Raw genomic sequence first — 224168 nt, 5'->3', positions numbered from 1 at the left:
GGTGGCGAAGCCCGGTACGTCCATCGACATAGGGGAAGTGACGTTCGAAGGCGTCGAGGAAAAAGGCGGCGGCTACTATGCCGAAACCGTCTCCTTCCCGGATATCGCTGTCAGCGACAAGGATGCAAGCTTCTCGGTCAAGGACATCTCGATCGGCGGCCTGTCCATTCCGGGCAGTGCGAGCGGTACCACGATCGATGACATCCTGCTTTATGAAACGGCCGGCACCGGCCCCATGACCGTAAACGTCAAAGGCAAGGACGTCTTCACCGCCGAGAGTACGGAAACCAATCTTACGCGGCAGGAAAACGATGCGGGCTTCGATTTTGACGCGACGCTTGCCGGGATCAAGGCGGATCTGTCGCAGATCGAGGATGCCAAGGCCAAGGAGGCGGTCGAGAAGCTTGGGCTGACGACGCTCGATGGCGGGGTCACGATGAAGGGCAGCTGGGAATTGCAAACCGGCAACCTTGCTCTCGACGAATACGCGCTGGACTTCAAGAATGTCGGCCGGCTGAATATCGCGATGGACCTATCCGGCTATACGCTGCAATTCATGAAGTCGCTGCAGGAGGCAGCCAAAGCGGCTGAGGCCAACCCGAACAAGAAGGAAGCCGACCAGGCGATGGCGCTGGCGATGCTCGGCCTCATGCAGCAGCTTACCTTCAACAGCGCCTCGATCCGCTTCGACGATGCATCGATCACGAAAAAGGCGCTCGACTACGCCGGCCGCCAGCAGGGCGTCACCGGCGAACAGCTGGCGCAATCGCTGAAGGGGCTCGTGCCGATCATGATGGCGCAGCTCAATCTCCCGGAACTGCAGAGCCAGGTCTCCAGCGCCGTCAACGCCTTTCTCGGCAATCCGAAGAGCCTGACGATCAGCGCTGAGCCGGAAAAGCCCGTGCCGTTCCCGACCATCATGGGTGCTGCGCTGGGGGCTCCCAACACCGTCCCGTCCGTGCTGGGCGTCAAGGTGACCGCGAACGACTGATTGCGCTCATGGCGCGGCCACATGCTGAACCCCGGCGGCTTTGTCGCCGGGGTTTTTTTCATCCGCCCGATCGATGATATGATGCGATGCTTGATGCTCGCACCCGATCGCCTATCTATTTTTGCGTGCCGACAGTTTGCGCATTCCCGACCGACCAAGCGGAAGGAGGACGCCATGGGACTGAAGCATTCGGATATCACCGCCATCCTCGGCCCTGTCGACGAAACGCTGATGGCTGAACTTCTCGCGACGGGCGCGACCGCGAGTGAACTTGCCGAAGCAATAGCATGGGTCAACAACGACGAGGCGCTGATCGGCGAAGGCCGCCATCTTCCGGCCGGCCGCGTTGCGGCGCTGATCGATATCCTGACGCCCGACGACGACGAGGAGTGAATGACATGAGCAGCGACGGGGGAGCACGGCATACCCTGCTCCCCGTCAACCCGCGGCGCTGCAGGAGGAGCATGCAGGCGACGCGAAAGAAGCACGAACAAATTCGGGAATTCCGTGTGGAGGGAGGCATAAATGGCTGCCAAGGAAGTCAAATTCACCAGCGATGCCCGCGATCGGATGCTGCGCGGCGTGGACATCATGGCCAACGCGGTCCGCGTGACTTTGGGACCGAAGGGGCGGAACGTCGTCATCGACAAGTCCTTCGGTGCGCCGCGGATCACCAAGGACGGGGTTTCGGTCGCCAAGGAAATCGAGCTCGAGGACAAGTTCGAGAATATGGGCGCGCAGATGCTGCGCGAAGTGGCGTCGCGCACCAGCGACATTGCCGGTGACGGCACCACCACTGCCACCGTACTCGCGCAGGCTATCGTCAGGGAGGGCGCCAAGGCCGTCGCATCGGGAATGAACCCGATGGATCTGAAGCGCGGCATCGATCTTGCCGTCGAGGCGATCGTCAAGGAACTCAGGAACAATGCCCGCAAGGTCTCCAAAAATGCCGAAATCGCCCAGGTGGCGACGATTTCGGCCAATGGCGATGCCGAGATCGGCCGTTACCTGGCCGAAGCGATGGAAAAGGTCGGCAATGAGGGCGTGATCACCGTCGAGGAGGCCAAGACCGCCGAGATCGAACTCGAAGTCGTCGAGGGAATGGAATTCGATCGGGGATATCTGTCCCCCTATTTCATCACAAATCAGGAAAAGATGAGGGTGGAGCTGGAAGACGCCTACATCCTGCTTCACGAGAAGAAGCTCTCCAACCTGCAGGCGATGATCCCGATTCTCGAATCGGTCATCCAGTCCGGCAAGCCGCTCCTGATCATTGCCGAAGATGTCGAGGGAGAGGCGCTCGCCACCCTCGTCGTCAACAAGCTTCGCGGCGGCCTGAAGATCGCTGCGGTCAAGGCCCCGGGCTTCGGCGACCGTCGCAAGTCCATGCTGGAAGATATCGCGATCCTGACCGGCGGCACCGTCATTTCCGAGGAACTCGGGATCAAGCTCGAAAACACCACGATGGATACCCTCGGCCGTGCGAAGCGCATCATGGTGGACAAGGAGACGACGACGATCGTCGACGGCGCCGGGTCGAAGGAGGATATCGGCGGCCGCGTCGCACAGATCAAGGCACAGATCGAGGACACGACCTCGGACTATGATCGAGAGAAGTTGCAGGAGCGGCTCGCCAAGCTCGCGGGCGGCGTCGCGGTCATCCGCGTCGGCGGCTCGACCGAGGTCGAAGTCAAGGAGAAGAAGGACCGTGTCGACGATGCGCTGCATGCAACGCGCGCGGCGGTCGAGGAAGGCATTCTGCCCGGCGGCGGCGTGGCGCTGCTGCGGGTCGTGAGCGCGCTCAACGGTCTTGCCACCGCCAATGACGACCAGCGCGTGGGCATCGAGATCGTCCGCCGCGCAATCGAGGCACCCGTGCGTCAAATCGCCGAGAATGCCGGCGCCGAGGGATCGATCATCGTCGGGAAGCTGCGCGAGAAACAGGATTTCGCCTTTGGCTGGAACGCACAGACCGGAGAATTCGGCGATCTCTTCCAAATGGGCGTCATCGATCCCGCGAAGGTCGTGCGCGCCGCGCTTCAGGACGCTGCCTCCATCGCCGGTCTTCTCGTGACGACGGAAGCGATGATCGCCGAGAAACCGAAGAAGGACGGGCAGCCGCAGATGCCGCCTGGCGGCGGAATGGACTTCTGAGAAGCGCGCTCGAGCGACGCACGCCCGCGAAGGCCGCCCCTCATCCCGCTGCCGCGACCTTCTCCCCGTACGACGCAGGGCTGTCCGGGGAAAATTCATGCATAGCGGAAGACCATTTGGTTTGGGATGGTCCGGGGTTTTGGTCGGCTTGGATTGACCTGCGGCGGCTTGTGGATTTCGGCGATGCTTTTGCGCTGGAACAGGCACTGGGTGACGAGGTCGGTGAAGCGCAGGATCGGTAGAGGGACGCGGGCGAGGCGGGCGGCGATGCGCAACAGTGCATAGGCGATCATCGCCGCGAAGATCTGCAGGCGGATGGCGTTGTCGTTGTTGCCGAGGAACTTGCGGATCTTGAGGTGCTGTTTGATCCAGCGGAACAGAAGCTCGATCTGCCAGCGATCCTTATAGAGCTGGCCGATCTCGACGGCGGAGCGCTCGAGGTCGTTGGTCAGAAGCGTGATCGTATCGCCGTCCTGGCGCTTGACGATTACCCGGCGCAAGCCGATCGGCAGCTTGGAATCGCCCTTGCTGGCGAGGCTGACCTGGCTGTCTTCGAGGACCAGGAAGCCATCGCCTTGAGGTTGCTCAACGGGGCGTTCAGCGACCAGAGCCAGTCCCATGTTGGTCTTCGGCCGGGTGACGAAACTGGCGCCGGCTTCGGCGATCGCCGTCCACCAGCCGTAATGGCAGTAGCCCTTGTCGAAGACATAGGTTGCGCCCTTTTCGATGGTGATCGTGCGGCCGATCTGGGCGTCGTTGACGTTGGCGTCGGTGATGTCGAGGATGCCTGGACAATCGGCCTTGGGATCATAGACGACATGCAGCTTCATGCCGCGGATGCGGCCGTTCGACTTGGCCCAATCGTACAGCTTACCCAGCGGGATCGGGGTCGAATCGATCAGCCGCAGCATCTTGGTGCCCTCCCGGCGCGTCTGCCGGTCGAGCTGACCGGCCAGAAGCGCGAAGGTCTCGGCGAAGACGGCGACCGGGCGGCGGCGGTTGGCGTCCGACAGCGTCGAGCGCATCAGCCGGCCACTGCCGAGATGGTAATGATGCTGACTGTTGGCGTTGAAGCTCGCCTCCAACCCGCGCAGGCTGGTCGTGGCGCTCAACTGGGCATAGATCAGTGCCACCAGATGATCCCAGCTGGTAAAGCACTTGTCGTAGGCATCCCCGGCATGACGATCCACAATCGCCTGAAAGCTGCGGCGATCAATCGCTTTCAGCAGCTGGGCGAAAATGCTAGGGGTGAACCGCATGCTCCGTCTCCTTTTCTGAGTCTCGACAACCAGAAAATAGACGGAAAAACGCCGTCTGACGGGGCATGCGCCTGCGACATTTCGATTCACCCGGAACTTTCCCCGGACAGCCCTGCCGTACGACGGGGAGAAGGGACAAGCGGCGAGCCCCCCGCGAGTCTCATTCGCCCCGCATAGCGACGCGCGGTTCGCCGCACACGGCTCTTCATCCCGCTGCGCGACCTTCTCTCCGTTCACGGGAGAAGGGACAAGCGGCGCGCCCCGCGAGTCTCCTTCGCCCCGCTTGCGGGGAGAAGGTGCCGGCAGGCGGATGAGGGGCGGAGTTCCGTTCGACGTGCGGGCTCAAGCCGGTTCTGTTTCGATACCGCCTTCCGCCAGATCCTTGAAGCCGCCGATGTTGTAGACGGCCGAGTATCCCATATCCTGCAGGGTCTTGCCCGCAAGAGCGGAACGGCCGCCGGAGGCACAATGCAGAAGGATGGTCTTGTCCTTCTGAAAGACTGGATTGTGATATTGGCTTTCCGGGTCTGCCCGAAACTCCAGCATGCCCCGCGAGACGTTTACCGCCCCCTTGATCCTGCCGGTTTGCTGGACTTCTGTCGGATCACGGACGTCCACGATCAACACATCACCGGAGCGCATCTTCTCGGCGGCCTCGGCGGGAGACAATTTCGGGACTGAGCCGTTTGCTTCCGCCAGCAGATCCTTGACGCTCTTGACCATTGTTCCCTCCAACCGATGAGTTGCACGGAAAGGAAACGCCTCGAAACACCCGCTGTCAAGGCGGGCGTCACGTACCGCATTCGGGGACACTCTCCTCCTGCGCTTCGAACAAGGAACCGGACCAAAGAAAAACCCGGCGAGATCGTCGCCGGGTTCGTTCGGTCTCGAAGAAGATCAATCCTTCTTCTGCGGGATCGGTCGGATCGAGAGTTCCCGGAGTTGCGCAGGCGTCGCCTGAGAAGGCGCGCCCATCAGCAGATCCTGGGCCTGCTGGTTCATGGGGAACAGCGAAATCTCGCGCAGGTTCTTGGCGCCGACCAGCAGCATGACGATGCGATCGATTCCGAAGGCCATGCCGCCATGCGGCGGGGCACCGTACTGGAACGCACGGTAGAGACCGCCGAACCGCTCTTCGACGTCGGCCTGGCTCAGGCCGACATTCTCGAAAGCCTTGACCATCAGTTCCGGCGACTGGTTACGGATCGAGCCCGAGGCGATCTCGAAGCCGTTGCAGACCATGTCGTACTGGAACGCCTTGATCGACAGGAGATCGTCGCTCGAAAGCGCGCTCAGACCGCCCTGCGGCATCGAGAAGGGGTTGTGGGCGAAGTCGACACGCTTTTCCTCCTCGTTCCATTCATAGAACGGGAAGTCCACGATCCAGCAAAGCTCATAGCGGTCCCGGTCGACGAGGTTCAGTTCCTCGCCGGCCCTGGTGCGGGCCTCGCCGGCGAACTTGTAGAACTTCGCCGGCTCGCCAGCCACGAAGAAGCAGGCGTCGCCATCTTCGAGGCCGAGCTGCGTGCGGATCGCATCGGTCCGTTCCTCGCCGATATTCTTGGCCAGCGGACCGGCGCCTTCGAGCTTCTCGCCCTCCTTGCGCCAGAAGATGTAGCCGAGGCCCGGCTGCCCCTGGCTCTGGGCCCAGGCATTCATGCGATCGCAGAATGCGCGGGAGCCGCCGGTCTTGGCGGGAATGGCCCAGATCTCCACCTTCGGGTTGGAGGCGATCATGTTGGCGAAGACCTTGAAGCCGGATCCGGCGAAATGCTCCGTGACTTCCTGCATCTCGATGGGGTTGCGCAGATCCGGCTTGTCGGAACCGTATTTGCGGATCGCCGTGTCGTAGGGGATACGCGGGAACTTGTCGGTCACCGGCTTGCCGCCGGCGAAATCCGAGAAGATTGCCCGGATCATCGGCTCCATGGCGTCCCAGACGTCTTCCTGCTCGACGAAGCTCATTTCGAGGTCGAGCTGGTAGAACTCGCCGGGCAGCCGGTCGGCGCGCGGATCCTCGTCGCGGAAGCAGGGCGCGATCTGGAAGTAGCGGTCGAAGCCGGCGACCATCAGAAGCTGCTTGTACTGCTGCGGCGCCTGCGGCAGCGCATAGAAGTTGCCCGGGTGGATGCGGCTCGGCACCAGGAAGTCACGCGCACCTTCCGGCGAGGAGGCCGTCAGAATCGGCGTCGTATATTCGGTAAAGCCGATGTCGCCCATCCGCCGGCGCATTGCGGCGATGATCTCGGTGCGCCTGACGATGTTCTTGTGCAGCGTCTCGCGGCGGAGATCCAGGAAGCGGTATTTCAGGCGCACGTCTTCCGGATAGTCCGGCTCGCCGAAGACCGGCAGCGGCAGCTCCTTTGCGGCCGAGAGAACCTCGATCTCGCGGGCATAGAGTTCGACCTCGCCGGTGGGCATGTTCTTGTTGACCGTATCGTCGGTGCGCGCCTTGACGGCGCCATCGACGCGAATGACCCATTCGCCGCGCACGGTCTCGGCGGTCTTGAAGGCCGGCGAATCCGGATCGGCGACGACCTGGGTCATGCCATAATGGTCGCGCAGGTCGATGAAGAGCACGCCGCCGTGATCGCGGACGCGGTGAACCCAGCCGGAAAGGCGAACGGTGGAGCCGACATCCGACTTGCGGAGGGCGGCACAGGTGTGGCTGCGGTAACGGTGCATCGTATAGTCCCGGAATTGCTTAAAGGCCGCGCAGCTCGCAGAACGGCGCAGGGCGGCATGGTCAAAGTCGGGCGGAAAAGCGCATGATGCGCCGGTTTTGTCAAGGCCGCGGCGGCGCCGGCGGCAAGAGCGCTGCCCCGGTCGCACAACTTGCCCGCTTCGACCACAGCCGCAAGCGGTACGGCGCAAATTTGGACACGAGTGGTCACAAATTGCTACTGTTCCCGCGCGTCAGCCACGGTTAAACAGGGGCAAGGGTCGCGTATCGCGCGAGTCGCGGCCGCAATCGGATGCCTTCTGTTCCATGTCCCAGATTCGCCCGCTCATCCCGCTGCTCGTCACCGCAGGCATTCTGATCGGCGGCAACGGGTTGCAGGGCACGTTCATTTCCTTGAGAGCGCTCGAAGAAGGATTCTCGACCTCGCTGATCGGCGTGATCGGCGCCGGCTACAATGTCGGCTTTGCAATCGGCTGCGTCTACGTCACCCGCATTCTGAGGGCGATCGGCCATATCCGCACCTTTTCGGCGATGGCAGCCATCGCTTCCGCCGCTGCCATCGCCATGGTGCTCGTCATCGATCCGTGGTTCTGGTTCCTGATGCGGCTCGTCGCCGGCATCTGCTTCGCGAGCCTCTTCGCCACGGTCGAGAGCTGGTTGAATGCCAGCGTCACCAACGGCAACCGCGCGCGTACCCTTTCGATCTATCGCCTCGTCGATCTCGGCTCGGTGACGGCTGCACAATATGCAATTCCCGGCATCGGGATCGGCGGCTTCGAGCTTTTCGCCATCATCTCGATGGCGCTGACGCTTTCGCTCGTGCCGATCTCCTTTGCCGACCGGTCGAGCCCGGTCGCACCGGAAGCGATACGCTTCGACGTGAAGGCGCTCTGGAATATCTCGCCGCTGGCCACCATCGGCTGCATCGTCGTCGGCCTCACCAATGCCGCGTTCCGCTCGCTCGGCCCTATCTATGCGCAGGAGATCGGCCTTTCGGTGACGGCGATCGCGACCTTCATGAGCGCCGGCATCATCGGCGGCGTCGTGCTTCAATATCCGCTGGGATACTACTCCGACCGGATCGACCGCAGGCTGATCATCCTGATCGCCACCTTCGGCTCCCTTCTCGCGGGGCTCTTCCTCGCCTTCGTCGCCGGGAGCGACGAGTGGTTGAACTTCGCCGGCATCTTCGCCTTCGGCGCATTCGCGATGCCGCTCTTCTCGCTCTGCTCCGCGCATGCCAACGACCATGCGGCCGAAGGCCAGCATGCGCTCGTGTCCGCCGGCATGCTCTTTTTCTGGTCGCTCGGAGCCATCATCGGGCCGCTCCTCGCATCCTTCCTGCTCGAGATCTTCGACCCGCCTGTGCTCTTCATCTATACGGCAGCAATCCTGGCGCTCTTCATGGCCTACACGATCCGGCGCATGACTGCGCGCAAACCCGTTCCAACCGAGGAACGGTCGATGCGGTTTCGCAGCCTTCTGCGCACATCGTCCTTCTTCAACAAGCTTGCGGGCGGCCAGACGCGGAAAGAGCCTTGATCCGATAGGGCTGCAGCTAGAGCGGGATGAGGAAAAGTGCGTGCGGTTTTCGGCCCGCATCCCGCGTCTCAACTTCTCGGAATCGATCACGATGTTTTAGGTCGACCCGGCCCAAAAACATCGTGATCTACGCGCCGCTGCCGAATTGCTGAAAGTGAAAATCAGGTTTAATAACGGACCGGACCGTTTTTCGGGGGCGAAGCGTGCTTTGCCGCGCCGCTCCCCTCCCTCCGGAAATAGACACGCAAAGATACCGATGCTCAATCGCCGAATGTTTCTCCAGGGTTCAGCCGCGCTTGGCGGCGCCTTCACGCTTGGCGCCGGTCTCGCCGCGAGGGCGGGCGCAGCCCCCGATCCGCAGATCCTGACGGCGCGGTTCGCCGAGGCGGAGATCGCGGCCGGCGGCGTCACCCCCCGGGTCATGACCTATGATCCCGGGGTCATCTCCTATGATCCCCGGGTCATGACCGATGATCCGGGCGATCCGGCAAGCGCCGCCATGCCGCCCGTTCTGAGGATGCGCAAGGGCGAGCCCTTCGCGGCGAGGCTGGTCAACCGTCTGGACGAGCCGACGACCGTCCACTGGCATGGACTGAGGATCGCCAATGCGATGGACGGCGTGCCGGAAATGACGCAGCCCTATGTCTATCCCGGCGACGGCTTCGACTATCTCTTCACACCGCCGGACGCCGGCACCTTCTGGTACCACCCGCACTGCAATACGCTGATGCAGATGGGGAGCGGCCTGACTGGCGTGATCGTCGTCGAGAACCCGGAGGATCCGAGCTTCGATTCCGAGATCGTTCTCAACCTCAGGGACTGGCGGCTCGGCGCGAGCGGCGAGTTCATCGCCCCTTTCAAACCGCGGGATGCGGCGCGCGGCGGGACCTATGGAACGGTGAGAACCGCGAACTGGCAGCGCGAGCCGGTCTACGAAGCTCCCGCCGGCGGGCTCGCCCGCGTGAGAATCGCCGCAACCGACGTTACGCGCATCTACACGATCGGGCTCGAAGGCGCAGAGGCCAGGGTGATCGCCCTCGACGGCAACCCGGTCGAAATCCCCTTCGCGCTCGACCGGCTCGACCTCGGCCCCGGCCAGCGCGTCGATCTTGCCCTCCGCATGCCGCAGAGCGAGGGCCAGCACGCACGGCTTGGCAATTTCCGCGGCTCCAGCCCCTGGACGATCGCAGCCTTCCGGGCAGTCGGCACTTCGCTGAAGCGGGAGCTCGGGGATATCGCACCTCTGCCCCCGAACCCCGTTGCCGAAGCCGACATTTCCACGGCCAAGCGTATTCCGATCGACCTGACCGCTACTGCCGAGCACGAGCCGGCCGCTTCGATCTGCGGCTCGCTCGGTTATACGTTCTGGGCGATCAACAAGGTTCCGTGGCCAGGTGACACGCCCGATCCGGTCGCCCCCATCGAGGAACTCAAATTCGGGAAAAGCTATGTGCTGGAGATCGCCAACCGTACGCCGCATGCCCATCCGATCCATCTGCATGGGCTGAGCTTCCGCATCCTCGCCTCTAACAGGCGGAGCCTGCTGCCGCCGCCGACCGACACGATCCTGCTCTTGCCGGACGAACAGGCGCAGCTCGCACTGGTCGCGGACAATCCCGGCGACTGGGTCTTCCATTGCCATATCATCGAACATCAAAAGACCGGGATGTCGGCTTATTTCCGGGTCGCCTGACAATTTCGATTGTGACAGGTGCCGTGAAACGGTACACGGGAAAACTCAAAGCCGCATTTTTGCCACAGTGATTAAAGCCCGATGATTCAAACGACAGCAGATCTTGAGGCCGCCTGCCGAGAGCTGGCCCGTTCAAGCTATATTACGATCGATACGGAGTTCCTGCGCGAAACCACGTTCTGGCCGGTGCTGTGCCTCATTCAGATGGCAAGCCCGGAAATGGCAGTGATCGTCGATCCGATGGCACCCGGGATCGACCTCGCCCCGTTCTTCGCGCTGATGAGCAACCCGGATGTCGTGAAGGTGTTCCACGCCGCCAGGCAGGACATCGAGATCATCCACCATCTCGGAAATCTCATTCCTCATCCGATCTTCGATACGCAGGTGGCCGCGATGGTTTGCGGCTTCGGTGACAGCGTGTCCTATGACCAGCTCGTCAACCGCATCAAGAACGAGCAGATCGACAAGTCGTCCCGCTTCACCGATTGGAGCCGCAGACCGCTCACCGACAAGCAGCTCGACTATGCGCTGGCGGACGTGACGCATCTGAGGGATATCTACCAGTACCTCACCAAGGAACTGGATCGCGAGGGACGCTCCTCATGGCTTGCGGAGGAAATGGCGATCCTCGAAAGCCGGGAGACCTACGATCTCCACCCGGACAATGCCTGGCAGCGGCTGAAGATGCGGGTGAAGAAACCCATCGAGCTCGCCGTCCTGCAAAAGGTGGCGGCGTGGCGCGAACGCGAGGCGCGGGCGCGCAACGTGCCGCGCGGGCGAATTATCAAGGATGATGCGATCTATGAGATCGCGCAGCAGCAGCCGAAGGATGCCGAGGCGCTCGGACGCCTCAGGACCATTCCCAAGGGTTGGGAGCGCTCCAGCGCGGGGACGGCCCTCATCGAGGCCGTCGGCGAAGCCCTTGCGATCCCGAGGGGCGAGCTGCCGCGCCTGCCGCGCCAGAATCACGCACCCGAGGGCGCTGCGGCGGCGAGCGAGCTGCTCAAGGTGCTGCTGAAACTCATCTCCGAAAAGGAGGGAGTCGCGGCCAAGATCATCGCCAACAGCGACGATCTCGACAGGATCGCAGCCGAGGGCGAAGGTGCGGACGTCGCCGCGCTCAAGGGCTGGCGGCGTGAGCTCTTCGGCATGACGGCGCTGAAACTCATCAACGGCGAGGTGGCATTGCGCTTCGTCGACAAAAAGGTCGAGGCGATGGAAATCGACGGTTGAAAACCGCCGCTCGACGACAACTTTCCGCCCGAATCTGAGCTTAGCCGAGACATTTCGAGGGCTGATCGCCGCCGCCCGGCCCCGCGGGCTTCAACTGCATGTGTCCTTTCAGGACAACATGTAGCAATTCAAATTGCTCCGGCGACCTTTGCGTGCCTGATAAGACGCGCGGCGCTGTAAATTCTCGATTTCGAGGCTGTCACATGCGCTGGAGATTTTCCACGCTCGAGATCATCCTGTTGCTGCTCGTCGTCGCCGGCAGCGGCATGGCCTATGCGTGGGTCGTCTACGGAGGCGGCGGCCTGATCGGCGCAACCTATGCGCTCTTCATGTGCATGCCGATTCTCGCCTTTGAACGGCACATAATCTTCCGGCGCCTTTACCGGAGAATCCACGGATCGCCGACGCCGGCGTTTCTTCTCTCGTCCCTCGCCGTCTACTTCATATTCGTCAACGTCGGATATGCAGCCGCCGGGCTGCTTTTGCACGTCGCCGGCGTCATGCGTGAAAGCAGGACGGACGCGATGCTGCCATCGCTCAACGTGCTGGTGTACGCACTTGCGACCTCCGGTCCGATCATCTTCGTGCTCAGGGTGCGCGAATTGCTCGGCCGCGACGTTTTCCTGAGTCTCCTGACCGGACGATACCGCAAGCCGGTGCAGGAGGAACGCGTGTTTCTTTTCATCGATCTCGCCGGATCGACATCGCTTGCCGAGCGCTTCGGCGACCTGCGCATGCAGGAATATTTGGGCAAGCTGTTTGCAGCCATGGCTGATCCCGTGCTGCGCTATGGCGGGTCCATCGACGACTATGTCGGCGATGCTGCCGTGATCACCTGGCCTTACGATCGCGCTGTCGCGGATGCAGCCTGCATCCGCTGCGTGTTCGACATTCTGGAGCAGATCGAAGCGGACGCCCATCGCTGGCGAAAAGACTACGGCGAGGTGCCGCGCCTGCGTGCCGCTCTGCATGGCGGCACGATCGTTGCCGCGGAGATCGGCGTCGACAAGCACAAGATCACCTATTTCGGCGACACCGTGAACACGACGGCACGCCTCGAGGGCCTGTGCCGAACGCTAAACCGTCAGGTCTTGATCTCAGCCGATCTGCTGCGGCGCTTGCGCCCGCCCGTCTTCGTGCGCGCCGAGGATCTCGGCGAGCACGAGGTCAAAGGTCGTGGCCAGAAGCTCGCGGTTCTGTCGCTCACAGCCGGTTCGCTCAGCGGCGACGGCGCCACGGAACCAGCCGGGGAGCCCGTTGGCAGTCCGGCCGCCGAGGCTTTCACCTCGCTGTAAGACAAACATCAAACAGTTGTCATCGAAGCCGCCTATCGGGTTCACCTGCACTCCAACCCGAGGTGAACTTATGACTAAATCCATCCTTGCCGCCATGGCGCTGACCCTGCTGGCGTCGAGCGCCGCGCTTGCCGAGGAAAAGGCCTTCCCTGCAAGGCTCGAGGCGCATGCGATCCTTCCCGCAAACACCATCGTCGCCGCGCCGGCGGATGCCGCGGACTACCTCAAGACCTCGGGCAAGTTCTCGACCGCCGACCGCAAGCGCGCCGCCGAACTGGGCAGCGTCGCCGGCAAGGATGGCGTTCGCCCGACCGGTTTGTCGCTTCCCTTCAACGGCCAGCCGATGCAGGGCTTCTCCGGCATCAAGGCGATGGAGGACGGCACTTTCTGGAGCCTTTCGGACAACGGCTTCGGCAACAAGCTCAACTCGACCGACGCCATGCTGATGCTCCACCATCTCAAGATCGACTGGGACGCCGGCAGGGTCGAGGCGTTGAAGACCCTGTTCCTGTCCGACCCCGAGCGCAAGGCCCCCTTCCCCATCGTCATGGAAGGCTCGGCCACCCGCTATCTCACGGGCGGCGACTTCGACGTCGAATCCATCCAGCCGGTCGCCGACGGCTTCTGGGTCGGTGAGGAATTTGGCCCCTACATCCTGAAGTTCGACCTTGACGGCAAGCTCACCGACGTCATCGCGACTGTTGTCGGCGGCAAGCCCGTGCTCTCGCCCGACAATCCGGCACTGACGCTGCAGGCAGACCCCTCCAAGAAGGCACCGGACTTCAACCTGAAGCGCTCCGGCGGTTACGAAGGTCTGGCACTTTCGAAGGACGGCTCGAAGCTCTACGGACTGCTCGAAGGGCCGATCTGGGCAGACAGCGAGTCGGTGGAAGAGGCGGAGGGCCGGCCGGCGCTGCGGATCGTCGAGCTCGACGCCGGCAGCAAGGCCTGGACCGGGCGCAGCTGGCTGTATCCGCTGGCCGAAGGCGGTGAAGCGATCGGCGATTTCAACATGCTCGACGAGAAGACTGCGCTGGTGATCGAGCGCGACAACGGCGCCGGCACCGTCGACAAGGCCTGCGCGGACCCCAAGAACCCGCAGCCGGATTGCTTCGCCGTCGGGTCGAAGCTGAAGCGTGTCTACAAGATTGCCATGGACGATGAAAACGTCGGCAAGGCCGTGCGCAAGATCGGCTATGTCGACCTGCTGAAAATCGCCGATCCGGACAACCGCAAGCGCCAGGGCGGCGGCGAGGGCTATTACGACATGCCCTTCGTCACCATCGAGAATGTCGACCGCGTGGACGAGACGCATATCATCGTCGGCAACGACAACAACCTGCCTTTCTCCGCCGGGCGTTCCCTCGACAAGGCGGACGACAATGAATTCGTGTTGCTCGAAGTGGGCGAATTCCTGAAGGCCGAATAGACCCACTCCTCCTGCCCTCATCCCTGTGACAAGGCAAGCACAGGGATGTGGGCACAGGGATGTGGGCACAGGGTTGAGGGCGCACGGTTGTGCCGCACGTCCTTGGCGCGTCGAGCGCGAACGTTCGAAAGAGCAATTAGCGCTCGAAGGAGAAGGCGAGCTTCTTGCCGGTAAGCTTGCCGAGCTGCTGGAGCCGGCCGTCGAGGCGTTCGCCCTCGAAGTCGGCATAGGCTGCCGGGACGACGAATTCGAGATCGATGTCGGGCTTCGAAGATCGCCGGAGCGTGAGGTGGCGCGCCACACCCGGCATGGAGGCCGAAAAGAGATAGGCGACGCGCAACAGCCCGCCCAGGAGCTTGGCCAGTTCGTGCAGGCGCGGCGTCGTGATGCCGGCGAGCGGGCTCGTGGCGCCGTCGTCGTTGAGCCCTTCGAAGCGATAGTAATTCGCGAGCGCGATATAGGCCCGCCCCGCATGGGTGATACCCGTGAAGGCCGAGTGCGCAATGATGTTCAGCGCCTGCAGACCGCGATAGTCGGGATGCGCCCGCCAGCTGATATCCGCCAACAAACAGGCGGCCTGACGGTAGCGCCTCTCCTCTTCCGTCTCCTCGACGCCGAAGAACGGCACCAGGCGGCCGGTCCATTCGGCGAGCTCGCGCGCATGCTCGGGCGAGCGGGCGCGAAGGATGGCGAGTTCGTTGGCAGCGGTCAGCAGCGGGTCCTGCCGGCGCTCCTCCTCGGAAAGCAGCGAAAAGAGATAGCCCTCGCGGACGCCCAGCGCGGAAAAGGAGATTCGCTCGGGTTGCATGATGGAGATTGCCTCCTGCATCGTCACCGCCCCGTAGGGCAGCAGGCTCCGGCGGCTCTTGGAAATCGTCGCATAGGCGGAGGGCTTGATATTCTTCGGCTCGATCACTTCGGCGAGGATCGCCAGCGCTTCGTCATAGGAGATTTCGTAACCCTGCATCATGTGCAGCGGGTAATTGTGCATCTCCATGTGCAGCTTGGCGATCGCTCGCCAGGTTCCGCCCACGGCGTAGAACGTGCGTCCGGTCCCCTTCTTCAGGACCTCGGCATTTTTCATGAACTTGCGTACCCAGGTCCGCGCCTTGCTGAGCGAGCCGCTCGAATGTTCGAAGAGGCGAATGCCGCCCAGCGGCAGCGTTATGCCTTTGCCGATCCGCTTGCCGTTTACATCGACAAGCTCGAGCGAGCCGCCGCCGAGATCGCCGACGACGCCATCCGGCTCGTGGTAGCTGCTGACGATGCCCATCGCCGAATAATAGGCTTCCTCCTCACCGCTCAGGATCTTCACCCTTTGCCCGAGGATGGCTTCCGCCCTTTCGATGAAGGCCGCTCCGTTAGTGGCCTCCCGCGCCGCAGCGGTCGCGAGCACATACATCTCGGTCGCGCGCGCTTGGTCGGAGAGCGCACGAAAGCGGTGCAGCGCCCTCAGCGCCCTCGCCACGCTTTCCTCCTCCATTCGGCCGGTCGCATCGATGCCCTTGCCGAGGCCGCACATCACCTTCTCGTTGAAAAGCATCGCCGGCGAACGGCTCAGCCCTTCATAGACGACGAGACGAATGGAGTTGGAGCCGATATCCACAACGGAGACCGGGCGGATACCGGGCAGACGTCCCTGCGCTTCAGATTCGACCATGCAATTCCAGTTTACTTGTGCCAGCCGCTCTTCCAGCCGGCGATCAGCTTCGGTGCACTGGATTTCAGAGCCTCACCCCGGCCCGAAAGGCTCGGATTGGTCATGAAATAATGCTGAGCGTTGAACGGCTCGGCGTCCTTGCCGACTTCCATGCGGCGCGAGGTGCCGTCCGGAAGAATCTCGTAGCTCTGCTGGTTGTCGATGAGATTGCCCAGCATGATCTGCGAAAGAACCTGTTCGTGCACAGTGCGGTTGATGAGAGGAACGAGCGTCTCCACCCGCCTATCCAGATTGCGCGGCATCATATCTGCCGAGCCGATATAGACAAGCGCATTCTCCGATGGAAGTCCATGTCCGTTGCCGAAGCAGAAAATTCTTGAATGCTCCAGGAAGCGGCCGACGATGGATTTGACGCGGATGTTGTCGGAGAGCCCGGGCACCTGCGGCCTGAGACAGCAGATGCCGCGCACGACGAGATCGATCACGACGCCCGCGCAGCTTGCCTTGTAGAGCGCATCGATGATTTCCGGATCCACCAGGGAGTTCATCTTCATCCAGATCGACGCCGGACGCCCGGCTTGCGCATGGACGATCTCCTCCTCGATGTGCTTGAGGATGCGCGGACGCAGCGTATGCGGTGAGACCGCGAGTTTCATGCCCCCTTCCGGCTCGCCGTAGCCGGTGATGAAGTTGAAGATGTTCGCCATGTCGTGGGCGATCACCGGGTTGCAGGTGAAGAACGACAGGTCGGTGTAGATTTTCGCCGTGACCGGGTGGTAGTTGCCGGTACCGAGATGGCAATAGGTCCTGAGCTTGCCCTCCTCCCGGCGCACCACCATCGACATCTTTGCGTGGGTCTTCAATTCGATGAAGCCGAAAACCACCTGCACGCCGGCGCGCTCGAGGTCGCGCGCCCAGCGGATATTTGCCTCCTCGTCGAAGCGCGCCTTCAGCTCGACAAGCGCGGTCACCGACTTGCCGGCCTCGGCGGCATCGATCAGCGCGCGCACGATCGGGCTGTCGTTCGAGGTCCGGTAGAGCGTCTGCTTGATCGCCAGTACGTCCGGATCGCGCGCAGCCTGCAGCAGGAACTGCACGACGACGTCGAAAGATTCGTAGGGGTGGTGGACCACCATGTCCTTTTCGCGGATGGCCGCAAGACAGTCGCCCGCGTGTTCGCGTACGCGTTCCGGGAAGCGCGGGTTGTAGGGCTCGAAGCGCAGATCCTCGCGCGGCGCCTTGGTGATTTCCGAAAGCGTATTCAGCGCCAGCAGGCCAGGCAGTACCGCGACGCGATTTTCGGGAACGCCGAGTTCCTGCACGACGAACTGACGCAGCGAAGCCGGCATTTCGGAATCGGTCTCGATACGGATCACCGACCCGCGACGGCGGCGCTTGAGGGCCGTCTCGAAAAGGCGCACGAGGTCTTCGGCTTCCTCCTCGACTTCGATGTCGCTGTCTCGAATGATGCGGAACGTGCCCGACCCCTTCACCTCGTAGCCGGGGAAAAGCCGGTCGATGAACTGGCTGACGACGTCTTCGAGGGTGATGTAGCGGATGACGTTCTTGACGTCCGGCAGGCGAACGAAGCGATCGAGCGCCACGGGCAGGCGCAGCAGTGCCGTCATCGGGTCGCGCCCGGTCTTGCTGACGAGCTGCAGGCCGATCGAGAAGCCGAGATTGGGAATGAACGGGAACGGATGTGCCGGGTCGATCGAGAGCGGCGTCAGCACGGGGAAGATCGCCTGGTCGAATTCATTCGCGAGCCAGCTGCGATCCTGCGCGGAAAGCGAAGCCGGACGGACGATGAGGATATCTTCCTTGGCGAGATATTGCTGCAGGACGGCAAGCGATGCCTGCTGCTCCATCTGCAGATTGTCGACCTCCGTCAGAATGCTCTCGAGCGTTTCCGCCGGCGTCAGGCCGTCCGGGCTGCGCAGCGAAAGCCCGGAACGGACCTGGCCCTCCAGACCCGCGACGCGGACCATGAAGAATTCATCGAGATTGGCGGCGGAGATCGATAGAAAACGGACGCGCTCCAGAAGGGGATGCGCCGTGTTCAGCGTCTCCTCGAGGACCCGGCGGTTGAACTGAAGCCAGGAGAACTCGCGGTTGACGAAGCGCTCGGGGCTCTTGAGAAGGTCCAGCGCCTCGGCCGGCGCCTCACGCTTCTGCTCGGCAGATGCCTCGTGTTCCGTGATTGCAGACGTTGCGCTGTCCATGCCTGTAAAGCCCCATTACTCCGAACGAACGAGCTAACCCAGTTTGACGACGGAACTGTGACAGTCAATCGGAGAGGCTTGTATTTGCAAGCTCTTCCAGGACTTCCGCCGCCAGGGCGCGGGTCGGCCGCGTTCCGCGCGCAAGCGCCAGATGATCTATCCGCTCGACGATGGTCTGTGCCGCCTCCAGCGAGCGTTCCATCCGCGCGACGACGTAGCCGACCAGGCGCTCGTCGACCAGGAGCTGGCGGTCGGCAAAAAGCTTGGTGAGCACCTGCACGAGCAATTCGTCGTCGGGCTCGCCGATTTCGACCACGGTGGCAGCCTTGAGGCGCGACTTGAGGTCAGGAAGCCCCACCGGCCATGACATCGGCCATAGCCGTGACGTCATCAAAAGCGCCGTGCCGTTCTGGCGCACGCTGTTGATGACATGGAAGAGAGCCGCATCGTCGAAGCCCTGCCGGTCGGCATCCTCGAAGAGGACCGGCTTTTCCGCGGCGATATCGGCGGCGTTCGAGCCGGCAAAGGGATGTATCGGCTCCGCTCTGGCCTTTTCGCGCCAGATGCCCGCAAGGTGCGATTTGCCGGAACCGACCGGCCCGCAGATGATGACCACCGGCGACGGCCAGGCGGGCCAGTGATCGACGATGGAAATGGCCGCGCTCAACCGGTCCGAGACGAGCAGGTCGTCGCGACCGGTTGCGGGCGCATGGCCAAAGACCAAAGGCAATTGTTCGGACAGATGTCTCTTCATGCATTACCCGTGAGCATTCACATTTTGAAGCTACGCACTTCCGCACCGAAAAGCTCTAGCCGTGGCTCTCCGGCTCCTTGTGAACGGCTGTTCTATGCCCGTGATAGAGATCGCTATCAAGGTACCGCTGGATGCCGAAGCGGACAAGCACACCGATCGCGGCCGCCGCGGGCACCGCCACGAGCAGGCCGACGAAGCCGAAGAGCGCGCCGAACGCAAGCAGGGCGAACATCAGCCAGACCGGGTGCAGCCCGACGCTTTTGCCGACCAGTTTCGGCTGCAGAATATTGCCTTCGAGAAACTGGCCGCTGAAGAAAACGGCGAGAACCAAAAGGATCCAGACATAGTCCGGCCAGAACTGAACGAGCGCGACGCCGAGCGCAAGCACGAGGCCGACCAGCGATCCCACATAGGGAATGAAACTGATCATGCCGGCGAAGAGGCCGATCAGGAGGCCGAAATTGAGCCCCACCATCGTCAGCCCGATCCCGTAATAGAGGCCGAGGATCAGGCAGAGCGAGCCCTGGCCGCGGACAAATCCGGCGATGGTCGTATTCATGTCGCGAGCGATCTGCCGCACGACCTCGACGTAATCGCGCGGTATCCAGCTGTCGACCCTGTCGACCATACGGTCCCAGTCGAGCAGCAGATAGAAGGCGACGACAGGGGTGATGACGAACAGGGACAGGATATTGAGAAGTGCCAAGCCGGAGTTCCAGATCTGCTGGAACAGCGTGCCGAGGAAGCTAGCGCCTTGCTCCAAAAGCTTGGCCGAGTTCTGCTTGATGGTCGTCATCTGGCCGGCGAGCCAGTCCGGCAACAGCGTCGACTGGCTGTCGGTCAGGAATTCCTGAAGCCTGGTGATGTAACCCGGCATTTTCTGAATGAATTCGGCAGCCTGCGTGACGACCAGCGGAACGATGATCATCAGCGACAGCGCCAGCACGACGACGAAGGCGACCAGGATGGCGATCGTCGCCATCAGCCGGCTCAGACCGAGCCGCTCCAGGCGATCGGCTACAGGATCGAGAAAATAGGCGAGCGCCATGCCGGCGAGGAAGGGCAGAAGAATGGAACTGAACACCAGCAGGAAGGCAATGAAGCCGACAAGCACCAGCAGCCAGAAAAAGATCTGGCGCTGAAGTCCCATACTGCTGACCCGATCGCCCATGACGGCCCCCGTTGCGCGCGGCACACCGCACCTTCCGCGTCTTTCGTTCGGACGAGATAGGGCTTGGGGCGCGCCAAGGTCAAGTCCGGCAGCGCTCACGGGGCAAACGGCCTGTGGCCGGCAGAAGGTGCTGACCACAGTCGAATTCACGAAAAATGCAGGATCGGGCGCGCCTCTGCGCTTGCACTCCTCGCTTCTCCGTGCCAATCGCATCCGCAATCAGCGACGAGCCTTGGAGAGCGAGCATGAGCCAGTCGGGAAAGAACGGCCTCACCTACAGCGACGCAGGTGTGGATATCGATGCCGGCAACCTGATGGTCGAGAAGATCAAGCCGCATGTCCGCTCGACCCGGCGTCCCGGCGCCGATGGCGAGATCGGCGGGTTCGGCGGCCTCTTCGACCTGAAGGCCGCCGGTTTCAGCGATCCGGTCCTCGTCGCAGCCAATGACGGCGTCGGCACGAAGCTCAAGATCGCTATCGACGCCGACAAGCACGACACGGTCGGCATCGACCTCGTCGCCATGTGCGTGAACGATCTCGTGGTGCAGGGCGCAGAACCGCTGTTCTTCCTCGACTACTTCGCGACCGGCAAGCTCGATCCCGACCAGGGCGCCGCGATCGTCGCGGGAATCGCCGCCGGCTGCCGCGAGGCAGGCTGCGCGCTGATCGGCGGCGAGACGGCCGAGATGCCGGGCATGTATTCCGGCGGCGACTACGATCTTGCCGGCTTTGCAGTCGGCGCGGCCGAGCGCGGGCAGCTTCTGCCGGCGGGCGACATTGCCGAAGGAGACGTCATCCTCGGACTTGCCTCCTCGGGCGTCCACTCGAACGGCTATTCGCTGGTGCGCAAGATCGTTTCGCTCTCGGGCCTCGCCTGGGATGCTCCGGCACCTTTCGGCCAAGGCACGCTCGCCGACCTCCTGATGACGCCGACGCGCATCTATGTGAAACCGCTTTTGAAGGCGATCCGCGAGACGGGTGCGATCAAGGCACTGGCCCACATCACCGGCGGCGGCTTCCCCGAGAATATTCCGCGGGTGCTGCCGAAGCATCTTGCCGCCGAGATCGACCTCGGCGCCATCAAGCCGCCGGCCGTCTTCTCCTGGCTCGCAAAGACCGGCGGCGTTGCCGCCAACGAGATGCTGCGCACCTTCAATTGCGGCGTCGGCATGATCGCCGTGGTTCCGGCGAGTGAAGCGGAAAAAGTTGCAGCAGTGCTTGCCGGCGAAGGCGAAACGGTCTTCACGCTCGGCCGCATGGTCGCACGCGCCGAGGGCGCGCCCGGCACGATCTACAAGGGCAATCTCGCCATATGAGCATGGTGGCCGGCAAGAAGAAGGTCGTCGTGTTCATTTCCGGCGGCGGCTCCAACATGATCGCACTGGCGAAGGCTGCCGCCGCGCCGGATTTTCCGGCCGAGATCATTGCGGTGATCGCCGACAAGGCGGATGCGGGTGGCCTCGACAAGGCGGCCGGGCTCGGCATTCCGACCTTCTCCTTCGTTCGCAAGGATTTTGCGGGCAAGGAAGCGCACGAGCAAGCAATCCTCGCCGAGCTCGACCGGCTCCAGCCGGACGTGATCTGTCTCGCGGGCTATATGCGCCTTCTTTCTGCGGCCTTCATCCAGCGCTACGAGGGCCGGATCCTCAACATCCACCCGTCGCTGCTTCCGCTCTTCCCCGGGCTTCACACGCACCAGCGGGCAATCGACGCCGGGATGAGGATCGCAGGCTGCACCGTGCATTTCGTGACGGAGGCTATGGACGACGGGCCGATCGTCGCCCAGGCGGCCGTACCGGTCGTTTCCGGCGACACGGCGGATACGCTCGCCGCCCGCGTCCTTACCGTCGAGCACAGAACCTATCCGATGGCGCTTCGGCTCGTGGCTGAAGGCAAGGTGCGGATGGAAGCCGGCCGGGTGGTAAGCCATGCCGTCGGCGAGGCAACGGGTACGCTCATTTCCCCCGCCATCTGAGGCAGCGGGTCACCTTCCCATCGCCAGCCGGCGGTCGAGCGCATCGAGCACGCGTCGTGTCAGAGCGGCGTAGTCGCCATCGAAATGATGGCCTCCCTCGATGGAAACCACGTCGATGCCGGAGGATTTCAGATCCGGGCAGGCATCGTCCTCCTCGTCGGTGCCGTAGATGCACTGCACTAGCGCCGGCTCGATCGCCTTGATGTCGTCGACCGGGTCGCCGGCATTCCCCTCTCCGTCGGCGCCGAGCCAGCCGAGGACGGAGATCTTGTAGTCGGCGCGATGCGACAGCGCCATGAGCGTTACCTGCCGTACGCGCGCGCGGGTCGCTGACGGAAGCAGGTTGTAGGTGCGCGGCAGGATGTCGGCGCCGAAGGAATAGCCGATCAACAGTACATTGCGGACGTTCCACCGCCTGCCGTAATAGGTGATGACACGGGCGAGATCGTCCGCCGTCGCCTGCGGCTGGCGCTCCGACCAGAAATAGCGAAGCGAATCCACCCCGACGACGGGCACGCCCTGCTGCTGCAGGGCATTGCCGACCTCCTTGTCGATGTCGCGCCAGCCGCCGTCGCCGGAATAGATCACCGCCATGGTATCGCGCGCAGGCTTCGCATCGAGAACGGTCAGGGGGAGTCCGAACGGGTTGTCCCCTTCGTCCTCCTGCTGGATGTACCCCGCAAGCGTGGAGGAAAGTGCGGCATAGACGTCTTCGTCGCTCTCCTGGACTTCGACGTCCGGATGCTTGGCTGCGAGAGCGGCAACGTGCTCGCGTCCGGCAGCCGACGCGGACGGCGAAGAGACGACGGTTACCGGGTCGGGCAAGGCGCCATCGGTCAGGCCATAAACCATGCGGTCGCCTTTCCGTGTCTTTTCGGCAGGAGTGCAGAGCTGCTTCGTCAGGGCGATACCCTCTTCGGGATCGACCGCGAGCGTCCGGCCGATGGTCGCTGCGGGAGATTGTGCGGCGATCGCCAGCGCCATGGCCCCGCCGGCCCCGACGCCGGCGACGGTAGGCGGCCGATAGGCGCCGCTGCCGGCCGCGCGCTGCACCTGCTGACTCAAGGATTCGATGTCCGAGACCGTGTAGACGCAGTCCCCGTCATCCCTGCCGAGGGCTGCCAGATAGGCCTTGAGGTCGATGCCGATGACGAGCGCTTTCTCGCTCGAAAGCTTTCGGGCAACGGCATCCTCCCTCTCTGTCCAGCCGCCGGCGTCCGAAAGCAGCACCACGGCGCCGGAAGCCGCCTCTTTCGGGAACAGGATGTGCGGTGCGGGGATCATGCCGGTGTCGAACTTTGCCGCGTCTTCGGCAAAAGACGGAAGGGATGCAGCGCCGGCAATCAGTGCCGCCAGGGCTGCACGCTTCAAGATCCTTTTAATGGGGGTCATTTCCTGATCACTCCCTTCAGGCCGCCGCCGATCAGGAATGTCGCATCCATCAGCGCCAGGATCGGGTTGAAGCCTCCGCTCGCCACCAGGTAGCGCGGCTGCCACTGCGGGTGAAACTTGGACTTGAAGGCGCGCAGTCCCTTGAAGTTGTAGAAGCGCTCGCCGTGCTCGTAGAATGCCCGGCCGGCGCGGTCCCATACGGGCGCCAGCCGGCGCTCCGACATGCCCGACAGCGGCGCCATTCCGAGATTGAAACGCCGATAGCCCTCGTTCTTCAGATATTCCATCAGTTGCGCGAACAGGAAATCCATCGCCCCTTTCGGCGCCTCGGGCGAGAAACGCATGAGGTCGACCGAGCCCTCCTCCCTGGTGCCGGTGATCAGAATATTGGCGAAGGCCACGATGCGACCCTGCCGTTTGAGGATCGCGACAGGCTGCGCCGTCAGGTATCGCGGATCGAAGGCGCCGAGGGAAAAGCCCTTCTCCCTCGCATTGTGGTGGGCGAGCCAAGCATCGGAAACGGCCCCGAGCTCCGGAAGGATCGCCGGTATTTCCGCAGGCGCGACGACCGAGAACTCCAGCCCGTCGCGAATGCCACGGCTCACCTGCTGGCGCAGGTTTGCCCACTTGCCGCCCTTCATCTCGAGGCGCTGGAGATCGACCTCGGCAAGTTCGCCGAGGCGGAAGGCTCTCAAGCCCGCATCCGCGTAATGCGAAAGCCCGCGCGCCGAGACCTGGTAGAAGACGGCCCGGCAACCATTGGAGCGCGCCGCCTCGATGAACTGCCAGATGAGATCCGGCCAGGCATCCACGGGTCCGACCGGATCGAACAACGCAATCCAGGAACGCGCCCAGCGGCCATACATGATGAAGGCCCGGCCGTCGGCGGAGAACATGATGCTCTTGTCACCCATGCGCACGAGGTTGGCGTCGGACATGTCCTGCGCGTCGACGATGGCGACCGCCCGCTCCATCTCCTGTCCGCAGGCGGGGGCAACGGCCGCAGCGGCCGGGCGCATCAGGCTCCAGATCGCTACAGCACTTGCGCCGATCGTCACTCCCAGGAAGGCGCGGAGCCCGCGCGGCGCTTCCGCCGAGAATTCGAACTGCCACCAGAGCTCATGGCTGTATGCGACGTCGCGATAGACAAAGAGCAGGACGACGAATGCGCCGAAACAGATGACGCCGAGCGCGGTAAGCCACGGCAGCGTCAGCGCCTGTCCGAAAAGCGAGGCGGGACGATTGAAGAGCCGCCGACTTGCGAGAAGCCCGACAAGAAGGAAGGCGAGCATGCCGGCTTCCCCGAGCGCCACCGCCTTCACCAACGAAAGCAGGATTGCGGCCAACGCGATCGCGACCGATGCCCACCAGGCGCCATCGAGGCGCAGCGCCAGCCCCCGCGCGACGATGAACAGCGCCAGACCCAAAAGGCTCGCAAGGAAATGCGCGCCTTCGATGATCGGTAGGGGCACGTAATTCGCAAGAAAGGCCAGGTTCTCGTCCGGCGTCGGCGTCACGCCCGAGAGAACCAGCATCAGGGCGAGGACGAGCGCCAGCGTGGCAAGCAATAGCGGCGTCATCCGGCCGCCGGCGCGGCGAAGGCTGGAGGCTGCCGGGTGGCCCGCCAGCTGGCGGAGTTCGATGCCGATCATCACGACGATGGCGATGAGCAAGGGCAACAGGTGGTAGATGACGCGGTAGAGGACGAGTACACCGAGCACCGCATCGACGCCGGCTGCGCGGCCCAGGCTCGCAACGATCACCGCTTCGAAAACGCCGAGCCCCGCCGGCACATGGCTGAGCACGCCGAGGCCGACCGCCACGGCATAGATCGCCAGGAAGGCCGGCCAGCCCACCGTTCCGGCGGGCAAAAGGACATAGAGGACGGTCGCCGACGCCGCGAGATCGAGCGCCGTGACGAGGAACTGGCGCGAACATGTTTGTGAGTCCGGCAGACGCAAGACGAGGCGGCCGATGCGGACCTCGCGACCGCTGCGAGCGGCGATCAGCACCACCAGCAAACCGGCAAGGACGAAGACGGCGATTGCCCGCAGCCATGCCGCATCGATCCCGGTCAGCGGCGCCACGTATTCGCCAACGGCAAGCAGGCTCAAGCAGGTGACCACCGCGAGACCCAACCCGAAGGCGAGTGTGACGAAGGCAATGAGACGGGCGATCTCCTCCGGCTTCAGCCCGAGGCGCGAATAGGACCGATAGCGGATTGCACCGCCGCTCAGCGGACCGAAGCCCGCCGTGTTGCCGACGGCATAGGCGCAGGCGGCCGTGAGCGCGACGGCGGGATAGGGAAGCTTGCGTTCGATGTAATCGAGCGCGCTGACGTCGTAGAAGGTGAGTGCGAGGAAGCTCAGGCCCGTGAACAGGATCGCCGTTGCCACCGATCGCCGGCTCGTATCCGCCAGCGCCGACACGACGTCGTCATATCGCACCTCGGCCGTCAGGTGAAAGATCGCCGCGCCGAAGAGCGCGATCACGAGGAGTGTGCCTATCGCGGAGAGGTAACGCTGGTTGCGTCTCAGAAAGAGCCGCCATGCACCGCGGTCCTGTTGGTCTTCCGCTTCAAACTCTTCCGTGGAGGACGCCATTGGTTCGCCCGTGCGTTGAAGGAGACGACAATGGCTTACCGCAGTGCAGCGCGATCAAACAGTGAAATATCGGTAATGTAGAATATTATAGAATATCAGGCGATTACTTGGCGAGCGAGGCACGGTTGAGCATAGCCCACTGCAGAAGCATGATGGTTTTCGCATCGCAGATCTCGCCGGTGCCTATCCTCGCGACGGCTTCGTCGAAGGAAATTTCCAACACCTCGATGTCCTCGCCCTCATGCGCAAGTCCGCCGCCCGCCGCGACCTTCTTTGATATATCGATGAGACCGAGGAAGAAGCTCGTGCGCTCCGTAATGGAGCCGGGGCTCATATAGGCATCGAAGAGATGCATGGCCGTCTCGATGCGGTAGCCGGTTTCCTCCATCGCCTCGCGGCAGATCGCGACTTCCGGGGCCTCGCCGTCGAGGAGGCCCGCCGGCGCTTCGAGGAGATATCCCGTTTCCCCCTGCAGGAAAACCGGCAGGCGCAGCTGGCGGACGAGAACCACCACCTGCCGCTCCGGATCGAAGAGGAGGATCGTTGCGGCTCGGCCGTGGTCGTGCACTTCACGCACGAGGCGCGCGGTGCTGCCGTCGGACATTTCCTGCTCGATCGTGATCTGCTCGAGATTGATGAAGCCATCCCAGACCGTCTTGCGATCGATGATCCGGAAGCGCGCGTCTGCGTTTTTGGTCATGGGAAGTCCTTTAGGCCTGTTGAAATTCGGGATGCTCGCCGGGACTTGTTTCCCCCCTCATCCCTGTGCTTGTCACAGGAATGAGGGGGCGGAGAGATTGCCGTCCTCCGACACGTTTCCTATGCCGCGCCTGAATTTATTAGAATCGTTCACGATGGTTTTAGGTCGACCCGACCTAAAATCATCGTCAACTCGAGAGCGGGCGCGGTCAGGCCCGGCGCATCCAGACGCGGTTGTCGTGGAATGCGGCTCCGCCATAGGGTGCCACGGCATCGGCACCGGTCAAAACGTTGATCCCCTCCCCGTCCAGGTGGGCCCCATTGGGCCAAAGCCCTTCGGCGATGACGACGCCGCGACGGGTGCCCCCTCCGATCTTCGCGTGCAGGCGGATTTCACCACGCCCGTTGCCGAGCCTGACGACGTCGCCCTCGGCGATACCGAGTTCGGCCGCATCCTCCGCATGGATCATGACTTCCGGCCGGCCCTCCTTCTGGATCGAGGACGGGGTTTCGGCAAAGGTGGAATTGAGGAAGGAACGCGCCGGCGACGTGGCCAGCCGGAACGGATGCCGCTCGTCGGCCACCTCGATGAGGTCGACGTGATCGGGAAACTCGGGAAGCTGACCGTGCGGCCCCTGAGCCCCCATCGCCTTCGGTGGCCGGTTCGGCGCGGGCGTACCCGTCCAATCCGCCTTGAACCGGAACCTGCCGTCCGGATGCCCGAAACCGTTGAGGAAATGCGCCTCGTCGAAAGCCGGCTGGCAATCGAGCCATTTCCGCTTTTTCATCTCGTCGTAGCCGATGCCGTAATTGGCGAGCAATCGGTCGATATGCTGCCGTTCCGTCAGGCGGAAGCCGGGACAGTCTGCAACGCCGAGACGCTTTGCCAGCTCTTCGATGACGAAAAGATTGGTGCGCACGGTCGGCGGCGGCTCGACGACCTTCGGCCCGAGCAGGATATGCTGGTGGCCGCCACCGCGATAAAGATCGTCGTGCTCGAGGAACATGGTGGCCGGCAGGACGATATCCGCGAGCTGCGCGGTGTCCGTCATGAATTGCTCGTGCACGGCGACGAAGACGTCGTCGCGCAGGAAGCCGCGCTTCACCAGCCGCTGCTCCGGTGCGACATTGACCGGATTGGTGTTCTGGATGAGCAGTGCCGTCACGGGGCCGCGATGGCGAAGCGCTTCGGCATCTCCGGTCAGAACGCGGCCGATCTGCGACTGGTCGAGCATGCGCACATCCGGATCGTGAAAGGCGCTGCCGACGAGTTCGCGCTTGTCCAGCCGGAAAATGTCGTTGTTCGAATGGAAGGCGCCGCCGCCCTCATGTTTCCAGGAGCCGAGCACCGTGGCAACGGAGGCTGCGGCATGGATCGCGACGGAACCGTTGCGCTGGCGGGTGAAGCCGTAGCCGAGACGGAAATAGGTCCGCGGCGTCGTTCCGACGAGTCTCGCGAAGGCTTCGATCTCCTCCACCGAAAGCCCGGTGATCGCGGAGGCCCATTCCGGTCCGCGCGTCTTCAGATGCGCTTCGAGTCCCGCGGGATCGTCGGCGAATTCAGCCATGTAGGCGCGGTCCGCATGACCGTCGCGGAAGGCGACGTGCATGACGGCGCAGGCGAGCGCCGCGTCGGTGCCGGGCTTCAGGACCAGCCCCATATCGGCCTGCTTGATCGTCGGATTGTCGTAGACGTCGATGACGACGATCTTGGCGCCGCGCTCCTTTCGCGCCTTGACCGCGTGGGTCATGACGTTGACCTGCGTCGCCACCGCATTGGTGCCCCAGATCACCACGCAATCGGACTTGGCCATCTCCCTTGGGTCCGGTCCGCGCAGGGTACCGGTCGCCATGGTGTAGCCGGTCCAGGCCATGTTGGTGCAGATCGACCCGAAGAAGCCGGAATAACGCTTGGCGTGGCGCAGCCGCTCGATGGAGTCGCGCTGCACCTGCCCCATGGTCCCGGCATAGAAATAGGGCCAGACCGCCTCCGAGCCGTGTCTCTGTTCGGCCTTGACGAACTGGTCGGCGATCTCGTCGAGGGCCGTCTCCCAGGAAATCTCCTGCCAACGCCCCTCGCCCTTCGCACCGACCCGGCGTTGCGGCACCATCAAGCGGCCGGGATGATAGATACGCTCCGCATAGCGGGCGACTTTGGCGCAGATGACCCCGGCGGTGTAGGTGTTTTCCGCCGCGCCGCGTACGCGCCCGATCCGGCCCTCGGCGGTGAGGTCGACCTCCAGCGCACAAGCCGAGGGACAGTCATGCGGACAGACCGAATGGCCGATGGTCTTTTCTTGTCTGATAGGGGTCGCAACGTTCATGGCTTTTCTATATGGCATGGCCAGGGACGCTCAAAGCCCCATTCGCCATTCATCGAAACAATTGATCGCGGCCATCGGCAACGCTTATGAACTACCGGCACATCTACCACGCGGGCAACTTCGCCGATGTCCTGAAGCACGCGGTGCTGGCGCGGCTCGTCACCTATCTGAAGCAGAAGGACAAGGCCTTCCGCGTGCTGGACACCCATGCGGGGATCGGCGTTTACGACCTTTCGAGCGAGGAAGCGCAGAAGACCGGCGAATGGCGCGAGGGCATCGGAAGGCTGATCGAGGCCGAGCTTCCCGCCCCGGTCGCCGCCATTCTCGAACCATATCTTTCCGCCGTTCGCGACCTCAATCCCGAAGGCGGCCTCATGCATTATCCGGGGTCGCCGAAGCTCGCCCGCATGTTGTTTCGTCCGCAGGACCGGCTGTCGGCCATGGAACTTCATCCGGAGGATCACGAGGCGCTGCACCGGCTCTTCGAAGGCGATTTCCAGAGCCGCATCACCCGGCTCGACGGCTGGCTGGCGCTGGGCGCACACCTGCCGCCGAAGGAAAAGCGAGGGCTCGTTCTCGTCGATCCTCCGTTCGAAGCCGAAGGCGAGTATGAGCGGCTGGTGGATGGGCTTGCCAAGGCATACCGCCGGTTCACCGGCGGCATCTACTGCCTCTGGTATCCGCTGAAGAAGGGCGCGCCGATCAGGGATTTTCACGAGTCGCTCAAGGCTTTGGAAATCCCGAAGATGCTTTGCGCCGAACTGTCGGTGCGCAGCGATCGCGTTACCACGGGGCTCGCGGGATCGGGCCTCGTCATCGTCAACCCGCCCTTCACGTTGAAAGGCGAACTCGACATCCTCCTACCCTACCTGAAGACACAACTCGCCCAGGATCGTTTCGCTTCGGGACGTTGCTTCTGGCTGCGCGGCGAGGCGCCGCTCAATCGAGGGCCTTGACGGATAAGGTTCTGTGGCTTCAATCTCTTACGACGACTCAGGGAGGTAGCCATGACTTGCAAGCTTGCCGCAATGCTTCTCACCTCGCTTTCCCTCGTTGCCGGCATGGCCAGCAGCGTGGCCGCCGCAGACTTTGCGGAAGTTCCCGTCGCCCGGCACACCTACGACGTCGGCGTTTGCGGCAACCCCTCCGTCCTCGGCTTCATCACCCGACGCTTCGACTACAAGGCGGCGAACTACCTGCGCGCCAACATCGCCATCGCCGAGATCCGCGAAATGGGTCAGAGCCGCTTCGAACCGCGCGATTACACCCATCTGGTGGAACGCGAATATTGCTACGCGACCGCGGTGACGACGGACGGCGTTCGGCGCCCGATGTGGTATCTGATCGAGAGACCATGGGGCTTTGCCGGCGTCGGGTCCAATATCGAGTTCTGCGTCGGCGGCCTCGACCCATGGTATGTCTACGGCGCCAACTGCGCTTCGCTTCGGTGATCAGCACCTGACGCATGTCGCCCAAAAGTGCGCAGCGGTTTTGGGACAACGACATGCATGAGTACAAAAAGCTGAAGCGCATCTCACGAATTCGATCGAACGCGACGCGTTTCTGGCTGCTGCCGGCAATCGTCGTCCTTGGTACTCTTGTCGGCTGTGGCGGTGAAGACGGCAGCCAGACTGCCCCGAACCCCTCGAAAGATTTGGCGAGAAGTGCGTCAATCGCGCCTGTGCCCGTCGGCACGGGCTTCGACTTCTACGTGCTTTCCCTCTCCTGGTCGCCGACATGGTGCGACGCCAACGATCCCAAAGGCAAGTCCGATCAGTGCGAAACCGGCAGCGGACATGGCCTGATCGTACACGGACTCTGGCCGCAGAACGAAAACGGCTATCCGGAATATTGCCGGACGCGGCACTCGGACCGCGTGCCCGAATCGCTCGGACGGCAATATTTCGACCTCATCCCCTCTATGGGCCTTATCGGCCACCAGTGGCGCAAGCACGGCACCTGTTCTGGCCTCAGCCAGAGGGATTATTTCGCGGTCACGCGCGCCGCGCATGAGAGGCTCACCATTCCTCCGGAATTGACGACTGCGGACGGCGCGGAGAGCCTCTCCGTCCAGGCGATCGAAGCGGCCTTCGAGAAGAAAAATTCCGGGATGACGAGCGAGTCGATCGCTGTTACCTGCGAAGGCAGGCTACTCGAAGAAATCAGGATCTGCTTCGACAAGGAACTGAAATTCAGGGCTTGTCCTCAAGTCGACCGACAGGCCTGCAGACGAGACACCGTCTCGCTGCCTCCAGCACCATGATGGAAAGACATCGGATGAAGATACTCTACTCGCCCGCCTCCCCCTATTCGAACAAGGTCCGCATGGCGGCTCATCATGCCGGAATCGCGGCGGAAAGCGTTCTCACGGAAACCAATTCCAATCCGCCGCAGCTGATCGACAACAACCCGCTGGGCAAGATTCCGACGCTGATAACCGCGGACGGCCTGGCAATCTACGACAGCCGGGCGATCATGCATTTCATCGATCGTGAAACCGGGGGCAAGCTCTATCCGAAGAATCACGAAAAGCGTACCCGGATCGAGATCTTCGAGGCGCTTTGCGACGGCATTTGCGACAGCCTGCTCGCTATCGTCTACGAGAAACGCTTCCATCCGCCTGAAAAGGTGCACCAGCCCTGGATCGACCGGCAATGGGACAAGGTGGAACGGGGGCTCGACCACCTCGAAGCGAACCTGCCCAAGACCGGCAGCAAGCTCAATGCCGGTCACTTCGCGCTCGCCGCCACGCTGCGCTACATCGAACTGCGCTTCGCCGGCGAATGGCAGAAGGGCCGGCCCAAGCTCAAGAACTGGCCTGCCAAATTCGAAAAGCACTTCCCGGATTATTCGAAGTTCAAGGCTTGAGCTTTTGCGCGTGCCCCTCATCCCGCTGCCGCGACCTTCTCCCCGCAGGCGGGGAGAAGGGACACGCAGCCCCGCCTTGCCCCGAATTCAACGGCGAAAGAGGCCTGGCGCTTGCCGCTTATCCCCTTCGCCCCGCTTGCGGGGAGAAGGTGCCGGCAGGCGGATGAGGGGCACGTAAAGCAGCCCACAATACAAAAAGGCCGGGTCGCCCCGGCCTTTTTTTCGATCGTGTTGGACGGATCAGAACTTGACGCCCATACCGAGTTTGACGCTGTGCTCGTCGTAACCGGACGAGATCGTCGAACCGCCGGCGCGGAAGTCCTTGGAGCCGTAATCCGTGTAGCGGTATTCGGCACGCGCAGTGATGTTGTCGGTGACGAAGGTTTCGGCGCCGACGCCTGCGGTCCAACCGACAAGGGTCTTGTCGTCGGAGCCTGCCGGAGTCGAAAGCTTGGCATTGCCGAGTGCGACACCGGCCGTGCCGTAGACGAGGACCGGGTTCAGGTCGACACCGACGCGACCGCGGACCGAGCCGTTGACACCCTGCTTGACGCGGCGGCCGCTGGAGCGGGAGTCGTTGCCGGTGTAGTTTACGTCGGCTTCACCGCCATAAACCATCTGGCCGTCCTGGACATTGTAACCGCCATAGAGACCGCCACCGAAACCGACCGACTTATTGTTGCCGGTCGCATCGGCCTCGCCATGGTGCCAGTCGATGGTGCCGCCGACATAGGCGCCGGACCAGTTGCGCACTGCCGGTTCGGTATATTCGGCAGCCGGAGCAGCCGGAACTTCGTCGACCACGTCAGCGGCGTGGGCGGCCTGGAAGGCAACGAGGGCCATGGCCGAGGCCATGAGGGTGGTGGTGAGCGTACGCATACTATTCTCCTTTCGAACCGGCGTTCCGTTTTAGTTGTTTCTCAGCGGAACACCGGACATCTACAATTAACCCGCCCGGTTGACCCGAAATTGATCAGGAAATGAGGAATCTCAAGAGCCAAAATGTGAAATTTTAGTGGCGGCAACGCGACTGAAATGCGATGTTGCAGCGCAGACACAGGTACTTTATTAACCACGATTCAAGATTAACGAAAGATATACTATAGCAATACAAACTGATGCAAATTACGGCTTCCGCGTTAATTTTTCAGAAATGAATCGTCCGGCGAGAGTTTCGGCGAGCGTTTCCAGCCTATATCTTCTGCCACTCGGCATCAGGATTCGAAGAACGGGACGAAACGTTGAAAAGGACACTCAAGGCGGCGCTCGTTACCGGCGGCGCCCGACGCATCGGCAGGGCAATAGTCGAGGATCTGGCGGCGCACGGTTTCGCGCTCGCCATTCACGCGAACGGATCGTTCGCAGAAGCGGAGGCGCTCGCCGGGAAGCTTGGAAAGACCGGCGCGAGGGCGGTCGCGCTCAGGGCCGATCTTACCGAGGTCGGCGCCGCCTCCGGGCTCGTCGCGGAGGCAACAGCCTTGCTCGGTCCGCTGGATCTCCTCGTCAACAATGCCTCGGTATTCAACAAGGACAGCCTCGCCGAGTTCGACGAAGCGGTCTGGGAGCGGCACTTCGCGCTGCATGTCAAAGCCCCCTCCCTGCTCGCCCGCGATTTTGCGCTGCAGCGGCCGGCCGACGTCTCCGGTCTGATCGTCAATGTCATCGATCAGCGCGTCTGGTCTCCAAATCCGCGCTTTTATTCCTATATGTTGTCCAAATCGGCGCTGTGGACGGCAACCCAGACGATGGCCCAGGCGCTCGCCCCCGACATTCGCGTCAACGGCATCGGACCCGGGCCGACGCTGCCCAACGAGCGACAGGATCCGCGTGATTTCGAGGCCCAGGTCGAGGCGCTCATCCTCAGGCGCGGTCCGGCGCTCGAGGAATTCGGACGTGCGATCCGCTTCCTTTTCGACACGCCGTCGGTTACCGGACAGATGATTGCACTCGACGGCGGCCAGCACCTTGCCTGGGAGACGCCTGATATTCGGGAGATAGTGGAATGAACGGGCAGACGCCCACCGATGGCGGCATCCTTTACGACGCCACGGAGACCGACGACGAAGACGATCTGGTCGAAGTGACCGAGGCCGAACGGCCGGCGCCGGCAATAGGATGGGCGGAGAGCCTGCCGGAAGCGGCGGGCCTCAAGGGAGCCGAACTCATCCAGGCCTTCGTCAAGCGCCTGCCGAACGGGCCCGGCGTCTACCGGATGCTCAACGAGGCCGGCGACGTGCTCTATGTCGGCAAGGCCCGCAGCCTGAAGAAGCGGGTGAGCAACTATGCGCAGGGGCGAGGCCACTCGAACCGCATCGCGCGCATGGTTCGCGAGACTGCGCATATGGAATTCGTGACGACGCGGACGGAGATCGAGGCGCTGCTGCTCGAAGCAAACCTCATCAAGCGCCTGCGCCCGCGCTTCAACGTGCTTCTGCGCGACGACAAGTCCTTCCCCTATATCGTCGTCACCGGCGATACGCGTGCGCCGGCGCTCTACAAGCATCGCGGCGCGCGCAGCCGCAAGGGCGACTATTTCGGCCCCTTCGCCTCGGCCGGAGCAGTCGGACGCACGATCAACTCGCTGCAGCGCGCCTTTCTTCTCAGAACCTGCACCGACAGTGTCTTCGAAACACGCACGCGCCCCTGTCTGCTCTATCAGATCAAGCGTTGTTCCGCGCCGTGCACGAACGAGGTCAGCGATGCGGATTACGCGGAACTGGTCAGCGAAGCCAAGGATTTTCTCTCCGGCAAGAGCCAGGCGGTGAAGGCGACCATTGCCTCCGCCATGGCCGAGGCTTCGGAGAACCTCGATTTCGAGCGGGCCGCGCTTTACCGCGACCGGCTGGCCGCGCTGAGCCACGTCCAGAGCCACCAGGGCATCAACCCGGCCGGCGTCGAGGAAGCGGACGTCTTCGCCATCCATCACGAAGGCGGCATCTCCTGCATCCAGGTGTTCTTCTTCCGGACGGGGCAGAACTGGGGCAATCGCGCCTATTTTCCGAAAGCCGATCCTTCGATTCCCCCTGCCGAGGTGCTCAGCGCGTTTCTTGCGCAGTTCTATGACGACAAGCCCTGTCCGCGGCAGGTCCTGCTCTGCGCCCCCGTCGAGGAACAGGAACTGCTTGCACAGGCGCTCAGCGAGAAATCCGGCTACAAGGTCTCGATCCTCGTGCCGCAGCGCGGAGAGAAGAAGGATCTCGTCGAGCATGCGCTCGCAAACGCCCGCGAGGCGCATGGCCGCAAGCTCGCCGAAACGGCTTCGCAGGGGCGCCTGCTCGAAGGCTTTGCCGCAACCTTCCAACTCCCTTACGTGCCGCGCCGCATCGAGATCTACGACAACTCGCATATCATGGGCACCAATGCGGTGGGCGGCATGGTCGTCGCCGGCCCGGAGGGCTTCGTCAAAGGCCAGTACCGAAAGTTCAACATAAAATCGACCGACATCACGCCGGGCGACGATTTCGGCATGATGCGCGAGGTCATGACGCGGCGCTTCTCCCGCCTCCTGAAAGAAGAGGGCAAGCCGGATCGGTCCGCAGAGCCGGGTGAGGATGCCGGTTTCCCCGCGTGGCCCGACGTCATCCTGATCGATGGCGGCCAGGGCCAGATGACGGCAGTTCGTACGATTCTCAAGGACCTCGGCGTAGAGGACTGCGTGACGGCGATCGGCGTCGCCAAGGGCGTCGACCGCGACGCCGGGCGCGAGCGTTTCTTCGCCGAAGGCCGGGAAAGCTTCACTCTGCCGCCGCGCGACCCCGTCCTCTACTTCATCCAGCGTCTGCGCGACGAAGCGCACCGTTTCGCGATCGGCTCGCACCGGGCTCGCCGGAAAAAGGAAATGGTCAAGAATCCGCTCGACGAGATCGCCGGAATCGGCCCGACGCGCAAACGCGCGCTCCTCACCCATTTCGGAACCGCCAAAGCCGTGTCCCGCGCCGGCATCAACGACCTGATGTCGGTAAACGGCATTTCCGAAACGGTCGCCCGTATCGTCTACGAGCATTTCCACGAGGACGCCGCCAAATGACGGGGCGGCGCGGTTCAGCCTGCGTTCAGGCGAAATCCGCCAAATATGACAGGCGTCACGCAATGATCTGTTGACCTTATGGTCGCAAAGTCATTCTGTACAGCTGAACCCGGAGGGGATGAGGAAAGGCGTTCGGCGTTTCCGCCCGCATCCCGCTTCGACCACTAGAATCGATCGCGCCGAGACCCCAGATGGCGGGAAATGAGGACTGTCGTGTCCAGAGAAACCGAATCCATGCCAACGCCCATAGCCTATAGCATCCCAAATCTGCTGACCTATTTCCGCATCCTCATCGTGCCGCTGATCGTCTTCTGCTTCTTCATCGAAGGCCGGCTTCACAGCTCGGATTTTGCGCGCTGGACCGCGCTCATCCTCTTTGTCGCGGCTTCGATCACGGATTTCTTCGACGGCTATCTCGCCCGCATATGGAAGCAGACCTCGAATATCGGCCGCATGCTCGATCCGATCGCGGACAAGCTGCTGGTCGCCTCGATCCTGCTGCTCGTGGCCGCCGACGGAACGATCGCCGGCTGGTCGATCTGGGCTGCCATCATCATCCTCTGCCGCGAGATACTGGTTTCCGGCCTCCGCGAATATCTTGCAGCCCTCAAGGTCAGCGTTCCGGTGACGCGGGTTGCCAAATGGAAGACGACGATCCAGATGGTCGCGATCGCCTTCCTGCTCGCCGGTCCCGCCGGCGACAAGATCGTGCCCTATGTCACGGAAGCCGGTATCCTGCTGCTGTGGATCGCCGCGGCCATCACACTCTATACCGGCTACGACTATTTCCGCGCCGGCCTGAAACATGTGGTCAACGAATGAGCACGGTAAACCTCGTCTATTTCTCCTGGGTTCGCGAGCGCATCGGCAGGCCTGAAGAAACACTGGACCTGCCGGAGAATGTCGTCACGATCGCCGACCTGCTGGGCCATCTGAAGACCCGCGGTGAGGAATATGCCGCGGTTTTCGAGCACGCGAACGTCATCCGCGCGGCGATCAACCAGGAACATGTGGAGCACGGCGAGCCGATCGCCGGCGCCCGAGAGATCGCCCTCTTCCCGCCGATGACGGGCGGCTGAAGCCATGGCCGCCCCCGTCACCGTGCGCGTCCAGCGCGACGACTTCGACATCGCCGCCGAAGTCTCGGCGCTTTGCCGTGCGCGGACTGACGTCGGTGCGGTGGTCACGTTTTCGGGGCTGTGCCGGGACGAGGCCGGAGCCCTCAGTGCGCTCGAGCTCGAGCATTATCCCGGCATGGCAGAGGCGGAGATCGAACGGATATGCCACGAAGCGGTCGAGCGCTTCGGCCTGCAGGCTGCAACCGCCATCCATCGCTTCGGCCGCATGGAGCCGGGAGCGAATATCGTCCTGGTGGTAACCGCCTCGCCGCACCGGCAGGCGGCATTCGATGGCGCGAATTTCATCATGGATTTCCTGAAGACCTCGGCCCCCTTCTGGAAGAAGGAACATCACGCCGACGGCAGCGCAGGCGATTGGGTCAGCGCGAAGGATGCGGACGACGCGGCACGCGATCGCTGGACGCGCCGCTGATCTCTCACGCCGCCTGAATCACGATGTTTTTAGGTCGGGTCGACCTAAAAACATGAGCGTGATCGATTCCAAGAAGTTGAGACGCGGGATGCGGGCGGAAAACCGCACACACTTTTCCTCATCCCGCTCTGATCAGGGAATGATCCTTTCCCGGCGCGTGACCACGAGCACGATCACCAGAAAGCCGAATATGGCGAAGTCCCGCCAGAGGATGGGTCCATAGGCGCTCCACAGCGTCTCCATGAGGCCGATGCCGGCCGCGCCCAGTGCCGCGAATAACGGCGAAGTCTGCCCGCCGATGGCGGCGATGAACAGGACCTTGACCCCGAAGGTCAGCCCGGTGCCGAAATCCATGTTGCCGTAATAGGAAGCAGCGAGAATCCCGCAGAACGCAGCGATCAGCGACGCCACGCCATAGGCGGCGATATAGACCGCTCCCGGATCGATGCCGCAAAGCGCGGCGGCCTCGCGGTCCTCGGAAACGGCGCGCCAGTAGCGGCCGGCATAGGAACGGGTCAACAGCCAATGGCCGCCGGCGACAAGGGCCATCATGAGCGCGGTGTTGACGAGCTGCACGACCGTCAGCGCGACCGGAAAGGCAGGGTTCGGCCAGAACACCACCACGTCGTGCAAGAAGGGCGGCAGCCAGAGGCTTCTGGTGTCGGAGGCGAGCCGGGCCGTTTCCATCAGCACCAGCAGGCTTCCGAGCGAGGCGACGACCACGGCATTGGCGGAGGAAAAAGCCAGGGGCCGCATGACGTAGCGGCCGGCAATAAGACCGGCACCGAGCCCGAATGCGAGCGCCGCTGCCGCCCCGAGCCCGAGCGCCGCCGGCAGTACCAGCCACAGCCGGTTCCAGCCGACATCCGCGAAGAGCACGAAGATTTGCCCGGCAAAGGCGAAGAGCGCGCCATAGGTCAGGTCCGCCCGCCGCGTGACAGCAAAGGCGATCGCGTATCCAAAGGCGAGCGCCGCATAAAGCGCGGCCACGGGTACGGCATTGGCGATCTGCTGCAGAAAATAGGCCATGGCACATCCGCGTGATGACAAGCGTACTATAACTGGTAAACTGGCTTTTACCAGTTAGGATTTTCGCATGAGCTTCACCTGGACCGCACATCGATTCTCCGGCGGCGCGCTCGCACTGGACGTCGCCAATTCCGTGGTCATGCGCTTCGATGCGGAGCGCAGGACCGATCGCTTCGACGACCCGGCCGCGATCGACACCTTCGCCGAGGCCGCAAATCTCTACGGCGCCGAACGGAACCGTTTCGGCACGCTCGTCCCGGCAAAATCAGAGCGCCGAAATGCATTCATCGGATTGCGCGAGGCGACGGACCGCCATTTCCGCGCCCTGGTGAGGACTGAGGACCGGCCGGATCTCCTGGCCGACCTGCTCGAGGCGATCGCCACCGTCCTGCGTCAACCCGCAGACACGCGCAAAGGCACGCCGCTCGATGTGGCCACGGCGCATTCGGCACTTGGCCTCATTGCCGGACCGGAGAGGGAACGCCTGAAAATCTGCCCCAACTGCGCGTGGCTGTTTCTCGACCGCAGCCGCAACCGGAGCAGGACGTGGTGCGACATGGCGGTTTGCGGCAACCGGACGAAGGCCAGGCGCCATTATCGCCGCAGCAGGGAGGAACCGAAGCCATGAAGAGCGCCATGATATCCGCTCTGCTCGCCGCAGCGGTCGCTGCCGGCTGTCAACGCGAAAGCGGCAGGGATCCGCTCGAACTGACCGGCAAGATGTTCGTGTTCAACTATCGGCTGGCCTATGCGACCTATATGGTCACACTCAACAAGACGGAGCCGGTTCCGGATGGAAGCACTGTCGTCGCAACCTTCGAAAACCCTGCCGGCGGCAATCCGCTGACGCTTGAACGGAAGCTTTTCCCGAAGCTGAACAAGGTGGTGCTGGAAAGTCCGGACATCACCTGCGTGAAGAAGCAGAGACCCTATGCCGTGACCATCGAGGTCAAAGGACCGGACGGGACATCGCTTCAGAGGCTGGAGACGACTGTCGTTTCGGACATCGATCAGGACGTGATGCCGGCGAAGCCCCTTGTCGAAGGTCCGGCCTACGACAAGAACCCGGAGGTCTTCAAGGACGGCAAGGCGCCGGCGCGCTTCGAGACCGCCACCTGTCCGACGTAAAAAGCCGGAGCGTCGCCGCCCCGGCTTGAAAATCACTTTGCTGGTTTACCGATTAGCCGACGATCTCGGTGCCGGAGAACCAGTAGGCGATTTCCTCGGCAGCCGTTTCCGGGGCATCGGAACCGTGAACCGAGTTTTCGCCGATCGAAAGAGCGTGGACCTTGCGGATCGTGCCCTCGGCAGCGTTGGCCGGGTTGGTAGCGCCCATGACTTCACGGTTCTTGGCAATGGCGTTTTCGCCTTCGAGAACCTGAACCACGGTCGGACCCGAGGACATGAATTCGACGAGCTCGCCGAAGAACGGGCGCTCCTTGTGCACGGCATAGAAGCCTTCGGCTTCGCGGCGGCTCATCCAGACGCGCTTCGAGGCGACGACGCGAAGCCCGGCATCCTCCAGCATCTTGGTGATGGCGCCGGTCAGATTGCGCTTCGTCGCATCCGGCTTGATCATCGAAAAGGTACGTTCAATCGCCATTGGCTCAATTTCCCTTGCTCTTGAGAAGTGGCGGTTCATTAGCCGCCAATTCCGCGCAAAACAAGGGGGCGCGGCGATGATTCGCCCCCTCGTGCCGTAGTTTCACGCTGCTGTCACGCTGCGGCCCAGGCCATCGTGAAGGTCAAGGCAACGCTCGAACCAGTCGGTGACGACGTCGCCTGCGGCAAGCAGGCGATGTGGCGAAACGATGCGTGCCCATTGCAGCGCGCCGAAGACGATATAATCGGCAAAGAGCGGCCTGTCGCCGCCGAGGAACGGCTGAAACTTCAGCATGTGGCGGATCGGTTCGAGCTTCGCCGAGAAGGTTTCGAGGTCTCCTCGCCCGGCCTCGGCGACCGCCTCCAGCGGCCTTCCGAAGCGCTCCTCGCGGCTCGCCCGGAAATAAGCCCGGTCGATCGGGTCGAGGCTGTCATGAATGTCCATGATCGCGATACGCCCGATCGCCGGATGCAATGTCGTTTGCGACCAGCCCTCGACGAAGCGCGCCATGGCCTTGCCGCCTTCGCCGGAAAACAGGGGCGGACGATCGGGATAGGCCTCTTCGAGATAGAGAGCGATATCGAAGCTGTCGCTGACGAGCTTCTCTCCGTCGCGCAGCAGCGGAACGATCTTGGTCGCCCCCTGCTCCAGCCTCGGAATCTCGGTGAAGCCGACCGGCGCGATGTCGAAGGCTAGGCCCTTGTGGGCGAGCGACAGCTTCGTCTTCCACACATGCGGCGAAAAGGGGCGGCTCGTGTCGGTTCCGGAGAGTGCGTAGAGTTTGCGGGTCATTCAGGCTCCTGTACTTCGCTACCGGGCGACATAAGGGGAGCATCGCTTGCGGATCAATCATTAAATTTCATGAGTGGCATTTGCCACCGGAATACGAAATCGCGATAGGTTGCCGACCACACGAGGAGATTGCCGATGCTCGACCATTACCGGATGTTTGCTGATTACAATCGCTGGGCGAACCGGCGTGTCTACGCCGCCGTCTCGGAACTATCGGATTCGGAATACCGGGAAGACAAGGGAGCGTTCTTCGGCTCGCTGCACGGGACGCTGAACCATATCCTCGTGGCGGACCGGATCTGGATGAAGCGGTTTACGAAAGAGGGCGAGGCGCCGTCGCGGCTCGACGCCATCCTGCACGAAGATCTCAACGGTCTGACGGCGGCGCGGGTGGCCGAGGACGAGCGAATCATCGCCTGGATCGACAGCCTCGACGAGGAGCGTCTTGCGGGGCACTTCACCTATTCTCCGCTCACCAATCCGGTCGAGGTCACGGAACGGCTCGCACGGACGCTCGCTCACTTCTTCAACCATCAGACCCATCATCGTGGCCAGGCGCATGCGACCTTGACCGCGCTTAAGCACCCCTCACTGACGCTGGATCTGGTTTCCTTCCTGCGGACCGAGGGCAAGAAGTGGGCCGACTGAGGCGAGTCCAGGCTCGAGCCGGCCCACCGGGGCAAGCGAGATGCGCCTGTCTCGGGTCCCGGCGAGCCACGCGATGAGGCGACGCTGTCCGAGCCAGGCGGCAATCCCGAGCGCGATGCCGCCCAGGATGGAGCAGAGGGCAAAGGCGAACGGCGAGAGCAACGGCCGGATCGGCAGCAACAGCAACTCCGGCACGAAACGGTGCAGGATGTAGATGTGGAAGCCCGCTGCGGAAAGCGGCAGGATCAGCCGCCTACCCCATTGCGGCATGCGAATGCGCGGCAGGAAGAGCAGCGCGGCCAGAACGGCGATCTGCAGCAGATATTTGACTTTCGTCCCGATCCAGACGCCCTCATAGAGCCCGAGGAACAGGAATACGCCTGTCCCTGCCAGCATCACCATCGAGCGCTCTTTCCACGTTTCGGCAATTGCCGCACACCAGCCGAGCACCGCCATGTAGAAGATCCATGGAAGGGTGAATATCTGGCGGTTGCCGATATCGATGAGAAGCGGAAACGCCATCCGCGCGGCGAAGGCCGCAGCGAACAGCGCCATGCCCACGGCAAGGGGTCTCTTGGCCGCGGCGCGCCGGACGAACGGAACGGCAAACAGAGCGCCAAACACCAGCAGCATCTGACAATAGGCTTCGATGAACCAGTAGAGATAGGGCACCATGCCGTGGAGCCCGGGATCTGCGATGCCGAAATTCCCGACGAGAAAGACCGAAGCCCAGGGCACGTCGCCCCAGGCGAGCGCGTAGCCCGCCACGATCAGATAGTAGGGGACGAGTATCTGGGCGAGCGGCCGCAGCAGCTTGTCTATCGCGCCGGAGAGCAGTGCTCCGCTCTGGAATCGCGCAAGACCGAAGCCGGCGAGAATGACCATGGCGGCCGATCCCCCCGGAATCGGCCAAAGCGTCTCGTGGTGGACAACGACCAGCAGGATCGCCAGCGCCCGGATCAGGAAATCCGCGCCGATCCGGCGGCTCTTGCGCTCGCGGCCGTTATGGGCGGCGAGTGCGCCGACCGGCATTTTTTCCCAGCCCTCCGGCAGTTCTCCGAGCCTCTTCTCAAGGCCGATCGAAAGCTGGACGAAACGGAGCGAATCGCCACCAAGCGATAGAAAGCTGTCCTCCGGTCGAACCTTCTTCGGATAGAAGAGCTGGGCAAAAAGCGCCTCGATGTCCCCCTCTTCCGAACTGCCGCACGTCGCCGCGGCCGGCCGCATGCGAAGGGCCGGGTAATCGATCTTGCCGGATGTCAATCGGGGCAACTTGTCCAGGCGGGAAGCCCCTACATGCATCAAGGTCAAGCCACTCGCCTCGACGAGCAGGCGGCGAACTTCATCCGGATCGCCGCTTCCCACATAGTAGGCGTGGATTTCGGTGTCGTTGCCGACGACGGCGGCGGCGACGCCGTGCTGCTCCAGTGCCGCCTCCAGAGCGTCGTGACCGATTCGCAGGCCGGCAATCTTCGATATCCGCTTTGTTCGTCCGACGATCCGGAAGACGCCGTCCGCGTCTCTTACGGCCAGATCGCCGGTCCGCAATTCCGACAACTCGGCCCCCCGCGCGAGATCGGCGCGTGACGACGCGTAGCCCATCATCACATTCGGCCCGCGATAGACAAGCTCGCCGGGCTGATCGGCGCTGGAGATTATCCTTCCATCGTTGTCCTCGATCGTCAGGCTCCCGCCCGGGATCGCAATGCCGATCCGGTCTTCCCTGCCCCGGAGACGGTCCGGCGGCATATAGGCCATGCGAGCCGTTGCCTCTGTCTGGCCGTACATCACGAAAAGGCGCGCATTGCGCGCGGAGAGATGCTCATTGTAGCGGCGCACGAGTTCCGGCGCCAAACGTCCGCCGGCAACAGTCATGAAGCGCAGCGCCGGAAAATCCCGCGCCCGGAACCCAGCCTTTTCCAGAAGGTCGTAGGAATAAGGGACGCCGGCGAAATTGGAGCTGGCGCTTTGCGCAAGTTCATCGAGGAAGCCCTCGTCGAGGATGGAACAGCCCGGCATATAGACGCTCGCGCCCACGGCGAGGTGGGCGTTAAGGACGGAAAGCCCGTAGGAATAGTGGAGCGGCAGGATGAGGCAGCCTCGGTCCGCTGCCGTCAAGCCGAGATATTCCGCGATCGATCGTGCATTGGACTGGATATTCATGTGCGACAGCCGCACCCATTTTCCATGCCCGGTGCTGCCGGACGTCGAGAGCAGGACGGCAAGTTCGGGATGCGGCGCGATCGCGTCTCCCTCCAGCCGCTCCATGCGCCAACGGCCGTCAAAGCGGCGGTAGCAATATTCCGGTCTGAAGACCTCGCGGTCCCGGAGCATGGAAGCGGTGCCGCACAGGGCGACCGCGTGGCCCGCCTCGAGTGCCGCGAGATAAGCGACGACAGCGTGTTCGGAAAGGTCGGCCTCGATTGTGACCAGTCCGCGATCGCCGCGCCACCGAGAAGCGAGCCGGTCGATGCGCTCGGCAAGTTCGCGGTAACTCACGATCCGCCCGCCGCGCAAAAGCAGCGCCGGCCGGTCGCCCCGCGCAGCCAGACTTGCAACACCGAACGGAGAGACCGAAAGTTCGCCTGAGCCGCCCAAAACCACCTCCATTTTAGCAAGGCGGCATATTATTGCTGACTTTGATCGTCAAGTATAAAGGCGAAGCGAATACAGGACTTTGTGCGAAACCGATTTCCGCGCGGGAGTACGCCGTTTCAAAAGGCCATCCGGGGCACGAAAGGCCCGGTTCGGGGAAACCGGGCCTTTCGTTCGGGCGGAGCAAAGAGGCGCGTGGGAGGCCGCGCCTGCTCCGTGACTCGTCAGCTGCGGCTTAGCGGCTGAGGCCCTGGTAGTATTCGCCTTCACCGCCGGAAACGACCTTCGGCTGCGGAGCATAGCCGACGGAGCCGGTGGACGTACGGTCGAGGGAGCCGTCAGCACGGCGAACGGCCGTCTGGTCACCGGCTCGCGCTGCGCGTTCGGTGTAGAGCGGCTTGTCGCTGACACCCTGATAATAGCTGCCGCCGGCAAAGGCTGCGGATGCACCGCCGAGAACGGCTGTGGCAACGAGGGTGGCGGCGAGAGCAGTATGGATTGCGTTCCTCATGATCATCACTCCTGATCGGTCGTTCGCTTGAACGAAGGTTTCGTCGCGACCGTTTTGATCGGCACCATTCCGGACGCGGTGGCCTCGCCGATGGCGCCCGGTCCGATCAAAGGGTCAGAAGAGCATTCTCGTGCTCTCCGTCCGAAGATGTGGGGCCTCATCATGAGGATGGGAAGTATTGATTATCGGAACACGTTGTCCATGAATCCATAACAATCCTCACTTGAAAATGCCCTCGGCATCCTTATTCGAGCGATCGCGGCAGCAGTGGCGCGAGCCTCTTGCCTTCCCGAAAAAGTCCGGGCAAAAGGCCCGGATGATCCAGATATCCGGCCTCTCCGCCCGCATTGCGGGCCGTTTGCTCATCGATAACGCTTCCGTGACGCTTCCGGCGGGCACGAAGGCCGGGCTCGTCGGACGCAACGGCGCCGGCAAGTCGACTCTGTTCCGGGTCATCACCGGCGAGTTTGCGGCGGAAGCCGGCAGTGTTTCCTTGCCGAAGAACGCGCGGATCGGACAGGTCGCACAGGAAGCGCCGGGGACGGAAGAACCTCTGATCGAAATCGTGCTCAAGGCCGACAGGGAACGCACGGCGCTCATCGCGGAGTCGGAAACGGCGGTCGATCCGCACAGGATCGCCGAGATCCAGACGCGGCTCGCCGACATCGGCGCCCATTCGGCGGAAGCGCGCGCGGCAAGCATTCTCGCCGGTCTCGGCTTCGACCACGAGGCGCAGAAACGCCCCGCCTCCTCCTTTTCCGGTGGCTGGCGCATGCGCGTGGCGCTTGCCTCGGTCCTTTTTTCCGAGCCCGATCTGCTGCTCCTGGACGAGCCGACCAACTATCTCGATCTCGAAGGAACGCTGTGGCTCGAGGACTATATCCGCCGTTATCCGCACACCGTGATCATCATCAGCCACGATCGCGACCTCCTGAACACCGCGGTGAACGCGATCGTTCACCTCGATCAGAAGAAGCTCACCTTCTACCGCGGCTCCTACGATCAGTTCGAGCGGCAGAAGGCGGAAGCGGACGAACTGCAGATGAAGGCGAAGGCCAAGAACGAGGCGGCCCGCAAGCATCTGCAGAGCTTCATCGATCGCTTCAAGGCCAAGGCTTCCAAGGCCCGTCAGGCCCAGAGCCGCATCAAGGCATTGGAGCGGATGGGCACCGTGGCAGCCGTCATCGAAGACCACGTCCAGGGCTTCACCTTCCCGGATCCGGAGAAGCAGGTGGCCTCACCGATCGTCGCCATCCAGGGAGGCGCGGTCGGCTACGAACCGGGCAAGCCTATCCTGAAGAGGCTCAATCTGCGCATCGATGCGGACGACAGGATCGCGCTGCTCGGGTCCAACGGTAACGGCAAATCCACCTTTGCGAAGTTCATCGCCGGACGCCTCCGCGCGGAAAGCGGCGAGGTGCGGATCGCCCCGGGACTGAAGGTGGGCTTCTTCGCCCAGCACCAGCTCGACGATCTCGTGCCGACGCAGAGCGCCGTGGAGCACGTCCGCCGCCGCATGCCGGAAGCGCCGGAAGCGAAGGTGCGCTCCCGCGTGGCGCAGATGGGGCTTGCGACCGAGAAGATGGACACCGCGGCCAAGGATCTCTCCGGTGGCGAAAAGGCGCGGCTTCTCATGGGCCTTGCCGCCTTCGAGGCTCCAAGTCTGCTTATCCTGGACGAGCCCACCAACCATCTGGACATCGACAGCCGCAACGCACTGATCGCCGCCCTCAACGATTTCTCCGGCGCGGTCATCCTCATCTCCCACGATCGCCACCTGATCGAAGCGACGGCCGACCGGCTGTGGCTGGTGCGCGACGGAACCGTCGCGAACTACGACGGTGACCTCGAGGACTATCGCGGGCTGATCGTCGGCGGGCCGAAGCCGAAGGACGACAAGCCCAGGGTGAACGGATCTGATGAGGCGCTTTCCAAGGCAGACCAGCGAAAGGCCAATGCGGACAGGCGAGCCTCACTGGCACCGCTCAGGAAAAAGATCAATGAGATCGAGTCCTTGACGGGCAAACTGGAGAAAGTGATTCAGGCACTTGATGCCGAGCTTGCAGACCCGGCCCTTTACGAGAAGGCCCCGGCAAAAGCGGCTCAACGCGCCAAGGAGCGCGCCGATGCCGTCGAAAAGCTTGCGGCTGCGGAAGAGCAATGGCTGGAACTGTCGGCGGAATACGAGGAAGCGATGGCGGGCTAGCCGACCGGCGAACCTGTTTTCAGCCGAGTTCGAAGGTCGTAATCCCGTAAATGCGCGCAAGCGGCAGATCGGGCGCCGGTCCGCGATACATGCGGGCGGTCTCGAAAACCGGCTTCATGTTGTAGCGCGTGCAAAGTGCCCGTGCCGACGCATTCGGCTCGGGGACATCCAAATAGGTCCGTTCCCCGCCGGTGCCGGTTGCGAGCTTGCGAAACAGGAGATCGGCACCGGTCTCGCTGTCGGCGAGCAGCGGACCGATCTTGTAGCCTTCGCGGCACTTGCGGATCGTTCCGTAACCGGCGATTGCCCCGTCACGCAGCAGGACCACGCTTCTGCGCGTCTGCAACTGCTTGGTCCATTCGCGCAGAAATGCCTCGCGCCGCGTTGGATTGAACCTCATGTCATAATCGATCAGTGACGCCGCATGCACCGGCGCCACGTCGACAAGCTCGGTGCCGGGCGGCTCGGTCACGTTCACCACGCCGCCGTAGCGGATGTTCGCATGCGACCAGCCGAAACCCGACTTCCGATAGTTTTCCTGCTGGCCCACGACCCCGTCGAGGCCGATGGTCCGCCCCTCGGCCCTTGCAATTGCCCACTTCCAGAGATCGAGGCCGATGCCCCTGCCCCGATACTCCTCATCGGCGATGAAAAAGCCGAGAAATGCGTAACCGCTGCCATAGCGCACGAGCGAAATGGCAGCGGCAAGTCGCTCTTCCTCGACCGCGACCCAGTAGCCTTCGGGATCGGCGGCCCAGAAAGCGTTGCCGTCGTCAATACCGGGATTCCATCCCTCCCTGGCGGCCCAGTCGATGATCGTGTCGAGCTCGGCCCGTGTCGCAAGACGAATATGTGGCATTCTGAAATCCTGACTTCGCTCCGAAGAACCCCCCTCGAGAGGCAAGAAGACGGACAAGATAGATTTGCGTTCCATCTTGTCCACCCAAGCGGCTAGGCTAATTTTTGCAACGGGAAGCCGGCTTGTCGGTATTTCCCAATCTGCTAAAAGGGTCCGGAATAAATCATACTAATCAGGGCGGAAGACACCATGTCCCCAATCAACATTGCCATCGTTGGCGTCGGCAAGATCGTGCGCGACCAACATCTGCCGGCGCTTGCGAAGAACGCGGACTACCGCCTGATCGCAGCCGCAAGCCGCCACGGAACGGTGGACGGCATCGACAATTTCAAGTCGATAGAGGCCATGATCGACGCCGTGCCGGCGGTCGAGGCGGTTTCGCTCTGCATGCCGCCGCAATACCGCTACGAGGCGGCGCGTACCGCGCTTGCCGCGGGCAAGCATGTCTTCCTCGAAAAGCCGCCGGGCGCGACCCTGAGCGAGGTCGCGGACCTGGAGGCGCTGGCGGAGGAGAAAGGCGTTTCGCTTTTCGCGAGCTGGCACTCGCGCTATGCGCCGGCAGTCGAAGCCGCAAAGGCGTTTCTGGCGTCGGCCGCGATTCGCAACGTCCGGATCATCTGGAAGGAAGATGTCCGCCACTGGCATCCGAACCAGGAGTGGATCTGGGCAGCCGGGGGGCTCGGCGTCTTCGACCCGGGCATCAATGCACTCTCGATCATGACCCACATCCTGCCCCGGCCGGTCTTCATCACCTCCGCGACGCTGGAATTTCCCGAGAACCGGGACGCGCCGATCGCTGCCACGATCGCCTTCAGCGATGCCGAAAAGCTCGATGTCGCTGCCGAGTTCGATTGGCGCCAGACGGGCAAGCAGAGCTGGGACATCGTCGCTGAAACCGACGCGGGCGGAATGGTCCTCTCCGAAGGCGGCGCCAAACTCGCGATCGACGGCAAGATCGTCCACGAGGAGCCCGAGCAGGAGTACCCCATGCTCTATCGGCGTTTCGCCGAGATCATCAAGGCCGGCAGATCGGACGTCGACCTGGCGCCGCTCCGGCACGTGGCCGACGCCTTCATGCTCGGCCGACGCAAATTCGTCGAGGCGTTTCACGACTGATGGAAAGGGGCTTTGACCCCTCCCCAACCCCTCCCCACAAGGGGGAGGGGCCAGGCGCTTGCGACAATCTCGTGACTAAAGCAGCCTAGAATTCTCGGATCACGACTACGGAAAAAGGGGGCGCGGCATCCAAGCCCCTCCCCCTTGTGGGGAGGGGTTGGGGAGGGGTCTGTCACAGGCCATCGATACTCGACCGATCACGCCTTCTTTTCCCACCTTCCGTCACGGTTCTGCTGCCAATAGGTGAGATTGTGCCCCTCGCCCTTGAGCCGCTTCCACTGATCGCGCGCCGCCTCGAGCTGTTGCTGGTCGTAGCCGTCGAACATGAAAACAACCCGCTCATATTCGGAAACCGGCGGCGGCTCGGCGCCGTCGACGACAAAGCGCACAGTCGCGGCATTCCGGTTGCCGTCATCGGCAACGACGAGAATCGGTTGCTCCGCCGCGAACTCGCCGGCGTCCGTACCGTGCGGCAGGAAGCTGTCGTCCCGATAGACCCATAGATGCGTATCCAGTGCATCGCGCCTTTCGGCGTCTATCGTCTGCACGACCACCCGCCAGCCGCGCTCTATGCTCTTGTCGAGCAGCGGCGGCAGGGCGTCTTCGAGCTTCGATTCCGTCAGGTGGTAAAAAAGGATCTCGGTCATTCCGATCTCGGGCGAACGGTCACGATTCGTAGTTCGCGCGCACCAGCTGGTCGAGGAGACGAACGCCGAAGCCGGAGCCCCAGGACTGGTTGATCTCGTCGGTCGGCGAACCCATGGCGGTGCCGGCGATGTCGAGATGCGCCCAGGGCGTGTCCTTGACGAAGCGCTTCAGGAACTGAGCCGCGGTGACCGAGCCGCCGTGCCGGCCGCCGGTGTTCTTCATGTCGGCGAACTTGCTGTCGATCATCTTGTCGTATTCCTTGCCGAGCGGCATCCGCCACAGTCGCTCCTGCGTCGCCAAACCGGCGGCGAGCAACTGCTCGGCCAGCCGGTCGTCGTTCGAGAACAGCCCGGCGTAATGATTGCTGAGCGCCACCATGATCGCGCCGGTCAGCGTTGCGAGATCGATCATCAGCTGCGGCTTGAAGCGGTCATTGCAGTACCAGAGGGCATCGCCGAGGACGAGCCTGCCTTCGGCGTCGGTGTTGATCACCTCGATCGTCTGTCCGGACATGGACGTCACGATGTCGCCAGGCCGCTGGGCACTTCCGTCCGGCATGTTCTCCACGAGCCCGATGATCCCAATGGCATTGACGGCCGCCTTGCGCGCGGCAAGGACATGCATCAGGCCGGTCACTGCCGCCGCCCCGCCCATATCGCCCTTCATTTCCTCCATGCCGGAAGCGGGCTTGATCGAAATGCCGCCGGTGTCGAAGACGACCCCCTTGCCGATGAAGGCGACCGGCTTTTCCTTGGCCTTTCCGCCCTTCCATTGCATGACGACCAGCCGCGGCGGACGAGACGAGCCTTGCGCTACGCCGAGGAGTGCGCCCATGCCGAGCTTCTTCATCTCCCGCTCGGTCAGGATCTCGACGTCGACGCCGAGTCTTTCCAGTTCCTTCGCGCGCGCCGCGAACTCCACGGGGCCCAGCACGTTGGCGGGCTCGTTGACGAGATCGCGCGCCAGAAACACGCCTTCACCGACCGCCTGGGCCGTCATAAAGGCCTTTTTCGCTGCGATCACCGTGCCGGTGACGATGGTGACCTTCACCGGTTTCTGCGCCGCCTTCGGTTCGTCATCCGATTTCCGGGTCTTGTAGCTCTCGAAGCCGTAGGCGTTCATTTCCATGCCAAGGGCGAAATCCGCGGCTGCCTTGCCGGTGACTTCGAGCCCCGGCGCATCCAGGAAAACCGTAATCTTTTCGGCAGACCGCAATTTCGCCGCCGCGGCGCCACCGGCCTTCAGCCAGTCGTGATCGCCGACGCCGCCCGCGTCCCCGAGGCCGAGCAGGACAATCCGATCGGCCGGCGAGCCGTGCGGCGCAATGACGTCGAGGGTCGAGAGCGCCTTGCCCGTGAACTTCCCGATCTTCGCCGCCTTCGCCAGGACGCCCTCCGGATCGACGACAGCCGCCCCGGCTGCCTCCTTGGCTCCTGCAACCTGCAGGAGAACCGCGGCGCCGCCGGCCGGGCGGTGGGATTTGCTGAAAGAAAATTCGAATTTCATCGGCATGCAGGACTCCAGGCACTTTCTGACGGTGGCGCCCGGCCTGTTACCGGACGGCTACAGTGACCGACATTCGCGACGTCGGCGGTGATCGAAGCTGTGGGGCGCACCCTTCTCGCTTTTCAGGCGCTTGGCAAGATGCTCGCACATGTTTACATGCGGTTAACCGAAGTTCTTCGGCTTATATTTTCCCTGTTGTCGCAGATTCCGATTCGCGGCACGGGGACGAAGACGGTTACATCGGCCGGCAAGAAATTGCACACTCGTCCGCAACCGAACGGCATACGAATTTGAGCAGGACCTTGGACCGGATACGGCTATGAAGCTCATCGAACGCTACATATTCCGGCGCGCCACGATCATGTTCCTGGCGACGCTCCTGCCGTTGATGGGCATCGTGTGGACCACGCAGGCGCTCACCAATGTGAACCTCGTTACCGACAGCGGTCAGTCGATCATCGCCTTCCTGAAGCTCGCGACGCTGATTCTCCCGTCGGTCGTGCCGATCATTCTGCCTTTTGCCCTCGTGATCGGCGTGACGCAGACGCTGAGCGCGATGAACACCGATTCGGAGCTTACGGTGCTCAGTGCCGCCGGCAGTTCGCGCATGTCCATCATCCGGCCAGTGATGTTCCTCGCGGCAGGACTGAGCGTCCTCTCCTTCGCCATCGACAATTTCGTCGAGCCTTATTCGCGCGTTGCCGTACGCAAGATGATCGCGACGGCCCATGCGGACCTGCTCGCCTCCGTCGTCCAGGAGAACGCATTCCGCAAGATTACCGACGGGCTTTACGTGCAGGTCGGCGCCCGCCGAAGCGGCGGCGTACTGCAAGGCATCTTCGTCGCCGATGCGCGTGATCCGAATTTCGAGCTCGTCTATTATGCGCGCGAGGGGGCCGTCGACGAGGAACGCTCCGCGCTGGTGATGAAGGATGGGGAGGTCCACCGCAAACTGCCGGACGGCGACGTTTCCATCATCAAGTTCGACTCCTATGCCTTCGATCTGACGGACCTGACCAGGATGGCGGGGGAGGCCAATATCCGCGCCAAGGATCGCGATCTCTTCTATCTGCTTGATCCCGATCCCGACGACGAAGCCTACAAGCGAGCTCCGCTCGCCTTTACGGCGGAGCTGCACCGGCGCTTCACCGAATGGACCTTTCCGTTGCTCTTCGGCCTCATTGCACTTGTGGTCAGCAGCGATGCCCGGTCGCACCGCGAAGCACGGGTGCACCCGATGGTCAGCGCCCTTGGAGCGGCTCTGGTCATCCGGTGGATGACGTTCTACGCGGCCAACAGCGCCGAAGATTCGGTATGGTTCGTGCCGCTCATGTATCTGGTCCCGCTGGTGACGGGAGCGCTTGCCATACAGCAGCTTGCCAGCAACCGGCGCCTCGACATCCCCATGACCTGGCAGGAAAAGCTCACGGACCTCATGGTCAGGCTTCGGCTCGTGCGGCCGGCCGGTGCCGACGGGGAGCAGCCCTCATGATTTTCAACACGCTCGGACGCTATTTCTTCAAGCGCTATGCACGCACTACGTTTTGGTTCCTCGTCGGAATTTTCGCGCTGATCTTCATCATCGACTTCAGCGAACTGACCAGCCGCATGTCGAACCTGCCACATTACACGGTGTCGGGCGCGCTACTGATGACCACGTTCCGCATTCCGACGATCCTGCAGCAAACGGTTCCCTTCGTTGCGCTCTTCGCGGCGATGGCTGCATTGATCTCCCTTAACCGGCGCTATGAACTCGTCGTAACCCGGGCGGCGGGCATTTCCGTCTGGCAATTCCTGCGTCCGTTCGTCGTCGGCGCCCTGCTCTTCGGCGTGCTTGCCGTGGTCGTGATCAACCCGCTTGCCGCCTGGGGAACCAAGAAGGCGGAAGCGCTCGAAGCGGAGTGGGGCTCCACCCGTTCGGCTGCCGCGAACTCGATTCCCTGGCTCCGGCAGATCTACGACGGCACCGACACGATCATCGGCGCACGCTCCGTCCAGAACGGCGGCACCGAGCTGATCAACGTGACCGTTATCCACTTCGATCCACAGGGCGCAATCACGCTCCGGCAGGATGCGAAGTCGGCGAAACTCGAAGATGGTTACTGGCTTCTTAACGGCGTCGTCGAGACGGAAGTCGGGCGCCTGCCCCGTCGTATGGAAACGGCACAGCTTCGCACCAATCTGAAGCCGGATTTCGTCCAGGAACGTCTGGCAAAGGCTGATTCCATTCAGTTTTTCGACCTTCCGCGGAAAATCGAAGTGGCGCGGTCCTTCGGCTTTTCCACCAACGGCCTGGAAACGCAATTTCACTCTCTCATGTCGCTGCCGCTGCTCCTCGTCGCGATGACGCTGATCGCCGCCTGCGTCTCGTTAAAATTTAGCCGGTTCAATCAATCTCGGTCAGTGATTCTCGGTGGAATCCTGTCGGGCTTCGTGCTTTATGTCGTCACCGTGCTTGTCAAAGCATTCGGGAGCAGCGGCATTGTGCCTCCGTTCGTTGCAGCCTGGCTGCCGGTCGTTGTAGCAATGGCGCTGGGCTCGACGATTCTACTGCATCAGGAGGATGGCTAGTGGCGGCAGGCAACCGCAAACGCATGAAGCTTACCAACGCTGCCCTGCTTGCAGGCGTGGCGCTGCATATGCTTGCCATCGGAATGAATCCGCCAGCCAAGGCGCAGGATGCAGCGGCGCGAATCGACGATCTGCAGCCGAATATCCCTGCCGACGCCAAGCTGCTGCTGACCGCCAATGAGCTTGTCTATAATCGCGACACGGAAAAGGTGACCGTGCGCGGCAATGTCCAGATCGAATACGGCGGCTACAAGATGGTCGCCCGGCAGGTAGATTACGACCAGAAATCCGGTCGTATCCTCGCGACCGGCGACATCCAGCTCATCGAGCCGGGCGGCAACATCGTCTATGCCGACAGGATGGACGTCACCGACGACTTCGGCAACGGCTTCGTCCAGGCCCTCAGGATCGAAACGACCGATCTGACGCGCCTGGCGGCGGAGACCGGCGAAAGGCGCAATGGCGAGGAATTCATCCTCAACAAGGCCGTCTACACCGCATGCACTCCGTGCAACACCAAGCCGGAACATCGCTCTCTGTGGCACATCAAGGCCCAGCGCATCATTCAGAACGGACGCACCCGTACCATTCGGCTCGAGCACGCCTATTTCGAACTCTTCGGCAAGCCGATCGCCTACATTCCGGTGATGGAAATCCCGGACCATACGGTCAAGCGCAAGAGCGGTTTCCTTTTCCCGCAGTTCCGCTACACGCAAAAGCTCGGCGCCGGCGTGGGGGTACCCTATTACTGGGCGATCTCGCCTCATATGGACGCGACGATCACCGGCACCGGACTGACCCGCCAGGGCTTCCTCCTCGAGGGTGAGTTCCGGCAGCAGTTCCACAACGGCCTGCATACGCTGAACGTCGCCGGCATCAGCCAGTTGGACAGGGAGCAGTTCACGCCGGGCACCGTCGACGCGCTGGAAACCAATCGCGGCATGATCGCCTCGCGGGGCAAATTCGAGATCAATCCCCGCTGGAGTTTCGGCTGGAACGTCCTCGTCCAGTCGGACAACAACTTCGCCAAGACCTACGATCTGTCGACCTTCGACGGCACGACCTATGTGAACCAGGCCTATCTGACCGGCCTCGGCAAACGCAATTATTTCGACCTGCGGGCCTTCTATTTCGACATTCAGGATGCCGACCCGGACAGCATCGACGAAAACAAGCAGCCGGTCGCGCAAGTCCTCGACTATTCCTACACTGCACCGGAGCCGATCCTGGGCGGCGAACTCAACGCCGATTTCAACCTGACCAACATCAAGCGCAACCGCCTCGACAGGGTGAATGTGCTGGGGGTCGAGCGCTTCCGTGGGCTCGAGGGTACCTCGCACAGGCTCACCGGCGAACTCGAATGGAAGCGGACATTCATTGCGCCCGGCGGACTTGTGCTGACACCGCTGCTCGCGGCACGGGGCGATGCCCTCGGCATGAATGTGGATGACCCGGTCGGTTATACCGGCAACTTCACCAGCAGCGATGCCCAGACGCGCAGAATGTTGACCGCCGGACTCGAGGCGCGTTACCCGATCCTCTTCGCTGGAGAGACGAGCACCCATGTTCTCGAACCGATCGGCCAGCTATATGCGCGCCCGGACGAGCAATATGCGGGCGGACTGCCGAACGAAGACGCGCAGAGTTTCGTCTTCGATGCGACCAACCTCTTCGATCGCGACAAATTCTCCGGTTACGACCGCATCGAGGGCGGTACACGCGCGAATATCGGTCTGCGGTATACCGGAAGCTTCGACAGCGGCTACGGCCTGCGCGCCATTGCCGGCCAGTCGTTTCAGCTTGGCGGCCTGAACTCCTTCGCGACGGACGATCTCGTCAAGGCCGGGGCGGATTCGGGCCTCGAAACCGACAGTTCCGACTATGTCGCCATGCTGGGTATCGACGCCCCGTCCGGTCTGATGGCGAGCCTCTCCGGACGGCTGGACGAAAGCGACTTCTCGCTGCGCCGGGCCGATGCCACGGTCGGCTATCTCGGGCTGAACTGGCAGGCCGCTCTCACCTATACGCGGATCGAAGCGCAGCCGACCTATGGCTCGCCGTTCGATCAGGACGAAATCCAGACCGCTGCCGCCTACCGGTTCCACGAATATTGGTCGGTATTCGGCGCGGTGACCTACGACATCGACGCGGGCGTCGTCTCCCGCAACGGCCTCGGCATCACCTATGACGACCAGGACACGCTGTTCTCGATCGTCTACAAGCAGGAGCGGGATACCGACAGTTCGCTTGCGAACGACTGGTCGATCGGCGCCCGCATCAGCTTCCGCACGCTCGGTGACGTCTATGTCGGCGACACGAAATTTGACGAGCTGGACTACTTCTAAAGTGGCCCTGACCCGCCCTTACCGCATCGATCATGCGGTCTTGTCATTGTTTGGCCGCATGTATTATGCATTTGCCTCACATTGACACCTACGGCGCCGCGCGTCTTGCGGGACGCGCAGAGCTCGCCGTAGCGAAGTCGGCAGTGTGGCAACTGAAGCCGCCGGCAACGGGAGGCAGAACGAGCAGGGGAATGATGATGGGCGGGAAAAACGCGATCGTGAGGTTGCTTTCGGCGGTTGCACTGGCGGGTGCGCTGAGTGTCGCAGCGGGTACGGTTACCACGGCAATGGCGGCGAGCACGGTCGAGGTGGTCGTCAACAGCACCGTGATCACCTCCGGCGACGTCGCCAAGCGGGTCGCATTCCTGAAGCTTCAGCGGCAAAGCGGCGGCGCCGCCGAAGCCAAGCAGCAGCTCGTCGACGAGGTACTGAAGCGCGCCGAGATCGCGCGCGTTCAGCAATCCGTCAGCACGGACGAGGTCGATGCCGCCTTTGCGCGTTTCGCCGCCGGTAACAAGCTTTCGCCGGAGCAGCTCGGCAAGATCCTTGACCAGGCCGGCGTCGGGGTCGACCATTTCAAGCAGTATATCGCAGTCCAGATGAGCTGGCCGCGCGTCGTCAACTTCCGCTACGGCAGCGCCAGCCGCCTTTCCGGCGGCGACCTCGTCAAGCGCATGATGCAGGGCGGCGGCAACAAGCCGGTCACGACGGAATATTTCCTGCAGCAGGTCATCTTCGTCATTCCCGAATCGAAGCGCGGCGCCATCACGGCGAAGCGGCAGGCCGAAGCCAATGCCTCGCGCTCGCAGTTTCCAGGCTGCGATACCTCAAAGGCCTTCGCGGCGAACTATCGCGACGTCTCGATCCGCAGCCTCGGCCGAATTCTTGCACAGCAACTGCCCGAAGACTGGAAGCCGCTCGTCGAAAAAGCCGGCGACGGCATGACCACGGGTACGCGGGTTACCGAGAAAGGCGTCGAATATCTGGCAATCTGCAAGAAGCGTCAGGTCAACGACGACGCCGCCGCCGAGATCGTCTTCCGTGCCGAGGACCTCGGCAAGAAGAAGTCCGAGGGGGAAGACCCGAACAGCGCCAAATATCTTGAAGAACTGCGCTCGAAGGCGCAGATCGTCAACAAATAACGAGCCAGCATGAGCGAGACGAGCATCGGGCCGGTCGCCCTGACCATGGGCGATCCGGCCGGGATCGGTCCGGATATCACCCTTTCCGTATGGGCGAAGCGGGCCGATCGGCCGACGCCGCCGTTTCTCTATGTAGGCGATCCGGCGGTGCTTGCCGCCCGCGCCAAGCTCCTGGGCCAGACCGTGCCGATATGCGAGACCGATTGTCCCGGGGCCGTCGCCGCTTTCCGGCAGGCGCTGCCCGTTTGGCCGGTCCGCTCCCCTGCCCCCGTGATTCCCGGTAATCCCGATGCGGCAAATGCTTCCGCCGTGACCGATGCGATCGACACCGCCGTCCGGCTCGTGCTGGCGGGAGAAGCGTCCGCCCTCGCCACCAATCCGATTGCCAAGGCAGTGCTCTACGAGGCGGGGTTCCGCTTTCCGGGCCACACCGAATATCTCGCGGACCTCGCTGCGCGCGCAACGGGGGTTGCCGCCCTGCCGGTGATGATGCTGGCAGGACCGAAGCTGCGCGCGGTTCCGGTCACGATCCATATCCCGCTCAAGGACGTTCCAGCCGCGCTGACGCCGGATCTGATCTACGAGACCTGCACGATCACCGCGGCCGACCTCAGGAGCCGCTTCGGCCTGCCGGCGCCGCGCCTGGCGATTGCCGGTCTCAATCCGCATGCGGGCGAAGGCGGCGCGCTCGGCCGCGAGGACGATGCCGTCATCCGACCGGTCATCGATCGCCTGCGCGCCGAGGGGCTGGACGTCGTCGGACCCTTGCCGGCGGACACCATGTTCCACGATCGCGCGAGAGAGACCTACGACGTCGCCATCTGCATGTATCACGATCAGGCATTGATACCGGCCAAGGCGCTCGGTTTCGATGACAGCGTCAATGTCACGCTGGGCCTGCCCTTCATCAGAACCTCGCCGGATCACGGGACCGCCTTCAGCCTGGCCGGGAAAGGGATCGCGCGCGAGGAAAGCCTTCTTGCGGCCTTGCGGCTTGCAGCAGAACTTGCCCGCAATGTCGGCGGGACGAAGCGCTGATGGCGGCTCTCGACGGTCTGCCGCCGCTACGCGACGTCATCCAGCGGCACGGTCTCGACGCGAAGAAGGCGCTCGGCCAGAATTTCCTCCTCGATCTCAACCTTACCCAAAAGATCGCGCGCACCGCCGGTCCGCTGGAGGACGTGACAGTGATCGAAGTCGGTCCGGGTCCCGGCGGCCTTACACGGGCGATCCTCGCTCTTGGGGCAAAGAAGGTCGTCGCGATCGAGCGCGATTCGCGCTGCCTGCCGGCACTCGCCGAGATCGGCGCCCACTATCCGGGGCGGCTCGACATCATCGAGGGCGACGCACTGAAGGTGGACTTCGAAGCGCTTGCCGGCGGACCGGTGCGCATCATCGCCAATCTTCCCTACAATGTCGGCACACAGCTTCTCGTCAACTGGCTGCTGCCGGGGCACTGGCCGCCCTTCTGGCAATCGATGACGCTGATGTTCCAGCGCGAGGTCGGCCTCAGGATCGTCGCCGGCGCCGATGACGATCACTATGGCAGGCTCGGCGTCCTCTGCGGCTGGCGGACAAAGGCGCGTCTGGCATTCGACGTGCCGCCTCAGGCCTTCACACCGCCGCCCAAGGTGACATCGACGGTCGTCCATCTCGAGCCTGTCGAGGCTCCAATTCCCTGCTCGCCCGCGGTCCTCGAGAAGGTCACCCAGGCAGCCTTCGGCCAACGGCGCAAGATGCTCCGCCAGAGCCTGAAACCCCTCGGTGGCGAGGCGCTGCTTGCAAAGGCGGGCATCGATCCGCAACGCCGCGCGGAAACCTTGACCGTCGAAGAATTTTGCCGATTGGCCAATTGTCTGTAGAGCCGGACGCTTAACCCACCCTCGCCCTCATCTCTGTGCTTGTCACAGAGATCCAGCAGCGCCGCGTCTGCGGTGCGGAAAAGCCTTTCCAGCCCAAGGACTTGGGCTGGCTGGATTCCTGTGACAGGCACAGGAATGAGGGTAGGAGGAGCGGGCGTTACACCCATGTCTGCTGCGGGAAAGCAAGCCCGGCTTATAGGACGTTTCGAGGGGACCGCGCTCTATTCGGCCTTCAGGAATTCGCCGACTTCGAGCAACACGAATTCATTGTCGTCCGCCTTGTCGAGCGAACGCCCGGCGGAGAAGGTCGCGGCAGCGGGATGAGGGGCCGCACCTCGGCGCACATCCAAGGCCTCTCCATCCGCCTGCCGGCACCTTCTCCCCGCGAGGGGCGAAGGGATAAGCGGCGCGCTCAGAGAGGATTTTCCGTCAGCAGCCCGTTGACGAATTCGAAGAGGCCGGGGCGTCGGTCGCGGCGAAGGCGCTCGGCTTCGACGATCGCCCTGACGGAGGAGAAGGCCCGGTCGAGATCGTCGTTGACCACGATGTAATCGTATTCGCGCCAGTGCTCGATTTCGGCGCGCGAATTGGCGAGCCGCGTCGCGATGACCTCTTCACTATCCTCGGCGCGCCGGTGGAGCCGCGACTGCAGCTCCGCCATGGACGGCGGCAGGATGAAGATCGATACCACGTCGCCCGCCATTTTTTCCTGCAGCTGCTGGGCGCCCTGCCAATCGATGTCGAAGAGCATGTCCCGCCCTTCGCCCATCGCCTTTTCGACGGCGTCACGCGGCGTGCCGTAGTAATTGCCGTGCACTTCGGCCCATTCCAGCAGCGAGTCCGTTGCCCTCAGCGCCTCGAACTCTCGGATCGACTTGAAAAAATAGTGCCGCCCCTCGATCTCGCTCGGCCGCCGCGAACGCGTCGTCACGCTCACTGAAATGCTCAAGTCCGGATCGGCTTCGAGCAGGTTGCGCGCGATCGTAGACTTCCCCGCACCCGAGGGCGATGAAATGACGAGCATCAGCCCGCGGCGAGCGATCTTGATGGGCGAAACGGTCGCCGGTTTCATATCCTACTCCAGATTCTGAACCTGTTCGCGGAACTGGTCGATCACGACCTTCAATTCGATACCGGCGGCAGACACGGCGGCGGCATTCGATTTCGAACAGATGGTATTCGATTCGCGGTTAAATTCCTGTGCAAGGAAATCGAGCTTGCGTCCGACCGGCCCGCCCTTTGTCAGGAGGTCGCGGGCAGCCGCAATATGCGAGCCCAGCCGGTCGAGTTCCTCCCGAAGATCGGCCTTCGTCGCAAGCAGCGCGACCTCTGCATGCAGCCTTTCGCGATCGATGCCGGACGCGTTGGCCATGATCACCGAAACCTGCTGCGCCAGCCTGTCGGCGATCGCCTGCGGGCTGCGGGACGGATCGTTTTCGACTACCGCGGTCAGTTTCTCGATGCGATCCACCTGGGCTAGCAACACCTGCCCGAGCGCCTTGCCCTCTTCTTCCCGCATCGTCCGCAGATCGGCGAGCGCGCCTTCCAGGCCGGCGAGTATCTCCGCGTCGCGTTCCGCGCGCTCGTTCTCGCTCTCCTCCGGCTCGCGGAAGTCGACAATGCCGCGAATGGAAAGCAACGTATCGAGTTTGAGCGGCGCCCGATCGATGACATCGCCCAACCGTTCGCGAAGCTTCAGGACGGCGGCGAGCGCTTCCTCGTTGAGAACTGCCTCCGTCGAAGCTTCAGTACCGCTCAGCGAAAGGCCGACCTGCAAGTTCCCCCGCGAGAAATACTGCGAGGCGAGGCGTCGGCAGTCGGGCTCGATACGTTCCAGTCCCGGCGGCAGGCGAAGCCGCATGTCGAGACCTTTGCCGTTGACCGAACGGAGTTCCCAAGCCCAGCGATAGCGTCCGCTGCTCCCCTCTTTCCTGGCAAAGCCGGTCATCGATTGGAGCGGCATCGTTTCCTCCGTTGGCAGTGATTCGATAAAGCACAACGATCTCTGCACCTCCGAGCGGAGGCACGACATTGTCATTGAGGGAAGCACTATGGCGACAGCGCCGAACTCCGCAAGGAATATCCGCGCGGCGGCGAGTCCGTCCACATGAGGCTGAAGCGCGCCGCATCAATGTATGCGACGCGCCTCAGGTTTTGCTTTCGTGCATGTCGTCCCAAACCGCTGCGCGGTTTTTGGCGACATGTATTATTGCTGGGTCCCGGTCTGCGTGACGGCATCCTGTGCAGCCTCGGTGGCCTTGGCCGCCTCCGCCGCCCTCTCCGCCTCGAGCTTGCGCCAGCGCCGCACATTGGCATTGTGCTCGTCGAGCGTCTCCGCGAAGACATGCCCGCCGGTGCCGTCGGCGACGAAGTAGAGCTCGGGCGTGCGCGACGGATTGGCGACGGCTTCGAGCGCTGCCCGGCCCGGATTTGCGATCGGCGTCGGCGGCAGGCCTTTGATGAGATAGGTGTTGTACGGCGTCTGCTTGTCGAGGTCGGACCTCAGGATTGCCCGGTCGGCGGGTTTGCCGTCGCCGCCGAAGATACCGTAGATGATCGTCGGATCCGACTGCAGCCTCATGCCCTTTTCCAGGCGATTGATGAACACGGAAGCGACCCGCGGTCGCTCGTCGGCGCGGCCGGTCTCCTTCTCAACGATCGAGGCAAGAGTTACGAACTCCTCTATGGTCGACACGGGAAGATCCGGATCCCGCTTCTCCCAGATCTGCTGCACCAGCGCCTTCTGGGCAGCGGTCATCTGCTTGACGATCTCGTTACGGTCGGTTCCCCGGGTGAACTTGTAGGTGTCCGGCTTGAGGGAGCCTTCGGGCGGCAGCTCCGCCGGCAGATCGCCGACAAGAACCGGGTCGTCGGCAAGCCTGTGGAACATCTGCTTCACGGTCAAACCCTCCGGCAGCGAAACGGAGTAGAGGATCGACTTGCCGGACTTCAGAAGCTCCATGATCTCCTGCATCGATGCATGCGCCTTGATTTCATACTCGCCGGCCTTGAGCGTGTCATTGCTCAGATAGGCTTCCGAAACGAACCGGAATACGCGGCTGTCGGTAATGATCTCGTTGCGCTCCAGGTTGCTGGCGATTTCGCTGATGCCCGCGCCGCTGCGAACGATGAAATTCTTGTTCGCCTCCAGCGGCCCCGGCTTTTCATATTCGTGCATCGCGTAATAGACGGCCCCGGCGGCCGCGAGCGCCACGAAGACGACCACGGTCATGACGAAGTTGAGAAAGATGACGACCTGGCTGCGGGCCTTGCGCGAACGCTTCGGCGGATGGGGAACTCTTTCGGGACGCAGCGCTTCGTTGGCCGACTTCGGAATGATCGGCCCGTTGCTCCCGGTTTCATTGCGGCCGAATTGCACCGCGCTGTTATCGTTTGAGTCGCTCACGATTGTCCCGATTCCGAAATTCGCAACCTTATCAAACCGCCGCCGGTGCGAATTTCGGATTAGACCGGCGACCAGTGAATGTTACGGCGGCCTCTGCGGCTCCGGTGAAGGAGCGGCCTGCCCAGCGATGAATATCCTACAATTACCAGATGTGGCTTGCGCGAACATGCCCCTTGGCGGCGTCCCCGAGTCGTCGCCACTCCAGCGACAGCTTGTAGTGAGCATTGCGGCAAAAAGCGGGATCGCGGGTCGATGCAGATCGGAAGATGTGCCCGAATTCCGCTTACCTTGGCAACCCGTTTCGCAACACGCCCGCCCGAGGGATCAATGGCCGGTGTAACGGCGCAGAATCAACGACGCGTTGGTGCCGCCGAAACCGAACGAGTTCGACAGGGCCACATTGATCTCGCGCTTGCGCGCGACATGCGGCACGAGATCGATCTTCGTCTCGACGGAAGGGTTGTCCAGGTTGAGCGTCGGCGGGGCTATATTGTCGCGAATTGCGAGCGCCGAGAAGATGGCTTCGACCGCGCCGGCTGCGCCGAGCAAATGCCCGATGGCCGACTTCGTCGAGGACATGGAGATCCTCGACGCGCTGTCGCCGACCAGCCGTTCGACCGCGCCGAGCTCGATCGTGTCGGCCATCGTCGATGTTCCGTGAGCGTTGATATAGTCGATGTCCGCAGCCGTGACACCCGCGCGCTTCAGCGCCATCTGCATGCAGCGGTAAGCGCCTTCGCCGTCTTCGGACGGAGCAGTGATGTGGAAGGCGTCGCCGGACAGGCCGTAACCGATCACTTCTGCGTAGATCTTGGCACCGCGCGCCTTTGCGTGCTCCAGTTCTTCCAGAACGACGATGCCCGCACCCTCGCCCATGACGAAGCCGTCACGATCGGCGTCATAGGGCCGCGAGGCCTTCTCGGGATTGTCGTTGTGCTGTGTCGAGAGCGCCTTGCAGGCGGCGAATCCTGCGAGCGATATCCGACAGATCGGAGATTCCGTACCACCGGCCACCATCACGTCCGCATCCCCGAGCGCGATCAGCCGGCTGGCGTCGCCGATCGCATGCGCGCCGGTCGAGCAGGCCGTCACGACGGAATGGTTGGGACCCCGCAGCTTGTGGCGGATGGAAACCTGACCGGCTGCGAGATTGATCAGCCGGCCGGGAATGAAGAACGGGGAAATACGCCGCGGGCCCTTGTCGCGCAGGGTGTAACCCGCATCGACGATACCTTCCAGCCCGCCGATGCCGGAGCCGATCAGGACGCCGGTCGAAATCTGGTCTTCGTCGCTTTCGGGTTTCCAGCCGGCATCCGCCAGCGCCATGTCGGCAGCGGCCATCGCATAGACGATGAAAGGATCGACCTTGCGCTGTTCCTTGGGCTCCATCCAGTCGTCGGCATTGAACGTGCCGTCGCTGCCATCGCCGAAGGGAATGCGGCAGGCAATCTTGGCGGGAAGGTCCTCGACCTCGAACTCGGTGACCTTGCGGGCCGCGTTGTCGCCGGCCAGAAGACGCGCCCAGCTGACTTCGGTTCCGCAACCCAGAGGAGATACCATGCCGGTACCGGTGATAACGACACGTCTCATACCCGTGACCCACCCTGACTGTTCAATTCAACCGCCGGACCGGACCACGCGACGATCGCGACCCGCGCATGCATTGCAAATCTCATTACAGCGTCGTGAAGACGCGCAAAGGTCGCTGTGACCTTATGGTTCCTTGCATGTTCTTGTCCCTGGACGGACTCCTATCAGGATACATGCAGTAGTGACGACCAGAGGGAAAGGCGGGACGCTTTGCCGATCGCAACCCGCAGTGCATGCGGGCCAGCCCACTGCCCCAGGGCTGAACGGGCCGCGAGTGCGGCCCGCCAATGACTCAAGCCAAAAGGTCAGGCCTGGGCTTTCTCGATGAACTTGACGGCGTCGCCAACGGTGAGGATCGAATCTGCTGCGTCGTCCGGGATTTCGACACCGAATTCTTCTTCGAATGCCATGACCAGTTCGACGGTGTCGAGCGAGTCCGCGCCGAGGTCATCGATGAAGCTTGCGCCTTCGCTGACCTTTTCGGCGTCGACGCCAAGATGATCAATAACAATTTTCTTCACGCGTTCTGCGATATCGCTCATGTCGGAGTTCCTCGACCTTATGTTTCTCTACGGCGCTGTTACCGGCACCGGCACTCTATCACGCCTGATAGACCAAGTTGGTCCAACGGGCAATCCATCCAACCGAAACCGCGGAAACCCAGGGCAGCAAGAGCTGCCGGACACCTGGCCGGAACGGTCGACTGCGCGCAGTCATGGCCCGATTAACACGGTTTATGCCTGCCGCAAAGGGCGAAAATGCCCGTTATTCCCTTGGTCAACATTGAATTTCAGGCATTTGGCACAAACAAACGAAGAGGCTGATCGGAGGTCGCGGCACAGGCCGAAGCCCAAGGAGCCGCACACTCCATCGCCTCGTCAGATCATCGCCATGCCGCCGTTGACGTGGATCGTCTGACCGGTGACATATCCCGCTTCGTTAGAAGCGAGATAGGCCACGGCGGAGGCGACTTCGGCTCCGCTTCCCATCCGCCGCATCGGGATCGCAGACATGATCCCTTCCTTCTGCTTGTCGTTCAGCTTGCCCGTCATTGCGCTTTCGATGAAGCCCGGGGCGACGCAGTTGACCGTGACGTTGCGGGTGGCGATTTCCTGTGCAAGCGACTTGGAGAAGCCGATCATGCCCGCCTTCGAGGCGCAGTAATTCGCCTGCCCCGGATTGCCGGTGACACCGACGACCGAGGTTATGTTGACGATGCGGCCGAAGCGACGGCGCATCATCGGATGCGTGAGCTCGCGCGTCAGCCGGAAGACGGCCGTGAGATTGACTTCGATGACGTTGTCCCAGTCCTCGTCGCTCATGCGGACGAAGAGCCCGTCCTTGGTAATGCCGGCATTGTTGACGAGGATATCGACGCCGCCGAGATCGGCTTCCGCCTTCTCTCCGAGCGCCTTGACTTCCGCGCGGTCGGAGAGATTTGCCGGGAATATCTGAACCCGCTCGCCGAGGGTGTTGGCAAGCGTTTCGAGCTTCTCGACGCGGGTACCATGGAGTCCGACGACGGCGCCCTGGGCATGCAGCATGCGGGCGATTTCCTCGCCGATACCACCGGAAGCGCCGGTAACGAGAGCCTTGCGGCCTGAAAGATCGAACATGGATTTCTCCTTATAGTAGGGCGCTCAGGCCAAGAGGACGGCAAGCGCCGCATCGATATCGGTGGCCGAATTGACGGCGATGCCCGTGACGGTCTTGTCGATCCTCCGGGCAAGTCCCGTCAGGACCTTGCCCGAGCCGATCTCGTAAAGCGTCGTCACTTCATGGGCCGCAAACCACTCGACCGTCTCGCGCCAGCGCACCTGCCCGGTCACCTGCTCGACAAGCAGGCGCGCGATCTCGCCCGCATCGCTTACCGGCGCAGCAAGCACGTTCGCGACGACCGGAACCACGGGATCGCGCTTCTCGACCGTTGCGAGCGCCTTGCGCATGGCCTCGGCCGCCGGCGTCATCAAGGCGGAATGGAAGGGGGCGGACACGGGCAGCATAAGCGCGCGCTTGGCACCCTTTTCGGAAGCGAGGGCCGCGGCCTTCTCCACAGCAGGCTTCTCGCCCGAGATCACCAGCTGACCGCCGCCGTTGTCGTTGGCGATCTGGCACGAGCCGAGCGATGATGCGTCACGGCAGACCGCTTCGACATCGTCATGCTCCAGACCGATGATCGCCGCCATCGCGCCCTTGCCGACGGGGACGGCCGCCTGCATCGCATTGCCGCGAATGCGCAGAAGACGCGCCGTGTCGGCGAGCGAGAACGTACCGGCGGCACAGAGCGCCGAATACTCCCCGAGCGAGTGGCCCGCGACGAAGGAAACCTTGCTCTTGAGGTCGAGGCCCTTGGCTTCGAGCACGCGGATTACCGCCATGGACACTGCCATCAGCGCCGGTTGCGCATTCGCCGTCAGCGTCAGCGTCTCCTCAGGCCCGTTCCACATGATGTCGGAAAGCTTTTCGCCGAGCGCGTCGTCGACCTCGGCAAAGACAGCCGCGGCCTCCGGAAAGGCTTCGGCCAGATCCTTGCCCATGCCCACGGCCTGGCTGCCCTGGCCGGGGAACGTGAATGCGATGCTCATCAAGAGTGCCCCTTCCCTGGATCGCGGCTGGCTCGGAGCAACCAAATAGCCGTGATCGTTTCAATTGCGCGAGCAGGTGCAGATGAACCGCCCGGACCCTGCTGCCGCCGCGTATTTTCCTCTCCATTCACATTCCTGAACAGCAAGTCAAGCGCGGAAGCCGCGCTTGACCGGCTGCTTGCGGTCTTTTGCCCTTGATCTTCGCCAATCAAGGCTTAAGTTTGCCCCGCTTTGCCGCCGCGTCGTTCCGGAACTTCCCGGGCTGCGGCCAACCGTCATTTCCAAGGCGGAGCGCCTTCCTCCCATGGCGCGAACCCGCTCCACAAGGAACGTCATGCGCTACAACAAACTCGGCCGCACCGGCATCAAGGTTTCGTCCATCTGCCTCGGAACGATGACGTGGGGCTCGCAGAACACGCCGGCCGAAGCCCACGAACAGCTTGATTATGCTTTCGACCGCGGCGTCAACTTCATCGATACCGCCGAACTCTATCCGACCACGCCGCTTTCAGCGGAGACCTACGGCAACACCGAACGCATCATCGGCGATTGGCTGGCCGCGCGCGGCCGACGCGACGACGTGGTGGTTGCAACCAAGGTCGCCGGCTCCGGCCGTGCCTACATCCGCAATGGCGGCCCGGTCACCCCGGAAGGAATTGGCGAGGCGGTCGATGCGAGCCTCGCGCGGCTCAGGACCGACTATATCGACCTTTATCAGCTGCACTGGCCCAATCGCGGTCATTACCACTTCAGAAACGCCTGGTCCTATGACCCCTCCCACCAGAACAAGGAGGAGGTTGCGGCTGATCTCAAGGCCATTCTGGACAAGCTCGGCGAACTCGTCAAAGCGGGCAAAATCCGCGCTGTCGGCCTTTCGAACGATACGGCCTGGGGCGCGATGAAGATGATCGACCTCGCCAACAGATACGGCTTCCCGCGCGTCGCGACGATCCAGAACGAGTACAATCTGCTCTACCGCAGCTACGATCTCGACCTCGCGGAAGTGTCGCACCACGAAGATATCGGCCTGCTCGCCTATTCGCCGCTGGCGGCCGGGCTCTTGAGCGGAAAATATCTGGACGGTGCCAGGCCGGCCGGATCGCGCCTGTCGATCAACGGCGACCTCGGCGGCCGCTACACGCCGCATCAGGAGCCCGCCGTGGCCGCCTATGCCGCACTCGCCCGCGAACACGGTCTTGACCCGGCCCAGATGGCAATCGCCTTCTGTCTCACGCGCCCCTTCATGGCCTCGGCCATCATCGGCGCCACGTCGATGGAGCAGCTGAAGAACGACCTCGGCGCCGCCGACGTCACTCTTTCCCAGGACGTGATGAACGGCATCCGGCGCCTGCATCGGCTCTATCCGGCGCCGATCTGAAACACTCTCGCGCCGGAGCGGCGGCTTCATGCCGCCATCTGGCGGCAGCTCTCGGCACACCGCCTGCAGGCGTCGACGCAATCGCCCATGTCGCCGATGCGTTCGCAATCGTCCGCGCACTCCGCGCAGATCTCGGCGCACTCGCCGCACAGGTGCTTGTGGTGCGGCGTGCCAAGCAGCATGAAATGCGCCGCGTCCCTGCAAATCTCCGCGCAGGCCATCATCAGCCGGAAGTGCGGCGGCTTGGTATGCTCGCCGCCGGCTTCGAGGCAATGAGTCATCGCCGTCGAAAGGCAGACGCGATAACAGGCAAGACAATTCTCTATGCATTCCTGCATCTTCGGATCGAAGTGGGCCATTTTCTTCTCCCGGATGGGTGGAAGCCCACTCAACAGCGCAAGGGCGCTTTTGTTCCGGCTGAGCGCAGCCCGGACACCAATCCGACGAGGCGGCTTGCATTTCGGCAGAAAACCCGTATAAGCGCGCTGTTCGAAACGCCCGGTCTTCTGGCTGGTGGCTGAACGGAGGGCCGGTTTCCATTCGGAAGCCGCGAGGAATGTAAAGGCATTCCGGCCTCCCGTGTCTCCGCTCTCGACCGTCTCGATGCAACACTTTCTTGCCGGCTCTCATAGCCTTTAAGAACAGTCGTTGAGGCTTAGCCGCCGAGGTCCGGGCTGATTAACGCAAGAAAGGCAAGCCACAATGGCTCTTTATGAACACGTATTCCTCGCTCGGCAGGACATCACGCCGCAGCAGGTCGACGCTCTCGTCGAGCAGTACAAGGGTGTAATCGAAGCGAACGGCGGCAAGGTCGGTCGGGTCGAAAACTGGGGCCTGAAGTCCCTCACCTACCGCATCAAGAAGAACCGCAAGGCTCACTACGTCCTCATGGACATCGATGCCCCGGCACCGGCCGTGCACGAAGTCGAGCGTCAGATGCGCATCAACGAAGACGTCCTGCGCTACATGACGATCGCCGTCGGCAAGCACGAGGAAGGCCCGTCCGCGATGATGCAGAAGCGCGACCGCGACGATCGCCCGCGCCGCGACGGCGACCGTCCGGACCGTGGTGGGTTTGGCGACCGTGGTCCGCGTCCGGACCGTGGCGACCGCGATGACCGTCCGCGCCGCCCGCGCGAAGACCGCGCTTAACAAGAAGCTTTAGGAGATAAAGACAATGGCTGAAGTTTCTTCCGCTCCGGTACGCCGTCCGTTCCACCGTCGCCGCAAGACCTGCCCCTTCTCGGGTGCAAACGCTCCGCGGATCGACTACAAGGACGTCCGTCTCCTGCAGCGCTACATTTCCGAGCGCGGCAAGATCGTGCCCTCGCGCATCACGGCCGTTTCCCAGAAGAAGCAGCGCGAACTCGCCCAGGCGATCAAGCGCGCCCGCTTCCTCGGCCTGCTGCCCTACATCGTATCGTAAGGCGGCCGGCGCTCCGTCGATCGGCTGACTCGACGGAAACCAGCTTCGATCGAGGCGCTCTCTCAAGGGTGCCTCGATTCCTCCCTTCCGCGGTGGGCGCGGATCGGAAACGCGCCGGAACGGCGCACAAATCCCATGTTGGGGCAATGGCCGGATGGCCGCCCCTAACTGCCTCTCAAGCAGGACAGCGAACGTGAAGAACTGGAACAGGACATCGCTGCTGACCGGCGTTCTCGCCGGCATTACCGCCGCCCTCTTGTCGATGGGCGCGAATACGCAGTCGTCTCTTGCGATCGTTCTCTACGCCGCCTCCGCGCTGCCGATCCTGATTGCGGGTCTCGGTTGGGGAAACGCCGCCGCCATCGCTGCCATCGTGGTCGCGGGCGGGGCAGCAGTGGCGCTCGTGTCACCCTATTTCGCACTGCTGATCGTCGTCGTGACGCTCGTCCCGGCCGGCTGGCTCAGCCACCTCTCCAATCTTGCGCGCCCGGCTTCTGAACTCGGCGGTCCCGAGGGTTCACTCGCCTGGTATCCGCTCTCCGACATCCTCGTGCATCTTGCCGGACTGGTGACGGTCGGCATGGTCATCGTCGGCTACATTGTCGGGTACGACTCGAGCGTCTCCGACATCATGGTCGACATGGTGATCGAGGCCGTGAAGGCGCAGGAACCGCTCTACAATCCGGATGCCGCGGCGATCGCTCAGCTCAAGTCGATATTCACGCTGGCGCTGCCGCTCGTGCAGGGTGCGATCTGGGTATTGATGCTGTTCGCCGCCTACTACCTCGCGACCCGCATCGTACAGCTATCCGGCAAGGCGCTTCGGCCGCGGGAGGACGTTCCCTCGTCGCTCAGGATGCACCGCAACGCCATCTTCGTTTTTCTCGGCGGCCTGGCCCTCACCTTCTTCGGCGGTGCGCCGGCTGTGATAGGTGCGCTCGTCTGCGGCACCTTTGGCGCCGGCTTCCTGCTCTCGGGCTTCGCCTCCTTCCATTTTCGCACGCGCGGCAAGTCCTGGCGGCTTCCCGTGCTGTGGATCGCATACCTGTCGGTATTCGTCTTCACGATTCCGGCTTTCTTCTTCCTCCTGTCCGGCCTGATCGATACGCGCCGCGCCATCGCACTCACGCCCACGGGAAAAAACTGACCAACGAAACAAAACAAAACTGAAAGGAAATCAAAATGGAAGTCATTCTCCTCGAACGCATCGCCAAGCTCGGTCAGATGGGCGAAACCGTAAAGGTTCGCGACGGCTTCGCGCGTAACTACCTGCTGCCGCTCGGCAAGGCGCTCCGCGCCAATGCCGCCAACAAGGCGCGTTTCGAATCCGAGCGCTCGACGCTCGAAGCCCGCAACCTCGAGCGCAAGTCGGAAGCCCAGAAGGTCGCCGATTCGCTTGACGGCAAGTCCTTCATCATCGTCCGTTCCGCTGGCGAAACCGGCCAGCTTTACGGCTCGGTTGCCGCCCGCGACATCGTCGAGACGCTGGCTGCCGAAGGCTTCAACATCAACCGGAACCAGGTCGACCTCAACCAGCCGATCAAGGCTATCGGCCTGCACAAGGTCACGCTGCACCTGCACGGGGAAGTCGACGTGGCGATTGAAATCAACGTTGCCCGTTCGGCCGAAGAAGCCGAGCGCCAGGCCAAGGGCGAAAGCCTGACCTCGGCCGACGCCATCTACGGCGTGGACGAAGACGCGCTGAAGCCGGAAGACTTCTTCAACCCGGAAGCCGAGCTCGAGTCCGAAGAAGAATAAGACCCAAGCGGACCTTAGAGCACTTCCAGGAAGAGTGTGTGACGGGTTTCCGTCCGGAAGTGCGTAGCTTCAAACGCTCTAAAGAAAGAAGCCCGGATCCGACCGGATCCGGGCTTTTTGTTTGCGGGCGGAGCTTTGCGGATCCTGGATCTGCTCTCTACTCGGCGGATGCGATTGCCGCCTGCGGTTCGGCCGCCTTGTCGACCCTCACCACGACCGAAAGCCCGGGAGCAAGGCGATCGGCCATCGGCTGTTCGGGGTCGACGGCGATGCGCACGCCGAGACGTTGCGCAACCTTGGTGAAATTGCCGGTGGCGTTATCGGGCCGGATTATGCTGAATTCCGATCCGGCAGCAGGAGAGAAGCGCTCGATGTGGCCGCTCAGCACCTGCCGGTTCAGAGCGTCTACCGAAATGGTGACGGGCTGCCCTACCCTCATTCCGTCAAGCTGCGTCTCCTTGAAGTTGGCGACGATCCAGACCTCGTGCGGCACGACCGAAAGCAGCTGCGTGCCGGCGGTGACATATTGTCCGACACGGGCGCCGATCTCGCCGAGCCTGCCGGCACGCGGCGCAACGATCCTGGTGTTGTCGAGGTCGATCTCGGCGAGCTCCACGGCCGCCTCGGCGCCGGCTACCGAACCCTCGAGGCCGGCGCGGGCGCCGAGCGTCGTCGCAAGCGACTGGCGCGAAACCTCGAGATTGGCGATCGCCTGCTTGACGCCCGCGTCCGCCTGCTCGAAGGCCGCCCGGGCCTGGTCGGCGTCGCTCCGCGTCGCGACACCTTTGTCGGCGAGCGGACGAATGCGGTCCCAGGTGGCTCTCGCCGTTGCCAGAGCCGCTTTGGCCCCGTCGAGCTGGGCCTCGCTCGCGGCGATTCCGGCCTTTGCCGACAGCTCCTGTTCGAACGAGTTCGCCAACGCCGACCTTTGTGTCGCGAGCGTCGCTTTTGCCTGCGCAAGCTTCTGGACGTAAATCCGGTCATCGATCCTGACGAGGAGCTGACCAGCCTTCACCTCCTCGTAGTCGCGCACCGGCACCTCCGCGACATAGCCGGAAAGCTGCGGGCTGATGGTCGTGACATAGCCGCGGACATAGGCGTTCTCCGTGGTTTCGACGGAGCTCGCGAAGGGCGGCAGACGCCAGGCGTAGAGGACGAGCGAAAGACCGGCGAGGCCGGCAAGAAGAACGATAAGCGTGGTGGGAGAGCGGAAATTTTTCAGCATGATAACGACTTCATTGTTCAAGATGTGGCCGCCGGTACGATGTCGGGATCGTGCCTGGCGAGCCGTTTGACTGCGATTTGGACGAGCAGCACCGCGAGCGCGAAAAGCGCTATGATCGCCGCCAACAGGAAGGCATCGTTGTAGGCGAGGATGTTGGCCTCGCGGGTGATCGTCTGTCCGAGCAGGGCCACGCCCTCCCCGTTCAGCAACGCCCTGTCGCCGATCGCCTTGGCGTAGGCGCCCGACAATTGGCCGATGCGCTGGGCGACGAGAGGATTGGTGAGAACGATCTGCTCGGCCAGAATGTTGGCGTGGAACTTTTCCCGCAGTGTCACGAAGGTTCCGAAGGCGGCCGAGCCCATCAGGCCGCCGATGCTTTGGGTGAAGAGAAAGACGACGATGAAGCTCAGGATGTAGCTGGGGCCTTTCGCGAGTGCCGCCGTGAAACCGCGGGCCATGGCCGGCGGCAGGAAAAGTGCCGTGCCGGCGGCGACCAGCGCCTGGCTCGCATACATCTGCTCCGGACGCGTGAGGCTCGTCGCATGGCTGTCCATATAGGCGCCGGCGGCGAGCATGCCGAGGGCGAGCACGTGGACGGCGTCCGCGTGCCCCGGCTTCATCAGCGCCGCACAGAGCAGACCGCCCCCCAGCGATGCGGCCAGAATGATCCAGTAAAGCGTCGCGAGCTGATCGTACTGCAGCCCGAGCAATTGATAGAAATTGGTGGCGATCGCCGACTGTTCCGAGGCGACGAGGCGGAAGATCAACAGCACGGCCGCAAAATGCACGATCTCGCGCGAGGCCAACCAGCGTATGTCGATCAAGGGCTGCTCGCGATTGAGTTCGATCAGTACGACGGCCGTGAGGGTCACGACCGACAGGGCGAGCAGCATGCCGAGCCAGGGTGCCTCGAACCACCAATAGAGCCTGCCCATCACGAGGACGACGGCAACGCAGCCGAAGCCGACGGCGAGCAGCAGGTAGCTGAGGATGTCGGCACGCTGAATGACCTTGGCATGAGGCACCGGCGTCAGGGGCAGCAGATAGATGATCGGCAACGCGATCAGCGCGAGCGCCATCTCGAGCGTGTACAGCCCGTGCCATTGTCCGATCTCGATGAGCTCAGGCGAGATCAGCCGCGTGATCGGTGCGGCCAAGGTCGTGCATGTCAGGGCGAGTGCGAGGCCCACCGTCAGCTTTCGCGCCGGCGGAAAGGCTTCCAGCATATAGAGAAAGCCAAGGGTCGACATCGGCGCGGCCGCAATGCCGCTGATGAAGCGGACGACGACCGCCGAATGAAGGTCCGAGACGAAGACGTTCATCAGTGAAGCGATGACGAATCCGACGATGCCGATCTCTGCGAAGCGGCGAAGACCATACTGGGCGCGGATCTTCACGAGAGCGGCCGAAAGGCTGACATTCGGCGCCATATAGGCAGCGGCAAGCCAGGCAGCCTCCACCGACGTGGCCGAAAGCGACCCCTGGACCTGCGCAAGATTGGCCGACGCGAGATTCATACCCAGCCCCTGCGTCAGAAAGAGGAGAGCGGAGCCGCCGATATAGAGAGCCGATTTGCCGATACGCATCGAGCCGGGAGCGGCAACGGCATTCATCGGTCGCCACTCCGACCGATCGACTGGATGTTCGTCGCGATCTTGCAGACGACCTTCAGCGCGACGGCGATTTCCTGCAGCTGCAGCCCGCCCAGAACCTCTTCGCGGATGTCGCTCGCGAGCTTCTGGATCTCATCCGCCATGGAGCGGCCGACATCCGTCATATGGATCTGCTTCGCACGCCGGTCGGAAAGCTCGACCCGGCGCTCGATGAAGCCCTGCTTTTCCATGCCGTCGAGAAGCCGAACGATCGTCGGCGTCTCGATATCGAGCTCTTCGGCCAACTCGCGCTGATTGAGACCTTCTTTCCTGGCGAGCGCGAACAGCATCCGCGCACGCGGCAGCGTCAGGCCGCGCTCCTTCACCCGCGCGTCGAACACCGACCGCAGTTTGCGATTGACGGTCGCAAGCGCGTCGAACAGTTCACGATTGTCGTTTGGCTTCGGCATTTAGTATCTTTTCCATATTACTAGCATGCTAACTATCTGGACACTATTTAATCCGGCCATGGGCATTTTTCAAGATGCCGATCGAGGACGCGGGGATGCGAATCAGGTAGTTTTACCCATGGCCGCGGCGTCAACCAGCATCGCGTGAGAATGTAGTTTTTTACAACTTCTCCCTTGTCCCCCTGTGGATCAGTCGAACAACGGGCAAAGGCGACAGGCGGGGTTGTATGGCACGCCACTGTTGCGTGCCTGCACTAGACGCGGCGCGCAACAGTCAGCAAACCGGGTGCCTCACGGGATCATAAGCGGAAACGGAAAAAGATGAACGACGCAGCGCGAAAGCTCGCCCCTTTGGCCAAGGATCAGGCGGAACAGCACTATCGCGAGGCGCCGAACAATCTGGAAGCGGAGCAGGCCCTGCTCGGCGCCATTCTCGTCAATAACGACGCCTTCTATCGCGTCTCGGACTTCCTGAAACCCGTACACCTTTATGAGCCGTTGCATCGCAGGATCTTCGAGATCGCCGGCGAAATCATCCGCATGGGCAAGACCGCCAACCCGGTGACGGTCAAGACCTTCCTCAAGGCCGACGAGAAGGTCGGCGACCTGACGGTTGCACAATATCTCGCGCGCCTTGCCGCCGAAGCCGTGTCCATCATCAATGCGGAGGACTACGGCCGCGCGATCTACGACCTGGCGCTCCGCCGATCGCTGATCACCATCGGTGAAGACATGGTGAACATCGCCTATGACGCACCGCTCGACATGCCGCCGCAGAGCCAGATCGAGGACGCCGAACGGCGGCTGTTCGAACTCGCCGAAACAGGGCGCTACGATGGCGGCTTCCAATCGTTCAATGACGCGGTAGCGCTCGCGATCGACATGGCCGGACAGGCGTTCGAGCGGGACGGTCATCTCTCCGGCATTTCCACCGGCATCCATTCCCTCGACGGGAAGATGGGCGGACTCCAGCGATCGGACCTGATCATCCTCGCCGGCCGTCCGGGCATGGGCAAGACCTCGCTCGCGACGAACATCGCCTACAACATCGCCGCCGCCTACGAGCCGGAAGTACAGCCCGACGGCTCCTTCAAGGCCAAGAACGGCGGCGTGGTCGGCTTCTATTCGCTCGAAATGTCGTCCGAACAGCTCGCCACCCGTATCATCTCGGAGCAGACCGAGGTCTCCTCCTCGAAGATCCGCCGCGGTGACATTTCGGAGGCGGATTTCGAGAAGCTCGTCGCCTGCTCCCAGATGATGCAGAAAGTGCCGCTTTATATCGACCAGACCGGCGGTATCTCGATCGCCCAGCTTGCCGCGCGCGCTCGCCGATTGAAGCGGCAGCGCGGCCTCGACGTGCTCGTGGTCGACTACATCCAGCTCATGACCGGTTCGAAGAAGTCCGGCGAAAATCGCGTACAGGAAATCACCGAGATCACCACCGGCCTCAAGGCGCTCGGCAAGGAGCTGAACGTGCCGATCATCGCGCTTTCGCAGCTCTCGCGCGCGGTGGAAAGCCGCGAGGACAAGCGGCCGCAGCTCTCCGACCTGCGTGAATCGGGCTCGATCGAACAGGACGCCGACGTCGTCCTCTTCGTGTTCCGCGAGGAATATTACGTGAAGAACATGGAACCGCGCGACGAATTCGATCCGAAATACGAAGAGTGGAAGATGCAGATGGAGAAGGTGAAGGGCACGGCCGACGTGATCATCGCCAAGCAGCGCCACGGACCGACCGGCACCGTCAAGCTCGCCTTCCAGTCGGAATTCACGCGCTTCTCGGATCTCGCCGATCCGTCGTTCACGCAGTACGAGCATTGACAGGCTGATTGCGGCCCCTCATCCCGCTGCCGCGACAAGGATTGAGACGGAGCCGCGAGTCCCCTTCTCCCCGCCTGCGGGGAGAAGGTGGCCGGCAGGCCGGATGAGGGGCGGATTTGGCCTCTCTACCCCACGAACACCCTCGCAACCGCCACGACAATCACGCCGGCCGCCACGGCCGCGAGCAGCGGCAGCCTCGTGGCGACAAGCGCTGTCGCGAGGGCCGCGAGCGTTTCGGCCGGCCCGGTGACCAACGCCGTCGGCGCGATGACGGCCATCAATACGGCCGGCGGGATCGCCTCCAGCGCCCGCTTCTGCTTCGGACCTATCGTCACGAAACGGATGAGGACAAGACCGCCGAGCCGGGTCAGCACCGTCGCAACGGCCATCGCGGCGATCGCAAGAAACGTGTGCGGATCGAGCGTCATGCGCGGGCTTCCTGACGTTCACCGGTGAAAAGCGCCGCAACGACGCCAGCCGCCGCACCGGCTGCGATGTACCAGACGCCGGGGAGGAACTGGTGTGCGAGGACCGCGGCCGCGGCGCTCGCAGCGAGAATCGCGCCGGTTTCACGTCCCTTCCAGAAGCCCATGACCAGGACGATGAAGACCGCGGGAAACGCAAAATCGAGACCGAGCGCTTTCGGGTCTCCGAGGAATGCGCCGGCGAGCGAGCCGGCAAGACCGGCAAGCACCCAGACCAGATAGAACGGCACCGCAAGGCCCGCATACCAGGCAGGCGTGAGACGCGACTCACCTGCCCGGACCTCGGCCATGGCCCAGATCTCGTCGGCAAGGAGAAGCATCGCGGCATATCTCGCCGGCCCCGAGAAGGCCGGCATCTTCGTGCCGATCGATGCGCTCATCAGAAGATGACGGATATTGACGAGCAGCGCCGAAAATCCGAGAGCGGCCCAGGAGGCGGGATGAGTCCAGATGTCGAGCGCAACGAATTGCGAACCGCCGGCGAAGACCAGCGCGCTCATCATCATGACTTCGAGGCTCGACAGGCCCTTGGTCGCGGCAACGGCCCCGAAAACGAGCCCGATCGGCATCACCGCCACGATGAGCGGTGCCATCGCCCTGAAACCTCCCCAGAATTCCTCGACTGCCCGCGACTTCTTCACGCCTGGGATCTCCCGTACCTGCAACACTACCTTCTGAAACTACGCGCTTCCGGACGGAAAACCGTCACACGCTTTTCCTGGAAGTGCCCAGGAAGTAACCAGGCAGAAGACCGCCGTCTTGAACGAAAGTGATCAGGCTGAGCGATAGGCACCCGGCGTGACGCCGGTTCGAGCCTTGAAATGGCGGCTGAAATGCGCCTGATCGGCGAAACCGCAATGATAGGCGGTGTCCGCCGCAGACCAACCTCTGCGCAGGAGCGCCTTTGCTTCCCGCACCCGCTTGTCGGTGAGAAAAGCATGCGGGGTGATGTGGAATTCCTTTCGGAAGGCGCGGATCAGATGGGCGCGGCTGAGGCCTGCCAGCTTCGCAAGCTCCTCCAGCCCGATATCGTGCGTGTAGTTTTCAACAAGATAGTCGCGTGCCCGGTGCACGGCTGAGCTCTCGCGCGTCTGCAGGGGGACGATGATAGCGTTGCCGTGGCGCTCGAAGAGCCTGGCCAGGAACCCGAACATGCTCTCGTCCGCTTCCAGGGTACCGACCTTGCCTTCCAATGCGCGGTGCGCACGTTGAAAGCCGAGCGCAAGCTCTCTATCGGTGAGAAGCAGCCGCGAGAAGGACGGCGTTCCCCTGAAGGAGCGGCCGGTCACATCCTCGAGGATCTCGACCAGCAGGTCCGTGGATGGATAGATCATCCGGTAGCGGTAGCCTTCGTGACCCGGATGCCCGTCGTGGATTTCATCCGGATTGATGAGATAGAGATCTCCCGGGCCCGTCTGCGATCGTTCCCCCTTGATCGTGCTGATCTGGGAACCCGCTTCGATCGCACCTATGCTGAAGGTGTCGTGCGCGTGCGGCGCGAATTCATGCGTGATGAAGGTCGCGCTCAGGCACTCCATGCCCTTGAAGCGCGGGTCGCGCCAGAAACGGGTCCGCTCGGCTCCCTCGAGCGGCATGGCCTCGATGGCCTTTTCCTGTGAGATCGTTTCCATCGGACGATCTTATCGGGCGAGGAGAGCCTCGTCTTGCATGAAAGTGCTTTCAGCCAGAGCATTGCGTCGGCCGTTTGCGGCGCGGGGCACTTGGATGTATTGCTGCCGATATCGCCCACGCAGAGTTTTCGGTATGCAAAGCCCCGAGTTTCTTTCCGCCTCCAGCAGGCTCACCGTCGACCTCACCGCGCTCGCCGACAATTGGCGGGCGATGAACGAGCGGTCCGGAAAAGCCCGCGCCGCCGCCGTTCTGAAGGCCGATGCCTACGGTCTCGGCGTCGTGCATGCCGCTCCGGCTCTCTATGCCGCCGGCGCGCGCGATTTCTTCGTGGCCAGTGTCGAAGAAGGGGCCGATCTTCGCCCGCTTGTTCCGGATGGGCGAATCTACATTCTCGCGGGAATGTGGCCCGGCAACGAGGAGCTCTTCTTCGAGAACGATCTCGTGCCGATCATCAACTCGGAAGAGCAGCTGGCGGTCTTCATGGCAGCGCTTTCCGAACGGGGCGACCACCCCTGCGTTCTCCACGTCGACACGGGCATGAACCGGCTCGGCCTGTCGCCGGAGGAGGCCGTTGCCCTCGCCCACGACCCTGCGCGGCCTGCGAGTTTCTCGCCGGTCCTCGTCATGAGCCATCTGGCCTGCGCCGACGATCCCGGACACCCGATGAACCGCTATCAGCTTCAGCGTTTCCGCGAGGTGACCGCCGCCTTCGAGGGCGTGCCGGCGAGCCTTGCAAATTCCGGCGGCGTGTTCCTCGGCGCGGACTACCACTTCGATCTCACCCGGCCCGGCATCGCGGTCTATGGCGGCGAGGCGGTAAATGGCGCCGTCAATCCGATGAAAGCGGTCGTCACCGCCGAAGCGCGCATCGTGCAGGTCAGGACGGTTCCATCCGGCGAAACGGCAAGCTACGGCGCCTCGGTCCGCTTCGGCCGCGACAGCCGCATTGCGACGGTCGCGATCGGCTATGCCGACGGCTACCACCGTTCGGTTTCGGGCGGCGGCGTCACCCTCAGACAGGCGATGCCCTCGGGCGCCTTCGGTTTCCTGCATGGTATGAAGGTGCCGCATGTCGGTCGGGTGACTATGGATCTGAGCCTGTTCGATGTCACGGACCTGCCGGAAGCGGCCGTACGTGCCGGCGACTATATCGAGGTCTTCGGGCGCAATGTCGCCATCGACGACGTCGCGCGCGCCGGCGGTACCATCGGCTACGAGCTGCTGACGAGCCTCGGCCGGCGCTATCATCGGACCTATGTCGGAGGCGCTTGAACAAGGCGCAAAGGAATATCGTCCTTTCAAACAGGATTTCGCGGCATTATGTGACCGCCAAGAGTGATTCTCGGGCGGCGGCAATTCCGCCATCTGCCCGCAAACATCCGAAAGCCGACATCTATGGCGAAAGCCCGCACCCAGTTCGTCTGCCAGAATTGCGGCACAGTCCATTCCCGCTGGGTGGGCAAGTGCGACGGCTGCGGCGAGTGGAACACGATCATCGAGGATAATCCCACGGCGGGGATCGGCGGCGGTCCCATGCGCACGCCGAAGAAGGGGCGTCCCGTCGCACTTACGACGCTGTCCGGAGAGATCGAGGACGCGCCGCGCATCCAGACCGGCATTTCGGAACTCGATCGCGTGACCGGCGGCGGCTTCGTTCGCGGATCCGCACTGCTCGTCGGCGGAGATCCGGGCATCGGCAAGTCGACCGTGCTGATGCAGGCGGCCGCGGCGCTTGCACGCCGGAAGCACCGGGTGATCTATGTCTCGGGCGAAGAAGCGATCGCCCAGGTCCGCCTGCGTGCTCAGCGGCTCGGCGCCGCCGACAGCGACGTGCTCCTTGCCGCCGAGACGAATGTCGAAGATATTCTCGCGACGCTTTCCGAGGGCAAGCGCCCGGACCTCGTCATCATCGATTCCATCCAGACGCTTTGGAGCGACATCGTCGACTCCGCACCCGGCACGGTGACGCAGGTGCGCACCGGTGTGCAGGCGATGATCCGCTTCGCCAAGCAGACGGGCACGGCGGTCGTGCTGGTCGGCCACGTGACGAAGGAGGGCCAGATCGCCGGCCCCCGCGTCGTCGAGCACATGGTCGATGCCGTCCTTTATTTCGAGGGCGACCGCGGCCATCATTACCGCATCCTCAGGACGGTGAAGAACCGTTTCGGACCGACCGACGAGATCGGCGTTTTCGAAATGTCCGACAAGGGCCTGCGCGAGGTCGCCAACCCGTCGGAGCTGTTTCTCGGCGAACGCAATGCGAAATCGCCGGGTGCAGCGGTTTTCGCCGGCATGGAAGGCACGCGGCCCGTGCTTGTCGAGGTACAGGCGCTGGTCGCGCCGACATCGCTCGGAACGCCGCGCCGCGCCGTGGTCGGCTGGGACTCGGCCCGCCTTTCGATGATCCTCGCCGTGCTGGAAGCCCATTGCGGCATTCGCCTCGGCCAGCACGACGTCTACCTCAATGTCGCGGGTGGCTATCGCATTTCCGAACCGGCGGCCGATCTCGCTGTGGCTTCCGCACTGGTTTCGTCGCTTGCCGGGCTTGCCCTGCCGCCCGATTGCGTCTATTTCGGCGAAGTCAGCTTGTCGGGTGCAGTCCGGCCGGTTGCGCATACCGCCCAACGTCTCAAGGAAGCCGAGAAACTCGGTTTCTCCCAGGCAGTCCTGCCATCTGCATCGACCGAGTTGCCGAAGAACGGCAACGGCCGCTGGAGCGAGATGGAAAGCCTGCCGGATCTGGTGGCGCGTATCGCGGGATCGCGGCGTGCCCTGCAACAGACGAATGACGAGGACTGACGGAATAGCCGCGCCCTGGAGCATCAACGGGATGTGCCGCCTGGCGGTGGAGTCGGAGTAAGGACAACATGCCCATCACAATTCTCGACGGTATCGTTCTCGGCGTCGCGCTGTTTTCAGCCGTCCTCGCGATGGTTCGCGGCTTCTCGCGCGAGGTTCTGTCGGTGGCGAGCTGGGTCGGCGCAGCCGCCGCGGCCTATTTCCTCTATCCGCATCTTCTGCCCTACGCCAGCCAGTACACGACCAGCGGAACGGTCGCGATGATCGGCTCGGCGGCCGTGATCTTCCTGATCGCGCTGATCATCATCTCCTTCATCACGATGCGGGTGGCCGACTTCATCATCGACAGCCGCATCGGCGCGCTCGACCGCACGCTCGGCTTCCTGTTCGGGGCCGCTCGCGGCATTCTGCTCGTCGTCGTCGCCATGCTGTTCTTCAACTGGCTCGTGGCGCCGCAGCAGCAGCCCGTCTGGGTGACCCACGCGAAGTCGAAACCGCTGCTCGACAATCTCGGCAATCAGTTGGTAGCGCTCCTGCCGGAAGAGGCCGACGCCACCATTCTCGACCGCTTGCGCGGCAAGGATACGACCGGCGAAGGCGAAAGCGAGACGCCGCCGGCTCAGACGGAACAGGCGCCCGGCGAGGAAGCACCGGCGACGAACGGCTGAGATCGACAGGAAAGTTTGCAATAAAGCCCGCTGTGCGGGCTTTATCCATTTGGAATGACGCTTGTCAGTGTTTTCGGGTAAGATCGCTTGAAGACTGGCGGCCCGATCACGATATGCGCACCGGCACGTAGCAAAGGCGAATTGCGATGACCGATCTCAGATCCAGCGAAATCCATGACGAACTCGACGGCGACACCCTCCATGAGGAGTGCGGCGTTTTCGGCATTCTCGGCCATCCGGACGCCGCCGCGCTGACGGCGCTCGGCCTGCACGCTCTCCAGCATCGAGGGCAGGAAGCCGCCGGTATCGTCACCTTCGACGGGCGGCAGTTCTATTCGGAGCGCCGGATGGGTCTCGTCGGCGACCACTATACCGATCCCACGACGCTCGCGAAGCTGCCCGGTTCGATGTCGATCGGCCATGTACGCTATTCCACCACCGGTGAGACGGTCCTGCGCAACGTCCAGCCGCTGTTTGCCGAGCTGCAGGAAGGCGGAATCGCAATCGCGCACAACGGCAACTTCACGAACGGCCTGACGCTGCGGCGCCAGATCATCTCAGACGGTGCCATCTGTCAGTCGACATCCGACACCGAAGTCGTGCTGCACCTGATCGCGCGGTCGAAACACGTCTCTTCCAGCGATCGCTTCGCCGACGCTATCGCCCAGGTCGAAGGCGGCTATTCGATGCTGGCTCTGACCCGCACCAAGCTGATCGCCGCCCGCGACCCGAACGGCATTCGCCCGCTCGTCATGGGCGAACTCGACGGCAAGCCGATCTTCTGCTCGGAGACCTGCGCGCTGGATATCATCGGCGCCAAATTCGTTCGCGATATCGAGAACGGTGAAATCGTCATCTGCGAAATTCAGCCGGACGGGTCGATCACCATCGATGCCCGCAAGCCGCAGAATCCGCTGCCGGAACGCCTTTGCCTTTTCGAGTACGTCTATTTCGCCCGGCCGGATTCGGTCGTCGGCGGCCGCAACGTCTACGTCGCCCGCAAGAACATGGGCAAGAACCTCGCCATCGAGGCCCCCGTCGAGGCGGATGTCGTGGTGCCCGTTCCGGACGGCGGTACGCCGGCTGCAATCGGCTATGCGCAGGAAAGCGGCATCCCCTTCGAGCTCGGCATCATCCGCAATCACTATGTCGGGCGGACCTTCATCGAGCCGACGCAGCAGATCCGCGCCTTCGGCGTCAAGCTCAAGCATTCTGCGAACCGGGCGATGATCGCCGGCAAGCGCGTCGTGCTCGTCGACGATTCCATCGTCCGCGGCACCACTTCGGTCAAGATCGTCCAGATGATGCGCGAGGCGGGCGCCCGCGAGGTGCATGTGCGCGTCGCGAGCCCGATGATCTTCCACCCGGATTTCTACGGCATCGACACGCCCGACCGTGACAAGCTGCTCGCCAACCAGCATGCCGACCTCGCCTCGATGTGTCGCTTCATCGGCGCCGATTCTCTCGAATTCCTCTCGATCGACGGGCTTTATCGTGCCGTCGGCGGCGAGAAGCGCGACCCGCAGGCGCCGCAGTTCACCGATCACTATTTCACCGGGGACTACCCGACCCGCCTTCTCGACCAGGGGGCAGCGAGCAACGTTCGCAAACTCTCGGTTCTCGCCAGCAACGGATAACGAACAACAACATGACGCCCAATCTGAAAGACCGGATCGCCGTCGTCACCGGCGCATCGCGCGGGATCGGCTACTTCACTGCTCTTGAACTCGCCAAGGCCGGCGCCCACGTCGTCGCCTGCGCCCGCACCCTCGGCGGTCTCGAAGAACTGGACGACGCGATCAAGGCTTTCGGCGGTTCGGCAACGCTCGTCCCCTTCGATCTCTCGGACATGGCCGCCATCGACAAGCTCGGCGGCGCCATAAACGAGCGCTGGGGCAAGCTCGACATCATGGTCGCCAATGCGGGCGTCCTCGGCACGATCTCGCCGATCGGCCATGTGGAAGCCAAGGTCTTCGAAAAGGTGATGGCGATCAATGTCACCGCGACCTGGCGCCTGATCCGGTCGCTCGAGCCGTTGCTCGTCCGTTCGGATGCCGGCCGCGCCCTCATCCTCTCCTCGAGCGCTGCGCACAAGTGCAAGCCCTTCTGGGGCCCCTACTCCGCCTCCAAGGCTGCGGTCGAGGCGCTGGCACGCACCTGGGCCTACGAGACACAGCGCCTGCCGCTTCGCATCCTCAGCGTCGATCCGGGCGCCACGCGCACCGCCATGCGGGCGCAGGCCGTGCCCGGCGAAGATCCGGAGACCCTGCCGCATCCCTCCGAGGTGGCTCAGGCGCTGTTGCCGCTGCTCGGCCGCGAGCAGACCGAGACGGGGAAGCTCTTCATCGTTCGGGAAAAGAAGATCGTCGACTACCGCATGCCGGAATAGGCTGGCGGCACCTCCCCCTCATCCGGCCTGCCGGCCACCTTCTCCCCGAAAGCGGGGCGAAGGGGACTCGCGGTGATGCACCGCTTCTCGGGCGCTCAAGAGGAAATGGCCATCCAGCAGCTTGTCCCTTCGCCCCGTCACAATGGGGAGAAGGTCGCGGCAGCGGGATGAGGGGCATTCGCCCTATTCGCTATCACCCGGCAAACCATCGTTCCCGTGACCGCCCGGCCAGTCGCCGTATTTGCGCTGCCAGGAACGGGCGCCGAAGGGCAGGCTCACCAGATAGGCCACCGCCGTCACGACCATCGTCTCCCAGGTATAGGTCATCAGCGTCGCAACGTAGAAGACGACGACCAGAATGACGGGAAGGACCAGATCCCTGCGGACGCGGTTCTCCGACTTGCCGGACCAGACAGGAAGACGGCTGACCATAAGGAAGGCGATCAGGACGGTATAGACCGACGCGATCAGCGCAAAGGTCCTTTCCGGCGCAAGACCGAGCAGACCAAGATAGACGGGCAGCAGAACCAGCATAGCACCGGCCGGCGCCGGAACGCCGACGAAATATTCCGACTGCCAGGACGCCTTGACCTGGCGCTCCGCCATGACGTTGAAGCGCGCCAGCCTCAGACCGACGGCAATGGCGTAGATCAGGGCCGCAATCCAGCCGAGGGAACGCGCCTGATCGAGCAGAAACACGTAGAGGACGAGGGCGGGCGCGACCCCGAAATTGATGATGTCGGCAAGCGAGTCCATCTGGACCCCGAAACTCGAGGTCGCCTTTAGGAGACGCGCGATGCGCCCGTCGATGCCATCGAGGAAAGCGGCAAGGAGCACCATCGCAACCGCGAGCTCGAATCGATTCTCGAATGCCAGCCGGACGCCCGAGAGGCCGGCGCAGATCGCCAGGACCGTGATCATGTTCGGGACCATCAGCCGGAGCGGAATCTCCCGCAACCGGGGCCCCCGGGCCTTGTCGTGCGTGCCGGTGGCGCCCACGTGCTCAGCGGCTTCCGGGCTTCCTGCGGATTGTTCGTGGCGGGGCTCTTCCATGACCTGTCCTCACGCGCGCCGGCTGATGACCGGGCCCTTCGCCGATCCGAATTCGGCGAGCACCGTCTCGCCGCCCGTGGCCGTCTGACCGACCGTTACGCGCGGTTCCGCACCGGCAGGCAGGAACACGTCGAGACGCGAGCCGAAGCGGATGAGGCCGAAACGCTCGCCCGCCTCGAGCGACGCGCTCTCGCGCGTCCAGCAGAGGACGCGGCGGGCGACGAGACCGGCGATCTGGACCACGCCGATCTGCCCGTGTTTCGTCTCGATGACGAGGCCGTTGCGCTCGTTTTCCTGGCTCGCCTTGTCCAGCTCGGCATTCACGAACTTGCCGGCACGGTAGGCGATTCGGCGTACCGTGCCGCCCATCGGCGCACGGTTCACGTGGCAGTTGAAGACATTCATGAAGACCGAAATGCGCAGCATCGGCTCCGAGCCGAGGCCCAGTTCCTCAGGCGGCATCACGGTGGCGACCGACGATACGGTGCCGTCCGCCGGGCTGATGACGAGATCGTCGTCGATCGGCGTCATGCGCTCCGGATCGCGGAAGAAATAGGCGCACCAGGCGGTCAGAACGAAGCCGATCCACATCAGCGGCTCCCAGAGGAAGCCAAGCGCCAGCGAAACGACAAAGAAAATCGCAATGAAGCGGTAGCCTTCCCTGTGGACCGGTACGAGCGTGTTGCGCACTGTGTCGATCAAACTCATGAACTCTACTCTCCATATTTGCTTTGCGACGTGAACTAGCGCGAATCAGACAGGCCGGCAATGTCGAAGACCCGGAGACAGAGGACTCGCGGCAACCTCGCTGTGGTCAGAGCGCCGGCATTCCCCGGTCGACGATGCCGAGATCGTCGCTCTCACGCACGCGCTTCAACTGTTCCTCGGCCTGCGTTGCCTCGCGCTGGCGGCTCCACATGGAAGCATAAAGTCCGCCGCGGTCGATAAGTTCGCCATGGGTGCCTCGTTCGGCGATCACGCCGTCCTTCAGGACGATGATCTCGTCGGCGTTGATGACCGTCGACAGGCGATGGGCGATGACGAGGGTGGTGCGATTGCGCGACACGATATCCAGCGCAGCCTGGATTTCCTGTTCCGTCTTCGTGTCCAGCGCCGAAGTCGCCTCGTCGAGGATCAGGATCGGCGGCGCCTTCAGGATGGTTCGCGCGATCGCGACGCGCTGTTTCTCGCCGCCCGAAAGCTTCAGCCCGCGCTCGCCCACCATGGCGCGGAAGCCTTCCGGCAGGTCGCGGATGAAATCGGCGATCTGCGCCGCCTCGGCGGCTGCCTCGACGTCCGCATCGCTCGCGGTCACCCGGCCATAGCGGATGTTGTAGGCGATCGTATCGTTGAAGAGCACCGTGTCCTGCGGCACCATGCCGATTACGGAGCGGAGGCTCTTCTGGGTGACGTCACGCACGTCCTGACCATCGATGGTGATCGATCCTTCCTGGACATCGTAAAAGCGGTAGAGCAGCCGCGACAATGTCGACTTGCCGGCTCCTGAGGGGCCGACGACTGCGACCGTCTTTCCGGCGGGCACCTCGAAGCTGATCCCTTTCAGGATCGGCCGTGCCGGATCGTAGGCGAATTGGACGTTCTTGAAGGCGATTGCGCCTCGCTCGATCTTGAGCTCCTTCGCGTTCGGCCGGTCGACGACCTCCGCCCGAACGTCGAGCAGATCGAACATATGTTCGATATCGGTAAGGCCCTGGCGGATTTCGCGATAGACGAAACCGATGAAATTCAGCGGGATCGCGAGCTGGATCAGCATCGCGTTGATGAAGACGAAATCGCCGATGGTCTGCTCGCCGCGCTGTACGGCGAGCGCCGATATCGTCATCATCACCGCCGTGCCGGCACCGAAAATCAGCGCCTGGCCGAAGTTCAGCCAGCCGAGCGACGTCCAGACCTGCGTTGCGGCCCGCTCGTAACGCTCCATCGACTTGTCGAAGCGCTTCGCCTCCATCTCCTCGTTGCCGAAATATTTGACGGTCTCGAAGTTGAGCAGCGAATCGATCGCCTTGGTGTTCGCATCGGTGTCGCTGTCGTTCATCGAGCGCCGAATGGCGATGCGCCAGTCGCTCGCACGTACCGTGAACCAGATGTAGAGCCATACCGTGACAGCGGTCACCAGGAGATAGGTGAAGCCGTAGCCCCACCAGAAGATCACCGCCGTCAGCAGGAACTCGATGAGCGTCGGTACGCTGTTGAGGATCGTGAAGCGGACGATCGTCTCGATGCCCTTGGTGCCGCGCTCGATGATGCGCGAAAGCCCGCCCGTGCGCCGCTCGAGATGGAAGCGCAGCGAGAGCTGGTGCATGTGAACGAAGGTCTTGTAGGCAAGCTGCCTGACGGCATGCTGGCCAACACTGGCGAAAAGCGCGTCGCGCAACTGGTTGAGGCCCGCCTGCAGCAAACGGGCGAGGTTATAGGCGAGGACCAGCATGACCGCGCCGGTCAGGAACTGTGGCAGGAAGCCGAGCGCGTCGGGCTTGTTGTTGAGCGCATCCGTCGCCCATTTGAAGAAATAAGGGACGAGAACGAGCACCGCCTTGGCGATCACCAGGATCACCGTCGCCCAGACCACCCTCAGTTTCAGATCGATGCGGTCCGCCGGCCACATGTATGGCCACAGATTCGCTATGGTTTCGATCGGATTGGCACTGTCGGCGGAAACCGTCTTCTTCTGCGCCACGTCTCTGTCCGCTTCATTTTTGTTGACGAAGACCGCAGGCGAGCCGCAGCCGAGATCACGTTTTTCTCTAGCGCGTCTTCGTCCCACACCAGCTTCAATGAAAAGCGGCGCCTTTTAAGGAAGACGCCGCTTTTCCTGACAGATAGGCCCGGCTTCCCGCCGACGCAATGGAAGCGCCGGCAAAAGAAGGGCGAAACTCAGTGCCGCATATGCTTGCGGTGGACTTCCCGCGATTCCTCCTCGGAAAGCGCCTCGTCCGGAACCCCGAAGACCTGGCCTGGACGGATCAGGTCGGGATTTTCGATCTGCTCGCGGTTCGCAAGGTAGATCGTGGTGTAGCGCAGACCGGCACCGTAGACGCGGCGCGAGATTTGCCACAGCGTATCACCGCGGCGGATGATCACTGACGTCTTGCTTTCCTTGAGCGGTGCCTGCTCGATGGTGGCCGGCTGTTCCTTCGCCGCATCCGAAGCCGGCGCCGCCGCCTGTTCGACCACGGTTGCGTTTGTCTCGCCCGCTGCCGAAGGCTCCGGCTGCTTCGAGGCATCGTTCGCCTGCACCGCCAAGGGCTCGGCGGATGCCACCGAGGTGCCGACATTCTGGCGCGTCAATGCGGACCCAAGAGCGCCATCGACCTTCTCCACCGCCGCTGCGACGCTTGACGGGTCCTGCGGCGCAGCCTTGAGCGCGTCCAGCGCCGTTGTCGCCGCCTTGGACGCTTCAGCGGCGGCCGCCGCCAAATCGGCATCGGAGCCGTCGGCCGGCTTGAATTCGGCCAGCGACTGGAGGGCGAATTCGGTTGCCGAGCGGGCCGCGGCGAGTTGCTCCATGGAAGGCTGCTTCCCGTCGGCAAAAAGCGCTTTCAAGAGGGTCAGTGCCTTGCCCGCTTCCGCCTTCAAACGGTCGAGACCCGTCGTGGGTGCTGCAAGCGTCGAACCGGCGATGGCGGCAACCTGCGCACCTGCCGGCCGGTCGAAGGGCACGGAGGCACGCATCGCCACCTTGCTCGCATCTTCGTTCATCATATCGGCGCGGATGATATGGCTGCCGACCGAGAGCTCGATCAAGCCGTCGACGACAAAATGTCCCTTGTCGTCGGCTTTCACCTCACCCAGCAGCTTGTCGTCCGCGTAAATGCGGACAAGGGCGCCGGGCTTGGCGTTGCCTGCGACATACATCATGCCGCCTTCGATCTCGACCGCCGTCACCTGCAGCCCGGGAATGGTTGCCGGAGAGGCGGGAGAAACGGAAGCCCCGCCGGGCTCGCCGGCCGGTACCGTGCCCGGCTCGGCGGCTGCCTGCATCGGCTTCGGCTCAGCTTCCGGCGTCGTGATCAGCCGGCTCGCCTTGCCGGCCTTGGATACCATTGCCAGCAGCTGCCCGCTCGAATCCTTAGGAACCGAAACAGTCGCAACCTCCTCCGACGTCTTGCTGTGTCCGCCTGAGCCGACGCTTCTGAGCGTCAGTTGGTGGTCGCCTGCCGAGAGCGGCTTGTCGAAGACGGCGGCAAAATCGCCGCCCGCGCCGACATTGGCGGTGCCGACGACCGTGTCGCCGCTCAGGATCTCGAGCTTCGTGCCGGGCTGGGCTCTGCCCGCGACGACCGTCGAGCCGTCCGGTTCGACGCGCAGGACGTCAAACCCCGGAACCGTCCAGTTCGCCACCGGGTCGGATGCGGCCGCATTGCCGCCGGAGGCCGCTGTCGCCTGTTGCGCTGCGTTGCCTTGCAGGGCGGACGGATCGGTCTTCGTTGCCGCCGCCGTTTGGCCGGGCTGCTCGCCTGCGCCGGATTGGGCCACCGCCCCTTTGTCGCTGTCACGCAGATTCGGCTGAACCACAAAGATCATCAATGCGGTCGCGATTGCCAGGACGCCAAGGGCCACCCAGCTGGCCTTATTCTTAATCATGCCACTCTCCACAGGGCGGAGCGCCTTTATGCTCCCCGCATGCCCCACCGGCCGGCGCTGCGGCGCCAGGTGCATTATAGCGCAACCGCAGCACACTGTCCGAATTCTTCAATGTATTACTGAAATTGCTAACGTTTCTTATAGTTCTATACAAGCGCTCACTATGATTCCGGCGCTCGACAGCCGGAGATTTTTCGTCCATTTTCCTTGACCCGTGCTGCACTGCAATCTCTGGTGGGACCATGAACAAGGAAACCACGCCGATTCTGTCCGTTTGCGTTTATTGCGGTTCTCAGCCCGGGCGTGACGACGCCCACATCCAGGCCGGCCGCACCCTCGGCAAATCGATCGCCGATCATGGCCTGCGCCTCGTCTATGGCGGCGGCACGCGCGGGATCATGGGCGCCGTGGCAAGCGGCGTGCTTTCATCCGGCGGACACGTCACCGGCATCATTCCGGAATTCCTGATGGACAAGGAAGCGACGCGTCACTCGCTGGGCCAGCTGAACGAACTGATCGTTACCGCCGACATGCATGAGCGCAAGCACAAGATGTTCGAGCGCGCCGACGCCTTCGTCGCCCTTCCGGGCGGGATCGGCACGCTCGAGGAGATCGTCGAAATCATGACCTGGGCGCAGCTCGGCCGCCACAGGAAGCCGATGGTCTTCGGCAATGTCAACGGCTTCTGGGATCCGATGCTGGAGCTGATCGACCACATGCGCGACCAGGGATTCGTCCACACGGCGCATCTCGTGCAGCCGCTGGTGATCGACCGGGCGGAAGACATCGTCCCCGGCATCCTTGCCTCGGTTCGCGCCAACGGGCGCGAGGGCGAAGCCGAGATCATCTCCAGGCTCTGATCTAGTGCGGGATGAGGAACAGTGTGTGCGGTTTTCCGCCCGCATCCCGCTCTAACTTCAAACTCTGCCGATCATTCGGCCGGCGTCGGTTGAGCCGCTCGCCGCGCCCTGCTCTCCGCAAGCATCGCTCCCGAATAGATGAAGAGCGCGGCCCAGATCAGGGCGAAGGCGACGAGTTTTGCCGTTCCAAAGGGTTCGTGGAAAACGAAGACGGCGATCAGGAAGATCATCGTCGGAGCGATGTATTGCATGATCCCGATCGTCGAAAGCCGGAGCAGCTTCGCGCCATTGGCATAGATCATCAGCGGCACGGCGGTGACGATCCCGCAGGCGAGGAGAAGCAGGACATCCGTCATGTTGGAGTCGCCGAGGAAGTGGCCCTGCCCCGTCGCCTCGAGCCAGATGACGTAGCCCGCAGCCGGGATGCTGAGCAGCAGGACTTCGAGGAAGAAGCCCTGGTTCGGCCCGACCGGCAGCGTCTTCCGGAAGAACGCGTAGAAACCCCAGGAAAAGCACAGCCCGATCGAAACCCAGGGAAGACCGCCCGCGTCGAAGGCAAGCACGCCCACGGCGAGCGCGGCGAGGCCGATCGCCACCATCTGCGCCGGATTTGGCCTCTCCTTCAGCAGCAGCGCACCGAGGAAGATGGAGAACAGAGGGTTGATATAGTAGCCGAGCGCCGTCTCGATCGCCCGGCCCGCGCCGATCGCCCAGACATAGATGCCCCAGTTGATCGTGATGAGAGCCGCCGTGACCGTGGCCATCATCAGCACGCGTGGAGAGCGCAGCGCAACCTTCACGTCCTGCGTGCGGCCGAGCCACACGAGCACGAGGCCTGCGAGCGGCACCGACCAGACGATACGATGCGCCACGACTTCGGCCGCAGGGATATGCGAAACCGCCTTCATGAAGAAAGGCAGGAAACCCCACAACAGGTAGGCTGCCAGCGCGAAGGCGAAACCTTTCGGGGAATCGACATTCTCTGCGGGCAAATTCGCGTTCGGCTCAGCCATGATTTTGATCCTGAAATTCCACCGGAGCTAAGCGGGAAGCGCTCCGGTCGCAATCGACGGCCAACCCTCTCGGGAGCAATTGCCGTCAGTCCTCCTGCGTCCTACTCCGACGGACGGTGATGCACCAATTCATTTCCGTGAACCGATGGATGAACGGCGTTGATGCGGACGGAGCTGGATATCCCGCGCAACCCAACATCATCGTGATCCAAACTACTCGGCCGCGATCGATCCGACCTGATCGCGGTTTTTGAGCAGCTTGTAGACGATACTGTCCATCAATGCCTGAAATGAGGCGTCGATGATGTTGTCGGATACGCCGACCGTCCACCAGCGCGCCCCTGAGCGGTCCGTCGATTCGATCAGGACGCGGGTGACGGCCTCGGTGCCGCCGTTGAGGATGCGCACCTTGTAATCGGCAAGTTCCAGATCGGCGATCTCGGACTGGTACTTGCCGAGATCCTTGCGAAGCGCGAGGTCGAGCGCGTTGACCGGGCCATGCCCCTCGGCGACCGACATCATCGTTTCGCCGTCGACGATCACCCTGACCACGGCCTCCGATACCGTCTTCAGCTTGCCGTTCGCGTCGAAGCGGCGCTCGACCATCACGCGGAAGCTCTCCACCCGGAAGAAATCGGGCACGGTGCCGAGAATGCGGCTCGCGAGCAGCGCGAAGCTCGCATCCGCACCTTCATAGGCATAGCCCGTCGCCTCGCGTTCCTTGACGATCGAGATCAGCTTGTCGAGCCGCGGATCGTCCTTGGAGACCGTGATGCCGCGCCGCTTGAGAGCATTGATGAAGTTGGCCTTGCCTCCCTGATCGGAGACCATGACCTTGCGCAGGTTGCCGACGCTTTCCGGCGCGACATGCTCGTAGGTCCTCGGGTCCTTGAGCAATGCGGAGGCGTGGATGCCGGCCTTGGTGGCAAAAGCCGAAGCGCCGACATAGGGGGCCTGGGAATCCGGAGAGCGGTTGAGCAACTCGTCGAAGGCATGGGCGAGCTTAGTCAGTTCCTGGAGCCTCTCGGCATCGATTCCCGTCTCGAAACGGCTCGAATAGGTTTCCTTCAGGGCAAGCGTCGCAATCAGCGTCACGAGATTGGCATTGCCGCAGCGTTCGCCGATGCCGTTGAGCGTGCCCTGGATCTGACGAACGCCGGCTTCCACCGCAGCCAGCGAGTTGGCCACCGCCTGCCCCGTATCATTATGCGCATGGATGCCGAGATTTGCACCGGGCACTCCCTCAGCAATCACGGCCGAGACGATCTCGCGGATCTCGGGAGGCTGCGTGCCGCCATTCGTGTCGCAAAGCACGACCCAGCGCGCGCCGGCCTCGAAAGCCGTTTTCGCGCAGGCGAGCGCATAGGCCGGGTTCGCCTTGTAGCCGTCGAAGAAATGCTCGCAATCGACCATCGCCTCGCGGCCGGAAGCCACGACCGCCTCCACGGAAGCGCGGATATTGTCGAGATTTTCCTCGTTCGTACAGCCGAGCGCCACCTCGACATGATAATCCCAGCTCTTGGCGACAAGACAGATCGCATCGCTCTTGGCGCTCAGCAGCGCGCTCAGGCCCGGGTCGTTGGAGGCGGAGACGCCGGCGCGCTTGGTCATGCCGAAGGCGACGAAGGAGGCCTTGTCGGTGCGCCGGCACTTGAAGAACTCCGTATCCGTGGGATTGGCGCCGGGATATCCGCCCTCGACATAGTCCATGCCGAATTGATCAAGCAGCGACGCAATCGCGATCTTGTCCTCGACGGAAAAGTCGATGCCGGGCGTCTGCTGCCCGTCCCGAAGCGTCGTGTCGAAGAGATAGATGCGTTCCCTGGTCATGTCTCGATTTCCAACGTACAGATCACTGATCGATTGCGGGTTCTTCGCACCCGCCCTGTTCGGCCTTGCCGGCGAATTTATCGGTCGCCCGGATGAGCCGGTCGAGAATGCCGGGCTCCGAATAGGCATGCCCCGCCCCCTCGATGAGGTGGAATTCGGCTTGCGGCCAGGCCTTGTGCAATTGCCAGGCATATTTCGCCGGGCACGGCATGTCGTAGCGGCCGTGCACGATCACGCCCGGAATTCCGTGGAGCTTGTGGGCATCGCGCAGCAATTGCCCCTCTTCCAGCCAGCCGGCATTGACGAAGAAATGGTTTTCGATGCGGGCGAACGCATGAGCGAATTCGTCTTCCTCGAAGGGCGTACTGGTGGCCGGCTCCGGCAGAAGGGTGATCGTCTCCCCCTCCCAGATGCTCCAGGCCCTGGCCGCCGCAAGCCGCGTCGCACGGTCCTCGCTTGTCAGGCGGCGGTGATAGGCCCGCATCATCTCGTGGCGTTCTTCCGGCGGGATCGGCGCGACGAAGCGTTCCCACTTTTCGGGGAACATTTCCGAGACGCCGAACTGATAGTACCAGTCGAGCTCGGCCTTGGTCAGGGTGTAAATGCCCCTGACGACGAGCTCGGTTACCCGCTCAGGATAGGTCTCGGCATAGGCCAACGCCAGCGTCGAGCCCCAGGAGCCGCCAAAGACGAGCCACTTGCCGACCCCGGCAAATTCCCTCAGCCGTTCGATATCGGCCACGAGGTGCCAGGTCGTGTTGGCCTCTATCTCTGCATGCGGCGTCGACCTGCCGCAGCCGCGCTGGTCGAACAGCATCACATCGTAGAGCGACGGATCGAAGAGCCGGCGGTGGTTCGGCGAAATCGTACCGCCCGGGCCGCCGTGGAGGAAGACCGCCGGCTTGGCGCCGGGCGTGCCCACCCGTTCCCAATAAATCGAATGGCCGTCGCCGACATCGAGGTGCCCGGATGCATAGGGCTCGATCTCGGGATAGAGGGTACGCAATGGAGAACTCACGATAGATCTTCCTCGGGCGGCCAGTGCACCGTGTCGTAGTCGGGATGCTGGCGGTTGGATTCCAGGACTATGAGATGGCGCTCGGCAGCCGCTTCGCTGCCGTCGTCCGTCTCTTTTTCGGCGAGCTGCGGCAGATGCGAAAACCAGAACATCCGCGACTCGACGCCGGACTGGTAGACCGGCTGGACGTCATCCGGATCGTCGAGCGAACCGAGCGCGATGTTCAGGAAGCTCGCATCCGGCATGTCGTAGAAGAGCGGCGTCCCGCAATCGCGGCAAAAGCCGCGGCGCACGAGATCGGACGAACGGTACCAGGCGGGCTGGCCGCGCGTGATGCGGAAGCCTTCGCGCACGATATTGGCGAGCGGCAGAAAGTAGTTGCCCGCCGCCTTCTGGCACATGCGGCAATGACAGATATGCGGATCGCCCAGCGTGCCCTCGGCGCGGTAGCGCACCGCGCCGCACTGGCAGCCGCCGGTGAAGATGCGTCCGATCATCGTGCCCAGACTCCGCCCGGAGGCCACTGCTCCGTCTCATGGTCCGGATGCTGAAACGAGATGATCTGCTCCTGCCGCCCGTAATAGTCGGGATCGTCGTGAACCGGCTGCTCGAAGATCGATTCGACCCAGGGAAGCCGGGACTGGTAATTGACCTGGATTTTCGGCGCGAGATCGGAGCGGTCGTCGAAGGCGCCTATGGCGATTTCGAGGCCGCCGGGATGCCGATAGGTCAGCGGCGTGCCGCATTTCGGGCAGAAGCCGCGATCGATATTGACTGATGACTGAAAGTAGCTCGGCTCGTCACGGGTCCACTCGACCCCGTCCTTCGGCGCCGTCACCAAGGCGGAGAAGAAAGAGCCGAACTGCTTCTGGCACATGCGGCAATGGCAGATCGACGGGCGCCCGAGCTCTCCGCGGATGCGGAAGCGGACGGCCCCGCACTGGCAGCCTCCAGTCCTGACGGCATTGTTCATCCTCTTTCCTCCGGTGGCCAGGTTTCGGTGTCGTGGTCGGGGTGCTGATAGGAAACGAGATCGGCAAGAAACGAGACAGCCTCGGGGTCGGTCATCGTCTCTTCGCCGGGCAGCTTGGATACGTGATCGACATAGGGCAGTTTCCCTTCGACGCCCCATTGGATGGTCGGCGCGATGCCTTCCGGCCTGTCGAATGCAGCGATCGCGAGCGCCATGCCGTCCGGCGCCTCGTAGGTCAGCGGTGTTCCGCAGTCGCCGCAGAAGCCGCGCCAGACCACATTCGAGGACCGGAAGCGCTTGCGCTCGCCGCGGGTCCATACGAGCTTCGCGCCGCGTACGGAAACGAGCGGCAGGTAGAAATTGCCGCTCGCCTTCTGGCACATGCGGCAATGGCAGACGGAAGCATCGCCGAGTTTGCCCTCGACGCGGAAACGGACCGCGCCACACTGGCATCCGCCCGTATGGATCTCGTCAGCCATATCGCCCTCCTCTTTCCTCCGGCGTGCCGGCAGCGCCATCATCCTTAAAACTAGACCTGAGACCGCTTCACCTCCCAGGTGGTCACCCTTTCGCCGGTCTCGGGATCCTTGCCGTCCTTGAGCTGGATGCCTCTGGCCAGGAGATCGGCACGGATGCCGTCGGCCTCCGCGTAGTTCTTGGCCTTCAGAAGCTCCAGGCGCTCACGTACACGGCCGTCGATCTCGTGAACGACCGCCTCGTCGAGTTCGACCTCCTTCGGCATCACGCCGAGAAGCGCCGCGCTCGCAGCGAAGGTCCCGAGATGGCGCGAGTCGGCGGAAGCCTTTTGCGCCAGCGCATGCAGCGCCTGAATGGCGGCCACGGTATTGAGGTCGTCCGCGAGGGCGGTGACGACGGCCGGGTCCGCCTCGCCTGCAGCGTCGCCGTAAACCGGCCATTTCGACAGCAGACGCTCGGCCTCGTCCAGCCGCTTGATCGAGAAGTCGATCGGTTCGCGGTAATGGGTCATCAGCATCGCCAGCCGAAGCACCTCGCCCGGCCATTTGCGGCCGCCGAATTTTTCCGTGTGAAGAAGCTCGTAGATGGTGATGAAATTGCCCTCGGACTTCGACATCTTGCGGCCTTCGACCTGCAGGAAGCCGTTGTGCATCCAGACATTCGCCATCACCTCGGTGCCGTGGGCGCAACGCGACTGGGCGATCTCGTTCTCGTGATGCGGGAAAATCAGGTCGATGCCACCGCCGTGGATGTCGAAGACGTCGCCGAGGTAGCGCCCGCTCATCGCCGAGCATTCGATGTGCCAGCCGGGTCGCCCGCGACCCCAGGGGCTATCCCAGCCCGGCTCGTGCTCGGCGGAGAGCTTCCAGAGCACGAAATCGCCCGGGTTTTTCTTGTGCGCTTCGACGGCGACGCGGGCACCGGCCTGCTGCTCGTCGAGATTGCGCTTGGAGAGCTGGCCGTAATCGTCCATCGACCGCGTATCGAAGAGGACTTCCCCCTCGGCCTCGTAGGCATGGCCCTTGGCGATCAGCTTTTCGATGATCTCGATCATCCCGGCGATGTTTTCGGTCGCGCGCGGTTGCACGGTGGGATCCAGGCAACCGAGCACAGTCGCATCTTCGAGGAATTGCGTCTCGGTCTTCTCGGTCACATGACGGATCGCCTCGTTCAGCGGCAGCCCGGGATAGTCGCGCAATGCCCGCGCGTTGATCTTGTCGTCCACATCGGTGATGTTGCGGGCATAGGTGACGTGATCCGCGCCATAGACGTGACGAAGCAGCCGGAACAGGACGTCGAAGACGATGATCGGCCGTGCATTGCCGATATGGGCGTAGTCGTAGACCGTCGGGCCGCAGACATACATGCGGACGTTTTGAGGGTCGATCGGCCGAAAATCGGCCTTTTCCCGCGTCAGCGTGTTGTACAGCTTCAAAATCGGCATTCCGCCCATCCCAGATCTCCAAGTCTGCATGCAGCCGTCGCAATATAGTCGCCGGGTGGCCCCGCGCGTTTGTCATCTTGGATTTATGGAGACGAAAACGGCCAGGCCAGCGGATCGCTAGCGAATAATGTTCCGGCAAATAATGCAGATAACCGTTTTCATGGCGACCCTTATCGCGCGTCGCCCGGCGCCGGTCAAGAGGCGAGCCACGTGCAAGCGAAAGTCGTCAATCTGCAACCATGACGGCCATGGATTTGTCACGATTTGGCTTATCTGGAAATCATCGGAGGGGAAGGAGATTCGCGAATGCAGCCGGATACTGCATCAGGTCCTGTTTCCCGAGGAACAACAGGGACATGGTTTTCGTTGAAAATTCACGAGGGCTAATGTTCCCAATAGGGAAAACACCAAGGAAGACATGCAATGAAGGCCGCCAAAATTGCCGAACGCAAGCCGCCGCCGTCCGATCTGCTGACGAAATACCGCCCGCTTGGCCTGAAGGCCGTCCTCGCAGCCGCGCTGCAAGTCAGGGCGAAACCGGCGGACAAGAAGATCGCGAAGCGTTCGGCTTAGTTCCGATCTGGGCAGCCCCTCATCCCGCTGCCGCGACCTTCTCCCCGTTCTGACGGGGAGAAGGGACAAGCCTCGGCTTCACCGCTCACTCTTGAGCGGCTGAGGGCAGAGCGGGGCCGCGAGTCCCCTTCGCCCCGCTTGCGGGGAGAAGGTGGCCGGCAGGCCGGATGAGGGGCGGTCCTTGGCTCAAAACAGCGACATCTGCCCGCCGTCGTCCCGATCGTCAGAGCGCCCCCTCTTCGGGATCGGCGCTATGGGCGCGACCTCGTCCTGGAGCTCAGGGCCGGTGTTGCCGACCTTGTTGACCTTGTCCGAAACGGGGATTGCTTCGAAATAATCCTCCGCCGCCGGGACCATGAGGTCGGCCACCTCGCGGGGTTCCTGGCTCTTGCAGTCGAGCCAACGGGAAAAGTCTTCGGGCTGGATCACGACCGGCATGCGGTCATGGATGTGACTGACGGCGCGGTTCGCATCGGTCGTAAGGATCGCCGCGGTGTCGACCTCCGAACCGTCGGCGGAAGACCATGTCTCCATGAGCCCGGCGAAGGCCACGATCCCGCCCTTTTTCGGCCGGACCCAAAAGGCTTGCGAGGCCTCCCGGCTGCCCTTCACGGGGCGGCGCCATTCGTAGAAACCGGACGCCGGCACCAGTACACGGCGATGGCGCATTGCGGCGCGGAAGGCGGCCTTGCCGATCGCGGTTTCGGCCCGAGCGTTGATGAGCAGCGGAAACTTGCTCGGGTCCTTGACCCAGCCTGGGGTGAAGCCCCAACGGACGAGCACGGCCTTGCGCTCCGGCAGGTTGCTGCCCGGCTCCGGCCGATCGGAGGCCACGATCACGATTATCGGCTGCGTCGGCGCGATGTTGAAGCGCGCAGGAAATCCCTCCGCCTCAAGCAGGCCAAACAGTTCCAGCAATTCCTCCGGCGTGGCCGTAAGCGCAAAACGTCCGCACATGACATCGATGTGGCACTTCACGTAGTATGGGTCAACGACCGAGGTGATTTTCGATTCCATGATGACCAAACAACCCGAGCGCGCCTCCTCCGCCATTCTCGAACGGAACGGCCGCTATCTTCTTGTCCGGCGGGCCAACCCGCCGTCAGCAGACATGTACGCTTTTCCCGGCGGCAGGGCGGAGCCCGGCGAGACGCCTGCGCAAACGGCATTGCGCGAACTCGCCGAGGAAACCGGCATCAGCGCCCGCGATCCCGTGCTCTTCGAAATCTATGACCTGCCCGCTATAGGCCCGCAGGAGCGTCACTTCCTGCTCTCGGTCTTCACCGTCGAAGCCGATCCTGATTTGGTCGCGATCGCCTGCGATGATGCCGCCGGCGTTGGCTGGTTCACACCGGAGGAGATCTTCACCTTGCCCATTCCGGAAAGCGTGCGCGACTGCGTGGAGAAGCTGACGGCCGGCCGGCCAAGGCGTGTTCCCGGGTCAGCGACCGGCGTCAGTTCCGATTTGAGGGGTTCATGATCGATACGCGACTCCCGTCCAGACTGTTGCTGACAGGCATCCTCCTCGCGACCGCCGCGGGCGCGGCGGCTCAGGAAAAGCAGCCTGCCCCGCAGACGACCGCTCCCTCTCCCTCCCCGGCGCAGGAGGAAAAGCCGACTCCCTACGACCAGCGGTTGATCCGCCTCGCCGAAATTCTCGGCTCGGTGCATTATCTGCGCAATCTCTGTCTAGACCAGTCCGAGGACGGCTGGCGCCGCTCCACGCAGGAACTGATCGACAAGGAGGCGGCCGGAGAGCCGAAACGGCGCGAGCGCATAACCGCCGCTTTCAACCGGGGCTATCGGACCTTCGCCTCGGTCTATACCAGGTGTACGGAGCCCGCGACGCTCGCGGAAGAACGCTACCGTGCCGAAGGTGCAACACTCGCTTCTGAAATCGTCGCCCGCTTTGGAAATTAGGCAGATATTAACCTCTTTTTCCCTGACCCCGTGTCGTTTCGGGAAAAGGCTGCTAAGTTTGTTAAGAGAGTGATAAGAAGTAACCGGCCTGTCTGCCCGTTCAGTTGCGGTTCAGCGGATGGGCGCTAGGTTAGCCACGTGCACGTATTGGAAGCCGCATGGAACGAATGATGGAACCAAGCCTGACAGACATCGACGACATGATCGTCCACGAGAAGATGCAGGCGGCGCTCGAGCACCAGAACGAGGCTTGGGCGGATGGCATGGCCGACGGCATCGAGCCCGAAATCATCGCCGATGCGGCGATTGCGCTTGCCATGCGCGAAACCGTCCGGCTTCATGGCGAAGAAGGTGCCGAGGCAATGCTTAATTCGCTTCGCGAGCGCATGCTCGCCGGAGAATTCTCGCCAGAGCGGACGATTCAGTAACATCAGGACTGCCCGATGAACCGGAACCCTGCAAACCGGGCCCTCCCGGTTGGTCTTGTTGTGCTGCTGGCGGGTGCGACTATGACTGCCACGCCCGTGCTGGCTCTCAGTGAGTTTCAGGGCGCCCCTGCTCCCATTGCCGGCGAGCAGAACGCAGCCCCAGGCGATGAGGCCGAAGAGGCCGCGCCGGAAGAACGGACCCCCCTTGAAATTCCAATGCCCGACCCTCTCGTCGACAGGACGGCCGTCGAGTTGAAGGACGATGAGATTGCCGCGCCGGACGTGGTGGAGCCTGTCGAAGTGCTGACGGATGTCTCGAAGATCCCGGTGCCGGTGGCACGCATGCGCGAACTGATCGTCGAGGCGGCGGCTTCGGGTGACATCGAGCGGTTGCGCCCTCTGCTCGGCAAGGGCCCCACCCAAACCCAAGTCACCGCCACCGCCGGGGAAGACGACCCGATTGCCGCACTCAAAAGTCTTTCCGGCGACCAGGACGGCATCGAAATTCTGGCCATCCTCCTCGATGTCATGTCGACGGGCTTCGTGCTTGCGGACAAGGGTACTCCCGAGGAGGCCTATGTCTGGCCCTATTTCGCCGAGAAGCCGCTCTCGTCGCTGACCGCCCCGGAAAAGGTCGACCTCTTCCGACTGGTGACCGCCGGCGACTTCGCCGGGATGGAGGAGTTCGGCACCTATAATTTCTACCGCGTCGGCATCACGCCGGATGGAAAGTGGAAGTTCTTCGTCGCGGGAGATTGAGCGCGTCTCGTGCCGGAGAGACGGGAATGCCGGCGGATCCCGCTCGGGCATGCTTGCCCTTCCCCGGCAGACATCCTACCTCTTCAGGATAGAGAATAGGACTCGACATATGCCAATGGTTTGCCTCGACGACCGCGCAATCATCCGTGTCTCCGGAAAAGACGCGGAGACCCTTCTTCAGACGCTGATCACGACGGACATCGCCGCGCTGACCGCGGATGAGGTCAGGCCCGGTGCGCTGCTGACGCCTCAGGGCAAGATCCTTTTCGATTTCCTGATCTCCCGCGACGGCGAAGCGTTGCGTCTGGAGACGACGGAGGATCAAGCCGAAGCGCTCGTCAAGCGCCTGACGATGTACAAGCTGCGATCGGCAGTGGACCTGTCGCTCAATTCGCCGGCGCCGGTCACTGTCGTGTTCGGAGAAGACGCGCCTGCCGAGAGCTATCGCGATCATCGGTTCGAGAAGGCGGGCGTATCCGTTTTCCGCCTCTATCGCGACGTGCCTGCAGCGGAAGCGGGCATCGCCGACCTTGACCGGCTGAGAATCGCGGCGGGCATCGCCGTTGCCGGCCGCGACTACGACCTGCAGGACGCCTTTCCGCATGACGTGCTCATGGACCTGAACGGCGGCCTATCCTTCCGCAAGGGCTGCTATGTCGGGCAGGAGGTCGTTTCGCGAATGCAGCACCGCGGCACCGCGAGACGCCGCCTCGTCATCGTCGCCGGCGCGGCGACGCTGCCGCCGAGCGGAACGAACATTTCCGTCGACGGGCGGCCGATCGGTTCTCTCGGCACCGTCCTGGATCGGGACGGCCTGGCCATCGTCAGGATCGACAAGGCGGGCGAAGCGATCGCCAAGAGTGAGGCCATTCTTGCAGGCGACGTGCGCCTTACCCTGACGCTGCCCGCCTGGACGGGGCTTGCCTTTTCGAGCGAGGCAGGAGAGGCGAGCGCATGATGAGTGCGCGTGCGTGGCAGCGTATGCTTTCCGGGCGGCGGCTCGATCTTCTCGACCCCTCACCGCTCGACGTCGAGCTTTCCGACATCGCCCACGGACTTGCCCGCGTGGCGCGTTGGAACGGGCAGACTTCCGGCGACCACGCCTTCTCCGTTGCCCAGCACAGTCTCGTTGTCGAGGAGATTTTCCGTCGCACCAATCGCTGCGACGCCCAGGATTGCCTGATGGCCCTGCTTCACGACGCGCCGGAATACGTCATCGGCGACATGATCTCGCCGTTCAAGGCCGTCGTCGGCGGCGGCTACAAGACCGTGGAGAAGCGCCTGGAGAATGCTGTCCACCTGCGCTTCGGGCTTCCGGCACACACGCCCAGGGAACTCAAGGAGCGGATCAAGAAGGCCGACCGTATCGCCGCCTATTTCGAAGCGACGGAACTTGCCGGCTTTTCCGCAGAGGAGGCCCGCAAGTTCTTCGGCCAGCCGCGCGGCATCACCCGCGAGATGTTGCTGATCGATCCCCTGCCCGCGGTCGAGGCGCAGCGCCTCTTCGCCACGCGCTTCAATGCGTTGGAGTCCGAACGCGCCAAGGCGAGGCAGGAGGCGTGACCATGACGGCAATCGTCGTCTCGCCGCTTCAGCGCATCGCGGAAATGGCCGTCCGGCACGGCTGCCGCGAAATGCTGAGCCTGCTTGCGAAGGGCCAGAATTTTCATCGCCCGGCCGTCATCGACCATGCGAAGCATCTGACGATCGGCGTCAACGACATCAGCTTCGCCGGTACGGGCGGCCTGATTGCGCCGCAGGAAGAACACGTTCATCGGATCATCGATTTCGCCCGCAAATGGGACCGGACGCGGCCGATGCTCATACATTGCTGGATGGGCGTCTCCCGCTCGCCTGCGGCCGCGCTGATCGCCGCACTCGCCGTCGAACCGGACCAGGACGACCACGCGCTCGCCAAGCGCCTCCGCGCCGCCTCGCCCTTTGCGACGCCGAATGCGCGGCTCGTGGAAATCGGCGACCGGGCGTTGTCGCGCAAGGGTGCGCTCGTCGCCGCGGTGCGAGCCATCGGCCGCGGCGCGGATGCCGACGGCAATGCGCCTTTCGTCCTGCCCCTGCAAGACGTGCAACATGCCGGGTGAAGCGCAGCCGGTCACGGTCGAGATCGGGCTCAATGCCGTGATCGTCGCGGTCGTCAGCCGCAGCCCGCGCATCCTCGCCGTCAGCGAGGCGGACGGCGACGCTCGCGACAGCCTGCCCTTCGGCCCCTTCGATCCGGCCCGCCACCGTACTTTCGAGGCGAGCCTGCGGGCGCGCGTCGAGAAGCGTACGGCGCTCAAGCTCGGCTATATCGAGCAGCTCTACACCTTCGGCGACCGTGGGCGCCAGCGTCTGCCCGGCGAGGAAGGCAAGCACATGGTGTCCGTCGGCTATCTGGCGCTGACGCGCACCGACGCCGAGAACAACGAGAGGCTGGCCGAAGCGGGCGCCCATTGGCGCGACTGGTACGGCTATCTGCCCTGGGAAGACTGGCGTCTCGGACGCCCCGCGATACTCGACCAGAGCATCCTGCCCGCGCTTGCCCGCTGGGAGTCCGGAGACGAAAAGTCGGCCTCGGCACAGCGTCGTTCACGGATACGCCTCGCCTTCGGCCTTGACGACTTTCCCTGGGACGAAGAACGCGTGCTGGAGCGCTACGAATTGCTCTATGAGGCGGGACTGGTGCGCGAGGCCGTGATCGACGGCCATTGCCGCGATCCGGAGAGCCCGGCTGCAGGGCTGGCGATGCGCCACGACCACCGCCGGATCGTCGCTACCGCCGTCGCGAGACTGCGCGGCAAGCTCAAATACCGGCCGGTGGTCTTCGAGCTGATGCCGCCGGCGTTCACCCTCACCGACCTGCAGGCAACCGTCGAGGCAATCTCAGGGCGCCATCTTCACAAGCAGAACTTCCGCCGCCTCGTCGAAGGAGCGGAGCTCGTCGAGCCGACGGGGGAGACCCTGGCATCGACCGGGGGCCGTCCGGCCGCACTCTTCCGCTTCCGCCGCCAGATCCTTGACGAGCGGCCCGCGCCCGGCCTCAAGGTCGGCGGGCGCTGACGCTGCCGCGTCGCTGGCATACGCGCAAACGGCAGTTGTGACGGGTCTGCAGCGCGGGCTTACCGTCGACGGCATCAACTGCCGCTATAAGTGGCGTAGCCGTAAGCGAGAGCAGCGGCACTTGGTAATGGCTGCTTCTCTTACGCCGCTATGCTGCTCATTCGCGGATTGGCTCAATCATCATGAGTTTCGATATCGGCTCCAATGCGGAAAGAGCGGGTTGGTCGGGTAACCAAAGGGTTTTTCCAAACCTGCACTCGTCTAATGGCACCGTCAGCTTTTCTCCTGATCGCATAAGCCTTGTTGTGATCGGCGAAATAGTTTTGATGGAGATCCCGCTTGATCCGCGGAAGTATATTCCCGACGGGAGCGACGATATCGATGAACCAGAGATGGTTCCCCGAAGCCCACTTGCCCGGTGGGGGATTGCATCCTTCGCGGAGCAGTGCTTCATGGTCGTCGTTGTCAACAAGTGCCCAGGTAACGAATGCGTTCGGTCGCCCTTCTTCGTCGAAGTACACTTTGCACTGACCGGCTTGAAGCGCAGGTATGATGTTACGACTTATGTCCGCAACGAACCAGTGTTTGTAGTCGCAATCCATCATGAGCGCAGTGACCATTCCGAGCGCTTCAAAAAAATCTAGGCGAACCTCCTTTGTCTTCTCCGTCAACGTTCCCCTAATCCGTCTTGAATTGCCTTGATTATTGGCTCGAAGAAGTAACTAATGAGCCGCCGTTCACCCGTTATCACATCGATCGTCGCAGTCATGCCGGGCGAGAACCCTATGTCGCGCTCGCCTATCCCAATTGTCTCTTGGTCGAGTACAAGGTGGATTGCGTAGACCCATTTCCCTGGGACGATGTCGCCGCGCGCATCCGCACCAACTCTAGTCACCCGACCGCGAACAATACCGAAACGTTCGGCCGGAAAGGCGTCAAACTTCACAAATGCCTCTTGCCCTTTTTCAAGAAAGCCGATGTCACGGTTGTCGAAGAAAGCTTCAATCTCCATGCCATCGCCGGAAGGTACGATGGACATGAGTGTTGAACCTGCTTCCACGAAACCGCCGATGGTAAATACCGTGAGGTTCTCGACCTTGCCATCTGCTGGTGCGCGAATCGCGAGCAAGGCCAGTTGGTTCCTAGCCGCGCTCAGTTCCGCTTCCAGCCCTGCAAGGGACGTGCTCGCCTCGTTCAGTTGTTTCTGATAGTTCTCGACTGCGGTCGAAATGATGCTCTGCCGCTGTCTAGCCAACGCGTTCGCTTCCGCTGCAAGGATATTCAATTCGCTCTCGGAGATGAGCACCTCCAGTTCGCGTGCTCTTTGCTCACGCAATCGCTCGAAGTAGTCTACTTCGCTGATGGCTCCCTTGTCCTTCAACTTGCCGGCTGACAAAAATTTCCTGGAGGAAATATCCAGATCAGACCGAGCTTTCTGCAGTCGCGCCTGCTGGGTTATTCGCGATTGTTCGACACGATCAAGTTGCGCATTGATCCGCGCAACCTGATCTCGAAGAGACGTTAGCACAGCCTCTATAAGTGCCTCCGCTCCGTCGATAACCTCCAGGTCATGCCGCTCCCTTTCGAAGGCAGCTCTGCCTGCCGCAAGCACATCATCGTTTGCGACTGCAACATTTGTCAGCGCCGCAATGATTACTCGGGCAACCGTCGCCCCGCGACGTTGGCGACGAACCTCGGTCAGCCTGAGCTTGATCTGGCTCTCAACCGAGACGGTATCCATGCCGACTAACAAGTCACCAGCCTTCACCGGCTGCCCCTCTGTGACCAGGATGCGTATGATCCTCCCGTTGGTCTGTGGCTGAACGAGCTGAACCCTGCTGACTGGAATAACCTTGCCTTGACCTCGGGCCACTATTTCGATCTTGAGCCAATAGCCTCCAACGAAAATCGCGACCAGACCCGAAATCAGAACCCAAGTGGTTAAGCGCACGGTTGGCGAGACTGGCCTCTCGATGACGGCTTCCTTCATACTAAGTCTGCCTGGAACTATCGCTGGGGCGCTGCAATTGAGCAATGTTGACCATGTTCACGTCACTGCCAAACAGCTCGGGATTGTGAGTGACAATAATCACGGTGCTCTTGACGGCGTGCCGCTTAATCGCAGCAATGACGATGTCAGCAGATGCGGAATCAAGCGCGCTGGTGGGTTCGTCGAGGATCAGTGCACGGGATGGCGACACAAGGGCCCGTGCAAGTGCAATGCGCTGGCGCTGACCACCAGAAAGGTAAGCGCCACGTTCGCCAACGTCCGTGAGTATGCCATTTGGCAGCTCCCCAATAAACAAATCGCAACCGCTTTCGACCAAAGCCGAACGGATTTCCTGATCCGTTGCGGCGGCGTTGCCCAAGAGAATGTTGTCCTGAACGGAACCCGAAAATAGTTCCGGCTCCTGCGGAAGATACGCAATCGCTTGCCGCACGCTGCGTTCATCGTAGTCAGTGAGTTTATGTCCGTTCGCCTCAACCACTCCGCAATCCGGCCTGTAAATGCCGCTGATAAGCTTGGCGAGAGTAGACTTGCCACAGCCCGATGGGCCGGTAATCACCGTTGGGCGGTCCGGGGATATCTCCAGAGTGAGGTCAAGGATAACAGGTTGCTCGGGTAGATAGCAAAACGATACGGCCTCCAAGTGGAGACTCAGCCGGCCGGACACGGGGAGCGGCGGCTTGGAAATATCGGTTTCTGCTGCGGCATTCAATAAATCGCCTAACCTCAGCCGAGCGATCCGAAGTGCCTGCCATTGTTCCCACACTGCCGACAGGGAGAGGATCGGCCCAGCCACCTTGTCGGCCAGCAGGTGAAATGCAATCAGCTGCCCGAGCGTGATCTCATTTCGCAAGACGAGATGAGATCCGAAAAAGACGATCGATATAACCGAAACGTTGCCTAAAAGTCCGCCGGTAAAGCCATTGACAATATGGAGCTTGGTTACTTCAAAACCGGCAAGGAGACTATCTGCCAATGTACGGTTAAGCCGCTCCGATTGTACCGCCTCGCATCCAAGCGCCTTGACGGTGACTACGTTAGCCAACGTCTCCACGAGACGAGACTGGTGCCTGGAATAGTCCAAAAAAGCCCTCTGCATGCGTCGTCGTGTCAGCGGCCCAATGACACCGAACGCGATTACTTGCAGAGGCAGAACGATCAAAACGATAAGCGTCAGCATAGGGCTGATGGTTATCAGAGCAGCGACGTAGATAATCGCGAACAGCAAATCGACCAAAATGCTGGAAACGGTTCCTGTTAGGAATGCTTTGACCGTGTCGATTTCGGAAATGCGGGTTAGCGTTTCCCCCACCCGCCAACATTGAAGTTGCCTCAACGGCAGATGAAGGACATGCCGGAAGATTCGGCCGGCGAGATCCAACGTCAGCCGATTGCCCATGTGGTTTCCGAGATAGGCCGCCAGCGCGTCCAGAATAGCGGACAAGATCGCGGTAACGCCGAGAACAACTACGATCAGCAGCAGTGTTGCTTCCCGCTGGAACGGCAGGACCCGATCAATGACAGCCTGAAAGACAAAAGGCTGTACCAAGCCAAGCAACCGCATCACAATCGCTACGATCATGAGTTCGATCATTAATGGCGTGTAGAAAAATGTGGTGCGCGTGAACCACGAAAGAGGTGCTAATCGGAGATTATCCACCACTTCGTAAGTATCCCCCACCACACTCGAAGATCGTCTCCCGCAATTATCCCTGATACCAGAATCAATTTGACTCCGCAACCAAAAAGTGAAGTATATTGTTTAGTGACCATCAGCGTCTTTATGCTGAGATAGGCGACGCTATAGCTCTGCTGTCGGGGATCTAGATGAGTTTATACCCTATAATTGCCGCCATTATTGTGTTTTTGTCGATGACAATCGTGGATTATATTATAAAAATTGCAGGGTTATCTCCGCCAAAATGGGTTACCCTTCTCATCTATGCCATAATCAACTACGTGATTTATTTGGTCGTACTGCATTTTGCTAACGTTTGAATGGATTGCGACCTATCAGAGGTAGAAACGTTACTGGATTGGAGAACTGCGATGGGAGCTCCGTTGGCAACGGAGCGCCAGATTACCGCGGCTATAACCCCATGGGAGACTATGGTGGCGGCGGCTCTCCCGGCCCTGGAGCTGGAGGGTTTGGCGGCCGCTAACCTTCGTAATGACAGAACGGAAACGCGGCGAGGTTTTTGCTTTGCCGCGTTTTAGCGTGTGGTTGGCGGCAATGACTTGGCAGCGACAGTTGGGACGAAATGTTTTGGGTTCGTTGCGGCGCAACGCCAGCCAAGCCAGCTGGCCTGCTTACCCGAAACAGCCCGCCAATACGTTCCTCGTTCGTGCGGCCCCCAAGGTGGCTCGGACGCGCACAGAAACGTACTGGCGACATGCACTACTTCACCACCGCGCAGGCCAACCGGTCGCCGGCATCGCCGGAGGGCTGGCTGCGATTGTCGTCCGAATGCACATGGATCACCAGGGCCCGGCCGCGAAGGGCGGTAGCCCTGTCGTCGAGCGACACGAAGCTGTTGAAGACCTGGGCGCGCAAGGTTCCATCGGCACCGACATACTGGTTCGGCATGTCGCCGGCATGCGGGCCATTGGAAGCGAGGAAGCCGTGCTCGGCATTCTCATCTTCGCCGGCAAAATGCTTTCCCGCCGACTCGAACCCGTCCTTGGGATCGCAGCGCCCCATTTCGTGAGCGTGAAAAGCCACCCAGGTATCCTTCGGCAGGCCGCTTATCTCCATCTCGATCAGCACGCCCTTGCCGCCTGCCGTCAAAGTGGCCCGGCCGATGTCCGTGCCGTCCTTGCCCACGAACTCGGCCGTCGCCGTCTGCGAGGATTGTTGTGCCGAAGCGGCACCCGCCATTCCTGCCGCACAGGCGATCGCGATCATCGTTCTCATCATCGGAGTTCTCCCTCTCACTCGCGGGTCGATAGGAGACAACGCGCGGCTGCCGGGGTCGTTCCGCAAAAACGCGGCTGAGTTGCAGCCAATCCGGCGAATTGGGCTAAATCGACACGTCGAGACCGATGTCGAGCGTTGGTGCGGCCATCGTGATCTTCGATGTCGAGATGTAATCGACGCCCGTTTCGGCGATTGCGCGAATGGTTTCGATCCTCACGTTTCCCGACGCCTCCAGCCTGGTGCGGCGCAGGTCGCCGGGATAGGAAGCGGCGGACAGTCCCCAATGTGCCGCGTTGATCGCGACGGCCTCACTGAGCAGTTCCGGCCCCATATTGTCGAGCAGGACCACGTCCGGCGAGGCGGTCAGCGCCTCGCGCAACTGGGCGAGGCCGTCGACTTCAACCTCGACCTTGACGAGATGGCCGCAATAGGCCCGCGCGGCCCGGACGGCGCCGGCAACACCGCCGGAAACGGCGATGTGGTTATCCTTGATCAGCACCGCGTCATCGAGGCCGTAACGATGATTGGAGCCGCCGCCGAGGCGAACGGCGTATTTTTCGAGAGCGCGAAGGCCGGGGATCGTCTTGCGCGTGCAGCAGACCTTGGAGCCCGTATGGGCGATCTCATCGGCGAACGTCGCCGTGTAGGTCGCAATCCCCGAGAGATGCATGAGAAAGTTGAGCGCCACCCGCTCGGCCGAAAGAAGCCCTCGGGCGCGGCCGGAAATTCGCGCAAGCGTCGTACCCGGCGCCACCCGGTCGCCGTCCGCAGCGAGCGCTTCGAAGCGGATCGACGGGTCGATCTGGCGGAAGGCGGCTCGCGCCAGTTCCAGCCCGGCAACCACGCCCGCTTCGCGCACACTCATATTCGCCGCGGCCGTACGGTCCGGCCCGATCGTCGAGAGGGTGGTGATGTCACCGGCCCTGCCGAGGTCTTCCAGAAGAGCCGCTTTCACCTGCTCCTCGACCATGAGAGCGGGCAGTTCCGGGCGAAGGGCGGTCATTATGTCGTTCCTGCGATTGAGTAGCTTCTAATCTTGCGTTTGCCGCCGTCATGCCGGTTCGCTCTCGGCCACTTCCGCGGCCAGACGCTCCGCCTGGGCGAGCGTCAGGTAGGTCCGGCGCCGCCATTCAGGCCGTTCGTCGGGGCAATCGGCCCGAAAATGACCGCCGCGGCTTTCCGTCCGCTGCAGCGCGGCGATCGCGATGAGCTTGGCTGTGGTGACGATATTGGCGAAGCGCAGGCGCTTGTTGGTCCGCTCGAGTTCCGCAATCCCCCGGATCGCGCGGGTCAGGCTCTCGCGCGTACGCACGACCCCGACGCAGTCGCTCATCAATTGCCGCAGCATCTTGAAAGGCGGGCTGTCCTCGACCGTCACGGGATCGTCGTTCTCGCCGGCATTGTCGCCCCAGGCAGTCAGCTTCGGGGCCGGCAAGCTGCCCTTGATATTTTCCGCGATCCGCGCCGCGAAGACGACCGCCTCCAGCAGCGAATTCGAGGCAAGGCGGTTCGCGCCGTGAACGCCGGTCGATGTCACTTCGCCCGCCGCCCAAAGGCCGTCGATGGAGGTCCGCCCTTCCCCGTCCGTCAGCACGCCGCCCATGTGGTAGTGCACGGCAGGCGTGACGGGGATCGGCTGCCTCACCGGATCGATGCCCGCTGCCATGCACGAGGCGTAGACGGTCGGGAACATCTCGGGGAAATGCCTGCCGACGGCCTTTGTGCAATCGAGGAAGGCGCCGCGTCCGGCTTGGACTTCCGCAAAGACGCCACGCGAAACGATATCGCGCGGCGCGAGCTCTCCATCGGGATGGATGTCGAGCATGAAACGGCGGCCTTCCGAGTTGATCAGGGTGGCGCCGTCGCCGCGCAACGCCTCGGTCGCAAGCGGCGCCGGGTCCTTGCCGATGTCTATCGCGGTCGGATGAAACTGGACGAACTCGGGATCGGCAATGATGGCGCCCGCCCGCGCCGCCATGCCGACGCCCTGGCCGCATGCTTCCCATGGATTGGTGGTGACGGCATAGAGATGGCCGACGCCGCCCGAGCAAAGAACGACGGCGCGCGCCGGGAAGGAAACGCGGCTCTTCGACTGGCCGGCATCCGGCCGCGCGATAACGCCGGAGATGAACCGCCCCTCGCGCACCAGTTCCTCGACCACATAGCCCTCGATCACCCGGATCGACGGGGTATTGCGCACCGCGGCAATCAGCGCCTCCATGATCGACTTGCCGGCCATGTCGCCCTTGACGCGGACGATGCGCCGCTCGGAATGCGCGGCTTCCCGCGAAAGCAGGAGCTTTCCCTCAAGGTCGCGGTCGAAGGGAACCCCGAATTCGAGCAGGTCGTGGATGCGGGCCGGGCCCTCTGCGACCATCATGCGCGTCATCTTCTCGTCGACGATACCGGCACCGGCCGCGACGGTGTCTGCGACATGCTTCTCGAATGTATCGCCCTTGCTCATCGCCGCGGCGATCCCGCCTTGCGCCCAGGCCGAGGAGGCGCCGTAGCCGATCGGCGCGGCGGCAAGGATCGTGACGGGACGCGGCGCCAGTTTCAGCGCGCAGAAAAGCCCGGCAAGGCCGCCGCCGACGATGACGATGTCATCGATCCCGTTGAAGGACTGCGGGCGGAAATGGTCGGTCAGCATGGCTCGATAACTCCTCCACGGGCCTGCACGGGGTTTGCCCCGGCATTGATCACTGCTTGAGGTTCACCATGCGCTCGACCGCCAGCCGCGCGCGGTCGGCGATCGCCGGATCGACCAGAACCTCTTCCGTCATGTTAAGCAGGCTGTCGAGGATCTTCGGCAGCGTGATGCGCTTCATGTGCGGACACAGGTTGCACGGCTTGACGAAATCGACGCCCTTGACCTCCGCCTGGATATTCGACGCCATCGAGCATTCCGTTACCAGCAGCACCCGCTGCGGCCGCTTGTCCTTGACGTAATTGATCATGCCCGAGGTCGAACCGGAGAAATCGCAGACGGCGATGACGTCGGGGTGGCATTCCGGATGGCCGACGATCTCGATGCCGGGATTGGCTTCTTTGTAAGCCAGGAGTTCGGCTGCCGTGAACCGCTCGTGCACCTCGCAATGACCTTTCCAGGTCAGGATCTTCTTGTTCGTCTGACGCGCCACGTTCATCGCCAGATACTCGTCCGGGATGCAGAGCACGGTGTCGGACTCGAGGCTTTCGACCACTGCCAGCACGTTGGAGGACGTGCAGCAGATGTCGGTCTCCGCCTTCACGTCGGCCGAGGTGTTGACATAGGTGACGACCGGCACGCCCGGATAGCGTTCCCTGAGGAGCCGCACATCCGCTCCGGTGATCGACTCCGAAAGCGAGCAACCTGCTTTCGCATCCGGAATGAGCACCGTTTTTTCCGGATTGAGCAACTTTGAGGTCTCGGCCATAAAGTGCACGCCGCACTGGATGATGATCTCCGCGTCGACCTTGGTGGCGTCGCGCGCAAGCTGGAGCGAATCGCCGACGATGTCCGCCACGCAGTGAAAGATGTCCGGCGTCTGATAATTGTGGGCCAGGATGACCGCGTTACGTTCCTTCTTCAGCCGGTTGATCGCATGAACGTAGGGCGCATAAGCCGCCCACTCGAACGCAGGAATGAAGTCCTTTACCTTTTCGTAAAGGTGCTCGGTCTCGCGCGCGACAGCCGGGGTAAAGGCGAGATCCGGTTTCTCGATGACGCCGAAGCGTGCCGCAGCGCTCACGAAGGCCGGAGCGGGCGCCGCTTCCTTGCGAAGGTCAAGAGTGGTCATCGGGCTCTCCTCTCCCGCCGTTTCCGGCAAATTCTAATTATGCTCAATCTGAGCATAATTAGGTCAAAACAAAAGCGGCTGAGCCGCCGGAACTGATTTAGAAAGTTTTGTGACAGATTTCAAGCGTGCAGGACGGAAACGATGCGCCCGCATATAGCGGGCGCATCACAACATTTTGTCGATCAGGCAATTGCCGGACGGGCGACGGCACGCTCTTCGATCGGCCAGTGCACGATGGCCGCGAACACCCCGAGGGCAACGCCCACCCACCAGACCGGATCGTAGGAGCCGAAATGGTCATAGAGATAGCCACCCATCCATACGCCGAGAAATGAACCGATCTGGTGCGACAGGAACACGATGCCGCCGAGCAGGCCGAGATGCCGCGTTCCGAACATGATCGCCACCAGCCCGTTGGTCGGCGGCACCGTCGAGAGCCACAGGAGGCCCATGACGACCGCGAAGACGATGACCGATGTAGGCGTTTGCGGCAGCAGCAGGAAGGCCGAGACGACGACTGAACGGGCCAGATAGATCAGCGCCAGGAAATAGGGTTTCGAATAACGCTGGCCGATGATGCCGGCCGAGAACGAGCCGATGATGTTGAAGAAGCCGATCAATGCCAGCGCGATCACCGCATAGCGGGCGTCGATTCCGATATCGCCGATATAGGCCGGAAAATGCGCGGTGATGAAAGCGACCTGATAGCCGCAGACGAAGAAACCCGAGACGAGCAGAAGATAGCTCTTGTGCCCGAGTGCTTCCTTGAGCGCTTCCCCGACTGTCTGCTTGAACAATGCCTCCGACTGGCGCCCGGAAGAGGCATTGCCGCGCAGCGGAATCGCAAAGAGCGGAACGAGCAGCATCAGGAGGCCGAGATAGACGAGACTGTCGGACCAGCCATAGGCGGAGATGAGGCCCTGGCTCAGCGGCGCGAAGAGGAACATGCCGGCCGAGCCGGCGGCGGTGCCTATGCCGAAGGCGAGCGAGCGCTGCTCGGGCGCGACGTTGCGGGCAAAGGCGGAAAGCACGATGCCGAAGGAACCCGATGCAACCCCCAGACCGACCAGGACGCCACCGCCGATGTGCAGCCAGATCGGCGCATCCGCGAAGGCCATCAGGATCAGGCCCGCGGCGTAGACGAGGCCGGAGAGCGCGAGCACGCGCCAGGTGCCGAACTTGTCGGCGATCGCGCCGAAGAACGGTTGGCCGAGGCCCCAACAGAGATTTTGAAACGCCATTGCCAGGCCGAAGGTCGTCCGGTCCCAACCCTTCTCGGCAAGCATCGGCAGCTGGAAGAACCCCATCGCGGAGCGCGGACCGAAGGTCAACATGGCGATGATGGAGCCGGCGATGATGATGAGCCACGGCAGGCCGCTGCGCTCGACCGGGCGGCTGACTGCAGAAGAAACAGCGGACATGGGCAAGCTCCTGATGATGAGGGGCCATCCTATGGCGGCGCCCGCCTTGGGGGAAGCCAATTAAATTGACGATGCGATCACAGGAATTGATGCGCCGGCCGCAAGCGCAGGTTCCTGCGGATGCGTCTCAGCCGGCGGAGCGCACCTTCATCGGCCAACGCTCATCGCGACGGCGCACGACCTCGACCGCGTCGCCGAGCCTCAGGATACCCTCGCCTCTAGGCACGGCGTTCCAGCCGAAGAGCACGCCGGGAACGCGCCGGTCGGCAGACATGCGCTTTTCCGAAAGACCCTGGATCGGGTTGCCGCCGATGCGCTCGCCGGTCGTCTGATCCTGCGTGGTCATGATGCAACGGGCACAGGGCTTGACGAGATCGAAGGCGATGCCGGCGATCACGATGCTCTCCCAAAGATCTTCAGCCCAAGGCTCATCGCAATCGATAAGGATATTGGTGCGGAAGCGCTCCATGCCGACCGGTTCCTGCCCCTTCTCGGCCAGCGTGCAGTTGAGATCGGCGAGCGAGCCCGTCGTCGTGACGAGAATCGGAAAGCCGTCGGCGAATGCGACGGGGGCTGCCGCTCCTGCCCATTCCGCGCCGACGAAGCGCTCGGCCTCAGCGTCCATGTGGACGAGCTTGACCGGGCGGCCGAACCAGCCGGACAGCACGTCGTTTGCAGCACCTCCGGCGACCGCCGCATTGACGTCGCTCGACCAGACCCGGACATCGAGGCGGTCATCCGGGTCGAAGCGAACGGAGAGTTCCTCGCCGTTCATCCTGAGGTGCACGCCGCCATCGACATGTTCCGCCTCGACCCGCGCCAGCGCCTGCAAATCGCGTTGAGTGATGAAGTGCCCATCGGGTGCAACCAGCATGAAGCGCCGGTCGCCGGCCAGCCCGTCGAGATTGACAGTCACGGCCGTCTGCGGCACCGCGCGGCCGCTCTTCAGGGGATGGATGTTGAGGCCGGTCACGTGCATGGCGATCTTCCGAGTTCAGAAAATGATTCCGGCCGCTCCCAATCTGATTCACCAGTCGGCGCCAACCGATTGAAGCTTTTAGATTTCGTCCAGCAGCATGGCAAGCACGCTGCGGAGCCGCGCCTGCCGTTCAAGGGCGAGCCGCCGCCCCGCGGCAGTCTGAAAACCGTCGGCGAGGCGAAAAAGCTTCGTCTCAAAATGGTCGATTGCGAAAGCCTTGTCGTCGAGCGCCCGGCTTTCTGCCAGCGGGTCGAGCGGATCGTAGAGGGCGCTGCTCATGCGCCCGGCGATGTAGAAGCAACGCGCGGCGCCGACCATGCCGATCGCATCGAGGCGATCCGCGTCCTGGAGAATTCTGGCCTCCAGCGTTTCCGGCGCGAGATTGGCCGAAAAGCTGTGGGTCAGAATGGCGTGCGCGACGGATGAAATATCGGCCGCGCTCCAGCCGAGGCCATTGAGGATCGCCGACGCCTTTTCGGCCGCCAGCCGCGACGCTTCCGCCCGCAACGGCGAATTCTTTTCGACGGAAACGCAGTCATGCAGCAGCACGGCAGCGGCGAGCCGGCGCGTGTCGCCGCCCTCCTCGGCCTGGATGCGAAGAGCGTTCTTCCAGACGCGGATGAGGTGTGACGCATCGTGCGAGCCGTCATCGGCGGCAAAGGCATGCGGAAGGAGTTCGCCGGCGAGTTCGGCGTGAGGAGCGAATGGGGCTGCCAGCCCGGAAAACCGGGTCATGCGCGGCGGGCCCCTTCACCCGCGTTGCCGGCGCTGCCCGACAATATCTTCTGGTAGAAGAGCCCGATGCCGATCAGCACGGCCCCAAGGCCGATGAAGGACAGCGCCCGCAGGAAGCCTTCGAGATTGGACATATCGACCAGGAAGACCTTGAGCACCGCGACGAAGACGAGAACGGCTGAAGCAATCCGGATGCTCTTTGCGTCGAGACGCGAGCCGGCCACGAGCAGCAGCACGCCGAGTACGAGCCACACGACCGAATAGGTGTAGGTTTCACCTTGCAGGAACCCCTTCCAGTCGGCGACGTTCTGGCCCTGCCAGAAGCGGCGAACGCTTAAGGTTGTCCAGGCGAAAGCAAGGATGGCGCCGCTGACGGCGAGCGCCACGACATAGGGCAGCGGACGTCTGCCGCGCGCATACCAGGCAAGCCCGAAATAGCCGATGGCGGGCAGCAGATAGCCGATGAGGAGCAGATCGAAGAAGGGTAGGCTTCCAAGCAGTTCTCCGCTGAAATAGGGATTGAGGCCGACAAGGTGCGCCCCAAGCACGGAGAGCATGGATAAAACGCCGAGCGCCATGCCTCCATAACGGAACACCGGGCTCGGCGATCTTCCGTCGAGCGTCATGAATATTCCCGACGCGCCGATGGCGAGAAGCGTGTAGATCGCCTGTTCGCCAAGTGTCGGGACGGAGCTGTCGAGCACGCCGCGGTTCATTGCATGACGTACGAGGATTGCAAGGGTCAACAGGACGAAGAGGCTTGCGAGCGCCTGCAGCAGGTTGCGCACACGCAGGTCCGGCCAGGCCCGTAGAAGATAGGCCAAGACGACGAGCAACAGTGCCGGGATGCCGTAACCCGGAAGCAGCGCGTTGAACACCGGCGTCGTTCCGAGATTGCCCGGCCCGACGATCGTCGGCTCCCAGGCAATTCGGGCGAGAATGACGACCGCGCCTGCGACCGTCACCCAGGGGAGAACCGGCCATGAACGCAGGCGCGTCGCAAAGCTGTATCCGGCCCCGAGCAGCGCGACCGCCAGGGTGGTCACCAGACCGTCGGTCCAGGCGTGAAGCCCGATGACGAAGAGGCCGAAGGAGCCGAGTGCCAGCAGCCCCCCATCGACATCGGCATCCCCTGCCCCGGGGCTCCGGCGATAGAGCCATTCCACAAGGCCGAGAAGGAAGATGCCGCCGGCAAAGGCGGCAAGCCCATGCGGCAGGTCGAAGGCGAAACTGCCTGTCAATACGAACGACATGGCCAGAAGCGCATTCGGCACCACGGCGGCGATGCCGGCCCAAAGGGCCGCGAATTGCCGATCCCCCGCCGGCCGCCGGGCAAGCACAAAGCCCCCGAGGAGGATGAAGAGCGCCGACAGGGTCATCGCGGTCAGCATGGCAGTGCGGCCGGGGACGACGATCTCGGGCGGCGAACCGGCGAATGAGGGATCGAGATAGGCAAGAACACCACTGAGAGCGGTCAGGCTCCAGGTGCCGGCGACGGCGCCGAAGGCGGCAAGCAGTGCCGCATAGATCGCCGCCGGCCGCAGGGAGCCTGCCGCCGCCAGCGCGACGACGATCACCACGAAGTCGCTCACCGGGAAACGCGCGGCATCGACCGCCGGGCTGATGAACAAAAGGGCGAGAACGGTCGCGACGATCGCCGCCGATATGCTTATGGCAAGATAAGGCGGCGTGAAGAGCCTCTCCCACGCACCCGGCTCACTGGCAGCACCAATTTGCGTTGTCCCGCTCGGCTCCGCGGTCCGCTCCGCCCGGCCGGGCCAGATCAGCGCGACACCCGCGATCATCACGAGGAGCGCGAAGGTGACCGGAGGCGCTTCGAAAGGCGTCGCGAGCGCTACATAGGCAAGTCCCCAGAGCCCCAGGCCCGCATTGGCAAGCGTCGGCACCACGCTCCATCGACGCAGGCGCGACGCGGCGAGCGTGGCGAGCCAGGCGACGGCGAGGAAGCCGAACAGCACCCAGGGACGCGGCTCTCCGCTCGAGACGAAGAGCGGTGTCAGGAGCGACGCCAGAAGGCCGAGGCCGGCGAGCGCCTGCCCGTGCAGCAGCGAGAGCCCGACGGTGGCAAGCGAAACCAGCGCCAGCAGGACGAAGGCCGCGCCGGTGCCGATGAAATCGTAAATACCATAGGCCGCATAGACGACGCCAAACAGCGTGACGGCACCGGCGGCGGTCAGCACACCGGGAATCATCGCATTGCGGAACCGGTCGGCGATGGCAGGCACGTCGCGCCGCCGGATCACCTCTCCGGCCACCCCAAGCGCAAGCCCGAAAACCGCGGCAAGCGTCAGGCGGACCGCCGGGCTCAAGAGCCCGGCCTCGATCGAATACTGCACGAGAAAATAGCCACCCAGCGCCAGTGCCAGCCCGCCGACCCAGACCGGCCATCGGCCGCCGATCCGGCTCTCGAGGCTTTCGGCCCGCGCTGCCGCTGCGGAGGGCGCTACCGGGCCGTCGATTGCCCCGTCCCCACTTTCGCGGCCGGCGGCGGATTCGTCATGGGAGGTCCCCGCGCCTTCCCGCACCCGGGACCATGGGCCGTCGACTGTCGCCTCCGTCCCGGCAACGGTTGGAACGTCAGCCTCCGACGGCCGGCCGGTGGCAAGGTCCGGCGCGGGCTCTCCCATACCCTCTTTCGCGAGCCGCGCGATCTCCGACTTAAGGCTCTCGATTTCGCGGTCAAGGCGCTCGGCCGTCCTGCGGCCGCCGAGGAAAGCGGCGAGCGCCATCACGAAGGCTAGAAGAGCTATGGCCTCGAGCATCAGGTCCCCCGGCATCATCATGGTCAGATCGATTCGGACAACGTTAGCGCGAAACGGCCGCTGAAAATATCCTGCGCCTGACATCTGCGGGCTTACGGAGCCGTGGGAGCGTTCCGGCATCGCGACCCGTTGCAGCAATCTCTTCATCCAATTGTCGCAGAGCTGTCATGAACTCGCTGGTAAAGCGGGACCGGGACGCCCGAAGATCAACGGGCGCATCGATCGTCTCAATGGGGAGAATTTCCATGGACAAATATCTCGGACCTACGGATGAAACCGAATTCAAGACGCTGACGGAGCGCAGAGAGGAACTGGAAGACGCCGGCCGGAACTGTTCCGCCAATCCCACCATGGGCGACATCATCAACCGCCGTTTCTCGCGCCGGTCGTTCATCGGCGGCTCTCTGGCCGTTGCTGCCATCTCCACGACGGTCAGCCCGCTTGCCCTGCTGACGGCGGACGAGGCCCGGGCTGAGGGTGAAGCGTCGCCCTTCGACTTCAAGGAGATCGAAGCCGGCGTAGACGAGACCCACCATGTTGCCGAGGGCTACGACGCCGACATCCTGCTGCGCTGGGGCGACAAAGTCTTCGCCGACAGTCCGGAATTCGATCCGCTCAAGCAGACCGCCGACGCCCAGAGCCGGCAGTTCGGCTACAACAACGACTATGTCGGCTTCATTCCGCTCGAGGGCAATCCGGACCACGGCCTGCTGGTCGTCAACCACGAATATACCAATGCCGAGATCATGTTCCCGAACTTCGCCCGTGTCGAAAAGGTGACGGAGGACGGCAAGGAAGAGGACAAGGTCGTACTCGGCGAATACACCAAGGAACTGGTCGATATCGAAATGGCTGCCCATGGCGGCACGGTCATCGAAATCCGCAAGGTCGACGGGAAGTGGCAGCCTGTCCTCGACGGCAAGTACAACCGCCGCATCACGGCCACTACCGAAATGCAGCTTTCCGGCCCGGCGGCCGGTCACGAGCGGGTCAAGACCCCGTCCGATCCGACCGGCAGGAAGGTCTTCGGCACCATCAACAATTGTGCCGGCGGCGTCACCGCCTGGGGCACCTACATGATGGCCGAGGAAAACTTCAACGGCTATTTCGGCGGCGAGCTTGCCGAGGATCATCCGGAATTCAAGCAGATGAAACGCCTCGGCACGCCGGGCGGGCAGTATGAATGGTCGAAATTCTACGACCGCTTCGACGTTTCCAAGGAGCCGAACGAAGCCAACCGCTTCGGCTGGGTGGTCGAGGTCGATCCGCTGGACCCCACCTCCGTTCCGAAGAAGCGCACCGCGATCGGACGCTTCAAGCACGAGGGTTGCGAGTCGATCGTCAACAGGGACGGCCGGGTCGTCCTCTATAGCGGCGACGACGAGCGGTACGACTATGTCTACAAGTTCGTGACGAAAGGCACCTACAACCCGGACGACCGCGCCGCGAATATGGATCTCTTCGATGAAGGCACGCTCTACGTGGCGAAGTTCGACGAGGACGGCACGGTCACCTGGATGCCTCTTGTCCATGGCGAAGGTCCGCTGACGGCCGAGAACGGCTTCGCCTCCCAGGCCGACGTGCTGATCGACACCCGTCTTGCCGCCGATGCGCTCGGCGCGACCAAGATGGACCGGCCGGAAGACGTCCAGCCCAACCCGAAGACCGGCAAGGTCTATGTCATGCTGACCAACAACACGAAGCGCAAGGAGGACGAGATCGACGCCGCCAATCCGCGTGCCAAGAATGCCTTCGGCCACATCGTCGAGATTTCGGAAACGGACGGCGACTTCGCCTCGACGAAATCCCGCTGGGACGTACTGCTGAAGTGCGGCGATCCGAGCGTCGCCGAGGTCGGTGCCTCCTTCTCCACCGCGACGACCAGGAACGGCTGGTTCGGCATGCCGGACAATTGCGCCATCGATGCCGAAGGCCGTCTCTGGGTCTCGACCGACGGCAACAACGAAAAGGACACGGGACGCACCGACGGGGTCTGGGCCGTCGAGACCGAAGGCGAAGGCCGCGGCACCTCGAAGCTGTTCTTCCGCGTGCCGGTCGGCGCCGAAATGTGCGGCCCGAGCTTCAACCCGACGAGCGACACCTTCTTCCTCGCGGTTCAGCATCCGGGCGATGCCGGTCTCGCAACCTACGAAAAGCCGGCGACGCGCTGGCCGGATTTCCGCGACGACATGCCGGTGCGCCCGGCCGTCGTCGCCGTGACCAGGCAGGGTGGCGGCAAGATCGGCTGAACCAAGCCTCAGAGTTCGGAGCGCGGCGCTGGCGCACGCGCTCCGGCAAGCCTCGTTGGTCGCGGTGTAGCGGTGCCCTTTCCTCTGCTCGGTCGTCCCTGTGCTCGTCACAGGGATCCAGCCAGACCAGGTCATTGAGCTGAAAAGATTTCCCCGCGCCGCAGACGCGGCGCTGCTCTCATCTCTGTGACAAGCGCAGAGATGAGGAAGGGGAGAAGACAGGTCGCATATCCGCAAGCGGAATCTATCGCAACGCCCACGCCTCCCCATCTTCCTGCGCCCCGTCACAGGGATTGAAACAACCGTTAAGCCGCCGACGATGCGGACTTCAGCGCCTTCAGCGTCGCATGGACGAACCCGTCCCGGGCCGACGCGGCGTCGACGCCCCGTGGCTCGTAAACATGGCGGTTGAGGAAATAGGCGGTGAGACGGAAGGCAGCGGCAAGGCTTTCGTGATCGGCAGCTCTGCTTCCTCCGGAAAGGAAATCCGGAAGGGCGAGCATGCGATCGGCGTAAGGGGCACCCGCTTCGCGGCAGATCGCGCGGCCCGATTTCGGCGATACGTAGACAAGTTCGCTGCGCGCACCCGTCGCCCCACATCGGGAAAGATCCAGGCCGAAGCCGAGATCGTTCAGCACCGCGAGTTCGAAGCGCACGAACAATTCGCCGGCGTCTGCCGGGTCCTGGAGGTGATCGACGATGACGGCGAGCGCCTCGTAGAGATGGGGATGCGGGTCGCGCTCCGGCAGGAGCCGCAAGAGTGCGCCAAGCGCCTGAATGCCGTAGACGGAAGTCGCCGTCTCGATCAGCCTCGCGGCGCGCAATTGCAGCGGCTCGACGCGGAATTCGCCGAGATGCTCGTCGAGCCTCGCCCGCCAGCTCACCTCCACGGAATTGCCCGGCTGCAGCACCGGCTGCATCGTACGCGAGCGGCCCGAGCGCACGAGCCCGAGATGCCGCCCGTGCCCGGGCGTCATCACCTCCGCGATGACAGAGCTTTCGCCATGCCGCCGGATGCCGAGAATTATGGCTTCATCGCTCCATTGCATGAAAGAGGCATACACCCGCCGCGGAAACCGGAGCAAGCGAAGAAACGCCCCCTGTTTCGAGCCTCGTCCGGTGCGGCGGAAGCAAACTGTAGCCTTTCCGCTACACTTGCTGTGCGCCTCAATTCTATTGTCGCTTTTGCCGGATTGCGACGTCTTCCAATGCGGGTTCCGAGGTCTTAGACGTGCCTCCTCAAGAATGACAGTCAGCAGGAACAATTCGACTATGTGTGTGTCCGGGAATCGCGCCAGCCGCCTGATGCAGCTTTGCGCAGTTTTGGCCCTCTCCGCCGCGCTGGCGGGTTGCGTTAGCAACAGCCAGCAGGTCCGACCGAAAGGGCCGGATCCTTATTTCGTGGCAATGTATGGGGCGAAGTCCGAGGAGAAGTTTCCGCTTCCCGCCACCGACATCAGCAAGGTCGAACCGCGTTTTCTGCGGCAACAGGTTCCTTACGTCACGCATGAGCCGCCGGGTACGGTCGTGATCGACACGGAAAATCGCTTTCTCTATCTCGTGCAGGGCGGAGGCATGGCGCTTCGTTACGGCATCGGTGTCGGCAAGGCCGGGCTGGAGTTCGAGGGCGAGGCGCGCGTCGGCCGCAAGGCGGAATGGCCGCGGTGGACGCCGACATCCGACATGGTCGCGCGCGAACCGGAGCGCTACGGACCGCTCGCGGGAGGCATGGACCCCGGCCTGCGCAATCCGCTCGGACCGCGCGCGCTCTATCTCTACCAGGGAAACCGGGACACACTGTTCCGCATCCACGGCACCACGGAGGCCTGGTCGATCGGCAAGGCGGTGTCGAGCGGCTGCATCCGCCTTTTCAACCCCGATATCATCGACCTTTACAGCCGCGTTCCGGAAGGCTCGCGCGTCGTCGTGCTCCAGGCGGAACCGCCGATGAGCCAGCCGATGGATGCACCGATGTCGACCGCTGCCGACGGCAGCGGTTCGCTTTCGTTCTAACACGTCTACCAGGCATCCGGCTCGCGCACGAGGTGGACGATATTGGCGGGGTTCATGATCCATCCGCCGCGGAAGCCCTCGCCCAGTTCCTCGACCTGATCGCAGCGCACCACCTTGTGCGCTGCGAGGCGATCGAGCGCCGCCCCGTGATCTTCGGTGAAGAGCTCCAGCCATATCTCTGCCTGGCTGTAATGCGGCGCTTCGTCTATCCACAAACGATTGGGGCCGAGAACGAAGCCTTTCGCCGGTGCCTTCTCGTCGAAAGGGGGAAGACCGACGACGTCCCGGTAGAAGGCGATCACCGCCTCGTATTGATGGCTCGGAACTTTCATGGCGATGTTGATACCGCCCTTGATTTCGGTGGACATAGATCCCTCCTACAGTTGCGGTTCGAGCGCGGGCTTGCCGGAGAGTTCGCTCACATAATAGCCCTCCCGCAAATTGATGCCGTATTCGACCCAGGCCTTCATGCAGGCGAGCATCTGCGACCAGCCCTCGCAATTGAGATAGGAGCTCTTCTGCCCCTGTTCGTTTTCCCGCCAGCCGCTCTCGGCGATCGTCACCATGGTGGCGCCGTCGTCGAGCGGCTGAAAGCGCATTTCAACCCGCGTCTGGTAGGGAGACTCGCCTTCACCGGTCATGGCGTCCCAGCAAAAGACGATCCGCTCGTTAGGCTCCACGGCCTCGACCTTGATGGGAACCTCGCCCCACCACGTCACGGTGGTGCCGGCAACCAGCGGCCCGCTGATGCCGCCGAGCGTTACGAAATAGCGGCTGAGCTGATCCGGATTTACCACCGCGTCGAAAACCTGCCCGACGGGACGGGCAATCCTCCCATTCACTCGAAATTCGAAAGCCATGACGTCCTCCTCACGATTGTATCTGCCGATAATATGTTATAAAAACATAACATGTCAAACGATTCGAAAGACGATGCGGTTTTCAAGGCGCTGGCGAACGGCCTGCGCCGACAGATGCTCGACGTGCTGAAGGAGAAACCGCAAACGACGGGCATGCTCTGTGAACGCTTCCCGACCCTGGATCGCTGCACGGTGATGCAGCACCTTAAGGTTCTGGAGGAGGCCGATCTCGTTCTCGTCAGGCGCGAGGGCCGCGAGCGGTGGAACCACCTGAACGCCTTGCCCATCCGCGCCATTCACGATCGTTGGATCAGCCAGTATGCCGGCCACGCAATGTCCGTTCTGACAGCCCTCCAACGTGAGCTCGACGAGCCCCGCGAGTGACGGAATTGACTTTTCATCGGCCGGCTTTCTGCGTATGAACTGTCGAGTGGGGCAAACTGGGGGAAATCGTCATGCGTTACCTCATCACCGGCACTGCAGGATTCATCGGTTTTCATGTTGCAAAACGGCTGATCGACGAGGGGCATTTCGTCGTCGGGTTCGACGGCATGACGCCCTATTACGACGTGACGCTGAAAGAGCGCCGGCACGCGATCCTTCAGCGCTCCAACGGCTTCAAGGCGGTGACGGCCATGCTCGAGGACCGGGCCGCACTGGACCGGGCGGCGGAGCTTGCCGAGCCGGAAGTCATCATCCACCTCGCCGCCCAGGCGGGCGTCCGCTACAGCCTCGAAAACCCGAAAGCCTATGTGGACGCGAACCTCGTCGGGTCGTGGAACATGCTTGAGCTCGCCAAGGCGATCGCACCGAAGCACCTGATGCTCGCCTCCACCTCTTCGATCTACGGCGCCAACGAGAAGATCCCGTTCGCCGAAGCGGACCGGGCCGACGAACCCATGACGCTCTATGCCGCGACGAAGAAGTCGATGGAATTGATGGCGCACAGTTATGCGCATCTTTACAAGGTGCCGACCACCGCCTTCCGCTTCTTCACCGTCTACGGCCCCTGGGGGCGGCCGGACATGGCGCTCTTCAAATTCGTCGACGCCATACACAACGGCCGGCCGATCGACATTTATGGCGAGGGCCGGATGAGCCGGGACTTCACCTATATCGACGACCTCGTCGAAAGCATCGTCCGGCTGTCGCATGTTCCTCCTTCGGAAGAGAACCGGGTGGCACCGGAAAAGGCCACGGACACGCTTTCGCGCCATGCGCCGTTCCGCGTCGTCAATACCGGCGGCGGCCAGCCGGTAGAATTGATGACCTTCGTCGAAACGGTCGAGAAGGCGGTGGGCCGTCCGGCAATCCACAACATGCTGCCGATGCAGCAGGGCGACGTCCCGCGCACCTTCGCTTCGCCGGACCTGCTCGAGGCCCTGACCGGATTCAAGCCGTCCGTTTCGGTCGAGGAAGGGGTTGCGCGCTTCGTCGAGTGGTATGATCAGAATTATCGCCGTGCACACACGACCGTCTGATGGTAAAACAAGCGATATTTGTGCGAAGCGCGTGCTTCCGCACCCAATTGCAATTCGGTTTTTCTTTACTTTTTTCTCGATGACATCCTTTTATTAGATAAAACTTAATTGATCAGCGTTCTCAAGAACAATCAAAGGAAGAGCGGATGAAAATCACGATGATCGGTGCCGGCTATGTCGGCCTTGTTTCCGGTGTTTGCTTTGCGGATTTCGGCCATGACGTCGTCTGCGTCGACAAGGACGAAGGCAAGATCTCGGCGCTGAAGAAGGGTCAGATTCCGATTTTCGAACCCGGGCTGGACCATCTCGTCGCCAGCAACGTCGCGTCCGGGCGCCTGAACTTCACCGACGATCTCAAGACCGCCGTGGCCGCCAGCGACGTGGTTTTCATTGCCGTCGGAACGCCGTCACGGCGCGGCGACGGGCATGCGGATCTTTCCTATGTTTACGCAGCTGCACGCGAAATCGCCTCCAACCTTCAGGGCTTCACCGTCGTCGTGACCAAGTCGACGGTTCCGGTCGGTACCGGAGACGAGGTCGAGCGCATCATCCGCGAGACCAATCCCGCGGCTGACGTCACCGTCGTCTCCAACCCGGAATTCCTGCGGGAAGGTGCCGCGATCGAGGATTTTAAACGGCCCGACCGGATCGTCATCGGGGTCGACGGCAGCGACGGTCGCGCGCGAGAGGTGATGACGGAAGTCTATAGGCCGCTCTATCTCAACCAGTCGCCGCTCGTGTTCACGACACGCCGCACTTCGGAACTGATCAAATATGCCGGCAACGCCTTCCTGGCGATGAAGATCACCTTCATCAACGAGATTGCCGATCTCTGCGAGAAAGTCGGTGCCAATGTGCAGGACGTCGCCCGCGGCATCGGGCTGGACGGCCGCATCGGGTCGAAGTTCCTGCATGCCGGGCCGGGATATGGCGGCTCCTGCTTCCCCAAGGACACATTGGCGCTGGTCAAGACCGCGCAGGACCACGACACCCCCGTGCGGCTCGTCGAAACCACGGTCGCCGTCAACGACAACCGCAAGCGGGCGATGGGACGCAAGGTGATCGCGGCGGCCGGCGGCGATATCCGCGGGTCCAAGATCGCGGTCCTCGGCCTGACCTTCAAGCCGAATACCGACGACATGCGGGACAGCCCCGCGATCGCGGTCGTTCAGGCGCTGCAGGACGCAGGCGCCCGGGTCACCGGCTACGACCCGGAAGGAATGGAAAACGCGCGCAAGCTGATAGAGGGGCTGGACTGCGCGCGCGATCCCTATGAAGCGGCGGCAGAGGCGGACGCTCTGGTGATCATCACCGAGTGGAACGAATTCCGGGCGCTGGATTTCGACCGTTTGAAGTCTACCATGAAGACGCCCCTGCTCGTCGATTTGCGCAATATCTATCGCAAGGACGAGGTCGCAAAGCACGGCTTCCGCTATGCGAGCATCGGCAGGCCGGACTGACCGGCAACGCACCGTCGCATTGATTGGTCAGCAGAGGGAAGCTGCACGGGCTTCCCTCTGCGCGCCTCGCGCAGGAGGCTGGCGGTCAGGCCTTCGGGCCGACCTGGATGACCTGCTCCCAGCTTTTTCCGGCAAAAATGACGCAGCTTCGCCCGGAAACATCGGTCACGATCAATGTCCAACTGCCGCCGTCGGCTGCATAGAGTTCCATGACCGCTTGCGGGTTGATCTGCCCGACGGCGGCCTGCTTTTCTTCATATCGTCGAGTAAGCAGCTCGATGACCTGCGATCGCTCAGCGCAATTCACAACGGCCTGTGAGTCTGCCGTATGGGGGTAGGCCGTTACTGCCGCCGTCAGAAGGACGGCAAGAGAGAGGCCGCGGACCACATTGCGTACCATGACGCACCTCCTTTCGCCGGGAAGTCCCGGCGGAAGAGGATTTCCGCTGACCTGTTCCGCCGTATACCGGCATTCGATGGTCGACACCTTCACGCGACGAAGCGATGTCGCCATCTGAAAAGTGTGACGGAGGCGGGTTACATCTCAATTGGCTAAATTATAGAACGTAACCTGAACCGTCACACCAGCATCGATGCCCGGGTAACGATCCTTCCATGCGGGCCGTTCCATCGGCCGCTCTCATTTTTTCTTCATCGCCGCCATCAGCGCCGCGCCGAACGCGCCTTGCGCCGGCTCCTGCGGTGTTTGCGACCGGGCCGACCCGCCCCGGTTTCCGCCCTTCGGTGCCGCCCCCCTCGCCTCGCGGGGCGTATCTGTGCCGCCTTCCTTGCGCATGGAAAGCCCGATGCGCTTGCGCGCGACATCAACCTCCGTGACGCGGACCTGCACGACGTCACCCGCCTTGACGACCTCATGCGGATCCTTGACGAAGCGGTCGGCCAGTTGCGACACGTGGACGAGGCCGTCCTGGTGCACGCCGATATCGACGAAGGCGCCGAACGCTGCGACATTGGTCACCGTGCCCTCGAGCCGCATCCCGACTTTCAGATCCTTGATGTCGTCCACGCCTTCCGCAAAGGTCGCCGTCTTGAAGCTCGGGCGCGGATCGCGGCCCGGTTTCTCGAGTTCGGCCAGGATGTCCTTGACCGTCGGCAGGCCGAAGCGCTCGTCGACGAAAATGCGCGGGTCGAGTTTTTTCAGCTCGGCACTATCCGCCATCAGCGAGCGGACGTCCCGGCCGCAGACTGCAACGATCTTCTTGGCGACGCCATAGGCCTCCGGATGTACGGCCGACGCATCGAGCGGCTCGGAACCGTTCGGTATCCGCAGGAAGCCGGCGCACTGCTCGAAGGTGCGCGCGCCGAGACGCGGCACTTTCAAAAGTTCCTTGCGGCTGGCGAAGGCCCCCATCGCATCCCGGTGCGCGACGATTGCCTCGGCCGAGGACTTGCCCAGCCCCGAGACACGCGCCAGGAGCGGCGCCGAGGCGGTGTTGAGATCGACCCCAACGGCGTTCACCGCATCCTCGACAACGGCATCGAGCGAGCGGCTGAGCTTCGACTGGTCGACGTCGTGCTGGTACTGGCCGACGCCGATCGACTTCGGTTCGATCTTGACGAGCTCGGCCAGCGGGTCCTGCAGCCGGCGGGCGATCGAGACGGCGCCCCGCAGGGAAACGTCGAGGCCCGGGAACTCGGCGGCCGCCGTCTCCGAAGCGGAATAGACCGATGCGCCCGCCTCGGACACGATCACCTTGGTAGGCTTCGGCGCCGGCATGGCAGCGAGCATGTCTGCGACGAGCTTCTCCGTTTCACGGCTACCGGTACCGTTGCCGATCGCGATCAGTTCCACCTTGTGCTTGCGCACGAGCGCCGCAAGCACCGCCTGGGTACCGCGGATGTCGTTCTTCGGCGGAAAGGGATAGACCGTGGCGGTGTCGAGCAGCTTGCCGGTGCCGTCGACGACCGCGACCTTGACGCCGGTTCGGATGCCGGGGTCGAGGCCCATCGTCGCGCGCGAGCCCGCCGGTGCCGCGAGCAGCAGGTCCTTGAGATTGCGCGCGAAGACGCGGATGGCCTCTTCTTCGGCCCGCTCGCGCAGCTCGCGCATCAGGTCCAGCGACAGCGAGAGCGAGAGTTTGACGCGCCACGTCCAGCCGATCACCTCCAGCAGCCACCGGTCGCCGGGTAACCGATCGCCGACATTGTAAGCCGCCGCGATCATGCGCTCGGTCGGCCTCAGCGAAGGCGCCGCCTCCTGATCGACTACGATATCGACCGAGAGGACCTCTTCGTTCCAGCCGCGCAGCATCGCCAATGCGCGGTGCCCGGCCACCGTCGCCCAGCGCTCGGAGTGGTCGAAATAGTCCGAGAATTTGGCGCCGGACTCCTGCTTGCCGTCCACGACCCGGGCGCGCAGGAAGGCTACCTCCCGCATGTGGTTCCGCAACCGCCCGAGAAGGTCGGCGTTCTCGCTCATGGCTTCGGCAATGATATCGCGGGCGCCGTCGAGTGCGGTCTTGACGTCCGGCACATCGGCGGTGAGGAAGGCGGCCCCGCGTTCGGCCGGCGCGACCGATCGATCGGAAAGGATTGCGTCGGCCAGTGCACCCAGACCACGTTCGCGAGCGATTTCCGCCTTGGTGCGGCGCTTCGGCTTGTAGGGCAGGTAGATGTCTTCGAGTTCCGCCTTGGTAACCGCGGCGGCGATCTTGCCTTCGAGCTCGTCGGTCATCTTGCCCTGGCCGCGGATCGAATCGACGATCGACGCCCGCCGCGCTTCAAGCTCACGCAGATAGGTGAGCCGCTCCGACAGGACGCGCAGTTGCGTATCGTCGAGGCCGCCGGTGACCTCCTTTCGGTAGCGGGCGATGAAAGGCACGGTTGCCCCGCCATCCAGCAATTCGACGGCCGCCGCGACCTGTGCGGCGGTCGCCTTGATTTCGCTGGCGATGATGGCGGCGATGGGCTTTGCGGTCGTGACCATTCTCTCGTTCCGTTTCCTGTTTCGGCCGGACCATACTGGCGCAGACCATCAAGGCCAAGTGAAGGCCGGTGGCCGCCCGGGCGAACTCCACAGAAGATCATGAGACGGTGCCGCCGTGTCAGCGAGCGGGCGCTCGCCACGCGTCCCTCGCCCCGCATTTGGGGCGAGGTGCCGGCAGGCGGATGAGGGGCCTTTCGCCCGCCCCTCAGACCGCGACGAGTTCCAGCCGTTCGCGGGTTTTTTCGAATTCCAGCAATTCGCGCTCCTTGATGGCGATATAGTCGCGCGACACGGGCACCGTCGCGAGTGAGGGCGAGAGCTGGAGCTGGAAGACGAAGTGCTTGTCGTAGAGAAAGGCCGTTTCCGAGGCGGCGAGATAGAACTCCCACATGCGGAAAAAGCGCTCGTCATAGAGCCTGACCGCCTCCTCCCGCTGCGCCAGGAATCGCTCGCGCCAGGCCCTGAGCGTCCAGGCGTAATGCAGCGGCAGAATCTCGATGTCCTTGACGAGCAGGCGGTTGCTCTCGACCCGTGGCAACACCTCCGACAGGGCGGGAATGTAGCCGCCGGGAAAGATATACTTCTCGATCCATGGGTTGGTCGCCCAGGGTTTGTAGATCTGGCCGATCGAATGCAGCAGCATCACTCCGTCGGGGTTCAGGAGTTCCTTCATCTTGCGGAAGAAATTGCCGTAATTTCCGATACCGACATGTTCGAACATGCCGACGGAGACGATGCGGTCGAACTGCCTCCCCTGCATGGTGCGATAGTCCTGCAGCTCGAAACGCACCCGGTCGGAAAGTCCGCGCCTGGCGGCACGCTCGCGCGAGACCTTCAACTGCTCTTCGCTGAGCGTGATGCCCGTGACTTCGACCCCCGACGACTCGGCGAGGTACATCGCCATGCCGCCCCAGCCGGAACCCACTTCCAGTACCTTCTGACCGGCCTCGAGCAGCAGCTTTGCCGCTATGTGGCGCTTCTTGGCGCGCTGCGCCTCGTCGAGCGAGATACCCGGCGGATGGAAATAGGCACAGGAATATTGCCAGTCCTCATCGAGGAAGAGATTGAAGAGCTTGCCGTCCAGATCGTAATGGTGGGCGACGTTGTAGCGGTTACGGTTTACCGGCAGCCGGCTCTTCATCTGCTGGCGAAATATGTGTCCCAGCGCGACGATCGAATTGGCGAAGGTTGCCGCCTTGTCGAGATCATTGCTCTTGACGATGGCCAGCACGTCGAAAATATCGCCCTCCTCCACGAGAACGCGACCGTCCATGTACATTTCGCCGAATTTCAGCCCTGGGTCGTGAAGGACGGCTTTTTCCGCTCCGGCATCAGCGAAACGGATGGCCGCGGGCTTGCCCGTGCCATCGCCCAGAACCACCTTTTCACCCGACGAGAAAACGACCGTCAGCCTGCCTTTCTCGACAAGCCGGCGAAGTAGATTTAACAATCCCGCATTCATATCCTACCTCAGCTCAGACCTAAACGGACCATCGGTTCCTTCACGGGGGAGCGGGTGAGCGGCTGGTCGGCTTCAGGGCAGAAATGCGGCAGCTGTGCCTGGAAGCGCGCGGCCACATCCGGAAGCGGCGAGAAACCGGCTCGAGCGCAACCTCACGGTTTCCGGCGAGTCCTCGCTAAGCGAGGCAAGGACCAGCTGCGGGAATTCGTCAGGCCAGCCCATCGGGCTCCTATCCATCAGAACTTCCATTAACTTAGCTGTGTTCGGCGGTTATTCAATGGGGCTTTTTTGTGGCCCCTCAAAGATTTGTTTGCTTAGCAAATTCGAAAGCACCGAGGCAAGACCGTGCGCGTGGGGCCGGCCGGTGCATCGAGGCTATCTTTTCTCCCCCCTTTCGAGACGGGTGTTGCAGGACCGCTTCCGAGCGCCTACCTGCGATTCGTGGTGGCCGGCCGATCATGCGCCGGGTGACAGAGCGGTGCCGATCCCTTGTAACACTCGTATACCTACCGGTAACATCGTCACGCCACATTGTCGCGGCAAGCCCGTCGCGAGAGGAGGATACACGATGAAGAAGATCGCAGCGGTTGCGCTCGTCGTCGTCGTCGCCATCGTCTGGCTTCTCAATACGTCGCTTCTGGCGCCGCCCCCCTCCGGCAATGCAAAGATCCTCGCCCATCGCGGCATCCACCAGGTTTTTCACTCGGAAGGTCTCGACAACGACACCTGCACCGCCGAGCGCATCGAAACGCCGCGCCACAGCTATCTCGAAAATACGATTGCCTCGATGCGCGCGGCGATGGAGAGCGGCGCGGACGTCGTCGAGCTCGACGTCCACCTGACACCGGATCGCCAGTTTGCCGTGTTTCACGACTGGACGCTCGACTGCCGGACGGATGGGAGCGGCGTCACCCAGGAAACCCCGATGTCCGAGCTGAAGACACTGGACATCGGCTACGGCTATACGGCCGACGGCGGCAAGTCCTTCCCCTTCCGCGGCCAGGGGGCCGGCCAGATGCCGACGCTGACGGAAGTTTTCAAGGCCCTGCCCGAGGGCCGCTTCCTGATCAATTTCAAGAGCGAGCGGCGGGAGGAAGGAGCGACCCTCGCCGTCCTGCTCCGGTTCCACCCGGAGTGGCGCAAACAGGTGTTCGGCGTGTATGGCGGCACTGCTCCGACGCAGGAAACGCTCCGGCTGGTTCCGGGGCTCAGAGGCTATGATCGACAATCCACGATCGCCTGCCTTGGCCGCTACGCCGCCTATGGCTGGACCGGCATCGTACCGGACGCCTGTCGCGATACGCTGATCATCGTGCCCGGTAATTATGCAAGGTTTCTGTGGGGCTGGCCCGACCGGTTCGCGGCCCGCATGCAGGCCGCCGGCAGCGAAATCATCCTGCTTGGCCCTTACAGCGGCGGCGATTTCACCTCCGGCATCGACAGCACCGATGATCTCGCTTTCGTTCCCGAGGGCTTCTCCGGCTACGTATGGACCAACAAGGCGGAAACAATCGCTCCCCTTCTCGGCAAGCGCCCCGGCGCCGCGACCGATCAGGCCAATCGGCAGTAGCAGAAGAGCGCAACCTTTCTCTTGCGTGGCTCACCACATGTCGATATATCGCGACAAATGGACACAGTTGACACTATCGCCGCCTTTGCCGCCCTCGCTCAGCCGACGCGGCTCGACGCTTTCCGGTTCCTGGTCAAGCATGAACCGGACGGACTGCCGGCAGGGGAGATCGCGCGGCTTCTGAACGTTCCGCACAACACCATGTCCACCCACCTCGCGCAGTTGCAGCGCGCAGGGCTGGTGACAACGCGCCGGCAGAGCCGGTCGATCATCTACCGCGCCGACCTCAACGGATTGCGCCACGTCGTAAGCTTTCTGCTCAAGGACTGCTGCGCCGGCCATCCGGACGTTTGCGCGCCGCTCGTTGCAGATCTCACGCCATGCTGTTCGCCAATGGATAGACCGGCATCCCGCAGCCATCGCTCCGAAGGCGGCGGAATGGACGGCGAAGCCGCGGATCGGAAGAATTGATGCAGGAGTTCGACCTGACACGGCGCTGTGTTGCAGAGGCGCTCGGCACCGGTCTTCTCGTCGCGGCGGTCGTCGGGTCGGGGATCATGGCCGATGCGCTTACCGCCGACGACGCCCTGGCGCTCGTTGCCAACACGATCGCCACCGGCGCAATCCTCGTCGTCCTGGTCACCATTCTCGGCCCGCTGTCAGGAGCGCATTTCAATCCGGCGGTGTCGCTTGTCTTCGCGCTTTCCGGCAGACTTACGCGACGGGACTGCGCCGCCTATGTCATCGCGCAAGTGGCCGGCGCGATTGCCGGGACTGCCCTCGCCCACCTGATGTTCGATCTTCCGCCGCTCGACGTGTCCATGAAGGTGCGCACCGGTCCGGCGCAGTGGCTCTCCGAGGGAGTCGCGGCCTTTGGACTCGTCGCCACCATACTTGCCGGCATCCGTTTCCACCGCGAGGCCGTGCCCTGGCTCGTGGGTCTCTACATCACTGCCGCCTACTGGTTCACCGCATCCACGTCCTTCGCCAATCCCGCCGTGGCACTGGCGCGGTCGTTCACAAACACCTTTTCCGGCATCCGCCCGGGCGACCTGCCGGGGTTCGTGATCGCCGAACTGCTCGGGGCCGTCTGCGCGCTCGCGCTGATGCGATGGCTCTTGCAGACCGCCCGACCCATCATTCGTCAAACCTCCCCGGAGACCGCTCCATGACCGTCACCATCTACCATAATCCGGCTTGCGGCACCTCGCGCAACACGCTGGCCATGATACGCAATGCCGGCATCGAGCCGACCGTCGTCGAGTATCTGAAGAACCCTCCTTCACGCGCCGAGCTTGAGGCGATGATAGCCGCCGCCGGGCTGACGGTGCGCCAGGCGATCCGCGAAAAAGGCACACCCTTCGCCGAACTCGGCCTCGGAGACCCGTCGCGGAGCGACGAGGAACTGCTCGATGCGATGCTCGAGCATCCGATTCTCATCAATCGTCCCTTCGTCGTGGCGCCGCTCGGCACACGACTTTGCCGGCCTTCCGAGGTTGTGCTCAACATTCTGCCCGACACCCACAAGGGTCCGTTTTCCAAGGAGGACGGCGAAGCCGTCCTCGACGCCGGAGGCAAGCGCATTGTCTGACGACGATTCGAGCCATGACCTGCCTGCCGCGAACCTGCAACAGCTGCGGCTGCCGGATAGCGCCAGGCTGCGCCCGGCCTTTTCAACCCACAGGCCACGCATCCTGATCCTCTACGGGTCGCTGCGGACCGTATCCTACAGCCGCCTTTTGGCCGAGGAGGCCCGGCGTCTGCTCGAATTTTTCGGCGCGGAAGTGAAGGTCTTCGATCCATCCGGTCTGCCGCTTCCCGACGCGGCGCCGGTGAGCCACCCCAAGGTGCAGGAACTGCGCGAATTGTCGATCTGGTCCGAAGGACAGGTATGGGTGAGCCCGGAGCGGCACGGCGCGATGACCGGGATCATGAAGGCTCAGATCGACTGGATCCCGCTTTCCACCGGCTCCATCCGGCCGACTCAAGGAAAGACGCTTGCCGTGATGCAGGTTTCGGGAGGCTCGCAGAGCTTCAATGCGGTGAACCAGATGCGCATTCTTGGCCGTTGGATGCGCATGATCACGATTCCGAACCAGTCATCCGTCGCCAAGGCGTTCCAGGAATTCGATGCGAACGGCCGCATGAAGCCGTCGAGCTATTACGATCGCGTCGTCGACGTCATGGAAGAGCTGGTGAAATTCACGCTTCTGACGCGTGACTGCTCCGCTTACCTGACCGATCGTTACAGCGAGCGCAAGGAATCGGCTGCGGAGCTCGAACACCGCGTGACGTTGAAGAGCGTCTGACGTTCCTTCCCGCTACTTCGGAAAGTCGAGCCCCATTTCGCGGAAGCGCTCCGGATCGTCGCCCCAGTTCTCACGCACCTTGACGAACAGGAAGAGGTGCACCGGCTGCTCGAGGATTTCGGAGATTTCCTTGCGCGCGGCGGTCGAGATCGCCTTGATCGCCTCGCCGCCCTTGCCGAGGGCGATCTTCTTCTGGCTGTCGCGTTCCACGTAGATCACCTGTTCGATGCGCACGGAACCGTCTTTGCGCTCCTCCCATTTCTCCGTTTCCACGTGAGATGCATAGGGAAGCTCCTGATGCAGCCGAAGGAAGAGCTTCTCGCGGGTGATCTCGGCGGCGAGCTGGCGCATCGGCAGATCGGAGATCTGATCCTCGGGATAGTACCATGGACCTTCCGGCAGCGTCTCGGCGAGATAATCCATCACGTCTTCGCAGCCGGAACCCGTCAGCGCCGAGATCATGAAGGTGCGCTCGAATGCGACCACGTCGTTCGCAGCCGCCGCAAGCTTCAGCAAATCCTCGCGGCGAACTTGATCGACCTTGTTGAGGACGAGGACCTTCGGCTGATGTACCTCCTTCAGGCCTTCAAGGATCGCCTCCGCGTCACCCTTGATCCCACGCTCGCTGTCGATCAGCAGCATGATCAGATCGGCGTCCTTGGCTCCGCCCCAGGCCGTGGTGACCATGGCGCGGTCGAGCCGGCGCCGCGGCTTAAAGATGCCGGGCGTGTCCATGAAGACGATCTGAGCGCTGCCGTGGATCGCAATGCCGCGGATGATCGCCCGCGTCGTCTGCACCTTGTGGCTGACGATCGACACTTTCGCCCCGACAAGGCGATTGACCAGTGTCGACTTGCCGGCATTCGTCGCCCCGATCAGCGCCACGAAGCCCGAGCGCGTCGGCACTGCGCCGCCGGCCGTATCCTTTTGAGTATCCGTCATGATATCCGTCAATTTCCGGCAGAGCGCTTCTGCCACACACCTTCGCGTTCCAGCAATTTCATGGCCGCGACCTGCTCGGCCCCACGCTTGGAACGATCGACCCCCGTCTCCGGCGCGATCCCGTCGACCTCCACCGTCACGGTGAAGCGCGGATCGTGATCGGGGCCGGAACGGTCATCCGTCCTGTATTTCGGCGCGACACCGAACTTGGCATGCGCCCATTCCTGCAGTTCCGTCTTGGCGTCCCGCCTGGCGCCGTCTGCGCTTGCAGCCCGATGCGTCCAATGCTCGAGCACGAAACGTCGCGCCGCATCCAGGCCGCCATCGAGATAGATCGCGGCGATCAGCGACTCTACCACATCGGCGCGCACATTCATCATGTGCTTGCCCGTGATCTTCTTCACATCCGAGCCGGTACGGATGAACTCATGCAGCGAGAGCTCATCCGCCACCTTGGCGCAGCTCTCCGCGCTGACGAGCTGGTTCAGGCGCACCGAGAGCTCGCCTTCATTGGCATCGGTGAAGGTCTGGAACAGGAGTTCCGCGACGCAGAGCCCAAGCACCCGGTCTCCCAGGAATTCGAGCCGCTGATAGTTGATCGCACGGCCGCTGCGAGCGCTCGAATGCGTCAGCGCCCGGTCGAGACGTTCCTTCTCGGCGAACCGGTAACCGATCGCGGCCTCGAGCCGCGCCCGGTCCTCCGCGTTCAACGAGCGGCCCTTCATCAGTGGACGACCTTGAACAAACGATCGTAACGCAGGTTCGCCGGCCATTTCCAGATCTGCCGGAACGAGGTGTCGTTGCCGAGCGAGAAGAAGATCAGGCTCGCCCGGCCGACAAGATTTTCAGCCGGCACGAAGCCGACGTCGAAACGGCTGTCGGCGGAGTTGTCCCGGTTGTCGCCCATCATGAAATAATGACCTTCCGGGACGATGAATTCGCGGGTGTTGTCGCCGCGCGAATCCGGGAACTGGTCGAGCGTGTCGTAGGTCATGCCATTGTCCATCGTCTCGCGATAGACCGGAACATCGCCGCCCGTGTCGTACTGGTCGTCCGCGCGGAACGTGCCGTCCGGCACCCGTTCGACCGGCTTGTCGTTGACGTAGAGAACGCTGTTCCTGACCTGGATGCGGTCGCCCGGCAGGCCGACGAGGCGCTTGATGTAGTCGATGTCGGGATTGGGCGGGAACCGGAAGACCACGATGTCGCCCCGATCCGGTTCGCTCGCAAAGATCCGGCCGCTGAAAAGATCCGGCGAAAAGGGCAGCGAGTATTTCGAATAGCCGTAGGCGAACTTGTTGACGAAGATGTAGTCGCCGACAAGAAGCGTCGGCATCATCGAGCCGGACGGGATCGTGAAGGGCTGAAAGAAGACGGTGCGGATGACCACGGCGAGGAGCAGCGCCTGGATAATGACCTTGACGTTCTCCCAGAGACCGCTCTGCTTCGCTTCTGTCTTTTCTGCCACGCTCAGTCTTCCTTGTCATCCTGCCCGGGGCACCCGGGCCTAACGCTTCAACGTTCGTCTGCGCCCGAACTCATGCGCACGCCGCCCCGCAACTCGATGCTATATGTCGCGGGAATACCGTGCTTCAAGCGACCGCGGGCCGGGCTTTCGGCAAGTGCTCTAAACCGTTCCCTCGGCGGGGGCAACTGGGAGCGCTTCGATAATCACGAAAGCTTGAGCAAGCGGGAAGTCGTCGGTGATGGTCAGATGGATTGAAGCGCGGTGGCCGACCGGCAGCATTTCCTGAAGGCGCGCGGCTGCGCCGCCGGTCAGTTGCATCGTCGGCTTCCCGCCGGGCAGGTTCACGACGCCCATATCTTTCCAGAACACGCCTTGAGCCAGGCCTGTGCCCAGTGCCTTGGAACAGGCCTCCTTTGCGGCGAAACGCTTGGCATAGGAGGCCGCACGGTTTTTGCGGCCTTCGGATTTGGCGATCTCGATATCGGTGAAGCACCGGTTGACGAAACGCTCGCCGAAGCGCTGGAGCGAGTTTTCGATGCGCCTGATATCGATGAGATCGCTGCCGATACCGATGATCATGTCGGATGTCCGAATTTGTGCGAGCGGGCCTGCCGGCGCCGCTCCTGAAAGAGGCGGGCCGTCTGGAAGGCAAGCGGGTAGAATATCAAGGCACCCGCCGCTGAAAGAGGAAGCGAGCCTATGAGCATCGGCTTGAAGACCGGACCCCACAGGCTTGCAAGATCGAGATGTTCGACCATCCGCATGATCTCTTGACCGCCGATCACCTGAGCGGCTTGCGGCTGCGTAATCATCGTGCCGACCTCATAGGAAGCCGTCAGGATGACCGGTATCGTAATGGGATTGGCGAGCAGCGTCGTAATCGCGGCCGCGATCAGATTTCCGGAAAACGCCGACGCGAGAAGGACGGCGAGAACGATGTGCAGGCCGAAGAACGGCGTCAATGACGACGCAGCACCCGCCGCCACCCCGACGGCGATCGAGTGCGGAGACGAGTTCAGGCGGAGAATTCGAAGGGCAATGTAGCGAGGAGCGCGCGTCAGCCCCTTGCGCGGCCAGAAGAAGGCGCGAAGCCTCTCGGAGAGTGTGACCGGTTTTCTGCGCCTGAATAACATTATGCCGTCATGTTCGCATTCAAAGCCGCCCGCCGGCGCAAGACGGACCGTCCGCCTTTCGATGGGCGCAAGATAGGCGCCACGCACGCCATGTGCAAGCTGCTGCGTGGTTCCTTCAATCCTTGACGGACTGAGTCATGCGGCAGATCAAAACGTCACGGCGACCTTTGCGCATCTGACAAGAGGCGCGGCGCCGTAAGGCGCCAGACCGACAGATAAGGCAAGAGAGCTATTCGTAGAACGCATAGCTCAGGCTACCGCTGGGCGCGGCAGCCGTGGCGCGCCTCTCCGGCGCGCCGCATTCGCGATCAGAAGCCCTTCCGGAAAAGGCCGCGGTCGATCTGACGCTGACGGTATTCCAGGTCGATCCGGTCCACGGAGCCGTTCAGATAGGCGGTCTCGCGCTCTTCAACGCTCGGAATGTGCAGGGCACGGGTGATTTTCTTCAACTGCTTGAACATGGCAAACCCCTTTCGTTCACCTCCCGATGCGAAAGATAGTTCACCAGCCGAACCGCCACCAGTCCCGCGAAGCGGCGGCAGCCATGCGAAAGACGCATGACTGTCGAGCTCGATGCGACGATCTGCTTATTTCAAAGGCAATGTGCCTGAATTCGCGCCCGGAATGGACGGATCGAAAAGTCAGGTGAACGGGATCGATTTCACGCGGTCGGAGTGATGAGCCCGACAGTGGGAAAGGAAGTGCGGTAGCGGGAGGCATCACGTGTCAGCAGCGGAATTCCGACGATCGCTGCGTGGGCACCGATGAAGAAGTCCGGCAGCACGCCGGACCGCGCGCCCCCTGCCCTGCGATACTTCGCAAAGACCTTGCCGGCCAGGAACAGTGCGGCACGGGGCAGGGCCACCCGCTCCAGGCCGGCTTCGGCTATGAACGAATCGAGCGTTTCAATGCGTTCGTATCGCACGCCGAGCTCCGCATAGATCATGTCATTGATCAGAAGCGGGGGGCCCTGCAGGCTTGCCGCTTCCAACTGGTCTATCGACCAACCCGCCCAGTTTGCGTCATCGGTAACGAGATCAAGCAGAACGCTTGTGTCGACCAGCGTCACGCATCACCACGCGTCAGCGCCATAATGTCATCCGTGCTGAGGCCCTCGCCGGCATGGCCGCGCAGATTCTGGAAACGGCTGCGGACAGGTTTGCTGTCGGCCCGCCTGATTTCGACGATGCCGTTGCCGGTGCGGCGGAAGTCAACCTTGCTGCCCGGCTTGATACCAAGCAGTTCGCGCACCGCTTTCGGTATCGCGACCTGCCCCTTGATCGTAACGGTGGTTGCCATTCCGGCCTCCTGTATTCTGCGGGAGTGTCCCCCCTGTTCGAACAGGCGCCCTATTCGAACAAACGCTTGACCATGGATATGCTCGGCAATTCCTTGAGCTGCGCCATCAGATGGTTGAGCTGGCGCAGGTCCCAGACCTCGAGATCGAACTGCAATTCGCTGAAGTCCGCGGCGACGCGCCCCATGGAAAGCGAGCGGATATTGACGTCGGTGGTCGCGATGGCCTGCGCGACCTCCGCCAGCGTGCCGGGCTCGTTCAAGGCGCTGACCGCGATCCTCGCCATGAAACGGCTGTTGTTCGCCTCGTCGAGATCCCAACGAACGTCGATCCAGCGCTCGGGCTCTTCGTCGAACTTCTGCAGGATCGGCGACTGGATCGGATAGATGGTGATGCCTTTGTCCTTGTCCATGATGCCGACGATGCGATCGCCGGGAACGGCGCCGGCAGGACTGAAATGGACCTCGGCGTTGCCGGAGAGGCCGCGGATCGGCAGGGCTTCCGGCCCCTCCGCCTGCTCCGCTGCGGCCATTTCCTTCGACCGCTCCGGCAGCTTGAAGATCATGCCCGCGGCGCTGCGCATGTTGAACCAGCCGTCGTCGGCGCTGGGCTTCACGGTTACGCGCTCGTCCTGATGATCGGGAAACACGGCGCGCAGAACGTCGAGTGAGGAGAGTTCGCCGCGCCCGACCGCGGCAATGGCGTCCTCCACGTCCTTCTGCCCGAGCCGATGCAGCACCGGCTTCAAGGCCTCGCGCGAGAAGGTCTTGCCCGCCCGTTCGAAGGTGCGCTCGAGGATGCGATAGCCGAGGCCGGCATATTGCTTGCGGATTGCGGCGCGGGTCGCGCGGCGGATGGCCGCCCGCGCCTTGCCCGTGACGACGATCTCTTCCCAGGCCGGCGGCGGCACCTGAATGCCCGAGCGGATGATCTCGACCTCGTCGCCGTTGTTGAGCCGCGTCACCAGCGGCATGATGCGACCATTGATCTTGGCCCCGACGCAGGTGTCGCCGATATTCGTATGCACGGCATAGGCAAAGTCGATCGGGGTGGCGCCGCGCGGCAGCGCTATCAGCTGCCCCTTCGGTGTGAAGCAGAAGACCTGATCCTGGAAGAGTTCGAGTTTGGTGTGCTCGAGAAACTCCTCCGGATTGTCGCCCTCGGCAAGCGATTCGATCGTGCGGCGCAGCCAGGAGTAGGCATTCGATGTCGGAGTGCGCGTCAGGTCGCCCGAAACGGTGTCTCGATCCTTGTAGAGTGCGTGGGCCGCGATACCGTATTCGGCGATCTCATGCATGCGCTTCGTGCGGATCTGCAGTTCGATGCGCTGGCGCGACGGGCCGATGATCGTCGTGTGAATCGATTGATAGTCGTTCTGTTTCGGGGTCGAGACGTAGTCCTTGAAGCGTCCCGGCACGACACGCCAGCGGGTGTGCACGATACCCAGCGCGCGATAGCAGGACGGGATGTCGTTGACGATGATGCGGAAGCCCCAGACATCCGAGAGCTGCTCGAAGGAGAGCGATTTCGACTGCATCTTGCGGAAAACCGAATAGGGCTTCTTCTGGCGCCCTCTGACCTGTGCGTCCGTAAGCCCCTCGGCCTGAAGCAGTTCGCTCAGTTCCTCCTCGATCTTCTTGATCAGCCCCTCATTGCGCTCGGAGAGCTCCTGGAGGCGTCTGGTAACGGTCTCGTAAGCCTCCGGGTTGATGTGGCGGAAGGACAGGTTCTCGAGCTCCTCGCGCATGTCCTGCATGCCCATGCGCCCTGCCAGAGGCGCATAGATGTCCATCGTCTCCTCGGAGATGCGCGCGCGCTTTTCGGCCGACATGTGGTCGAGGGTGCGCATATTGTGGAGGCGATCGGCAAGTTTGACCAGGAGCACGCGGACGTCGTCCGAAATGGCGAGCAGCAGCTTGCGAAGATTTTCCGCCTGCTTGGCCTTCTTGGTGACAAGGTCGAGCTTCTTGATCTTGGTGAGGCCTTCGACCAAGGCGCCGATATCCTCGCCGAAGAGGTCGTCTATCTCCTGCCGCGTCGCGGTCGTATCCTCGATCGTGTCGTGCAGCAGCGCGACGGCGATCGTGGATTCGTCCAGATGCATTTCGGTCAGGATCGCCGCCACTTCCAGGGGATGGGAGATGTAAGGATCGCCGCTTGCCCGCTTCTGCTGCCCGTGCTTCTGCATGGCGTAGACATAGGCCTTGTTCAGCAGCGCCTCGTTGACGTCGGGCTTGTATTTCTGCACGCGCTCAACGAGCTCGTATTGGCGCATCATCCGCTAGCGGCTCCGTGAAATCAGGCAAATAAAAAAGTGCGCCAATCATATGAGTGGCGCACTGCTTCGATAACACGTCGGAACGTTGTTCCGGAACGAATCTCAGTAGTCGTCGCTCTTTTCCGGAGGAACGAGGCCTTCGATGCCGGCCAGCAGTTCTTCTTCGGACATGCGGTCGAAGGTCAACGCTTCCGGCTGGTCTTCCTCTTCGGCGGCCTCAGCGAAGGCAGGGGCTGCTTCGGTCTGGACGAGCGACGCCGGATCGGGTTCCGGCTCGTCCACTTCCACATGTTTCTGCAGCGAGTGGATCAGATCTTCCTTCAGGTCGCCTGGCGACAGGGTTTCATCGGCGATCTCGCGCAGTGCAACGACCGGGTTCTTGTCGTTGTCGCGGTCGACCGTAATCGGGGCACCCTGGGAAACCAGGCGTGCGCGGTGGCTGGCAAGAAGGACGAGTTCGAAACGGTTTTCGACCTTGTCGATGCAGTCTTCGACGGTGACGCGGGCCATGGCCTGTCCTTTACGAGTCAAGAGATGCGGCGGCATCGCCGCGGCAGGTTTAACAACGCGAAACCGGAACGTCCGCTGACATGCGGCTCCATCAGCTCCGATTTCTGGAATTAGGCGTCCGATACAATCAAAACAGCATAAGTTCAAGTTTTTCCTGCATCCGGCTCACGTCATCGCGCGGAGCATGATAAAATGCCACGTCTGTGGAACGCTGCCATCGGGTCACAGACACTGCCTGTATTTCGTGATAATTTCGAACACGTATCCAGCAACAATTATAGATTGAAAATGTGGACGAACTGCAGCAACTGCTAAAACTAGCTATAGGCGCCGCGCCCTGGTTGGAATAATGCGTTGGCATGACCACATTATTTGCAGATAAGTGAGCTTTAATTTAATCCGCCAATTTTAAGCGTGACGCTCCGCGGGGTTGGTCCGGTCACTGTGCAGGGTACGGAAAAAGGAAGTAACGATGTTCGATCCTCGCGAGAAAATCGCTCTTTTTATCGATGGCGCCAACCTCTACGCCGCGTCGAAGAGCCTCGGCTTCGACATCGATTACCGCAAGCTGCTCAAGGCCTTCCAGAAGCGCGGCTACCTGCTCAGGGCCTACTACTACACCGCACTCATCGAGGACCAGGAATATTCGTCGATCCGCCCGCTGATCGACTGGCTGGACTATAATGGCTATAAGGTCGTGACCAAGCCTGCCAAGGAATTCACCGATTCCCTCGGACGCCGCAAGATCAAGGGGAACATGGACATCGAGCTGGCGATCGACGCCATGGAGCAGTCCGAATCGGTCGACCACCTGGTGATTTTCTCCGGCGACGGCGATTTCACCACACTCGTCGAAGCGCTGCAGCGCAAGGGGCGAAAGGTTTCCGTGGTCTCGACCATGTCGACGCAGCCGCCGATGATTGCCGACGACCTGCGCCGCCAGGCCGACCACTTCATCGATCTCGCGACCCTTAGGGGAGAGATCGGCCGCGAACCATCTGAACGCGTTCAGCGCCCTGTCGAGCCGGTCGCCGACGACGTCGAGCTTTAAGGCCTGCTGGGATTTTTCCTGATCCCTGTGCTCGTCACAGGGATCCAGCCAGACCAAGTCCTTGGTCACTCTTCCCGCGCCGCAGACGCGGCGCTGCTGGATCTCTGTGACAAGCACAGAGATGAGGAAGGGAGAGATGCAGGTCCTCCGATACTGGCGCGGTTTTCCGCCCGCATCCCCTCTAATCCTTTGGAATCGATCGCGTTCGTGATGTTAGGCCGACCCGACCTAAAACCATCGTGAACCAAGGCCTGTTGAATTCGGGCTACCCGCCGCGGTTTGTTTGATTTCCTCATCCCTGTGCTCGTCACAGGGATCCAGCCAGACCAAGTCCTTGGGCTGAAAGAACGCTTCCCGCGCCGCAGACGCGGCGCTGCTCTCATCTCTGTGACAAGCACAGAGACAAGAGGAGAGATTGCGGTCCTCCGAAACGGGCGCGGTTTTCCGCCCGCATCCCGCCCCAACCTTTTGGAATCGATCACCTTCATGGTTTAGGTCGACCGACCTAATCCATCGTGATCTCGTCTGCCGGATGAAGAGCAATATACCCCAACGATCGACGAGGACTCAGCCGCGCTCCTTGAGGAGCCTGTTCTTTTGCCGGTTCCAATCGCGTTCCTTGGAGGTCTCTCGCTTGTCGTGCAGCTTCTTGCCCTTGCCGAGCGCCAGTTCCAGCTTCGCCCTGCCTCGCTCATTGAAGTATATCCGGAGCGGTATCAGCGACATCCCCTCGCGGTTGACCGCACCCTGCAGACGGTTCACTTCCCTTTTCGACAGGAGCAATTTGCGGCGGCGACGCGTCTCGTGATTGAAGCGGTTGGCCTGCAGATATTCGGGCAGGTAGGAATTGATGAGCCAGATCTCGCCGCCTTCGTCGGTCGCGTATGATTCCGCGATATTGGCCTTCCCCTCGCGCAACGACTTGACCTCCGTGCCGGTCAGGACCAGACCGGCCTCGTAGGTGTCGACGATCTCGTAGTTGAAGCGGGCCTTGCGATTTTCCGCGACAACCTTCTTGACCGTGCGTTCGCTGCCTTTCGGTGCCATCAGTTCATCAGCCCTGCATGCCTGAGCGCCGCGTCGATAGCCGACGCCGTGGCCGGCTCGAGCGCCGACAACAACGGCGAACGAACGGTAAAGCTCATTCGCCCGAGGCGGTTCAACGCATATTTGGCGCCGCAGACGCCCGGCTCAAGGAAGATGGCCTTGTGAAGCGGCATCAATTTGTCCTGAAGCTCCAAGGCCTTGGCATAGTTGCCGGCAAGGGTGGCCTCCTGGAACTCGGCGCACAGGCGCGGCGCGACATTGGCGGTGACGGAAATGCAGCCGACGCCGCCATGGGCATTGAAGCCGAGCGCGGTCGCATCCTCACCCGAAAGCTGCACGAAGGCCTTGCCGCAGGCCATGCGCTGCTCGGAAACCCTCTCGATCCTGCCGGTCGCATCCTTCACGCCGACGATCGTCGGATGGGCCTTCGCCAGCGCCGCCATGGTCTCGACGCTCATGTCGACGACGGAACGGCCGGGAATGTTATAGATCACGATCGGCAGCTTCACGCTTTCGGCGATCGCCGCGAAGTGGGCGAAAAGACCCTTCTGCGTCGGTTTGTTGTAATAGGGCGTGACGACGAGGATCGCGTCCGCACCGGCCTTTTCCGCATGCTGCGCAAGCTCGATCGCTTCGATCGTATTATTGGACCCGGCACCGGCGATGACCGGTACGCGCCGCGCCGACGCCTCGACGCACAGTTCCACGACCTTCTTATGCTCGTCGTGGGAAAGCGTCGGAGATTCACCCGTGGTGCCCACCGGCACAAGGCCGTGGCTGCCCTCTTTTATCTGCCACTCCACATGCGCGACGAAACTATCCGCATCAACCGAGCCGGCGGCGGTGAACGGCGTTACGAGTGCGGGAATGGAACCCTTGAACATGCACAACTCCTGACGACCGAGGGCGCAGAATACGCTCACGCTTTGGCCGCAATCGACGGTTAAAAAACTGCCGCACCATAATCATGTGACGTGTCTGCGGCAAGCGCTGAGAGGATGCATTTCGCTTTCGTTTCCGCGCAATCGACGCCGTCGAGCGAGACCGCAATGGGCGCCGGGTTTCGGGGAACGCGCACGCGCCGGCCGGCAAGCAAGCTGACAAATGTGGCTAGGTTTTCGCCGGCCGATCGGCTGTAATGGAGCGGCAATGAAGTCGAAGGATGGGGGACCACGGGGCTCTTGATGCGGGGAACAGTCTTTCTGCCGGTCGCCGCCATGATCGGTGCGGGGATGCTGGCTTTTTCGGCCGACGCAGCCGAGGGTCGGATTCCTGTACCGACGAGCAAGCCGGACGCCCGCAAGATCGGCAGCCTCGAAACCGGCGAACTCTCAACTATCCTCGGCGCCGATCTGAAAAGCGGTCTCGATGCCCTCTCCGATCGGCAACCGGACAAGGCGATCGCCGTTCGCGAGCGCATGCCGGCAGGAACGCTCGACCGCCATATCCTAGCCTGGGCGATCGCGGTGTCCGGACAGAAGGGCATTCCCTCCTTTGACATTGCCGAGGCGCAGCGGGAACTCCAGGGCTGGCCCGGTCTGAAATCACTGCGCTCCCATTCGGAACGGGCGCTTTATCGCGAGAACGCCCCGGCCGCCGATGTGATCGCCGCCTTCGGCACCACCCGCCCGGAGACGGCTGAAGGGGCGATCATCCTCGCACGCGCACTTGCAGCGCAGGGGCAGAGCTCGGCGGCCGCCACGCACGTGCGCGCATTCTGGCTGAGCGAAGCCCTGGACAAGGACACGGAAACGAAGATCCTTTCCGAGTTTTCCGATCTGTTGACGAGGGAAGACCACCGGCAGCGGATGGAAATGCTTCTCTACCGCGCCCGCATAGATCAGGCCGAGCGGTTCAGCGATCTCGGCAAGGCGCAATCGCTGTTCCGCGCCTGGGCCGCAGTGACCCGCGGCAGCAGCAACGCGGCCTCGCTCATCGAAGCGGTCGATGCTTCATGGCGCAGCAAGCCTTCCTACCTCTTCATTCGCATCGAGCATTTACGCAAGCAGCAGAATTACGCCGAGGCGGCCCGGCTTCTCGACCAGATGCCGAAGGACGACAGCGCCCTCGTCAATCCCGGAGAATGGTGGGTCGAGCAACGTATCGTCAGCCGCGGTCTGCTCGACGCCGGCGACTTCCGCGGCGCCTACCGCATCGCCGCCAACCATGCGGCAAAGCGCGCTACGGACCTCGTGGATGCGGAATTCCACGCGGGCTGGTATGCGCTTCGCGGCCTCGAGGAACCCGAGACGGCGGCGCTTCACTTTCGCAGGATTCTCGAGGCATCGAGCCGGCCGATCTCCGCCTCGCGCGCCTGGTACTGGCTGGGCCGCGCGGCCGAAGCGGGCGGCCCAGGCGACGCGCGCGAATATTTCACCAACGCGGCGCGCTATCCGGCGACCTTCTATGGACAACTCGCCGCCGCACGCCTCGGCCAGGCGAAGCTCGACATGAGCTACCCCTCACCCACCCAGGAAGACCGCATCCGGCTGGAAGGTCGCGAAGCCGTCAAGGCGATCGGCCGGCTCGAAGCCGCCGGCCATGGCTGGCGCGCCGAAAGTCTTTATCGTGCGCTTGCCGAGGAACTGACCAGCCCTGGGGAGCTTGCGATCCTGGCGGAGCGGGCCGAGAAGTCGGGCAATCACCAACTCTCGCTGCAGATCGGCAAGATCGCCTTCGGCCGCGGCATCGAGGTGGCTGCCCTCGCCTTTCCGATCGGAGTCATTCCGCCGAGCGCGGATATCGAGGGCGCCGGCAAGGCGCTCGCCTATGCCATCGCCCGCCAGGAAAGTGCTTTCAATCCGGCCGCCATTTCGGTGGCGAATGCCCGGGGGCTCCTGCAACTCCTTCCCGGCACAGCCAAGGGCGTCGCCAGCCGCTATGGCCTCGCCTATTCGAAGGACCGTCTGACGAGCGACGCCGGCTATAATGCGACGCTTGGAGCCCATTACCTCGGCGAGCAGATCGACAGCTTCGGCGGTTCCTACATTCTCACCTTCATCGCCTATAATGCCGGCCCACGTCGCGTTCCTGACTGGCTCGCCCGCTATGGCGATCCACGCGGAAAGCCCATCGACGAGGTCGTGGACTGGATCGAGCGCATCCCCTTCGAGGAGACGCGCAACTATGTCCAGCGGGTGATGGAGAACTATCAGGTTTATAAGTCGCGGCTGGGACAAGATGCGGATATCGTTGCGGATTTGAGGTTGGGACGCGCTTTGCCTTGAGCCCGGGCTGCGGGTGCGAACCGAACGGTCGCGCCTGACTGCAACGTTCCCCCGCGGCAACTCTGCCGAGAGAGGATCACATCATCGTGATCGTTTGGCCGCGTCCGGCACAAAATACGATTTCGGCCATTTTCCCCTGGAAGGGATTTACTTTCTCCTGAGAGGAAATGGTGAGGCCAATGAAGACCTTAGCAATTGTTGCCCTGTCGCTGGCCACGGTCATCAGCAGCGTTCCGCCCGCAGAGGCATTTCCGATCGTTCCGGCTCCGAAGCCGCAGGCCGCCGACGTGCAGTTGGCGCAGTTTCCCGACAGGGCGCGTTGCCCGGGTGTTGGTTGCCCGCGTATGGGGCGGGAACGCTGGCGTGGCAATAGGCATAACTATCGTGGAAATCGCTATTACGGGAACCGTTACCACCACCGCCGCTATTATCGCGATGACGACGACGATCTCGGCGCATTCTTTGGCGGCCTGGCAGCCGGCGCGATCGTCGGCGGCGTGCTGAGCCAGCCGAGATATGCGGCTCCGCGGTATTCCGGCGGCGGCAACGCACATGTCGAATGGTGCTACTCGCGCTATCGCTCGTACCGGGCCTGGGACAATACGTTCCAGCCCTATAACGGCCCGAGGCGCCAGTGCTATTCGCCCTATAGCTGATGAGTTTCGCACCTAAGACGTGAGTCTGAAGGGAGGAGCCGGCGCGCCTCCCTCGCCCGCATGCTCGGGCCGTCATTCTTGCGCGGCACCGACAGTTCATCACCGAATCCCCTGCCATTTACCGCCTGATTCATCCGCGGCATGTAAGCCCGCGGCCTTGTATCTCCTGTCCAGTCATAGGAATTATTTCTCACGTCTGACTGGAGGTCAGAAATGAATATCAAGAGCCTTCTTCTTGGCTCGGCTGCTGCTATGGCGGCAGTCTCCGGCGCGCATGCTGCCGACGCTATCGTCGCTGCAGAGCCGGAGCCTATGGAATACGTCCGCGTTTGCGATGCTTTCGGCACGGGCTACTTCTACATCCCGGGCACGGAAACCTGCCTCAAGATCGGCGGCTATATCCGCGTTCAGGGCGACTTCGGCCGTGACAATGTCAATCATCTGACCAGCTTCGATGATGACGGCACTTCCGATTGGGACATGTTCTCCCGCGCTTACATCTCGTTCGACGCGAAGAGCGATACCGAGTACGGCACGCTCACCGGCTTCTTCGCTTCCGAGTTCAATTCCGATACGGATTCGGCCTCGGACGGCGGCGGCGACAGCCACATCGACGTCGACGAAGCCTACATCGAGCTCGGCGGCTTCCGGGCCGGCTTCTTCTACAGCTGGTGGGACAAGGGCCTGAACGGCGAAACCGACTCGAGCGGCGAGAACACCGAGTTCAACTCGGTCCGCTATACCTATGACGGCGGCACTTTCCAGGCCGGCGTTGCTGTCGACGAACTCGAGGGTACTTCGACCAAGCCGAATGGCGTCGGGGTCGAAGGCATCGTATCGGCTTCGCTCGGCGGCGTGACTTTCGACCTGCTCGGCAGCTACGATACGGAATGGGAAGAAGGCGCGATCCGTGCCCTGCTCTCCGCGGATGCCGGTCCGGGCACCTTCCAGGTCGCCGGTATCTGGGCATCCGGCTCGAACGCATACTGGCATGACTCGGAGTGGGCCGTTGCTGCCTCCTACCGCTTCAATGTGAGCGACAAGCTTGCGATCACGCCCGGCGCTCAATACTGGGGCGGCCTGAACGAAAGCGACAAGCTCGGCGGCCGCTTCGACAACGATGCGGACCAGTGGCGTGTCGGCCTTACCGCCGACTACGACATCACCGAAGGTCTCGCGACCCGCTTCGCGATCAACTACACAGACCCGAGCAATGCTCCGGATTCCGTCAGCGGTTTCCTTCGCCTGCAGCGGGACTTCTAATCTGACCTAGTCAGGTAAAAGAAAGCCCGCAGCTCACAAGTTGGGTTGCGGGCTGTTGCTGTACTGCAACGCAAAGTGCGCCGCCAAGCGTTGAGATTGTTTGACTATAAGCACTGGTTTCATTGCCAGTGGTTTTTTGGCTCGTTCACGGAGAATGGGAAGGAAACGGCAAACGTGACGTCGGACGCTGAAAAACAGGTAGGTGATCTCGGTTTCCCGGATATGGGTTCGGGGTATGAGGTCAACTATACCTTCGGCCGGCAAGGGCCGATCGGCGTGGTCAAGGAGACCACGCTTGCCGAATTGCTTCAGCGCTATGCCGACATCCTGTGGGACGAAGGCAGGCACAAATACAATGTGAAGGCCTTCATCGGAGAGCTCGACGAGATCTTGCTCGGTGCCCGTTTCTCCGCCTTCTCGCAGGAATTGCTCGACGGCCTCATAGGTGCGCTACGCAAGCGCGGTAACAGCAACGCGACCATCAACAGGAAGATCGCGGCGCTGGGGAAGTTGCTGCGGAAAGCGTACAAGATGGGGGACATCCACAATCTGCCGGAATTCAAACGCCAAAAGGAGAAAGCGGGGCGCCTGCGCTTCCTGGAGGCCGACGAAGAAGAGGTGCTGTTCCGCGAAATCGCCAGCCGATCGGAACTCTATCTGTACCTCTCGATATTTCTGGTGGATACCGGTGCTCGCCTGGGCGAGGCCATTGCCCTCAAATGGAACGATATTCACGAGGGCCGGGCGACATTCTGGGTGACGAAATCGGGCCGCAGCCGCACAGTCCCGCTTACCGTGAGAGCAAAAGACGCATTGAAGCGCGTCGCGGACAGGTCCCCGGGTCCATTTTCGAGAATCGACCAGCAAAAATACCGTGCTGTCTGGAACGCCGCGAAAGTGGATGCGGGCCTCGGCAACGAAGACGATCTCGTTCCCCACATCCTGCGGCATACCTGCGCCTCGCGCCTGGTCAGAGGCGGGATCGACCTCAGGCGGGTTCAGATGTGGCTCGGCCACCAGACCCTCGAGATGACGATGCGCTACGCGCATCTGGCCTCCCATGACCTCGATATGTGCGTGCCCGTACTTGAGCGTCATCTCAAGTAATCGCGCATGAGCGCCGGCAGCAGCGCGCGTCCCCGTAGCCATACTCCAGAAAAGAGAAAGCCCGGCTTAAAGCCGGGCTTCCCTTCCACTGACCGAGGTCAGGTCAGATTAGAAGTCACGCTGCAGGCGGAGGAAGCCGCTGACGTACTCGTCACCATCATCCGGATCGGTGTAGTTGATCGTGAAGCGGGTAGCGAGACCTTCCGTGATGTCGTAGTCGGTCGTGATACCAACGCGCCACTGATCGTCGTTACCGAAGCTGGTGTTCGAGTCTTGCAGGCTACCCCAGTACTGAGCAGCCGGGGTGATCGCGAACTTGTCGGAAGCGTTGAAGCGGTAAGACGCAGCAACGGTCCACTCGGAGTCAGCCCAGTAAGCGTTCGGGTTGGACGCCCAGATGCCGGCGACCTGAAGGGTGCCCGGGCCGAGGTCTGCCGAGAGCAAGCCGCGGACAGCGCCTTCTTCCCACTCGGTGTCGTAGCTGCCGAGCAAGTCGAAAGCAACGCCGCCGAGCGTCGCGGAGACGATACCGGTAACGCCAACGCCGTTGGCCTTGGTGCTCGTGCCTTCGAGTTCGTCAACCGAGATACCGGCCTGGAAGGTGCCGCCGTCGTAGATGTAGGCGAGCGAGTTGAACTCGGTGACGTTGCCGAGCGAGTCGGTTTCGCCGTTCAGGCCCTTATCCCACCAGCTGTAGAAGAAGCCGGCCTTGAAGCCGCCGAGCTGGATGTAGGCTTCATCGACGTCGATCAGGCTGTCGCCTTCGTCGGTGTCGTTGTCGGCGTTGAACTCAGCAGCGAAGAAGCCGGTGAGCGTGCCGTATTCGGTGTCGCTCTTCGCGTCGATCGAGATGTAGGCGCGGGAGAACATGTCCCAGTCCGACGTGGACTGACCACCGAAGTCTTCCTGGTTCCAGCGATCGTCAGCTTCGTCACGACCGAATTCACCCTGGATACGGATGAAGCCGCCGATCTTGAGGCAGGTTTCCGTGCCCGGAATGTAGAAGTAGCCCGTGCCGAAAGCGTCGCAGACGCGAACGTATTCCATGGGCTCCGGCTCGGCAGCGACGATCGCGTCGGCAGCCTGGGCGCCGGAGACTGCTGCGAGAGCAGCAGCGGAGCCGAGAAGAAGGCTCTTGATGTTCATTTCTGACCTCCAGTCAAAAGTTTCAAACGGGTCTGGGTTTTTTTTGCTGAAGGACAGCGTTCCCTGCCCCATCCCCAACGTTCAAGAAGTCGGACGATCAACCGCCCTTGCTTCCGGAGTTGAAAATACAAAACCGGGTGGGGCGCGCAACGACCAACTTACCAGATCGACTCCTTTGCCCTGCCCTTCCCTGATCCCTGTTGCTGAAACGACACAAAATCGCCCCAGACGGCCCGAGGGAATTAACAAAGCGTTAAGAAAATCCTTTAGCGACGGGGGTTTAGCGCGAGGTCACTCCCGGCCATCTGTTCCGGAAAGGGGCAAAAAATGGCCAGAAAGGGGGATAAAACCGGGCAAGAGCGCTCCGCGAGACCGGTCCTTGCGGAAGCCATGGGCACGCCGATCGTCGGTTCGCGCGGATGGTCGAGGTGCTTCCTGGCCGATTCCCGGCAGAATCAGTGCGCAGGGATTCGCGAGTCGGCAGGCACCTCGACACAGTGCGCGCTCGCCGAGGCAATGGGTTCAGCCAAGCATGTCATCAAGCAGCAAACTCAGGAACGTGACGGCGGTGGCGGGAATGGGAATCCGTTCGATGAACTGTTCGGACCCGGCGGCAGAGCCATTTGCCATTGAAATTTGAGTTATAGAGTGGTACATATGTCCATCGTTGGAGTGAACCTGTGATCGTAGGCTTTCGGGACGACTGGCTTCGGACCTTCTTTGTGGATGATGTCCGTTCCCGTAACATCCCGTCCGATCTTGAAGCTCGGTTGTTCCGCAAGCTCCAGATGATTGACGATGCCGCAACCGACCAAGACTTGCGCGTGCCGCCCAGCAATCACTTCGAGAAGCTGCGCGGCAATCTGGCGGGGCTGCATTCGATCCGCGTCAACCAGCAATGGCGGCTGATCTTCCGCTGGGATGGGACGCGCGGAGAGGCCGACGGGATTTATCTGGACGATCACAGCTACCGATGAAAGCGAGGCGAACATGCTGACCACCAAGCGCAAGCCGGCGACTGTCGGCGAGATACTGACTGAAGAGTTCATGCGGCCGATGGGATTGACGCAGGGCGCGCTCGCCGAGGCGATGGGCGTCCAGCGCAAGCACGTCAACGAATTATGCGGCAACCGCAGGAACCTGACGGCGGCGACGGCGCTGATCCTCGCCCGCGTGTTCGGCAACAGCCCGGACTTCTGGCTCAATGTGCAGAGGCGCAACGATCTTTGGCTGGTGATGAATACGCCAAAGGAACGTGAGCGGATCGAGCGCGCGCGTCCGTTGGAGAATGCAGCCTGAGCACCGTCATGTGGACGAAATTGCGGGCGTCTCTGCATCTATGCAAGGAGATCAACATCTGCACCGTGCTGGCCGGGCAGAAGCTTGGAATCAAAGCAGTCGACGGAGCCTGCCCCGGACTTGATCCGGGGTATTGGCTCGTCAGCTTCATGCACGATGATCTGGGATATATCGACCTGGAGCAGAGGACTTTGCAAACCATCGACAACCCGTTCGGCACGAGGTTGTCACCCATGTCTTAAGGACGAAGTGTTACCCATGTGTCCGGGTCGGACAGAATGGGCCGAAATAAAATGGCGGAGAAGAAGGGATTCGAACCCTCGATACCGTTTCCGGTATACTCCCTTAGCAGGGGAGCGCCTTCGACCACTCGGCCACCTCTCCGTTAGCGCCTGACTAGTGTCACGGCGTTTCCAATGCAAGATTTTTTTGTCGAATTTCAGGAAATCATCCGATTTTCATCCGCTTCGGGCCGCGGCGCCCCCGAGTCATATGAGAACTAGGACCGCATCGGGCAATCGGGAAAGGTCTTGTCCGTCGCGCATGAAACGTCACAACGCCAAGTGCACTGACTTCTTCCGGGGGAATTCTTTCTCTGCGTCGATTCCGATTCCCATCCTTATGCGATAAGTTCCGCGGGCATTTCCGAACGGAGTACGGTTTTTCAAGATGTCCGCATTCTCACGCTTCACGCCACTCATCCAATCCCTGCCGGCCAGCGTCCCCTTTGTCGGCCCGGAAGCCCTCGAGCGTCAGCACGGCCGCAAGATTGCGGCACGCATCGGCGCCAATGAGAGCGGCTTCGGCCCGGCACCATCCGTATTGCTCGCCATCCGCCAGGCGGCCGGCGACACCTGGAAATATGCCGATCCCGAAAACCACGACCTGAAGCAGGCGCTTGCCGGCCATCTCGGCACCTCTCCCGCCAATATCGCCATCGGAGAGGGTATCGACGGCCTCCTCGGGCAGATCGTGCGGCTCGTCGTGGAAGCCGGCGCGCCGGTGGTGACTTCTCTCGGAGGCTATCCGACCTTCAACTATCATGTCGCGGGCCATGGCGGGCGGCTGGTCACGGTACCCTATGCCGACGACCGGGAAGATCTCGAAGGACTGCTCGCCGCCGTGGGCCGTGAGAATGCACCGCTCGTCTATCTGGCCAATCCCGACAATCCGATGGGAAGCTGGTGGCCCGCCGAGCGCGTCGTCGCCTTCGCGCAGGCCCTGCCGGAAACGACGCTCCTCGTACTCGACGAAGCCTATTGCGAAACGGCGCCGCGGGATGCGCTCCCGCCGATCGAAAGCCTTATCGACAAGCCCAACGTCATTCGCACGCGCACCTTTTCGAAGGCCTACGGCCTGGCAGGCGCGCGCATCGGCTATACGCTGTCGACGCCGGGGACCGCCCAGGCCTTCGACAAGATCCGCAATCATTTCGGTATGAGCCGCATCGGCGTGGCAGCAGCAATCGCCGCTTTGGCCGATCAGGACTATTTGAAGGAAGTCACGCTCAAAATCGCGAACTCACGGCAAAGGATCGGCCGCATAGCTGCCGATAGCGGACTCGCCCCCCTGCCCTCAGCCACGAATTTCGTGGCTGTCGATTGTGGAAAGGATGCAAGCTATGCACGGGCGATCGTCGATCGGCTGATGAGCGATCACGGGATCTTCATCCGCATGCCTGGCGTCGCGCCGCTCAACCGCTGCATCCGCATCAGCACCGCGCCCGATGCGGAAATGGATCTTCTTGCGGCCGCGCTTCCGGAGGTGATCAGGAGTTTGGCTGCCACCTGAACCGGCGGCAACCGCCACGCATCAGTGCATCGTCATCCATTCGCGTGCTGCGCGCAGCGCAGCGGCGAGATCCGACTTGCTCATCGTCGCCGCAAGGTCGGCTCGTAGATCCGCCGCGCGGTCCGAGCCCCTGATCGCGGCGATGTTCAGCCACTTGTGCGCGGCTACCAGATCGACGGGCCTGCCGCGGCCCGTCGCATAGGCGAGGCCCATCTCGCACAGAACGTCGGCACGGTTGCCGCCGCCGATGGCGTCATCCGAAACGATCTCAATGTTAAAGAGTGCCATTTTTCTTGTCCCTGTCTTTTCTTCGTTAGAGCGAAGCGGCCCGCCCGTATGGGGCGAGCTCTGCTTCAGCTGGTATTCTGGTCCCTGTTTCATCGAGCCTCTTGGCGGGCTTTCCGGGAAATCGCCCCGTCTTCTGCGGTGTCGCTTTCCGGTTGGTCGGCGGCTTATTTCGCCGCTCGTCTTATGGATGTGAATATGCCCGACGGCCTTCAATGGCCGCTTAAAATCCATGCTTAATTTGACGCAAACAAAGTCCAAACGCTTGGTAAACTTGGGTTTTCGTTAAGCATTGCAGGCCCTGCAGAGGCACGCATTCGCCTCGAATTTTACGAAAATTTCACGTCCGGATTTCAACCAAACGCTAACCATGAGAACAGCTGCTCTTTTCAAGGACGGTGCCGCCGCGCGCAACATGTCCTACAAAGCAACGCGCGGATATTTACGTTTACGTACGCGTAATATACTGTCTGCGCCGGAGTGATCTTCGTTCGCCCGATAACCCGTGCGGCGCTGCAGGAGATCGCGCTCCACAGGGAACCAGCACACGGCAGGACCGAAGGGCCTGCCGACTTCGGAGGAGATCGCATGATTCGCACATTGCTCGTCGCAGCAGCGCTTGGCCTTGCCGCAGCCGCCCCGGTCCACGCCGCCGAGCCGATCCTCGGCAAGTGGAAGACGGCGAGCGGCTCCACCGCGGAAATCGCCCCCTGCGGTGCGGCCTTCTGCGTCACGCTGAAGACGGGCAAGCACGCGGGCAAGCGTGTCGGTTCGCTGTCGGGAACCGGCGGCAGCTATAGCGGCGTGGTCACCGATCCCGAAAGCGACAAGACCTATAGCGGCACGGGGTCGGTGGACGGCAATCTGCTGAAGATGCGGGGCTGCGTGCTGAAGGTCCTTTGCAAGTCGCAAACCTGGACGCGTCTTTAAGCCTCGACAGCTAAAACATGGGCGGCGTTGCACCAGCCGCGACCTCTAGTGAGCCGTTGCACGGAGAGAGACCGGCTGGCTCTCGCTTCCAGTTATGCGGTCTGCCGACGGCATCGCCTGGGATAGGTGAAGGTCAAGCCGCTTGTCGTCTCCCCCCTTGTGGGGGAGAATATATGCGGCAGGCCCTCGTTTCCTGCTTCTCCGTTCTGTCCGTGGCATCGTCTCAGCGGGCGCGTTGGCCGAACAGAACCTTCTGCGCCTCTTCGTCCTCGGCGAGGCTCTTCTGGCGCGCCCGCTCCTCCTTGCCCACCTCGATGGCCTTCTTCACCGCCGGTCGCGCAAGCACGGCGTCGAACCAGCGCTTCAGATTCGGGAATTCGTTGAGGTCCTGGCCCTGATTCTCGTGCGGAATCACCCAGCCGATCGCGGCCATGTCTGCGATCGAGTAATCGCCGGCGAGGAACGGTCGGTCGGCGAGCCTCTTGTTCATCACGCCGTAGAGGCGGTTCACTTCATTGGTATAGCGGTCGATGCCGTAGGCGATCCTTTCCGGGGCATATTGGCGGAAATGGTGTGCCTGCCCCGCCATCGGCCCCAGTCCGCCCACCTGCCAGAAGAGCCATTGCTCGACGTCGACACGGGCGCGCTCGTCGGCGGGATAGAACTTGCCGTATTTGCGGCCGAGATACTGCAGGATCGCTCCTGATTCGAATACGGAGATGGGCTCGCCACCCGGACCGTCCGGATCGACGATCGCCGGCATCCGGTTGTTCGGCGAGATCTTCAGGAAGTCCGGCTGGAACTGATCGCCCCGGCCGATATTTATGTACTTGACGACGTAGGGAACGCCGAGCTCCTCCAGCATTATGGTGATCTTCCAGCCGTTCGGCGTGGGCCAATAATAAAGCTCGATCGGAGCGGTCATCGCGTCTCTCCTGATTTGTCGGAAGGACTGACTTAGGAACACGACGGCTCAACGGCAAGGCCGCAGTCCGACGCGCATTTGTTTAAGTGCATGATCGTTCTCCCTAAACCGCTGCACATGTTCGGCGCTGCTTAGATGAACGCCAGATGAACGGACGTCTCAGCCAGAGTTCAGTTTGGTTGTGCGAAAAGACAATCAATCGATTTGAACGTGTCTCGCTTCAACGGACGGAACCATGGACATTCTCGCTCGCCGCCTTACCATTATCAGCCTGCTCATGGTCGTCTTCGCGATGACGCTTGCCGCCGCAGTCGGCGCCGACACGGAACGCCGCCGCCAGAACACCTATATCGGCTCGCTCACGGATTGCACCGCTCACACGGCGCAATACTGCCAAGCCAAACTCTGAAGGAAGCTGTGGAATGGCCGCTCTCGTCTCCTCTGCCATTCTTTCGCTCAGGCTCCTGATACTCGCGGGCCTGCTGATCGCACCCATCGGAGCGGTCGCTTACAGCAAAGCCGCCGGCTACGGCATCGGCAAGAACGGTGCCGGCTTCGTTCTTTTCGTCACCCTTCAGCGCCAGGCGATGAGCTGATTTCGAGACCCGCTTTCTATCCTTGCATGTCGGTTGAAAGTCCGTTTCTCTCTTGATCGGGAGGACCTGAAACCGTGCCCGCATACGCTATCTATTTTCTCGCTGCTCTTGCCGAAATCACCGGATGCTTTGCCTTCTGGTCCTGGCTGAGACTTGGCAAATCCGCCTTATGGCTCATTCCCGGCATGGCTTCGCTCGCGCTTTTCGCCTGGCTGCTGACGATGGTGGACGCGGCAGCGGCGGGCCGCACCTATGCCGCCTATGGCGGCGTCTACATCGTCGCGTCGCTCTCTTGGCTCTGGCTTGCCGAAGGCGTCCGGCCGGATCACTGGGACATGACGGGCGCCGCCGTGGCGCTCGCCGGCAGTGCGATCATTCTCGCGGGGCCTCGCTGAAGTACAACGTGCGGCGCTGTAGAACAAAAAACAACACTCTTGTCGTTTGCTTGTCGAAAGGTGCAGCATATAATGCGACATGAACAAGCGAATCTCTTCAAACTCCGTCCTCTCCGTCGCCACCCCTGAACCCTTTGAGCCGCAGCTCTTCGACGATCCGACCGAGGCCGTCGATTGTCTGGAGGCGCTCTACGAGCGCAACACCCGCTTCCTCTGCGAAGGTTTCGAAGGGCTCGGAAAAAGCGGCAGGCCGCTCACCCGTTTCCGCGCCTGCTATCCGCAGGTCAGCATCGAGACGAGCAGCTTCGGACATGTCGATTCCAGGCTCTCCTTCGGCTATGTCAGCGCGCCCGGCGTCTACACGACGACCATCACCCGGCCCAAACTGTTCCGGCACTATTTGAAAGAACAGCTCGGCCACCTCATGCGCAACCACGGCGTCGGCGTCACGGTGTCGGAATCCTCGACACCTATCCCCCTCCATTTCGCCTTTGGCGAAGGGGCGCATGTCGAAGCGTCTGCGGCCGAAAGCATCGACATTCCGTTGCGCGACCTTTTCGACGCGCCGGATCTTACGACCACCGACGACGAGATCGCCAACGGCTCCTACGAGCCGGGACCGGGAGAACCGTCGCCGCTCGCGCCCTTCACGGCGCAGCGCATCGACTATTCGCTGGCGCGCCTCAGCCACTATACTGCGACCAGCGCCAGGCACTTCCAGAACTTCGTGCTTTTCACGAACTATCAGTTCTATGTCGACGAGTTCTGCGCCTGGGCGCGCCAGCAGATGGCGGAGGGCGGCAACGGTTACACCGCCTTCATCGAACCCGGCAACATCACCACACCGGCGGGTGCCGACCGGCCGGATGCCGACTATTCGCTCGCCCGTCTGCCGCAGATGCCCGCCTATCATCTGAAGAAGAAGGGGCACGGCGGCATCACCCTCGTCAATATCGGCGTCGGGCCATCCAATGCCAAGACGATCACCGACCATATCGCCGTGTTGAGGCCGCATGTCTGGCTGATGCTCGGCCATTGCGCGGGGCTGCGCAACAGCCAGCGGCTCGGCGATTACGTGCTGGCGCATGCCTATATGCGCGAGGATCACGTGCTCGATGACGACCTGCCGGTCTGGATTCCCCTGCCCGCACTGGCCGAGGTGCAGGTTGCCCTGCAGGATGCCGTCGCCGAAGTGACGGGCTACAAGGGCTACGACCTCAAACAGATCATGCGCACGGGCACGGTCGCGACGATCGACAACCGCAACTGGGAACTGCGCGACCAGCGCGGGCCGGTCAAACGACTCTCGCAGGCCCGGGCCATCGCGCTCGACATGGAATCGGCGACCATCGCCGCCAACGGGTTCCGCTTCCGCGTCCCCTACGGGACGTTGCTCTGCGTGTCCGACAAGCCCCTGCACGGCGAACTGAAGCTGCCCGGCATGGCAAGCGCCTTTTACCGGACCCAGGTGAGCCAGCATCTGAAGATCGGTATCCTCGCCCTGCAGAAACTGGCGGCAATGCCTCCCGAGAAGCTGCATTCACGCAAGCTCAGAAGCTTCTACGAGACCTCGTTCCAGTAGAGCCAGCATCTTATCGCGCAGAAGCGTTTCACGCTTTCGGCCGCAGGAGGAGCGACAGCATCGTGCCGGCCACCGCCGACACGATGACCATGAGGTGGGCATTGACACTGGCGCGGCCGAGCGTCTCGAGCGTCGCCTGATCCGCCGACGCTCCGAAGGAAACCGCGCCGGCGACGATCGCCGCTGCGTAGGTTCCCACACCCGCCGGCGCGTGCACCGGCAGCACGGAAGACAATTCGCCACCGAGCGCCCCGCCGAAGGAGGCGGCGAGTGGCGCGACCCCCATGATCGCGAGCACCCAGGCGAGAACGACGACCTTTACCGCCCAGTTCAGCATCGTCATCGCCCAGGCCCGCAGGAAAGCGGGAATGCCGATCGGCAGACCTGCCTCCGCCTCGTCCAGGAGCGGACCGGCCTTCGCCGGCGCGACACGGCGCATCACGGTGAGAGCTTTCTCCTTCATGAGAAAGAAGGCAAGAGGCGACAGAAAAGCGATCAGCCAGAGAACCCAGCCGATCGCCCCTTGGCCCCGCCCGGCCACCAGGCCCACCGCAGCGACGGTGAGCAGGGCGTGCAGATCCAGAAGCCGCATGACGAAGAGCGCCGCGGTGCCACGCACCAGCGGCACGCCGAATTCGCTGCGCATGAGCAAGGGAAAGCTCGTTTCGCCGGCTCTGAACGGCAGCATGATGTTGAGCAGATTGTGAACCTGGGTCACCCGGAAGAGAGACAGAAAACGGCCCCTGGTTTCACCCGGGAAGTAGTCGTGGATCCGATAGCAGCGGATGAAATAGGTGGCGACGAGAAGCGCTAGCGCCGAGAGGACCGGCCCGACGCCGATCTCGGCCCATTGCCGCAGCAGTACCGGCCAGCCCCAGACCCACTCTACGAAGATGGCATAAGCCGCGATTGCCGCCGCGGAAATCAGTGCCAGACGGTTGCGCGCGAGCCACGACCGCCGGCTGCGCTCCCAGTTCGTATTCATCGAGACCGTTTTCCTGTATCAGCAATGCGATTCGACATTGGTTATAACCTCATAAGTATGCAAGAAAACCTGCAAGCCCACCGGAGACTGCCCCCTTGAATCGCATCGAAGAACCCGTGAAGCCGATGACCGAAGTCCTGGAGGGCGTCGAGCTCTCCATAGTCGTGCCGGTGTTCAACGAGGAGGAGAGCGTCGGGCCGCTCGTCACGCGCATCCGGGCGGCCATGGCCGGGTTCCTGAAGTCATGGGAGCTCATCCTCGTCGACGACGGGAGCACGGACCGGACCCTGCCGAATGCGCGCAAGGAGCTTTCACACCCCGACCTGCAACTGAAGATCATCGAGCTCCAGAAGAATTTCGGCCAGACGGCCGCAATGCAGGCGGGAATCGACGCGGCCTCCGGCCGGCTGATCGCGACGCTCGACGGCGACCTCCAGAACGATCCGGCGGACATTCCCAACATGGTCGCGGCGATAGAAGAGCGCGGGCTCGACCTCCTTGTCGGCTGGAGGCAAAACCGACGCGATGCGCTGATTCTGAGGAAGATCCCTTCCTGGTGCGCCAACGTTCTGATCGGCAAGATCACCGGCGTGAGATTGCACGATTATGGCTGCAGCCTGAAGATCTACCGCGGTTCCATCATCAAGCAGGTGAAGCTGATGGGGGAAATGCACCGCTTCATTCCCGCCTGGGTGGCGGGTGTCGTGCCGAGCAGCCGGATCGGGGAGATGCCGGTGACCCATCATGCGCGGCATTACGGCACCTCGAAATACGGTATCTCGCGCACGTTCCGGGTTATCCTCGATCTGCTCGCGGTCTTGTTCTTCATGCGCTACAAGGCGCGGCCCGGGCACTTTTTCGGCTCCATTGGCCTGGCCGCAGGCGGCCTCAGTGTGCTGATCCTTCTCTATCTTGCGATAGACAAGTTCATCCTCGGCAACGACATCGGCACCCGTCCGATGCTGATCGTCGGCGTGATGCTGTTCCTCTCGTCGATCCAGCTGATCACCACCGGCATTCTCTCGGAGATGATGGCGCGCGCCTATTTCCGCGACGATGAAGTGACGAGTTACATCGTGCGCCAGACTTTCGAGCGGGAGCAGCCGCATGCTTGAAGCGGTCAATCGGCGGCCTGGAGCGGCCGTCCTGGCGGTTGCCGGCTATTTCCTGCTGTGCATCATCCTGCGGGTCTCCGTCTCGAGCTCACTGGAGATCGACGAGGCGGAACAGGCATTTCTGTCTCAGTTCCTCGCCCTCGGATACGGGCCGCAGCCGCCCTTCTACAATTGGCTGCAATATGGACTGGCAGAGCTCATCGGACCTTCGCTGGCGACGATGACCATCCTCAAGAACGGGCTCCTTTTTCTCTGTTGCCTGTTCTATGGTCTTGCGGCACGGCTCGTGCTGGCCGACCGGCGTCTGCCCCCGATCGCGATGCTCGGCGTTCTCACGCTACCCCCAGTCTTTCTACTCGCACAGCGCGACCTTTCGCACACAATTGCAGCACTCTTCGCCGTCTCGTTGTTTCTGTACGGCTTCCTGAGGACGCTCAAGCGGCCCAGCCTCTTTTCCTATCTCCTCACCGGGGTCGCGGTGGGTATCGGCCTGATGGCGAAGTACAATTTCGTCCTGGTGCCGGTCGCGGCGATTGTCGCCGTTTTGCCGGAACGGGAGCTGCGGGCGCGGATACTCGACTGGCGCATTCTGCCGGCGATTGCGATAGCAACTCTCATCGTTCTGCCCCACGCCTACTGGATGCTGCAGAATTTCGGTTTCGCCTCGGGTGGGACCTTGAACGAGATGAGGGAGCGCGAGGCGGAGGGACTTCTGCTTCAGGCCTTTTACGGCGTCTATTCGCTCGGCTCAGCCATCATCGGCGGCAGCCTGGTGCCGCTGCTCGTATTCGGCCTCGTCTTCCGCGGCAAGCTCCGCGCGATCTGGCAGGCGGAAAGCCAGTGGAGCAGGATCGTAGGGCGGATGCTCGCCCTTTGCCTGATTGCGGTCCTCCTGGTCGTACTCGGCGTGGCCGCCACCCATGTACGGGAAAAATGGCTGGTCCTCTTCCTCGTTCTCATTCCGCTTTATCTCTGCCTGAAGATCGAGGCGGCGAATATCGACCTCACAGACAGCCTCAGGCGCTTCTTCCTGCTGGTCTGCGTCATCGCGCTGGGTGCACTCGTGATGGTATCGGCGCGCGCCGTCGTCCGGCCGTGGTTCGGCGACTATTCGAGGCTGAATATACCCTACGCCGCATTTGCCGAAGCGGTGGCGCAGGCGGAAGGCGGCCAGCCGGCGCTTATCCTCGCCAATGACAAGCAGATTGCGGGAAATCTCCGAACGCAGTTCAGCCGGGCACAGGTCACGATGCCGAGGCCCTCAAATGCGCTTCCGGTCGATATGTCGAGAAGACCCCTTCTCCTGGTCTGGCACGATGACGCACAGCCGGAAGCGCCCGTTCCCGACCTGCTGCGGAACGCTCTATCCGAACTTGGTGTCCCGGAGGCGGCAGCGGCACCGCGCCACCTCGCCCTTCCCTATCTCTACGGGACCGGCTCGGATCGCTATGGCTTCAGCTATATCTGGGTCGCGGAATAGCGCGCGGGAAAACCGCTACACGGTTTTCCCGGCATTGCTCTCCTGCGAGCCGACCAGCAGCTTCAGTTCGCCGGGGTGAACGCGCAACGCGACCCGACCGCTTCTGATCGGAACGAGTTCGCCATCGATGACGCAGTTGATCTTCCGGTCCATCTTTGGAAAGTGCAGGTCGACCGTCAGAGCGCTCATCTCGGTGATCAGCGTGCTGCTCCTGAATTTTCCGCGCAGGATGTCGAAAGAGAGCTTCGCCACGCCGGCGGGGCTCAGCGGCGGCGCCGTGTAGAAGCCGAGGTGGCCGCTCGTCAGGTCTTCGGCATACATAAGCGTGTCGTGGCCGAAATGGTTGTTCGAAACCGAAATCGCCGAAACATGCCTTCGCTCGCGGTGCCCGTCCGCGTCGAATTCGATCTCGAAATCCGGTGGATTGAAGATGACACCGATGGCGGCGCGTGTGCTGGCGCTGATCTTCCCGAGTCGGGATGCGAACCGATAGGATTGACGATAGCGTACCATGCGGGCGTGAAGGCCCATCGAGAACTGGTGCACGAAGGCACGGCCGTCGGCGCTGCCTATATCGGCATCGATGATACGGCCATTGGCCAGCACCTCCGGGACCTTCCAGATATCGAGCGGCAGCTTCAGGGAGCGCGCGACGAGATTCATCGTGCCGGCGGGAACGATACCCAGCGGCATGCCGGTTTTCCAGGCGACGCCTGCCGCCGCCGAAATCGTGCCGTCGCCTCCGCCGGCGACTATCGCATCGAGATCGCCCCGCCCGCAGGCGGTCTCCAGAGTATCCCGCATCTCGTCCGCTCCGACCACGGCGATTTCAATCTCGTGGCCGACAGCCCGAAAGTCCTCCTCGACTTTCCTGCTGTAGGCGTCCATGTCCGTCGTTCGAAAAGTCCCCCCATCTCGATTGAAGATGGCCTTGACTTTCAATGGCTGCTGCCTCCGTCGTGCGAGTGCGTTCAGCTTCTCAGATAAGAGCGGCCGCGGGGGTTTCCATAGCCGGGCGACGAAAATTCCGGGCGGCCTTATCGCCGGCCGCTTCGGCGTGGAGAGGTTTCGACGAAGCGATCAAGCGCGCTTGAGTTCGGGCCGCGAGCGGGATTCGAGCGGCTTCAATGTCATGCTATCGCCGTTGCAGAGGACATTCTCGTCGCCCCAGGCTTTCAGGGCCATGATCACCGGTTTCAGGCTTTCTCCCCTCGCCGTCAAGGCGTAGTCGACACGCGGCGGAACGACCGGAAAGACCGTACGCGACAGAAGCGCCGCCTCCTCCAGTTCACGCAACTGCCTGGTCAGCATACGCGGCGTCACGCTCGGCAGCCTCCTGCGCAGTTCGTTGAAGCGCAGTACGCCTTCGCTCATCAAGTGATAGAGGATGACGCCCTTCCATTTGCCATCGATGAAGCTCAAGGCCGACTCCACCGGGCAGCCCGGAAATGTGTTCGTCAGTTTCGCGCGCGGCCGGGACATACGGTATCCTTTTCGACACTATAGGCCAAATTTGTGCATTCTTGTGCCTTTTGAGCATAGGGCCCATGTAGCACCTGTTCAATTTCAAAAGGAGCATTCCATGCGTGCCGTCGCCTACAAGACACCGCAACCCATCGCCAACGAGACCGCCCTGATCGACGTGGACCTGCCCGTGCCGACGCCGGGAGAGCGCGATCTCCTGGTGGAAGTCAGGGCGGTTTCCGTCAACCCGGTCGACACCAAGGTGCGCGCCGGCGTTCAGCCGGAGCCGGAGCAGCTGAAGGTTCTTGGCTGGGATGCCGCCGGCGTGGTCAAGGCGGTCGGCCCGAAGGTTACCCTCTTCAAACCCGGCGACGAAGTGTTCTACGCAGGCGCCATCGACCGGCCGGGGACGAATGCGGAGCTTCACCTCGTGGACGAACGGATCGTCGGGCGGAAACCGCAGTCGCTCGACTTCGCAGCCGCCAGCGCCTTGCCGCTTACGGCGATCACCGCATGGGAGACGATTTTCGATCGCCTCAGGGTCAATGATCCCGTGCCGGGTGCAGCGAATGCGGTGCTGATCATCGGGGGTGCCGGCGGCGTCGGCTCGATCGCCATCCAGTTGCTGCGCGCTTTGACCAATGTCACCGTCATCGCCACCGCTTCACGCGCCGAAACGCGCGAGTGGGCCTTGAAGCTCGGTGCCCATCATGTGCTCGACCACAGCCGCCCGCTTGCGGCGGAGATAGAGCAGCTCGCCCTCGGCGCGCCGGCCTTCGTGTTTTCAACGACCAACACCGACAAGCATGTCGACGAGATCGCCAAGCTGATCGCGCCGCAGGGACGCTTCGCGCTGATCGACGACCTGGCCGTCCTCGACGTCACGCCGTTCAAACGCAAATCCGTCTCGATCCACTGGGAGATGATGTTTGCGCGTCCGCTGTTCGGAACCCCGGACATGATCGAGCAGCACAATCTCTTGAACAGGGTCGCGGAACTGGTGGATGGCGGCAAGATCCGCACGACCTTGACGGAGACGCTCGGCCCCATCGACGCGGCAACGCTCAGGAAGGCGCATCAGATGATCGAAACCGGCCGTACGCGCGGCAAGCTGGTGCTCGCCGGCTTCTGATCCGGCGCGATGTGGGCCGTCTGCAAGGCCCCGCCCCAACCCCTCCCCACAAGTGGGAGGGGTTGGGGCGGGGAAGTTCTTTGGAGCTTCTATCCGTGAATGATTTCACGGTGGCGCTGGAGCCGGCGCCCGTAAGCCTGGCTCACCCGGTCGAAGATGATCGCGATCCCGACGATGGCGAGGCCGTTGAAGATGCCGAGCGTGAAATACTGGTTGGCGATCGCCTTCAAGACCGGCTGACCCAGGCCCTGAACGCCGATCATCGAGGCGATGACGACCATGGCAAGCGCCATCATGATGGTCTGGTTGATCCCGGCCATGATCGTCGGCAGCGCCAGCGGCATCTGCACGTTCTTCAGCTTCTGCCAGTTCGACGAGCCGAAGGCGTCCGCCGCCTCCAGCACATCCTTGTCGACCAGCCGGATGCCGAGATTGGTCAGGCGGATCATCGGCGGGATCGCATAGATGACGACGGCGATAAGCCCCGGAACCTTGCCGATGCCGAGAAGCATCACGACGGGAATGAGATAGACGAAGCTCGGCATCGTCTGCATCACGTCGAGCACCGGATTGACGATGTTCTGGAAACGATCGGAACGTGACATGATGATGCCCATCGGTATGCCGATCGCTATCGACAGGACCGTACAGACGAAGATCATCGAGATCGTCTTCATCGTGTCGTCCCACATGTCGAGATAGCCGATGAGGAGCAGGGTACCGATGGCACCGGCGACGATCTTCCAGTTGCGGCTGGCGAACCAGGCGATCACGGCGATCAGTATGAGAATGATCGGCCAGGGCGTTCGCGTCATGAAACGCTCGGCGTGGATCAGGAAGAACTGGAGCGGGTCGAAGAACGATTCGATCGCGTCGCCATAGGCGCGTGTGAAGCTACGAAACCCTTCGTCGATGATCTTCTTCAACTGTCGAAGCCGATCGTCGTCCATGTGCGGAAATTTGGTCAGCCATTCCATGTGTCGATTCCCCTTCGCACTCTTTTGGGCGGCTTATGGTTGTTATTGCTTTGCCGCCTGCCTTTTAACGCTAACCCGCGGTGTAAACGATGAAGCTGCGCAATCTTATTCTCAAACCGACATGCGGTGAACGAAATCTTGCGCCATCCTTCGAAAACCACGCACTCCAAAACAAAAAAACGGCGCGCTTTTACGCGCGCCGTTCCTTCGAAGAGAGTCGATCAGAGGGCAGCCTCGATCTTCTCGGCGACTTCGGGGGAAACCCACTTGGTCCAGAGGTCCGGGTTTTCCTCGAGGAAGTGCTTCGCGCCTTCCTCGCCGCTCGCCTGGTTGTCGGTCATCCAGGCCATGAGCTTGTTGACCGTGTCGTTCGTCCATGCGCGGGTGTTGAGGTATTCCATGGCCGGGCCGGCGCGGTCGGCGAATTCCTTGGTCACCAGCGTCTGGACCTTGTCCTTCGGCCAATCGTTCTTCTTCGGATCCGGGCAATCCGCGACCGTGTTGCAGCGCTTCCATTCGGCCATGTCGTTCGGAACGCCGTGCTCGAGCTTGACCATCTCGTACTTGCCGAGCAGCGCCGTCGGGGCCCAGTAGTAGCCGGCCCAGCCCTGCTTGCGCTCATAGGCCTTGGCAATCGAGCCGTCGAGGCCGGCTGCCGAGCCGGTGTCGACCAGCGTGAAGCCCGCCGCCTCGGCGCCATAGGCTTTGTAAAGCTGGGTCGTCACGACCGTGCCGCCCCACCCTTGAGGACCGTTGAAAATAGCGCCCTTGCTCGGATCCTCCGGATCGGGGAAGAGTTCCTTATGCTTCAGGACGTCGTCGATCGTCTTGATGTCGGGATTGGCATCGACGATGTATTTCGGCACCCACCATCCCTGGACGGCGCCATCCGAAAGCGCGACTGCGGCGCCGACGAGCTTGCCTTCCTGGAGACCGCGGTTCACCACGTCCGGCAGCAGGTCGACCCAGCCCTCCGGCGCGATGTCCGGCTCGCCCTTCTCGATCATCGATGTGATGGTCGGCACCGTGTCGCCGACGACCAGCTCTGCACTGCAGCCGTAGCCTTCGGTCAAAATGAACTTGTCCACACTCGCCAGGACTTCGGCGCTCTGCCAGTTCATGTTGGCAATCGTCACATCGCCGCATTCCGCCGCCGATGCCGCGCTGCCGAGTCCCAAAAGACCGGCGGCCAGGCATGTCGTTGCAAGAAGTTTCTTCATTTCGGCTCCCTCTGTTTTGGCGGTGTCTCTATGGCGGACTGCCAGCCTCACCGCAGCTGCTGACAGTGAATGGTACAAGCACCCGCCCCGGTCCGATGCCGGGCGACAGCTCGCGGGCCAACCGATACCTGTTCGGACCGGTGCCGCCCACATTGCTATCGTGTCTTTCCGGCAAACACTTTCCCATTTGCGTCAGCGGCTGACATTCCTGCCGTTTGTCAAACTACACAAATAATTGATGGGTTTAACCCCCTTTTTTAAATTCATTTGCCGGCAACCCCCACCATCCACGTCGGAAGCTGGACGACTGATAAGGACATGCGAAAAGGCCGGCGATCGCTCGACGGCCTTTTCGGGAAGTGCAATTGCGTGTTCGGACAGGGGGCGTTCGACCTGCCTCTCCGAACATTCACATGTTCGGATAGACCGGCCCTTCGCCCGCTTTCTGCTGGCGGGAGTCCGTACAGGCCTGCCTCTCCGAACATTCACATGTTCGGATAGACCGGCCCTTCGCCCGCTTTCTCCTGGCGGGAGTCCGTACGGGCCTGCCTCTCCGAACATTCACATGTTCGGATAGACCGGCCCTTCGCCCCCTTGTGGCGGCACCCAGTTGATGTTCTGGTTCGGGTCCTTGATGTCGCAGGTCTTGCAGTGGACGCAGTTCTGGGCGTTGATGACGAAGGTCGGCTGGCCGTCCTTCTCCACCCATTCATAGACGCCGGCCGGACAGTAGCGCGAAGATGGGCCGGCATAGACCTCGTATTCCGAGCGCTTCTGCAGGTCCCAGTCCTTCACCTGCAGATGCACCGGCTGGTCCTCCTCGTGATTGGTGTTCGACAGGAACACCGAGGAGAGCCGGTCGAAGGTCAGCACCCCGTCCGGTTTCGGATAGTCGATCTTCTCGTGCTTGGCGGCCGGCTCGAGCGATTGCGCATCGGTCTTGCCGTGCTTCAGCGTCCCGAAGAAGGAAAAGCCGAAGAGCTGGTTGGTCCACATGTCGAGACCGCCGAGCGCCACCCCAACGGCGGTGCCGAATTTCGACCACAGCGGCTTGACGTTCCGGACCCGCTTCAGGTCCTGGCCGATAGCGCTCTCGCGCCAGCCGCGCTCGATCTCGATCGGCTCGTCATTGGCGCGGCCGTCGGCGATCGCCGCCGCAAGCTTCTCCGCGGCGAGAATGCCGGACAGCACCGCATTGTGGCTGCCCTTGATGCGCGGCACGTTGACGAAGCCGGCCGAGCAGCCGATCAGCGCCCCGCCGGGGAAAGACAGCTTCGGCACCGACTGGTAGCCGCCTTCGGTGATGGCGCGGGCGCCGTAGGAGAGCCTTTTTCCACCCTCGAAAGTGCCGCGGATCGCCGGATGCGTCTTGAAGCGCTGGAATTCCTCGAACGGATAGAGATACGGGTTCTTGTAGTTGAGGTGGACGACGAAACCGACGGCCACCAGATTGTCCTCAAGGTGATAGAGGAAGGAGCCGCCGCCGGTCTTCATGCCGAGCGGCCAGCCGAAGGAATGCTGCACGAGGCCCGGCTTATGATTTTCCGGTTTCACCTCCCAGAGCTCCTTCAGGCCGATGCCGAATTTCGGCACGTCGCAGCCCGCGTCGAGCTTGTATTTGGCAATCAGCTGCTTGGCGAGCGAGCCACGCACGCCCTCGCCGATGAGGGTGTACTTGCCGAGCAGCTCCATGCCGCGGGCGAAGTTCGGCCCCGGCTCGCCGTTCCGCTCGATCCCCATGTCGCCGGTGGCAACGCCGATCACCGCGCCCTCGTCATTGTAGAGCACTTCCGTTGCGGCAAAACCCGGATAGATCTCGACGCCGAGCGCTTCCGCCTGGGTGGCGAGCCAGCGACAGACATTGCCCAGCGATACCACGTAGTTGCCGTGATTGTTCATCAGCGGCGGCATCAGGAAATTGGGAAGGCGGACAGAGCCTGCGGGGCCGAGAAAGAGGAACTGATCGTCGGTGACTTCCGTCTTGAACGGGTGGTCCGGTTCGTCGCGCCAGCCTGGCAAGAGCCGGTCGATGCCGATCGGGTCGACCACGGCGCCGGAGAGGATATGCGCGCCCACTTCGGCGCCCTTCTCCAGCACCACGACCGAGAGTTCCGGATTGACCTGCTTCAGCCGGATCGCCGCGGCAAGCCCCGCCGGTCCCGCCCCGACGATCACGACGTCGAATTCCATGCTCTCGCGTTCGGGGAGTTCTTGTTGCTCGGTCATTACACTCTCCAGTTTTGCCGGTCTTCTGCCGGCTCCGTTCCCGGCCAAATCATCCCGTCATGACAAATGCCGTAAACCTTGTCGAGCCGGGATGCGACAGACTGTCTCTGCATTTGCGCATGAGTTCATGAGTTTACTATGTTACTGGAACGTAAACGTAAATAGTTTGCCCCGGATGTGGCAGTCGGCAGCTTGCTTTTGCAGCGCTCGCATGCGAGGAGGCCCGCCCCACCCCGCAAGCCGCATCACCGACAAGACGGAGACGATCATGGCATCCGCCCTAGGCCTCGACTTCGGCACGACCAATTCCGTACTGGCGCAGACCGAAGGCGCATCGACGCGCTCCATCGTCGTGGAAAGCCCGACCGGAAGATCGGACACGACGCGGACGGCCCTGTCTTTCCTGAAGGATGCGGGTCCCTCGCCGCTGAAAGTGGAAGCAGGACAGGCGGCAATCCGCGAGTTCATCGACAATCCGGGCGAATGCCGCTTCCTTCAATCGATCAAAACCTTTGCTGCGAGTGCGCTCTTCCAGGGCACGCTGATCTTCGGCAAACGCTACGAGTTCGAGGATCTGATGCAGCGCTTCCTGACGCGGCTCAGGGACTATGCCGGAAATAACTGGGAGGCCACCTTCAGGCGTGTCGTCATCGGCCGTCCCGTGCATTTCGCGGGCGCCAATCCGGACGAGAAACTGGCCCTCGAACGCTACAATCGCGCGCTTACCCGCATGGGCTTTCCCGAAGTCCATTACGTGTACGAGCCGGTCGCGGCCGCCTTCTATTTCGCGCGCAATCTCGATCGGGACGCGACGGTGCTCGTCGCCGACTTCGGCGGCGGCACTACCGACTACTCGATCATCAGATTCGAGAGCCAGGCCGGTCGGCTGACGGCAACGCCGATCGGACATTCCGGCGTCGGCATCGCGGGAGACCATTTCGACTTCCGGATCATCGACAACATCGTCTCGCCGCTCATCGGAAAGGGGAGTCTGTTCAAGAGCTTCGACAAGTTGCTTGAGGTGCCGTCGAGCTACTACGCGAATTTCGGCCGCTGGAATCAGCTTTCGATCTTCAAGACGTTGAGAGATTTCACTGAATTGAAAAAGCTGGTGCGGGCAAGCCTGGAGCCGGAGAAGCTGGAGTCCTTCGTGGAGCTCATCGAGCATGACGAAGGCTATCCGCTCTACCAGGCGGTCTCGGCCACCAAGATGCGGCTCTCGCAGGCGGAGGAAACCGAATTCGCCTTTGCGCCGCTGGGAGAGCGCGCACGCCGTACCGTTCGCCGGGACGAGTTCGAAGGCTGGATTGCGCCTGACCTCGCCCGCATCGAGGAGGCGCTTGACGAGGTCCTTTCAACGACTGCGACCACGCCGGGCGGGATCGACAAGGTGTTTCTGACCGGCGGGACGTCCTTCGTGCCGGCGGTTCGCCGTCTCTTCGAGAACCGCTTCGGCAAAGAGCGTATCGAGAGCGGCGGCGAGCTCCTGTCGATCGCCCATGGCCTGGCGCTCATCGGCGAGCGCGACGACATTGCGGCCTGGACAGCGGCGGCCTGAAGGCGGTCCCTGCCGCTACAGATTTAAGGAACGTGCAGTGGACCACCCCCACCGATCTGTTACATTCGCCCCATGATCTCGGCCAACGACCTCTCCTGCTCCGAACTCGCTGCCCTTCTCGCCTTCCATGCGGAGGCGGGTGTCGAGTGGCTCCTCGAAGAAGAGCCGGTCGATCGGCTCGCTGAATTCGAGGCGATGAAAAGCAGGCGCGCACAAAGCCGCGCCGTGCCGCAAACCGGCGCGACCACAGTCGAACCGCAGCAGTCTGCTCCCCCTGCCGCCGCCCGCGAGCGTCGCTCCGCGCCTCCGGCACCCCCTCCGGCACCCCCTCCGGTGGTGGCGATACCGGACGAGCAGGCCATCAAGGAGGCGCAGTTCGTCGCGGATGCCGCGCGATCGCTGGGAGAGCTGCGTACGGCCATGGAGGCCTTTGCCGGCTGCAATCTCAGGAACAGCGCCCGCAACCTCGTCTTCGCCGAAGGCAGTGCGGCCTCGGGAGTCATGATCATCGGTCCGATGCCCTACGCGGATGACGACCGCGACGGCCGCCCCTTTGCGGGACGGCACGGCGAGATGCTCGAACGCATGCTGTCCGGCATCGGCCTCTCGCGCGAGGACGTCCTTCTTGCCAACGCCGTGCCCTGGCGGCCACCCGGCAACCGCGTTCCGAGCGCCCGTGAGGCGGATATCTGCCGGCCGTTCATCGAGCGTCAGATCGCGCTGGCCGAACCCAAGCAGTTGCTTCTACTCGGCAACTTCACCGCCCGCTTCTTCTTCGGCGGCGAAACGATCCATCAACTGCGCGGCGAATGGCGAGAGCTCACCTTTGGCGGCACCAGCATTCCGACGCTCGCCACCTTGCATCCGCAGGACCTTGTCGCGGCGCCGATCAACAAACGCTTCGCCTGGCTGGACCTGCTGGCGTTCAAGTCGCGCCTCGGCTGATGCCACTGCTGGATTCATGAACAAGGTGTGAAAAAAGCCATGCGATTTGCGCATGTCTGAGCGGCGTTTTAACGCATTGCAAAATCAATGCTGCACCGCAATATAAGGCAACGGGAGGAATGGATAAGGAACTGAACCATGACTGCCCGCTATCGCCCGATTCACAGCAGCTTCGAGACGCTCCGCTACGCCGGTGCTTCCTCGCGCACGCCGTTCAACAGCTTCGGTTCGGCTGCCAACGAGCAGCTGACCGCAATCGGCCTCGCGCGGACGACCCGCCCGGCTCAGATCTTCGCCGAATTCATCCAGCGCTGAACGCCCCGCGTCGGAACGACTGCAGGAGGGAACGATCATGTCCAAGCCGCTCGACAGCATTCGCGCTCTCGTCGACACGATCTCCGACATTCGCACCGCCGTCCGCGCGTCTCGCGAGTATAGCCGCCTTAGCATCGCCAGCGACGGACGGCGCGTCCATGACGGCGCGGCGAGCCGGTTGCTGCCGAGCTAGATCACGTGGTTCCAGGTCGGATCGACCTGTAACCAATGTGATCGATTCCAATTGGTTGAACGCGGGATGCGGGCGGAAAACCGCACACATTTTTCCTCATCCCGCTTCAGCCTTTCCCGCTGCGTCATTTCACCATTCCCTGTCGCAATCGACAGCGCCCCGGAACTTCGTTACAGCCACTCTCGATTCCGTTTTGACGGAGTGACGAAGTTCATCGGCCGAAGCCGAAACGAAGCCGCTCCTTATCCCCTCACCAGGAGCGCCGATGCTGGCGAATTTCGCTTCCGTTTTCAGCCTGATGCTCTCGACCTTCCTGATGATGGTCGCATTCGGGCTGCAGAGCTATGTCATCCCGGTACGCTCCGTGGCGGAAAGCTGGTCGACCCTCACCATCTCGATCTTCGCGACCGGCTACACGCTGGGGTTCACCCTTTCCTGCATCGTCACGCCTAAATTCGTCCTGCGCGTCGGCCATGTCCGCGTCTTCACCGCCCTGATAACGCTCCTGTCCATCGCGATCCTGATGTGCGGGCTCGTCGTCGATTGGCGTGCCTGGATCGGCTTCCGTGCCGTGTCGGGCTTTGCGATTGCCGGAAGCTATCTGGTCATCGAGAGCTGGCTGAACGAGCGCGTGACGAACGAAAATCGCGGCCTGCTCTTCTCGCTCTATCTCATAACCACGATGGTCGGCACGATCGGCGGACAGTACCTGGTGCCGCTCGGTGATCCGAGCAACACCTCCCTGTTCATCCTTTGCGGCGTCCTGTTCTCGCTCGCCCTGCTGCCGACCGCCCTCTCCTCCTCACCGATGCCTGCACCCCCGGCACGGGCAAATTTCGATATCCCCGCACTCTATCGCCGCTCGCCGGTCGCGGTCGTCGGCGGCTTTCTCGCCGGTGCGCTCTCGGGCGCATGGCTCAATCTCGGCGGCGTCTTCACCCAGAAGATCGGCCTTTCGACCGGCGAGGGAGCGACACTGCTCGCGTCGCTTCTGGCCGGCAGCGCGATCTCGCAGGTCCCGATCGGCCGTGCCTCGGACCGGATGGACCGGCGCATCGTCATGGTTGCCTGCGGCATCGCCGGCGTCGTGTCGTGCCTTGCCATGTCCGTCTCGATTGCGAGCAGTCCCCCGGTTCTCTATGCACTCGCCGCCTGCATCGGCACGGTCCTCTTCCCGATCTATGCCCTGAACGTCGCGCATGCCAACGACCTTGCCCGCCCCGACGAATATGTGGAGATTTCATCCGGCCTGATGATCACCTACGGCCTCGGCACGATCTCCGGTCCGCTGATGGTCGGTCCGGTCATGGACCGGTTTGGCCCCGTCGCACTGTTCATCGCGCTTGCCGTGTATTTTGCGCTCTACAGCGGCTATGCCGCATGGCGCATCCTTCAGCGCGAGCAGCATGACGGCCTCGTGGCGAAGACCGATTTCCAGGCGACCACGGTACTGCCGACCCCCGGTCCTGACGTCACCGGTCCGCTCGCGCAGCAGGACGCAGGCGAACTCATCGAGGACGATACCGTTCCTGCCTGGGAGCAACGCGCCGAGTAGCACATCCCTTTATCCCTGCGGCGTCACGTGCTTGCGCGCGCCCTTGCGTTCCAGTCCCAGCCGATGCTCCCGGTAGATGATGAAGATGCCCGCGCCGACGACGATCGCCGTTCCGGCGAGCATGGTCGCGGTCGGCACGTCGCCGAAGAGGAAGTAGCCGATGACGATGCCGAGCACGATCGACGTGTACTCGAAGGGAGCGATCGTCGACATATCGGCGTGGCGATAGCTCTCCGTCAGCAGTATCTGCCCGACGCCGCCGCAAAAGCCGGCGATCGTCAGGAGAACGAAGGCCTGCCAGGAAAGCTCGGACCAACCGAAAGGCAGTGTCGCGAGCGAGAACACCGCGGCCGAAAGGGAGAAGTAGAGGACGATGGTGTGCGTGCGCTCCTTCTGCACGAGCTTGCGCACGAGTACCATCGCCGTTGCCCCGAGCGCTGCTGAAAGCAGTACGGCGACCGCACCCATGGCCTCGGCCGACCCGAAGCCCCCTTCATTGAACAGCGTAAGCCGCGGCCAGGTGATGATAAACACACCGGCGAGCCCGACAAACACCGCAGACCAGCGATAGAGCCGCACGATCTCGCCCAGAAAAATCGCCGCGAAAGCCACGGCCAGCAGCGGCATGGCATAGCCGATCGCAATCGCCTCCGGCAGCGGCAGATGGACGAGACCGTAAAAGCCGCAACTCATGGCGAGAATGCCGACAAAGCCGCGCACCAGGTGTCCGGTGATATCGGCGGTCCTGAAAGCGTCCCGCAATGCGCCGCGGCATGCCAGAAATCCAAGGATCGGCACCATCGCAAAAGCCGAGCGATAAAAGGTGATCTGGCCGGTGGGGATGTCGTCGCCCGCAGCCTTGATACAGGTCGACATGCACACGAAGACGACGACGGAGAGCACCTTGAGCACAATCCCCTTCATCGGGCTCGCATCGTCCGCATCCATGAAACACAACTTTTCAAACTGACATCGGCGAACCGATCGGAAGGCCAACAAAAACGGGAGGACGCGGCGGCAAGGCCGCGAAAGGACCACGCCACCTTACCCGTGCTTGCGCAGCATGTTGGATCAAATTTCGTGATGGACCTGGTTTTTTCGTGATGATTTCGCCTGCATGTGCAAAGCTTGCTGCCGGAGAAAAATGCGCCTGCAGTTTATTTAGCAAGCCCGAAAAAATCGTCGCGGATTTAGTTCTTGTTAGTGCCGCTCCGATAAATCTTCGGTCAATAAGAGGCGGGACGGGCCCTGCGTTTTTGCTGCCGGATGTACCGTCGCCGGCACCACATTCGTGCGTAAATCTCGGATCTTGGCTTTTCACCATCACGAGCGCCCTCTACAAATCAAAAGAGCAAGCGCAAGCAGGACTGACCATGCGGACAAACACTGGCCAGATCGTTCATCTGGAAAACTACCGGCCGACCGATTTCGTACTCGAGAGGGTGGACCTGACTTTCGAACTCGACCCGAGGGAAACGAAGGTCGAGGCGCGCATGATCTTCCATCGCCGCGAAGGCGTCAGCCCCTCTGCACCGCTCGTTCTCGACGGCGACGAGCTCACCATGACCGGCCTGCTGCTCGACCAGGTAGCGGTCCCCGGCACGCTCTATGAAGCGACGGACGACACGCTCACCATTCGCGGCCTGCCGGAAGCGGCGCCCTTCGAGATCACCGTCACGACGGCCTGGTCGCCTGAGACGAACACCAAGCTGATGGGCCTCTACCGCACGAGCGACGTCTATTGCACCCAGTGCGAAGCCGAAGGCTTCCGCCGCATCACCTACTTCCCGGATCGTCCCGACGTGCTGGCGGTCTATACCGTCAACATCATCGCGGACAAGGCTTCTGCACCGCTGCTGCTTTCGAACGGCAACTATCTCGGCGGCGCCGACATGGGTGACGGCCGTCACTTCGCCTCCTGGTTCGATCCGCATCCGAAGCCGAGCTATCTGTTCGCGCTCGTTGCCGGCGATCTGGGCGTCGTCGAGGACGCCTTCACCACCGCTTCCGGCCGCGACGTCGCCCTCAACATCTATGTCGAGCACGGCAAGGAGCCGCGCGCCGCCTACGCCATGGATGCGCTGAAGCGGTCGATGAAATGGGATGAGGAGGTCTTCGGGCGCGAATACGATCTCGATATCTTCATGATCGTTGCCGTTTCCGATTTCAACATGGGCGCCATGGAGAACAAGGGGCTCAACATCTTCAACGACAAATACGTGCTCGCCGATCCGGAGACGGCGACCGATGCGGACTATGCCAATATCGAAGCGATCATCGCCCACGAATATTTTCACAACTGGACCGGCAACCGCATCACCTGCCGCGACTGGTTTCAGCTCTGCCTGAAGGAAGGCCTGACCGTCTATCGCGACCACGAGTTTTCCGCCGACATGCGTTCTCGCGCCGTGAAGCGGATCGCCGAAGTGCGGCACTTGAAATCCGAGCAGTTCCCCGAGGATGCCGGCCCCCTCGCCCATCCGGTGCGCCCGACGCAATACCGCGAAATCAACAATTTCTACACGACGACGGTTTACGAGAAGGGGTCCGAGGTCACGCGGATGATCGCGACGATCCTCGGCCGCGACCTCTTCAAGAAGGGAATGGACCTCTACTTCGAGCGTCACGACGGCCAGGCGGTGACGATCGAGGATTTCATCGCCTGCTTCGAGGCTGCGAGCGGCCGAGACCTCAAGCAGTTCTCGCTCTGGTACCATCAGGCCGGAACGCCGCTCGTCACCGCTTCCGGCACCTATGACGCCGCCAGGCAGACATACACGCTGTCGCTGGAGCAGACCGTTCCGCCGACGCCCGGGCAGAGCAGCAAGGCACCGATGCATATCCCGCTCCGCTTCGGATTGCTGCTTCCGGACGGAAGCGAGGCAAGGCCCTCGGCCGTCTCCGGCGCCGAGATCACCGGCGACGTACTGCACCTGACCGAGCGCAAACAGACGGTCACCTTTTCCGGCATCCCATCCGAGCCGGTCCCCTCCTTCAACCGCGGCTTCTCCGCGCCCGTCAATTTGCACCTGACGCAAAGCGCCGAGCATCGTGCGCTGATCGCGCGCCACGAGACCGACCTCTTCGCACGCTGGCAGGCGCTGAACGCGATGGCCCTCGACAATCTCGTCAAGGCGGCAGCGGAAGCGCGTACCGGCCAGCCGATTGACTGTGACGATGCGCTCGTCGACGCCCTGCTTGCCGCAGCCGGCGACGACCGACTGGAGCCGGCGTTCCGATCGCAAGTACTGTCCCTGCCGAGCGAAACCGACATAGGCCGCGAAATCGGCAGCAATAACGACCCGGATGCCATTTACGCCGGCCGCCAGGCTATTCTGGCCGCCATCGCCACGGCCGGCAAAGATACCTTTGCGCGACTGGTAAACGAGATGTCGCTGTCCGGCCCGTTCCGGCCCGACGCCGACAGTGCCGGACGGCGGGCGCTGCGAAATTCCGGGCTCTCCTATCTCGTCTATGCCGACGGAAGCCCGGACAAAGCGGCTGATGCGTTTAGCTCCGCCAACAACATGACCGATCTCAGCCAGGCGCTGACGCTTCTTGCACACCGGTTTCCGGATGCCCGGGAGACGGCGGACGCACTGGCCGTGTTCAAGAAGCGCTTTGCCGACAACGCGCTCGTCATCGACAAGTGGTTTGCCATTCAGGCGACGATCCCCGGAGCATCGACGCTCGACCGCGTTCGGGCGCTGATGTCGGATCCGCTCTTCAATGCCAGCAATCCGAACCGCGTTCGCTCACTGGTCGGCACATTCGCCTTCGCGAACGCCACCGGCTTCAACCGCATCGACGGCGAAGGCTATCGTTTCCTTGCCCGACAGATCCTGGACATCGATACGCGCAACCCTCAGCTTGCCGCGCGTATTCTGACGTCGATGCGCTCATGGCGGTCGCTCGAAAAAATCCGGGCCGGCCACGCCCGCAGCGCGCTCGAGGAAATCGCGCGTGCCTCCAACCTTTCCGCCGATGTCAGCGACATCGTCGACCGCATGCTCAAAGACGAGCACTGAACGAGCATCGGTCCCCGGCTTGTTGATCTCTCTCATCCCTGTGCTCGTCACAGGGATGAGAGAGGCATAACTTCAACGCCATCATCCATCTCTCAGCAGCCGCCATAAACTCCCGGCAGTCCGGCTATCATTTCCCAACGATGAAATATGGTTAACAAATCTTTACCGTTGCCTCTGGACAAGGCGAATCGCCCTGTGATTCATTGAGTCAGATTCGGGCGAGCGGCGCGCCGAATCACTGGAACGCCCGCTTCCGGGAAACCGCTGAAGATGGGATCGACGTTTCGGACTGAGAAGAATCAAGCGTTCCTTGCGGCATTGTCGAGTGCGGAACGCTTTTCGAGGACGACAAATTGGAAAAGATGGCGGACGCGCGACGGGGAAGCGCAGCCGAAGGGCGGTTGCGACTCAAGTTTCCGGGCTTTTCGGGCCTCGAACGGGAGTTCATCGAGCAGGCAAAGATCTTTGCCGAACCGGCGTCGCAGAAGCTCGCAATGGCCGAGCCGATGCTCAAGCGGTCCATCCCGGTCCTCATCATCGCTTTTCTTCTCATCGTGGCGATCTCACGCATGTCGGGCATCATGGACGAGCATGCCCGCATGGAGGCCTCCTCCCGCCGGACGGTCAGCCTCGCGGCCGCAGCAGCAGCCGGTGTTTTCCAGACCGGCGGATCGGAACTCTTCGCCGAGGGCCGCCGCTGGGAGGTCGAACGGCGGCTCACCGAATTTCTGCCTGCGGAAATCCTGGACGCCGGAATTTTCCTGCTGACGGTCCGCAAAGACGGCCGCGTCTTTGCCGGCACGCAGGATGGCGTCCATCTCATCGGACGCACGCTCTCCGCCATCGCTCCCGAGATCGCTACACTCCAATATTACGGCGAGGGTGCCAGCGTCGTAAGAGCGTCGATCGACGGCATCGAGCATTTCATCGCGCTCCGGCAATTGCCGGATTCCGGCGGTGCCGTTCTGGCGGCAACGTCGATCGCCAGATTCGAAGCGGCCTGGCGCGACGAAATTTCGCTCAACGTCACGCTGTTTGCCGGTGTTTCGGCGATCCTGATGGTCGTCCTCTATGCCTATTACATCCAGGCAAAGCGCGCCCGCGATGCCGATGCGGTCTTTGCCGAATCGAACCTGCGCGTCGAAACGGCGCTCTCCCGCGGACGCTGCGGCCTCTGGGATTTCGATCTCGACAACCGGCGCCTCTTCTGGTCCCGCTCGATGTACGAGATGCTCGGCATGCCGGGCGACGCGAGCGTACTGTCGTTCGGCGATGCCGCCCGTCTCATGCATGTCGAGGACCGGGGCATATACCGGGTCGCTCGGGCGATCGCGAAAGGCAACGAGCGCCAGATCGATCAGGTGTTCCGGATGCGCCATGCGGATGGCCACTATGTATGGCTTCGAGCGCGTGCCCAGGTGATCCGCACCGTGTCGGGCCGGACGCATCTGATCGGCATTGCGATGGACGTGACCGAGCAGCACAGGCTTGCGCAGCGTTACGCCGAGGCCGATCAGCGCCTGGCGGACGCGATCGAGTGCACCTCGGAGGCCTTCGTGCTCTGGGACAAGCACGATCGCCTGGTGATGTGCAACACCCATTACCAGCAAGCCTGGCAGTTGCCCGACCACGTGCTGGTGCCGGGCACCGAACGCACGATCGTCCATGCTGCGGCGGCAAGGCCCGTCGTCGAACGGCGCGTTGCCGATCCGGACCGGAGCAACCACTCGCAGACGAGCGAGGTTCAGCTTGCCGACGAACGCTGGCTGCAGATCAATGAGCGCCGCACGCGCGACGGCGGGCTCGTCTCGGTGGGTACGGACATCACGCTCCTCAAGCGGCATCAAGTTCGCCTGCGCGAATCCGAGCGGCGGCTGATGGCGACCATCGGCGATCTCTCCGCCTCCCGCGTAACGCTTGAGCAGCAGAAGGCCGAACTTTCCATCGCCAATGCGAACTATCAGGCGGAGAAAGAGCGCGCCGAGGCCGCGAACCGGGCAAAGTCCGAATTCCTCGCCAACATGTCGCACGAGCTGCGCACGCCGCTGAACGCCATTCTCGGCTTCTCGGAAATCCTGCAGGACCAGATGTTCGGCCCCCTCGGCTCGGAGAAATACCACGAGTATTCGCGCGACATTTTCGAGAGCGGCAAGCATTTGCTCAACGTCATCAACGACATACTCGACATGTCGAAGATCGAGGCCGGCCATATGCGCATCACGCGCGAGCGGATCGATCTCGCGCCACTCATCGAGGAGACCCTTCGTTTCACGACGATTCCGGCAGAGCGAAAGAACATCCGCGTGGTCCAGCAGATATCCTCCGGCCTGACGATGTTCGCCGACCGCCGGGCGATGAAGCAGGTCCTGCTCAATCTCCTTTCCAATGCGGTCAAGTTCACCAATGAAGGCGGGCGCATCTCCTTGCGGGCCCGCAAGGTGAGGGGCGCCGTCACGCTGACGATCGCCGATTCCGGCATCGGCATTCCCAAGGGCGCATTGCAGAAGATCGGTCAGCCCTTCGAGCAGGTGCAGAGCCAATATGCCAAGAGCAAGGGCGGCTCCGGGCTCGGGCTCGCCATATCCCGTTCGCTGACGCGGCTTCACGGCGGGACAATGAAGATCCATTCGGCAGAGAATGTCGGCACAATCATATCGGTCAGGATTCCCGACCGCGGCTGACTACGCCCGCTTACGCTGCAGCAACAACCCCCTGGAATATCCGGCGCACGGCCTTCGAGAGACGGCGAATGTCGGCTTCGAGATGCGTCAGATCCGGATAGTCTCCGGCACGGCAGACGAGATCCACGAGACCGGCCGGCGCTTCCTTGGGGTCGAAGTCGCCATCGATGCAAAGGCGCACGAGCTGCGACAGCTCGGTGAAGAGCACGAGCGCTTCGGCGGCCGTATCGAGATCGTTCGCATTCATCATCCCGGCACCGAGCGCCTTCAGCGCCTCGAGCGTATGCGTACCGGCAGGAGGGGACGTTACTCCCCTCGCCGGTGCGACCAGGGCGAGGTACTGGGCGATGAACTCGATATCGACCAACCCGCCGGGAATGAGTTTGAAATCCCATATGTCCTTCGGCGGTTTCTCCTTGTCGATCAGGCCGCGCATCTCCTCGACGTCCTTGCGGATCTTCGCGATGTCGCGCTTTTCAGTGAGAATCTCGGCAAAGATCGCCTCCGCTTCGCCGACGAGGCTCTCATCGCCGCAGATGCAGCGCGCCCGCGTCAGCGCCAGATGCTCCCAGGTCCAGGCTTCCGTTCGCTGGTACTTGGCGAAGGCGGTTATGCGGGTGGCAACCGGCCCCTTGTTGCCGGAGGGTCGCAGCCGCATGTCCACGTCGTAGAGGATGCCCTCGGCGGTCGGCGCCGACAGCGCGGCGATCAGCCGCTGCGTGACCCGCGTAAAATAGCGTACCGGATCGAGCGGCTTGGCGCCGTCGGACTCGAGCACTTCGTCGTCGTAGTCGTAGAGCAGGATGAGGTCGATATCGGAGCCGGCGGTCAATTCGTGGCTGCCAAGCTTGCCCATTCCGACGATTGCGACCCGCCCCCCGGGGAAACGTCCATGCGCCGACCGGACCTCCTCCAGGACCGCATCGAGCGCGGCGGCAATGATCAGATCGGCAAGGTCGGTGAGAGCGCGTCCCGCCTGAAGGCCGGTGATCGCGCCCGTGAGCAGCCGGATGCCGATCAGGAAGCGCTGCTCGGCGGCGATTATGCGCAAGCGGTCCAGCACCTCCTCGTAGTGCCGGCCTCCGCCGACGAAAGTCGCGATGCGCGGCGCCAGATAATCCCTGGTCGGCAGCTCCGCAAGCAGCCCCGGCTCCAGCATGCCGTCGAAGACATGCGGTTTGGCGGCGATGATGTCCGCCAGGCGCGGTGCCGACGACATGATATTGACGATCAGCGACAGGAGGCCGGGATTGTTGCCGAGCAGCGAGAAGAGCTGGATCCCCGCCGGCAGACCGGAGAGGAAGTGGTCGAAACGCAGAAACGCTTCGTCGGCCCGCCTGCTTTCGCCGAAGACGCGCAGGAGCTCCGGCGTCAGTTCCGTCAGCCGCTCGCGCGCCTCGACCGACTGCGTTGCCCGATAGCGCCCGTAGTGCCAGGTGCGGATGATGTTCGCTATGTCGGATGGCCGTTGGAAACCGAGCTTCTTCAGCGTTTCGAGCGTATCCGGATCGTCCTGCTGACCGGTGAAGACCAGGTTTCCGGTCTCGGTGGATAGCTTCGCCTCCTGCTCGAAAAGCTGCGCATAGCGCCGCTCGACCGTGCGCAGCACGCGCGACAGCGCATTCGAGAAGGAAGCCGTATCCTCGAAGCCGAGCATATAGGCGATCCGCCTGAGTTCCGGCTCGGTCTCCGGAAGAAGGTGGGTCTGCTCGTCATGCACCATCTGGATGCGGTGCTCGACGTCGCGCAGGAACCAATAGGCCTCGATAAGTTCCTCGGCCGTCGCCCCGTCGATCCAGCCGCTCTCGGCGAGCATCCGCAGCATCGTTTCCGTTTCGCGCAGCCGCAGCGCGGGCGTGCGGCCGCCTGCGATCAGCTGCTGCGTCTGGACGAAGAACTCGATCTCCCGGATGCCGCCGCGCCCGAGCTTGATGTTGTGTCCCTTCACGGCGATTTCTCCGTGCCCCTTGTGGGCATGGATCTGCCGCTTGATCGAGTGAATGTCGGCAATTGCCGCATAGTCGAGGTACTTGCGGAAGACGAAAGGCGTCAGTTCCTTGAGGAAGCGTTCGCCCGCCTCCAGATCGCCCGCGATCGGCCGCGCCTTGATGAAGGCGGCCCGTTCCCAGTTCTGTCCCCTGCTCTCGTAATAGAGCATTGCCGCCTCGACCGGGATGGCAAGTGGCGTCGAGCCCGGGTCTGGCCTAAGCCGCAGATCCGTACGGAAGACATAGCCGTCGCCGGTTCTCTCCTGCAGGATGCGAATCAAGCGCCGCAACAGCCGGGCGAAGGTTTCCGGAGCATCGTCGCGATTGGTGATGATGCTCGACTGCGGATCGTAGAAGACGACAAGATCGATATCGGAAGAATAGTTGAGCTCGCCGGCACCAAGCTTGCCCATTCCAAGCACGACGACGCCGGAGGCGGTGGACGGCGCGGAACTGTCCTTCAACACGAACTTGCCGCTTTCATGCGCGCCGAGCAGCAGATGATCGATCGCCGCCGAAACGGCCGCCTCTGCAAAATCGCTGAGCCACCGCGTCGTCTCACGGCCGCCGAAAAGCCGCGACAGGTCCGCAAGCGCGACAGCGAAGGCGACCTCGCGCTTCGCCCGCCTCAATCGCGTCATGATCTCCGCATCCGGCAGCGCCGCCCCGGCTGCATCGCCCCGCCAGGCCGCCCTTGCGGCCTCGATCCTGCGCTTCAAAAACGCCGGCAGCGTCTCGGACAGCAATGCTTCGAGGATCGCCGGGTGGCTACGCGCCGTATCCCGCAAGAATGGCGAGAGCGCGAAGGCTGCAACGAGAAAATCCTTGAGCGGCGCGCCCGAGGCAATGAGCTTCGCAATGTGTTCGCAGCCTTTCGCCGCATCCTTGAGGACCGAAAGGGCGGCCTTGGCGTCCGCCTGGCTCGCCGGGCGAATCGCCACCACATCGATATCGGACAAAGACCGCTCGATCGCTTCCGCCATGCACATCCCCCCTTCGGTTCCCGTCATGGGTTTATCAGGTCGCAACCGCCGGGAAAACCATGCGAACAGCCAAGCCCCGACCGTCCTCCTCCGTCGCCGACAGTTCCAGCGAGCCGCGGTGCATCTCCATGACGGCGTCGACGAGCGAGAGGCCGAGGCCCGTCCCCGGCTTCGACCGGCTTTCGTCGAGGCGAACGAAACGCTTGACGACCTCTCCGCGCATATTCTCCGGAATGCCGGGCCCGTGGTCGGCGACGGTCAACACGACGTGACGATCGCTCCTCATCATTTCAACCCGTATCAGCGGATTCTCGGCACCTTCCGCATATTTGATCGCATTGTCGATCAGGTTGCCCAGCGCCTGGCTGATCAGTTCGCGGTTGCCGGAGATCGCCACCCCCGGCGCCGCCTCCGCTTCGATGCGCATTTCCTTGTCTTCCGCCAGCGGCTCGTAGAGCTCGACGCAATCCGCCACGATCTGCGCCAGGTCGACTTCGCTCATCTCGGCGACGGCGGAGCCGGCTTCGACGCGGGAAATCATCAGAAGGGCGTTGAACGTACGAATCAACTGATCGGACTCGGCGATGATCTGTTCGAGCGCGCCGCTCTGGTTGCTCCCCTCGGTATCGGCGAGCGCCGCCTCTGCCTTGTTGCGCAAGCGCGTCAGCGGTGTCTTGAGGTCGTGCGCTATGTTGTCCGAGACCTGTTTCAGTCCTTCGTTCAGCTTCTCGATGCGCTCGAGCATCGCGTTCAGGGATTCCGAGAGACGGTCGAACTCGTCGCCGGAACCGCTCGTGGGCAAGCGTTGCGAGAGGTCCCCGGCCATGATCTTCGTGCTCGCCTCCGACATGCGGTCGATGCGGCGCAGGGCATTGCGGCCGATGCCGAACCAGATGACCAGCGCCCCGAGCCCCATGATGCCGAGCGCGACCATCAGTGCCTGACGGACAAGCACGCGGAACTTCTCGGGTTCCTGCAGGTCGCGGCCGACCAGTATCCTCAGCCCGTTGTCGAGCACCAGGACCTGGGCAAGGGCGACGTGCCTTTCGGCACGGCTCTCGTCGGTGAAGCGCCGGTAGCGGAACGGCTCCGACTTCCAGCCCTCGTCGTCGAGGAGCCCAGGTTGGAGCGCAGCCACATTGCCGGCGAGGATTTCTCCGTTCGGCCCCGCAATGACATAGAGATTTGCACCCGGCTGACGCGCCCGACGCTCCAGCGAGCGAAGCAGCCCGTTGATCCCGGCGCGGTCGTAGACATCCGCAATCTGGGTTACCTCGGCGGCGATCGAGTCGCGCGTCTGCTGCTGCAGGAGACGCTCCGACATGCCGGTCACGTAGAAGACGAGGAAGGCGGCGCAAAGGGAGAACAGGACCAGATAGAGCGCAGAGAGCCGGACTGCAGTCGTCCTGAACAGCACGCTGATCCTGCTCATGCGTCCGTGGTCCGGTCGTCCTTGATCATGTATCCGGCGCCACGGATCGTCCTCAGCAACGGCGGATCGAAATCCTTCTCGATCTTCGAACGCAAGCGCGAGACATGCACGTCGATCACATTGGTCTGGGGATCGAAATGATAGTCCCACACGTTTTCGAGCAACATGGTTCTCGTCACCACCTGTCCGGCATTCTTCATGAGATATTCGAGCAGCCGGAATTCGCGCGGCTGCAAGGGGATCTCCTTGCCCTGCCGCCGGACGGAATGGGACAAACGATCGAGTTCGAGATCGCCGACGCGATAGACCATGTCCTGCTCGGGTGCGCCCTTACGCCGGCCGAGTACCTCGACGCGGGCGAGAAGCTCGCTGAAGGCGTAGGGCTTCGGCAGGTAATCGTCACCGCCGGCGCGCAGGCCGGTGACGCGGTCGTCCACCTGGCCGAGTGCCGAGAGAATGAGCACCGGCGTGTGGATGTCCTTGCGCCTCAGTTCCGTAATCAGCGACAGGCCGTCGCGGCGGGGAAGCATGCGGTCGACGACAAGCACGTCATAGGCGTTCTCGCTCGCCATGAACAAACCGCTCTCGCCGTCACTCGCGTGGTCGCAGACAATGCCTGCCTCGCGGAAGGCCTTGGCAAGATAGGCGGCTGCCTCGAGATCGTCTTCAACAATCAGAATCTTCATGCGGGTGACCATAGTCCCGGACCTCTGTTCGTCTCAACCGGATTCGGTTCGCTGTGCGTACCGGGCACGCGGCCCGGCCAGACACAGGAAAGCGCCGCGACATGGCTTTATGTCGCGGCGCCCCCTCATGAAACGGCACTCAGTCCGTCCGTGGCATCTCAGCCCTGAGCGATGGGCAGTGCGACGAAGCGGCTGCCTTCCTGTGCTTCGATCTGGAACAGAGCCTTGCTGCGCCCGTCCTTCTTGGCGTTGTTGATCACCTTGAGAACGTCGTCTGCCGATTTCACTTCCTGGTTGTTGACGGAGACGATCTTCTCGCCTTCCTTCAGGCCGCGATCGCCGGCGTCGGAATCCGGATCGACGGAGGCGATCGTGACGCCCTTGCCGTCCTCCGACGGGGTCACCGTCAGGCCGAGGTCGGCCAGCGCCTCCTCGCCTGCCTGCCCTTCGTCGGGCTGCGCTTCACCGGTCGCCGGTGCGGGCTCCTTGGCATCGCTCGGCAGCGTGCCGATCTCGAGGTTGACCGTTTCGGATTTGCCGCCGCGCCACAGGGTAACCTCCGCAGTGGAGCCGGGGCGCAGGGCCGCAACGCGACGTGCGAGGTCCCGCGGATCCTTGACCGGCTCGCCGTTGAGCGCCGTCACGACGTCGCCGTTCTTGATCCCGGCCTTTTCACCCGGCGAGCCCGCCTGAGGCTCGACGACGAGGGCGCCGTTCGCTTCGGAAAGGCCGAGCGACTCGGCGATATCCTTCGTCACCGGCTGGATCTGGACACCAAGCCAGCCGCGCGACACCGTGCCGTCCTTGATGAGGGAGTCCACGACATCCTTTGCGACCGAGGCGGGGATTGCGAAGGCGATGCCGACATTGCCGCCGGAGGGCGAGAAGATGGCCGTGTTGATACCGACCACCTCGCCGGAAAGATTGAAGGTCGGACCACCGGAATTGCCGCGGTTCACCGCTGCGTCGACCTGCAGATAATCGTCATAGGGACCGGAGCCGATATCGCGGCCCCGAGCGGAGATGATGCCGGCGGTCACCGTGCCGCCGAGGCCGAAGGGATTGCCGACAGCGACCACCCAGTCGCCGACGCGCACCTTCTCGTCGTCCGCGAAGCTGACATAGGTGAACTTGCGCTTGTCATCGACCTTGAGCACGGCAAGGTCGGTCCGGCTGTCCTTGCCGACGAGCTTGGCGTCGAGCTCGGTTCCGTCGTTCATGATGACGGTGAAGGCCGAGCCGTCGGAGACGACGTGGTTGTTGGTGACGAGGTAACCGTCTTCGGTGATGAAGAAGCCGGAGCCTTGCGCCCGCGGACGGAGACGACCTTCGCCACGCGGACCGCGGCGGTCGCGCCAACGATCGGCACGGTCATTTTCACGCGGAGCGAATTCGCGGAAGAAACGCCGCAGCGGATGGTCTTCCGGCAGGTCCTCGAACCCGCGGCCGCCGAAATCGAAGGTGAAGTTGCTTTCATCGTCGCTGACGCGTTCACGTGCCTGCACGCGGACGGAGACGACCGCCGGCGAAACGGCGTCGACCACATTGGCGAAACTCGGCACAGCCGGGGCCTGCACCCTCACGGCTTCGGCGAAGGACTGCGCGACTTCGGCCGGCAGGCCGGTCGTCAGCAGCACGGCTGCGAGACCGGCTACCGTCGTGGTCTTCAGCACAGTCTTCAAGGAGGGACGTGGAGCTTTGATCGTAGACATTCGTTTTGCCTTCTCTCTTTCATGAAGCCCGCCTGCAAGGCAGGCTGCTTCGAAACCTTTTCCCCGAGTCGGATCCAACGGCCTCACCGTCGGAAACCCGCTCGTCTGGCTGTGACTGGAGGAAACAGCCTATGCCGTCAGATGTAACGGACGGGACCTTACTGAGTTCTGTCCGGCAGATGAATTTTTGGTAATGTTGCGGTGGAGCTGCAAGGCGCGGACGGATGCGCCCAAATCGCGTTGGCGCCTCCTGCTTGAGATCAGGGCCGCAGGAGCCTGTCCAGCCTTTCCTTTTCCTCGGCGGAAAGCGGTGCGCCCGGAACTCTTGCGCCGCGGCGTCTTGCGGCCACGACGAGGGTGATGATGCCGGCCACGAGCAGAATGGCAGGCATGCCCCACAGCACGAGCGTCTTGGCCTCGAGGCGAGGGTTCAGGAGCACGAATTCGCCGTAGCGTGAGACGACGTAGGAGATCACGGCTTCGTCGGAATCGCCGTTCTTCAGGCGCTCGCGTACGAGCAGCCGCAGATCCTTGGCGAGTTCAGCGTTCGAATCGTCGATCGACTGGTTCTGGCAGACCATGCAGCGGAGCTGGGCGGAGATCGCCCGGGCACGCGCTTCGAGCGCCGGATCCGCAAGCACCTCGTCCGGATTGACGGCGAAGCCCGGGGCAACGGACGCCAGCAAAAGGAAGAGGGCGATCAGCAGCCGGATCATTTGGCAGCTCCCCCAGAGCGGGATGAGGAAAAGTGTGCACGGTTTTCCGCCCGCATCCCGCTCTAACCTTTAGAATCGATCACGTTGATGATTTTTGGTCGATCCGACCTGAAATCATCGTGATCCAGGGCGAGGGCCTTTCTGGCACGCGCCGGCGCGCCGACGCGAAGGCGCCGGTCGCTGAGCGAAACGACGCCGCCGACCATCATCACGAGCGCGCCGCCCCAGATGCAAAGGATCAGCGGTTTCCACCAGATGCGGACGACGATGCCGCCGTCTGCCATGTCGTCGCCCAAGGATACATAGAGCTGGCTCAGGCCGAAGGTCCGGATTCCGGCCTCGGTCGTCGGCATGCGCCGCGCTGAATAGAGCCGTTTCGACGACCAGATCTCGGTAACCTCGACACCGCCTCGACTGACGGTGAAATGGCCGACATCCTCGGTATAGTTCGGCCCGCGCCCTTCACGCATGCCGTCGAAACGCAGGCTGTAACGCCCGACATCGACCACCGCCCCCGGTTTCATCTCAACGACCGTTTCCGTTTCGAAAGCCGTGACCGTGACGATCCCGATCAGGGTGATTCCGAGCCCGATATGGGCGAGCGCCGTGCCGAAAGCCGAACGCGGCAGGCCCGAAAGCCGTCTCCAGGCGACGCCCGCCGCCACCTTGCCGAGACCGGAGCGCAGAACCAGATCGGTGAGCGCTCCCAGAATCAGGTAGACGCCGAGGCCGAGGCCGAAAGGAGCCAGGACCGGACCACCGTTTACCGCGTAATAACAGATCGCCGCGGCGAACAGGCCGAGCGCGGCAGCCGCAAACAGACGCTGCGCCGCACCGGCAAGGTCGCCGCGCTTCCAGGCAAGCAGCGGGCCGAAGGGAACGACGGCGATGAGCGGCAGCATCAGCAGACCGAACGTCATGTTGAAGAACGGCGCGCCGACCGAAATTTTGTCGCCGGTCAGCGCTTCGAGTACCAGCGGATACAGCGTGCCGGTCAGCACCGTCGCCGTGGCCGTCGTCAGGATCAGGTTGTTCACGACGAGCGCACCCTCGCGCGAAACCGGTGCGAATATTCCCCCGGCCTTAAGATGGGAGGCACGGAAGGCAAAGAGCGAAAACGCACCGCCGATGAAGACGACGAGGATGGCGAGAATGAAGACGCCGCGGGTCGGGTCGGTGGCGAAGGCATGGACGGATGTCAGCACGCCGGAGCGCACCAGGAACGTGCCGAGCAGCGACAGCGAGAAGGTCATGATCGCCAGCAGCACGGTCCAGATCTTCAGCGCTTCGCGCTTTTCCATGACCAGGGCCGAGTGCAGAAGTGCCGTTCCGGCGAGCCAAGGCATGAAGGAGGCGTTTTCGACCGGGTCCCAGAACCACCAGCCGCCCCAGCCCAACTCGTAATAGGCCCAATAGGAGCCCATGGCGATGCCGGCGGTAAGAAAGGTCCAGGCGGCAAGTGTCCACGGCCGCACCCAACGCGCCCAGGCCGCATCGATCCGCCCCTCGATGAGCGCGGCGACCGCGAAGGAGAAGCATACGGAAAAGCCGACATAGCCGAGATAGAGCAAGGGCGGGTGGATCGCGAGCCCGATATCCTGCAGCACGGGGTTGAGGTCCCTGCCCTCGCCCGGTGCCGGCACTAGCCGTGCGAAGGGATTGGAGGTCAGCAGGACGAAGAACGCGAAGGCGGTCGCGATCCAGGCCTGCACCGCAAGCACGTTCGCCTTCAACGTCTCCGGCAGGTTGCGGCCGAAGAGCGCCACCATCGCGGAAAAGAAGACGAGAATCAGCAGCCAGAGAAGCATCGAGCCTTCATGGTTTCCCCAGACCCCGGTAATCTTGTAGATCAGCGGCTTGAGGGAATGCGAGTTCTCCCAGACGTTCTTGACCGAGAAATCCGATGTCACATAGGCGAATGTCAGCACGGCGAAGGAGAAAGCGACGAGCAGGAAGCAGACGAGCGCCGCGTTTGCTGCCAGTCCCATCAAGGAAGGGTCGCCGCGCCGCACCCCCAGGACGGGCAGGACGCCCTGGATGATCGCGGTCGCGAGCGCCAAAACCAGTGCATAGTGCCCGAGTTCGATGATCATCGGATGTTTTCCTCCCCGCCGAGCGTGACGCCCTGCGCTTTGAGGCGGTCGGCGACATCCTTCGGCATGTATGTCTCATCATGCTTTGCGAGGACGGTGTCCGCAACGAAAACCGGGCTGCCGCCGACGAAGGCACCCTCGGCCACCACGCCCTGGCCCTCTCGGAAGAGGTCGGGCAGGATGCCGGTATAGGTCACCGGAACGGTCGCAAGCGTATCCGTCACCGTGAAGGTGATGGTCCTGCCCTCGCCGCGCTTGACGGAGCCCGCCTCGACAAGTCCGCCGAGGCGGATACGCGTCCCCGGCGCGACGTCGGCCTTCGCAAGATCGCCCGGAACATAGAAATAAGCGACCGCCTGGCTGAAGGCGAACATGACGAGCAGCACCGCGGCCGTCAGAAATGCCACGCCGCCGCCGATTATCGCCAACCTTTTCTGCTTGCGTGTCATTCAGCCTCTCCGCCGGCGTCGATCCCCAGTTCCCGGGCCAAGGCCAGCAACTGCTTCCCCTGCTCGCCCGTTGCCGGGAAGGCCCTCAGTCCGTCATGCAACGCATCTTTCGCCCTGTCTCTTTGGTCCAGCACCACATAGGAACGGACCAGGCGCATCCAGCCCTCCAGGTTGGCCGGGTCCTCCTTCAGGCGGCTTGCCAGGCTGTCGACCATGCCGCGGATCATCGCCTGCCGGTCGCCGGCATTCATTTCCTTTGCGGCGGCAATATCGCCGGGAGCCGGATTTCCGGGCGCGGCAGGGCCGGCCGGGGCGGCGGCGAGCTCCGCGATATGCTGGTTCACCAGAGACAACCAGGGCGCATCGGCCGGTGAGCTCTCTGCGAGCTTGCGGAATGCTGCGAGCGCCTCTGCGTGCTTGCCCTCCTGCTTCAGGCCGAGCGCGAGGTAGAATGCGGAGCGTGGATCGTCGGGGTCGAGGGCCAGCGCCTTTTGCAGAGCGTTCTGCGCCTCGGCTGTGACCAGACCGCCGGCCTGCGCCACCAGAGCCTCGGCGTAGCCGCCCATTCTTGCCGGGGTTGGCCCGAGCAGGCGGATCGCGCGGTCGTAGGCGGCGACGGCATCGTCCAGACGGCCATGGCGCATGTAGATCGGCGCCAGCAGATCCCAGCCGGCACCGTCTTGAGGATTGAGGGCCAGATGGTTTTCGGCCTTCGCGATCAGGATGTTGACGTCGTCGCCGGGGTCGGCAAGGCGGGCCGCGAGCGGCTGCGCCGGCACGCCGGGGCTCCCGGTCGTCAAATAGAGACAAAGGCCGACAGCCGGAAGACAGAGGAAAATGAAAGCCTGCGCCAGGCGGTTGGATAGAAGCCGCTTCGGCGTGCGCTCCGCCACAGCCTGATCCGCGGCACTGGCTGCAAGCATGCGGCGGGCGATCTCGGCCCTGGCCAGCTCGGCTTCCTCGCTTCCGATCAGACCGGCCTCCCGGTCCCGCGCCAGCTCACCGAGCTGATCGCGATAGACTTCGATGTCGTGACTATGGCGAGACGGCAGTGGCTCTGCCGCCCGCATGAGCGGCAGAAGAAGCACGGCTGCGACAGCCGCCGTCAGAATGGCGACGAGGATCCAGAACAACATGTTTGGGGAATACTATGAGGGCCATGTCATTCCAACTCGAAAACCGGCAATGACGTATATTTGAGGCGTTTCGCCGCAAGAAGTGCCGCCGCGCGCGAGGAATCCGCTCGCCCAAAGCAAACCGGCCGCGGGTCAACACCTTACACGGTTCGCGATATGTGAGGGCGGTGCCGCTCAGGTGAGCGGCGTCCAGCTTCCATCGCTGTTGCGGCAGGCCGCGCCGCGTGCCGTGGTCTGTTGGCTTTTGACGGTAACCGTATGGCTGTATTGACGGCAATTCTGCGACCCGACCTGATACGGTGCGGCAGCGACGACGGAGCCGCTGACGCCCCGCCCTTGCCAGGCGACGGGCTGCCCGCCCGGCGCGGCCTCGAGGGCGCGATACTCGGCCTCGAGCGCCCGCTGCCGGTCCGACTTGCCGAGATCGACGCCGCCAAGGCGCGAAACGACGCCACCCTGCAGGGCTTCGATATAAGTCGCGGACGATGCAACGCGGGTGGAAGCTGCTCCGAGTCCGGCAACCGCCCCGCCTTGGCCGGACGAGGTCGTGCCACAGCCGGCGAGGGCTACACCCGAAGCCACCACCGCGATCCTACCGCGTGACGCGAAGGCTCGCGTCATTTCTGCGTAATTCCTCATGATACGCGCTACTCATTCCTCTTGTCGGTCGCCAGTCGAGTTCTTTTTGCACCACCTGAGGGTCGAGGCAACCGCCTGCCGTCAGCGCCGGCATTTTCAGGTCCGGGTGTGACCGCCGGATCACGATCGTCCCGCATCGGTCCTATCCGGTTGGCGCTTAGACTGCGGCCGGCAGTACGAGCGTGGCCCGCAATCCTCCAACATCGCGACGGCTGAGCTCCACACTTCCCTGATATTCACCCACGATCTCGCTTACGATCGAAAGACCGAGCCCGGTTCCGGGCTTGCTCTCGTCGAGCCGCTTGCCGCGCTTCATCGCCACCGCGATCTGATCGGGGTCGAGCCCCGGTCCGTCGTCGTCGATCTGGAGCACGATCCACTGGCGGCCCGGCTCCCTTTCGCGCGCATCTTCAGGGGCCGGCTCGACATTCAGCGAGATCCGATCATGCGCGTAACGGGCGGCGTTTTCCAGCAAGTTGCCGACCGTTTCCTCGACGTCCTGCTGTTCCATCGCCAGCACCAGTCCGGGCGGATTGATCGAGAGGCTGAATTGCTTGTCGGGGTTGAGGCGCCGCATCACCCGCATGATTCTTTCCAGTGCCGGCTGGGCTTCGGTCCGCGCCAGAACCGACCCGCGCTGGGCGGCGATCCTGGCGCGGCTGAGATAGGATTGCACCTGTGTCTGCATCGCGTCCGCCTGGGCCCTGACCAGTTCGCCGTGCGGCACCTCCAGCACTCTCGCCTCGTTGAGCAGCACGGCGATCGGCGTCTTGAGCGAATGGGCCAGATTGCCGACCTGCATGCGCGCGCGTTCGACGATGCGCCGATTGCTGTCGATCAGCGCGTTCACCTCGTTGGCAAGCGGCTGGATCTCCCGCGGGAAAGCGCCATCCAGCCGCTCGCTCTCCCCCGTGCGGATCTTTTCAAGCGAGCGGCGTACCTGGTCGAGCGGCTTCAGGCCGAACAGGATCGTGAGCGCGTTCACGCCAAGGCCGCCAAGGCCGAAAATGGACAGGGCGATCGTGAGGTTGCGCGTGAAGCGGTCGATATCCGCCTCGAGCACATCGCGGTTGCCGGCGACGCGGAAGCGGGCGGCGTGGCCCTGAATGTCGAGAACGACCTCGGTCTCTGCCACCTCGACCTCGTTTCCGAACGGATCCGTGGTGGTGTAGAACCGCTCGTAGCGGATGTCGAAGGGGACCTCGTCGACGCTGACGATCGGCAGTTTCGCCGTGCCGAGCGACGTCGATATCAGCGGCGGCGTGTCGAATTCGCCGATCGGCTCGACGATCCAGTACCAGCCCGTCTGAGGCTGGGAAAAGCGCAGGTCGCCGAGCTGCGGGCTCCCGGAGAGCGCAGCCTTCTCGTCGACGGAGATGGAGTTGATGACGTTGTAGAGCTGCGCGCGCAGCAGATCCTGAAAGCCGCGCTCGGACCCCTGCCGGTAAAGAGCTGAGATGACAACCCCGATAACCACGAGGGCAACGACGGCCCAGACGGTCGAAACCGACAGAACGCGCGCCGTGAGCGATCTAATGGCCATTGCCGGGTGCTTGCATGCGATATCCGAGGCCGCGCACCGTTTCGATCAGATCGTTGCCGATCTTCTTACGGAGCCGGCCGATGAAAACCTCGATCGTGTTGGAATCGCGATCGAAGTCCTGATCATACATGTGTTCGACCAACTCGGTGCGGGAAACCACCTGTCCCATATGGTGCATGAGGTAGGAAAGCAGACGGAACTCGTGCGATGTGAGCTTCAGCGCGACGCCAGCGACGGTCGCCTTGGAGCCCTTGGTGTCGAGACGGACGGGGCCGCAGACGATCTCGGAGCTTGCGTGCCCGGCGGCCCGCCGGATCAACGCACGGATGCGGGCCAGCACCTCCTCGACGTGGAAAGGCTTCGCCACATAATCGTCGGCGCCGGCATCGATGCCTGCGACCTTGTCGCTCCATCGATCGCGGGCCGTCAGGATCAGCACCGGCATGGTCTTGCCGTCTGCGCGCCATTTCTCGAGAACGGTGATGCCGTCCATCTCCGGAAGACCTATATCGAGAATTACCGCATCATAGGGCTCCGCATCGCCTAGATAGTGGCCCTCTTCGCCGTCATAAGCCTGGTCGACGACATAACCGGCCTCCTTCAGAGCGTCAGCCAGTTGCCTGTTCAGATTGGTATCGTCCTCGACGATCAGAATGCGCATTGTCGTCCACTTCCCTTGCCTTCGGGTACCCCGAAAGAACTTACATAGGCACTTTCACCGTGACTTTCTTGGGGCGCCCTCCATTGCCCGGGATGAGCACCGTCACCACGCACTGCCCATCGCCGGTCGGCTGGGCAGAAAGCAGCTCGCCACCCGTCTGGGCGACCACCTGCGCGGCGGCCGCGCTGCAATCGCCAGCCACGCGGACGACAACCGCAGGCATGTTGACGGCAGGCGGAGAAAAGCCTGCGAGGCCTGCGGCGAGCGCGGCTATGGTCAATGCTGAAGACATGAACGCACTTTCGACTGGGAAGCACTATGCCGGAATCATTAACCGATACAGGCTGAATGGCAAATGAATGTCGGCCTTGAGGATACGCGCACCCGCGTCCGGCGGTTGCTTGACCTCTGGCCGAGGAAAACGACCACAGATTGCAGAGGTCGGGCGAACCGGTCTTTCGGGCAGCTCGGTGCGGGCATCGATGATGACGCCGGCATCTTTCTGTGGATCGTCTGGAAAATTAATCGATTTAAATTTTTTTCAATCGTTTAAATGCTTTAAACCGCTGATTTACAAAGTCTTTATCCTGTGGAATCGTCCGCCCAGTCCAACATTCTCGCCCAAAGGAGAGCCGGATGAAGACACTCGCCAACAAGCCGCCGGTATCACCGCAATCCAGAATTCCGCAATCGCTGCTCGAGCGGTTCGAGAACGAGTGGCGCGAAATGCGCACGGTCGGCGAGGCTGCACAGAAGACCGTTCCTCCCGCAGAGTGAATTGCTGTGGCGGCCCCGGCGGCGCGGGGTTTTTGCCAATCGGCAATTCCATGCTACTCTCCTGGCATGCTGACCGAAGAAATCGAAAAGCTGGCCCTGAGCCTTCCGGGAACCCAGGAAAATGCCCATTTCGGTGCACGGGATTTCCGTGTGGGCAAGCGGATTTTCATGACCCTGCCGGAAGCCGGTCGCGCCGTTTTCAAGTTCACGCCCGACCAGCAGCGAATGCTTCTGGAAATGGAGCCCGGCGTCTGCGCCGCCGTTCCCGGCGGCTGGGGCGCACGCGGCTGGACATCATTCTATTTCGTCGGTGCCGACGACGAACTCGTTCGCCAGTCCATGGAAACCGCATGGCGCAATGTCGCGCCGAGAAGCCTCGTCGCCAAGAACGGCCGTCACTGACGGCGACGGTGCCGCGCATTTCATGGATACGCAAAGTCGCTGCAGCACTCTGCGCCGTGCCCTAATCGGCCGGCTCCCTGCCGACCTCTAGCGGCCAGGTCACGAGATAATCTTCATAATCTTCGATATCGATGCCGTCCTCGGCGACGGTGCGTCCGCGCACGGATATGCCGGCCGCATGCACGGTCTCCGGATCGCCGGAGACGAGAGGGTGCCACCAGTAGAGATCCCTGCCTTCGGCGACCAGACGGTAACCGCAGGTCGGCGGCAGCCAGCTGATCTCGCGCACTGCCTTCGGCGTCAACTGAATGCAGTCCGGCACGGTTGCCTGGCGATTGTCATAGTCCTTGCAACGACAGCTTTCTCCATCCAGCAGCGTGCAGCGGATCGAAGTCCAGGCGATCTCGGAACTATCCCAATCCTCGAGCTTGTTGAGACAACAGAGCCCACAACCATCGCAGAGGCTCTCCCACTCCGCGCCGGTCATCTCCTCGAGACCTTTCGTCTTCCAGAAAGGCATTTCGCCCATAAAGTCACACTTTCATATAATCCGAGCCAACATGGAAACTTCGCAGAAAATTGCCGGTTTTTTAAGGCGGGTTGCGCGATATGCAAGTAGATTGGATTGCCGCCCCGTGCAAATATCGTCATGAGGCAGAACCTTCGGGACATGAAAGCCGTGCAGGAACCGAGGAAAGAGGACAACCGGCCGAAAAGGCGACACATCTTTCTTCGGATCGATTCCTGGATCGATTCGACCGTATGGAGCGCAGGATTCCGGCTCGGGGAGTGGTGGGAGGACACCACCATCTTTTTCCGCCGGTTTCGCGTGCGCGGCTGGAAAAGAGCGTTCTTCGAAGTGCTCGGCGAGGGAATGACGCTTGGCGCGGCGGGCTCGGTGCTGATGTTGGCGCTCGCCCTTCCCGCCTTCGAGGAAACCAAGGGCAACTGGCGGGCGCAAAGCGATTTCGCAGTCACCTTTCTTGACCGCTACGGTAACGAGATCGGCCACCGGGGCATCATCCACGAGGATTCCGTCCCGATCGACGAGCTGCCGGATCACCTCATAAAAGCGGTCCTCGCCACGGAAGACAGGCGCTTCTTCGACCATTGGGGCATAGATTTTCTCGGGCTCGCACGCGCCATGACCGAGAACGCTCGCGCCGGCGGGGTCGTTCAAGGCGGCTCGACACTCACGCAGCAGCTGGCCAAGAACCTGTTCCTCTCGAACGAGCGGACGATCGAGCGCAAGATCAAGGAAGCCTTTCTCGCCGTCTGGCTCGAATCCAACCTGTCGAAGAAGGAAATCCTCCGCCTCTATCTCGACCGCGCCTATATGGGCGGCGGCACCTTCGGCGCGGCAGCGGCGGCGCAATTCTATTTCGGCAAGGCGATTACCGACGTCAATCTTGCCGAGTCGGCGATGCTCGCCGGGCTCTTCAAGGCGCCGGCGCGCTATGCCCCCCATGTGAACCTGCCGGCGGCCCGTGCCCGCGCCAACGAGGTCCTGAGCAATCTCGTCCAGGGCGGGCTGATGACGGAGGGACAGGTGATCGCCGCCCGCCTCACCCCGGCCTCCGTGGTCGATCGTGCCCAGGTCAAGGCACCGGATTTCTTCCTCGACTGGGCCTTCGAAGAGGTCCAGCGCATTGCCGCTCCCTTCGCGCAGCATTCGCTGATCGTGCGCACGACGATCGACATGGGGCTGCAGCAAGCAGCCGAGGAAGCGGTCGAATCGGGCCTCAGGCAATATGGCGAGAGCTACAAGGTCAAGCAGGGCGCTCTCGTCATGGTCGAGCATGGCGGCGCGGTACGGGCGATGGTCGGCGGCCGCGACTACGGCGAAAGCCAGTTCAACCGCGCCACGCGCGCGCTGCGCCAGCCGGGCTCGTCCTTCAAGGTCTATACCTACGCTGCCGCGATGGAAAAGGGCATGACACCGGAAACCGTCGTCGTCGACGCGCCGATCACCTGGCGTGGCTGGTCGCCGCAGAACTACGGCCGCAAATATGCCGGCCGGGTGACGGTGATGAACGCGCTCGCCAGATCGATAAACACTATTCCGGTCCGCCTCGCCAAGGACAAGCTCGGTACAGAAATCATTGCCGAGACCGCCAAGAGAATGGGCATCGAGACCCCGGTTCGCACCGACAAGACCATGCCGCTCGGCACCTCCGAAGTGACCGTGCTCGATCAGGCGACGGCCTACGCGGTCTTTCCGGCGGGCGGGTTACAGTCGCGACGCCACGGCATCAGTCAGATTCTCAACTACGACGGCGACATTCTCTACGACTTCGGGCGCGACGCGCCGCCCCAACGCAGGGTGCTGAGCGAACAGGCAGTCTCGTCGATGAACCGCATCCTGACGCAGATCCCGGTCATCGGCACGGCGCGACGCGCAGCCCTCGACAACGGGATCATCACCGGCGGCAAGACCGGAACGACACAGGCCTATCGCGACGCATGGTTCGTCGGCTTCACCGGCGACTACACCACGGCCGTCTGGTTCGGCAATGACGACTATACCTCCACCGACGAAATGACCGGCGGCTCTCTCCCGGCGATGACCTTCAAACGACTGATGGACTATGCCGAACAGGGGATCGAGCACCGCGCGATTCCGGGCATCGAAATCGCGCCCGCCAAACCGGCGAAGGAGCGATCCGCCGAAACTGCGAAGCCGGACGAGAATGCCCTGCCGCCGCTCGTGCGGCCGCGATCACTGTCCGCGGACGTAACCCGGCTGTTGAAAAAGATCGGCGACACATTCGAGAAAGCGCAACCGCTCAAGGCGCGCGAAAGGCCCGGCGGCAAGGTGGCCGTGCTCGAGCCGACGGATCGAGGCGTGAACATGCGGACCATGCCGGGCACGACAAACAATTGACTTTGCAGTCAGAAATCCGTTCTCTGGCGAACAAGCCGAGCGGCGCCCCCACGAGCGCCGACAGGGTAAACGACGCAACATTCGATAGAGCCGCCACTTGTTTCGAGTTCCCCTCCTTGTCGCTCTTGCCCTCATCGTCGCGTTCGGCGGCGGAATCGGGACGGCCGTGTGGGCGCTGAAGGCGACGGTCGGTTTCGGCTCGATCGCAATCGGTCCTTGGGTCGCTTTTCCCGAAGCGCAGACCGTCTCCGCCGATCCCTATGCCAAGGCGCACCGCGCCCGGGCCGGCGAATTGCTCTATGGCGGTGCCGAGGGACTGGCATTTACCGCGCTCACGGACGATACCGGTGCGCGCCTCTCGGCCGCCTGCTCCTATGACGTTTCAGGTATGACGCCGCCGGCGCGGTTCTGGACCCTTTATGCGGCGGCGGCGGACGGGACAGCGCTGATGCCGGGTGCGGAACTGCCCTCCGCAATCAATTCCTGGACCGTCCTGCGCGCCGAGGACAGCCGTTTCGTCATTCACGTTTCCCCCGCTGCCCAGCCCGATAACTGGCTCGCGATACGGCGGACGGGCAGCTTCGCGCTCGTGCTGACCCTTCTTGACACGCCAACGGCAGGTTCCTCCGGCCTGATCGACCTCGCAATGCCGAAGATCGTAAAGACCGGGTGCGGGCATGCGTAGCATCATCTTCGCCATTCTCGTCGGTCTCGTCGGAGCGGCGCTTCTTCATATCGTGATCATACTCGCCCTGCCCCAGTTCACCGGCCGCGATGCCTATACGCGCGTGCTCGGCCTGCTCGAAATGGACAGCTTCTTTCCGCTGACGGCCGAACCGGGACCGACAGGCCTGAACAACGCCGACCCCTTCCTGCGTACGGCCGTCTGCAGCTTCTCGGTGGCGGATGCTCCGGCCCGCTTCGTCGGGCGCGGCGACGTACCCTTCTGGTCGCTTGCGATCTTCGACAGCGGGTCGAACGAGGTCTTCAGCATGAACGACCAGACAGCCGTCAATGGCGATCTCGATCTCGTGGTCGCGACACCGATCCAGCTCGTCGAACTGCGCAAGTCGCCACCCGAAGCGCTGGCGCAATCGATCATGATCGAGATGAAGGACCAGGAAGGTTACGCGGTTCTTCGAGCCCTGGCACCTCTCGACAGCTTCGAGGACCTGGTCCGCACTTTCCTTGCGGAGTCGAGGTGCGAGCCCTTCCAGCGGTAGTGCGAAGGTAACGGCAATTGGGGGGAGACTGAAGTCGAGGTGGTCGAAGTTGCGCGGCGAACGACCGCACCGCCCGGACGGGCGCTGCCGGCGCTTTGCCCGCGAGTTTACTGCTTCTTGGCCTGGCGGCCAGCCGGGGCAGTCGGCTGCGGTCCGCGGCCGTCCAGCCTTTCATAACGGATTCCTGTGAAGAACAACACCTTGGCGCCGCCCTTCCCGACAGGACGCCGTCGAGGGCGTTTGACGATCCGGTCCTGCATTCTGATTACGTCTGCCATGCTCGTCTCCATAGTCTCACGAGACGGATGAACTACCGTACAGATTTCACCCTGCCCGTTTTCGGGCTGACGCATTTTCCGGGTTTCCGGACAGACGCGCCCTTCTCACTCACTCCTTCTTCCGGTCACCCGGATGTCGTCCGTTTCGGCATAAGAGGCGAGGCGATAATAGCCGCCTTGTGCCGATTGAGCCACAGCCTGGTTAACCATTTGTTAATCCAGACCATGACGCATTAACCTCGCGCAATCCTCAATCTTGGGGGATTTGCAAATCCGGCAGTCCGTCCGTCAGCGCCTTGCAATCAAACCGAAAAGGAAAGCTACGCCGGCGACCGTCAGCAGCGTCGAAATGGGTTCTTCCCGAACGCGCTCCCGGACGCGCTGCGTCATCAGTTCCGCTTCCCCCTGCACGACCGCCTTGGCTCCGGTGCCGATGGCCGAGACGGTCTCCGTCAGCCGCGCGATCTCTGCCTTCAGTTCCTGGACCTGGGATTCCAATTCGGCCTGTGCGCCGGACGTCCGCGTTTCGGCACCCGTCTCTGCGCCGACTGCCGCCAGATTCTTCTCCGCCATCTCTCCGCTCCTTGCCATTCCGGGATCACCCTTTGCGCGATTTCAACGCGTCGAGGCCGGATTGGTTCCCATGGAGGGACGACGCAAGGTCCAACGGCGGCAGGAAGGCCGGCGACGATCGCCGACCCTGGAGTGAAGCGACCGAATCGCAGCGCCTACTCTTCGCAGCGGAAATCGCCGGCATCGCATTCCACGATGGTCCTCTGACCGTCGTAAAGGCGCTCGCGACGCGACTGTTCCCGTTCAGCCCCCTCGATCCTGCGCCGCCAGCGGTCATCGTCACTGCCGCGCTCCGGTTCCCATTCGCGCCGCTCTCTCTCCCGGTCACGCTCCGAGTCTCGACGTTCCCGCACCTGGCGGCGTTCCCATTCGGGCCGGTCGCGTTCAAGCTCGCGATCCCAATCGCGGTCATGCCTCCAACGGTCGCGATCGCGATAGAAATCACGCCCGCGGTAGTTGCGATCCCAATAGCTGTCGAACTCGAAGACGACTGTCGGAATGCCGAGCGGACGGTAGTATTCCGGCTCCACATAGACCCGACTGCTGCGATAGGCGGCCTGCACATACCGGCCTGCCACCCATCCCCGCCCGCCGTAGAAAGAAATGTCGCACCAGGGGCTTTCAGACAGGCAGCCGTGGATTTCCAACGATTCGCCGACCGGAATGACCGTTACAGCCGGATAATATGTACTCGGTCCCGAGCGCATATTGACATTGGCAGTCGCAAAACCTTCGGCCGCCGATGCGGCCACGGGCATGAGCAGCAGCGCACAGGCAGCCGCCCGCAGAAACATTTTCTTCACAAATCAACTCCCACATGAGAGGCCGCAGCCCGACTCGCTTCCGGCGTTTGCCGTCGATCGGATCAAATGGGAGCGCTTGTGGACTTTTTATGGCTAAGGAACGCGGCCTTCCGCTGCAGGGGCGGCTCGTCACCAGAATGACGCAAGCCTGAATAAAGCCCCAACGTCCATAGTTAATGCTGCGCTAACGATTTCGATCTAGTTTTAGACACGTGTGTCGTTCCGAACCATCGGAATGCCGTCATGCTTTGCGTTTTAGGATATGTCGTGACAAACCGGTTTCGTGAGTTGGAACGGCCGCAGACGGGGCGGTTGAAGGACGTCGTGCTGATGGCGACCGTCACCGGCTTCGAGAGCCTTCGGATTCCAAGCCGGTCCGACATGAAGCAGTTTGCCGAACTGTTCGAGCCGCTCTTCCTCGGCTCCAGCAACGAGGCCCGCCGGCAGGCGGCGGCGGCGCTATCCCAATGCCCCCACGTGCCGGAGCCGGTGGCCCTGCTGATCGGCAGCATGCCCATTTCGATCGCCGCCGCCTTCCTCGCCCGTGCGACAGCGATTTCCGACGGCGTGCTCATTTCCATCATTCGCCAACAGGGGCCGGGCCACGCGAACGCCATTGCCCGTCGGGAGAACCTTTCGCCTTCGGTGATCGACGTGCTCGTCGAACATCATCAGTCCGCTCCCCTCCCCGCACGGCTTCACGACGGCGCCAGTCGCCCGGTGGCGAGCGATCCGCAGACGGCTGCCGCAGCCGCCGATCGCGAAGAAAAGCTGCGCGCGGAAATCAAGGCGCTGGCGCGCGTCGGAACACAGGAGAAGAACGGCACACTGCCGATCCAACCCATCAGCGAGCTGCATTGCGCGCTGCTCGTCCGTTTTGCGCGCAATGGCGAAACGGCGCTCTTCTCCACGGCCCTGGCAGACTCGCTCGGAGCAAGCCGCGCACTCACCGACCGTATATTGCTCGATGTTTCCGGCCAGCAACTCGCCGCGACGCTCGCAGCTCTCGCCTTCCCGGAGGACGAGGAAAGCCGCGTGCTCGAGGGGCTCTATCCCCACCTTTCCGAAAGAATCGGCGGCGGCAACCGCGCCGAAGCACTGATCCGAAGTCTCGACCGGCAGGCGAGCGGCGAACGGGTGGCGTCCTGGCTTCGCGCCGATGCAAACGGGGCGAAGCCCTCCCGGCATGAGAGCCTGCTTGCGGAAAATCGAGCCGCAGACCCGCGCCGGCACGAGGCGCAAACGGTTGCGCGTCAAAGCAAGGCCGTCGAACCAAAGCGGGGCTTCGGCCAGCACTAGATCACGATGATTTTAGCTAGGTCGGGTCGACCTAAAATCATGAACGTGATCGATTCTAATGGGATAGAGCGGGATGCTGTGCTCGTCACAGGGATCCAGCCAGACCAAGTCCTTCGGCTGAAAGAACGCTTCCCGCGCCGCAGACGCGGCGCTGCCCTCATCTCTGTGACAAGCACAGAGATGAGGGCGAGGAGAAGCGCCATCATCCATCTCGCAGCAGCCGTCATAAACTCCAGATGAATCTCAACAGGCCTTAGACCAGATCGAACAGGTCGCTGCAGTCGTCGAGTTCCAACTCTACGATCCAGCAGTCCGGGTCGAAGCGGATTTCCGAGGAAAGCGCCCGTTCGACGGCTTCGGCTTCGACGCCCCGCAATCGCACCTCGAAGCGGCGCGACGTATCTCCTTCCTCATCGAAGAAATTCTGCGGCGCCGGCGCGTAAAGCGTCTCGTAGCCCGATCGTCCGCGCTGCCGGATGAAGATCGCGCCGGCGTCCTCCGCTCCCTTGCGCAGCACGGCCGCATACCCGCCGCGTCCAAAGGCGTTCCGCAAAAGCGAGGAGACGAAAATGTGGGACTTCAGGCGCATGCAAAGCTGATACACGCGCCACCGGCGAGATGCAAACGGAGCGACCGACCGCCAGTGGTGCGCAACTGCTCCTCTTGCTCTGGCCGTCAGAGCGCTCCGATTTCCTTAAGCTTCTTGAGAACCTTGGGGTTGGGCTCTCCGGTCTGAGGAAGACGATAGTGTTTTTCGAAGTGACGGATGGCTGCGCGCGTCTGATCGCCGGCAACGCCGTCTACAACGACATCCGCATAGGCGAGATTGCTCAGCCCCTTCTGGATGTTCATCACCATTTCGCTCGACACGGGAACCTCCGTGCGAGGGTCGAGCGCGTTGCCCTTCTCGGCGCTGCGGATGGCAGCGGCAACCGGATCCGCCTCGGCCGGGACAGTCTTCGGGTCGGAATAGGGCCGGTTGGCGGGCGTCGCAACGGCCGGCGGGGAGCCGCCGGCGTTGCGCAGTGCCTGAAGCAGATCGGCACTCGGCGCACCGGTCTCCATACGGCCGGCCTGCTTTTCGAAGCGGAGGATCGCCGCCGAGGTCTTCGGACCGCTTCGGCCGTCCGGCGCTCCTTCGTAGAAGCCGAGCCTTGCCAGTTCCTTCTGGATGTCCGCAACCAGCGTCGAGACCGTGCTACCGTGCGCATCTGCTTCTGGTACGTCCTGCGCCGGAAGCGACGCGTGCCGTTCGTTGGATCCGGCCGTTGCCGCATCGCCTGCTTTCGCGTCCCCCTCCCGCTCTATGACAAAGGTGGTAACATCGCGCTGCTCGACCGGCTCGCCTTTGGCGGCCGCAAGGCGCTCGGCCACTTCGGGACTGACGAGGGGCACGCGGGTACGCAGAAGCGGCGAGGGATGAGTACCGTTCTGGTACCACATGGCGTTTGCGGCGACGAAACTGAAGACGACGGCAAAGATCGCCGACCCGCCGGCGCTCACCGGATGACGCGAAATCAGGCGACCGGTGAGCACGAGGCCACGGCCGACGACAGCGAGTCCGCGCAAGGCAAGACCCGCTCCGCGCCGCGCCGCCCGCTTGCGCTCAGGCTGTTTTCGCTTGCGCGGCGCCATGTCCCCCTTCCCTGCCAATTTCTCCGGTGCGGAGAGCCTCGGACAGCGCCGGCACTCCGGCTTCCCTCTTTCCGTCTGCGTGCTGCTTCAATCGCGGCGGGAACTCCACTGTGACGGGCGCATCCGCGCACTGCCTTTCGGCCGCGCCGGAGGGGTCGCCGGGAATGGTTACGACGATCACGGTACCCTCCCCTTCGGCGCTGCGGATCGAAACGTCGCCGCCATGCAGTTCAGCAAGTCCCTTGACCAGCGACAGGCCGAGACCGGTACCCTCGTAGCGGCGGGTATAGTCATTCTGAATCTGGACGAAAGGTTGGCCGAGCATTTGCAGCTTGTCCGCGGCAATACCGATTCCGGTGTCGCTGACCGTTAGCTTCAGCATGTTGCCTTCCAGCGCGGCATCCACCGTGACAAGCCCGCCGCGGTCGGTAAACTTGATGGCATTGCCGATGAGATTGATGAGGATTTGCTGGAAGGCGCGCTGGTCTGCATTGATTTCGCCGACCGAACGGGTAACGCGGCTCGTCAGCCGCACGCCTTTTTCGCGCGCCTGGTGCGACAGCATGGCCTCGCAGGCGGCGATCGCCTCGGCGACACGGAACGGTTCGAGGAGAAGCTCGTAACGGCCCGCTTCGATCTTGCTCATATCGAGCATCGTGTTGACGACCGAGAGAAGATGCGTGCCGGACTGATGGATCAGCGACACGTATTCGCGTTGGCGATCGTTTTCGAGCTTTCCGAAATATTCGCCCGCAAGCACGTCCGAAAAGCCGAGGATGGCATTGAGCGGCGTGCGCAATTCATGGCTGACGGCGGCAAGGAACCGCGTTTTGGCATCGTTGGCCGACTCGGCATGTGCTGCCTTGGCCGCCGCCTCTGCCTGCAAACGCGCCTCTTCGGAGACATCGCGAGACTGTGCGACAATCGCAAGGAGATTTCCTTCAGCGTCTCGAAGCGGCGTCATCTCGCAGTAGATATGTGCGAATTGAGGGCCATCCGCCGACGTCCGTTCGAGACGGATGTCCACGGCAGAACGCTCGCTGTCCAGGCGCAGCGAATCGATCGCTCTTAGGAAGGCGATGCGATCCGACACATGGATCTGCTCGATGAAGCCGCGCCCATGCGGATCGCGCATCAGTTTCAGATACTCACTCGCATCGCGCCCGTGGACGGACAGGACGTGGCCCCGGGTATCGTGGACGGTCACCAAACCTGCAAAGAGATCATAGGCCGCATTGAGATCGGGCAGTTCCGGTGCAGGCGCGAATTCCACCTCGCCGTCCGTCGGGAATTCGCGGCCGCCGGCAATGGCTGCAGCCGCGGCCAGCAGGGACGCCGAGGCCCAAAGCGCCGCTCCTGCCGGCAGGGCGGCGGATACGGGCAATGCCAGCGTCAGCGCGAGAGGGACGATCGGCAGCGCGGTCAAGGATACGGCAGCGACGGCACGCAGGCGTCTGAAGTCGTGACGCGCAATAGCTGAGCCCAGGCCGCCGCGCGGCAGCCAAGGTGCGGCCGCTTCATCCACGAGGGATGTCCATCTGCCAGCCATGTCACGCAATAAATTCACGCCTTGCCCTGCCGAATTTGTCGTTCTTGCGAGGCATTTCCGGACCGTTCCGCATCGTCGCGGACGACCGCCTCGTGATGACCCGAATCTCGCACCCCCGACTTAATGAAAGAATAAACGGCCGCTCTCCGGGGGCGCCCCGGGCGGCCGAAAATTCCCGATTTGAGGCAATCCGCGCGAGCATCGTCAGATGTGGTTAACGGTGCGTAAGCAGCGGATTTTCGTGGATTTTTCGGTTCGCGTTAACGATTTGGGCAGGCATCGCCACTACCCGGCGCCGGGAACGCGGGGCTTGAGGCCGAGACCCCCGCCACGAGCGTTAACGACGATCGCTAAAATGCAGGGAAAAGCGGCTGCACGAATATGCCAGTCATGAATTTCAATAAAATTTGAAGCAAATACCGTTGTTTCTGGAAAAGTGGCCTTGTGATTCCCGCGCTAGTTTCGAAGCGTAAACACCACGGCCGCAGCCGAAGGCAAAAGAGGATGGCGCAAGATGTGGTTTCTCGTTAAGGCGACGTTCTGGTTCTCGCTGGTGCTGGTGCTGCTGCCATTTCTCGATCCGTCGAGCAGCGAGAAGCTCGAGCATGGCCCGAAGATGGAGATCGGCGGCACCTTCTCTGCCGCGAACGAAGCCATCCAATACATAAGCGCCATCTGCGTAGAGAAGCCGGACGTCTGCGAAAAGGGTGCGGAGACTTTCGTCGCCCTCGGACATCGCGCGCGCGAAGGCGCTCGGATCGCCTATGAGTTTCTCAACACCCAGTTCGCGGAAGGCGATGCCGCCGCTCCCGACGTCAAGGTCATGACCGGTACCGTCACACCGGCAGAAAGTGTCCCTTCGGCGGAGGCGACGGAGAAGGCCGAACCGGCCTTCAAGCGTATGCCGGTTCCGGAACACCGCCTCGATCCCGGTCCGGCTTCCGGGAAGTAACTCCTGCCGCGACGAAGGCAGACCGATCGTTCGGGCGTGGCAGCGCGGGGAAACGCGATTGCCTGTTCTCTTTGCGGCCCGCGTCTCCTATATGAAGGTGAGATAACGATGCGCCCGAAAGGCGGTTGAAGCAGTCGCCTTTCACGCGGACTGTGCTACGCAGCGGGCGCCGAAAGCCGGACATAGCATGACTTCACTTGACCAGATCATCGACGACTTTGCATTTCTCGACGAATGGGAAGATCGCTACCGCTATGTGATCGAACTTGGCAAAAACCTGCCCGAGATGCCGGAAGTCTCGAGGACGAGCGAGAATAAGGTTCAAGGCTGTGCCAGCCAGGTCTGGCTCGTGACCCATGCGACCGGCGATGCTGAAGACCCGCTCCTCACCTTCGAGGGAGAATCGGATGCGCATATCGTGCGCGGCCTCGTGGCGATCGTCCTCGCGATCTTCTCCGGTAAGCGTGCTTCGGAAATTACCAGAATCGACGCTCTCGATATCTTCGGCAAGATCGGCCTCATCGAACATCTTTCCTCGCAACGCGCGAACGGCCTGCGCTCGATGATCCGGCGTATCAAGAGCGAAGCCGAAGGGCGCCTGCCCGCCTGACCGGCAAAGAGTTAGAGCACTTCGAGGAAAGGTGCGTAACGGTTTTCCGTCCGGAAGTGCGTAGCCTCGAAGGGTTAGAGTGTGTCAGTGTTTCAATGAAATACTGAACGTCGAAAAAAAAGCCGGCCTGAACCGGCCGGCTTTTATGACACAACTCAGGTGTTCGCTTGCGCGTTCCCGACGGCCCAGTGGGGCCGCCCGGATCACTTGCCGCGACGCTTCCGACGCTGTCCGAGACCCATTTCCTTGGCGAGCCGCGAGCGCGCTTCCGCGTAGGCCGGTGCGACCATCGGATAATCCGCAGGCAAATCCCACTTGTCGCGGTATTCTTCCGGCGAAAGGTTGTGGTGCGTCATCAGATGCCGCTTCAACGACTTGAAGGTGCCGCCGCATTCGAGACATGTGATCTGGTCGTCCTGCACCGACTTTCGGACCGAAACCGCAGGCTTCGGCTTTTCCACCGGGACGACCACCGGCGCAGGAGCCGTGGTGTTGTTGAGAGCCGAATGCACGTCGGCTATGAGCGTCGGCAGCTCGGCAACCGGAACCACGTGGTTGCTTACATAGGCGGCAACGATCTCCGCCGTAAGCTCAACCAGGAGTTCATTGCTCGTACCGAGCGAAGTCTCTGTCATTTCTTTCTCCTATCGGAATCCAGCGACGAAACCTGAAACAGAGTTTCAGGGGGAGGATGTACAAAATGCCGTCGATTAGCGCTTGCCGCCTCGGAACCGACCGCTATCTCCCGATGGAGACTGCGGTTCTGCCGCGACATCAAGGCTCGAATTGCGAGAGGGAAGATCCGTCACCAAGGCGCCAAAGCGGCCGACACCTCAAAGCAACGGACAAGCATCACAACTCAGGCTGGAATTTCAGTTCAAAGTATTTTCCACAACGACACTTTGCATTTACTGCATTAACACTGATCCGCCAAAAGTCCAAACATAAATTTAACGGCATGCAGCAACTTTATTCCGAGTTGCTAAAATTGTCACGCTCGGCAAAATTGTCCTCAAATACAGAGTCAGAAATGCTGCCGGTCAATGCCGGCGCGCCTCTTCCTTATGGGGAAGCTGATCTATCACGGATCGTTTTGACATCCTGTAGCCCGCTTGATGCGCGGCTTTTGCCAATAAATGGGCCGAGATCGGTGCCGTCAGCACGAAGAAGACAAATCCCGCAAGTGCGCGCACGAAGACGGCGGCGTCCAGCGAATGCAGCCCGGCCGCAAAGAGCAGCAGACCCGAACCGACGGTACCGGCTTTCGAGGCCGCGTGCATGCGGGTGTAAAGGTCGGGGAAGCGGACGAGGCCAACCGCGGCAAGCAGCGAGAAGCAGGCGCCGACAACCATGATCAGCGCAACGACGTAGGCAATGATTTGCAGAGCCATCAACGCGCTCCCTTGCGTTTGCGGCGCCCGGCCTGGCTCGCGCGCGGCTTTGCCTGAGGGATCTCCGTTGCGCCTGGCGTCCTGCGCTCCGGCGAGAGGCCGCGCGCCAGGATGAAGCGGGCGAAAGCGACAGTCGCAAGAAAGCCGACGAGCCCGAGGGCGATCGCGATATCGATGTAGAGATAGAATCCGGTCCTTACGGCGATCACCGCGATCAGGCCGATCGCAATCGCCACCAGCATATCGAGGCCCAGCACCCGGTCCGGAAGCGTCGGCCCGCGAATGATGCGCAGCACCGTCAACAGCAGCGCGAGCGAGAGAAGCACGAGCGCCACGCCGGAGGCCGCGCTCAGGACTGCAGCGGGCGTCATCGTTCGAAGGCCTCCCGAATTCGACGTTCGAAGCCGCCCGCGATGTCTCGCCGTAGCGCTCCCGGATCGGCGCAATCGAGCGCATGGACGTAGAGGGTCTTGCGATCGTCGGAGACATCCACCGACAGCGTACCCGGCGTAAGTGTGATCAGATTGGCGAGCAGCGTTATCTCGAAGTCGCTCCTGAGCGCGAGCGGATAGGCAAAAATGCCGGGCTTCAGGGCCATGTTCGAGCGGAGAACCAGAACCGCGACCTTCGTTGCGGAAATGGCGAGCTCCTTGAAAAACAACGATGCGAGCAACAGGAGCCGCAACGGTCTCAGCGGGTAAGCCACGGGGCGCAGCTCACGCCGGATCAACCAGAGCGACAAGGCGCCGGCTGCGAAGCCCAGCAGGAGGTTCGCGGGCGTGAAGCTGGCGCTGATTGCCCCCCAGATGAGCGTAAAGACCAGGTTGGTCAGCAGGAATTTCATTGCGGACCTCCTGCGGGAAAGACTGAATTCAGGTAAGCGGACGGCTCTGCAAGACCGGCGGCGGCGCTCTGGATCATCGCGAGCAGCGGTTCGGGATAGAGGCCGAGCGCAAGCGCCAGAAGCGTAAGCGCTGCAAGCGGACCCAGGGCCGCCGCGGACAGGCGGGCGGGGCCGTCCGCCGCCTCGGGGATTGCGCTGTCTCGCCAATAGGCCAGGAGGAAAAGGCGGCCGGTGGCAATCATGGTGAAGAAGCCGACGAGAAGAAGCGCGGCGGCAAGCCACCAGGCGCCGATATCGATGGCCGCCTTCACCAGCATGACCTTCGGCCAGAAGCCGGAAAAGGGCGGCAGGCCCGAAACGGCGAAGCACAGCATCAAGGTCAGCGCCGCAAACCCCGCATGCTTGCGGTAAAGACCCGCGAGCGTTGCGATCGAGCTGTCTGCACCGAGGCGCATGGCGATCCCAGAGGCGAAATAAAGGCCCGTCATCACCAGCATCGAATGAAGCGCGTAGAAAATCGCGCCGCCAATGCCGCCCGGTCCGCCGATGGCTATGCCTGCGAGCATCGAGCCGATGCCCGAAACGACGAGGTATCCGAGAATGCGACGAAAATCCGTTTGCGCGAGCGCACCGAGAACGCCGACCATCATCGTCAGCGCACCGACGAGCGCCAGGACGAAGCTCAATTCCTCCCTCTCGATCGGGAAGAGCATGACCGTGACCCGGATCAACGCATAAATACCGACCTTGGTGAGCAGGCCGGCAAAAAGCGCCGACACGACGACGCGAGGGGTATGATAGGAAGCAGGCAGCCAGAAGTTCAAAGGAAACGCGGCCGCTTTCATGCCGAAGGCAAGAACATAGAGTCCGACCAAAGTCATCAACGGCGCATTGACCCGCAGTTCGTCGGCCTTGCGCGCGATGTCGGCCATGTTGAGCGTGCCGAACACGGCGTAGAGGAAGCCGGTAGCGACGAGGAACAGCGTCGTTGCGACCAGGTTCAAAAAGCCGTACTTCACCGTCCCGTCGATCTGCCCGCGCTCGGAGCCGAGGACCAGTAGCCCGAAGGACGAAATCAGCAGGACCTCGAACCAGACATAGAGGTTGAAGATATCCCCCGTGAGGAAGGCTCCCGAAACGCCGGCCATCAGCAGCATCAGCAGCGGATAGAAACCATAGCGCCGGCCGCTGTCGTTGATATCGGCCAGCGAAAAGATGCCGGCGGCAAGAGCGACCAAGGCCGCCACCAGGGCAAAGAGCGCACCGGTCAGGTCGACCGTGAAGGCGATACCGAACGGCGGCAGCCAGCGACCCATCACCATGGTCGTCGGCCCATTTCTTGCGACGTGATCTAGCAGCGCCACGTCGATCAGCACCAGCACGGCCAGGCTCGCAAGCGCTATTGCGGGCTGGAGGCCGGCCCAGCGACGAAGCATCACGAGGAGCGCACCGACGGCCAGACACCAGGCGACGGGCAGAACGACGAGCCATTCGACGGCCGGCGCCGGGGCCAGCATCAGGGCTGCGGAAAGGTCGACGGGGACGGGGGTGGAAACGGCCATGGTGCGTCAGTATCCCAGCGGCGGTGCCGGCTCGTTCACCGGTTCCGCAACACGCATCTCGTCCGTGTTGTCTGTCGCGAGGTCTTCATAGGCGCGCCAGGCGAGAACGAGGAGAAAGGCGAAGAAGGAGAAGGAAATCACGATGGCGGTCAGGATGAGCGCCTGCGGCAAGGCATTGGCCGCCGGACCGGAAAGCACATCGGCGCCCTCCGCTATGACCGGCGGTACGTCGCGCGTCAGACGGCCGCCGGTGAAGATCAGAAGGTTCACCGCATTTCCCAGGATCGCCACGCCCAGGAGGACGCGGATGATGGATTTCGACAGAAGCAAGTAAATGGCGACGGTGAAGAAGAAAGTGACCAGCAGCGAAAACCAGGTCTCCATCAGGCGCCCCCCCTTTCTTCAAGCGACAGCGCGATCGAACTGATGGCACCGACGACGACCAGGTAGACCCCCGTATCGAACAGCATGACGGTGGAGAGCGGAACCTCGACGCCGAGAAAGGAGGGATATATCCAAAGCCCGGTCATGAACGGCACCCGCGCGAAAAATGACACCAGTCCGGCCACGGTCGCGGCGAAAAGGCCGGCGCCGGCGATAGCCATGGGGTGGAAGAATATCGCCCGCCGCACCGTCTCCACGCCATGGGCGATGCCGTAGATCGCCAGCGCCGAAACGGCGATCAACCCGCCTATGAAGCCGCCTCCGGGCTCGTTGTGGCCGCGCAGCAGCACGAAGATCGAAAAGAGCATCATCAATCCGGCGAGGAAGGGCGCAACGGTCCGAAAAATGATCGACTTCATACCGGCTCCTTCGTGTTCGCATCAGCGGCCGCGATCTCGCGCGTTTCGCCGCGTCTCAACGATCCCGCCCGCAACCGCACGAGGGAAAGGATGGACAGGCCCGCAACCAGCACGACGGCAATTTCGCCAAGCGTATCCGTGCCTCGGAAGTCGACGATGATGACGTTGACCACGTTCGCGCCGTGCGCGATCGATTTCGAATAGAGGTTGAAGAAGTCCGTCAGCGTCGCATCGAACGGCACGCCGGTAACCCGGAGAAGGAAAAGGCCGAATCCGATTCCGCAGGCGAGCGCGATCGTGAAGTCGGGAAGCTTCTGCCTGAGTGGTCGGTGATCCGAGGGAGACAGCCGCAGCCGGGTCATCACCAGTGCCAGCACGACGACGGACAGCGTCTCTATCATGAACTGGGTGAAGGCGAGATCCGGAGCGCCGTAAAGCAGGAAGAGCATCGCGACGGCGAAGCCCTGAATTCCGAGCGAGACGATCGCCGTCAGCCGGTCCGCGGCCAGCACCACGGCGAAGAGGCCAAGCACGGCGATCGCCATGATCGCGAATTCGTGCAGCGGAACGTCGCCCGGAAAGAAAGGTGCGCGCGGGAATTCGCCGTAGCGCAGCGGCAATGCGAGCATGACGGCGGCGACGAGCAGGAAGGTCACGGTCATGTAGTTATCGAGACGGCCGCCCTGCAATCGGCGGGTCGCGGCGACCGCAAACCGCACGAGGCCGCGTATGAACTGGTCGAAGCCTCGATCCGGTCCCCAGCCGATATCGGCAAGGATCACCGCCATGGCTGCGCGCAGCCGCGTCAGATTGAGGAACAGAACGACGCCGACCGCCAGCGTCACGACGGAGAGCAACAGCGGCACGCCGATATGCGGTGCGAGAGAAATCGTCACGGTTCTCGGTTCGCCGGCAACGGCCGAGGCCATGGGCGAGGTCACGAACCGATGAACAAGGCCCGACATCAGCGCGATGGAAAGGCCCTTCGCAGCCAGGATTGCCGGGCCGATCCAGAGGAGCACCGGTGCCTCGTGGGCATGCCTCGGCGTATCGACCTTCGGGCCCATAAACGGTTTTAGAGCGATCGCGAAGCCGACGGCGAACATCAGGCCGTTGCCGAGGATGGTCAATGCCGCGAAGACCATGGACCGGCGGTCGAAACCGGAGAGTGCGGCGTAGATTTCCTCTTTTGCAAGGAACCCGAAAAAGGGCGGCAGGCCGCCCATCGACAGGGCCGCCGCAAGAGCTATGGCGAAGGTCAGAGGCATCGCCCTGCGCAGGCCGCCGAGCTTCGTCAGATCGCGCGTACCGGTTTCATGATCGATGATGCCGGCCACCATGAACAGCGCCCCCTTGAACAGGGCATGCGCCACCAAGTAAAGCACTGCGGCTTCGATGGCGTAGGGCAGGCCGAGGCCGGTCAGCATGACCAGAAGACCGAGCGACGACATGGTCGTATAGGCCAGCATCATCTTCAGGTCCGTCTGGCGCACTGCCAGGGCGGCTCCGGCGACGAGCGTCGTCACGCCGAAGAGCGGCAGCAGAACCTGCCACTCCGTCGTACCGCCGAGCACCGGGTTGAGCCGCATCAGAAGATAGACCCCCGCCTTCACCATCGTCGCCGAGTGCAGATAGGCCGAAACGGGCGTCGGCGCTTCCATGGCGTTCGGCAGCCAGAAGTGAAACGGAAACTGTGCCGACTTGGTGAATGCGCCGCCGAGGACGAGGAGCAGCGCCGCGAGATAGAAAGGGCTTTGCTTCAGTTCGTCGCCGAAGGACAGGAGCAGCGAAAATTGCGTGACGCCGCTGACGTTCCACAGGATGAGGAGCCCGGCGAGCAAGGCAAGCCCGCCTCCCCCCGTCACGACCAGGGCCTGCAAAGCCGCGCGGCGCGCCGCCTCGCGGGTGTGATCGAAGCCGATCAGCAGGAACGAAGTGATCGACGTCAGCTCCCAGAAGACGAAGAGCATCAGGAAGCTGTCCGAGACGACGAGCCCCTGCATCGAGCCCATGAACATCAGGATGAACGAAAAGAAGCGGCCCTGGTCGGGATGCCCCTTCAGATATCCGCCCGAATAGAGGACGATCAGTGTCCCGATGCCCGAAATCAGAAGCGCGAAGGTCAGTGACAGGCCGTCGATCAGCCAGGAGAAGCTGACGTTGAAGGACGGTATCCAGATATAGCCGCCGGTAACGATCTCGCCAGCGGCGACTTCCGGAATGAAACCTGCGAGATGCATGAAGATGGCGAGTGGCGCAAGCGCCAGCAGCCAGGCGGCATTCCCGCCGAGAAGCCGGGTCAGGGCCGGTGCGACGACGGCCGCGGCAAAGGGAAGACCGAGGGCCAGGAATGTCAGGGCCGCGGCATCCATCGTATCGACACGCTCCTTCTCATTGATCTTTCAGTCAAGCTTTAACCGGACATAGAAGAAGGGCGGGCCTGCCTCAAGGGAAATCGGCCGCGGTGTGAGGTTATGCCACGTTTATACTATGTAGAGGGCAGCGGCTTCGCCCCGACCCTGATCAGGATCCTGTCCAGGACGCGGAGCTCCCGACATTGACCCCCATTTGTGCCCGAGCGGATGCCATCCTATATATTCGCTGCAATCGAAAGGAGCGCAGCCATGCCCGAAAACCGGATGCCGAAGATTACGAAGACGAACGAGGAGTGGCGGGCAGCGCTGACGCCCGAGCAGTACCGCGTCACACGCGAGCATGGCACCGAACGTCCCTTCACCGGCCCCTTCCTCGACAATAAAAGGCATGGCACCTACAAATGCGTCTGTTGCGGCCGCGCGCTGTTCCGCTCGGACACCAAGTTCGATTCCGGCTGCGGCTGGCCCAGTTATTTCGCCCCGGTCGATCCGGACGCGATCGCTGAATATGTGGACCGCTCGCACCTCATGGTCAGGACGGAGATTCGCTGTGCCGATTGTGACGCCCATCTCGGCCATGTCTTCCCCGACGGGCCTCCTCCGACGGGCCTGCGCTATTGCCTCAACGGCACCGCGATGACATTCGAGGAAGATTGACCATAAGGGACTGTTCCGGCGGCACTTTCCAGCGCATGCGTGTTGTCTATCGCATGCCCTTAAACCCGGAACGATTTGAAGATAAGATGATGCAGCAGTTCAAAGCCGTTGCGGCGGCCCTCGCGCGTGCAGGAAGAAAACGCGCGGTGCGTTGAGAAGAACCGGCAGGTCGAACGAAGCCGAGAGGACGCCACGAATGCGCCGTGCCTTTATCGCATTTCTGCTCCTCGTGACGCTTGCCTCGCCCTCTGTCGCCGAGGACGACTGGCACCCTTACGCCAATCCCCGCTTCGGCTACACGGTCGACATCCCGCCCGGATTCGAGATGGGCCTTGAGGCCGATAACGGCGACGGCGTCAGATTTCATGCCGATGACAATGGCGCGACGCTCATGGTGTTCGGCACTCATCCGCCGGATGGCGACTTCGAAACCGACGTCGCCGAAAGGATCGGCTACGAGAAGCAGGCCGACTGGCGAATCATCTTTTCGCGCGTCACGCCCGCCTGGGCAAGCTTTTCCGGCGCGCGCGAGAGCGACGTTTTCTATACGCGGGCGATTGCGCTCTGCGACGGCAGCGCCGCCTATTTCAGGCTGCAATATCGGAAGAGCAACCTGACCAGTTTCGATGGCGTCATCTCGCGCATGGCCTCGGCACTCAGGCCGTCGGAAGAATGTCAGCCTGCAGCAGACTGAAGCTGCAGCTTTGAATCTGGCTAAGGCCTGTTGAGATTCGGGATACCCGCCGCAGCCTGTTTGATTACCTCATCCCTGTGCTCGTCACAGGGATCCAGCCAGACCAAGTCGTTGGGCTGAAACAACGCTTCCCGCGCCGCAGACGCGGCGCTGCTCTCATCTCTGTGACAAGCACAGAGATGAGGAAGAGGAGAGATTGCAATCCGGTGATAGGCTTCCTGGGCCAGCCAGAGCCAGATCATCCGCGCCGACAGCTCGACCCGACCTAAAAACATCGTGATCTAAGATACAGCGGCGCTGCTGATGCAGGTCAAGACTGCGGAATAGTGCACAGCCGCTCCCGTGACGACGAAGCCGTGCCAGATGGCGTTCTGGAAGCGAAGACGCTCCCAGACATGGAAGATGACCCCGACCGAATAGATGACGCCACCGATGACGATCAGGGTGAGCGTCGTCGCGCTCAAGGCGGTAAAGAGGGATTTCGCGGCGAGCAGCCCGCTCCAGCCCATTGCGAGATAAAGCAGGATCGCCAGCCGATCGAAGCGCCCGGGCAGGAGGCACTTCATGGCGATGCCGGCGGCTGCGATAAGCCAGATGGCGACCAGCATCGAGAAGAGGAACGGATCATCCCAGCCGCGCTGCAGGAAAGGCGTGTAGGTTGCAGCGATCAGCACGAAGATCCCGGAGTGGTCCAGCCGACGCAGGAACCACTTGGCCCGGCCGACCGGAAAGAGATTGTAGACGAATGAAATCGACAGGGCGGCGATGAGCCCGCCGCCATAGATCGAAGCCGCGGCCAATTGCCCGGACGTGCTCCAGACGGTGGCGTAAAAGATCAGGGCGGTAACACCGACGAGCGCCGCCGAAAGGCCGATCCCGTGGACGATTGCGTCGGCGATCATCTCCGATCGGTCGTAGTCCCATTTGACGCCGGCAACCTTCACGCGGCCCCTCCCGCTCCGCTCCCGATATCCGTCTGCAGCCTGCAGCAGCAACGAAATACCTCATGACCGATTACAGCGGATTCGAACAGTTCGAAACGCCGCACAGGATCACCATGGTTTCGGTTCATCCTGCCACAGAGCAGCGACACGGCAAAGCACCAGGATCGGGCGAAAGGATCAACTTTTGCAACGCATTACAACAAATACCGCACCTTGCGCGGGAGCGTGCAGCAAACGGCTTTCGCTGAAGCAGATGGGAGCTTTGGGTGGTTATCTCCCCCCGGTCGCGATCTCGGCGGCGCAGGTCTGACAGAGCGGCGCATGCGGCACGGCGCGCAACCTTTCCGGGGATATGGCGTCGCCGCAACGGACGCAAATGCCGAAGGTTCCTGCTTCGATGCGGTTGAGCGCAGCGTCGATCGCGCGAATTTCGCCCTGGCCCGCCAATCCGAGTCCTTCCAGGACCTCGTCGCTCTCCCGTTCCGTTACGCGATCCGGCACATCGGCATTCATCGGCTGCTCGAGGTCTTCCTCTATCTGCACCAGCCGGCCATGAAGTTCGCGTTTGCGGCGCAAAAGCTGTTCGCGAAAGTCGTCAAGCGCATACTTATCCATTGCGTGACTCCTTCGGATCGCGGCGCAGGCGGCCTGCACCGCTCCCTTCTATTCCCAGTATTACCGGTCGACGAGAACCGCGCAGGGGCAATGGCTGACGACACGGCTGGCGGTCGACCCGATGAAATAATCGATCAGCCCCGGGCGGTGGGACGCGATGATCACCAGGTCGGCATTCTCTTCCTCGGCGAGGGCGTTGATGCTGCCGGCAGCTCCGCCGGTGCGGATTTCGACGCGCCCGTTGATGCCATGCTTGGTCTTCAGCGCTTCCAGGGTCTTGACCGCGTGCTTGCGCGATTCCTCGATCATCTCCAGCGGAAAATCGACGATCATGTAACCTTGTGCATAGGCGTTGAGATCCTCGACGACGTTGAGCAGAATAATCTCTCCCCCCTCATCGATCAGTTTCTCGGCGATGCCAAGGACGGACTCGCCGTGCTCCAGCTGATCCATGGCGATCGGCACGATGATCTTCTTGTACATGCTGCTGCGTCCTTTTCCTATGTTACCACGTCGCGCGCCGAATGCGACGCTGATCCCTCAGCTTGGCCGGTCATCCGGCCCCACCTCCCGTCACAGACGGAAACCACATCACGCACCCCGTCCTGCGCCGGACCGACATCGAACGGTGGCGGCTGTACGGGCCTTGACTTGGATCAAAGTGACCGCCCCTCTGCTCCCACCGTTAAAGGTAGCGCGGCCGTGACGACTGTCAACGTTCATCGAACACAACATCAAGTAATATAAGAGCTTTCGCGAACCTGTTCACGTGCTCATATTGAATTGGGCAGCAGATCACAGTCTCGGGCGTCGCCCTCCCGCTGTCCGAAAAGGCGAATAGGATGAAGGACACCTCACAACCGAAGCCGCAGGCCAGCGTTCCCGCCGATCACGCGACGGCGATGCCCGCTTATGTCGATCGGTCGCATCTTGTCGTCAGCGACCTGGAGACGGTCTCGTCCTGGTACCAGCGGATAATCGGTCTGTCGCCGATCGAGGCGAACATAAGCGGCGTGACGCTCGGCGTCGCCGGAAGACCGCTCCTGACGTTGACGAGCGACGGCAATGCCGTAAGGGCTCCGCGAAACGCACCCGGTCTCTTCCATCACGCATTTCTGGTTCCGGACCGCACCGAGCTCGGACGCTGGCTCGTGCATGCCGCCGAGAACGGGGTGCAGTTGCAGGGAGCCTCCGATCACCTCGTCAGCGAAGCGATCTACCTCGCCGATCCGGAGGGTAACGGAATCGAGATCTACCGCGATCGACCGCGCGAGGAATGGAACTACGGAGCGGACGGCATGGTGGCAATGAACACGCTGCCGCTCGATTTGCAGGCACTCTACGAGGAGGTGCCGAAAAACGGCTGGGACGGCCTGCCGGCCGGCACCACGATCGGTCACATTCACCTTCAGGTCTCGGATATCCCGCAGGCGGACGCTTTTTTCTGCGATGCCCTGGGGCTCGACCTCATGGCGCGTTATCCTGGAGCCAGCTTCTTCGCGACGGGCAAGTACCATCACCACGTGGCGGCCAATATCTGGAATTCGCGCGGGGCGCCGAAACGTCAGGGCAACATGACCGGTCTCGCCGACTATACGATCCGCTTCCGGGAGCCGGCGGCCCTCGCCGCCGCGATCCGGAAGCTCGACGCGCTAGAAATAGCCGTGGACAGGCAGGGCGACGCGCATAGCCTCACCGACCCGTGGGGCATCGGCCTCAAACTCGCCGCCTAGACGGCTCGGCAGCCCTTTCCGCTTGATCGCCGCGCTGGTGCCCTCTATCTCATTGTCTCCCCCATACGGCGCCGCACGTCTCGTCAGACGCGAGGTTGCTGTAGCGCTTTAATCTGCTGCGTGTTCTCCCCTTGAATCGGTAGGATTCCAGAAGACATGCAGCAGGACCGATCCCGGAGACATGCCTTGTCCGTATTCAAGAACCTGCCCGCCGCGCCCGTCGCCCCGAAAAAGCCGGTAACGGATACCCGCCACGGCATGACCCGCACCGACGATTACGCCTGGTTGAGGGCCGAAAACTGGCAGGCCATGTTCAAGGATCCGTCGATCCTGGATCCCGAGATCCGCCGCCATCTGGAGGCGGAGAATACCTATATGAACGCCGCGATGGCGGACACGAAGGACCTGCAGAAGACGCTGTTTGCCGAAATGCGCGGCCGGATCAAGGAAGACGATTCATCGGTTCCGATGAAGGATGGCCCTTTTGCCTATGGGACGTCTTACGTCACCGGCGGCGAGCATCCGCGCTATTTCCGTATCCCCCGCGAGGGTGCAGCGGGCGACGAGACGATCCGCCGGGTGCTGCTCGACGGCGACAGGGAGGCTGAAGGAAAGGCCTATTTCCGTATCGCCGGACTTGACCATTCGAGCGATCATTCACGCGGAATCTGGGGGTACGACGACAAGGGCTCGGAATATTTCACGCTGAAGGTGCGCGACCTTTCGACCGGCGAGGACCTCGAGGACCTGCTCGAAAATACGGGTGGCGGCGGCGCCTGGGCGCCGGACGGCAAGAGCTTCTTCTATACCGTGCTCGACGAGAACCACCGGCCATCGAAGATCTTCCACCACGTCATCGGCACGCCGCAGTCGGAAGACCGGCTGGTTTATGAGGAGCCCGATGCCGGCTTCTTCATGTCCGTCGGCGGTTCGCTCCTCGATGATTTCATCTATATCGACATACATGACCACGAGACGAGCGAATACCGGCTCATCCCGACCAGGGACCTTGCCGCGGAGCCAAGGATCGTGGCGGTGCGCGTAACCGGCCTTGAATATTCCATGACCGAGGGCGGCGACGTCTTCTACATTCTCACCAATGCCGACGGCGCCAAGGATTTCAAGATCATGGAAGCGCCGGTGGAAGCGCCGCAGAAGGAAAACTGGCGCGAGGTCGTGCCGCACAAGCCGGGAACGCTGATCCTCAGCCATATGGCCTATGCCCGCCATCTGGTCTGGCTGCAGCGCCGCAACGGCCTGCCGGAAATCGTCATCCGCGACCGCCGAACCGGCGAGGAACACGCCATCGCATTCGCCGAGGAGGCCTATTCTCTGGGGCTTTCCGGTGCGGCCGAATACGACACCGACATCATCCGTTTCTCCTATTCGTCGATGACGACGCCTTCGCAGCTTTTCGACTACGACATGCAGACGCGCAAGCGCACGCTGCTCAAGACGCAGGAAGTCCCCTCCGGCCACGATCCGGACGACTATGTGACCCGCCGGGTCTTCGCTCCGGCGCACGATGGCGAGCAGGTGCCGGTCACCCTGCTCTATCGCAAGGACACACCGCTCGACGGATCCGCCCCTTGCCTGCTCTACGGCTACGGTGCCTATGGCATCACCATTCCCGCCAGCTTCAACACCAATTGCCTGTCGCTCGTCGACCGCGGCTTCGTCTACGCGATCGCCCATATCCGCGGCGGCAAGGACAAGGGCTTCCACTGGTACGAAGACGGCAAGATGGCGAAGAAGACCAATACGTTCAAAGACTTCATCGCAGCCGCCGACTATTTGAATCAGGAAAAGTTCACCTCCTACGCGAACATCGTCGCCGAGGGCGGCTCGGCCGGAGGCATGCTGATGGGCGCCATCGCCAATATGGCGCCTGAGAAGTTCCGCGGCATCATCGCCGCGGTGCCCTTCGTCGACGTGCTCAGCACGATGCTGGACGACACGCTGCCGCTGACACCCCCGGAATGGCCTGAATGGGGCAATCCGATCGACAGCCCGGAGTTCTACGACATCATCGCGAGCTACTCGCCCTACGACAATGTCGGTGCCAGGCCGTATCCCGCCATTCTGGCGCTCGGAGGCCTGACCGATCCGCGCGTCACCTATTGGGAACCGGCGAAATGGGTGGCAAAGCTGCGCGAGGAGACGACCGGCAGCGAACCCATCCTGCTCAAGACCAACATGGACGCGGGCCACGGCGGCGCTTCCGGCCGCTTTCAGCGGCTGGAGGAGATCGCCTTCGAATATGCCTTCGCCATCAAGGTCGCAGGCAGGATGTAAGGGGCGGAGCCGGTGCCGGTCTATGTAGCACTGCTCAGGGCCGTCAATGTGGGCGGCACCGGCAAGCTGGCGATGGCGGACCTCAAGGCCGTCTGCGACGAGCTCGGCTTCGCGGGCGCCAAGACCTTTATCCAGAGCGGCAACGTCGTCTTTCGCTCTGACCTGCCTGAGCCCGCAGTGCAGGCGAAACTCGAACAGGCGCTGGCGGCGAAAATGGGCAAGGCACCGGGAGTCTTGCTCCGCAGCCGCCGCCAACTGGACGACATCGCGGCCAGGGCGGAGCGGTTTCTCGATGCCAAGCGGAACTTGCTGCTGATCACCTTCCTGCCGGAGCCGCCTCCCGCCGACGCGCTCGACAAGCTGGTGGCACCTGATGGAGAAGAGGTGCGGATCGACGGGCGCGAAATCTATGTCCACTATCCGAATGGATCCGGTCGATCGAAGCTGAAGCTTCCGGCGCTCAGACCCGGCACGGCGCGCAATCTCAACACGATACGCAAGCTGGCGGAAATGGCAGCCGCGATGGAAGACGGTGCCTGACGTTACAGCGAGACGCCACATCGCTGCGATCTGTGAGGCCTGCCTGCCACGAGCGGCACTCAGTGCCTGATCGCGAGGGTCCCTTCGCACGAATGAGCGAGGGCCCCTGTTTAGGCATCGGGGCCGAAACCTCGCGAAAAGGGCTGGGCTCGTGTAGACTTGCTGCGAAAGGGCGGCCGACTTCCGGCGTGCCGCTGTATCGTGATGAGTTCCGTTCCAACGCAGCCAATTTCAAAGATGACCGCATTCCGCTTCGACAACAGCTACGCCCGGCTGCCGGCCAATTTCTATGCCCGTGTGCAGCCGACACCGGTCGCGGAACCGTGGCTGATCAAGCTCAACCGCCCGCTTGCCGGAGAGCTTGGGCTCGACGCCGAAGCGCTCGAACGCGACGGCGCGGCGATCTTTTCGGGCAATCTCATCCCCGAAGGGGCCGAACCGCTCGCCATGGCCTATGCCGGCCACCAGTTCGGCACTTTCGTGCCGCAGCTCGGCGACGGACGGGCCATCCTGCTCGGAGAGGTGACCGACGCCGGCGGGCGACGACGCGACATCCAGCTCAAGGGAGCCGGCCAGACGCCCTACTCCCGCCGCGGCGACGGTCGGGCGGCGCTTGGGCCCGTCCTGCGCGAATATATCGTCAGCGAGGCGATGCATGCGCTCGGCGTGCCGACGACCCGTGCGCTGGCTGCCACGGTCACGGGACAGCCCGTCTACCGCGAACA

General features: G+C 62.6%; 216 protein-coding genes, 1 tRNA gene and 1 pseudogene (2 of these 218 cut by a window edge). 101 read left to right on the top strand and 117 right to left on the bottom strand.

The genetic code is table 11. The features are described 5' to 3' along the window. From PZL22_RS24060 to groL, 3 genes are all read left to right on the top strand, one after another. A protein-coding gene (locus PZL22_RS24060; protein ID WP_284718578.1) for an aq_1923 C-terminal domain crosses the window boundary here: on the top strand, positions 1-991 show its 3' portion. It extends 200 nt beyond the left edge of the window; the window shows 991 of its 1191 coding nt (coding positions 201-1191); the start codon falls outside the window, past its left edge; it ends in the stop codon at positions 989-991. Between the two features lie 174 nt (positions 992-1165). Beyond that, entirely contained in the window at positions 1166-1384 is a 219-nt protein-coding gene (locus PZL22_RS24055; RefSeq protein WP_003529334.1) for a hypothetical protein, read from the top strand. Between the two features lie 132 nt (positions 1385-1516). Beyond that, entirely contained in the window at positions 1517-3145 is a 1629-nt protein-coding gene (gene groL, locus PZL22_RS24050) for a chaperonin GroEL (RefSeq protein ID WP_003529335.1), read from the top strand. Positions 3146-3240: 95 nt separating this feature from the next. On the opposite strand, the gene PZL22_RS24045 is transcribed toward groL, so the two are convergent. From PZL22_RS24045 to aspS, 3 genes are all read right to left on the bottom strand, one after another. Further along, entirely contained in the window at positions 3241-4404 is a 1164-nt protein-coding gene (locus tag PZL22_RS24045) for an IS4-like element ISRm16 family transposase (protein WP_003537933.1), read from the bottom strand. A gap of 342 nt (positions 4405-4746) precedes the next feature. Next, positions 4747-5127: a rhodanese-like domain-containing protein gene (locus PZL22_RS24040; RefSeq protein ID WP_003529341.1), complete on the bottom strand. Its 381-nt coding sequence runs from the start codon at positions 5125-5127 to the stop codon at positions 4747-4749. Between the two features lie 174 nt (positions 5128-5301). After that, a complete protein-coding gene (aspS, locus tag PZL22_RS24035; RefSeq protein ID WP_003529346.1) occupies positions 5302-7089 on the bottom strand; it encodes an aspartate--tRNA ligase in 1788 nt (595 codons plus the stop codon). A 97-nt stretch (positions 7090-7186) separates the two neighbouring features. Between aspS and PZL22_RS24030 the strand changes: the two genes are divergently transcribed. The 5 genes from PZL22_RS24030 (at position 7187) to PZL22_RS24010 (ending at position 14279) form a co-directional block, all read left to right on the top strand. Then, positions 7187-8629, top strand: a complete 1443-nt coding sequence (locus tag PZL22_RS24030; protein ID WP_324607796.1) for an MFS transporter — start codon at positions 7187-7189, stop codon at positions 8627-8629. Positions 8630-8885: 256 nt separating this feature from the next. After that, a complete protein-coding gene (locus tag PZL22_RS24025) occupies positions 8886-10322 on the top strand; it encodes a multicopper oxidase family protein (protein ID WP_003529353.1) in 1437 nt (478 codons plus the stop codon). A gap of 81 nt (positions 10323-10403) precedes the next feature. Next, complete coding sequence (gene rnd, locus PZL22_RS24020) at positions 10404-11555, top strand: ribonuclease D (protein ID WP_003529355.1); 1152 nt, start codon at positions 10404-10406, stop codon at positions 11553-11555. A gap of 203 nt (positions 11556-11758) precedes the next feature. Continuing rightward, on the top strand, positions 11759-12850 hold the full coding sequence (gene cya2, locus PZL22_RS24015; RefSeq protein WP_003529357.1) for an adenylate cyclase Cya2: 1092 nt from the start codon (positions 11759-11761) through the stop codon (positions 12848-12850). Positions 12851-12920: 70 nt separating this feature from the next. After that, positions 12921-14279, top strand: a complete 1359-nt coding sequence (locus tag PZL22_RS24010) for an esterase-like activity of phytase family protein (RefSeq protein WP_003529359.1) — start codon at positions 12921-12923, stop codon at positions 14277-14279. Positions 14280-14415: 136 nt separating this feature from the next. On the opposite strand, the gene ppx is transcribed toward PZL22_RS24010, so the two are convergent. The 4 genes from ppx to PZL22_RS23990 form a co-directional block, all read right to left on the bottom strand. Next, positions 14416-15939, bottom strand: coding sequence for an exopolyphosphatase (gene ppx, locus PZL22_RS24005; RefSeq protein WP_003529361.1), 1524 nt, complete (start codon positions 15937-15939; stop codon positions 14416-14418). 11 nt (positions 15940-15950) lie between these two features. After that, on the bottom strand, positions 15951-18161 hold the full coding sequence (locus PZL22_RS24000; protein WP_003529363.1) for an RNA degradosome polyphosphate kinase: 2211 nt from the start codon (positions 18159-18161) through the stop codon (positions 15951-15953). Positions 18162-18225: 64 nt separating this feature from the next. Continuing rightward, positions 18226-18915 (bottom strand): DnaA regulatory inactivator HdaA, encoded by a 690-nt coding sequence (hdaA, locus tag PZL22_RS23995; RefSeq protein ID WP_010969096.1) that lies wholly within the window; start codon positions 18913-18915, stop codon positions 18226-18228. A gap of 55 nt (positions 18916-18970) precedes the next feature. After that, positions 18971-20086 carry an AI-2E family transporter gene (locus PZL22_RS23990; protein WP_010969095.1) on the bottom strand — a complete coding sequence of 372 codons (1116 nt, stop codon included), beginning with the start codon at positions 20084-20086 and terminating at the stop codon, positions 18971-18973. A 245-nt stretch (positions 20087-20331) separates the two neighbouring features. On the opposite strand from PZL22_RS23990, the gene purM reads away from it, so the two are divergent. After that, positions 20332-21402 carry a phosphoribosylformylglycinamidine cyclo-ligase gene (purM, locus tag PZL22_RS23985; RefSeq protein ID WP_003529369.1) on the top strand — a complete coding sequence of 357 codons (1071 nt, stop codon included), beginning with the start codon at positions 20332-20334 and terminating at the stop codon, positions 21400-21402. Next, on the top strand, positions 21399-22061 hold the full coding sequence (purN, locus tag PZL22_RS23980) for a phosphoribosylglycinamide formyltransferase (RefSeq protein WP_003529371.1): 663 nt from the start codon (positions 21399-21401) through the stop codon (positions 22059-22061). Before purM ends, purN begins: the two co-directional genes overlap by 4 nt. A 9-nt stretch (positions 22062-22070) precedes the next feature. Here the strand turns inward: purN and PZL22_RS23975 are convergent, their stop codons facing one another. The 4 genes from PZL22_RS23975 to PZL22_RS23960 form a co-directional block, all read right to left on the bottom strand. After that, positions 22071-23453: a virulence factor gene (locus tag PZL22_RS23975; protein ID WP_013844268.1), complete on the bottom strand. Its 1383-nt coding sequence runs from the start codon at positions 23451-23453 to the stop codon at positions 22071-22073. Then, positions 23450-26056 carry a bifunctional lysylphosphatidylglycerol flippase/synthetase MprF gene (gene mprF, locus PZL22_RS23970; protein ID WP_284718577.1) on the bottom strand — a complete coding sequence of 869 codons (2607 nt, stop codon included), beginning with the start codon at positions 26054-26056 and terminating at the stop codon, positions 23450-23452. The genes PZL22_RS23975 and mprF overlap by 4 nt, the downstream gene beginning before the upstream one ends. A 103-nt stretch (positions 26057-26159) precedes the next feature. After that, positions 26160-26756: an NUDIX domain-containing protein gene (locus tag PZL22_RS23965; RefSeq protein WP_003531602.1), complete on the bottom strand. Its 597-nt coding sequence runs from the start codon at positions 26754-26756 to the stop codon at positions 26160-26162. Between the two features lie 208 nt (positions 26757-26964). Further along, positions 26965-29097, bottom strand: a complete 2133-nt coding sequence (locus PZL22_RS23960) for a molybdopterin-containing oxidoreductase family protein (RefSeq protein ID WP_033048902.1) — start codon at positions 29095-29097, stop codon at positions 26965-26967. Between the two features lie 68 nt (positions 29098-29165). Here PZL22_RS23960 and PZL22_RS23955 point away from each other — a divergent pair, with 68 nt between their 5' ends. From PZL22_RS23955 to PZL22_RS23940, 4 genes are read left to right on the top strand one after another with little or no spacing between them, the layout of a single operon-like run. Further along, entirely contained in the window at positions 29166-30035 is an 870-nt protein-coding gene (locus tag PZL22_RS23955; protein WP_003531604.1) for a 23S rRNA (adenine(2030)-N(6))-methyltransferase RlmJ, read from the top strand. A gap of 51 nt (positions 30036-30086) precedes the next feature. Then, positions 30087-30530, top strand: coding sequence for a hypothetical protein (locus PZL22_RS23950; RefSeq protein WP_003531605.1), 444 nt, complete (start codon positions 30087-30089; stop codon positions 30528-30530). Between the two features lie 53 nt (positions 30531-30583). Next, on the top strand, positions 30584-31342 hold the full coding sequence (locus tag PZL22_RS23945; protein WP_013844265.1) for a ribonuclease T2 family protein: 759 nt from the start codon (positions 30584-30586) through the stop codon (positions 31340-31342). A gap of 14 nt (positions 31343-31356) precedes the next feature. Beyond that, a complete protein-coding gene (locus PZL22_RS23940; protein WP_003531606.1) occupies positions 31357-31947 on the top strand; it encodes a glutathione S-transferase in 591 nt (196 codons plus the stop codon). 240 nt (positions 31948-32187) lie between these two features. Here the strand turns inward: PZL22_RS23940 and PZL22_RS23935 are convergent, their stop codons facing one another. Beyond that, complete coding sequence (locus PZL22_RS23935; protein WP_003531607.1) at positions 32188-32826, bottom strand: outer membrane protein; 639 nt, start codon at positions 32824-32826, stop codon at positions 32188-32190. Positions 32827-33188: 362 nt separating this feature from the next. Between PZL22_RS23935 and PZL22_RS23930 the strand changes: the two genes are divergently transcribed. The 5 genes from PZL22_RS23930 to PZL22_RS23910 all read left to right on the top strand — a co-directional run bounded on the left by PZL22_RS23930 (position 33189) and on the right by PZL22_RS23910 (position 37525). Continuing rightward, the gene (locus PZL22_RS23930) at positions 33189-33953 is read left to right on the top strand and encodes an SDR family oxidoreductase (RefSeq protein ID WP_003531608.1); all 765 of its coding nucleotides are present in this window, start codon (positions 33189-33191) and stop codon (positions 33951-33953) included. Then, on the top strand, positions 33950-35974 hold the full coding sequence (uvrC, locus tag PZL22_RS23925) for an excinuclease ABC subunit UvrC (RefSeq protein ID WP_003531609.1): 2025 nt from the start codon (positions 33950-33952) through the stop codon (positions 35972-35974). The genes PZL22_RS23930 and uvrC overlap by 4 nt, the downstream gene beginning before the upstream one ends. Before the next feature lie 234 nt (positions 35975-36208). Further along, complete coding sequence (gene pgsA / locus PZL22_RS23920) at positions 36209-36796, top strand: CDP-diacylglycerol--glycerol-3-phosphate 3-phosphatidyltransferase (RefSeq protein WP_003531610.1); 588 nt, start codon at positions 36209-36211, stop codon at positions 36794-36796. Then, the gene (moaD, locus tag PZL22_RS23915; RefSeq protein WP_003531611.1) at positions 36793-37053 is read left to right on the top strand and encodes a molybdopterin converting factor subunit 1; all 261 of its coding nucleotides are present in this window, start codon (positions 36793-36795) and stop codon (positions 37051-37053) included. Before pgsA ends, moaD begins: the two co-directional genes overlap by 4 nt. Before the next feature lie 4 nt (positions 37054-37057). Continuing rightward, on the top strand, positions 37058-37525 hold the full coding sequence (locus PZL22_RS23910) for a molybdenum cofactor biosynthesis protein MoaE (protein WP_003531612.1): 468 nt from the start codon (positions 37058-37060) through the stop codon (positions 37523-37525). Positions 37526-37657: 132 nt separating this feature from the next. On the opposite strand, the gene PZL22_RS23905 is transcribed toward PZL22_RS23910, so the two are convergent. Beyond that, complete coding sequence (locus PZL22_RS23905; RefSeq protein WP_003531613.1) at positions 37658-38554, bottom strand: branched-chain amino acid ABC transporter permease; 897 nt, start codon at positions 38552-38554, stop codon at positions 37658-37660. Positions 38555-38621: 67 nt separating this feature from the next. Between PZL22_RS23905 and PZL22_RS23900 the strand changes: the two genes are divergently transcribed. Continuing rightward, positions 38622-39182, top strand: coding sequence for a CGNR zinc finger domain-containing protein (locus tag PZL22_RS23900; RefSeq protein ID WP_003531614.1), 561 nt, complete (start codon positions 38622-38624; stop codon positions 39180-39182). Then, entirely contained in the window at positions 39179-39682 is a 504-nt protein-coding gene (locus tag PZL22_RS23895; RefSeq protein ID WP_003531615.1) for a hypothetical protein, read from the top strand. The genes PZL22_RS23900 and PZL22_RS23895 overlap by 4 nt, the downstream gene beginning before the upstream one ends. A gap of 52 nt (positions 39683-39734) precedes the next feature. On the opposite strand, the gene ndk is transcribed toward PZL22_RS23895, so the two are convergent. Both ndk and PZL22_RS23885 read right to left on the bottom strand, forming a co-directional pair. Further along, positions 39735-40157: a nucleoside-diphosphate kinase gene (gene ndk, locus PZL22_RS23890; RefSeq protein WP_003531616.1), complete on the bottom strand. Its 423-nt coding sequence runs from the start codon at positions 40155-40157 to the stop codon at positions 39735-39737. A 102-nt stretch (positions 40158-40259) separates the two neighbouring features. After that, the gene (locus tag PZL22_RS23885; RefSeq protein ID WP_003531617.1) at positions 40260-40949 is read right to left on the bottom strand and encodes a glutathione S-transferase family protein; all 690 of its coding nucleotides are present in this window, start codon (positions 40947-40949) and stop codon (positions 40260-40262) included. A gap of 135 nt (positions 40950-41084) precedes the next feature. Between PZL22_RS23885 and PZL22_RS23880 the strand changes: the two genes are divergently transcribed. Next, complete coding sequence (locus PZL22_RS23880) at positions 41085-41597, top strand: DinB family protein (protein ID WP_003531618.1); 513 nt, start codon at positions 41085-41087, stop codon at positions 41595-41597. On the opposite strand, the gene PZL22_RS23875 is transcribed toward PZL22_RS23880, so the two are convergent. Then, positions 41538-44195, bottom strand: coding sequence for an AMP-binding protein (locus tag PZL22_RS23875; RefSeq protein ID WP_003531619.1), 2658 nt, complete (start codon positions 44193-44195; stop codon positions 41538-41540). The genes PZL22_RS23880 and PZL22_RS23875 overlap by 60 nt on opposite strands. A gap of 232 nt (positions 44196-44427) precedes the next feature. Next, positions 44428-44709 (bottom strand): hypothetical protein, encoded by a 282-nt coding sequence (locus tag PZL22_RS23870; RefSeq protein ID WP_003531620.1) that lies wholly within the window; start codon positions 44707-44709, stop codon positions 44428-44430. A 310-nt stretch (positions 44710-45019) separates the two neighbouring features. Between PZL22_RS23870 and PZL22_RS23865 the strand changes: the two genes are divergently transcribed. Beyond that, entirely contained in the window at positions 45020-46909 is a 1890-nt protein-coding gene (locus PZL22_RS23865; protein ID WP_003531622.1) for an ABC-F family ATP-binding cassette domain-containing protein, read from the top strand. A gap of 19 nt (positions 46910-46928) precedes the next feature. On the opposite strand, the gene PZL22_RS23860 is transcribed toward PZL22_RS23865, so the two are convergent. Continuing rightward, positions 46929-47768 (bottom strand): GNAT family N-acetyltransferase, encoded by an 840-nt coding sequence (locus tag PZL22_RS23860; protein WP_003531623.1) that lies wholly within the window; start codon positions 47766-47768, stop codon positions 46929-46931. A 189-nt stretch (positions 47769-47957) separates the two neighbouring features. On the opposite strand from PZL22_RS23860, the gene PZL22_RS23855 reads away from it, so the two are divergent. Next, a complete protein-coding gene (locus tag PZL22_RS23855; protein WP_003531624.1) occupies positions 47958-48884 on the top strand; it encodes a Gfo/Idh/MocA family protein in 927 nt (308 codons plus the stop codon). Between the two features lie 197 nt (positions 48885-49081). Here the strand turns inward: PZL22_RS23855 and PZL22_RS23850 are convergent, their stop codons facing one another. Continuing rightward, positions 49082-49531 (bottom strand): DNA polymerase III subunit chi, encoded by a 450-nt coding sequence (locus tag PZL22_RS23850; RefSeq protein WP_003531625.1) that lies wholly within the window; start codon positions 49529-49531, stop codon positions 49082-49084. 19 nt (positions 49532-49550) lie between these two features. After that, positions 49551-51044 (bottom strand): leucyl aminopeptidase, encoded by a 1494-nt coding sequence (locus tag PZL22_RS23845; RefSeq protein ID WP_003531642.1) that lies wholly within the window; start codon positions 51042-51044, stop codon positions 49551-49553. A 313-nt stretch (positions 51045-51357) separates the two neighbouring features. Here PZL22_RS23845 and lptF point away from each other — a divergent pair, with 313 nt between their 5' ends. From lptF to rsmA, 6 genes are all read left to right on the top strand, one after another. Beyond that, positions 51358-52530, top strand: coding sequence for an LPS export ABC transporter permease LptF (gene lptF / locus PZL22_RS23840; RefSeq protein ID WP_003531650.1), 1173 nt, complete (start codon positions 51358-51360; stop codon positions 52528-52530). Beyond that, complete coding sequence (gene lptG, locus PZL22_RS23835; protein WP_003531651.1) at positions 52527-53609, top strand: LPS export ABC transporter permease LptG; 1083 nt, start codon at positions 52527-52529, stop codon at positions 53607-53609. The genes lptF and lptG overlap by 4 nt, the downstream gene beginning before the upstream one ends. Further along, complete coding sequence (locus PZL22_RS23830) at positions 53609-55954, top strand: LPS-assembly protein LptD (RefSeq protein WP_284718576.1); 2346 nt, start codon at positions 53609-53611, stop codon at positions 55952-55954. The genes lptG and PZL22_RS23830 overlap by 1 nt, the downstream gene beginning before the upstream one ends. A 191-nt stretch (positions 55955-56145) precedes the next feature. After that, positions 56146-57096, top strand: a complete 951-nt coding sequence (locus PZL22_RS23825; RefSeq protein ID WP_003531653.1) for a SurA N-terminal domain-containing protein — start codon at positions 56146-56148, stop codon at positions 57094-57096. A gap of 9 nt (positions 57097-57105) precedes the next feature. Then, a complete protein-coding gene (gene pdxA / locus PZL22_RS23820) occupies positions 57106-58134 on the top strand; it encodes a 4-hydroxythreonine-4-phosphate dehydrogenase PdxA (RefSeq protein ID WP_003531654.1) in 1029 nt (342 codons plus the stop codon). Further along, positions 58134-58958 carry a 16S rRNA (adenine(1518)-N(6)/adenine(1519)-N(6))-dimethyltransferase RsmA gene (rsmA, locus tag PZL22_RS23815; protein ID WP_003531655.1) on the top strand — a complete coding sequence of 275 codons (825 nt, stop codon included), beginning with the start codon at positions 58134-58136 and terminating at the stop codon, positions 58956-58958. Before pdxA ends, rsmA begins: the two co-directional genes overlap by 1 nt. A gap of 221 nt (positions 58959-59179) precedes the next feature. On the opposite strand, the gene PZL22_RS23810 is transcribed toward rsmA, so the two are convergent. The 8 genes from PZL22_RS23810 to fabD all read right to left on the bottom strand — a co-directional run bounded on the left by PZL22_RS23810 (position 59180) and on the right by fabD (position 66539). Further along, positions 59180-59308: a hypothetical protein gene (locus tag PZL22_RS23810; protein WP_003531656.1), complete on the bottom strand. Its 129-nt coding sequence runs from the start codon at positions 59306-59308 to the stop codon at positions 59180-59182. Positions 59309-59370: 62 nt separating this feature from the next. Then, positions 59371-60030 carry a guanylate kinase gene (gmk, locus tag PZL22_RS23805; RefSeq protein WP_003531657.1) on the bottom strand — a complete coding sequence of 220 codons (660 nt, stop codon included), beginning with the start codon at positions 60028-60030 and terminating at the stop codon, positions 59371-59373. 3 nt (positions 60031-60033) lie between these two features. Beyond that, positions 60034-60921: a YicC/YloC family endoribonuclease gene (locus PZL22_RS23800; RefSeq protein WP_003531659.1), complete on the bottom strand. Its 888-nt coding sequence runs from the start codon at positions 60919-60921 to the stop codon at positions 60034-60036. Positions 60922-61164: 243 nt separating this feature from the next. Then, complete coding sequence (gene mltG, locus PZL22_RS23795) at positions 61165-62364, bottom strand: endolytic transglycosylase MltG (protein ID WP_010969070.1); 1200 nt, start codon at positions 62362-62364, stop codon at positions 61165-61167. A gap of 324 nt (positions 62365-62688) precedes the next feature. Further along, positions 62689-63954, bottom strand: coding sequence for a beta-ketoacyl-ACP synthase II (gene fabF, locus PZL22_RS23790; RefSeq protein ID WP_003531662.1), 1266 nt, complete (start codon positions 63952-63954; stop codon positions 62689-62691). A 305-nt stretch (positions 63955-64259) separates the two neighbouring features. After that, positions 64260-64496: an acyl carrier protein gene (locus PZL22_RS23785; protein WP_003531676.1), complete on the bottom strand. Its 237-nt coding sequence runs from the start codon at positions 64494-64496 to the stop codon at positions 64260-64262. A 336-nt stretch (positions 64497-64832) separates the two neighbouring features. Beyond that, positions 64833-65570 carry a 3-oxoacyl-[acyl-carrier-protein] reductase gene (fabG, locus tag PZL22_RS23780; protein ID WP_003531678.1) on the bottom strand — a complete coding sequence of 246 codons (738 nt, stop codon included), beginning with the start codon at positions 65568-65570 and terminating at the stop codon, positions 64833-64835. 24 nt (positions 65571-65594) lie between these two features. Beyond that, entirely contained in the window at positions 65595-66539 is a 945-nt protein-coding gene (fabD, locus tag PZL22_RS23775) for an ACP S-malonyltransferase (RefSeq protein ID WP_003531680.1), read from the bottom strand. A 334-nt stretch (positions 66540-66873) separates the two neighbouring features. Here fabD and PZL22_RS23770 point away from each other — a divergent pair, with 334 nt between their 5' ends. Continuing rightward, positions 66874-67917: an aldo/keto reductase gene (locus PZL22_RS23770; protein WP_003531682.1), complete on the top strand. Its 1044-nt coding sequence runs from the start codon at positions 66874-66876 to the stop codon at positions 67915-67917. Between the two features lie 26 nt (positions 67918-67943). Here the strand turns inward: PZL22_RS23770 and PZL22_RS23765 are convergent, their stop codons facing one another. Then, positions 67944-68276, bottom strand: coding sequence for a four-helix bundle copper-binding protein (locus PZL22_RS23765; protein WP_003531684.1), 333 nt, complete (start codon positions 68274-68276; stop codon positions 67944-67946). A 343-nt stretch (positions 68277-68619) separates the two neighbouring features. Here PZL22_RS23765 and rpsF point away from each other — a divergent pair, with 343 nt between their 5' ends. The 4 genes from rpsF to rplI all read left to right on the top strand — a co-directional run bounded on the left by rpsF (position 68620) and on the right by rplI (position 71101). Further along, the gene (rpsF, locus tag PZL22_RS23760) at positions 68620-69069 is read left to right on the top strand and encodes a 30S ribosomal protein S6 (RefSeq protein ID WP_003531690.1); all 450 of its coding nucleotides are present in this window, start codon (positions 68620-68622) and stop codon (positions 69067-69069) included. Positions 69070-69094: 25 nt separating this feature from the next. Next, positions 69095-69343, top strand: coding sequence for a 30S ribosomal protein S18 (gene rpsR / locus PZL22_RS23755; protein ID WP_003531693.1), 249 nt, complete (start codon positions 69095-69097; stop codon positions 69341-69343). A gap of 193 nt (positions 69344-69536) precedes the next feature. Next, a complete protein-coding gene (locus tag PZL22_RS23750) occupies positions 69537-70490 on the top strand; it encodes a YybS family protein (protein ID WP_003531695.1) in 954 nt (317 codons plus the stop codon). Positions 70491-70525: 35 nt separating this feature from the next. Continuing rightward, complete coding sequence (gene rplI / locus PZL22_RS23745; protein ID WP_003531697.1) at positions 70526-71101, top strand: 50S ribosomal protein L9; 576 nt, start codon at positions 70526-70528, stop codon at positions 71099-71101. A gap of 157 nt (positions 71102-71258) precedes the next feature. Here the strand turns inward: rplI and PZL22_RS23740 are convergent, their stop codons facing one another. The 3 genes from PZL22_RS23740 to PZL22_RS23730 are packed head-to-tail and all read right to left on the bottom strand — an operon-like array spanning position 71259 to position 74388. Next, complete coding sequence (locus PZL22_RS23740; protein WP_033048904.1) at positions 71259-72326, bottom strand: HlyD family secretion protein; 1068 nt, start codon at positions 72324-72326, stop codon at positions 71259-71261. A 17-nt stretch (positions 72327-72343) separates the two neighbouring features. Next, positions 72344-73939: an MFS transporter gene (locus PZL22_RS23735; RefSeq protein WP_003531700.1), complete on the bottom strand. Its 1596-nt coding sequence runs from the start codon at positions 73937-73939 to the stop codon at positions 72344-72346. Then, a complete protein-coding gene (locus PZL22_RS23730) occupies positions 73936-74388 on the bottom strand; it encodes a MarR family winged helix-turn-helix transcriptional regulator (RefSeq protein WP_003531701.1) in 453 nt (150 codons plus the stop codon). The genes PZL22_RS23735 and PZL22_RS23730 overlap by 4 nt, the downstream gene beginning before the upstream one ends. 321 nt (positions 74389-74709) lie before the next feature. On the opposite strand from PZL22_RS23730, the gene PZL22_RS23725 reads away from it, so the two are divergent. Continuing rightward, positions 74710-76209 carry a replicative DNA helicase gene (locus PZL22_RS23725; protein WP_003531702.1) on the top strand — a complete coding sequence of 500 codons (1500 nt, stop codon included), beginning with the start codon at positions 74710-74712 and terminating at the stop codon, positions 76207-76209. Positions 76210-76334: 125 nt separating this feature from the next. Here the strand turns inward: PZL22_RS23725 and PZL22_RS23720 are convergent, their stop codons facing one another. From PZL22_RS23720 to PZL22_RS23710, 3 genes are all read right to left on the bottom strand, one after another. Then, on the bottom strand, positions 76335-76637 hold the full coding sequence (locus PZL22_RS23720) for a branched-chain amino acid transport AzlD family protein (RefSeq protein ID WP_003532749.1): 303 nt from the start codon (positions 76635-76637) through the stop codon (positions 76335-76337). Beyond that, positions 76634-77287 (bottom strand): AzlC family ABC transporter permease, encoded by a 654-nt coding sequence (locus PZL22_RS23715; RefSeq protein WP_015007450.1) that lies wholly within the window; start codon positions 77285-77287, stop codon positions 76634-76636. Before PZL22_RS23715 ends, PZL22_RS23720 begins: the two co-directional genes overlap by 4 nt. A 180-nt stretch (positions 77288-77467) precedes the next feature. Then, positions 77468-78325 carry an AraC family transcriptional regulator gene (locus tag PZL22_RS23710; protein WP_015007449.1) on the bottom strand — a complete coding sequence of 286 codons (858 nt, stop codon included), beginning with the start codon at positions 78323-78325 and terminating at the stop codon, positions 77468-77470. Positions 78326-78458: 133 nt separating this feature from the next. Here PZL22_RS23710 and alr point away from each other — a divergent pair, with 133 nt between their 5' ends. The 5 genes from alr (at position 78459) to PZL22_RS23685 (ending at position 84182) form a co-directional block, all read left to right on the top strand. Further along, positions 78459-79598, top strand: a complete 1140-nt coding sequence (gene alr / locus PZL22_RS23705; protein ID WP_003532746.1) for an alanine racemase — start codon at positions 78459-78461, stop codon at positions 79596-79598. 123 nt (positions 79599-79721) lie between these two features. Further along, positions 79722-81125 carry a DNA repair protein RadA gene (gene radA, locus PZL22_RS23700; protein ID WP_003532745.1) on the top strand — a complete coding sequence of 468 codons (1404 nt, stop codon included), beginning with the start codon at positions 79722-79724 and terminating at the stop codon, positions 81123-81125. Between the two features lie 68 nt (positions 81126-81193). After that, positions 81194-81793: a CvpA family protein gene (locus PZL22_RS23695; protein WP_003532741.1), complete on the top strand. Its 600-nt coding sequence runs from the start codon at positions 81194-81196 to the stop codon at positions 81791-81793. A gap of 146 nt (positions 81794-81939) precedes the next feature. Next, positions 81940-83430, top strand: a complete 1491-nt coding sequence (purF, locus tag PZL22_RS23690; protein WP_003532740.1) for an amidophosphoribosyltransferase — start codon at positions 81940-81942, stop codon at positions 83428-83430. 11 nt (positions 83431-83441) lie between these two features. Then, positions 83442-84182 carry an SDR family NAD(P)-dependent oxidoreductase gene (locus PZL22_RS23685; RefSeq protein WP_003532733.1) on the top strand — a complete coding sequence of 247 codons (741 nt, stop codon included), beginning with the start codon at positions 83442-83444 and terminating at the stop codon, positions 84180-84182. A 183-nt stretch (positions 84183-84365) separates the two neighbouring features. On the opposite strand, the gene pssA is transcribed toward PZL22_RS23685, so the two are convergent. From pssA to PZL22_RS23665, 4 genes are all read right to left on the bottom strand, one after another. Then, complete coding sequence (gene pssA / locus PZL22_RS23680) at positions 84366-85235, bottom strand: CDP-diacylglycerol--serine O-phosphatidyltransferase (RefSeq protein WP_003532727.1); 870 nt, start codon at positions 85233-85235, stop codon at positions 84366-84368. Positions 85236-85244: 9 nt separating this feature from the next. After that, the gene (locus tag PZL22_RS23675) at positions 85245-85943 is read right to left on the bottom strand and encodes a phosphatidylserine decarboxylase (RefSeq protein ID WP_003532724.1); all 699 of its coding nucleotides are present in this window, start codon (positions 85941-85943) and stop codon (positions 85245-85247) included. Positions 85944-86049: 106 nt separating this feature from the next. After that, positions 86050-87933 (bottom strand): ABCB family ABC transporter ATP-binding protein/permease, encoded by a 1884-nt coding sequence (locus PZL22_RS23670; RefSeq protein WP_003532722.1) that lies wholly within the window; start codon positions 87931-87933, stop codon positions 86050-86052. Between the two features lie 197 nt (positions 87934-88130). Continuing rightward, positions 88131-89840: a LysM peptidoglycan-binding domain-containing protein gene (locus PZL22_RS23665; protein WP_003532720.1), complete on the bottom strand. Its 1710-nt coding sequence runs from the start codon at positions 89838-89840 to the stop codon at positions 88131-88133. A gap of 242 nt (positions 89841-90082) precedes the next feature. Here PZL22_RS23665 and PZL22_RS23660 point away from each other — a divergent pair, with 242 nt between their 5' ends. After that, entirely contained in the window at positions 90083-90700 is a 618-nt protein-coding gene (locus PZL22_RS23660) for an LOG family protein (protein WP_003532718.1), read from the top strand. Positions 90701-90771: 71 nt separating this feature from the next. Here PZL22_RS23660 and rarD read toward each other — a convergent pair whose 3' ends face one another. The 7 genes from rarD to cysS form a co-directional block, all read right to left on the bottom strand. Beyond that, a complete protein-coding gene (gene rarD / locus PZL22_RS23655) occupies positions 90772-91713 on the bottom strand; it encodes an EamA family transporter RarD (RefSeq protein WP_003532716.1) in 942 nt (313 codons plus the stop codon). A 213-nt stretch (positions 91714-91926) separates the two neighbouring features. Beyond that, complete coding sequence (cimA, locus tag PZL22_RS23650) at positions 91927-93543, bottom strand: citramalate synthase (RefSeq protein ID WP_003532714.1); 1617 nt, start codon at positions 93541-93543, stop codon at positions 91927-91929. A 22-nt stretch (positions 93544-93565) separates the two neighbouring features. After that, a complete protein-coding gene (gene pip / locus PZL22_RS23645) occupies positions 93566-94561 on the bottom strand; it encodes a prolyl aminopeptidase (protein WP_033048979.1) in 996 nt (331 codons plus the stop codon). Further along, positions 94558-95058: a GFA family protein gene (locus PZL22_RS23640; RefSeq protein WP_003532709.1), complete on the bottom strand. Its 501-nt coding sequence runs from the start codon at positions 95056-95058 to the stop codon at positions 94558-94560. The genes pip and PZL22_RS23640 overlap by 4 nt, the downstream gene beginning before the upstream one ends. Next, positions 95055-95534: a GFA family protein gene (locus PZL22_RS23635; protein WP_015007446.1), complete on the bottom strand. Its 480-nt coding sequence runs from the start codon at positions 95532-95534 to the stop codon at positions 95055-95057. The genes PZL22_RS23640 and PZL22_RS23635 overlap by 4 nt, the downstream gene beginning before the upstream one ends. Then, positions 95531-96013 (bottom strand): GFA family protein, encoded by a 483-nt coding sequence (locus PZL22_RS23630; protein ID WP_003532700.1) that lies wholly within the window; start codon positions 96011-96013, stop codon positions 95531-95533. The genes PZL22_RS23635 and PZL22_RS23630 overlap by 4 nt, the downstream gene beginning before the upstream one ends. 50 nt (positions 96014-96063) lie before the next feature. Next, the gene (gene cysS, locus PZL22_RS23625) at positions 96064-97464 is read right to left on the bottom strand and encodes a cysteine--tRNA ligase (RefSeq protein ID WP_003532699.1); all 1401 of its coding nucleotides are present in this window, start codon (positions 97462-97464) and stop codon (positions 96064-96066) included. Positions 97465-97878: 414 nt separating this feature from the next. On the opposite strand from cysS, the gene PZL22_RS23620 reads away from it, so the two are divergent. Beyond that, the gene (locus tag PZL22_RS23620) at positions 97879-98028 is read left to right on the top strand and encodes a hypothetical protein (RefSeq protein WP_003532697.1); all 150 of its coding nucleotides are present in this window, start codon (positions 97879-97881) and stop codon (positions 98026-98028) included. A gap of 186 nt (positions 98029-98214) precedes the next feature. Here PZL22_RS23620 and PZL22_RS23615 read toward each other — a convergent pair whose 3' ends face one another. Continuing rightward, positions 98215-99045 (bottom strand): SOS response-associated peptidase, encoded by an 831-nt coding sequence (locus tag PZL22_RS23615; protein ID WP_003532696.1) that lies wholly within the window; start codon positions 99043-99045, stop codon positions 98215-98217. On the opposite strand from PZL22_RS23615, the gene PZL22_RS23610 reads away from it, so the two are divergent. The 8 genes from PZL22_RS23610 (at position 99044) to PZL22_RS23575 (ending at position 104192) form a co-directional block, all read left to right on the top strand. Beyond that, a complete protein-coding gene (locus PZL22_RS23610; RefSeq protein ID WP_003532695.1) occupies positions 99044-99508 on the top strand; it encodes an NUDIX hydrolase in 465 nt (154 codons plus the stop codon). The two genes, PZL22_RS23615 and PZL22_RS23610, sit on opposite strands and share 2 nt — an antisense overlap. Beyond that, positions 99505-99948 (top strand): TIGR02301 family protein, encoded by a 444-nt coding sequence (locus tag PZL22_RS23605; protein WP_003532694.1) that lies wholly within the window; start codon positions 99505-99507, stop codon positions 99946-99948. The genes PZL22_RS23610 and PZL22_RS23605 overlap by 4 nt, the downstream gene beginning before the upstream one ends. 158 nt (positions 99949-100106) lie before the next feature. Continuing rightward, complete coding sequence (locus PZL22_RS23600) at positions 100107-100376, top strand: hypothetical protein (RefSeq protein WP_010969047.1); 270 nt, start codon at positions 100107-100109, stop codon at positions 100374-100376. Between the two features lie 15 nt (positions 100377-100391). Further along, positions 100392-101135, top strand: a complete 744-nt coding sequence (locus PZL22_RS23595) for a hypothetical protein (RefSeq protein WP_010969046.1) — start codon at positions 100392-100394, stop codon at positions 101133-101135. A 109-nt stretch (positions 101136-101244) separates the two neighbouring features. Then, positions 101245-102093, top strand: a complete 849-nt coding sequence (gene ygfZ / locus PZL22_RS23590; protein ID WP_013844248.1) for a CAF17-like 4Fe-4S cluster assembly/insertion protein YgfZ — start codon at positions 101245-101247, stop codon at positions 102091-102093. Next, on the top strand, positions 102090-102698 hold the full coding sequence (locus tag PZL22_RS23585) for a YfbR-like 5'-deoxynucleotidase (RefSeq protein WP_003532680.1): 609 nt from the start codon (positions 102090-102092) through the stop codon (positions 102696-102698). The genes ygfZ and PZL22_RS23585 overlap by 4 nt, the downstream gene beginning before the upstream one ends. Positions 102699-102700: 2 nt before the next feature. Continuing rightward, entirely contained in the window at positions 102701-103234 is a 534-nt protein-coding gene (locus PZL22_RS23580) for a tyrosine phosphatase family protein (protein ID WP_003532678.1), read from the top strand. Continuing rightward, complete coding sequence (locus tag PZL22_RS23575; protein WP_010969045.1) at positions 103188-104192, top strand: NUDIX hydrolase; 1005 nt, start codon at positions 103188-103190, stop codon at positions 104190-104192. The genes PZL22_RS23580 and PZL22_RS23575 overlap by 47 nt, the downstream gene beginning before the upstream one ends. Before the next feature lie 173 nt (positions 104193-104365). Here PZL22_RS23575 and PZL22_RS23570 read toward each other — a convergent pair whose 3' ends face one another. From PZL22_RS23570 to PZL22_RS23520, 11 genes are all read right to left on the bottom strand, one after another. Continuing rightward, a complete protein-coding gene (locus tag PZL22_RS23570) occupies positions 104366-104863 on the bottom strand; it encodes a toxin-activating lysine-acyltransferase (RefSeq protein ID WP_003532674.1) in 498 nt (165 codons plus the stop codon). After that, on the bottom strand, positions 104860-106182 hold the full coding sequence (locus PZL22_RS23565; RefSeq protein ID WP_003532672.1) for an HlyD family type I secretion periplasmic adaptor subunit: 1323 nt from the start codon (positions 106180-106182) through the stop codon (positions 104860-104862). The genes PZL22_RS23570 and PZL22_RS23565 overlap by 4 nt, the downstream gene beginning before the upstream one ends. A 1-nt stretch (position 106183) precedes the next feature. Then, positions 106184-107884: a peptidase domain-containing ABC transporter gene (locus PZL22_RS23560; protein ID WP_017265096.1), complete on the bottom strand. Its 1701-nt coding sequence runs from the start codon at positions 107882-107884 to the stop codon at positions 106184-106186. Between the two features lie 714 nt (positions 107885-108598). Then, a complete protein-coding gene (locus tag PZL22_RS23555; RefSeq protein WP_003532668.1) occupies positions 108599-109117 on the bottom strand; it encodes a superoxide dismutase family protein in 519 nt (172 codons plus the stop codon). A 103-nt stretch (positions 109118-109220) separates the two neighbouring features. Continuing rightward, a complete protein-coding gene (nadC, locus tag PZL22_RS23550; protein ID WP_003532666.1) occupies positions 109221-110120 on the bottom strand; it encodes a carboxylating nicotinate-nucleotide diphosphorylase in 900 nt (299 codons plus the stop codon). Positions 110121-110168: 48 nt separating this feature from the next. Continuing rightward, positions 110169-111767 (bottom strand): L-aspartate oxidase, encoded by a 1599-nt coding sequence (locus tag PZL22_RS23545; RefSeq protein ID WP_003532664.1) that lies wholly within the window; start codon positions 111765-111767, stop codon positions 110169-110171. A gap of 49 nt (positions 111768-111816) precedes the next feature. Beyond that, positions 111817-112896, bottom strand: a complete 1080-nt coding sequence (nadA, locus tag PZL22_RS23540; protein WP_003532661.1) for a quinolinate synthase NadA — start codon at positions 112894-112896, stop codon at positions 111817-111819. Positions 112897-113078: 182 nt separating this feature from the next. Further along, positions 113079-114317: an MFS transporter gene (locus PZL22_RS23535; protein ID WP_003532659.1), complete on the bottom strand. Its 1239-nt coding sequence runs from the start codon at positions 114315-114317 to the stop codon at positions 113079-113081. Between the two features lie 127 nt (positions 114318-114444). Next, positions 114445-115296: an MOSC domain-containing protein gene (locus PZL22_RS23530; RefSeq protein ID WP_003532657.1), complete on the bottom strand. Its 852-nt coding sequence runs from the start codon at positions 115294-115296 to the stop codon at positions 114445-114447. 78 nt (positions 115297-115374) lie between these two features. After that, positions 115375-116031, bottom strand: coding sequence for an HD domain-containing protein (locus PZL22_RS23525; protein WP_003532655.1), 657 nt, complete (start codon positions 116029-116031; stop codon positions 115375-115377). Continuing rightward, positions 116028-118961, bottom strand: coding sequence for a DUF2339 domain-containing protein (locus PZL22_RS23520; protein ID WP_284718575.1), 2934 nt, complete (start codon positions 118959-118961; stop codon positions 116028-116030). Before PZL22_RS23520 ends, PZL22_RS23525 begins: the two co-directional genes overlap by 4 nt. Positions 118962-119059: 98 nt before the next feature. On the opposite strand from PZL22_RS23520, the gene PZL22_RS23515 reads away from it, so the two are divergent. Further along, complete coding sequence (locus tag PZL22_RS23515; protein WP_003527268.1) at positions 119060-121063, top strand: PhoX family protein; 2004 nt, start codon at positions 119060-119062, stop codon at positions 121061-121063. A 305-nt stretch (positions 121064-121368) separates the two neighbouring features. Here the strand turns inward: PZL22_RS23515 and recO are convergent, their stop codons facing one another. Beyond that, positions 121369-122112 carry a DNA repair protein RecO gene (gene recO, locus PZL22_RS23510; protein WP_003527269.1) on the bottom strand — a complete coding sequence of 248 codons (744 nt, stop codon included), beginning with the start codon at positions 122110-122112 and terminating at the stop codon, positions 121369-121371. Between the two features lie 223 nt (positions 122113-122335). Here recO and PZL22_RS23505 point away from each other — a divergent pair, with 223 nt between their 5' ends. Then, a complete protein-coding gene (locus PZL22_RS23505; protein ID WP_013844239.1) occupies positions 122336-123076 on the top strand; it encodes a L,D-transpeptidase in 741 nt (246 codons plus the stop codon). Positions 123077-123081: 5 nt separating this feature from the next. On the opposite strand, the gene PZL22_RS23500 is transcribed toward PZL22_RS23505, so the two are convergent. Both PZL22_RS23500 and PZL22_RS23495 read right to left on the bottom strand, forming a co-directional pair. After that, on the bottom strand, positions 123082-123444 hold the full coding sequence (locus PZL22_RS23500) for a glyoxalase/bleomycin resistance/dioxygenase family protein (RefSeq protein WP_003527271.1): 363 nt from the start codon (positions 123442-123444) through the stop codon (positions 123082-123084). 9 nt (positions 123445-123453) lie between these two features. Continuing rightward, positions 123454-123936, bottom strand: a complete 483-nt coding sequence (locus PZL22_RS23495) for an SRPBCC domain-containing protein (protein WP_003527272.1) — start codon at positions 123934-123936, stop codon at positions 123454-123456. 51 nt (positions 123937-123987) lie between these two features. Here PZL22_RS23495 and PZL22_RS23490 point away from each other — a divergent pair, with 51 nt between their 5' ends. The 3 genes from PZL22_RS23490 (at position 123988) to rkpK (ending at position 126877) form a co-directional block, all read left to right on the top strand. Continuing rightward, positions 123988-124320 carry an ArsR/SmtB family transcription factor gene (locus PZL22_RS23490; protein WP_003527273.1) on the top strand — a complete coding sequence of 111 codons (333 nt, stop codon included), beginning with the start codon at positions 123988-123990 and terminating at the stop codon, positions 124318-124320. Positions 124321-124391: 71 nt separating this feature from the next. Then, positions 124392-125417 (top strand): NAD-dependent epimerase, encoded by a 1026-nt coding sequence (locus PZL22_RS23485; RefSeq protein ID WP_003527275.1) that lies wholly within the window; start codon positions 124392-124394, stop codon positions 125415-125417. A gap of 146 nt (positions 125418-125563) precedes the next feature. After that, on the top strand, positions 125564-126877 hold the full coding sequence (gene rkpK, locus PZL22_RS23480) for a UDP-glucose 6-dehydrogenase (RefSeq protein ID WP_003527276.1): 1314 nt from the start codon (positions 125564-125566) through the stop codon (positions 126875-126877). An 85-nt stretch (positions 126878-126962) separates the two neighbouring features. On the opposite strand, the gene PZL22_RS23475 is transcribed toward rkpK, so the two are convergent. From PZL22_RS23475 to cfa2, 3 genes are all read right to left on the bottom strand, one after another. After that, positions 126963-127277 (bottom strand): hypothetical protein, encoded by a 315-nt coding sequence (locus PZL22_RS23475; protein ID WP_284718574.1) that lies wholly within the window; start codon positions 127275-127277, stop codon positions 126963-126965. A 240-nt stretch (positions 127278-127517) separates the two neighbouring features. After that, positions 127518-129824 carry a Tex family protein gene (locus PZL22_RS23470; protein ID WP_003527278.1) on the bottom strand — a complete coding sequence of 769 codons (2307 nt, stop codon included), beginning with the start codon at positions 129822-129824 and terminating at the stop codon, positions 127518-127520. Positions 129825-130029: 205 nt separating this feature from the next. Next, entirely contained in the window at positions 130030-131286 is a 1257-nt protein-coding gene (gene cfa2, locus PZL22_RS23465; RefSeq protein ID WP_127517049.1) for a cyclopropane-fatty-acyl-phospholipid synthase, read from the bottom strand. A 568-nt stretch (positions 131287-131854) separates the two neighbouring features. Between cfa2 and PZL22_RS23460 the strand changes: the two genes are divergently transcribed. The 5 genes from PZL22_RS23460 to arsH are packed head-to-tail and all read left to right on the top strand — an operon-like array spanning position 131855 to position 135165. Next, positions 131855-132856 (top strand): glycerophosphodiester phosphodiesterase family protein, encoded by a 1002-nt coding sequence (locus tag PZL22_RS23460; RefSeq protein WP_003527280.1) that lies wholly within the window; start codon positions 131855-131857, stop codon positions 132854-132856. 57 nt (positions 132857-132913) lie between these two features. Continuing rightward, on the top strand, positions 132914-133327 hold the full coding sequence (locus PZL22_RS23455) for an ArsR/SmtB family transcription factor (protein WP_003527281.1): 414 nt from the start codon (positions 132914-132916) through the stop codon (positions 133325-133327). Beyond that, positions 133327-134028 carry an aquaglyceroporin AqpS gene (aqpS, locus tag PZL22_RS23450; protein ID WP_003527282.1) on the top strand — a complete coding sequence of 234 codons (702 nt, stop codon included), beginning with the start codon at positions 133327-133329 and terminating at the stop codon, positions 134026-134028. The genes PZL22_RS23455 and aqpS overlap by 1 nt, the downstream gene beginning before the upstream one ends. Beyond that, the gene (gene arsC / locus PZL22_RS23445; RefSeq protein WP_127517051.1) at positions 134025-134447 is read left to right on the top strand and encodes an arsenate reductase (glutaredoxin); all 423 of its coding nucleotides are present in this window, start codon (positions 134025-134027) and stop codon (positions 134445-134447) included. Before aqpS ends, arsC begins: the two co-directional genes overlap by 4 nt. Then, the gene (gene arsH, locus PZL22_RS23440; protein WP_003527284.1) at positions 134440-135165 is read left to right on the top strand and encodes an arsenical resistance protein ArsH; all 726 of its coding nucleotides are present in this window, start codon (positions 134440-134442) and stop codon (positions 135163-135165) included. The genes arsC and arsH overlap by 8 nt, the downstream gene beginning before the upstream one ends. Positions 135166-135177: 12 nt before the next feature. On the opposite strand, the gene era is transcribed toward arsH, so the two are convergent. The 10 genes from era to rpoZ all read right to left on the bottom strand — a co-directional run bounded on the left by era (position 135178) and on the right by rpoZ (position 142793). Further along, positions 135178-136107, bottom strand: coding sequence for a GTPase Era (gene era / locus PZL22_RS23435; protein ID WP_003527285.1), 930 nt, complete (start codon positions 136105-136107; stop codon positions 135178-135180). Positions 136108-136115: 8 nt separating this feature from the next. Next, a complete protein-coding gene (gene rnc, locus PZL22_RS23430) occupies positions 136116-136832 on the bottom strand; it encodes a ribonuclease III (protein WP_003527286.1) in 717 nt (238 codons plus the stop codon). Then, entirely contained in the window at positions 136832-137575 is a 744-nt protein-coding gene (gene lepB / locus PZL22_RS23425; protein ID WP_003527287.1) for a signal peptidase I, read from the bottom strand. The genes rnc and lepB overlap by 1 nt, the downstream gene beginning before the upstream one ends. Before the next feature lie 159 nt (positions 137576-137734). Further along, positions 137735-138154 carry a holo-ACP synthase gene (acpS, locus tag PZL22_RS23420; protein ID WP_003527288.1) on the bottom strand — a complete coding sequence of 140 codons (420 nt, stop codon included), beginning with the start codon at positions 138152-138154 and terminating at the stop codon, positions 137735-137737. Continuing rightward, complete coding sequence (locus tag PZL22_RS23415; protein ID WP_014529131.1) at positions 138151-138708, bottom strand: DUF2062 domain-containing protein; 558 nt, start codon at positions 138706-138708, stop codon at positions 138151-138153. The genes acpS and PZL22_RS23415 overlap by 4 nt, the downstream gene beginning before the upstream one ends. A 308-nt stretch (positions 138709-139016) precedes the next feature. Further along, on the bottom strand, positions 139017-139169 hold the full coding sequence (locus tag PZL22_RS23410) for a DUF3563 family protein (protein ID WP_003527290.1): 153 nt from the start codon (positions 139167-139169) through the stop codon (positions 139017-139019). Positions 139170-139369: 200 nt separating this feature from the next. Beyond that, positions 139370-139777, bottom strand: a complete 408-nt coding sequence (locus PZL22_RS23405; RefSeq protein WP_003527291.1) for a type II toxin-antitoxin system VapC family toxin — start codon at positions 139775-139777, stop codon at positions 139370-139372. After that, complete coding sequence (locus tag PZL22_RS23400) at positions 139774-140007, bottom strand: AbrB/MazE/SpoVT family DNA-binding domain-containing protein (protein ID WP_003527293.1); 234 nt, start codon at positions 140005-140007, stop codon at positions 139774-139776. The genes PZL22_RS23405 and PZL22_RS23400 overlap by 4 nt, the downstream gene beginning before the upstream one ends. 50 nt (positions 140008-140057) lie before the next feature. Continuing rightward, the gene (locus PZL22_RS23395) at positions 140058-142283 is read right to left on the bottom strand and encodes a RelA/SpoT family protein (protein WP_003527294.1); all 2226 of its coding nucleotides are present in this window, start codon (positions 142281-142283) and stop codon (positions 140058-140060) included. Positions 142284-142385: 102 nt separating this feature from the next. Next, a complete protein-coding gene (gene rpoZ, locus PZL22_RS23390) occupies positions 142386-142793 on the bottom strand; it encodes a DNA-directed RNA polymerase subunit omega (protein ID WP_003527295.1) in 408 nt (135 codons plus the stop codon). Between the two features lie 472 nt (positions 142794-143265). On the opposite strand from rpoZ, the gene PZL22_RS23385 reads away from it, so the two are divergent. Further along, complete coding sequence (locus PZL22_RS23385) at positions 143266-143844, top strand: LabA-like NYN domain-containing protein (RefSeq protein ID WP_003527296.1); 579 nt, start codon at positions 143266-143268, stop codon at positions 143842-143844. A gap of 567 nt (positions 143845-144411) precedes the next feature. On the opposite strand, the gene smpB is transcribed toward PZL22_RS23385, so the two are convergent. Together smpB and dapA are read right to left on the bottom strand one after the other, a co-directional pair. Then, positions 144412-144891: an SsrA-binding protein SmpB gene (gene smpB / locus PZL22_RS23380; RefSeq protein WP_003527297.1), complete on the bottom strand. Its 480-nt coding sequence runs from the start codon at positions 144889-144891 to the stop codon at positions 144412-144414. Next, positions 144891-145775: a 4-hydroxy-tetrahydrodipicolinate synthase gene (dapA, locus tag PZL22_RS23375; protein ID WP_003527298.1), complete on the bottom strand. Its 885-nt coding sequence runs from the start codon at positions 145773-145775 to the stop codon at positions 144891-144893. Before dapA ends, smpB begins: the two co-directional genes overlap by 1 nt. A 300-nt stretch (positions 145776-146075) precedes the next feature. Here dapA and PZL22_RS23370 point away from each other — a divergent pair, with 300 nt between their 5' ends. The 4 genes from PZL22_RS23370 to PZL22_RS23355 all read left to right on the top strand — a co-directional run bounded on the left by PZL22_RS23370 (position 146076) and on the right by PZL22_RS23355 (position 151144). Beyond that, positions 146076-148118 (top strand): lytic transglycosylase domain-containing protein, encoded by a 2043-nt coding sequence (locus PZL22_RS23370; RefSeq protein ID WP_284718573.1) that lies wholly within the window; start codon positions 146076-146078, stop codon positions 148116-148118. 167 nt (positions 148119-148285) lie between these two features. Beyond that, positions 148286-148774, top strand: coding sequence for a BA14K family protein (locus PZL22_RS23365; RefSeq protein WP_013844230.1), 489 nt, complete (start codon positions 148286-148288; stop codon positions 148772-148774). A gap of 213 nt (positions 148775-148987) precedes the next feature. Continuing rightward, positions 148988-150037, top strand: a complete 1050-nt coding sequence (locus PZL22_RS23360) for a porin (RefSeq protein ID WP_003527302.1) — start codon at positions 148988-148990, stop codon at positions 150035-150037. Positions 150038-150259: 222 nt separating this feature from the next. Then, positions 150260-151144, top strand: a complete 885-nt coding sequence (locus PZL22_RS23355) for a tyrosine-type recombinase/integrase (RefSeq protein WP_425277440.1) — start codon at positions 150260-150262, stop codon at positions 151142-151144. Positions 151145-151252: 108 nt separating this feature from the next. Here the strand turns inward: PZL22_RS23355 and PZL22_RS23350 are convergent, their stop codons facing one another. Then, the gene (locus PZL22_RS23350) at positions 151253-152290 is read right to left on the bottom strand and encodes a porin (protein ID WP_003527304.1); all 1038 of its coding nucleotides are present in this window, start codon (positions 152288-152290) and stop codon (positions 151253-151255) included. A gap of 327 nt (positions 152291-152617) precedes the next feature. On the opposite strand from PZL22_RS23350, the gene PZL22_RS23345 reads away from it, so the two are divergent. The 4 genes and pseudogenes from PZL22_RS23345 to PZL22_RS23330 form a co-directional block, all read left to right on the top strand. Further along, positions 152618-152923, top strand: coding sequence for a hypothetical protein (locus PZL22_RS23345; protein ID WP_003527305.1), 306 nt, complete (start codon positions 152618-152620; stop codon positions 152921-152923). Positions 152924-152970: 47 nt separating this feature from the next. Then, positions 152971-153267, top strand: coding sequence for a type II toxin-antitoxin system RelE/ParE family toxin (locus PZL22_RS23340; protein WP_003527306.1), 297 nt, complete (start codon positions 152971-152973; stop codon positions 153265-153267). A 13-nt stretch (positions 153268-153280) separates the two neighbouring features. Beyond that, positions 153281-153589 carry a HigA family addiction module antitoxin gene (locus tag PZL22_RS23335; RefSeq protein ID WP_003527307.1) on the top strand — a complete coding sequence of 103 codons (309 nt, stop codon included), beginning with the start codon at positions 153281-153283 and terminating at the stop codon, positions 153587-153589. Positions 153590-153607: 18 nt separating this feature from the next. Continuing rightward, positions 153608-153831 (top strand): annotated as a pseudogene (locus tag PZL22_RS23330) (hypothetical protein); the annotation flags it as partial. 52 nt (positions 153832-153883) lie between these two features. Here the strand turns inward: PZL22_RS23330 and PZL22_RS23325 are convergent. Continuing rightward, positions 153884-153973 (bottom strand) — tRNA-Ser (locus PZL22_RS23325). 285 nt (positions 153974-154258) lie between these two features. Between PZL22_RS23325 and PZL22_RS23320 the strand changes: the two genes are divergently transcribed. Further along, positions 154259-155380, top strand: a complete 1122-nt coding sequence (locus tag PZL22_RS23320; RefSeq protein ID WP_003527310.1) for a pyridoxal phosphate-dependent aminotransferase — start codon at positions 154259-154261, stop codon at positions 155378-155380. Between the two features lie 21 nt (positions 155381-155401). Here PZL22_RS23320 and PZL22_RS23315 read toward each other — a convergent pair whose 3' ends face one another. Then, on the bottom strand, positions 155402-155668 hold the full coding sequence (locus tag PZL22_RS23315; protein ID WP_003527312.1) for a sel1 repeat family protein: 267 nt from the start codon (positions 155666-155668) through the stop codon (positions 155402-155404). Positions 155669-156253: 585 nt separating this feature from the next. On the opposite strand from PZL22_RS23315, the gene PZL22_RS23310 reads away from it, so the two are divergent. Further along, positions 156254-156595 (top strand): DUF2147 domain-containing protein, encoded by a 342-nt coding sequence (locus tag PZL22_RS23310; protein WP_003527314.1) that lies wholly within the window; start codon positions 156254-156256, stop codon positions 156593-156595. Positions 156596-156818: 223 nt separating this feature from the next. Here PZL22_RS23310 and PZL22_RS23305 read toward each other — a convergent pair whose 3' ends face one another. Next, the gene (locus PZL22_RS23305) at positions 156819-157520 is read right to left on the bottom strand and encodes a glutathione S-transferase family protein (protein WP_003527316.1); all 702 of its coding nucleotides are present in this window, start codon (positions 157518-157520) and stop codon (positions 156819-156821) included. Between the two features lie 235 nt (positions 157521-157755). On the opposite strand from PZL22_RS23305, the gene PZL22_RS23300 reads away from it, so the two are divergent. The 4 genes from PZL22_RS23300 (at position 157756) to PZL22_RS23285 (ending at position 160093) form a co-directional block, all read left to right on the top strand. Further along, entirely contained in the window at positions 157756-157929 is a 174-nt protein-coding gene (locus PZL22_RS23300; protein ID WP_003527318.1) for a hypothetical protein, read from the top strand. A 13-nt stretch (positions 157930-157942) separates the two neighbouring features. Beyond that, on the top strand, positions 157943-158116 hold the full coding sequence (locus PZL22_RS23295; protein ID WP_003527319.1) for a hypothetical protein: 174 nt from the start codon (positions 157943-157945) through the stop codon (positions 158114-158116). Positions 158117-158190: 74 nt separating this feature from the next. Then, entirely contained in the window at positions 158191-158511 is a 321-nt protein-coding gene (locus tag PZL22_RS23290) for a YnfA family protein (RefSeq protein ID WP_003527320.1), read from the top strand. Between the two features lie 79 nt (positions 158512-158590). After that, positions 158591-160093, top strand: a complete 1503-nt coding sequence (locus PZL22_RS23285) for an AMP nucleosidase (protein WP_003527321.1) — start codon at positions 158591-158593, stop codon at positions 160091-160093. A 28-nt stretch (positions 160094-160121) separates the two neighbouring features. Here PZL22_RS23285 and PZL22_RS23280 read toward each other — a convergent pair whose 3' ends face one another. Beyond that, on the bottom strand, positions 160122-161078 hold the full coding sequence (locus tag PZL22_RS23280) for a lysylphosphatidylglycerol synthase domain-containing protein (RefSeq protein ID WP_003527322.1): 957 nt from the start codon (positions 161076-161078) through the stop codon (positions 160122-160124). A 95-nt stretch (positions 161079-161173) separates the two neighbouring features. Here PZL22_RS23280 and PZL22_RS23275 point away from each other — a divergent pair, with 95 nt between their 5' ends. Then, positions 161174-162193: a glycosyltransferase family 2 protein gene (locus tag PZL22_RS23275; RefSeq protein WP_003527324.1), complete on the top strand. Its 1020-nt coding sequence runs from the start codon at positions 161174-161176 to the stop codon at positions 162191-162193. Beyond that, positions 162186-163673, top strand: a complete 1488-nt coding sequence (locus tag PZL22_RS23270; RefSeq protein WP_003527326.1) for an ArnT family glycosyltransferase — start codon at positions 162186-162188, stop codon at positions 163671-163673. Before PZL22_RS23275 ends, PZL22_RS23270 begins: the two co-directional genes overlap by 8 nt. Positions 163674-163688: 15 nt before the next feature. Here the strand turns inward: PZL22_RS23270 and PZL22_RS23265 are convergent, their stop codons facing one another. Continuing rightward, positions 163689-164615, bottom strand: coding sequence for a diacylglycerol/lipid kinase family protein (locus PZL22_RS23265; protein ID WP_033048488.1), 927 nt, complete (start codon positions 164613-164615; stop codon positions 163689-163691). Between the two features lie 138 nt (positions 164616-164753). Beyond that, the gene (locus PZL22_RS23260; protein ID WP_003527330.1) at positions 164754-165155 is read right to left on the bottom strand and encodes a winged helix-turn-helix transcriptional regulator; all 402 of its coding nucleotides are present in this window, start codon (positions 165153-165155) and stop codon (positions 164754-164756) included. Positions 165156-165255: 100 nt separating this feature from the next. Between PZL22_RS23260 and PZL22_RS23255 the strand changes: the two genes are divergently transcribed. Further along, positions 165256-166269 carry a zinc-binding alcohol dehydrogenase family protein gene (locus tag PZL22_RS23255; protein WP_003527332.1) on the top strand — a complete coding sequence of 338 codons (1014 nt, stop codon included), beginning with the start codon at positions 165256-165258 and terminating at the stop codon, positions 166267-166269. 89 nt (positions 166270-166358) lie between these two features. On the opposite strand, the gene PZL22_RS23250 is transcribed toward PZL22_RS23255, so the two are convergent. The 3 genes from PZL22_RS23250 to PZL22_RS23240 all read right to left on the bottom strand — a co-directional run bounded on the left by PZL22_RS23250 (position 166359) and on the right by PZL22_RS23240 (position 170692). Next, positions 166359-167246, bottom strand: a complete 888-nt coding sequence (locus PZL22_RS23250) for an ABC transporter permease (protein WP_003527334.1) — start codon at positions 167244-167246, stop codon at positions 166359-166361. A 221-nt stretch (positions 167247-167467) separates the two neighbouring features. Further along, positions 167468-168466 (bottom strand): ABC transporter substrate-binding protein, encoded by a 999-nt coding sequence (locus PZL22_RS23245; RefSeq protein WP_003527337.1) that lies wholly within the window; start codon positions 168464-168466, stop codon positions 167468-167470. Between the two features lie 561 nt (positions 168467-169027). After that, entirely contained in the window at positions 169028-170692 is a 1665-nt protein-coding gene (locus PZL22_RS23240; RefSeq protein WP_003527338.1) for an electron transfer flavoprotein-ubiquinone oxidoreductase, read from the bottom strand. Positions 170693-170960: 268 nt separating this feature from the next. On the opposite strand from PZL22_RS23240, the gene PZL22_RS23235 reads away from it, so the two are divergent. From PZL22_RS23235 to PZL22_RS23215, 5 genes are all read left to right on the top strand, one after another. Then, a complete protein-coding gene (locus tag PZL22_RS23235; protein ID WP_003527341.1) occupies positions 170961-172250 on the top strand; it encodes an Hsp70 family protein in 1290 nt (429 codons plus the stop codon). Between the two features lie 72 nt (positions 172251-172322). After that, a complete protein-coding gene (locus PZL22_RS23230) occupies positions 172323-173195 on the top strand; it encodes a uracil-DNA glycosylase (RefSeq protein ID WP_003527343.1) in 873 nt (290 codons plus the stop codon). Positions 173196-173333: 138 nt separating this feature from the next. Next, positions 173334-173510 carry a hypothetical protein gene (locus PZL22_RS23225; protein ID WP_003527344.1) on the top strand — a complete coding sequence of 59 codons (177 nt, stop codon included), beginning with the start codon at positions 173334-173336 and terminating at the stop codon, positions 173508-173510. Between the two features lie 37 nt (positions 173511-173547). Beyond that, positions 173548-173703 (top strand): hypothetical protein, encoded by a 156-nt coding sequence (locus PZL22_RS23220; protein WP_003527345.1) that lies wholly within the window; start codon positions 173548-173550, stop codon positions 173701-173703. Positions 173704-173968: 265 nt separating this feature from the next. Then, positions 173969-175258 carry an MFS transporter gene (locus PZL22_RS23215; RefSeq protein WP_003527346.1) on the top strand — a complete coding sequence of 430 codons (1290 nt, stop codon included), beginning with the start codon at positions 173969-173971 and terminating at the stop codon, positions 175256-175258. A 9-nt stretch (positions 175259-175267) separates the two neighbouring features. Here the strand turns inward: PZL22_RS23215 and PZL22_RS23210 are convergent, their stop codons facing one another. Next, a complete protein-coding gene (locus PZL22_RS23210) occupies positions 175268-176206 on the bottom strand; it encodes a DMT family transporter (protein WP_003527347.1) in 939 nt (312 codons plus the stop codon). A 425-nt stretch (positions 176207-176631) separates the two neighbouring features. Here PZL22_RS23210 and pepN point away from each other — a divergent pair, with 425 nt between their 5' ends. Both pepN and PZL22_RS23200 read left to right on the top strand, forming a co-directional pair. Further along, entirely contained in the window at positions 176632-179286 is a 2655-nt protein-coding gene (pepN, locus tag PZL22_RS23205; RefSeq protein ID WP_003527348.1) for an aminopeptidase N, read from the top strand. 353 nt (positions 179287-179639) lie between these two features. After that, on the top strand, positions 179640-181967 hold the full coding sequence (locus tag PZL22_RS23200) for a PAS domain-containing sensor histidine kinase (RefSeq protein ID WP_003527351.1): 2328 nt from the start codon (positions 179640-179642) through the stop codon (positions 181965-181967). A gap of 10 nt (positions 181968-181977) precedes the next feature. Here PZL22_RS23200 and PZL22_RS23195 read toward each other — a convergent pair whose 3' ends face one another. The 12 genes from PZL22_RS23195 to feuN all read right to left on the bottom strand — a co-directional run bounded on the left by PZL22_RS23195 (position 181978) and on the right by feuN (position 196297). Beyond that, positions 181978-184938: a bifunctional [glutamine synthetase] adenylyltransferase/[glutamine synthetase]-adenylyl-L-tyrosine phosphorylase gene (locus PZL22_RS23195; RefSeq protein WP_003527352.1), complete on the bottom strand. Its 2961-nt coding sequence runs from the start codon at positions 184936-184938 to the stop codon at positions 181978-181980. 34 nt (positions 184939-184972) lie between these two features. Next, on the bottom strand, positions 184973-186370 hold the full coding sequence (locus PZL22_RS23190) for a sensor histidine kinase (protein WP_003527353.1): 1398 nt from the start codon (positions 186368-186370) through the stop codon (positions 184973-184975). Then, the gene (locus PZL22_RS23185; RefSeq protein WP_003527354.1) at positions 186367-187068 is read right to left on the bottom strand and encodes a response regulator transcription factor; all 702 of its coding nucleotides are present in this window, start codon (positions 187066-187068) and stop codon (positions 186367-186369) included. Before PZL22_RS23185 ends, PZL22_RS23190 begins: the two co-directional genes overlap by 4 nt. Before the next feature lie 146 nt (positions 187069-187214). Continuing rightward, the gene (locus PZL22_RS23180; protein WP_003527355.1) at positions 187215-188768 is read right to left on the bottom strand and encodes a Do family serine endopeptidase; all 1554 of its coding nucleotides are present in this window, start codon (positions 188766-188768) and stop codon (positions 187215-187217) included. A 260-nt stretch (positions 188769-189028) separates the two neighbouring features. Further along, entirely contained in the window at positions 189029-189484 is a 456-nt protein-coding gene (locus PZL22_RS23175; protein ID WP_003527356.1) for a cytochrome c-type biogenesis protein, read from the bottom strand. Positions 189485-189546: 62 nt separating this feature from the next. Beyond that, positions 189547-191577, bottom strand: a complete 2031-nt coding sequence (locus PZL22_RS23170; protein WP_003527357.1) for a heme lyase CcmF/NrfE family subunit — start codon at positions 191575-191577, stop codon at positions 189547-189549. Then, on the bottom strand, positions 191574-192026 hold the full coding sequence (gene ccmE, locus PZL22_RS23165) for a cytochrome c maturation protein CcmE (RefSeq protein WP_003527358.1): 453 nt from the start codon (positions 192024-192026) through the stop codon (positions 191574-191576). Before ccmE ends, PZL22_RS23170 begins: the two co-directional genes overlap by 4 nt. Then, positions 192023-193162 (bottom strand): c-type cytochrome biogenesis protein CcmI, encoded by a 1140-nt coding sequence (gene ccmI, locus PZL22_RS23160; protein WP_003527359.1) that lies wholly within the window; start codon positions 193160-193162, stop codon positions 192023-192025. The genes ccmE and ccmI overlap by 4 nt, the downstream gene beginning before the upstream one ends. A gap of 174 nt (positions 193163-193336) precedes the next feature. Next, positions 193337-193783 carry an RT0821/Lpp0805 family surface protein gene (locus PZL22_RS23155; RefSeq protein ID WP_003527360.1) on the bottom strand — a complete coding sequence of 149 codons (447 nt, stop codon included), beginning with the start codon at positions 193781-193783 and terminating at the stop codon, positions 193337-193339. A gap of 175 nt (positions 193784-193958) precedes the next feature. Continuing rightward, a complete protein-coding gene (gene feuQ, locus PZL22_RS23150) occupies positions 193959-195344 on the bottom strand; it encodes a two-component system sensor histidine kinase FeuQ (RefSeq protein ID WP_003527362.1) in 1386 nt (461 codons plus the stop codon). After that, positions 195334-196005, bottom strand: a complete 672-nt coding sequence (gene feuP, locus PZL22_RS23145; protein ID WP_003527364.1) for a two-component system response regulator FeuP — start codon at positions 196003-196005, stop codon at positions 195334-195336. The genes feuQ and feuP overlap by 11 nt, the downstream gene beginning before the upstream one ends. A gap of 40 nt (positions 196006-196045) precedes the next feature. Further along, positions 196046-196297: a two-component system FeuPQ modulator FeuN gene (gene feuN, locus PZL22_RS23140; protein WP_003527365.1), complete on the bottom strand. Its 252-nt coding sequence runs from the start codon at positions 196295-196297 to the stop codon at positions 196046-196048. Between the two features lie 344 nt (positions 196298-196641). Here feuN and PZL22_RS23135 point away from each other — a divergent pair, with 344 nt between their 5' ends. Beyond that, the gene (locus tag PZL22_RS23135; protein WP_003527368.1) at positions 196642-196782 is read left to right on the top strand and encodes a hypothetical protein; all 141 of its coding nucleotides are present in this window, start codon (positions 196642-196644) and stop codon (positions 196780-196782) included. Positions 196783-196848: 66 nt separating this feature from the next. Further along, on the top strand, positions 196849-197184 hold the full coding sequence (locus PZL22_RS23130; RefSeq protein WP_003527369.1) for an MmcQ/YjbR family DNA-binding protein: 336 nt from the start codon (positions 196849-196851) through the stop codon (positions 197182-197184). 61 nt (positions 197185-197245) lie between these two features. Here PZL22_RS23130 and PZL22_RS23125 read toward each other — a convergent pair whose 3' ends face one another. Then, positions 197246-197713, bottom strand: a complete 468-nt coding sequence (locus tag PZL22_RS23125; RefSeq protein ID WP_003527370.1) for a YcgN family cysteine cluster protein — start codon at positions 197711-197713, stop codon at positions 197246-197248. A gap of 120 nt (positions 197714-197833) precedes the next feature. Here PZL22_RS23125 and PZL22_RS23120 point away from each other — a divergent pair, with 120 nt between their 5' ends. The 3 genes from PZL22_RS23120 to PZL22_RS23110 all read left to right on the top strand — a co-directional run bounded on the left by PZL22_RS23120 (position 197834) and on the right by PZL22_RS23110 (position 201291). Next, positions 197834-200068, top strand: coding sequence for a transglycosylase domain-containing protein (locus tag PZL22_RS23120; protein WP_033048490.1), 2235 nt, complete (start codon positions 197834-197836; stop codon positions 200066-200068). A gap of 97 nt (positions 200069-200165) precedes the next feature. Further along, on the top strand, positions 200166-200753 hold the full coding sequence (locus PZL22_RS23115; protein WP_003527372.1) for a DUF1214 domain-containing protein: 588 nt from the start codon (positions 200166-200168) through the stop codon (positions 200751-200753). Then, positions 200746-201291 (top strand): DUF1254 domain-containing protein, encoded by a 546-nt coding sequence (locus tag PZL22_RS23110; RefSeq protein WP_003527373.1) that lies wholly within the window; start codon positions 200746-200748, stop codon positions 201289-201291. The genes PZL22_RS23115 and PZL22_RS23110 overlap by 8 nt, the downstream gene beginning before the upstream one ends. Positions 201292-201398: 107 nt before the next feature. Here the strand turns inward: PZL22_RS23110 and PZL22_RS23105 are convergent, their stop codons facing one another. The 3 genes from PZL22_RS23105 to PZL22_RS23095 all read right to left on the bottom strand — a co-directional run bounded on the left by PZL22_RS23105 (position 201399) and on the right by PZL22_RS23095 (position 202945). Continuing rightward, on the bottom strand, positions 201399-201569 hold the full coding sequence (locus tag PZL22_RS23105) for a hypothetical protein (RefSeq protein ID WP_013844138.1): 171 nt from the start codon (positions 201567-201569) through the stop codon (positions 201399-201401). A gap of 288 nt (positions 201570-201857) precedes the next feature. Then, entirely contained in the window at positions 201858-202142 is a 285-nt protein-coding gene (locus PZL22_RS23100; protein ID WP_003527375.1) for a hypothetical protein, read from the bottom strand. Positions 202143-202297: 155 nt separating this feature from the next. Next, a complete protein-coding gene (locus tag PZL22_RS23095; protein ID WP_033048491.1) occupies positions 202298-202945 on the bottom strand; it encodes an SH3 domain-containing protein in 648 nt (215 codons plus the stop codon). Positions 202946-203188: 243 nt separating this feature from the next. Here PZL22_RS23095 and PZL22_RS23090 point away from each other — a divergent pair, with 243 nt between their 5' ends. Continuing rightward, positions 203189-204244 carry a DUF2336 domain-containing protein gene (locus PZL22_RS23090; RefSeq protein ID WP_033048492.1) on the top strand — a complete coding sequence of 352 codons (1056 nt, stop codon included), beginning with the start codon at positions 203189-203191 and terminating at the stop codon, positions 204242-204244. A 253-nt stretch (positions 204245-204497) separates the two neighbouring features. Here PZL22_RS23090 and PZL22_RS23085 read toward each other — a convergent pair whose 3' ends face one another. The 3 genes from PZL22_RS23085 to PZL22_RS23075 all read right to left on the bottom strand — a co-directional run bounded on the left by PZL22_RS23085 (position 204498) and on the right by PZL22_RS23075 (position 207428). Further along, the gene (locus tag PZL22_RS23085) at positions 204498-204833 is read right to left on the bottom strand and encodes a DUF1491 family protein (RefSeq protein ID WP_003527378.1); all 336 of its coding nucleotides are present in this window, start codon (positions 204831-204833) and stop codon (positions 204498-204500) included. 86 nt (positions 204834-204919) lie between these two features. Continuing rightward, positions 204920-205879, bottom strand: coding sequence for a peptidoglycan-binding domain-containing protein (locus PZL22_RS23080; RefSeq protein ID WP_003527379.1), 960 nt, complete (start codon positions 205877-205879; stop codon positions 204920-204922). Continuing rightward, complete coding sequence (locus PZL22_RS23075; protein WP_284718572.1) at positions 205851-207428, bottom strand: sensor histidine kinase; 1578 nt, start codon at positions 207426-207428, stop codon at positions 205851-205853. The genes PZL22_RS23080 and PZL22_RS23075 overlap by 29 nt, the downstream gene beginning before the upstream one ends. A gap of 514 nt (positions 207429-207942) precedes the next feature. On the opposite strand from PZL22_RS23075, the gene PZL22_RS23070 reads away from it, so the two are divergent. Further along, positions 207943-208380, top strand: a complete 438-nt coding sequence (locus tag PZL22_RS23070) for a DUF5330 domain-containing protein (RefSeq protein WP_003527381.1) — start codon at positions 207943-207945, stop codon at positions 208378-208380. A gap of 187 nt (positions 208381-208567) precedes the next feature. Further along, the gene (locus tag PZL22_RS23065) at positions 208568-208990 is read left to right on the top strand and encodes a SufE family protein (RefSeq protein WP_003527382.1); all 423 of its coding nucleotides are present in this window, start codon (positions 208568-208570) and stop codon (positions 208988-208990) included. 203 nt (positions 208991-209193) lie between these two features. On the opposite strand, the gene mucR is transcribed toward PZL22_RS23065, so the two are convergent. The 8 genes from mucR to PZL22_RS23025 all read right to left on the bottom strand — a co-directional run bounded on the left by mucR (position 209194) and on the right by PZL22_RS23025 (position 215962). Beyond that, entirely contained in the window at positions 209194-209625 is a 432-nt protein-coding gene (gene mucR / locus PZL22_RS23060; RefSeq protein ID WP_003527383.1) for an exopolysaccharide biosynthesis transcriptional regulator MucR, read from the bottom strand. Between the two features lie 405 nt (positions 209626-210030). Beyond that, positions 210031-210381, bottom strand: coding sequence for a monovalent cation/H(+) antiporter subunit G (gene mnhG, locus PZL22_RS23055; protein ID WP_003527385.1), 351 nt, complete (start codon positions 210379-210381; stop codon positions 210031-210033). Continuing rightward, complete coding sequence (locus tag PZL22_RS23050; protein WP_003527387.1) at positions 210381-210752, bottom strand: cation:proton antiporter; 372 nt, start codon at positions 210750-210752, stop codon at positions 210381-210383. Before PZL22_RS23050 ends, mnhG begins: the two co-directional genes overlap by 1 nt. Then, positions 210749-211225 carry a Na+/H+ antiporter subunit E gene (locus tag PZL22_RS23045; RefSeq protein ID WP_003527389.1) on the bottom strand — a complete coding sequence of 159 codons (477 nt, stop codon included), beginning with the start codon at positions 211223-211225 and terminating at the stop codon, positions 210749-210751. Before PZL22_RS23045 ends, PZL22_RS23050 begins: the two co-directional genes overlap by 4 nt. After that, a complete protein-coding gene (locus PZL22_RS23040; protein WP_003527391.1) occupies positions 211222-212787 on the bottom strand; it encodes a Na+/H+ antiporter subunit D in 1566 nt (521 codons plus the stop codon). Before PZL22_RS23040 ends, PZL22_RS23045 begins: the two co-directional genes overlap by 4 nt. A gap of 6 nt (positions 212788-212793) precedes the next feature. Beyond that, on the bottom strand, positions 212794-213171 hold the full coding sequence (locus tag PZL22_RS23035) for a Na+/H+ antiporter subunit C (protein WP_003527393.1): 378 nt from the start codon (positions 213169-213171) through the stop codon (positions 212794-212796). Then, positions 213171-213590, bottom strand: coding sequence for a Na(+)/H(+) antiporter subunit B (locus PZL22_RS23030; RefSeq protein ID WP_003527394.1), 420 nt, complete (start codon positions 213588-213590; stop codon positions 213171-213173). The genes PZL22_RS23035 and PZL22_RS23030 overlap by 1 nt, the downstream gene beginning before the upstream one ends. Beyond that, a complete protein-coding gene (locus PZL22_RS23025; protein WP_003527395.1) occupies positions 213587-215962 on the bottom strand; it encodes a putative monovalent cation/H+ antiporter subunit A in 2376 nt (791 codons plus the stop codon). Before PZL22_RS23025 ends, PZL22_RS23030 begins: the two co-directional genes overlap by 4 nt. Positions 215963-216214: 252 nt before the next feature. Here PZL22_RS23025 and msrB point away from each other — a divergent pair, with 252 nt between their 5' ends. Both msrB and PZL22_RS23015 read left to right on the top strand, forming a co-directional pair. After that, positions 216215-216622: a peptide-methionine (R)-S-oxide reductase MsrB gene (msrB, locus tag PZL22_RS23020; RefSeq protein WP_003527396.1), complete on the top strand. Its 408-nt coding sequence runs from the start codon at positions 216215-216217 to the stop codon at positions 216620-216622. A 196-nt stretch (positions 216623-216818) separates the two neighbouring features. Continuing rightward, complete coding sequence (locus tag PZL22_RS23015) at positions 216819-217316, top strand: hypothetical protein (protein ID WP_003527398.1); 498 nt, start codon at positions 216819-216821, stop codon at positions 217314-217316. A 281-nt stretch (positions 217317-217597) separates the two neighbouring features. Here PZL22_RS23015 and trhA read toward each other — a convergent pair whose 3' ends face one another. Further along, positions 217598-218260, bottom strand: coding sequence for a PAQR family membrane homeostasis protein TrhA (gene trhA / locus PZL22_RS23010; protein WP_003527401.1), 663 nt, complete (start codon positions 218258-218260; stop codon positions 217598-217600). Between the two features lie 62 nt (positions 218261-218322). Here trhA and PZL22_RS23005 point away from each other — a divergent pair, with 62 nt between their 5' ends. After that, entirely contained in the window at positions 218323-218508 is a 186-nt protein-coding gene (locus tag PZL22_RS23005; RefSeq protein WP_127508648.1) for a hypothetical protein, read from the top strand. A 22-nt stretch (positions 218509-218530) separates the two neighbouring features. Here the strand turns inward: PZL22_RS23005 and PZL22_RS23000 are convergent, their stop codons facing one another. Both PZL22_RS23000 and PZL22_RS22995 read right to left on the bottom strand, forming a co-directional pair. Then, entirely contained in the window at positions 218531-218875 is a 345-nt protein-coding gene (locus tag PZL22_RS23000; RefSeq protein ID WP_003527402.1) for a TraR/DksA family transcriptional regulator, read from the bottom strand. A gap of 60 nt (positions 218876-218935) precedes the next feature. Next, entirely contained in the window at positions 218936-219358 is a 423-nt protein-coding gene (locus PZL22_RS22995) for a universal stress protein (RefSeq protein ID WP_003527403.1), read from the bottom strand. A gap of 359 nt (positions 219359-219717) precedes the next feature. Between PZL22_RS22995 and PZL22_RS22990 the strand changes: the two genes are divergently transcribed. The 4 genes from PZL22_RS22990 to PZL22_RS22975 all read left to right on the top strand — a co-directional run. Continuing rightward, positions 219718-220608: a VOC family protein gene (locus tag PZL22_RS22990; protein ID WP_003527404.1), complete on the top strand. Its 891-nt coding sequence runs from the start codon at positions 219718-219720 to the stop codon at positions 220606-220608. 186 nt (positions 220609-220794) lie between these two features. Further along, positions 220795-222903, top strand: a complete 2109-nt coding sequence (locus PZL22_RS22985) for a S9 family peptidase (protein WP_003527405.1) — start codon at positions 220795-220797, stop codon at positions 222901-222903. A 12-nt stretch (positions 222904-222915) separates the two neighbouring features. After that, complete coding sequence (locus tag PZL22_RS22980; RefSeq protein ID WP_003527406.1) at positions 222916-223443, top strand: DUF1697 domain-containing protein; 528 nt, start codon at positions 222916-222918, stop codon at positions 223441-223443. A 237-nt stretch (positions 223444-223680) separates the two neighbouring features. Continuing rightward, a protein-coding gene (locus tag PZL22_RS22975) for a protein adenylyltransferase SelO (RefSeq protein ID WP_003527407.1) crosses the window boundary here: on the top strand, positions 223681-224168 show its beginning. It continues 985 nt past the right edge of the window; the window shows 488 of its 1473 coding nt (coding positions 1-488); the start codon lies at positions 223681-223683; its stop codon lies off the right edge, out of view.

The organism is Ensifer meliloti (assembly GCF_030064585.1).
Classification (GTDB): Bacteria; Pseudomonadota; Alphaproteobacteria; order Rhizobiales; family Rhizobiaceae; genus Sinorhizobium; species Sinorhizobium meliloti.
Note: the sequence above shows the minus strand (reverse complement) of the source record. Positions and strands in the feature narration are given on the sequence as shown.

What these genes read in the sequence shown, in the direction of transcription:
- PZL22_RS24055 (WP_003529334.1), top strand. Translation starts at nt 1,166, where the DNA reads ATGGGACTGAAGCATTCGGATATCACCGCCATCCTCGGCCCTGTCGAC.
- groL (WP_003529335.1), top strand. Translation starts at nt 1,517, where the DNA reads ATGGCTGCCAAGGAAGTCAAATTCACCAGCGATGCCCGCGATCGGATG.
- PZL22_RS24045 (WP_003537933.1), bottom strand. Translation starts at nt 4,404, where the DNA reads ATGCGGTTCACCCCTAGCATTTTCGCCCAGCTGCTGAAAGCGATTGAT.
- PZL22_RS24040 (WP_003529341.1), bottom strand. Translation starts at nt 5,127, where the DNA reads ATGGTCAAGAGCGTCAAGGATCTGCTGGCGGAAGCAAACGGCTCAGTC.
- aspS (WP_003529346.1), bottom strand. Translation starts at nt 7,089, where the DNA reads ATGCACCGTTACCGCAGCCACACCTGTGCCGCCCTCCGCAAGTCGGAT.
- PZL22_RS24025 (WP_003529353.1), top strand. Translation starts at nt 8,886, where the DNA reads ATGCTCAATCGCCGAATGTTTCTCCAGGGTTCAGCCGCGCTTGGCGGC.
- rnd (WP_003529355.1), top strand. Translation starts at nt 10,404, where the DNA reads ATGATTCAAACGACAGCAGATCTTGAGGCCGCCTGCCGAGAGCTGGCC.
- cya2 (WP_003529357.1), top strand. Translation starts at nt 11,759, where the DNA reads ATGCGCTGGAGATTTTCCACGCTCGAGATCATCCTGTTGCTGCTCGTC.
- PZL22_RS24010 (WP_003529359.1), top strand. Translation starts at nt 12,921, where the DNA reads ATGACTAAATCCATCCTTGCCGCCATGGCGCTGACCCTGCTGGCGTCG.
- ppx (WP_003529361.1), bottom strand. Translation starts at nt 15,939, where the DNA reads ATGGTCGAATCTGAAGCGCAGGGACGTCTGCCCGGTATCCGCCCGGTC.
- PZL22_RS24000 (WP_003529363.1), bottom strand. Translation starts at nt 18,161, where the DNA reads ATGGACAGCGCAACGTCTGCAATCACGGAACACGAGGCATCTGCCGAG.
- hdaA (WP_010969096.1), bottom strand. Translation starts at nt 18,915, where the DNA reads ATGAAGAGACATCTGTCCGAACAATTGCCTTTGGTCTTTGGCCATGCG.
- PZL22_RS23990 (WP_010969095.1), bottom strand. Translation starts at nt 20,086, where the DNA reads ATGGGCGATCGGGTCAGCAGTATGGGACTTCAGCGCCAGATCTTTTTC.
- purM (WP_003529369.1), top strand. Translation starts at nt 20,332, where the DNA reads ATGAGCCAGTCGGGAAAGAACGGCCTCACCTACAGCGACGCAGGTGTG.
- purN (WP_003529371.1), top strand. Translation starts at nt 21,399, where the DNA reads ATGAGCATGGTGGCCGGCAAGAAGAAGGTCGTCGTGTTCATTTCCGGC.
- PZL22_RS23975 (WP_013844268.1), bottom strand. Translation starts at nt 23,453, where the DNA reads ATGACCCCCATTAAAAGGATCTTGAAGCGTGCAGCCCTGGCGGCACTG.
- mprF (WP_284718577.1), bottom strand. Translation starts at nt 26,056, where the DNA reads ATGGCGTCCTCCACGGAAGAGTTTGAAGCGGAAGACCAACAGGACCGC.
- PZL22_RS23965 (WP_003531602.1), bottom strand. Translation starts at nt 26,756, where the DNA reads ATGACCAAAAACGCAGACGCGCGCTTCCGGATCATCGATCGCAAGACG.
- PZL22_RS23960 (WP_033048902.1), bottom strand. Translation starts at nt 29,097, where the DNA reads ATGCCATATAGAAAAGCCATGAACGTTGCGACCCCTATCAGACAAGAA.
- PZL22_RS23955 (WP_003531604.1), top strand. Translation starts at nt 29,166, where the DNA reads ATGAACTACCGGCACATCTACCACGCGGGCAACTTCGCCGATGTCCTG.
- PZL22_RS23950 (WP_003531605.1), top strand. Translation starts at nt 30,087, where the DNA reads ATGACTTGCAAGCTTGCCGCAATGCTTCTCACCTCGCTTTCCCTCGTT.
- PZL22_RS23945 (WP_013844265.1), top strand. Translation starts at nt 30,584, where the DNA reads ATGCATGAGTACAAAAAGCTGAAGCGCATCTCACGAATTCGATCGAAC.
- PZL22_RS23940 (WP_003531606.1), top strand. Translation starts at nt 31,357, where the DNA reads ATGAAGATACTCTACTCGCCCGCCTCCCCCTATTCGAACAAGGTCCGC.
- PZL22_RS23935 (WP_003531607.1), bottom strand. Translation starts at nt 32,826, where the DNA reads ATGCGTACGCTCACCACCACCCTCATGGCCTCGGCCATGGCCCTCGTT.
- uvrC (WP_003531609.1), top strand. Translation starts at nt 33,950, where the DNA reads ATGAACGGGCAGACGCCCACCGATGGCGGCATCCTTTACGACGCCACG.
- pgsA (WP_003531610.1), top strand. Translation starts at nt 36,209, where the DNA reads ATGCCAACGCCCATAGCCTATAGCATCCCAAATCTGCTGACCTATTTC.
- moaD (WP_003531611.1), top strand. Translation starts at nt 36,793, where the DNA reads ATGAGCACGGTAAACCTCGTCTATTTCTCCTGGGTTCGCGAGCGCATC.
- PZL22_RS23910 (WP_003531612.1), top strand. Translation starts at nt 37,058, where the DNA reads ATGGCCGCCCCCGTCACCGTGCGCGTCCAGCGCGACGACTTCGACATC.
- PZL22_RS23905 (WP_003531613.1), bottom strand. Translation starts at nt 38,554, where the DNA reads ATGGCCTATTTTCTGCAGCAGATCGCCAATGCCGTACCCGTGGCCGCG.
- PZL22_RS23900 (WP_003531614.1), top strand. Translation starts at nt 38,622, where the DNA reads ATGAGCTTCACCTGGACCGCACATCGATTCTCCGGCGGCGCGCTCGCA.
- PZL22_RS23895 (WP_003531615.1), top strand. Translation starts at nt 39,179, where the DNA reads ATGAAGAGCGCCATGATATCCGCTCTGCTCGCCGCAGCGGTCGCTGCC.
- ndk (WP_003531616.1), bottom strand. Translation starts at nt 40,157, where the DNA reads ATGGCGATTGAACGTACCTTTTCGATGATCAAGCCGGATGCGACGAAG.
- PZL22_RS23885 (WP_003531617.1), bottom strand. Translation starts at nt 40,949, where the DNA reads ATGACCCGCAAACTCTACGCACTCTCCGGAACCGACACGAGCCGCCCC.
- PZL22_RS23880 (WP_003531618.1), top strand. Translation starts at nt 41,085, where the DNA reads ATGCTCGACCATTACCGGATGTTTGCTGATTACAATCGCTGGGCGAAC.
- PZL22_RS23870 (WP_003531620.1), bottom strand. Translation starts at nt 44,709, where the DNA reads ATGATCATGAGGAACGCAATCCATACTGCTCTCGCCGCCACCCTCGTT.
- PZL22_RS23865 (WP_003531622.1), top strand. Translation starts at nt 45,020, where the DNA reads ATGATCCAGATATCCGGCCTCTCCGCCCGCATTGCGGGCCGTTTGCTC.
- PZL22_RS23860 (WP_003531623.1), bottom strand. Translation starts at nt 47,768, where the DNA reads ATGCCACATATTCGTCTTGCGACACGGGCCGAGCTCGACACGATCATC.
- PZL22_RS23855 (WP_003531624.1), top strand. Translation starts at nt 47,958, where the DNA reads ATGTCCCCAATCAACATTGCCATCGTTGGCGTCGGCAAGATCGTGCGC.
- PZL22_RS23850 (WP_003531625.1), bottom strand. Translation starts at nt 49,531, where the DNA reads ATGACCGAGATCCTTTTTTACCACCTGACGGAATCGAAGCTCGAAGAC.
- PZL22_RS23845 (WP_003531642.1), bottom strand. Translation starts at nt 51,044, where the DNA reads ATGCCGATGAAATTCGAATTTTCTTTCAGCAAATCCCACCGCCCGGCC.
- lptF (WP_003531650.1), top strand. Translation starts at nt 51,358, where the DNA reads ATGAAGCTCATCGAACGCTACATATTCCGGCGCGCCACGATCATGTTC.
- lptG (WP_003531651.1), top strand. Translation starts at nt 52,527, where the DNA reads ATGATTTTCAACACGCTCGGACGCTATTTCTTCAAGCGCTATGCACGC.
- PZL22_RS23825 (WP_003531653.1), top strand. Translation starts at nt 56,146, where the DNA reads ATGATGATGGGCGGGAAAAACGCGATCGTGAGGTTGCTTTCGGCGGTT.
- pdxA (WP_003531654.1), top strand. Translation starts at nt 57,106, where the DNA reads ATGAGCGAGACGAGCATCGGGCCGGTCGCCCTGACCATGGGCGATCCG.
- rsmA (WP_003531655.1), top strand. Translation starts at nt 58,134, where the DNA reads ATGGCGGCTCTCGACGGTCTGCCGCCGCTACGCGACGTCATCCAGCGG.
- gmk (WP_003531657.1), bottom strand. Translation starts at nt 60,030, where the DNA reads ATGAAACCGGCGACCGTTTCGCCCATCAAGATCGCTCGCCGCGGGCTG.
- PZL22_RS23800 (WP_003531659.1), bottom strand. Translation starts at nt 60,921, where the DNA reads ATGCCGCTCCAATCGATGACCGGCTTTGCCAGGAAAGAGGGGAGCAGC.
- fabF (WP_003531662.1), bottom strand. Translation starts at nt 63,954, where the DNA reads ATGAGACGTGTCGTTATCACCGGTACCGGCATGGTATCTCCTCTGGGT.
- PZL22_RS23785 (WP_003531676.1), bottom strand. Translation starts at nt 64,496, where the DNA reads ATGAGCGATATCGCAGAACGCGTGAAGAAAATTGTTATTGATCATCTT.
- fabG (WP_003531678.1), bottom strand. Translation starts at nt 65,570, where the DNA reads ATGTTCGATCTTTCAGGCCGCAAGGCTCTCGTTACCGGCGCTTCCGGT.
- fabD (WP_003531680.1), bottom strand. Translation starts at nt 66,539, where the DNA reads ATGAGCATCGCATTCACGTTCCCCGGCCAGGGCAGCCAGGCCGTGGGC.
- PZL22_RS23770 (WP_003531682.1), top strand. Translation starts at nt 66,874, where the DNA reads ATGCGCTACAACAAACTCGGCCGCACCGGCATCAAGGTTTCGTCCATC.
- PZL22_RS23765 (WP_003531684.1), bottom strand. Translation starts at nt 68,276, where the DNA reads ATGGCCCACTTCGATCCGAAGATGCAGGAATGCATAGAGAATTGTCTT.
- rpsF (WP_003531690.1), top strand. Translation starts at nt 68,620, where the DNA reads ATGGCTCTTTATGAACACGTATTCCTCGCTCGGCAGGACATCACGCCG.
- rpsR (WP_003531693.1), top strand. Translation starts at nt 69,095, where the DNA reads ATGGCTGAAGTTTCTTCCGCTCCGGTACGCCGTCCGTTCCACCGTCGC.
- rplI (WP_003531697.1), top strand. Translation starts at nt 70,526, where the DNA reads ATGGAAGTCATTCTCCTCGAACGCATCGCCAAGCTCGGTCAGATGGGC.
- PZL22_RS23740 (WP_033048904.1), bottom strand. Translation starts at nt 72,326, where the DNA reads ATGCTGAAAAATTTCCGCTCTCCCACCACGCTTATCGTTCTTCTTGCC.
- PZL22_RS23735 (WP_003531700.1), bottom strand. Translation starts at nt 73,939, where the DNA reads ATGAATGCCGTTGCCGCTCCCGGCTCGATGCGTATCGGCAAATCGGCT.
- PZL22_RS23730 (WP_003531701.1), bottom strand. Translation starts at nt 74,388, where the DNA reads ATGCCGAAGCCAAACGACAATCGTGAACTGTTCGACGCGCTTGCGACC.
- PZL22_RS23725 (WP_003531702.1), top strand. Translation starts at nt 74,710, where the DNA reads ATGAACGACGCAGCGCGAAAGCTCGCCCCTTTGGCCAAGGATCAGGCG.
- PZL22_RS23720 (WP_003532749.1), bottom strand. Translation starts at nt 76,637, where the DNA reads ATGACGCTCGATCCGCACACGTTTCTTGCGATCGCCGCGATGGCCGTT.
- PZL22_RS23715 (WP_015007450.1), bottom strand. Translation starts at nt 77,287, where the DNA reads ATGGCACCGCTCATCGTGGCGGTGATGCCGATCGGGCTCGTTTTCGGG.
- PZL22_RS23710 (WP_015007449.1), bottom strand. Translation starts at nt 78,325, where the DNA reads ATGGAAACGATCTCACAGGAAAAGGCCATCGAGGCCATGCCGCTCGAG.
- alr (WP_003532746.1), top strand. Translation starts at nt 78,459, where the DNA reads ATGCAAAGCCCCGAGTTTCTTTCCGCCTCCAGCAGGCTCACCGTCGAC.
- radA (WP_003532745.1), top strand. Translation starts at nt 79,722, where the DNA reads ATGGCGAAAGCCCGCACCCAGTTCGTCTGCCAGAATTGCGGCACAGTC.
- PZL22_RS23695 (WP_003532741.1), top strand. Translation starts at nt 81,194, where the DNA reads ATGCCCATCACAATTCTCGACGGTATCGTTCTCGGCGTCGCGCTGTTT.
- purF (WP_003532740.1), top strand. Translation starts at nt 81,940, where the DNA reads ATGACCGATCTCAGATCCAGCGAAATCCATGACGAACTCGACGGCGAC.
- PZL22_RS23685 (WP_003532733.1), top strand. Translation starts at nt 83,442, where the DNA reads ATGACGCCCAATCTGAAAGACCGGATCGCCGTCGTCACCGGCGCATCG.
- pssA (WP_003532727.1), bottom strand. Translation starts at nt 85,235, where the DNA reads ATGGAAGAGCCCCGCCACGAACAATCCGCAGGAAGCCCGGAAGCCGCT.
- PZL22_RS23675 (WP_003532724.1), bottom strand. Translation starts at nt 85,943, where the DNA reads ATGAGTTTGATCGACACAGTGCGCAACACGCTCGTACCGGTCCACAGG.
- PZL22_RS23665 (WP_003532720.1), bottom strand. Translation starts at nt 89,840, where the DNA reads ATGATTAAGAATAAGGCCAGCTGGGTGGCCCTTGGCGTCCTGGCAATC.
- PZL22_RS23660 (WP_003532718.1), top strand. Translation starts at nt 90,083, where the DNA reads ATGAACAAGGAAACCACGCCGATTCTGTCCGTTTGCGTTTATTGCGGT.
- rarD (WP_003532716.1), bottom strand. Translation starts at nt 91,713, where the DNA reads ATGGCTGAGCCGAACGCGAATTTGCCCGCAGAGAATGTCGATTCCCCG.
- cimA (WP_003532714.1), bottom strand. Translation starts at nt 93,543, where the DNA reads ATGACCAGGGAACGCATCTATCTCTTCGACACGACGCTTCGGGACGGG.
- PZL22_RS23640 (WP_003532709.1), bottom strand. Translation starts at nt 95,058, where the DNA reads ATGATCGGACGCATCTTCACCGGCGGCTGCCAGTGCGGCGCGGTGCGC.
- PZL22_RS23635 (WP_015007446.1), bottom strand. Translation starts at nt 95,534, where the DNA reads ATGAACAATGCCGTCAGGACTGGAGGCTGCCAGTGCGGGGCCGTCCGC.
- PZL22_RS23630 (WP_003532700.1), bottom strand. Translation starts at nt 96,013, where the DNA reads ATGGCTGACGAGATCCATACGGGCGGATGCCAGTGTGGCGCGGTCCGT.
- cysS (WP_003532699.1), bottom strand. Translation starts at nt 97,464, where the DNA reads ATGGGCGGAATGCCGATTTTGAAGCTGTACAACACGCTGACGCGGGAA.
- PZL22_RS23620 (WP_003532697.1), top strand. Translation starts at nt 97,879, where the DNA reads ATGAAGGCCGCCAAAATTGCCGAACGCAAGCCGCCGCCGTCCGATCTG.
- PZL22_RS23610 (WP_003532695.1), top strand. Translation starts at nt 99,044, where the DNA reads ATGATGACCAAACAACCCGAGCGCGCCTCCTCCGCCATTCTCGAACGG.
- PZL22_RS23615 (WP_003532696.1), bottom strand. Translation starts at nt 99,045, where the DNA reads ATGGAATCGAAAATCACCTCGGTCGTTGACCCATACTACGTGAAGTGC.
- PZL22_RS23605 (WP_003532694.1), top strand. Translation starts at nt 99,505, where the DNA reads ATGATCGATACGCGACTCCCGTCCAGACTGTTGCTGACAGGCATCCTC.
- PZL22_RS23600 (WP_010969047.1), top strand. Translation starts at nt 100,107, where the DNA reads ATGGAACGAATGATGGAACCAAGCCTGACAGACATCGACGACATGATC.
- PZL22_RS23595 (WP_010969046.1), top strand. Translation starts at nt 100,392, where the DNA reads ATGAACCGGAACCCTGCAAACCGGGCCCTCCCGGTTGGTCTTGTTGTG.
- ygfZ (WP_013844248.1), top strand. Translation starts at nt 101,245, where the DNA reads ATGCCAATGGTTTGCCTCGACGACCGCGCAATCATCCGTGTCTCCGGA.
- PZL22_RS23585 (WP_003532680.1), top strand. Translation starts at nt 102,090, where the DNA reads ATGATGAGTGCGCGTGCGTGGCAGCGTATGCTTTCCGGGCGGCGGCTC.
- PZL22_RS23580 (WP_003532678.1), top strand. Translation starts at nt 102,701, where the DNA reads ATGACGGCAATCGTCGTCTCGCCGCTTCAGCGCATCGCGGAAATGGCC.
- PZL22_RS23575 (WP_010969045.1), top strand. Translation starts at nt 103,188, where the DNA reads ATGCGCCTTTCGTCCTGCCCCTGCAAGACGTGCAACATGCCGGGTGAA.
- PZL22_RS23565 (WP_003532672.1), bottom strand. Translation starts at nt 106,182, where the DNA reads ATGAAGGAAGCCGTCATCGAGAGGCCAGTCTCGCCAACCGTGCGCTTA.
- PZL22_RS23555 (WP_003532668.1), bottom strand. Translation starts at nt 109,117, where the DNA reads ATGATGAGAACGATGATCGCGATCGCCTGTGCGGCAGGAATGGCGGGT.
- nadC (WP_003532666.1), bottom strand. Translation starts at nt 110,120, where the DNA reads ATGACCGCCCTTCGCCCGGAACTGCCCGCTCTCATGGTCGAGGAGCAG.
- PZL22_RS23545 (WP_003532664.1), bottom strand. Translation starts at nt 111,767, where the DNA reads ATGCTGACCGACCATTTCCGCCCGCAGTCCTTCAACGGGATCGATGAC.
- nadA (WP_003532661.1), bottom strand. Translation starts at nt 112,896, where the DNA reads ATGACCACTCTTGACCTTCGCAAGGAAGCGGCGCCCGCTCCGGCCTTC.
- PZL22_RS23535 (WP_003532659.1), bottom strand. Translation starts at nt 114,317, where the DNA reads ATGTCCGCTGTTTCTTCTGCAGTCAGCCGCCCGGTCGAGCGCAGCGGC.
- PZL22_RS23530 (WP_003532657.1), bottom strand. Translation starts at nt 115,296, where the DNA reads ATGCACGTGACCGGCCTCAACATCCATCCCCTGAAGAGCGGCCGCGCG.
- PZL22_RS23525 (WP_003532655.1), bottom strand. Translation starts at nt 116,031, where the DNA reads ATGACCCGGTTTTCCGGGCTGGCAGCCCCATTCGCTCCTCACGCCGAA.
- PZL22_RS23520 (WP_284718575.1), bottom strand. Translation starts at nt 118,961, where the DNA reads ATGAAGAGATTGCTGCAACGGGTCGCGATGCCGGAACGCTCCCACGGC.
- PZL22_RS23515 (WP_003527268.1), top strand. Translation starts at nt 119,060, where the DNA reads ATGGACAAATATCTCGGACCTACGGATGAAACCGAATTCAAGACGCTG.
- recO (WP_003527269.1), bottom strand. Translation starts at nt 122,112, where the DNA reads ATGCAATGGAGCGATGAAGCCATAATTCTCGGCATCCGGCGGCATGGC.
- PZL22_RS23505 (WP_013844239.1), top strand. Translation starts at nt 122,336, where the DNA reads ATGTGTGTGTCCGGGAATCGCGCCAGCCGCCTGATGCAGCTTTGCGCA.
- PZL22_RS23500 (WP_003527271.1), bottom strand. Translation starts at nt 123,444, where the DNA reads ATGTCCACCGAAATCAAGGGCGGTATCAACATCGCCATGAAAGTTCCG.
- PZL22_RS23495 (WP_003527272.1), bottom strand. Translation starts at nt 123,936, where the DNA reads ATGGCTTTCGAATTTCGAGTGAATGGGAGGATTGCCCGTCCCGTCGGG.
- PZL22_RS23490 (WP_003527273.1), top strand. Translation starts at nt 123,988, where the DNA reads ATGTCAAACGATTCGAAAGACGATGCGGTTTTCAAGGCGCTGGCGAAC.
- PZL22_RS23485 (WP_003527275.1), top strand. Translation starts at nt 124,392, where the DNA reads ATGCGTTACCTCATCACCGGCACTGCAGGATTCATCGGTTTTCATGTT.
- rkpK (WP_003527276.1), top strand. Translation starts at nt 125,564, where the DNA reads ATGAAAATCACGATGATCGGTGCCGGCTATGTCGGCCTTGTTTCCGGT.
- PZL22_RS23475 (WP_284718574.1), bottom strand. Translation starts at nt 127,277, where the DNA reads ATGGTACGCAATGTGGTCCGCGGCCTCTCTCTTGCCGTCCTTCTGACG.
- PZL22_RS23470 (WP_003527278.1), bottom strand. Translation starts at nt 129,824, where the DNA reads ATGGTCACGACCGCAAAGCCCATCGCCGCCATCATCGCCAGCGAAATC.
- cfa2 (WP_127517049.1), bottom strand. Translation starts at nt 131,286, where the DNA reads ATGAATGCGGGATTGTTAAATCTACTTCGCCGGCTTGTCGAGAAAGGC.
- PZL22_RS23460 (WP_003527280.1), top strand. Translation starts at nt 131,855, where the DNA reads ATGAAGAAGATCGCAGCGGTTGCGCTCGTCGTCGTCGTCGCCATCGTC.
- PZL22_RS23455 (WP_003527281.1), top strand. Translation starts at nt 132,914, where the DNA reads ATGGACACAGTTGACACTATCGCCGCCTTTGCCGCCCTCGCTCAGCCG.
- aqpS (WP_003527282.1), top strand. Translation starts at nt 133,327, where the DNA reads ATGCAGGAGTTCGACCTGACACGGCGCTGTGTTGCAGAGGCGCTCGGC.
- arsC (WP_127517051.1), top strand. Translation starts at nt 134,025, where the DNA reads ATGACCGTCACCATCTACCATAATCCGGCTTGCGGCACCTCGCGCAAC.
- era (WP_003527285.1), bottom strand. Translation starts at nt 136,107, where the DNA reads ATGACGGATACTCAAAAGGATACGGCCGGCGGCGCAGTGCCGACGCGC.
- rnc (WP_003527286.1), bottom strand. Translation starts at nt 136,832, where the DNA reads ATGAAGGGCCGCTCGTTGAACGCGGAGGACCGGGCGCGGCTCGAGGCC.
- acpS (WP_003527288.1), bottom strand. Translation starts at nt 138,154, where the DNA reads ATGATCATCGGTATCGGCAGCGATCTCATCGATATCAGGCGCATCGAA.
- PZL22_RS23415 (WP_014529131.1), bottom strand. Translation starts at nt 138,708, where the DNA reads ATGTTATTCAGGCGCAGAAAACCGGTCACACTCTCCGAGAGGCTTCGC.
- PZL22_RS23410 (WP_003527290.1), bottom strand. Translation starts at nt 139,169, where the DNA reads ATGTTCAAGCAGTTGAAGAAAATCACCCGTGCCCTGCACATTCCGAGC.
- PZL22_RS23400 (WP_003527293.1), bottom strand. Translation starts at nt 140,007, where the DNA reads ATGGCAACCACCGTTACGATCAAGGGGCAGGTCGCGATACCGAAAGCG.
- PZL22_RS23395 (WP_003527294.1), bottom strand. Translation starts at nt 142,283, where the DNA reads ATGATGCGCCAATACGAGCTCGTTGAGCGCGTGCAGAAATACAAGCCC.
- rpoZ (WP_003527295.1), bottom strand. Translation starts at nt 142,793, where the DNA reads ATGGCCCGCGTCACCGTCGAAGACTGCATCGACAAGGTCGAAAACCGT.
- PZL22_RS23385 (WP_003527296.1), top strand. Translation starts at nt 143,266, where the DNA reads ATGTTCGATCCTCGCGAGAAAATCGCTCTTTTTATCGATGGCGCCAAC.
- smpB (WP_003527297.1), bottom strand. Translation starts at nt 144,891, where the DNA reads ATGGCACCGAAAGGCAGCGAACGCACGGTCAAGAAGGTTGTCGCGGAA.
- dapA (WP_003527298.1), bottom strand. Translation starts at nt 145,775, where the DNA reads ATGTTCAAGGGTTCCATTCCCGCACTCGTAACGCCGTTCACCGCCGCC.
- PZL22_RS23370 (WP_284718573.1), top strand. Translation starts at nt 146,076, where the DNA reads ATGCGGGGAACAGTCTTTCTGCCGGTCGCCGCCATGATCGGTGCGGGG.
- PZL22_RS23365 (WP_013844230.1), top strand. Translation starts at nt 148,286, where the DNA reads ATGGTGAGGCCAATGAAGACCTTAGCAATTGTTGCCCTGTCGCTGGCC.
- PZL22_RS23360 (WP_003527302.1), top strand. Translation starts at nt 148,988, where the DNA reads ATGAATATCAAGAGCCTTCTTCTTGGCTCGGCTGCTGCTATGGCGGCA.
- PZL22_RS23355 (WP_425277440.1), top strand. Translation starts at nt 150,260, where the DNA reads ATGGGTTCGGGGTATGAGGTCAACTATACCTTCGGCCGGCAAGGGCCG.
- PZL22_RS23350 (WP_003527304.1), bottom strand. Translation starts at nt 152,290, where the DNA reads ATGAACATCAAGAGCCTTCTTCTCGGCTCCGCTGCTGCTCTCGCAGCA.
- PZL22_RS23345 (WP_003527305.1), top strand. Translation starts at nt 152,618, where the DNA reads ATGGCCAGAAAGGGGGATAAAACCGGGCAAGAGCGCTCCGCGAGACCG.
- PZL22_RS23335 (WP_003527307.1), top strand. Translation starts at nt 153,281, where the DNA reads ATGCTGACCACCAAGCGCAAGCCGGCGACTGTCGGCGAGATACTGACT.
- PZL22_RS23320 (WP_003527310.1), top strand. Translation starts at nt 154,259, where the DNA reads ATGTCCGCATTCTCACGCTTCACGCCACTCATCCAATCCCTGCCGGCC.
- PZL22_RS23315 (WP_003527312.1), bottom strand. Translation starts at nt 155,668, where the DNA reads ATGGCACTCTTTAACATTGAGATCGTTTCGGATGACGCCATCGGCGGC.
- PZL22_RS23310 (WP_003527314.1), top strand. Translation starts at nt 156,254, where the DNA reads ATGATTCGCACATTGCTCGTCGCAGCAGCGCTTGGCCTTGCCGCAGCC.
- PZL22_RS23305 (WP_003527316.1), bottom strand. Translation starts at nt 157,520, where the DNA reads ATGACCGCTCCGATCGAGCTTTATTATTGGCCCACGCCGAACGGCTGG.
- PZL22_RS23300 (WP_003527318.1), top strand. Translation starts at nt 157,756, where the DNA reads ATGGACATTCTCGCTCGCCGCCTTACCATTATCAGCCTGCTCATGGTC.
- PZL22_RS23295 (WP_003527319.1), top strand. Translation starts at nt 157,943, where the DNA reads ATGGCCGCTCTCGTCTCCTCTGCCATTCTTTCGCTCAGGCTCCTGATA.
- PZL22_RS23285 (WP_003527321.1), top strand. Translation starts at nt 158,591, where the DNA reads ATGAACAAGCGAATCTCTTCAAACTCCGTCCTCTCCGTCGCCACCCCT.
- PZL22_RS23280 (WP_003527322.1), bottom strand. Translation starts at nt 161,078, where the DNA reads ATGAATACGAACTGGGAGCGCAGCCGGCGGTCGTGGCTCGCGCGCAAC.
- PZL22_RS23270 (WP_003527326.1), top strand. Translation starts at nt 162,186, where the DNA reads ATGCTTGAAGCGGTCAATCGGCGGCCTGGAGCGGCCGTCCTGGCGGTT.
- PZL22_RS23260 (WP_003527330.1), bottom strand. Translation starts at nt 165,155, where the DNA reads ATGTCCCGGCCGCGCGCGAAACTGACGAACACATTTCCGGGCTGCCCG.
- PZL22_RS23255 (WP_003527332.1), top strand. Translation starts at nt 165,256, where the DNA reads ATGCGTGCCGTCGCCTACAAGACACCGCAACCCATCGCCAACGAGACC.
- PZL22_RS23250 (WP_003527334.1), bottom strand. Translation starts at nt 167,246, where the DNA reads ATGGAATGGCTGACCAAATTTCCGCACATGGACGACGATCGGCTTCGA.
- PZL22_RS23245 (WP_003527337.1), bottom strand. Translation starts at nt 168,466, where the DNA reads ATGAAGAAACTTCTTGCAACGACATGCCTGGCCGCCGGTCTTTTGGGA.
- PZL22_RS23240 (WP_003527338.1), bottom strand. Translation starts at nt 170,692, where the DNA reads ATGACCGAGCAACAAGAACTCCCCGAACGCGAGAGCATGGAATTCGAC.
- PZL22_RS23235 (WP_003527341.1), top strand. Translation starts at nt 170,961, where the DNA reads ATGGCATCCGCCCTAGGCCTCGACTTCGGCACGACCAATTCCGTACTG.
- PZL22_RS23230 (WP_003527343.1), top strand. Translation starts at nt 172,323, where the DNA reads ATGATCTCGGCCAACGACCTCTCCTGCTCCGAACTCGCTGCCCTTCTC.
- PZL22_RS23225 (WP_003527344.1), top strand. Translation starts at nt 173,334, where the DNA reads ATGACTGCCCGCTATCGCCCGATTCACAGCAGCTTCGAGACGCTCCGC.
- PZL22_RS23220 (WP_003527345.1), top strand. Translation starts at nt 173,548, where the DNA reads ATGTCCAAGCCGCTCGACAGCATTCGCGCTCTCGTCGACACGATCTCC.
- PZL22_RS23215 (WP_003527346.1), top strand. Translation starts at nt 173,969, where the DNA reads ATGCTGGCGAATTTCGCTTCCGTTTTCAGCCTGATGCTCTCGACCTTC.
- PZL22_RS23210 (WP_003527347.1), bottom strand. Translation starts at nt 176,206, where the DNA reads ATGGATGCGGACGATGCGAGCCCGATGAAGGGGATTGTGCTCAAGGTG.
- pepN (WP_003527348.1), top strand. Translation starts at nt 176,632, where the DNA reads ATGCGGACAAACACTGGCCAGATCGTTCATCTGGAAAACTACCGGCCG.
- PZL22_RS23195 (WP_003527352.1), bottom strand. Translation starts at nt 184,938, where the DNA reads ATGGCGGAAGCGATCGAGCGGTCTTTGTCCGATATCGATGTGGTGGCG.
- PZL22_RS23190 (WP_003527353.1), bottom strand. Translation starts at nt 186,370, where the DNA reads ATGAGCAGGATCAGCGTGCTGTTCAGGACGACTGCAGTCCGGCTCTCT.
- PZL22_RS23185 (WP_003527354.1), bottom strand. Translation starts at nt 187,068, where the DNA reads ATGGTCACCCGCATGAAGATTCTGATTGTTGAAGACGATCTCGAGGCA.
- PZL22_RS23180 (WP_003527355.1), bottom strand. Translation starts at nt 188,768, where the DNA reads ATGTCTACGATCAAAGCTCCACGTCCCTCCTTGAAGACTGTGCTGAAG.
- PZL22_RS23175 (WP_003527356.1), bottom strand. Translation starts at nt 189,484, where the DNA reads ATGATCCGGCTGCTGATCGCCCTCTTCCTTTTGCTGGCGTCCGTTGCC.
- PZL22_RS23170 (WP_003527357.1), bottom strand. Translation starts at nt 191,577, where the DNA reads ATGATCATCGAACTCGGGCACTATGCACTGGTTTTGGCGCTCGCGACC.
- ccmE (WP_003527358.1), bottom strand. Translation starts at nt 192,026, where the DNA reads ATGACACGCAAGCAGAAAAGGTTGGCGATAATCGGCGGCGGCGTGGCA.
- ccmI (WP_003527359.1), bottom strand. Translation starts at nt 193,162, where the DNA reads ATGTTGTTCTGGATCCTCGTCGCCATTCTGACGGCGGCTGTCGCAGCC.
- PZL22_RS23155 (WP_003527360.1), bottom strand. Translation starts at nt 193,783, where the DNA reads ATGACGCGAGCCTTCGCGTCACGCGGTAGGATCGCGGTGGTGGCTTCG.
- feuQ (WP_003527362.1), bottom strand. Translation starts at nt 195,344, where the DNA reads ATGGCCATTAGATCGCTCACGGCGCGCGTTCTGTCGGTTTCGACCGTC.
- feuP (WP_003527364.1), bottom strand. Translation starts at nt 196,005, where the DNA reads ATGCGCATTCTGATCGTCGAGGACGATACCAATCTGAACAGGCAACTG.
- feuN (WP_003527365.1), bottom strand. Translation starts at nt 196,297, where the DNA reads ATGTCTTCAGCATTGACCATAGCCGCGCTCGCCGCAGGCCTCGCAGGC.
- PZL22_RS23135 (WP_003527368.1), top strand. Translation starts at nt 196,642, where the DNA reads ATGAAGACACTCGCCAACAAGCCGCCGGTATCACCGCAATCCAGAATT.
- PZL22_RS23130 (WP_003527369.1), top strand. Translation starts at nt 196,849, where the DNA reads ATGCTGACCGAAGAAATCGAAAAGCTGGCCCTGAGCCTTCCGGGAACC.
- PZL22_RS23125 (WP_003527370.1), bottom strand. Translation starts at nt 197,713, where the DNA reads ATGGGCGAAATGCCTTTCTGGAAGACGAAAGGTCTCGAGGAGATGACC.
- PZL22_RS23120 (WP_033048490.1), top strand. Translation starts at nt 197,834, where the DNA reads ATGAGGCAGAACCTTCGGGACATGAAAGCCGTGCAGGAACCGAGGAAA.
- PZL22_RS23110 (WP_003527373.1), top strand. Translation starts at nt 200,746, where the DNA reads ATGCGTAGCATCATCTTCGCCATTCTCGTCGGTCTCGTCGGAGCGGCG.
- PZL22_RS23105 (WP_013844138.1), bottom strand. Translation starts at nt 201,569, where the DNA reads ATGGCAGACGTAATCAGAATGCAGGACCGGATCGTCAAACGCCCTCGA.
- PZL22_RS23100 (WP_003527375.1), bottom strand. Translation starts at nt 202,142, where the DNA reads ATGGCGGAGAAGAATCTGGCGGCAGTCGGCGCAGAGACGGGTGCCGAA.
- PZL22_RS23090 (WP_033048492.1), top strand. Translation starts at nt 203,189, where the DNA reads ATGCTTTGCGTTTTAGGATATGTCGTGACAAACCGGTTTCGTGAGTTG.
- PZL22_RS23085 (WP_003527378.1), bottom strand. Translation starts at nt 204,833, where the DNA reads ATGCGCCTGAAGTCCCACATTTTCGTCTCCTCGCTTTTGCGGAACGCC.
- PZL22_RS23080 (WP_003527379.1), bottom strand. Translation starts at nt 205,879, where the DNA reads ATGGCGCCGCGCAAGCGAAAACAGCCTGAGCGCAAGCGGGCGGCGCGG.
- PZL22_RS23075 (WP_284718572.1), bottom strand. Translation starts at nt 207,428, where the DNA reads ATGGCTGGCAGATGGACATCCCTCGTGGATGAAGCGGCCGCACCTTGG.
- PZL22_RS23070 (WP_003527381.1), top strand. Translation starts at nt 207,943, where the DNA reads ATGTGGTTTCTCGTTAAGGCGACGTTCTGGTTCTCGCTGGTGCTGGTG.
- PZL22_RS23065 (WP_003527382.1), top strand. Translation starts at nt 208,568, where the DNA reads ATGACTTCACTTGACCAGATCATCGACGACTTTGCATTTCTCGACGAA.
- mucR (WP_003527383.1), bottom strand. Translation starts at nt 209,625, where the DNA reads ATGACAGAGACTTCGCTCGGTACGAGCAATGAACTCCTGGTTGAGCTT.
- mnhG (WP_003527385.1), bottom strand. Translation starts at nt 210,381, where the DNA reads ATGGCTCTGCAAATCATTGCCTACGTCGTTGCGCTGATCATGGTTGTC.
- PZL22_RS23050 (WP_003527387.1), bottom strand. Translation starts at nt 210,752, where the DNA reads ATGACGCCCGCTGCAGTCCTGAGCGCGGCCTCCGGCGTGGCGCTCGTG.
- PZL22_RS23045 (WP_003527389.1), bottom strand. Translation starts at nt 211,225, where the DNA reads ATGAAATTCCTGCTGACCAACCTGGTCTTTACGCTCATCTGGGGGGCA.
- PZL22_RS23040 (WP_003527391.1), bottom strand. Translation starts at nt 212,787, where the DNA reads ATGGCCGTTTCCACCCCCGTCCCCGTCGACCTTTCCGCAGCCCTGATG.
- PZL22_RS23035 (WP_003527393.1), bottom strand. Translation starts at nt 213,171, where the DNA reads ATGGAGACCTGGTTTTCGCTGCTGGTCACTTTCTTCTTCACCGTCGCC.
- PZL22_RS23030 (WP_003527394.1), bottom strand. Translation starts at nt 213,590, where the DNA reads ATGAAGTCGATCATTTTTCGGACCGTTGCGCCCTTCCTCGCCGGATTG.
- PZL22_RS23025 (WP_003527395.1), bottom strand. Translation starts at nt 215,962, where the DNA reads ATGGATGCCGCGGCCCTGACATTCCTGGCCCTCGGTCTTCCCTTTGCC.
- msrB (WP_003527396.1), top strand. Translation starts at nt 216,215, where the DNA reads ATGCCCGAAAACCGGATGCCGAAGATTACGAAGACGAACGAGGAGTGG.
- PZL22_RS23015 (WP_003527398.1), top strand. Translation starts at nt 216,819, where the DNA reads ATGCGCCGTGCCTTTATCGCATTTCTGCTCCTCGTGACGCTTGCCTCG.
- PZL22_RS23005 (WP_127508648.1), top strand. Translation starts at nt 218,323, where the DNA reads ATGACCGATTACAGCGGATTCGAACAGTTCGAAACGCCGCACAGGATC.
- PZL22_RS23000 (WP_003527402.1), bottom strand. Translation starts at nt 218,875, where the DNA reads ATGGATAAGTATGCGCTTGACGACTTTCGCGAACAGCTTTTGCGCCGC.
- PZL22_RS22995 (WP_003527403.1), bottom strand. Translation starts at nt 219,358, where the DNA reads ATGTACAAGAAGATCATCGTGCCGATCGCCATGGATCAGCTGGAGCAC.
- PZL22_RS22990 (WP_003527404.1), top strand. Translation starts at nt 219,718, where the DNA reads ATGAAGGACACCTCACAACCGAAGCCGCAGGCCAGCGTTCCCGCCGAT.